The organism is Caballeronia udeis (genome assembly GCF_044909315.1).
In the GTDB taxonomy this organism is placed as follows: Bacteria; Pseudomonadota; Gammaproteobacteria; order Burkholderiales; family Burkholderiaceae; genus Caballeronia; species Caballeronia udeis_A.
In genome coordinates, this window is sequence record NZ_JBIYEB010000009.1 from 1 (window position 1) to 230,686 (window position 230,686).

At 60.9% G+C, this 230,686-nt stretch carries 197 protein-coding genes and 5 pseudogenes; 113 read left to right on the forward strand and 89 right to left on the reverse strand.

Translation table 11 applies throughout. From position 1 onward, the window contains the following. The 3 genes from ABH944_RS16110 to ABH944_RS16120 form a co-directional block, all read left to right on the forward strand. The coding region (locus ABH944_RS16110) for an aromatic amino acid lyase (RefSeq protein WP_404614344.1) at positions 1–522 on the forward strand (522 nt) is incomplete at its 5' end. Between the two features lie 20 nt (positions 523–542). Next, on the forward strand, positions 543–1,238 hold the full coding sequence (hutC, locus tag ABH944_RS16115) for a histidine utilization repressor (protein WP_062091991.1): 696 nt from the start codon (positions 543–545) through the stop codon (positions 1,236–1,238). Positions 1,239–1,589: 351 nt separating this feature from the next. Next, positions 1,590–1,922, forward strand: coding sequence for a DUF4148 domain-containing protein (locus tag ABH944_RS16120; protein WP_404614342.1), 333 nt, complete (start codon positions 1,590–1,592; stop codon positions 1,920–1,922). Between the two features lie 158 nt (positions 1,923–2,080). Here the strand turns inward: ABH944_RS16120 and ABH944_RS16125 are convergent, their stop codons facing one another. Beyond that, positions 2,081–2,764, reverse strand: a complete 684-nt coding sequence (locus ABH944_RS16125; RefSeq protein WP_404614340.1) for a TetR/AcrR family transcriptional regulator — start codon at positions 2,762–2,764, stop codon at positions 2,081–2,083. A gap of 382 nt (positions 2,765–3,146) precedes the next feature. Here ABH944_RS16125 and ABH944_RS16130 point away from each other — a divergent pair, with 382 nt between their 5' ends. The 5 genes from ABH944_RS16130 (at position 3,147) to hydA (ending at position 10,278) form a co-directional block, all read left to right on the forward strand. Then, positions 3,147–4,406, forward strand: coding sequence for a Zn-dependent hydrolase (locus ABH944_RS16130; RefSeq protein WP_097269554.1), 1,260 nt, complete (start codon positions 3,147–3,149; stop codon positions 4,404–4,406). A 61-nt stretch (positions 4,407–4,467) separates the two neighbouring features. Then, positions 4,468–5,805, forward strand: a complete 1,338-nt coding sequence (locus ABH944_RS16135; RefSeq protein ID WP_404614338.1) for an NAD(P)-dependent oxidoreductase — start codon at positions 4,468–4,470, stop codon at positions 5,803–5,805. Positions 5,806–5,834: 29 nt separating this feature from the next. Continuing rightward, on the forward strand, positions 5,835–7,127 hold the full coding sequence (gene preA / locus ABH944_RS16140; RefSeq protein WP_404614336.1) for an NAD-dependent dihydropyrimidine dehydrogenase subunit PreA: 1,293 nt from the start codon (positions 5,835–5,837) through the stop codon (positions 7,125–7,127). Positions 7,128–7,268: 141 nt separating this feature from the next. Further along, a complete protein-coding gene (locus ABH944_RS16145) occupies positions 7,269–8,777 on the forward strand; it encodes an NCS1 family nucleobase:cation symporter-1 (RefSeq protein ID WP_404614334.1) in 1,509 nt (502 codons plus the stop codon). A 22-nt stretch (positions 8,778–8,799) separates the two neighbouring features. Next, positions 8,800–10,278: a dihydropyrimidinase gene (hydA, locus tag ABH944_RS16150; RefSeq protein ID WP_404614332.1), complete on the forward strand. Its 1,479-nt coding sequence runs from the start codon at positions 8,800–8,802 to the stop codon at positions 10,276–10,278. Positions 10,279–10,347: 69 nt separating this feature from the next. Here hydA and ABH944_RS16155 read toward each other — a convergent pair whose 3' ends face one another. From ABH944_RS16155 to ABH944_RS16190, 8 genes and pseudogenes are all read right to left on the reverse strand, one after another. Beyond that, positions 10,348–11,628 carry an MSMEG_0569 family flavin-dependent oxidoreductase gene (locus ABH944_RS16155; protein WP_404614330.1) on the reverse strand — a complete coding sequence of 427 codons (1,281 nt, stop codon included), beginning with the start codon at positions 11,626–11,628 and terminating at the stop codon, positions 10,348–10,350. Positions 11,629–11,655: 27 nt separating this feature from the next. After that, the gene (locus ABH944_RS16160; protein WP_404614348.1) at positions 11,656–11,940 is read right to left on the reverse strand and encodes an MSMEG_0570 family nitrogen starvation response protein; all 285 of its coding nucleotides are present in this window, start codon (positions 11,938–11,940) and stop codon (positions 11,656–11,658) included. Between the two features lie 24 nt (positions 11,941–11,964). After that, positions 11,965–13,125, reverse strand: a pseudogene (locus ABH944_RS16165) (MSMEG_0565 family glycosyltransferase); the annotation flags it as partial. Positions 13,126–13,136: 11 nt separating this feature from the next. Next, the gene (locus ABH944_RS16170; RefSeq protein ID WP_404614328.1) at positions 13,137–14,105 is read right to left on the reverse strand and encodes a sll0787 family AIR synthase-like protein; all 969 of its coding nucleotides are present in this window, start codon (positions 14,103–14,105) and stop codon (positions 13,137–13,139) included. Continuing rightward, positions 14,102–14,662 carry an MSMEG_0567/Sll0786 family nitrogen starvation N-acetyltransferase gene (locus ABH944_RS16175; RefSeq protein WP_404614326.1) on the reverse strand — a complete coding sequence of 187 codons (561 nt, stop codon included), beginning with the start codon at positions 14,660–14,662 and terminating at the stop codon, positions 14,102–14,104. Before ABH944_RS16175 ends, ABH944_RS16170 begins: the two co-directional genes overlap by 4 nt. Before the next feature lie 2 nt (positions 14,663–14,664). Next, complete coding sequence (locus tag ABH944_RS16180; RefSeq protein ID WP_404614346.1) at positions 14,665–15,747, reverse strand: MSMEG_0568 family radical SAM protein; 1,083 nt, start codon at positions 15,745–15,747, stop codon at positions 14,665–14,667. Next, the gene (locus ABH944_RS16185; protein ID WP_404614324.1) at positions 15,740–16,753 is read right to left on the reverse strand and encodes a Nit6803 family nitrilase; all 1,014 of its coding nucleotides are present in this window, start codon (positions 16,751–16,753) and stop codon (positions 15,740–15,742) included. Before ABH944_RS16185 ends, ABH944_RS16180 begins: the two co-directional genes overlap by 8 nt. 36 nt (positions 16,754–16,789) lie before the next feature. Beyond that, on the reverse strand, positions 16,790–17,272 hold the full coding sequence (locus ABH944_RS16190; protein ID WP_062091974.1) for an MSMEG_0572/Sll0783 family nitrogen starvation response protein: 483 nt from the start codon (positions 17,270–17,272) through the stop codon (positions 16,790–16,792). Between the two features lie 427 nt (positions 17,273–17,699). Between ABH944_RS16190 and ABH944_RS16195 the strand changes: the two genes are divergently transcribed. From ABH944_RS16195 to ABH944_RS16205, 3 genes are all read left to right on the forward strand, one after another. Beyond that, complete coding sequence (locus ABH944_RS16195; RefSeq protein ID WP_404614322.1) at positions 17,700–19,091, forward strand: aminotransferase-like domain-containing protein; 1,392 nt, start codon at positions 17,700–17,702, stop codon at positions 19,089–19,091. 40 nt (positions 19,092–19,131) lie between these two features. Then, positions 19,132–19,926, forward strand: a complete 795-nt coding sequence (locus tag ABH944_RS16200) for a CDP-diacylglycerol diphosphatase (protein WP_404614320.1) — start codon at positions 19,132–19,134, stop codon at positions 19,924–19,926. A gap of 96 nt (positions 19,927–20,022) precedes the next feature. Then, entirely contained in the window at positions 20,023–20,730 is a 708-nt protein-coding gene (locus ABH944_RS16205; protein ID WP_404614318.1) for an aspartate/glutamate racemase family protein, read from the forward strand. 34 nt (positions 20,731–20,764) lie between these two features. Here the strand turns inward: ABH944_RS16205 and ABH944_RS16210 are convergent, their stop codons facing one another. The 5 genes from ABH944_RS16210 to ABH944_RS16230 form a co-directional block, all read right to left on the reverse strand. Next, positions 20,765–21,103 (reverse strand): hypothetical protein, encoded by a 339-nt coding sequence (locus ABH944_RS16210; RefSeq protein WP_404614316.1) that lies wholly within the window; start codon positions 21,101–21,103, stop codon positions 20,765–20,767. A gap of 94 nt (positions 21,104–21,197) precedes the next feature. Next, the gene (locus ABH944_RS16215; RefSeq protein ID WP_062091994.1) at positions 21,198–22,442 is read right to left on the reverse strand and encodes an aspartate carbamoyltransferase; all 1,245 of its coding nucleotides are present in this window, start codon (positions 22,440–22,442) and stop codon (positions 21,198–21,200) included. Positions 22,443–22,523: 81 nt separating this feature from the next. Then, positions 22,524–22,943 carry a secondary thiamine-phosphate synthase enzyme YjbQ gene (locus ABH944_RS16220; protein ID WP_404614314.1) on the reverse strand — a complete coding sequence of 140 codons (420 nt, stop codon included), beginning with the start codon at positions 22,941–22,943 and terminating at the stop codon, positions 22,524–22,526. A gap of 160 nt (positions 22,944–23,103) precedes the next feature. Then, positions 23,104–23,424 carry a DUF4148 domain-containing protein gene (locus ABH944_RS16225; protein ID WP_404614312.1) on the reverse strand — a complete coding sequence of 107 codons (321 nt, stop codon included), beginning with the start codon at positions 23,422–23,424 and terminating at the stop codon, positions 23,104–23,106. A gap of 72 nt (positions 23,425–23,496) precedes the next feature. Beyond that, the gene (locus ABH944_RS16230) at positions 23,497–23,775 is read right to left on the reverse strand and encodes a DUF4148 domain-containing protein (protein ID WP_404614310.1); all 279 of its coding nucleotides are present in this window, start codon (positions 23,773–23,775) and stop codon (positions 23,497–23,499) included. Positions 23,776–24,018: 243 nt separating this feature from the next. On the opposite strand from ABH944_RS16230, the gene ABH944_RS16235 reads away from it, so the two are divergent. From ABH944_RS16235 to ABH944_RS16245, 3 genes are all read left to right on the forward strand, one after another. Next, the gene (locus ABH944_RS16235) at positions 24,019–24,741 is read left to right on the forward strand and encodes an anti-sigma factor (protein WP_404614309.1); all 723 of its coding nucleotides are present in this window, start codon (positions 24,019–24,021) and stop codon (positions 24,739–24,741) included. 164 nt (positions 24,742–24,905) lie between these two features. Further along, the gene (locus tag ABH944_RS16240; RefSeq protein ID WP_404614307.1) at positions 24,906–25,424 is read left to right on the forward strand and encodes an RNA polymerase sigma factor; all 519 of its coding nucleotides are present in this window, start codon (positions 24,906–24,908) and stop codon (positions 25,422–25,424) included. After that, complete coding sequence (locus ABH944_RS16245) at positions 25,421–26,284, forward strand: anti-sigma factor family protein (RefSeq protein WP_404614305.1); 864 nt, start codon at positions 25,421–25,423, stop codon at positions 26,282–26,284. Before ABH944_RS16240 ends, ABH944_RS16245 begins: the two co-directional genes overlap by 4 nt. Before the next feature lie 146 nt (positions 26,285–26,430). Here the strand turns inward: ABH944_RS16245 and ABH944_RS16250 are convergent, their stop codons facing one another. Continuing rightward, positions 26,431–27,459 carry a S1C family serine protease gene (locus ABH944_RS16250; RefSeq protein ID WP_404614303.1) on the reverse strand — a complete coding sequence of 343 codons (1,029 nt, stop codon included), beginning with the start codon at positions 27,457–27,459 and terminating at the stop codon, positions 26,431–26,433. Positions 27,460–27,709: 250 nt separating this feature from the next. Between ABH944_RS16250 and ABH944_RS16255 the strand changes: the two genes are divergently transcribed. From ABH944_RS16255 to ABH944_RS16280, 6 genes are all read left to right on the forward strand, one after another. Continuing rightward, positions 27,710–28,732, forward strand: a complete 1,023-nt coding sequence (locus ABH944_RS16255) for an aliphatic sulfonate ABC transporter substrate-binding protein (protein ID WP_404614301.1) — start codon at positions 27,710–27,712, stop codon at positions 28,730–28,732. Positions 28,733–28,875: 143 nt separating this feature from the next. Then, positions 28,876–29,904, forward strand: coding sequence for a sulfonate ABC transporter substrate-binding protein (locus ABH944_RS16260; RefSeq protein ID WP_404614299.1), 1,029 nt, complete (start codon positions 28,876–28,878; stop codon positions 29,902–29,904). 233 nt (positions 29,905–30,137) lie between these two features. Further along, on the forward strand, positions 30,138–31,286 hold the full coding sequence (gene ssuD / locus ABH944_RS16265) for an FMNH2-dependent alkanesulfonate monooxygenase (RefSeq protein ID WP_404614297.1): 1,149 nt from the start codon (positions 30,138–30,140) through the stop codon (positions 31,284–31,286). A 13-nt stretch (positions 31,287–31,299) separates the two neighbouring features. After that, a complete protein-coding gene (gene ssuC / locus ABH944_RS16270) occupies positions 31,300–32,094 on the forward strand; it encodes an aliphatic sulfonate ABC transporter permease SsuC (protein WP_404614295.1) in 795 nt (264 codons plus the stop codon). Continuing rightward, positions 32,091–32,930 (forward strand): ATP-binding cassette domain-containing protein, encoded by an 840-nt coding sequence (locus ABH944_RS16275; RefSeq protein WP_404614293.1) that lies wholly within the window; start codon positions 32,091–32,093, stop codon positions 32,928–32,930. Before ssuC ends, ABH944_RS16275 begins: the two co-directional genes overlap by 4 nt. Before the next feature lie 72 nt (positions 32,931–33,002). Continuing rightward, positions 33,003–33,218, forward strand: coding sequence for a TOBE domain-containing protein (locus ABH944_RS16280; RefSeq protein ID WP_031357267.1), 216 nt, complete (start codon positions 33,003–33,005; stop codon positions 33,216–33,218). A gap of 161 nt (positions 33,219–33,379) precedes the next feature. Here the strand turns inward: ABH944_RS16280 and ABH944_RS16285 are convergent, their stop codons facing one another. From ABH944_RS16285 to ABH944_RS16295, 3 genes are all read right to left on the reverse strand, one after another. Then, complete coding sequence (locus ABH944_RS16285) at positions 33,380–34,183, reverse strand: MetQ/NlpA family ABC transporter substrate-binding protein (RefSeq protein ID WP_404614291.1); 804 nt, start codon at positions 34,181–34,183, stop codon at positions 33,380–33,382. Between the two features lie 163 nt (positions 34,184–34,346). Then, entirely contained in the window at positions 34,347–35,201 is an 855-nt protein-coding gene (locus tag ABH944_RS16290; protein WP_404614289.1) for a CmcJ/NvfI family oxidoreductase, read from the reverse strand. A 338-nt stretch (positions 35,202–35,539) separates the two neighbouring features. Beyond that, positions 35,540–36,331, reverse strand: coding sequence for an SDR family NAD(P)-dependent oxidoreductase (locus ABH944_RS16295; RefSeq protein ID WP_404614287.1), 792 nt, complete (start codon positions 36,329–36,331; stop codon positions 35,540–35,542). 266 nt (positions 36,332–36,597) lie between these two features. Here ABH944_RS16295 and ABH944_RS16300 point away from each other — a divergent pair, with 266 nt between their 5' ends. After that, positions 36,598–37,545 (forward strand): TauD/TfdA dioxygenase family protein, encoded by a 948-nt coding sequence (locus ABH944_RS16300; RefSeq protein WP_404614285.1) that lies wholly within the window; start codon positions 36,598–36,600, stop codon positions 37,543–37,545. 52 nt (positions 37,546–37,597) lie between these two features. Here the strand turns inward: ABH944_RS16300 and ABH944_RS16305 are convergent, their stop codons facing one another. From ABH944_RS16305 to ABH944_RS16330, 6 genes are all read right to left on the reverse strand, one after another. Continuing rightward, on the reverse strand, positions 37,598–37,813 hold the full coding sequence (locus ABH944_RS16305) for a hypothetical protein (protein WP_031357276.1): 216 nt from the start codon (positions 37,811–37,813) through the stop codon (positions 37,598–37,600). A 168-nt stretch (positions 37,814–37,981) separates the two neighbouring features. Continuing rightward, positions 37,982–38,773, reverse strand: coding sequence for an ABC transporter ATP-binding protein (locus tag ABH944_RS16310; protein WP_404614282.1), 792 nt, complete (start codon positions 38,771–38,773; stop codon positions 37,982–37,984). 39 nt (positions 38,774–38,812) lie between these two features. After that, entirely contained in the window at positions 38,813–39,628 is an 816-nt protein-coding gene (locus tag ABH944_RS16315) for an ABC transporter permease (RefSeq protein WP_404614280.1), read from the reverse strand. Positions 39,629–39,640: 12 nt separating this feature from the next. Further along, a complete protein-coding gene (locus ABH944_RS16320; RefSeq protein ID WP_404614278.1) occupies positions 39,641–40,477 on the reverse strand; it encodes an ABC transporter permease in 837 nt (278 codons plus the stop codon). A 29-nt stretch (positions 40,478–40,506) separates the two neighbouring features. Then, the gene (locus ABH944_RS16325; protein ID WP_404614276.1) at positions 40,507–41,574 is read right to left on the reverse strand and encodes an ABC transporter substrate-binding protein; all 1,068 of its coding nucleotides are present in this window, start codon (positions 41,572–41,574) and stop codon (positions 40,507–40,509) included. 100 nt (positions 41,575–41,674) lie between these two features. Continuing rightward, entirely contained in the window at positions 41,675–42,607 is a 933-nt protein-coding gene (locus ABH944_RS16330; RefSeq protein ID WP_404614274.1) for a TauD/TfdA dioxygenase family protein, read from the reverse strand. A gap of 329 nt (positions 42,608–42,936) precedes the next feature. Between ABH944_RS16330 and ABH944_RS16335 the strand changes: the two genes are divergently transcribed. After that, positions 42,937–43,152: a hypothetical protein gene (locus tag ABH944_RS16335; RefSeq protein WP_404614272.1), complete on the forward strand. Its 216-nt coding sequence runs from the start codon at positions 42,937–42,939 to the stop codon at positions 43,150–43,152. A 169-nt stretch (positions 43,153–43,321) separates the two neighbouring features. Here the strand turns inward: ABH944_RS16335 and ABH944_RS16340 are convergent, their stop codons facing one another. Further along, complete coding sequence (locus tag ABH944_RS16340; protein ID WP_404614270.1) at positions 43,322–43,981, reverse strand: NADPH-dependent FMN reductase; 660 nt, start codon at positions 43,979–43,981, stop codon at positions 43,322–43,324. A 367-nt stretch (positions 43,982–44,348) separates the two neighbouring features. On the opposite strand from ABH944_RS16340, the gene ABH944_RS16345 reads away from it, so the two are divergent. The 8 genes from ABH944_RS16345 to ABH944_RS16380 all read left to right on the forward strand — a co-directional run bounded on the left by ABH944_RS16345 (position 44,349) and on the right by ABH944_RS16380 (position 52,735). Next, complete coding sequence (locus tag ABH944_RS16345) at positions 44,349–45,380, forward strand: methionine ABC transporter ATP-binding protein (RefSeq protein WP_404614268.1); 1,032 nt, start codon at positions 44,349–44,351, stop codon at positions 45,378–45,380. Further along, positions 45,370–46,023, forward strand: a complete 654-nt coding sequence (locus tag ABH944_RS16350; RefSeq protein ID WP_404614266.1) for a methionine ABC transporter permease — start codon at positions 45,370–45,372, stop codon at positions 46,021–46,023. Before ABH944_RS16345 ends, ABH944_RS16350 begins: the two co-directional genes overlap by 11 nt. A 40-nt stretch (positions 46,024–46,063) precedes the next feature. Next, positions 46,064–46,858, forward strand: a complete 795-nt coding sequence (locus ABH944_RS16355; protein ID WP_404614264.1) for a MetQ/NlpA family ABC transporter substrate-binding protein — start codon at positions 46,064–46,066, stop codon at positions 46,856–46,858. Between the two features lie 241 nt (positions 46,859–47,099). Continuing rightward, positions 47,100–48,116, forward strand: coding sequence for an ABC transporter substrate-binding protein (locus ABH944_RS16360; protein WP_404614262.1), 1,017 nt, complete (start codon positions 47,100–47,102; stop codon positions 48,114–48,116). A 56-nt stretch (positions 48,117–48,172) separates the two neighbouring features. Further along, positions 48,173–49,162, forward strand: coding sequence for a quinone oxidoreductase family protein (locus ABH944_RS16365; protein WP_404614260.1), 990 nt, complete (start codon positions 48,173–48,175; stop codon positions 49,160–49,162). Positions 49,163–49,277: 115 nt separating this feature from the next. Further along, positions 49,278–50,570 carry an MFS transporter gene (gene tcuC, locus ABH944_RS16370; RefSeq protein WP_404659421.1) on the forward strand — a complete coding sequence of 431 codons (1,293 nt, stop codon included), beginning with the start codon at positions 49,278–49,280 and terminating at the stop codon, positions 50,568–50,570. A gap of 142 nt (positions 50,571–50,712) precedes the next feature. Beyond that, complete coding sequence (locus ABH944_RS16375; RefSeq protein WP_404609428.1) at positions 50,713–51,390, forward strand: response regulator; 678 nt, start codon at positions 50,713–50,715, stop codon at positions 51,388–51,390. Then, positions 51,380–52,735, forward strand: a complete 1,356-nt coding sequence (locus tag ABH944_RS16380; RefSeq protein WP_404609116.1) for a sensor histidine kinase — start codon at positions 51,380–51,382, stop codon at positions 52,733–52,735. The genes ABH944_RS16375 and ABH944_RS16380 overlap by 11 nt, the downstream gene beginning before the upstream one ends. 52 nt (positions 52,736–52,787) lie before the next feature. On the opposite strand, the gene zwf is transcribed toward ABH944_RS16380, so the two are convergent. Continuing rightward, complete coding sequence (zwf, locus tag ABH944_RS16385) at positions 52,788–54,263, reverse strand: glucose-6-phosphate dehydrogenase (protein WP_404609118.1); 1,476 nt, start codon at positions 54,261–54,263, stop codon at positions 52,788–52,790. Positions 54,264–54,506: 243 nt separating this feature from the next. Further along, a complete protein-coding gene (locus ABH944_RS16390; protein ID WP_404609119.1) occupies positions 54,507–56,312 on the reverse strand; it encodes a GGDEF domain-containing protein in 1,806 nt (601 codons plus the stop codon). Between the two features lie 779 nt (positions 56,313–57,091). Here ABH944_RS16390 and ABH944_RS16395 point away from each other — a divergent pair. Further along, a complete protein-coding gene (locus tag ABH944_RS16395) occupies positions 57,092–57,805 on the forward strand; it encodes a response regulator transcription factor (RefSeq protein WP_404609121.1) in 714 nt (237 codons plus the stop codon). A 108-nt stretch (positions 57,806–57,913) separates the two neighbouring features. Here the strand turns inward: ABH944_RS16395 and ABH944_RS16400 are convergent, their stop codons facing one another. The 3 genes from ABH944_RS16400 to ABH944_RS16410 all read right to left on the reverse strand — a co-directional run bounded on the left by ABH944_RS16400 (position 57,914) and on the right by ABH944_RS16410 (position 61,836). Next, entirely contained in the window at positions 57,914–59,284 is a 1,371-nt protein-coding gene (locus tag ABH944_RS16400) for a GntT/GntP/DsdX family permease (RefSeq protein ID WP_404609122.1), read from the reverse strand. Positions 59,285–59,372: 88 nt separating this feature from the next. Beyond that, positions 59,373–60,488 (reverse strand): porin, encoded by a 1,116-nt coding sequence (locus ABH944_RS16405; protein ID WP_404609124.1) that lies wholly within the window; start codon positions 60,486–60,488, stop codon positions 59,373–59,375. Positions 60,489–60,636: 148 nt separating this feature from the next. Further along, positions 60,637–61,836 (reverse strand): aminotransferase class V-fold PLP-dependent enzyme, encoded by a 1,200-nt coding sequence (locus ABH944_RS16410; protein ID WP_404609125.1) that lies wholly within the window; start codon positions 61,834–61,836, stop codon positions 60,637–60,639. A gap of 114 nt (positions 61,837–61,950) precedes the next feature. Here ABH944_RS16410 and ABH944_RS16415 point away from each other — a divergent pair, with 114 nt between their 5' ends. Together ABH944_RS16415 and ABH944_RS16420 are read left to right on the forward strand one after the other, a co-directional pair. Continuing rightward, the gene (locus ABH944_RS16415) at positions 61,951–62,811 is read left to right on the forward strand and encodes an IclR family transcriptional regulator (protein ID WP_404609127.1); all 861 of its coding nucleotides are present in this window, start codon (positions 61,951–61,953) and stop codon (positions 62,809–62,811) included. 95 nt (positions 62,812–62,906) lie between these two features. Further along, positions 62,907–63,368 (forward strand): RidA family protein, encoded by a 462-nt coding sequence (locus ABH944_RS16420; protein WP_404609430.1) that lies wholly within the window; start codon positions 62,907–62,909, stop codon positions 63,366–63,368. A gap of 3 nt (positions 63,369–63,371) precedes the next feature. Here the strand turns inward: ABH944_RS16420 and ABH944_RS16425 are convergent, their stop codons facing one another. The 3 genes from ABH944_RS16425 to ABH944_RS16435 form a co-directional block, all read right to left on the reverse strand. Beyond that, a complete protein-coding gene (locus tag ABH944_RS16425) occupies positions 63,372–64,418 on the reverse strand; it encodes a carbon-nitrogen hydrolase family protein (RefSeq protein ID WP_404609129.1) in 1,047 nt (348 codons plus the stop codon). A 69-nt stretch (positions 64,419–64,487) separates the two neighbouring features. Next, positions 64,488–66,341 carry a solute symporter family protein gene (locus tag ABH944_RS16430; protein ID WP_404609131.1) on the reverse strand — a complete coding sequence of 618 codons (1,854 nt, stop codon included), beginning with the start codon at positions 66,339–66,341 and terminating at the stop codon, positions 64,488–64,490. After that, positions 66,331–66,708, reverse strand: a complete 378-nt coding sequence (locus tag ABH944_RS16435) for a DUF485 domain-containing protein (protein WP_404609133.1) — start codon at positions 66,706–66,708, stop codon at positions 66,331–66,333. Before ABH944_RS16435 ends, ABH944_RS16430 begins: the two co-directional genes overlap by 11 nt. Positions 66,709–66,918: 210 nt before the next feature. On the opposite strand from ABH944_RS16435, the gene ABH944_RS16440 reads away from it, so the two are divergent. From ABH944_RS16440 to ABH944_RS16490, 11 genes are all read left to right on the forward strand, one after another. Beyond that, on the forward strand, positions 66,919–67,818 hold the full coding sequence (locus ABH944_RS16440) for a LysR family transcriptional regulator (RefSeq protein WP_404609135.1): 900 nt from the start codon (positions 66,919–66,921) through the stop codon (positions 67,816–67,818). A 233-nt stretch (positions 67,819–68,051) separates the two neighbouring features. Beyond that, positions 68,052–69,203 carry an acyltransferase family protein gene (locus ABH944_RS16445; RefSeq protein WP_404609137.1) on the forward strand — a complete coding sequence of 384 codons (1,152 nt, stop codon included), beginning with the start codon at positions 68,052–68,054 and terminating at the stop codon, positions 69,201–69,203. A 241-nt stretch (positions 69,204–69,444) separates the two neighbouring features. Then, positions 69,445–71,268, forward strand: a complete 1,824-nt coding sequence (atzF, locus tag ABH944_RS16450; protein WP_404609139.1) for an allophanate hydrolase — start codon at positions 69,445–69,447, stop codon at positions 71,266–71,268. A gap of 43 nt (positions 71,269–71,311) precedes the next feature. Beyond that, positions 71,312–72,409, forward strand: a complete 1,098-nt coding sequence (locus ABH944_RS16455; RefSeq protein WP_404609141.1) for a BMP family ABC transporter substrate-binding protein — start codon at positions 71,312–71,314, stop codon at positions 72,407–72,409. 34 nt (positions 72,410–72,443) lie between these two features. After that, positions 72,444–73,559, forward strand: coding sequence for an ABC transporter permease (locus ABH944_RS16460; protein WP_404609432.1), 1,116 nt, complete (start codon positions 72,444–72,446; stop codon positions 73,557–73,559). Further along, the gene (locus ABH944_RS16465; RefSeq protein WP_404609142.1) at positions 73,552–74,478 is read left to right on the forward strand and encodes an ABC transporter permease; all 927 of its coding nucleotides are present in this window, start codon (positions 73,552–73,554) and stop codon (positions 74,476–74,478) included. Before ABH944_RS16460 ends, ABH944_RS16465 begins: the two co-directional genes overlap by 8 nt. A 49-nt stretch (positions 74,479–74,527) precedes the next feature. Beyond that, complete coding sequence (gene biuH / locus ABH944_RS16470; RefSeq protein WP_404609144.1) at positions 74,528–75,220, forward strand: biuret amidohydrolase; 693 nt, start codon at positions 74,528–74,530, stop codon at positions 75,218–75,220. A 2-nt stretch (positions 75,221–75,222) separates the two neighbouring features. Beyond that, complete coding sequence (locus ABH944_RS16475; protein WP_404609146.1) at positions 75,223–76,833, forward strand: ABC transporter ATP-binding protein; 1,611 nt, start codon at positions 75,223–75,225, stop codon at positions 76,831–76,833. A 25-nt stretch (positions 76,834–76,858) separates the two neighbouring features. After that, positions 76,859–77,518: a cysteine hydrolase family protein gene (locus ABH944_RS16480; RefSeq protein WP_404609148.1), complete on the forward strand. Its 660-nt coding sequence runs from the start codon at positions 76,859–76,861 to the stop codon at positions 77,516–77,518. A gap of 14 nt (positions 77,519–77,532) precedes the next feature. Then, positions 77,533–77,919, forward strand: a complete 387-nt coding sequence (gene hpxZ / locus ABH944_RS16485; protein ID WP_404609149.1) for an oxalurate catabolism protein HpxZ — start codon at positions 77,533–77,535, stop codon at positions 77,917–77,919. 32 nt (positions 77,920–77,951) lie between these two features. After that, positions 77,952–78,683, forward strand: coding sequence for a GntR family transcriptional regulator (locus tag ABH944_RS16490; protein WP_404609151.1), 732 nt, complete (start codon positions 77,952–77,954; stop codon positions 78,681–78,683). 54 nt (positions 78,684–78,737) lie between these two features. On the opposite strand, the gene ABH944_RS16495 is transcribed toward ABH944_RS16490, so the two are convergent. The 7 genes from ABH944_RS16495 to ABH944_RS16525 all read right to left on the reverse strand — a co-directional run bounded on the left by ABH944_RS16495 (position 78,738) and on the right by ABH944_RS16525 (position 87,380). Continuing rightward, entirely contained in the window at positions 78,738–79,838 is a 1,101-nt protein-coding gene (locus ABH944_RS16495; RefSeq protein WP_404609153.1) for a porin, read from the reverse strand. A 150-nt stretch (positions 79,839–79,988) separates the two neighbouring features. Further along, on the reverse strand, positions 79,989–81,848 hold the full coding sequence (locus ABH944_RS16500) for a CocE/NonD family hydrolase (protein ID WP_404609434.1): 1,860 nt from the start codon (positions 81,846–81,848) through the stop codon (positions 79,989–79,991). A 71-nt stretch (positions 81,849–81,919) separates the two neighbouring features. Beyond that, the gene (locus tag ABH944_RS16505) at positions 81,920–83,491 is read right to left on the reverse strand and encodes an ABC transporter substrate-binding protein (protein ID WP_404609154.1); all 1,572 of its coding nucleotides are present in this window, start codon (positions 83,489–83,491) and stop codon (positions 81,920–81,922) included. Beyond that, the gene (locus tag ABH944_RS16510; protein WP_404609156.1) at positions 83,488–84,501 is read right to left on the reverse strand and encodes an ABC transporter ATP-binding protein; all 1,014 of its coding nucleotides are present in this window, start codon (positions 84,499–84,501) and stop codon (positions 83,488–83,490) included. Before ABH944_RS16510 ends, ABH944_RS16505 begins: the two co-directional genes overlap by 4 nt. Beyond that, a complete protein-coding gene (locus ABH944_RS16515; RefSeq protein WP_404609157.1) occupies positions 84,498–85,484 on the reverse strand; it encodes an ABC transporter ATP-binding protein in 987 nt (328 codons plus the stop codon). Before ABH944_RS16515 ends, ABH944_RS16510 begins: the two co-directional genes overlap by 4 nt. Before the next feature lie 8 nt (positions 85,485–85,492). Continuing rightward, positions 85,493–86,407: an ABC transporter permease gene (locus tag ABH944_RS16520; protein WP_404609159.1), complete on the reverse strand. Its 915-nt coding sequence runs from the start codon at positions 86,405–86,407 to the stop codon at positions 85,493–85,495. Position 86,408: 1 nt separating this feature from the next. Next, complete coding sequence (locus ABH944_RS16525; protein ID WP_404609161.1) at positions 86,409–87,380, reverse strand: ABC transporter permease; 972 nt, start codon at positions 87,378–87,380, stop codon at positions 86,409–86,411. 174 nt (positions 87,381–87,554) lie between these two features. Between ABH944_RS16525 and ABH944_RS16530 the strand changes: the two genes are divergently transcribed. Both ABH944_RS16530 and ABH944_RS16535 read left to right on the forward strand, forming a co-directional pair. Beyond that, complete coding sequence (locus ABH944_RS16530) at positions 87,555–88,451, forward strand: LysR family transcriptional regulator (protein ID WP_404609163.1); 897 nt, start codon at positions 87,555–87,557, stop codon at positions 88,449–88,451. A gap of 215 nt (positions 88,452–88,666) precedes the next feature. Beyond that, complete coding sequence (locus tag ABH944_RS16535; RefSeq protein WP_404609165.1) at positions 88,667–89,182, forward strand: P-loop nucleotide/nucleoside kinase family protein; 516 nt, start codon at positions 88,667–88,669, stop codon at positions 89,180–89,182. A gap of 128 nt (positions 89,183–89,310) precedes the next feature. Here ABH944_RS16535 and ABH944_RS16540 read toward each other — a convergent pair whose 3' ends face one another. After that, a complete protein-coding gene (locus ABH944_RS16540; RefSeq protein WP_404609167.1) occupies positions 89,311–90,204 on the reverse strand; it encodes an SDR family oxidoreductase in 894 nt (297 codons plus the stop codon). A gap of 324 nt (positions 90,205–90,528) precedes the next feature. On the opposite strand from ABH944_RS16540, the gene uvrA reads away from it, so the two are divergent. Further along, entirely contained in the window at positions 90,529–96,366 is a 5,838-nt protein-coding gene (gene uvrA / locus ABH944_RS16545) for an excinuclease ABC subunit UvrA (RefSeq protein WP_404609169.1), read from the forward strand. Here uvrA and cynS read toward each other — a convergent pair. After that, positions 96,360–96,809 carry a cyanase gene (cynS, locus tag ABH944_RS16550; RefSeq protein WP_404609171.1) on the reverse strand — a complete coding sequence of 150 codons (450 nt, stop codon included), beginning with the start codon at positions 96,807–96,809 and terminating at the stop codon, positions 96,360–96,362. The genes uvrA and cynS overlap by 7 nt on opposite strands. A 93-nt stretch (positions 96,810–96,902) precedes the next feature. Between cynS and ABH944_RS16555 the strand changes: the two genes are divergently transcribed. The 5 genes from ABH944_RS16555 (at position 96,903) to ABH944_RS16575 (ending at position 103,931) form a co-directional block, all read left to right on the forward strand. Further along, positions 96,903–97,307, forward strand: coding sequence for an ACT domain-containing protein (locus ABH944_RS16555; protein WP_404609172.1), 405 nt, complete (start codon positions 96,903–96,905; stop codon positions 97,305–97,307). Between the two features lie 85 nt (positions 97,308–97,392). After that, positions 97,393–98,673: a DUF445 domain-containing protein gene (locus tag ABH944_RS16560; RefSeq protein WP_404609174.1), complete on the forward strand. Its 1,281-nt coding sequence runs from the start codon at positions 97,393–97,395 to the stop codon at positions 98,671–98,673. Positions 98,674–98,734: 61 nt separating this feature from the next. Then, entirely contained in the window at positions 98,735–99,211 is a 477-nt protein-coding gene (locus ABH944_RS16565; protein ID WP_404609175.1) for a nuclear transport factor 2 family protein, read from the forward strand. After that, on the forward strand, positions 99,208–101,157 hold the full coding sequence (locus ABH944_RS16570) for an amylo-alpha-1,6-glucosidase (RefSeq protein WP_404609177.1): 1,950 nt from the start codon (positions 99,208–99,210) through the stop codon (positions 101,155–101,157). Before ABH944_RS16565 ends, ABH944_RS16570 begins: the two co-directional genes overlap by 4 nt. A 41-nt stretch (positions 101,158–101,198) precedes the next feature. Beyond that, positions 101,199–103,931: an MGH1-like glycoside hydrolase domain-containing protein gene (locus ABH944_RS16575; protein WP_404609179.1), complete on the forward strand. Its 2,733-nt coding sequence runs from the start codon at positions 101,199–101,201 to the stop codon at positions 103,929–103,931. Positions 103,932–103,988: 57 nt separating this feature from the next. On the opposite strand, the gene ABH944_RS16580 is transcribed toward ABH944_RS16575, so the two are convergent. Next, positions 103,989–105,071, reverse strand: a complete 1,083-nt coding sequence (locus tag ABH944_RS16580; protein ID WP_404609180.1) for a TAXI family TRAP transporter solute-binding subunit — start codon at positions 105,069–105,071, stop codon at positions 103,989–103,991. 141 nt (positions 105,072–105,212) lie between these two features. After that, on the reverse strand, positions 105,213–106,940 hold the full coding sequence (locus ABH944_RS16585) for a hypothetical protein (RefSeq protein ID WP_404609182.1): 1,728 nt from the start codon (positions 106,938–106,940) through the stop codon (positions 105,213–105,215). Between the two features lie 571 nt (positions 106,941–107,511). Here ABH944_RS16585 and ABH944_RS16590 point away from each other — a divergent pair. Then, positions 107,512–109,971, forward strand: coding sequence for a putative bifunctional diguanylate cyclase/phosphodiesterase (locus tag ABH944_RS16590; RefSeq protein ID WP_404609184.1), 2,460 nt, complete (start codon positions 107,512–107,514; stop codon positions 109,969–109,971). A 38-nt stretch (positions 109,972–110,009) separates the two neighbouring features. Next, a complete protein-coding gene (locus ABH944_RS16595) occupies positions 110,010–110,711 on the forward strand; it encodes an iron-containing redox enzyme family protein (protein ID WP_404609186.1) in 702 nt (233 codons plus the stop codon). Positions 110,712–110,731: 20 nt separating this feature from the next. Here ABH944_RS16595 and ABH944_RS16600 read toward each other — a convergent pair whose 3' ends face one another. Together ABH944_RS16600 and ABH944_RS16605 are read right to left on the reverse strand one after the other, a co-directional pair. Then, the gene (locus ABH944_RS16600) at positions 110,732–112,315 is read right to left on the reverse strand and encodes an aldehyde dehydrogenase (NADP(+)) (protein ID WP_404609188.1); all 1,584 of its coding nucleotides are present in this window, start codon (positions 112,313–112,315) and stop codon (positions 110,732–110,734) included. A gap of 58 nt (positions 112,316–112,373) precedes the next feature. Then, entirely contained in the window at positions 112,374–113,294 is a 921-nt protein-coding gene (locus ABH944_RS16605) for a dihydrodipicolinate synthase family protein (RefSeq protein ID WP_404609189.1), read from the reverse strand. Positions 113,295–113,412: 118 nt separating this feature from the next. Here ABH944_RS16605 and ABH944_RS16610 point away from each other — a divergent pair, with 118 nt between their 5' ends. The 8 genes from ABH944_RS16610 to ABH944_RS16645 all read left to right on the forward strand — a co-directional run bounded on the left by ABH944_RS16610 (position 113,413) and on the right by ABH944_RS16645 (position 120,891). Beyond that, the gene (locus ABH944_RS16610) at positions 113,413–114,414 is read left to right on the forward strand and encodes a LysR family transcriptional regulator (protein ID WP_404609191.1); all 1,002 of its coding nucleotides are present in this window, start codon (positions 113,413–113,415) and stop codon (positions 114,412–114,414) included. Between the two features lie 113 nt (positions 114,415–114,527). Continuing rightward, positions 114,528–115,751 carry a sensor histidine kinase gene (locus ABH944_RS16615; RefSeq protein ID WP_404609193.1) on the forward strand — a complete coding sequence of 408 codons (1,224 nt, stop codon included), beginning with the start codon at positions 114,528–114,530 and terminating at the stop codon, positions 115,749–115,751. 236 nt (positions 115,752–115,987) lie between these two features. Further along, complete coding sequence (locus ABH944_RS16620; protein WP_404609194.1) at positions 115,988–116,857, forward strand: ABC transporter permease subunit; 870 nt, start codon at positions 115,988–115,990, stop codon at positions 116,855–116,857. Then, on the forward strand, positions 116,857–117,567 hold the full coding sequence (locus tag ABH944_RS16625; protein WP_404609196.1) for an ABC transporter ATP-binding protein: 711 nt from the start codon (positions 116,857–116,859) through the stop codon (positions 117,565–117,567). Before ABH944_RS16620 ends, ABH944_RS16625 begins: the two co-directional genes overlap by 1 nt. 93 nt (positions 117,568–117,660) lie before the next feature. Next, positions 117,661–118,647, forward strand: coding sequence for an ABC transporter substrate-binding protein (locus ABH944_RS16630; RefSeq protein WP_404609197.1), 987 nt, complete (start codon positions 117,661–117,663; stop codon positions 118,645–118,647). Positions 118,648–118,811: 164 nt separating this feature from the next. Beyond that, positions 118,812–119,537, forward strand: coding sequence for a haloacid dehalogenase type II (locus ABH944_RS16635; RefSeq protein WP_404609198.1), 726 nt, complete (start codon positions 118,812–118,814; stop codon positions 119,535–119,537). Positions 119,538–119,625: 88 nt separating this feature from the next. Next, positions 119,626–120,351 (forward strand): haloacid dehalogenase type II, encoded by a 726-nt coding sequence (locus ABH944_RS16640; protein WP_404609200.1) that lies wholly within the window; start codon positions 119,626–119,628, stop codon positions 120,349–120,351. Positions 120,352–120,396: 45 nt separating this feature from the next. Continuing rightward, on the forward strand, positions 120,397–120,891 hold the full coding sequence (locus ABH944_RS16645) for an Lrp/AsnC family transcriptional regulator (protein ID WP_404609201.1): 495 nt from the start codon (positions 120,397–120,399) through the stop codon (positions 120,889–120,891). 168 nt (positions 120,892–121,059) lie between these two features. Here ABH944_RS16645 and ABH944_RS16650 read toward each other — a convergent pair whose 3' ends face one another. The 11 genes from ABH944_RS16650 to ABH944_RS16700 form a co-directional block, all read right to left on the reverse strand. Continuing rightward, on the reverse strand, positions 121,060–122,178 hold the full coding sequence (locus ABH944_RS16650) for an LLM class flavin-dependent oxidoreductase (protein ID WP_404609203.1): 1,119 nt from the start codon (positions 122,176–122,178) through the stop codon (positions 121,060–121,062). Then, a complete protein-coding gene (locus ABH944_RS16655; protein ID WP_404609204.1) occupies positions 122,175–123,407 on the reverse strand; it encodes an acyl-CoA dehydrogenase family protein in 1,233 nt (410 codons plus the stop codon). The genes ABH944_RS16650 and ABH944_RS16655 overlap by 4 nt, the downstream gene beginning before the upstream one ends. Before the next feature lie 24 nt (positions 123,408–123,431). Next, positions 123,432–124,367, reverse strand: a complete 936-nt coding sequence (locus tag ABH944_RS16660; RefSeq protein WP_404609206.1) for an ABC transporter substrate-binding protein — start codon at positions 124,365–124,367, stop codon at positions 123,432–123,434. Between the two features lie 140 nt (positions 124,368–124,507). Beyond that, positions 124,508–126,097, reverse strand: coding sequence for a rhodanese homology domain-containing protein (locus ABH944_RS16665; RefSeq protein ID WP_404609207.1), 1,590 nt, complete (start codon positions 126,095–126,097; stop codon positions 124,508–124,510). Further along, positions 126,094–126,690 carry a cysteine dioxygenase family protein gene (locus ABH944_RS16670; RefSeq protein ID WP_404609208.1) on the reverse strand — a complete coding sequence of 199 codons (597 nt, stop codon included), beginning with the start codon at positions 126,688–126,690 and terminating at the stop codon, positions 126,094–126,096. The genes ABH944_RS16665 and ABH944_RS16670 overlap by 4 nt, the downstream gene beginning before the upstream one ends. Positions 126,691–126,704: 14 nt before the next feature. Further along, positions 126,705–127,781, reverse strand: coding sequence for an LLM class flavin-dependent oxidoreductase (locus ABH944_RS16675; protein ID WP_404609210.1), 1,077 nt, complete (start codon positions 127,779–127,781; stop codon positions 126,705–126,707). A 131-nt stretch (positions 127,782–127,912) separates the two neighbouring features. Continuing rightward, the gene (locus ABH944_RS16680; protein ID WP_404609212.1) at positions 127,913–128,326 is read right to left on the reverse strand and encodes a hypothetical protein; all 414 of its coding nucleotides are present in this window, start codon (positions 128,324–128,326) and stop codon (positions 127,913–127,915) included. 423 nt (positions 128,327–128,749) lie between these two features. Then, positions 128,750–130,105: an ABC transporter substrate-binding protein gene (locus ABH944_RS16685; RefSeq protein ID WP_404609213.1), complete on the reverse strand. Its 1,356-nt coding sequence runs from the start codon at positions 130,103–130,105 to the stop codon at positions 128,750–128,752. A gap of 327 nt (positions 130,106–130,432) precedes the next feature. Next, positions 130,433–131,191, reverse strand: coding sequence for a GolD/DthD family dehydrogenase (locus ABH944_RS16690; RefSeq protein ID WP_404609215.1), 759 nt, complete (start codon positions 131,189–131,191; stop codon positions 130,433–130,435). Positions 131,192–131,550: 359 nt separating this feature from the next. Continuing rightward, positions 131,551–132,537 carry a tagatose kinase gene (locus ABH944_RS16695; protein WP_404609217.1) on the reverse strand — a complete coding sequence of 329 codons (987 nt, stop codon included), beginning with the start codon at positions 132,535–132,537 and terminating at the stop codon, positions 131,551–131,553. Positions 132,538–132,649: 112 nt separating this feature from the next. Next, a complete protein-coding gene (locus ABH944_RS16700; RefSeq protein ID WP_404609219.1) occupies positions 132,650–133,465 on the reverse strand; it encodes a DeoR/GlpR family DNA-binding transcription regulator in 816 nt (271 codons plus the stop codon). A 268-nt stretch (positions 133,466–133,733) separates the two neighbouring features. Here ABH944_RS16700 and ABH944_RS16705 point away from each other — a divergent pair. From ABH944_RS16705 to ABH944_RS16720, 4 genes and pseudogenes are all read left to right on the forward strand, one after another. Continuing rightward, positions 133,734–133,889: pseudogene (locus ABH944_RS16705) on the forward strand (GntR family transcriptional regulator); the annotation flags it as partial. Beyond that, a complete protein-coding gene (locus ABH944_RS16710; RefSeq protein WP_404609436.1) occupies positions 133,872–134,360 on the forward strand; it encodes a GntR family transcriptional regulator in 489 nt (162 codons plus the stop codon). The pseudogene ABH944_RS16705 and the gene ABH944_RS16710, both read left to right, overlap by 18 nt. Before the next feature lie 1,068 nt (positions 134,361–135,428). Further along, entirely contained in the window at positions 135,429–136,637 is a 1,209-nt protein-coding gene (ltrA, locus tag ABH944_RS16715) for a group II intron reverse transcriptase/maturase (RefSeq protein ID WP_404609220.1), read from the forward strand. Positions 136,638–137,357: 720 nt separating this feature from the next. Beyond that, complete coding sequence (locus tag ABH944_RS16720; protein WP_404609222.1) at positions 137,358–138,545, forward strand: porin; 1,188 nt, start codon at positions 137,358–137,360, stop codon at positions 138,543–138,545. 81 nt (positions 138,546–138,626) lie between these two features. On the opposite strand, the gene ABH944_RS16725 is transcribed toward ABH944_RS16720, so the two are convergent. After that, the gene (locus ABH944_RS16725) at positions 138,627–139,127 is read right to left on the reverse strand and encodes an Lrp/AsnC family transcriptional regulator (RefSeq protein WP_404609224.1); all 501 of its coding nucleotides are present in this window, start codon (positions 139,125–139,127) and stop codon (positions 138,627–138,629) included. A 313-nt stretch (positions 139,128–139,440) separates the two neighbouring features. Between ABH944_RS16725 and ABH944_RS16730 the strand changes: the two genes are divergently transcribed. The 10 genes and pseudogenes from ABH944_RS16730 (at position 139,441) to dapB (ABH944_RS16775) (ending at position 149,520) form a co-directional block, all read left to right on the forward strand. Continuing rightward, positions 139,441–140,637 (forward strand): aminotransferase-like domain-containing protein, encoded by a 1,197-nt coding sequence (locus tag ABH944_RS16730; RefSeq protein ID WP_404609225.1) that lies wholly within the window; start codon positions 139,441–139,443, stop codon positions 140,635–140,637. Positions 140,638–140,679: 42 nt separating this feature from the next. Further along, on the forward strand, positions 140,680–140,913 hold the full coding sequence (locus ABH944_RS16735; protein WP_404609437.1) for an FAD-dependent oxidoreductase: 234 nt from the start codon (positions 140,680–140,682) through the stop codon (positions 140,911–140,913). A gap of 112 nt (positions 140,914–141,025) precedes the next feature. After that, positions 141,026–142,135, forward strand: coding sequence for a M14 family metallopeptidase (locus tag ABH944_RS16740; protein ID WP_404609227.1), 1,110 nt, complete (start codon positions 141,026–141,028; stop codon positions 142,133–142,135). Between the two features lie 99 nt (positions 142,136–142,234). Further along, a pseudogene (gene dapB / locus ABH944_RS16745) lies at positions 142,235–143,018 on the forward strand (4-hydroxy-tetrahydrodipicolinate reductase). A 309-nt stretch (positions 143,019–143,327) separates the two neighbouring features. After that, positions 143,328–144,182: an ABC transporter substrate-binding protein gene (locus ABH944_RS16750; RefSeq protein ID WP_404609229.1), complete on the forward strand. Its 855-nt coding sequence runs from the start codon at positions 143,328–143,330 to the stop codon at positions 144,180–144,182. A 92-nt stretch (positions 144,183–144,274) separates the two neighbouring features. Then, positions 144,275–145,198 (forward strand): amino acid ABC transporter permease, encoded by a 924-nt coding sequence (locus ABH944_RS16755; protein WP_404609231.1) that lies wholly within the window; start codon positions 144,275–144,277, stop codon positions 145,196–145,198. Then, the gene (locus ABH944_RS16760; RefSeq protein ID WP_404609233.1) at positions 145,199–145,978 is read left to right on the forward strand and encodes an amino acid ABC transporter ATP-binding protein; all 780 of its coding nucleotides are present in this window, start codon (positions 145,199–145,201) and stop codon (positions 145,976–145,978) included. Between the two features lie 53 nt (positions 145,979–146,031). Continuing rightward, positions 146,032–147,738: a thiamine pyrophosphate-binding protein gene (locus ABH944_RS16765; RefSeq protein WP_404609234.1), complete on the forward strand. Its 1,707-nt coding sequence runs from the start codon at positions 146,032–146,034 to the stop codon at positions 147,736–147,738. 68 nt (positions 147,739–147,806) lie between these two features. Continuing rightward, the gene (locus ABH944_RS16770) at positions 147,807–148,394 is read left to right on the forward strand and encodes a glutathione S-transferase N-terminal domain-containing protein (protein ID WP_404609235.1); all 588 of its coding nucleotides are present in this window, start codon (positions 147,807–147,809) and stop codon (positions 148,392–148,394) included. 310 nt (positions 148,395–148,704) lie between these two features. Next, complete coding sequence (dapB, locus tag ABH944_RS16775) at positions 148,705–149,520, forward strand: 4-hydroxy-tetrahydrodipicolinate reductase (RefSeq protein WP_404609237.1); 816 nt, start codon at positions 148,705–148,707, stop codon at positions 149,518–149,520. A gap of 134 nt (positions 149,521–149,654) precedes the next feature. Here dapB (ABH944_RS16775) and ABH944_RS16780 read toward each other — a convergent pair whose 3' ends face one another. Together ABH944_RS16780 and ABH944_RS16785 are read right to left on the reverse strand one after the other, a co-directional pair. Beyond that, a complete protein-coding gene (locus tag ABH944_RS16780; protein ID WP_404609239.1) occupies positions 149,655–150,584 on the reverse strand; it encodes a tyrosine-protein phosphatase in 930 nt (309 codons plus the stop codon). A gap of 415 nt (positions 150,585–150,999) precedes the next feature. Beyond that, positions 151,000–151,201 (reverse strand): annotated as a pseudogene (locus tag ABH944_RS16785) (IS6 family transposase); the annotation flags it as partial. 256 nt (positions 151,202–151,457) lie between these two features. On the opposite strand from ABH944_RS16785, the gene ABH944_RS16790 reads away from it, so the two are divergent. The 11 genes from ABH944_RS16790 to ABH944_RS16840 all read left to right on the forward strand — a co-directional run bounded on the left by ABH944_RS16790 (position 151,458) and on the right by ABH944_RS16840 (position 160,810). After that, positions 151,458–152,603, forward strand: a complete 1,146-nt coding sequence (locus ABH944_RS16790) for an aminotransferase class I/II-fold pyridoxal phosphate-dependent enzyme (protein WP_404609241.1) — start codon at positions 151,458–151,460, stop codon at positions 152,601–152,603. Positions 152,604–152,630: 27 nt separating this feature from the next. Beyond that, a complete protein-coding gene (locus ABH944_RS16795; RefSeq protein ID WP_404609243.1) occupies positions 152,631–153,758 on the forward strand; it encodes an arginase family protein in 1,128 nt (375 codons plus the stop codon). Between the two features lie 31 nt (positions 153,759–153,789). After that, positions 153,790–154,446 (forward strand): hypothetical protein, encoded by a 657-nt coding sequence (locus ABH944_RS16800; RefSeq protein WP_404609245.1) that lies wholly within the window; start codon positions 153,790–153,792, stop codon positions 154,444–154,446. A gap of 36 nt (positions 154,447–154,482) precedes the next feature. Beyond that, positions 154,483–155,259, forward strand: coding sequence for an ABC transporter substrate-binding protein (locus tag ABH944_RS16805; RefSeq protein ID WP_404609247.1), 777 nt, complete (start codon positions 154,483–154,485; stop codon positions 155,257–155,259). Positions 155,260–155,299: 40 nt separating this feature from the next. Then, the gene (locus ABH944_RS16810) at positions 155,300–156,094 is read left to right on the forward strand and encodes an amino acid ABC transporter permease (protein ID WP_404609249.1); all 795 of its coding nucleotides are present in this window, start codon (positions 155,300–155,302) and stop codon (positions 156,092–156,094) included. Then, complete coding sequence (locus ABH944_RS16815; RefSeq protein WP_404609251.1) at positions 156,091–156,828, forward strand: amino acid ABC transporter ATP-binding protein; 738 nt, start codon at positions 156,091–156,093, stop codon at positions 156,826–156,828. The genes ABH944_RS16810 and ABH944_RS16815 overlap by 4 nt, the downstream gene beginning before the upstream one ends. Positions 156,829–157,041: 213 nt before the next feature. Next, positions 157,042–158,148: a 2Fe-2S iron-sulfur cluster-binding protein gene (locus ABH944_RS16820; RefSeq protein WP_404609253.1), complete on the forward strand. Its 1,107-nt coding sequence runs from the start codon at positions 157,042–157,044 to the stop codon at positions 158,146–158,148. Between the two features lie 44 nt (positions 158,149–158,192). Then, on the forward strand, positions 158,193–158,891 hold the full coding sequence (locus tag ABH944_RS16825) for a M24 family metallopeptidase (RefSeq protein WP_404609255.1): 699 nt from the start codon (positions 158,193–158,195) through the stop codon (positions 158,889–158,891). 110 nt (positions 158,892–159,001) lie between these two features. Continuing rightward, entirely contained in the window at positions 159,002–159,838 is an 837-nt protein-coding gene (gene proC / locus ABH944_RS16830; protein ID WP_404609257.1) for a pyrroline-5-carboxylate reductase, read from the forward strand. 30 nt (positions 159,839–159,868) lie between these two features. After that, positions 159,869–160,426, forward strand: coding sequence for a helix-turn-helix domain-containing protein (locus tag ABH944_RS16835; RefSeq protein WP_404609439.1), 558 nt, complete (start codon positions 159,869–159,871; stop codon positions 160,424–160,426). 180 nt (positions 160,427–160,606) lie between these two features. Further along, complete coding sequence (locus ABH944_RS16840; RefSeq protein ID WP_404609259.1) at positions 160,607–160,810, forward strand: hypothetical protein; 204 nt, start codon at positions 160,607–160,609, stop codon at positions 160,808–160,810. Between the two features lie 166 nt (positions 160,811–160,976). On the opposite strand, the gene ABH944_RS16845 is transcribed toward ABH944_RS16840, so the two are convergent. From ABH944_RS16845 to ABH944_RS16860, 4 genes are all read right to left on the reverse strand, one after another. Further along, on the reverse strand, positions 160,977–161,936 hold the full coding sequence (locus ABH944_RS16845) for a LysR family transcriptional regulator (protein ID WP_404659425.1): 960 nt from the start codon (positions 161,934–161,936) through the stop codon (positions 160,977–160,979). 230 nt (positions 161,937–162,166) lie between these two features. Further along, positions 162,167–162,538 (reverse strand): YciI family protein, encoded by a 372-nt coding sequence (locus tag ABH944_RS16850; protein ID WP_404609263.1) that lies wholly within the window; start codon positions 162,536–162,538, stop codon positions 162,167–162,169. 49 nt (positions 162,539–162,587) lie between these two features. After that, the gene (locus ABH944_RS16855) at positions 162,588–163,838 is read right to left on the reverse strand and encodes a sugar MFS transporter (protein ID WP_404609265.1); all 1,251 of its coding nucleotides are present in this window, start codon (positions 163,836–163,838) and stop codon (positions 162,588–162,590) included. 13 nt (positions 163,839–163,851) lie between these two features. Beyond that, complete coding sequence (locus ABH944_RS16860) at positions 163,852–164,787, reverse strand: NAD(P)-dependent oxidoreductase (protein ID WP_404609267.1); 936 nt, start codon at positions 164,785–164,787, stop codon at positions 163,852–163,854. Between the two features lie 300 nt (positions 164,788–165,087). On the opposite strand from ABH944_RS16860, the gene ABH944_RS16865 reads away from it, so the two are divergent. The 9 genes from ABH944_RS16865 to ABH944_RS16905 all read left to right on the forward strand — a co-directional run bounded on the left by ABH944_RS16865 (position 165,088) and on the right by ABH944_RS16905 (position 173,961). Continuing rightward, the gene (locus ABH944_RS16865) at positions 165,088–165,612 is read left to right on the forward strand and encodes a cupin domain-containing protein (RefSeq protein ID WP_404609269.1); all 525 of its coding nucleotides are present in this window, start codon (positions 165,088–165,090) and stop codon (positions 165,610–165,612) included. Positions 165,613–165,656: 44 nt separating this feature from the next. Next, a complete protein-coding gene (locus tag ABH944_RS16870) occupies positions 165,657–166,571 on the forward strand; it encodes a dioxygenase family protein (protein ID WP_404609270.1) in 915 nt (304 codons plus the stop codon). A 51-nt stretch (positions 166,572–166,622) separates the two neighbouring features. After that, the gene (locus ABH944_RS16875) at positions 166,623–166,979 is read left to right on the forward strand and encodes a putative quinol monooxygenase (RefSeq protein ID WP_404609271.1); all 357 of its coding nucleotides are present in this window, start codon (positions 166,623–166,625) and stop codon (positions 166,977–166,979) included. A gap of 687 nt (positions 166,980–167,666) precedes the next feature. After that, positions 167,667–168,644, forward strand: coding sequence for an ABC transporter substrate-binding protein (locus ABH944_RS16880; RefSeq protein ID WP_404609273.1), 978 nt, complete (start codon positions 167,667–167,669; stop codon positions 168,642–168,644). After that, on the forward strand, positions 168,632–170,227 hold the full coding sequence (locus ABH944_RS16885) for a sugar ABC transporter ATP-binding protein (protein WP_404609275.1): 1,596 nt from the start codon (positions 168,632–168,634) through the stop codon (positions 170,225–170,227). Before ABH944_RS16880 ends, ABH944_RS16885 begins: the two co-directional genes overlap by 13 nt. Then, on the forward strand, positions 170,224–171,225 hold the full coding sequence (locus tag ABH944_RS16890; RefSeq protein ID WP_404609277.1) for an ABC transporter permease: 1,002 nt from the start codon (positions 170,224–170,226) through the stop codon (positions 171,223–171,225). Before ABH944_RS16885 ends, ABH944_RS16890 begins: the two co-directional genes overlap by 4 nt. Further along, the gene (locus ABH944_RS16895) at positions 171,222–172,193 is read left to right on the forward strand and encodes an ABC transporter permease (RefSeq protein ID WP_404609278.1); all 972 of its coding nucleotides are present in this window, start codon (positions 171,222–171,224) and stop codon (positions 172,191–172,193) included. Before ABH944_RS16890 ends, ABH944_RS16895 begins: the two co-directional genes overlap by 4 nt. A gap of 18 nt (positions 172,194–172,211) precedes the next feature. Then, the gene (hxlB, locus tag ABH944_RS16900; RefSeq protein WP_404609280.1) at positions 172,212–172,772 is read left to right on the forward strand and encodes a 6-phospho-3-hexuloisomerase; all 561 of its coding nucleotides are present in this window, start codon (positions 172,212–172,214) and stop codon (positions 172,770–172,772) included. Positions 172,773–172,932: 160 nt separating this feature from the next. Next, positions 172,933–173,961: a LacI family DNA-binding transcriptional regulator gene (locus tag ABH944_RS16905; RefSeq protein WP_404609441.1), complete on the forward strand. Its 1,029-nt coding sequence runs from the start codon at positions 172,933–172,935 to the stop codon at positions 173,959–173,961. A 120-nt stretch (positions 173,962–174,081) separates the two neighbouring features. Here ABH944_RS16905 and prpF read toward each other — a convergent pair whose 3' ends face one another. After that, positions 174,082–175,272 (reverse strand): 2-methylaconitate cis-trans isomerase PrpF, encoded by a 1,191-nt coding sequence (gene prpF / locus ABH944_RS16910; RefSeq protein WP_404609282.1) that lies wholly within the window; start codon positions 175,270–175,272, stop codon positions 174,082–174,084. Here prpF and ABH944_RS16915 point away from each other — a divergent pair. Continuing rightward, on the forward strand, positions 175,271–175,504 hold the full coding sequence (locus ABH944_RS16915; protein WP_404609284.1) for a hypothetical protein: 234 nt from the start codon (positions 175,271–175,273) through the stop codon (positions 175,502–175,504). The genes prpF and ABH944_RS16915 overlap by 2 nt on opposite strands. A 214-nt stretch (positions 175,505–175,718) precedes the next feature. Here ABH944_RS16915 and ABH944_RS16920 read toward each other — a convergent pair whose 3' ends face one another. From ABH944_RS16920 to ABH944_RS16935, 4 genes are all read right to left on the reverse strand, one after another. Next, on the reverse strand, positions 175,719–176,768 hold the full coding sequence (locus ABH944_RS16920) for a Rieske 2Fe-2S domain-containing protein (protein WP_404609286.1): 1,050 nt from the start codon (positions 176,766–176,768) through the stop codon (positions 175,719–175,721). 101 nt (positions 176,769–176,869) lie between these two features. Next, positions 176,870–178,351 carry an aldehyde dehydrogenase family protein gene (locus tag ABH944_RS16925; protein WP_404609288.1) on the reverse strand — a complete coding sequence of 494 codons (1,482 nt, stop codon included), beginning with the start codon at positions 178,349–178,351 and terminating at the stop codon, positions 176,870–176,872. Between the two features lie 35 nt (positions 178,352–178,386). After that, a complete protein-coding gene (locus tag ABH944_RS16930) occupies positions 178,387–179,349 on the reverse strand; it encodes a TauD/TfdA dioxygenase family protein (RefSeq protein ID WP_404609290.1) in 963 nt (320 codons plus the stop codon). 1,146 nt (positions 179,350–180,495) lie between these two features. Then, positions 180,496–181,275 (reverse strand): TetR/AcrR family transcriptional regulator, encoded by a 780-nt coding sequence (locus tag ABH944_RS16935; RefSeq protein ID WP_404609292.1) that lies wholly within the window; start codon positions 181,273–181,275, stop codon positions 180,496–180,498. Between the two features lie 264 nt (positions 181,276–181,539). On the opposite strand from ABH944_RS16935, the gene ABH944_RS16940 reads away from it, so the two are divergent. From ABH944_RS16940 to ABH944_RS44645, 7 genes and pseudogenes are all read left to right on the forward strand, one after another. Continuing rightward, positions 181,540–182,487, forward strand: a complete 948-nt coding sequence (locus tag ABH944_RS16940; RefSeq protein ID WP_404609294.1) for a PDR/VanB family oxidoreductase — start codon at positions 181,540–181,542, stop codon at positions 182,485–182,487. A gap of 102 nt (positions 182,488–182,589) precedes the next feature. Continuing rightward, positions 182,590–183,651 (forward strand): cupin domain-containing protein, encoded by a 1,062-nt coding sequence (locus ABH944_RS16945; RefSeq protein WP_404609295.1) that lies wholly within the window; start codon positions 182,590–182,592, stop codon positions 183,649–183,651. Between the two features lie 31 nt (positions 183,652–183,682). Next, the gene (locus ABH944_RS16950; RefSeq protein WP_404609297.1) at positions 183,683–184,606 is read left to right on the forward strand and encodes a fumarylacetoacetate hydrolase family protein; all 924 of its coding nucleotides are present in this window, start codon (positions 183,683–183,685) and stop codon (positions 184,604–184,606) included. 5 nt (positions 184,607–184,611) lie between these two features. Beyond that, entirely contained in the window at positions 184,612–186,243 is a 1,632-nt protein-coding gene (locus ABH944_RS16955) for an FAD-dependent oxidoreductase (protein WP_404609299.1), read from the forward strand. A 149-nt stretch (positions 186,244–186,392) separates the two neighbouring features. Beyond that, complete coding sequence (locus ABH944_RS16960) at positions 186,393–187,742, forward strand: MFS transporter (protein ID WP_404609301.1); 1,350 nt, start codon at positions 186,393–186,395, stop codon at positions 187,740–187,742. Positions 187,743–187,790: 48 nt separating this feature from the next. Continuing rightward, positions 187,791–188,930 (forward strand): porin, encoded by a 1,140-nt coding sequence (locus tag ABH944_RS16965; protein WP_404609303.1) that lies wholly within the window; start codon positions 187,791–187,793, stop codon positions 188,928–188,930. Between the two features lie 15 nt (positions 188,931–188,945). Continuing rightward, a pseudogene (locus ABH944_RS44645) lies at positions 188,946–189,113 on the forward strand (IS110 family RNA-guided transposase); the annotation flags it as partial. A gap of 299 nt (positions 189,114–189,412) precedes the next feature. Here ABH944_RS44645 and ABH944_RS16970 read toward each other — a convergent pair. From ABH944_RS16970 to ahpC, 3 genes are all read right to left on the reverse strand, one after another. Further along, entirely contained in the window at positions 189,413–189,622 is a 210-nt protein-coding gene (locus ABH944_RS16970) for an isocitrate lyase/phosphoenolpyruvate mutase family protein (RefSeq protein WP_404609305.1), read from the reverse strand. Positions 189,623–189,833: 211 nt separating this feature from the next. Then, positions 189,834–191,423, reverse strand: coding sequence for an alkyl hydroperoxide reductase subunit F (gene ahpF, locus ABH944_RS16975; RefSeq protein WP_404609307.1), 1,590 nt, complete (start codon positions 191,421–191,423; stop codon positions 189,834–189,836). A gap of 115 nt (positions 191,424–191,538) precedes the next feature. Further along, positions 191,539–192,102, reverse strand: coding sequence for an alkyl hydroperoxide reductase subunit C (gene ahpC / locus ABH944_RS16980; RefSeq protein ID WP_062087982.1), 564 nt, complete (start codon positions 192,100–192,102; stop codon positions 191,539–191,541). Positions 192,103–192,369: 267 nt separating this feature from the next. Here ahpC and ABH944_RS16985 point away from each other — a divergent pair, with 267 nt between their 5' ends. Next, positions 192,370–193,065, forward strand: coding sequence for an NADPH-dependent F420 reductase (locus ABH944_RS16985; protein ID WP_404609309.1), 696 nt, complete (start codon positions 192,370–192,372; stop codon positions 193,063–193,065). Positions 193,066–193,162: 97 nt separating this feature from the next. On the opposite strand, the gene ABH944_RS16990 is transcribed toward ABH944_RS16985, so the two are convergent. Further along, positions 193,163–194,809, reverse strand: coding sequence for an ABC transporter substrate-binding protein (locus ABH944_RS16990; RefSeq protein ID WP_404609310.1), 1,647 nt, complete (start codon positions 194,807–194,809; stop codon positions 193,163–193,165). 325 nt (positions 194,810–195,134) lie between these two features. Between ABH944_RS16990 and ribA the strand changes: the two genes are divergently transcribed. Further along, the gene (ribA, locus tag ABH944_RS16995) at positions 195,135–195,785 is read left to right on the forward strand and encodes a GTP cyclohydrolase II (protein ID WP_404609311.1); all 651 of its coding nucleotides are present in this window, start codon (positions 195,135–195,137) and stop codon (positions 195,783–195,785) included. 38 nt (positions 195,786–195,823) lie between these two features. Here the strand turns inward: ribA and ABH944_RS17000 are convergent, their stop codons facing one another. Together ABH944_RS17000 and ABH944_RS17005 are read right to left on the reverse strand one after the other, a co-directional pair. Next, on the reverse strand, positions 195,824–196,546 hold the full coding sequence (locus tag ABH944_RS17000) for a 2OG-Fe(II) oxygenase (protein ID WP_404609313.1): 723 nt from the start codon (positions 196,544–196,546) through the stop codon (positions 195,824–195,826). Between the two features lie 269 nt (positions 196,547–196,815). Further along, positions 196,816–197,430 carry a recombinase family protein gene (locus tag ABH944_RS17005; RefSeq protein WP_404609315.1) on the reverse strand — a complete coding sequence of 205 codons (615 nt, stop codon included), beginning with the start codon at positions 197,428–197,430 and terminating at the stop codon, positions 196,816–196,818. A gap of 728 nt (positions 197,431–198,158) precedes the next feature. Between ABH944_RS17005 and ABH944_RS17010 the strand changes: the two genes are divergently transcribed. Then, positions 198,159–202,322 (forward strand): CheR family methyltransferase, encoded by a 4,164-nt coding sequence (locus ABH944_RS17010; protein ID WP_404609443.1) that lies wholly within the window; start codon positions 198,159–198,161, stop codon positions 202,320–202,322. A 45-nt stretch (positions 202,323–202,367) separates the two neighbouring features. Here ABH944_RS17010 and ABH944_RS17015 read toward each other — a convergent pair whose 3' ends face one another. From ABH944_RS17015 to ABH944_RS17035, 5 genes are all read right to left on the reverse strand, one after another. Then, positions 202,368–203,510 carry an acetate/propionate family kinase gene (locus ABH944_RS17015; RefSeq protein ID WP_404609316.1) on the reverse strand — a complete coding sequence of 381 codons (1,143 nt, stop codon included), beginning with the start codon at positions 203,508–203,510 and terminating at the stop codon, positions 202,368–202,370. 5 nt (positions 203,511–203,515) lie between these two features. Then, positions 203,516–205,903 (reverse strand): phosphoketolase family protein, encoded by a 2,388-nt coding sequence (locus ABH944_RS17020; protein WP_404609318.1) that lies wholly within the window; start codon positions 205,901–205,903, stop codon positions 203,516–203,518. A 192-nt stretch (positions 205,904–206,095) separates the two neighbouring features. Beyond that, positions 206,096–206,536, reverse strand: a complete 441-nt coding sequence (locus tag ABH944_RS17025) for a hypothetical protein (protein WP_404609319.1) — start codon at positions 206,534–206,536, stop codon at positions 206,096–206,098. Between the two features lie 97 nt (positions 206,537–206,633). After that, positions 206,634–207,014 carry a DUF3175 domain-containing protein gene (locus tag ABH944_RS17030; RefSeq protein WP_404609444.1) on the reverse strand — a complete coding sequence of 127 codons (381 nt, stop codon included), beginning with the start codon at positions 207,012–207,014 and terminating at the stop codon, positions 206,634–206,636. Positions 207,015–207,133: 119 nt separating this feature from the next. Continuing rightward, positions 207,134–208,054 carry a LysR substrate-binding domain-containing protein gene (locus ABH944_RS17035; protein WP_404609321.1) on the reverse strand — a complete coding sequence of 307 codons (921 nt, stop codon included), beginning with the start codon at positions 208,052–208,054 and terminating at the stop codon, positions 207,134–207,136. A 108-nt stretch (positions 208,055–208,162) separates the two neighbouring features. On the opposite strand from ABH944_RS17035, the gene ABH944_RS17040 reads away from it, so the two are divergent. Then, positions 208,163–209,431: an MFS transporter gene (locus ABH944_RS17040; RefSeq protein ID WP_404609323.1), complete on the forward strand. Its 1,269-nt coding sequence runs from the start codon at positions 208,163–208,165 to the stop codon at positions 209,429–209,431. A 49-nt stretch (positions 209,432–209,480) separates the two neighbouring features. Here ABH944_RS17040 and ABH944_RS17045 read toward each other — a convergent pair whose 3' ends face one another. Continuing rightward, the gene (locus tag ABH944_RS17045) at positions 209,481–209,783 is read right to left on the reverse strand and encodes an ArsR/SmtB family transcription factor (protein WP_062088100.1); all 303 of its coding nucleotides are present in this window, start codon (positions 209,781–209,783) and stop codon (positions 209,481–209,483) included. 272 nt (positions 209,784–210,055) lie between these two features. Between ABH944_RS17045 and ABH944_RS17050 the strand changes: the two genes are divergently transcribed. Next, the gene (locus ABH944_RS17050) at positions 210,056–210,925 is read left to right on the forward strand and encodes an NAD-dependent protein deacetylase (protein ID WP_404609446.1); all 870 of its coding nucleotides are present in this window, start codon (positions 210,056–210,058) and stop codon (positions 210,923–210,925) included. On the opposite strand, the gene ABH944_RS17055 is transcribed toward ABH944_RS17050, so the two are convergent. Continuing rightward, positions 210,922–211,773, reverse strand: coding sequence for a PA4780 family RIO1-like protein kinase (locus ABH944_RS17055; protein WP_062088001.1), 852 nt, complete (start codon positions 211,771–211,773; stop codon positions 210,922–210,924). The genes ABH944_RS17050 and ABH944_RS17055 overlap by 4 nt on opposite strands. 936 nt (positions 211,774–212,709) lie before the next feature. Then, positions 212,710–213,195 (reverse strand): hypothetical protein, encoded by a 486-nt coding sequence (locus tag ABH944_RS17060; protein ID WP_404609457.1) that lies wholly within the window; start codon positions 213,193–213,195, stop codon positions 212,710–212,712. Between ABH944_RS17060 and ABH944_RS17065 the strand changes: the two genes are divergently transcribed. After that, positions 213,176–214,762: a hypothetical protein gene (locus ABH944_RS17065; protein ID WP_404659427.1), complete on the forward strand. Its 1,587-nt coding sequence runs from the start codon at positions 213,176–213,178 to the stop codon at positions 214,760–214,762. The genes ABH944_RS17060 and ABH944_RS17065 overlap by 20 nt on opposite strands. Before the next feature lie 77 nt (positions 214,763–214,839). On the opposite strand, the gene ABH944_RS17070 is transcribed toward ABH944_RS17065, so the two are convergent. Continuing rightward, positions 214,840–216,945: a phosphocholine-specific phospholipase C gene (locus ABH944_RS17070; protein WP_404609326.1), complete on the reverse strand. Its 2,106-nt coding sequence runs from the start codon at positions 216,943–216,945 to the stop codon at positions 214,840–214,842. Between the two features lie 873 nt (positions 216,946–217,818). Here ABH944_RS17070 and ABH944_RS17075 point away from each other — a divergent pair. Together ABH944_RS17075 and ABH944_RS17080 are read left to right on the forward strand one after the other, a co-directional pair. Next, complete coding sequence (locus ABH944_RS17075; RefSeq protein ID WP_404609328.1) at positions 217,819–218,256, forward strand: hypothetical protein; 438 nt, start codon at positions 217,819–217,821, stop codon at positions 218,254–218,256. Between the two features lie 218 nt (positions 218,257–218,474). After that, complete coding sequence (locus tag ABH944_RS17080) at positions 218,475–220,304, forward strand: FUSC family protein (protein WP_404609330.1); 1,830 nt, start codon at positions 218,475–218,477, stop codon at positions 220,302–220,304. A 39-nt stretch (positions 220,305–220,343) separates the two neighbouring features. On the opposite strand, the gene ABH944_RS17085 is transcribed toward ABH944_RS17080, so the two are convergent. The 4 genes from ABH944_RS17085 to ABH944_RS17100 all read right to left on the reverse strand — a co-directional run bounded on the left by ABH944_RS17085 (position 220,344) and on the right by ABH944_RS17100 (position 226,983). After that, complete coding sequence (locus ABH944_RS17085) at positions 220,344–221,288, reverse strand: aldo/keto reductase (RefSeq protein WP_404609331.1); 945 nt, start codon at positions 221,286–221,288, stop codon at positions 220,344–220,346. 86 nt (positions 221,289–221,374) lie between these two features. After that, positions 221,375–224,296, reverse strand: coding sequence for a bifunctional diguanylate cyclase/phosphodiesterase (locus ABH944_RS17090; RefSeq protein WP_404609332.1), 2,922 nt, complete (start codon positions 224,294–224,296; stop codon positions 221,375–221,377). Positions 224,297–224,545: 249 nt separating this feature from the next. Continuing rightward, positions 224,546–225,784 carry an MFS transporter gene (locus tag ABH944_RS17095; protein WP_404609334.1) on the reverse strand — a complete coding sequence of 413 codons (1,239 nt, stop codon included), beginning with the start codon at positions 225,782–225,784 and terminating at the stop codon, positions 224,546–224,548. A 122-nt stretch (positions 225,785–225,906) separates the two neighbouring features. Further along, complete coding sequence (locus ABH944_RS17100; protein ID WP_404609336.1) at positions 225,907–226,983, reverse strand: GlxA family transcriptional regulator; 1,077 nt, start codon at positions 226,981–226,983, stop codon at positions 225,907–225,909. Between the two features lie 52 nt (positions 226,984–227,035). Between ABH944_RS17100 and ABH944_RS17105 the strand changes: the two genes are divergently transcribed. Then, complete coding sequence (locus tag ABH944_RS17105) at positions 227,036–227,719, forward strand: DJ-1/PfpI family protein (protein WP_404609338.1); 684 nt, start codon at positions 227,036–227,038, stop codon at positions 227,717–227,719. 481 nt (positions 227,720–228,200) lie between these two features. Here ABH944_RS17105 and ABH944_RS17110 read toward each other — a convergent pair whose 3' ends face one another. After that, positions 228,201–229,976 carry a hypothetical protein gene (locus ABH944_RS17110; protein ID WP_404609342.1) on the reverse strand — a complete coding sequence of 592 codons (1,776 nt, stop codon included), beginning with the start codon at positions 229,974–229,976 and terminating at the stop codon, positions 228,201–228,203. Positions 229,977–230,686 lie beyond the last annotated feature (710 nt).

Below are 230,686 nucleotides of genomic sequence, written 5' to 3' on the forward strand. Positions count from 1 at the left end.
CTCGCTATTGCCGCCGCGGAAATTGGCGCCTTGGCCGAGCGCCGGATCGCGTTGCTGATCGATGCGACGCTCTCCGGTTTGCCACCGTTTCTCGTGCGCGACGGCGGCGTGAATTCGGGCTTCATGATTGCCCATGTGACGGCTGCCGCGCTTGCGTCGGAGAACAAGACTTACGCGCATCCGGCGTCGGTCGACTCGTTGCCGACATCGGCGAACCAGGAAGATCACGTCTCCATGGCGACGTTCGCTGCCCGCAAGCTTGGCTATATAGCGGAGAACGTAGCGCATATTCTCGCTATCGAATTGCTCGCAGCGGCGCAAGGCGTGGACCTGCGTGCGCCGCATCAAACGAGTCCGCGCTTGGCCGAAGTGATGAAGACGCTGCGCTCGGAAGTCGCGCATTACGATCTCGATCACTATTTCGCACCGGATATCGAGGCGATCGCGAAGCAGGTGGTCAGCGGCGAAATCGCGAAACATTGCCCGCTTTCGTTTGTTTCGGAAGTTCAATCCCACGCTTAACCGGACGCCACACGCCCAGCATGAACACGCCCGCGTATCAGGAAATCAAGGATCACATTCTCACGCGCATTCATGCGGGGGAGTGGAAGGAAGGCGACCAGGTGCCTTCCGAAAACGAACTGGCGCGCGAGTTCAAGGTCGCGCGCATGACGGTCAACCGCGCGCTGCGCGAACTGACCGCCGAGCAGATCCTGACACGCGTGCAGGGCGCGGGCACGTTCGTGGCGCAACCGAAATACGCGTCGACGCTCGTGGAAATTCGCAGCATCTCCGACGAAATCACAGGACGCGGACATGTGCATCGGGCAGAAGTGATGCACCTGGGCGCGTCCGTACTGGACGAACGTCTCGCGCTGGAAATGCAGCTCACCGAGGGCAGTCCCGTATTTCATTCGCGGGTGCTGCACTTCGAAAACGACTTGCCGATCCAGCTGGAAGAGCGCTGGGTGAATCCTGCGCTCGCGCCGGAATACGCGCGCCAGGATTTCACCAAGATCACGCCGAACCAATACCTGATGGTCGCCGCGCCTTTGCAGCGCGTTGAATACCGGATTGAAGCGGCGCTTCCCGATGAGGGCACGGGTCTCGCGCTCTCGATGAAAACCGGCGAGCCGTGCCTCATGCTGCATCGGCGGACATGGTCGCGGGATGCGGTGGCGTCGGTGGCGAACCTCTGGCATCCCGGCGATCGATATCAATTCACGGGTCATTTCTAGACCCGTTTCCAGACCCGTCTCAGCTTGGTCAACCTGCCGGACCCATCCTCGGGTCCGGTTGAATTCTTGTGGAAATCGCAATACAGCTATCTGTAACGCGTACGAATCCTCGAATTCAGACGTGCTCTCGCACTTTATTCAGCAACAAATTCCGAATTTCTCTTCTCACTTCCGCCTGGCCAGCCATTCCCTCGCGATTGTTGCGATCTCGACAATGATGTTTCGCGTAAATAAGGGTTTTCCCTCAAGGTTCCGAAGCATAGACTTTCTACATCCGAAACAAATTCAGAAAGCGCTTATATCACTCTGAGGTTGTTTCGAGACTATCAACAAAATACTGGAGGTATCACCATGTTCAAGTCACTTATTCCTGCAGTTGTTATCGTGTCGGCATTGGCAGCTCCGACGTTCGCGTTTGCGCAAAACACTGACAACAACGGCCCGCTGACGCGTGCTGAAGTGAAGGCGCAACTGGTTCAACTGGAAAAGGCAGGGTACAATCCGGCTGGCGACCAGACCGACTACCCGGCGAACCTTCAGGCAGCTCAGGCTCGTGTGAATGCACAAAATGGCGAGGCAGCAACGGCATATGGTCCTTCGACCAGCGGCACCTCGGCAGTGGGCGTTCGTAGCTCGGCTGCACCGGTGCAAAACGCTCCCGGGTCGGTGTTCTTCGGTCACTAAGCCGACGCTGAGCAAATTTGAAGTGGACCCGACTGGATCAGGTCCGGCGCAAGACTCGATTGAATGATGGTTTGATCTTTTGAGTGTTGCGCCAAAGAAAAAACTCGCCCTCCGCGCTAAAGCGGCCGGCGAGTTTTTTTGTTCGAGAACCAACTTCGCTAGTTCGGTGACTTCGCGCCACACGCCCGGATCACGAGCTTCACCACTTCCTCCGTCGAGGCGTCAAAGGCCTTCTGCGAAAGCGCACGTTTGCCTTTCAGCGCCCGGATTTGTGCATCGAAATCCGCATAGTGCTGCGTCGTCGCCCAGATCATGAACATCAGCGTCTGCGCGTCCACGGGAGCGAGCAAACCGCGCGCAATCCAGTCGTCGATTACGATCACCCGTGTTTCAAGCCACGGCTTCACGCGCTCGTTCAAGATGTCCTGCATGTGCACCGCGCCGTGAATGATCTCGCTCGCCCACACCTTCGAGCCGAGCGGACGCCGCCGCGATAATTCCATTTTCGTGCGTACGTAGCCACCTATTGCTTCGACCGGGTCATCGCTGGACTCGAAGGTATCGGCGGCACGGTGCCAGTCTTCGAACAGATCTTCGAGCACGCGCCGATAGAGCGCCAGCTTGGTCGGAAAGTAATAATGCAGGTTGGCTTTCGGCAAGCCTGCGCGTTCCGCGATCATCGCGGTGCTTGCGCCTTCGAGTCCGCGCTCGGCGAACACAGCCTCGGCGCACGCCAAAAGATGCGCTTCATTGGTCTCGCGAATGTGTGCCTTGCGCCGCCGCAATGGAACAGGCGCAACGTCGCTTCTCGCCATCTCGGCTGTCGCTTCGTCATCTCTCATTGTTTTCCTTGCATGGCGCTGTGCGCCTTCTCCATCTTGATCGCGCCTCATTCTATGCGCTTTGACGCCACTGCTGCATAGCCCGTTGTTTCACTTGTCTCATGGCTCTGCTGCAGTGCAATGGCACGCTTCTCGCTATGTTTTTACTCTAATCGGAAACCCCGAAAGACGTTGATTTGCCAATATTAATCGGCTACAACCTGTCCAGTTGGACAGGATTTGGAGGGCGGCGGATCGCGACGGATTCACCGCTACGAAGCAGATAAGGCGAGCGGATAAAAACCGCACCTTTGCCGTGCGACAGCGCCCCAAAAGCCGACGCCGATGCACCAGATTCGTATCAGTCAAAACCCTAAGTCGAGCAACACGAGGAGAACGCGAAATGGACGCGGTAACCGATTCAGCGCTGGACACATCGATCAGAGTCAATGGCAAACGTCTATGGGACAGCCTCATGACGATGGCGAAAATTGGCGCGACGCCAAAGGGTGGCGTATGCCGGCTGGCGCTCACCGATCTCGACCGCGAGGGCCGCGACCTGATCGTCAGTTGGGCGAAGGAAGCGGGTTGCACGGTCAAGGTGGACCAGATGGGCAACGTGTTCATGCGTCGTGCCGGACGCAACGCCAATGCCGCGCCGGTCGTGACAGGCTCGCACGCGGACTCGCAGCCCACCGGCGGCCGCTTCGACGGCATCTACGGCATTCTCGGTGGCATCGAAGTGATCCGTTCACTCAATGATCGGGGCATTGAGACTGAACATCCGGTGGAAGTCGTGATCTGGACCAACGAGGAAGGCTCGCGGTTCGCGCCTGCCATGGTTGCGTCAGGCGTGTTCGCCGGCGAGTTCACGCTTGACTACGGGTTGTCCCGCAAGGACGTGGATGGCAAGACGATCGGTGAGGAACTGAAGCGTATTGGTTATGCAGGAGACGAACCGTGCGGCGGCCGCAAGCTGCACGCTGCGTTCGAACTGCACATTGAACAAGGACCGATTCTCGAAGCGGAAAACATGACGATCGGCGTGGTCACCGACGCGCAAGGTCAGCGCTGGTATGAAATCACATTGACCGGCCAGGAAGCGCATGCGGGTCCCACGCCCATGCCGCGCCGTCGCGATGCGTTGCTTGGTGCATCACGCGTGGTCGAACTGGTGAACCGCATCGGACTGGATAACGCGCCGCTGGCGTGCGCGACGGTCGGCATGATGCAGGTGCATCCGAACTCGCGCAACGTGATCCCGGGCCGCGTGTTTTTCACCGTCGATTTCCGTCATCCCGACGACGCCGTGCTCGCGAAGATGGACGCCGCGTTGCGCGCGGGCGTGGAGAAGATCGCGAGCGCATCGGGGCTCGAAACGCAGCTTGAGCAGATCTTCTATTACGCGCCCATCGCCTTCGACGCCGCGTGCGTAAAGTCCGTGCGCGCAGCAGCCGAGCGTTTTGGTTATGCGCATCGGGACATGGTCTCGGGCGCAGGACATGACGCGTGTTACCTCTCGAAGGTCGCGCCCACGTCAATGGTCTTCGTGCCTTGCGTCGATGGCATCAGCCATAACGAGATCGAGGATGCATCGGAGGAATGGATTGAGGCGGGCGCAAATGTGCTGCTTCACGCCATGCTCGAACGCGCGGGCCGTTGAGCCCGAACGGGTGTTAGCCGAAAGATCATTCGCTTGGCCTTATCTTGACGAAGGAACGTGTATGACCATGAAGCCCATTGGCGACATCGCATCGAACCGGCTGTCGCAAGAGCAACTGTCGTGTCAGTTTTCGGATGTGGCGCCCTTGCTCGATGCCACCGCGGCGGCTGCGGCGTCGAGCCGTTGCCACTATTGCTACGACGCGCCTTGCATCAACGCGTGCCCCACAAAAATAGATATTCCCGGCTTCATCCGCAAGATTGGTAACGGCAACATGAAGGGCGCGGCCATGGACATCTTGTCGGCCAATCCCCTTGGCGGCGCATGCGCGCGCGTATGTCCGACTGAAATTCTTTGCGAAGGGGCATGCGTCAGAAATCATCAGGATGACAAACCAGTTCAGATCGGTGCATTACAACGTCATGCGACTGACTGGGCGATGGCGCGCGGCGAGCCGCTTTTCAAACGCGCAGCGGATACGGGACGTCATGTCGCGGTGGTAGGCGCGGGACCGGCGGGGCTGGCCTGTGCGCATCGCCTTGCGCTCGAGGGTCACCGGGTGACGCTTTTCGATGCGCGGCCCAAGCCCGGTGGCTTGAACGAGTACGGGATCGCGGCGTACAAGGTGGTCGAGGATTTCGCCCAACGCGAAGTGGAGTGGTTGTATTCGGTGGGCGGCATCGAAGTGAAGAACGACGTGATGCTCGGCCGCGATGTGAAGCTGAGCGACTTGCGTAAGCAGCATGACGCGGTGTTCCTGGCCATTGGTCTGGGCGGTGTGCGCGCGCTGGAACTCGAAGGCGAGGCGCTTCAAGGCGTGTACAACGCGGTCGATTTCATCGAGCAGGTGCGTCAGGCGGATGCGCTCGCCAGCGTGCCGGTAGGGCGTCGCGTGGTGGTGATCGGTGGCGGAAACACTGCCATCGACGCAGCGGTGCAAAGCTGCAAGCTGGGCGCGGAAACGGTCACCATGGTGTATCGCCGAGGGGTGGAGACCATGGGTGCAACGTGGGCCGAGCAAGAGTTCGCACAGGTCAACGGTGTGTCGATCGTCACGCACGCAAGGCCCGTGCGGTTAACCGATGCAGATGGCCAGGTCACGGGCGTCGAATTCGAAAACCCGCAGGGCGAGCGCTTCGTCATTGAAGCCGACATGGTGCTGAAGGCGATCGGGCAAACCCTCGCGCCGGATGGTCTCGAAAGCGACATGCTCACGCTCGACGGCAGCCGCATTGCGGTGGATTCGAGCGGCCGGACATCGCTCGATAACGTCTGGGCCGGCGGAGACTGTGCGGCGACAGGCGGGCTCGACCTGACGGTCCAGGCCGTGCAGGACGGCAAGGTTGCCGCCGGGTCCATCCATGCGTTCTTCGCGGCAACGGCCATCAAGGCCGCTTGAAAAAACCCCCACAATAAGGGAGCCAGCTCATGGCCGATCTTCGCAATACCTTTGTCGGCATTACGTCGCCGAATCCTTTCTGGCTCGCGTCCGCGCCGCCCACTGACAAAGCCTACAACGTCAATCGCGCCTTCGAAGCGGGTTGGGGCGGCGTCGTATGGAAAACGCTGGGCCTCGACCCGCATGTGGTCAACGTGAGTTCGCGTTATGGCGCGGTGCAATGGAATGGCCAGCGTATCGCAGGGCTGAACAATATCGAACTGATCACCGACCGGCCTCTCGATATCAACCTGAGGGAGATCACCCAGGTCAAGCGCGACTGGCCGGATCGCGCGCTGATCGTCTCGCTGATGGTGCCGTGCAACGAGCGCGACTGGAAGTGGATCCTGCCGCTGGTGGAAGACACAGGCGCCGATGGCGTCGAGCTGAACTTCGGTTGCCCGCACGGCATGAGCGAGCGCGGCATGGGCGCGGCGGTCGGCCAGGTCCCCGAATACGTGGAGATGGTCACGCGCTGGGTGAAGGAAGGCACGAAGCTGCCTTGCATCGTCAAGCTGACGCCGAACATTAGCGACATCCGCACGAGTTCACGCGCGGCTTACAAGGGCGGCGCGGACGCGGTGTCGCTGATCAATACGATCAATTCGATTGTCGCCGTGGATCTCGACCTGATGGCGCCGATGCCGACAGTCGACGGCAAGGGTACGCATGGGGGATACTGCGGCCCGGCGGTCAAACCCATTGCCCTGAACATGGTCGCGGAGATTGCCCGCGACGTGGAAACGCCCGGTTTGCCGATCTCCGGCATTGGCGGGATTTCGTCGTGGCGCGATGCGGCCGAATTCATGGTGCTGGGCGCGGGCAACGTGCAGGTCTGTACGGCGGCCATGCACTATGGTTTTCGCATTGTCTCCGATCTCGCGGATGGTCTCTCGAACTGGATGGACGAGAAAGGCTACGCCACGCTCGACGATATCCGCGGACGGGCCGTGCAGAATGTGACGGACTGGAAGTACTTGAATTTGAAGTACGACATCAAGGCGCGCATCGACCAGGACAAGTGCATTGAGTGCGGGCTGTGCCACATCGCTTGCGAAGATACGGCGCATCAGGCGATCATGCGCGAGAAGGATGGCAAGCGGCATTTTGAAGTCATCGATTCGGAATGCGTCGGGTGCAATTTATGCATGCATGTGTGCCCGGTCGAGCAATGCATCACGATGGAACGCGTGGATGCCGGCGAATATGCGAACTGGACGACCCACCCGAACAATCCCGCACGCGTGGACGCCGACGTTGAAGAAAGCGCGAAGGCCGCCTAGAGTTGAGAACCCGTATAAAAAACAGCGGCTGACGCAACTGCCGTAAAAGTCGCTGACGTCCCCCTGACGGCCAACGCCCGGACTGGTTTTCCAGCCAGATCAACGGGCGAGGACCGCAACGATCTTGAGGAGATCAACCTGATGAAGCAGCCAGCGCATTCCGTCGACCCGCAGTTCGCGGCCGGCGCCAGTGGCAGTCTATATAACGACGACCTGGCGCCGACCACGCCCGTGCAACGGACGTGGAAGTGGTATCACTTTGCGGCGCTCTGGGTCGGCATGGTGATGAATATTGCGTCGTACATGCTCGCGGCCGGGCTCACGGAAGAGGGCATGTCGCCGTGGCAGGCGGTGCTCACCGTGCTGCTCGGCAACATGATCGTGCTCGTGCCCATGCTGTTGGTGGGCCACGCGGGCGCCAAGCATGGCATTCCTTATGCAGTGCTGGTGCGCTCGTCGTTCGGTACGAAAGGCGCGCGGCTGCCGGCGTTATTACGTGCGGTGGTCGCATGCGGATGGTACGGAATCCAGACCTGGCTCGGCGGCAGTGCGATCCATACGCTCCTGAATATCCTCACCGGTAACACGACGCCCGGTACACCATTGCCCTTCCTCGATATCTCGCTCGGGCAACTCGCATGCTTCCTGTTTTTCTGGCTGATCCAGGTCTATTTCATCCTGCGCGGCACGGACTCCATTCGTTTCCTTGAAAGCTGGTCCGCACCGATCAAGATCATCATGTGCCTCGCGCTCGTGTGGTGGGCGACCTCGAAGGCAGGCGGTGTCGGGGCGATGCTCGCGCAGCCTTCGCAGTTTGTGGCCGGTGGCAAGAAGGAGGGTTTGTTCTGGGCCACGTTCTGGCCGGGTCTAACAGCCATGGTCGGTTTCTGGGCCACGCTCGCGCTCAATATTCCGGACTTCACGCGGTTCGCGCGCTCGCAGAAGGATCAGATCATCGGGCAGTCCATCGGTCTGCCAGCCCCCATGGCGCTGCTGTCCGTGATCTCGGTGGTGGTGACCTCGGCAACCGTGGTGATCTACGGCAAGGCGATCTGGGATCCTATCGACCTGACCAGCCGTATGACGGGTATCGGCGTGGGCGTGGCGCTGATCATCCTGACGCTCGACACCATGAGCTGCAATCTTGCCGCTAACCTCGTGGGTCCGGCTTATGACTTTTCGAGCCTCTGGCCGAAGGGCATTTCGTATCGTGTGGGCGGCATGATTACTGCGTTCATCGCTATTGTGATGATGCCGTGGAAGATCCTGGCGACCACGCAGGGATACATTTTCACGTGGCTCGTGGGTTACTCGGCGCTGCTCGGACCTGTGGCCGGCATTCTCATGGTCGACTACTTCCTGATCCGCGGCACGCGCCTGAACACGCGCGAACTCTTCAACGAGAATGGCGAATACAGCTACACGGGTGGCTGGAACATGGCAGCGGTGGTCGCGCTGCTCGTGGGCGTCTTGCCCAACTTGCCGGGCTTCCTGCATACGGCATTTCCTGCTGCGTTCCCCAATGTTCCCGCGTTCTTCAACACGCTTTATACCTATGCATGGTTCGTGGGCCTCGCGCTCGCATCGATTGTTTATGGCGCATGGATGAAGATGGGCAAGCGCCCGACGGCGCGGATTGCCAGCGCCTGATTTTCTCTTTGGAGACAGCAAGATGACGATCCTGATTCGCGGCGGCACGGTGATTGACGCGGACCGTACTTATCGAGCGGACGTGTTGTGCGCAGACCCGAAGGACGGCGGCACGATCCTGCAGATCGGCCTCGATCTCGAGGTTCCGGCAGGTAGCGAAACGATCGATGCATCGGGCCAGTATGTGATGCCCGGCGGTATCGACCCGCATACGCACATGGAGTTGCCGTTCATGGGAACCACGGCGAGCGACGACTTTTATACGGGCACGGCGGCGGGGTTGTCAGGCGGCACGACGAGCATTATCGATTTCGTGATTCCGAGTCCGAAGCAGCCGCTGATGGCAGCCTTCAACGAGTGGCGCGGCTGGGCGGAGAAGGCATCGGCGGACTATGGATTTCACGTGGCGGTGACATGGTGGGACGAGTCGGTGCATCGCGACATGGGCACACTCGTGCATGATCATGGCGTGTCCAGTTTCAAGCACTTCATGGCGTATAAAAACGCCATCATGGCCGACGATGAAGTCCTCGTGAACAGCTTCGCGCGTTCATTGGAACTCGGTGCACTGCCCACCGTGCATGCCGAGAATGGCGAGCTGGTGTTCCAGCTTCAGAAGCAATTGCTCGCGAAAGGTTTCACCGGACCTGAAGCGCATCCTTTGTCGCGGCCGCCTGAAGTGGAGGGCGAAGCGGCCAACCGAGCGATCAGGATTGCGCAGGTGCTGGGCGTGCCTATCTACATTGTGCATGTGTCGTCGAAAGATGCCGTCGATGTCATCACGCGTGCACGCAGCGAAGGTCAACGCGTGTTCGCTGAAGTGCTGCCCGGGCATCTGGTGATTGATGAATCGGTCTATAGCGACCCGGACTGGACACGGGCCGCTGCGCACGTGATGAGCCCCCCGTTCCGGACCAGCGAGCATAGAGAGGCCTTGTGGCGTGGTCTGCAATCGGGGCAACTGCATACCACGGCGACTGATCACTGCGTATTCTGTGCGTCGCAGAAAGCCATGGGCCGCGAGGACTTCACGCGGATTCCGAACGGTTGCGGCGGGGTGGAAGACCGCATGTCAATCCTCTGGCACCATGGCGTGAACAAAGGGCGGCTGACCCCGAACGAGTTCGTGCGCGTGACCTCCACAAACGCTGCACAAATTTTTAACCTGTTCCCGCGCAAGGGAGCGGTGCAGGTGGGTTCGGATGCCGACCTCGTGGTGTGGGACCCGGCCGCGACCAGGACGATCTCGGTCAAGACTCACCACCAGAAGGTGGATTTCAACGTGTTCGAAGGCATGACCGTGCAGGGCGTGGCGACCCACACGCTCACGCGTGGCGCGCATGCTTGGGCGGATGGCGATCTGCGTGCGGTGCGAGGCGCAGGGCAGTATCTGAAGCGTCCGCCAAACGGTGCTTACTTCGATGCCACCCGGATCGCGAACCAGTTGAAGGAACCGCATCCGATCCATCGGGCCGGTGACAAGGTCGTGAAGGCGGCTTGAGGTTTACCGGCATGTTGCAACGAACCGGCGCGTAATGCGCCGGTTTTTTTTGGCGATACCTTCGTGTATTCAGACGGTCGCTTCATCGCGCGCCAGCGCTTTCGCTTCCCGGCAAGCTTCGATCCTTTCCACAACATGCGCAGCGTCCCGCGCGACGCCTGAAAAGCGGCCCGATCCCCACGTATGCAGCCACGGCAAGCCGACGAAATAGAGGCCGTCGAGCGGCGTCAGGCCACGCGTGTGGGCGGGGTAACCGCGACCGTTGAAGATAGGCGCATCGAGCCAGCTAAAGTCCGGCGTGAAGCCGATGCACCACACGATCGAGCCTATGCCGCTCGCGTGCAGATCGAGCGTAGTGCGTTCTTGCGCCGGTGACCACGCGGGTTCATAGCGTGAGCCCGGAGGCGCTTCGATCCCATTCTTTTCGATGTAGGCATCAATGCCCGCGTTGATGCCGTTGAAGGTCTTGTCCGCGCTGTCGAGATTCTCGGTCAGGTTGGGCGCGAAGTGGAGCACGCCGTCCTGCAGATCCTGAAGCCGGCCGTACAGTTCCATGCCTTCGGCCGCGAACTTGCGCAGATCGATATCACGGCCACCGTCGCGGCCGGTCACATAATGATTGGTATTGTCGCGCACCCCTTCACGCAGCGGATGCTGATCGACGGGCATGTCGTAATACTTCATGTCGGCGAGCCAGTCGACCACATCGCGGCCTCTGTAGAAGCGCGCGCAACGCGGCGCTTCACCCACGGCGAGGATCACCTTGCGACCCGCCAGATGCAGGTCCTCAGCGATCTGCGCACCCGATTGCCCGGATCCGACTACCAGCACCGCGCCTTCAGGCAAAGCCCGCGGGTTGCGATACTCGGACGACTGGATCTGTTTGAGCGAACGCGGCAGGCGTTCCGCCATGCGCGGCACGATGGGTGTGTGATAACCGCCCGATGCGACCACGACCTGGTCCGCCATGAACTGCCCCTGACTCGTTGAAACGCTGAAGCCGCCGTCGCCACTACGAGCGACCCGTTGCACTTCCACGTGTTCGAGCACGGGGGCATCGACGGTCCTGATGAAGCCATCGAGATACTCGATGATCTCGTCCTTCTTCATGAAGCCGTGCGGATCGTCGCCGGTATAAGGGTGGCCGGGCAGCGCACATTGCCAGTTAGGCGTGACGAGGCAGAACGCGTCCCAGCGTTGCGTGCGCCATGTATGCGTGACGGTGTTTTTCTCCAGCACGAGATGATCGATCCCCGCCTGCTTCAGGTAATAGCTGACCGACAATCCCGCCTGACCGCCACCCACCACAATGACACTTGTGTGCGTCGTGTTGCCCGATGTTTGCGACATGATTCGTCCTTTCGAAAAGAGTGACGTTCAGACGAGCGCGATGACGCGGACCTTCGCGTCAGGTTCATTAAGAAAACGTGCAGCCTCGACCTCGATCTGCGCGAGTTGATCCATCGCCGCCGAGCATGCAAAGCCGTACTTTTCGCGCACGCGCTCGGAGCCAATGTTCAGCGCTTCACGAGCGCGCGAGACAAAATCATGGATGGGATAGTCTTCTCCCGGCGTAAAGAAATCGCTAACTACTTGCGAGGGCGAATAACAGTTTGCTTCGCTGTTATCGGGCCACTGGATTCGAAAATGCATGACCGGCATGGTGGGTTCCTGAAGTGTTGGAAGAGAGCGGCTTGCAAGCAAGGCGCTGTAAATGTCGAGATGTTTTCGTGCCGACGCCTGCCAGCTCATGCGGCCAAGCAGCGCGGGTACGGCATCGTTGAAGTCGGTTCGATGACGGCCGTCGATAACCCGTGCGAGTGCGTCAGCTATTGACGCTGGATCCGTGGGTGTGGCCCAGCAGCACAGCGCGTTGTCCAGATACTCGGTGAACGGTGCAATGTTCGAGGCCACAACACGCGTACCGCATGCGAGCGCTTCGAGAACGACGAGGCCGAAACCTTCGCGTAGCGAGACCATGGCGAGGACATCGGCGCAACGGAAAAGCGCGGGCATGTCGGTGTCGTCGAGAGGGCCGGTGACACTCACCGCATGCGACAGGCCGTACCCGGCCATGCGGTCCATGAAGGCACGCGAGTACGCGTCGTGATCGAGCAGGCTTGCACCGCCCGCGATCACCAGGCGCGCATGCGGATGATGCTTGACCAGTTCCGCAAATGCGTCGAGCAGGCCGAGCGTGTTCTTGCGCGCTTCAATGCCACCGACCGCGAGCACGACCGGTCCGCTGCCATCTATATGAAGACGTTGACGCAATCTTTCATCGTGAGGTGTACGCTGCGTCGAATAGCGTTTCAGATCGACGCCGTTGGACACGGTCGCCGCTTCTACGCCGTACGTGTCGCGCATCTCGCGCGTCCATACTTCACTGACGCACAGCACGCGCTCCGCATCACGCCATGCACGCGTTTGCCAGGCGGCGAGGCGCGGGTTGTCGAAATGATCCAGGTGATGAACGGTCCGTACATACCCGGTTATTTCACCTTCGGCGGTCAGCTCGGCAAGCGCGTTTCCGCTGATGCTGTCCTGTGCGTGCAGCACGTCGAAGCTGCGCGGATCGCTGGCTTTGATGCTGGCTTTGAGCGCATGAAGCCGTGCGTCGACGAGTGCGACCGTGTTGTGTTGGAAGCCTTCGATGGTGGCGAGAATCACGCGGCATGGCGGCTCCCGGAAGAGCGTTTCCCCCGCTGCGGCCGGTGCGAAAAGGGTGACCTCGTGACCTTCGTCAACCAGCGCGCCCGCCAGTTCGAGCGCATGCACCACACCGCCGCGCGGATTGACCGAATGCGTGGTGAGGGCAATCCGCATCACACGAGGCGTCGCAGTCATGTCAGGGCCCCTTAACTTCCGGCGATGAACGCGTCATCGTGGAAGTTCCATAGTTCGGCCGAATCGCTGCCTTCGTGCAGTACCACTTTGCGTGAGGCATCGACCGTACCAATCACCGCACACGCCAGTTCACGTTCAACGAACAAGTGCTCTACCTGAGTTGCGTGTTCTTCACGCACGGACATCACGAAACCGAAGCTGGGGAACGCGCTTAACCAACGCAGACGATCGTGTCCAGGCGGCGATGGCAGACGCGAAAGCTCGATGCTTGCACCCATGCGGGAGCATTCCAGCAGCATCAGCGCAGTGCCGAGTGCGCCGGCCATGCTGATGTCCTTGGCTGCATCGCAGAGACCGCTTTCGGCGAGCATGGGCAACAACTCGAGGTCGGCGCGCAAGCGCGCGGCGGGTACGCCAACCGAGGCATTCCAGAACGGATACGGGTCTTCGAACGCGCCGCGCAGGTCGACCGCCATCATCAGGCGGTCGCCGGGACGCGCATTGAAGCTGGACAGCAGCTTGTTTGCGCGCCCAAGAATGGCCACTGCAAGTTGGGCCTGGTCGCTGCGCGTGTTGCTATGGCCGCCGACAATCGGCACCCCGTACACGGACGATGCCGCCGCCATGCCCGCGAGCACGTCTTCGGCCGCGCCCAAGCCGTCGCTCCAGAGTGCGTCGACAACAGCGATCGGGCGGCCGCCCATCGCGTAGATGTCGCTGACATTGACCATCACGCTGCTGTAGCCCGCGAACCAGGGCATGTCGCGCACGAGGTCGCTGACCATCCCTTCGATAGCGAACAGCAGATGAGAGTCTCCGTCGGCAATGGCTGCGCAGTCGTCGCCTATGGCGACCGCCTGCGAGTTGTCGGCGCCGCGCGGCACGTACCGGGCAAGCGATGACATCACTCGCGCGATATCGGTCTTGTGGCGAAAGCCGCGCGTTTCCCTTAGCGCGACGACCAGGTCCGTCAACGTCATGACGAACTCCGCGCAGGCGAATGCTGCGTCATGAAACCGCTTTGCGGTGTCGCGCAAGGCGGATAAAAACCGAGATCAGCCTGCATCAGATGATGCGGCCGGCCATGCATGAGTTCTTCTGCGAGCGTGGTCCAGTGCAGCGCATGAAACAACGCCGCGTTCTGGCTCTGCACATGGGCGAGGAAGGTCGTGCAGCCGAGCGCATGCGCACTGCTGACCGCCAGCCTGATCAACGTTGCGCCAATCTTGCCGTGCCGCCGGAACGCCGCATGCACCGCGAGCCGCGAGCCGGTCCATACGCCTGGTTCGTCCTCGTGAATGCGCACCGTGCCAACCACCTGCTCAGGCATCCCGCCGATACAACTCACCGCCACGAGCAGTTGCGCGCGTTCATCGATTTCATCGCGGTCATCGCCTATGAAAATCCCCTGCTCGATGCAGAACACCGCGCGCCGCAGCTTGTACGCCTCGTTCGCTTCCCAGGGCAGCGTGGTCCACTTGATCGTGTAGCTGGCAGGCGTATAGAGCCTTGCGAGATCTTCGGTATCGGCGAGCATGATCAGACCTCGTAGGATGACAACGACGAACATGCGCCGCACTTGCCGCAGCCCGCCTTGATATCGGCGGAGCGCATGCCGCCTGCCGACACCATCGCGCCAAGCGGCTGCAGCACGGACTTCATGAGTTCCGGCGAGGGCGCGGGATGATCCTCGAGCGGCGTGCCGCTGATCGGCACGAACGGGACCACGAACGGATACACGCCGATATCGACCAGTTCGCGCGAAATCGCGAGAATGGCTTCTGCCGTGTCACCGAGACCCGCGAGTATGTAGGTGCTCACCTGCCCCCGGCCGAACACCGCCACGGCCGCCCTGAACGCTTCCATGTAGCGCGGGATGGGTACGCTCGCCTTGCCCGGCATGATCTGTTCACGCAGCGCAGGCGTGACCACTTCGAGATGCATGCCGAGCGTATCGATGCCGCTTGCACGCATGCGCTCGAACCACTTGTCGTCGTCGGGCGGTTCGCATTGCGCCTGGATCGGCAGGTCGACAGCGGCCTTGATGGCGAACGCGCTTTCGCACAGGATCTGCGCACCACGATCCTTGGTCGGCGGAGTGCCTGTGGTGAGGACCATGTGCTTGACGCCATCGAGCAACACGGCGGCGCGCGCGACTTCCGCCAGTTGCTCGGGCGTCTTGCGGGCGATCGTCCTGCCCGCTGCAAGCGATTGCCCGATCGCGCAGAACTTGCAGGTCTTCTTGCGGCTTTCATAGCGGATGCAGGTTTGCAGCACGGTGGTCGCAAGCACGTCCGAACCATGCAGGGTCGCGATGTGCGAGTAGGGCACGCCGTCGAAGGTCTGCATGGCATAGAAACGCGGCGCCTTCGGGAAGCTGATGTTCGCGATAGGGATCGACCCGCGCAGCAACGCGCTGCTGCCGTGGGCGTCCGGTACGGATGCCACGAACGGCGAGTGCCACGCAGTGTTGGTATGCACGGGCACCATGATGGTCACGCCGTCGATGGTGACCGCCTTGTGATCGGACGGGCCCGCGCCACCGCGCCGGCTGGCCACGCCCAGATTTGCCCCCGCGCCCGGATCGGCGAGACGCAAGCCCGCCGATTGCAGTTCAGTCATCAATTGCCGGCTCACGGCCGACAAGGTCTCGTTCGCGTTCAAGGTGCAATCCCCCGGTTGATGGTGAGAAGCTGTTCATGGGCGCCGACGTGACAGAGGGCCGGTCGTTGATCGCGAGGCTCAGCAATTCGGGCCGCGCGTAATGACCGACTGAATCCATCATGCGTTTGCGTTTGGTGATCAGTGACATATCCAGATCCGCGATGACCAGACCTTCGCCCTCGCGCAGCGGCGGCGCGAGATGCTGGCCTTCGGGCGAGATGATTGCCGTGTTGCAGCCGCCGCGAAGCGCCTTCTGCAGGCCCGGATCTTTAGTGATTGATTCAATTTGCGGCTCGGTCAGCCAGCCCGTGGAATTGATCACGAAGCAGCCGGATTCAAGCGCGTGATGCCGGATGGTCACTTCGATCTGTTCACCGAAGATGGGACCGACCAGCGAGCCTGGAAACTGGCTGCAATGGATCTCTTCGTGCTGGGTCATCAGCGCATAACGTGCAAGGGGGTTGTAGTGCTCCCAGCACGCGAGCGCTCCCACGCGGCCGATGTGCGTCTCCGCTACCTTCAGGCCGGCCGCGTCGCCCATGCCCCAGATCATCCGCTCGTGAAACGTCGGCGTGATCTTGCGGCGCTTGAGCAGCAGCTCGCCGTCGGTATCGAAGATCAGTTGTGCGTTGTATAGGCTGCCGTGATCGCGCTCGTTCACGCCGAGCACGACGACCATGCCGTGCCGGCGCGCCAGCTCCGCCACTGCATGCGTCACGGGGCCCGGTACGACTACCGCTTCGTCATAGAGGCGCATGTGTTCGGCGCCCGATGCCACCGGTGCCCGCACGAACGAGAAGTACGGGTAGTAGGGCAGGAAGGTCTCGGGGAAGACGATGAGCTGCACGCCCTGGCGTGCAGCGTCGTCTATCGTTTCGAGGACCTTTTCGAGCGTGCCGCCGGGCCTTTCGAGATCCGGTGCTATCTGGACCGCGGCGGCGCGGACGATTCTCTTGTCGGGCATGGTCGTTCCGTGTTGATAAGAGGCTTCGGGCCTGCGTCAGACCGTCCAGGTGTGGATGATCAGCGCGCCGTCCTTGCGATGCAGCAGCTGAATGTCGAGCACGTCGAGCGGACTGATCGGCTTGATGCCTTCGATCAGCGACGCTTCTCCCTGCCCGTACAGCGCTTGCAGCGCGAAGCGGCATGCGTAGACCTTGCCGCCTTCCTCCATGAACTTCTGGATCTGCTTGTTGAAGTTCAGATGGCCGGGAAACGCTTCGTCGCCGAGTGTCGGGAAGCCGCGTTGCAGCCCGAGCGTCACGCCCGGCCCATAGAGCAGTACCGAGGTTTCGAAGCCTTTGCGCAGCAGCCGGGTGGCTTGCAGCAAGTTGACGAAGCCGATGGAACCTTCAAATGCGACCGTATGGAATGTCACCAGCGCCTTCTCGCCCGGCGCGGCCTTGACGTCCTCAAATACCTTCTCTTCATAATCGACAAGGTAATCGCCTTTCTTGTGCATCGGGATATTGACGGCAGGCATTCTAATCTCCAGTAAATAGACAATTTAATCAGTGGCGCCGGATTTGTTTTAACCGGAACCAGGCCGCAGGACACAATGCTGTTAATGCAACCGGCGTGCCATTAAATGAATGTCTTAATGCAATCAATACCCGATCATTCAAACAATCAGTGCTCGCGGAGCAGCGAAATATTTTTGACGACGATCCCGAAGAGCCTTGTGGCGATTGCCTTAAGCCTTGGCGTGACGATGACCTTGCACCAGCGTGGCGTGATCACTGAGGTGCTGTTGCGCCGGTCTGGTGCAATAAACACCGGATACGTGCATTGACCCTCGATCTATCGCATTCTCCATACGATCATTTAATGCCGCCTGATGCGATCAATTTATTTTTTTCCATCGCCGGCGTGCTATTGTTTTTTTAACCGTATTTATTCGAGAACATTTCATGGCCAGTCTTACTCACCACTGGATCAGAAAACTGACAGAAAGCCGCAAGCCGGCTTACTTGCTGATTCCCGAGTTAATTGAAGAAGACCTGGCGAGCGGCCGCTTGCGTCCGCGCGATCGGCTGCCGGGCCTGCGTGATCTGGCTGACGAACTGCAGCTCAACTACACGACCGTGGCGCGGGCCTACGCGGAAGCGCGCAAAAGAGGGCTGCTCGACTCGCGTGCCGGCAGCGGCACGTTCGTGCGCGGCCGGACCGCGACGCTGCCGCTGTCCGGCGGCAGCAGTGTCGAGATGACCATGAACATGCCGCCGGAGCCGGCGGAACTCGCCGCACGCTTGCGCGATTCAGCTGCCCGGCTGTTTTCGGCGACTGATCCGTACCGGTTGCTGCGGTACCAGGATTTCGGTGGCACTGCTGACGATCGTGCAGCGGGTACGAAGTGGCTGAAGCGCCGTTTCAATGATTGCGATGAAGACAAGGTGCTGGTCTGTCCCGGCATTCATAGCGCGCTGGTCGCGCTGGTGTCGCAGCTTGCGCGGCCGGGCGGGACCATTTGCCTCGATACGCTGGCGTATCCGGGCATCAAGGCGATTGCCGCGCAACTGGGCGTGCGTTTGCAGGCGCTGGCGCGTGATGACGACGGCCCGCTGGCTCATGCATTCGAGGCGCTGTGCAAGAGTGACAAACCCAGCGCGTTCTACTGCAATCCCACGATCCAGAATCCGAGCACGGTGACCCTGTCGTCGAAACGCCGCGAGGCGCTTGCCGATGTCGCGCTAAGGTACAGCGTGCCGATCATCGAAGACGATGCGTATGGCATGTTGCCGGCCCAGGCGCCCGATGCGCTGGCTACGTTGGCGCCCGACCTGACCTACTACGTCACCGGGCTGTCCAAGAGTTTTGGCGCCGGTCTGCGCGTGGCTTACATTCGTGCGCCGTCCGCCCGGCGCTCCCAGCACCTTGCGGGGGCCCTCCGTGCGACGACGGTCATGGCGAGCCCCTTCACCGTGCTGCTGGCGACGCAGTGGGTCAGCGACGGTACAGCAGACCTTATGCTCGACGCGATTCGTGCGGAGTCCGCGGCCCGTCAGGCGCTTGCCGCACGTGTGCTGTCCAACTGGAAATTCGACGCTGATCCGGCCGGTTTCCATCTCTGGATGCCCATTCCGGCGGAGTGCGGGTGGAACGCATCCGAGCTTGCATTACAGTTGCGCTCGCAAGGCATTGGCGCCGTGTCGGCGGCGGCTTTTGCGACCGATGGCAATCCGCCCGAAGCCATTCGCGTATGCCTTGGCGGCCCCAAGAATCTTGATGAGTGTGAAGACGCGCTCAGGCTGATTGCGGACACCGTCGAACATCCTCATCATCTGCATTTGCCGGTCATGTAGGGACTTAAGGTGCCCGCAGCCGTCACGAAGTATTGTTACGATGCAGGCTTTCGTTTTGACCGCTTACCCCATGCGCCATGTCCGGCTTCTCGCTCGCCTAGCCTCGTTCATCGTTGCTGCGCTTTTCTTCCCCATTGCTCACGCGGGCAACCCCGACGCGTTATGGCAGATTGTCCACAACTCCTGTGAGCCCGCCGCGCGCGGCGCGGATGTTCCGCAAAAATGTGTCGACGTCGATCCGGCCGGCGGCTTCGCGGTTCTGAAAGGTCTCAATGGCATTGCCCAGTATTTGTTGATTCCGACTGCTCGAGTCGGTGGCGTTGAAAGCCCGGATCTGCTGATACCGGGATCGCCGAATTACTGGCGCGCGGCGTGGGAAGCACGGCGTTTTGTCGAAGCGAAGTTAGGCCAGGACCTTCCGCGCGACGAACTCTCGCTCGCCATCAACTCGACTAGCGGGCGCACGCAAAACCAGTTGCATATCCATATTGATTGCCTTGCCCCGGATGTGGTTCGCGCATTGCGTGAGCAAGGCCCGAAGTTCGGCAATGAATGGACTGCGTTCCCCATTCTGCTGCGCGGACACGCATACCGCATTCGACGTATTGATGACGCCGACCTTGCTTCCATCGATCCCTTCAAGCTCCTTGCCCCCGACGTGGCGCGAGAAGGTCAGGTCATGGCCGACCAGACCTTGCTGCTCGCGGGGACCACGGCGCCCGACGGCAAGCCGGCATTCTTTCTTCTCAATGACCACGTGCAACGCGATAGAGGCGACTTCGCGTCGTCGGAGGAGTTGCAGGACCATACGTGCGCCGTTGCACGTGCGAAGTAGGTTGGGTGACCCGCGTCTCGAAATTTTGCCCTAGCCGGCCAGCGCGCTTCGCTGCACTATGTCGCTTCGATCAATCTGATTTGCAGGACGGGCACCATGAACAGCATGCGAACCATTGGCATGATCGGCGGGATGAGCTGGGAATCGACTACCGAATATTATCGGCTGATCAACCGGGACGTGCGCACGCGCCTCGGTGGCCTGAACTCCGCGCAAGTCCTGCTGCATAGCGTGAATTTCGCGCCGATCGAACAGCTTCAGCGCGACGGACAGTGGAACATCGCGGGCATCCGGCTGGCCGATGCCGCGCGTCATCTCGAAGCGGGCGGCGCGCATTGCATCGTGCTCTGCACGAACACGATGCATCTCGTCGCCCCGCAAATTGCCGCGGCGGTGTCCGTGCCGTTCATGCATATCGTCGATCCAACGGGGATCGAGGCGCAAAAGCGGGGCATACGCAAGGTCGGTTTTATCGGCACGGCGTTTTCAATGCGCGAAAGTTTTTTTCGCGACCGCCTGCAGGAACGGCATGGCATAGAGACACTCTTGCCCGAGCCTGCCGAGCAAGCGGTGATCCACGACATCATCTATCGCGAGTTGTGCCTGGGGATTGTCAACGACGACTCGCGCAAGCAGTACCGCGATGTTCTTCACGGACTGGCGGCGCGTGGCGCGGAAGCGATCGTGCTGGGATGCACCGAGATCATGCTGCTGGTGAACGAAGCCGACAGTCCCGTACCGTTGCTCGATACCACCACGCTTCACGCCCGCGCCGCCGTCGATTTCTCGTTGGCGCAGGCGTAAGCAGGCGTAAGCAACCGCGTGTTGAAGCTGCCGCTCAATGCTCGCGGCGGTGCGTAAATACACGCGGACGAACGGCTTCGATCACCGCCTCGGGCAGCACCTGATGCAGCGTGCGCACCGTGAAATCGAGGTCTTCCGCTGCCACGTCGAAGACCAGCCGGAGGTCGTCATGGTCACGCGATGCCTGGCTCACATACACGCCGAGCGGCGAGTGGAAGAGGCGCCTGATGCGCTCGCGGGCGGCCTCATCCTGCCTGCTGTGCAGGACGGCCGAGAGATGGACACGGGACACGGGAGGTGCTGAGAGCGCTTCCTGTGCGGCAGATTTATTCGATGCAGCCGAGCCGGCAATTCTTTCAAGGACTAAGTTCATTACGCTGCAAGCTCCTTAATTCGGGATCACTTGCAGCGTATCTTTTTGTGTGTAAACGCCGCGTTAATATTGCAGGCGGCGCTGTATAGATCGCTTAGTCGATACCGTGAAATACCGCATCGTCAGGTCCGATGTAAGCCGGTGACTTCCATGCGGCGTCGCGCATGGAGTGCTGGACCTGGCGTTCCACGCCCAACAGCACCGCGAAGATCGCCATGCGCACCGGAATCCCATTGTCTGTCTGCCGGAAAATGGCCAGCCTTGGATCGTGGTTGAGGTCGGTGCTCAGGTCGTTGGCTCCGGGCCGTCCATCACGCGGCAGCGGATGCATGATCAAGGTATCGGGTCCGCAAACGCTCTCCACGAGTGCCTGGTTGATCTGGAAATCCGGCGTGTAGCCTTCAATGGATTCATCGGCAAAACGCTCTTTCTGAATCCGCGTTGCATACACCACGTCCGCGCCTTTCAACCCCGTCTGCAAGTCGTTGGTCTGCTCGACCACGTGATCGCCGCGATTGATCTGATCGAGGATGGAAGCGGGCATCTCGAGCGAGGCGGGTGAGATCAGCGTGAACTTCAGCCCGCGGTACAACGCAAGCAGCTTGGCCAGCGAATGGACCGTGCGGCCATATTTAAGGTCGCCCACCATGGCTATATGCGAGCCGTCGACAATCTTCCCGACACGCGAGAATTCGCGCTGGATGGTGTAGAGGTCGAGCAGCGCCTGACTGGGGTGCTCGCCGGGGCCGTCACCGGCGTTGATCACCGGCACGTTGGTCGCGCGCACGAACTCCGCCACCGAACCCTTCTCCGGATGACGCACGACAAGCGCGTCGGCGTAACCGCTGATCACGCGGCTGGTGTCATAGATCGACTCGCCTTTTGCCATCGACGAAAACGTGAAGCCGGTCGTGTCGCACACCGATCCGCCCAGCCGGCAAAACGCCGCGCCGAAGCTGACGCGCGTCCGGGTGCTGGCTTCAAAGAACAGATTGGCCAGCACCGCGCCTTCCAGCACGCGCGTGATCTTCTGGCGGCGCGCGATGGGTTGCATGGTGTCCGCAACCTGGAACAGCGCTTCCACCGAGTCTCGCGAGAACTGGTCGACAGAGAGCAGATGTGGCCGGCCTTCGTGAAGAATGGAAGGAGAATATGCGCGCTGTGTATATTCATCGCCGGACGGGATTCTTTCCACCAGCTCCATGACGTAGCGGCTCGCAATCTCGGGCATGGCCCGCGACTCCGCCGATTCGTCCGGCAGCAACCACGTGTCGAGCGCCCGGCGTGATACGCCAATCCGGTTCGCGAAGGCGTCGCGGGTCATGTTCAGGCGGCGCATGGCATCGCGCAGGAGGGTTTGCTGTTGAGCTTGCACGATGGGCGCTCCGAAAGTGGTTATGTACGCGATGCGTATATTAAATCACTCGCCTAAAAGGTGCAATACGACATCACGCCTATTTGCGGCGCGACGGTGTTCGAAGACATAAATGCCCTGCCACGTGCCCAGGACCATCCGGCCGGCATCGACGGGAATGGACAACTGGACTTGTGTCAGCGCGGTTCGCAGATGCGCGGGCATGTCGTCGGAGCCTTCCGCGTCGTGGATGTAACGCCCCGGCGCTTCCGGAGCGATGGTCTCGAAGAACTGTTCCAGGTCCGCGCGGACGTCGGGATCGGCATTTTCCTGGATCAGCAATGACGCCGAGGTGTGCCGCAGGAATACGGTCAGCAGACCGGTCTGGATGCCCTGCAGGTCGATCCAGTTTTCAATGTCGGGAGTAATTTCGTGCAGTCCGCGCGTGCGTGTGGGCACGCTCAGATGATAGAGCGCCTGCTTCATGTCGATGTCTCCGGAAGGGAATGCGCGACGGAGAAAGTGTTGCGCGTGCCCATGAAGTTTATCGGCTGGAGCGGGTTTCGGCAGACGGCGAGCGCGCGGACCGGACGAGGGCTGTCACCGTCATGGTCATCGCGCGCCGGCGTCTTGCCATGCTTGCGGATCAATGGCCGAAGTAGATCGATTGAGTCGCGTCATCCGGCGCGGTATGCGTGTGCATACCGGATGCTGACGTGCCGTTGGCCGGTGACCCATACGACGAAGACGCAATGCCTTGTTGTTCGGCGACGCGTTGTTCGGCGGCCTGGATGTCCTGCGGGTAGTTGACGTCTTCACCGCCCGGGGTGTAGCCGGCTTTTTCCAGTTGAACGAGTTCGGCCTTGACTTGGGCGCGGGTGACGGGGCCGTTGCTTTGCGCGAAAGCGAAGGCAGGGGCGGCCAATGCCGAGGAGATAACGAGAGCGGAGATAAGGAATTTGTTCATGATGACCTCAAGGAGAAAATTAGGATTCCGATTTATTTAACCGGATTGCGAAGATTGATTTAGCGCGATGGATCAGTTCGTTGCGCTGGACGAGTTGGTGGCAGTTGAGCTTGCTACCGCGTTGGTCTTGGCCGTCTGGTTTTGCGCCAGGCGTGCCTCTTGTTGTTGTTCGAGTTGGTGCGTGAAGATCGGGTTGACGTCGGGGTAGGAGGTGTCGGTGACAAAATCGCGGCCGTCCTGCTGGGCCTGGATCAGTTCCTGATACACCTGGGCGCGGGTCTTGGTTTGCGCGAATGCGTGTGCCGAGGCAATGGTGGCGAGGAAAAGTACCGCGACGCTGAGGGTTTTCATGGTTGGCTCCTGCTGGGTTGAATGTGTGCGGCTTGTAATGGAGAGAACCCGGAATGAGCGCGGGATATTCCCGATGAATTTGATTATTTTTATGTTCGGAAGAATCAGGATTTATTCGGAAGGGTGAGGAATAACCTGCTGGAGACGGTGTTTACGCGCGTAGGGGTTTTTTTGTGCCCGGTGTGGAATAAACCCCGGCGCTTCGTGTTCGCCCCTGTACGAACAGCCCCACATTGCCAGATCATGCCCATAGCAAAACCCCCAACGGAACCCCGGCTCTCGGAGTCGGACGTCCAGGCATTCGCCGACGGCATGCTCGATCCCAAGCGCGCCGCGAGTGTAGCGACGTATTTGAAGAGCCGGCCTGACGAGGCGGATCGGGTCGCGTTTTACGGCCGCCTGAACTGGCAGATGCAGAACGCTTTTCACGAACCCGACAACGAAGAAACACCGCCTGCGCCGGCGCCTGTACGGCGCATGTCGAGACGTGGTCTGCGTGCGCTGCTGGTCGGGGCAGTCGTGATGCTTGCGGTCGCCGCGGCGGCGATCTTCGCGTTCGATATCTCCGATTCAGCGCTCGACAATGCCTCGATGATGGCGCTTGAACAAGCCGTGGCCGCTCAGGACATGACATCGGGTGCGGTGGGTTATGAAAGCTCGGTGAAGGTTTTAGCCAGCGCTCCGGATCTGTCCCGCGTTGGTTTCCATCCGCTTGCCCGCCGGGAAATGCCCGTGGGTCCGTTCGCGTCGGCCACAGAATTTGTCTATCGCAATCGAGGCGGCGAGGCTGCCGTGCTGCTCGTCGCGCCGGGCCTGTTTGTGCAGCCGCAGCCGCAATGGAAGGCGCGTCGCGTGGGTGCCAGCCGCTTGCTCGCATGGACCGCGGGCGGCAAGCGTTACGTGCTGGCGGGCCGTGCGAAGACCCGTGGCTTGATGCTGGCCGCTGATTTGATGACGGGCAGTTAATCAGGAATCAGGCAACTGCCACGAATGCCGACGGCATAAAATCAGCGCACCCCGGCGACAAATACGCTGACAGCGGGAATATTCGGCACGACCCGGTGTTAGCCCGTCATCAGAGCGGCGTTTTATCGAACGTTTGCGTAAGCTTACAAAATGAAGGAAGGCCGATGAGCGTCCGTGACGAGTTAATGGAGCATGTGCCGCGACTGCGGCGCTATGCGCGAGCGTTGATCAATAATCGCGATCTTGCTGACGATCTGGTGCAGGACACGCTCGAACGTGCGCTCCGGCATACCGAGAAGTTTCAGTCCGGCACCGATCTGCGCGCATGGCTGTTCACGATCATGCATAACGTGTTCGCCAATCAGGCGCGTCGCGCGGGTGTGCGGGCCGTGCATGTTTCTGTCGACGACGAGAACATATCCGAGCGCGAATTCGCCGTGCCGGGCACCCAAACGCAATCGCTCGAAATGCGCGATCTGGACTTCGCGCTGCAGCGTTTGCCGCTCGACCAGCGACAGGTCGTGCTGCTCGTGGGCCTGGAAGAAATGAGTTACGCGGATGTGGCGCAGGCGCTGGAAATCCCGATCGGGACCGTCATGTCGCGCCTGTCGCGTGGACGTGAAAGACTGCGCGCCTTGATGGCCGGCGCGCAACCGGGCGCTAAATTACAGGTGGTGCGATGAGCGACCAACAAACACCCATCACTGAAGACGAAATCCACGCGTATGTCGACGGATCGCTGGCTGAGCATCGCCGCGACGAGATCGATCGGCTGCTTGAACATGACGAAGCGCTCGCTACGAAGGTCAGCGACTATTTCTCGCTGAACAGCATGTTTCATGACCGCTATGACCGGGTGCTGAGCGAGCCTGTACCGCAGCGTCTGCTGCCGCCGGAGCGCAAGCGCTGGCGTGTTGCCGCCAACTGGCCGCAGTTCGCGGGCATGGCGGCGGCGCTGGTGCTTGGCGTGGGCATCGGCGTGGCGGGCATGACGGGGACCATGGGCCGCGACGCCCTGATGCCGGGCGGCGGCGGGGGATCGGTGCAACGCGCAAGCTATAGCGTCGGCGAGTCGTTTGCACGGCAGTCGGCTATCGCACATGTGATGTACGCGCCGGAAGTGATGCGGCCCGTGGAAGTGGGCGCGGATCGCGAGCAGGAACTGGTTCAGTGGGTATCGAACCGGCTGGGTACGGACGTGCGTCCGCCCATCCTGACCCGCTCGGGCTTCGAGTTGATGGGCGGCCGCCTGCTGCCCGGCGACGACGGCCCGGTTGCGCAGTTCATGTACCACGACGCGAAGGGCGAGCGTATTACGCTGTGCATATCGCATCGCAAGATCAGTTCGGACACGACCGCGTTCAAGCTGTATCAGGACGGCTCGGTGAACGTGTTCTACTGGATCGACGGCGATTACGGCTACGCCGTGTCCGGCGCGATTGATCGCAAGGTGCTGCTTGACCTGTCGCACGACGTCTATTCGCAGCTGACCGCAATGGGCGGCGCCAAGCCGCCCTCGGGCGCTTCTTCGTCTACGCAATAGGCCGTGCGCGTGTCTGTTCGGAAGTGCGGCGCCGGCCTTGAAATAATCGGCTGCGCTGCCTGATTCCGCGCGACGGCGTGTTCTCGAGCAACGCAAAGGGCCGCGGCTAGACGGCCTGTGTGTCACGCTACGCTACGCCGGTCGTTTTATGCAGCCTGTTCGACCGGCGTTACGTCCAGTTCCAGCTTTTGCGTGCCGCGCAACACGGTCACCTTCACCCCCCGGTCGATCCGCGATGCATCCAGCGAGCGCTGCAAGCTGTCCACGCTATCGACCGCCAGCGTATCGATCGCGACGATCCTGTCATCCGTACGCAATCCGCCGAGCGCGGCCGGACTTCCTTTCACGACTTCCATCACATGTACGCCACTCGCGGACGGCAGCTCGAAATATCGCTGCACGCGGCGCGAGATGGGCGTGGTCGTCCCGGCAACGCCTATGTAGGCACGCCGCACGCGCCCGTGCGCGAAGAGCTGCATGATCACCCACTTGGCGGTGTCGATGGCGGTGGCGAACGAGATCGCCTGCGCACCGGCAATGATCGCCGTGTTCACGCCAATCACCTGGCCGGCCGAGTTGATGAGCGGGCCGCCCGAGTTGCCGGGATTGAGCGCGGCGTCGGTCTGGATCACGTCGTAGATCATGCGTCCGGAGTTCGAGCGCAGCGACCGTCCAAGCGCCGATACCACGCCGGTGGTGACTGTCTGAGCGAGGCCCAGGGGATTGCCCACGGCGATCGCGATCTGCCCGACACGCAACTTGCCGGACTCGCCCAATTCGACATGCGGCAGCACGTCGGCCGAGCCAATGCGCAGCACCGCGAGGTCGCTGTCCGGATCGTCGCCGACGAGATCGGCGTCGAATGTCGCGCCGTCCGCAAGCGTCACGCGGATGTGCGTTGCACCGTGCACGACGTGGCTATTCGTCAGAAGATATCCGTCGGGCGTGAAGATGAATCCTGAACCCGTGCCGCCGCGTGCGCCGCGGCCGCTCTTGTCGCCGGGCAAGCGACGTTCGACCGAAATAAACGCGACCGCCTGCTGCACGCGTTCGAGCGCGCTGATCACGGTCTGGGAGTAAGCGTCCAACAGGGGCGCGTCGCCGAGCGGGCTTGCGAGGGCGGCGCCCGCGGGGCCGCGTGAGAGATCATCGATGAATTGGGGACGGCTTCCCATGATCGTGCTCCGGATAAAGGGACCATGAGATGCGGGATTCCTGAGGGTATTTCAAGCCCGCCCTTCAGCCCGCCCTTCAGCCCGCCCTTCAGCCCGCCGTTCTGCCCGTTTGGCGCCGGTGCGGGGGCCCGTCTGGAGGCACGTGGCCGTCTCAGCACTTCTACTGCAATCGATATCACGATTGATCGTTTAGTGCTGGCCCCGCGTCTTGCTAGCATGATCGGCTGCCTAATTTGCCTGCGATGCCCCCATGAAAATCTTCACCCGTCTGGCCGCGTGTCTCGCGCTGGCCGTGACTGCCCTGAGCGCGGTGAGCGCCTCGGCGCAGACGCCTTCGGGCGACCCTGTGAAGCTCCGTATCGGTTTTCAGAAATCCTCTACGCTGATCGCGATCCTGAAGGCGCGCGGTACGCTGGAACGCGCCGTGGCGCCGCTCAATGTGCGGATTGAATGGGGTGAGTTCGCGAGCGGGCTGCCGCTTACCGAAGCGCTCAATGCGGGGGCGGTGGACTTCAGTGCCGACGTGGCGGACACCGTCCCTGTCTTCGCGCAAGCGGCCAACGCGAACTTCGTCTATGTTGCGCAGGAAACACCGTCGCCCTTGGCGCAAGCGGTGATCGTGCATCGCGACGCACCCATCCATACGCTCGCCGACCTGAAGGGCAAGCGCATTGCCGTGACGAAGGCTGCCGGCAGCCACTACTTGCTGCTCGCGGCGTTGGCACGCGCCAAACTTTCGCCGGCCGATGTCAGGATCAGCTACCTTGCCCCTGCCGACGCGCGCGCTGCGTTCGAGCGCAATGACGTCGACGCGTGGTTCGCATGGGACCCGTACGTGGCTTCGGTTGAACAAGACCCGGGCGCGCGCATCCTGATTCGCGGGGATGGGCTTGCGTCGTATCAGCGGTATTACCTCGCGTCCGCGCCGTTTGCACAGGCGCACCCGCAGATCGTCGATATCGTGTTCACGCAATTGGTTGAAGCGGGTGTCTGGACCAAGGCGCATCCGCAAGAAGCGGCGAAAATCCTGGCGCCGGTATGGGGTCTCGACCAGGCGACGGTCGAACGCGCCAATGCGCGGCGCACTTACGCCGTGCGCGCGGTCGTGGCGAAGAACTTCAGCGAGCAGCAAGCGATTGCCGATACGTTTTATCAGGCGAAGCTGCTGCCCAAACCAGTCGATACCGCCAGCGCGCTTGTCTGGGACTTCGCTTCCCGCAAAGCCGTCGCGGCAAATACAGCTACGGCGTCATTGACTGCAACGCAGCCGTAGCCGGGATGATCTCCCGAAAGTCCTCACTCTTACCAGCGCTGACCGGATTGCACGAAGCTGCGATAAAACTAAGGATGCCGAACCGTAACGGTTTCTTATCCGATTCATGTCCAGTCCACTTTGAATATTCCAGGGAGCAAAGCATGTCCGACCATGACCGATCAAAAGACGAGACGTTGCCGAAACTGGCGGTTCCATCGCGCCGTCGTGCATTGCTCAGGATGGCCGCGTTAGGCGCAGGAGCCACCAGCCTCCTGACCGGCGGCGGTGCACTACTGGCGAGCCAGTCGGCGCGCGCCGCAGAACCGGCAAAAACGTTCCGTATCGGTTATCAGAAGTACGGCAACTTCGTCGTTCTGAAGGCGCGCGGGTCGCTCGACAAACGGCTTGCGGCGCAAGGCGTCACGGTGCAATGGCTTGAATTCCCGGCCGGACCGCAACTCCTGGAAGGGCTCAATGCAGGCGCAGTCGATGCCGGCACCGTAGGCGAAACGCCGCCAATCTTCGCCCAGGCCGCGGGCGTGGACTTTGTCTATGTCGGCAACGAACCGCCTGCGCCGCAAGGTGAGGCCATCGTCGTGCCGCACGATTCGGCCATCCGCAAGGTGGAGGATCTGCGCGGCAAGAAAGTGGCGCTGAACAAGGGGTCGAATGTGCACTACCTGTTGGTCGAAGCGCTGAAGAAAGCAGGGCTTTCATATGCGGACATTCAGCCGGTCTATCTGGCTCCGGCTGACGCGCGCGCAGCGTTCGTGCAGGGCAGCGTGGACGCATGGGTCATCTGGGACCCGTATCTCGCGGCTGTCGAACGTCAGGCAAATGCACGCGTGATTGTTGATGGCACGGGCCTGGTGCGCAACACGCAGTACTACCTTGCAACGCGTAAGTTCGCGACCGCCCAGCCACAGCTTGTGCATGCGTTGCTGGAGGAACTGGACCACGTCGATCAATGGGGTCGCGACAACGTGCCGGATGTCGCCAAGCTTCTCTCGCCGCTGGTCGGGCTGGACCAGCCGACGCTTGAACGTGCATTGAAACGGACCGCCTATGGTGTGCAGCCGATTACGCCGGAGACCCTCGCGTACCAGCAGCAGCTTGCCGATACCTTCACCGACCTGAAGCTGATTCCGAAAAAGCTGGCGGTGACCGATGCTCGCTGGAGCGTTGTTTAACCTCAAGATTGCGCTCCTGCATCGCTAGAGACGCATAAGCAGAATTGGCGAGAACCTTAGCTCAAATAAATCGTTCATGCCCAAAGTGGGCATCGCTAAGATGAATCATCTGAACGGGGACGGGTGACTCGTTTCGCACGAACATCAGCAGCATGTCTGTTCGTCGCGTCCGCGCTCGTTTCCCGCTCGACACTCGACACTCGAACTTACACCCGCAAGGCAGGAGCCCCCCGATGAATGTTTTCTGGTTCATTCCGACCCACGGCGACAGCCGTTATCTCGGCACGACGCAAGGCGCGCGCGCCGCTGATTACGACTACTTCCGCCAGATCGCGGTGGCGGCCGATACGCTCGGTTATGAAGGCGTCCTGCTGCCGACGGGTCGTTCCTGCGAAGACGCATGGGTGGTTGCATCCAGCCTGATTCCCGCGACGAAGCGCCTCAAGTTCCTCGTCGCAATCCGCCCGGGTCTGACCTCGCCGGCACTGTCCGCACGCATGGCGTCCACCTTCGACCGCCTCTCCGGCGGCCGTCTCTTGATCAACGTGGTGACGGGCGGAGATCCGGTCGAACTGGCCGGCGACGGCGTGTTCAATGATCACGACACGCGCTATGAAGTCACGGACGAATTCCTGCACATCTGGCGCAGTCTGCTCGAGTCATCGCATGAAGGCGGCACGATCGATTTCGACGGCAAACACCTGAGCTCGAAGGGCGGCAAAGTGCTTTATCCGCCCGTGCAGAAGGCGCATCCGCCGCTGTGGTTCGGCGGCTCGTCGCCGGCTGCGCACGAGATTGCGGCCGATCATATCGACACCTATCTGACCTGGGGCGAACCGCCGGCTGAAGTCGAAAAGAAGCTCGCCGATATCCGTCGCCGCGCCGCCGATAAAGGCCGCAAGATCAAGTTCGGCATTCGCTTGCATGTGATCGTGCGCGAGACGGAACAGGAAGCGTGGGCCGACGCGGACAGGCTTATCAGCAAGCTCGACGATGAAACCATCCAGCGCGCGCAGGCATCGTTTGCAAAGATGGATTCGGAAGGCCAGCGGCGGATGGCGGCGTTGCACGGCGGTCAGCGCGACAAGCTCGAGGTGTATCCGCATTTGTGGGCCGGCGTAGGCCTTGTGCGGGGCGGCGCGGGCACGGCATTAGTGGGTAATCCGGAGCAGGTCGCGGGCTTGATGAAGGAGTACGCGGCGCTGGGTATCGACACCTTCATCCTGTCGGGCTACCCGCATCTCGAAGAGTCGTACCGGTTCGCCGAGCTCGTATTCCCGCTGCTGCCGCGTGATCAGAAAGAGCGCGTGTCGGGTCCGTTGTCGGGACCGTTCGGTGAGATCGTCGGCACGTCGTATCTGCCGCGCGCTTCGCAAAGTTGAACCCGGAGGTCCGATGAACGTCTTCCCGTTTTTTCGCCGCGCCGGAGTACAGGCCGCGCCGTGGCTCGTGCCCATCCTGATCCTGGTTGCATGGGAACTGGCTGCGCGTACGGGCGGTTTGTCGTCGCGGGTATTGCCGGAGCCGCTTGCCGTAGTCAAAGCGGCGTGGGAGCTGATCCAGTCGGGCGACATGTGGGCCAACGTGAAGGTCAGCGCATGGCGCGCCCTGACGGGCTTTGCGATCGGCGGCAGCATCGGCTTCGTGCTCGGGCTGGGGACAGGGCTCTTCAAACCGGCTGAGATCGCCCTCGACTCGACCGTGCAGATGATCCGCAATATCCCCGCGCTCGCAATGATCCCGCTGGTGATCCTGTGGTTCGGGATCGGCGAGGAAGCGAAGTTGTTCCTGGTCGCGCTCGGTGTGTTTTTCCCCGTTTATACGAACACGTATCACGGCATTCGTTCTGTCGATGCAGACCTGATCGAGATGGCTCGCAGTTACGGACTCTCGGGTTTTGCTCTGTATCGCGACGTGATTCTGCCGGGGGCATTGCCCTCCATTCTCGTAGGCGTGCGTTTCGCGTTCGGGTTGATGTGGGTGATGCTGATTGTCGCTGAGACCATCTCGGCGCAATCGGGCATCGGCTATATGACCATGAACGCGCGTGAGTTCCTGCAGACCGATGTGGTTGTAGTCGGCATCCTGCTTTATGCGCTGCTCGGCAAACTCGCCGACATGCTCGCGAAATCGATCGAGCGCGCAACGCTGCGCTGGCATCCTGCGTATCAGAAGGGAGCAAAACCGTGACATCAAGCTATGCATCGTATGCATCGGGCAACGTCGTGCTGGAAGGCGCCGAACCGGAAGTTGCCACGCGCGAGCGCGCACCGGCGGCGACTGTGCCCCGTGCGCCGTCCGCGGACATGGCCGTCGCGCTGCAAGGTGTCGACAAACATTTCGGCGAGCGCAAGGTGTTGTCGAATTTTGATTTCACCATTGAACGCGGCAGTTTTGTATCAATAGTCGGACGCAGCGGCTGCGGCAAGTCCACGTTGCTGCGCCTGATCGCGGGCCTTGAAAAAGCGACTGGCGGTGTCGTGCGGCGCAATCCGGCGGCGGGAGCCAGCGTCCTGGAGACCCGCATCATGTTCCAGGACGCACGTCTGCTGCCATGGAAAAGCGTGCTGCAAAACGTCATGCTCGGCTTGCCGCGTTCGTCTCGTGAAGATGCTCGCGCGACGCTGGCTGAAGTGGGCCTGAGTGCACGGGAAGGCGATTGGCCCGCGCAATTGTCGGGTGGCCAGCGGCAACGAGTGGCGCTTGCACGCGCGCTGGTGCACCGGCCGGACCTGCTGTTGCTGGATGAACCGCTAGGGGCACTCGACGCGTTGACGCGCATTGAAATGCATGCGCTGATCGAACGTCTGTGGCGCGAGCATCGCTTCACAGCACTGCTTGTCACGCACGATGTACAGGAGGCGGTGGCGCTGGGCGAGCGGATTGTGTTGATCGAAGCAGGGAAGATTTCCTTCGATGCCGCCATCACGCTGCAGCGCCCGCGTTTGCGCACGGCGGAAGGTTTCGCCGAACTGGAAGAACAGGTGTTGTCGCGTGTTCTCAGGAACGGCGTGCAGCCGGGCTAGATCCGGTTATCGGTTCACTCATTGCCGTTGTCGACCGGCCCCGGCACTATTCAATCAATACGGAGCATCATCATGGGCATCACGGCAATCAACGTACGCAACCAGTTCAAAGGCCACATCAAGGAGATCATTCGCGGCTCCGTGGTCTCGGAAGTCGATGTGGAAACGCCTTACGGCATTGTCACCTCGGTGATCACCACGCGTTCGATCGATGAGCTGGAACTGAAGGTGGGGAGCGAGGTTATTGCGTTTGTGAAGTCGACGGAAGTTTCCATCGCAAGGCTTTGAGCTTGCATTGAAGGGCGGGTGCGGTCTTAAGCCGCGACCCGCCCCAAGACTCTTCCGCAACGCATCGCACAGGCTGTACCCGATGGCGTCGTCAGCAACCCGCCCATGCGCCGCCCCGGCGAACCCATAAAGATTCGCCGGGACGGCGTGAAATGTCCCGCTTAGAAAGCCGGAATAATCGAGCCCTTGAACTGGGTATTGATGAAAGTCTTCACGTCCGGCGACTCATACGCGGTGACCAGTTTCTTGACCCACGGCTTATCGCGGTCCTGAGTGCGAACCGCGATCAGGTTCGCATAAGGACCCTTCAGGTCTTCGATAGCAATGGCGTCTTTTGTCGGCGACAGGCCGGCTTTCACTGCGTAGTCCGTATTGATCGACGCGGCGGCGAGGTCGTCCAGCGAACGCGGCAACTGCGCCGAGTCGAGTTCGATCAGCTTGATGCCCTTGGGGTTCTCGACCACATCGAGCGGCGTCGCGTTCACGCCATCTACACCCGCGCCGGCCTTCAACTTGATGATGCCATTCTTCTGCAGCAGCAACAGCGCGCGATTACCGTTCGACGGGTCGTTCTGGATACCGACCTTGGCGCCTTGCGGCAGGTCTTTCAACGACTTGAACTTCTTCGAGTAGAAGCCCATTGGCGCCACGTAGGTCAGGCCCACGTTGACGATCTTGTACCCGCGTTGCTTGATTTGACTGTCGAGGAAGGGCTGGTGCTGGAAGCCGTTTGCGTCCAGGTCGCCGGCATCAAGGGCGGCATTGGGCTGGATGTAATCGTTGAATTCGATCACCTTGATCTTGAGGCCTTCGCGTGCCGCGACCTTGGAGACTTCGGTCCAGATTTGCGCGTCGGGGCCGCTCATGGTGCCGATCCTCAGTGGGGCGTCTTCCGCATGGGCGACGCCGAAGAGAGCGCCGAATGCGGCAAGGGTGAGACTTGCAAGAACAGTTCTACGATGCATGTTGAAACTCTTTCTGGTTGGCAGGCGCGAATCCTCTCATGACTTGCGCGCTAGCCTAACCATTCTGTTTTCATGTGTTTATGCCAATTCGAAAGTTTAGCTAAGAGCCGGTGCATGCACGGGACGGGTTCCCACGCACCGGTCAGCGAACGGACGATCCGCTTCATTCCTTCCAGAAGACCAGCGCCCGCAATTCGATGCTTCTGCGCGGTGCGGCGTCTTCCGGCGTGGTCGGATCTTCAAACGCCGTGTGTGCGGTCAGGCGGGCCGTGCCGTCGTTGCGAGAGTCGTAGATCTTGAGCAGCAGCGCTTCATCGGGCCGCAACTTCGGGAAGTAATACCAGCGGTGGGCCGCGTTATGCGTGAAAGAAAAGGTCTCACCGACCTTGTCCTTGTACACAAGGTCGCTTGGCACCAGGTCGCTCGCTGCGATCGAGCGCGCGTCGCAGAGTGCGAGGGGTAGCTGCTCCACTACATCGAGTGGCCGCCATAGATTGATGATCGCAAAGCGCTGCTTGAGGCGTTGAGCGGCTTCATCGGCAGGCAGATGATCACGCACGCGACGCGGCCCTGAGACGAACGTCTGGTCGTTGTGAACGCGCCGTACCGGCTCGCGCAAGGACGAGGTTGCGCGCGAGCCGTTCAAGCTGTCGCGCAGGGTGTGATCGAATACCACGACTTTCTCCGCGCCGGTCGCCTTGAGCAGGACCTGTTCGGATTCGCTGTAGTAGATCGAGCGGATGGCGGCGTCGTCGCTGAAGTCGGTCAGCGCGCTTCTATGCGCGACACGTTCGAAGCCGCTTTTATCCAGCGATAGCTCTCCCGCTGCGGCGAGCGGACGCGCGTCGCGAACGGTCACGCGCCGGGGTTCGAGCGCGCCGGACGTCCAGGGCACACCGGCTGGCGGCTCGAACGTGTAGCTTACCGGCCGGCCTTCGCCGGCACGCAGATAGTTGAGTTCAGCTTCTACCGCCCGCAACGTTTCTGTAAGCGGACGTTCTTCGAATACGGTGCTCATGGTCGTTCCTCGGCCTGGAAGTCAGGACTTTCAAAGCTATACCCGCATGATCCGAAGCTGAACGAATAAAATTCCATAAGGTTATTCGAGAGACGTGGCGATACCCCTACTTGCTGGCGAAGTATTCGGGAAGCCGGAAGCCGTCGTAGAATCGATTGTTCAGGATGGCCTGCTGAATGGAGCGAGCGCAGCGCACAGCGCCAACGCAAGGAGGATGGGGCGTTTCAACATGAGGGGATAGATGGAAGAAATGAATGACGGCAGGCGCGCCCGAGAGGCGCGCATGATGGGGAAATCAAAGCGAACCGCGCGCACCGTTTAAACGCGCGGCCCGTTGTTCAGAACGTTTCCTTGAACGGACGCAGATCAAGTTCCTGCGTCCACGCACTTCTATGCTGATGGTGCAGTTGCCAATAACTCTCCGCTATGGCGCTTGCTTTCAGCAAGCCATCGTCACCGGCCTGCTGTACGCGCTGCGGCGCGGATTGCCGCAGACGCTCGCCGTCAATGCCACCATCAATCACGATATGCGCCACGTGCACGCCCTCGGCCCCGAACTCGCGGGCAAGGGTCTGGCTCAATGAACGCAATGCGGCCTTCGATGCAGCAAAGGCGGCGTAGGGCGGTTTGCCGCGCAGCGCAGCCGTAGCACCTGTGAAAAGCAGCGTGCCGCGTCCCGTTGAACTGGCGGTATTCAATCCGTTGTTCAAGATCCGGCGCAGTGCCGCCTGCGCAAACAGGAAACCGCCGAGCACGCCGGTGCGCCACGCTTGTTCAAAGTCTGCCGCGCTCAATTCAAGCGTTGGAGCACGGCTCGCACCGCCCGCGTTGAATACGGCGGCCGTTAGCGGACCGAGTTCACGTACCCGGTCGGCAAGCTTGGCGAGGGTTGCTTCATTCGAGATATCGCCGGGCAATGCGTGGGCCACGCCGCCTGCGGCACGAATCTCCGCAGCAATGCTTGCCACACGTTCGGCCGTGCGCCCCGTGAGGGCAACAGTGAAACCGCCCTCCGCGAAGCGCCGGGCGACTGCCGCGCCGAGTCCCGCGCTGGCGCCGACCCCGGCGATCCACGCGACCGGCGCCTGTTCATGCGGGAGACTGGAAGATGACTGGATGGTTGAGTTCATGGCGATGAAGTTAGACCGGCTCGGGGTGATTGGGAAGGAAGAAAACGCGATAACGTTATTCGACACTGCGAGATTGATTCTAGTCCCGAGCCATCTTCTACGTTTGGCGTGGTTTGTATATGCGGATCGATTGGTTGAGGCCGGCGCGGGGCGGTCGTAATGTGCATGGAGCAACGTCGGGTCCGTTTGCATGCCTGATTTTCAAGCTCTGGAACCCGAACTTCCCCCAACCTGAAACCGGCGATTCCCCTCTCAGGAGACACGCAATGAACGCAGCCGTCGCAAGCAATACCGAGTCCGTCCAGGTCACGCCGTTGTCGGCATTTATCGGTGCTGAAATCAGTGGCGTCGATCTGACACAGCCACTCGATACCCATCAGATCGCGCAGATTCGCGCGGCCTTGTTGAAGTGGCGAGTGATCTTCTTTCGAGAGCAGTTCCTCACGCATGCGCAGCACGTTGCGTTTTCCGCGCAGTTCGGCGAGCTCACGCTGGGGCATCCCGTGTTCGGGCATGTTGACGGGCACCCCGAGATCTATTCCATTTCCAAGTACCGCAAGGCGACACGTTTCGAAGGACAGGCGTTGTTGCGTCCGTGGACTGGCTGGCATACCGATGTGACAGCAGCCGTCAATCCGCCGTTCGCGTCAATCCTGCGTGGTGTCACCATCCCGCCTTATGGCGGCGACACGCAATGGACAAGCCTGGTTGCCGCGTATGAAAAACTTTCCACGCCGCTGCGCGATTTTGTCGATGGTCTGCGCGGCGTGCATAAATTCACGCCGCCCGCCGGGGCCAGTGCCACCAGCGCGTTTGAGAAGGCCGTGCAGCAACGCGCGCTGGTCACCGAACATCCACTGGTGCGCGTGCACCCTGAAACAGGCGAGCGCGCGCTGTATGTCAGCCCGAGTTTCCTGAAGCATATTGTTGGCGTGACACCGCGTGAGAGTCAGGCGATCCTCGAACTGCTGTGGGAACACGTGACGCGTCCCGAGTTCACGGTACGGTTCAAATGGGAACCGGGCAGCATCGCGTTCTGGGACAACCGGTCGACGGCGCATCTCGCGCCATCGGATATCTTCGACCTGGAATTCGACCGGCAACTGTATCGGACAACGCTGGTGGGGGATGTGCCGGCAGGACCGGACGGACGCGCTTCGGTCGCGCTGGAAGGGTCGCCCGTCAACGCGGCGGCAGCCGTGGCATTGAACTAGGACTGGTTGGTGAAACACCGCCCTTCGTGACTGCGGGGGGCGGAAAAAAACGTCAGGCGCGCGGCAGCCGCCGATTGTCGATCCACATGCGAGCCCAGCGCGCGGCATAGGCAATGGCGAGATCGGATTCGAAGAAGTAGTCGAGTGCGTCGAATACATAAGCGCGTTTTTGCAGCGACGCTTCGTCCTGAATCACGAGATTGGCGGCGAACAATCCGCTGGGCAGCGCTTGTGCTGCAGGAGCTACTTCATAACCCTTGTAATGCATGCTTGTTTTACCTCCGGTACACAATGCAGTGGATGCATGTGTCCCAGATTAACCAGCCGGGAAGCACAAGTGAAACAAGCATTTGGCAGAAGCAAACCCGTTGCCGCCGAGGATTGGAAAGAAGAAAACGTTGCGAAGCATGTGCCCGGGAGGCCGCGTATGTTCTGATCAGGCCGCCGCGGCCCCGTCCTGCGGCACGCTGAAGTCCGCGAGTATTTCATCTCGCAAGCGCACGAACGCGGCATCGCTGCGACTGCGCGGGCGCTCCAGATCCACCTGCACGATCTTGCCGATACGCCCCGGCCGCGCATGCATGACCACCACGCGGTCTGCAAGAAACACGGCTTCATCAACGTCGTGGGTGACCAGGATCATGGTGATCCGCTCATGTTCCCAGATGCGTCGCAACTCGTTTTGCAGACGGCTGCGCGTGAGCGCGTCGAGCGCGCCAAACGGTTCGTCGAGCAGCAGGAGCTTCGGCCGGTTCACGAGTCCGCGGGCAATGGCCACGCGCTGCGCCATGCCGCCCGACAGCTGATGCGGATGATGCTTTTCATACCCTTTCAGGCCGACCAGCGCGATATGCTCGGCGACCGCACGGCGGTTCTCTTCCTTGCTGCGCCGCGAGTTCTTCAGAGCGACCGCAATGTTCTGCTCGACGTTGAGCCACGGAAACAGCCGGTGATCCTGGAACACGATACCGCGGGCAAGGTCGGTGGTACGAACACGCTCGCCGTTGAATTCGATGTCGCCGTCGAACTGGTCGTCAAGTCCTTCAACCAGGCGCAGCAGCGTGGATTTGCCGCAACCGCTCGCACCCACGATCGCTACGAACTCGCCGCTTTTCACCGACAGGTCGATGCGATCGAGCACGGGTACCGAGTGGTCATCGCCGGCAAAACGCTTCGTGACGTGATGCAGTTTGAGGTCGCTTGTTTGGACAGCGGAGACTGTCACCATGACAATATGGACTCTTTATGAAATAGGGAAGATGCGGAATCAAGCCGCCGGATCGCGGAACCAGCGTTGCTGGATCGCGCGGGCGAATGCGTTCAACAACCAACCGGTGATGCCGACCACAATCACGCCGAACACCACGAGATCCATCCGGAACTGTTCGCTGCCGTCGACCAGCGTGTTGCCTATACCGCTGCCGGCGACCAGCAGATATTCCGCGCCGAGCGTTGCAAGCCATGAATAGATCAGCGCGAGATAGATGCCGGTGAAGATGGACGGCAACGCAGCGGGCAGCACGACGTATCTGACCGTCTGCAACTTGCTGTAGCGGAACACGCGGGCCACATCGAGCAGCGCGGGGGAGACCGCGCGGATGCCGTCGCTCGTATGCGCGACTACGGGAACCAACGCGGCAAGCGAAAGGAAGACGACCTTCGCGACATCGCCGAGACCGAACCACACGGAGATCAACGGTATCCACGCAAACAACGAGACCTGCTTGAACGCATTGAAGCTCGGACCGATCAGCCGGTTCGCGAAGGGCGAGACACCGAGCAACGCGCCAAGCACGAGCCCAAGGCTTGCGCCGAGCGTGAACCCCGCCAGCTCGCGCGCAAGCGATGCCGAGAGTGCACGCCACAGCGCGCCGCTTCTCGCCTGATCGATAGCCGTATGCAACACCTGGGCGGGCGAGGTCATCATGCCGTGCCCGGCAACAACATGGCGCGAGACAAACCACCAGGCGAAGAGCGCGGCAACCGGGATGACCCAGCCGCGCCAGCGTCCGGCTTTACCCGGTTCACCCGAAGCGGTGATCGCTCCGGAGCCGGTTTCAAGTTCAAGGGACGGTGTGGCCATGTCGATGCTCCTTCAGGCCTGCCGCGCGGGCGAGAGCTTGTGTTCGAGAACAGTGAGCAGGCGGTCCGCCGCATACCCGATCGCACCCACGATCAGCACCGACGCAAGCACCAGATCGAGCTGGAATAGCTGCCGTCCGTACACGATCAGGTAACCGAGCCCTTCGGACGACGCCACCAGTTCGACCACGACCAGCGTGAGCCACGCTTTGGTAAATGCAAGCCGGATGCCGGTGCCGATGACCGGGACTGCCGAAGGCAGGATCACGTTGAAGATGGTCTGGCGGCGTGAATAACGGAAGACACGTGCAACGTCGAGATACGCGGGCGGGGTACGGCGAAATCCCTGCAGCGTGCTCAAGGTAACCGGAACGAGTGCGGCATGCCCGATCAGCAAATACTTCAACGGTTCGCCTATTCCCACCACGATCATGAGGAACGGCAGCCAGCCTAGTACCGGCACCTGCACGACGGCATTGAAACTGGGCAGGATGTAAGCCTCCGCTGTGGGCGACAGTCCCAGCCATGCGCCCAGCGGCAAGCCGAGCACCACGCCGCCCGTGAAGCCCACTGCAATCCGCGACAGGCTCGCGCTGATGTGCATCCACAGTTCGCCGCTGCTGGCGAGGCCGCCGAGGGTGTCGAAGACAAGCGTGGGCGAAGGCAGGATCTGCGGCGAGATCCAGCCGTAGTGCGAGCCGAGCACCCACAACACGGCGCAGGCCGCGGGCACGAGCCAGGGCAACGCGATCCAGCCAAGCGATCGCGCCACGCTCGCAGTGTGACCGTGCGTGCCGTCGAGCGACACCCGTCGGCCTGGATTCAAAGTGCGGGCAATGCTGTTCGCCATGACCGGATTCTCCAGAAAAATTCAGACGTTCACGATGCCAGCGGCTTGCCGGACGGATCGAGACGCTGCCAGTAGTTCTCGAGCTTCAGCGTCTTCAAGGCCTGATCGAGATACTTCGGTTCGAACCAGCCGTTCACGCTCACAGGCTGACGGATCAGATTGAGACGCAGCGCGTCGTCGGCAACGGCCTGATAGCGGGCCACGATGAACGGATCGATCAACGGCGAGGTGCGTTCCTTGAGCGTCTGGTTCGCGTACTCCGCTTGCCACGATTCCACCGGCACACCGCTCTTCGCCCACAGCGCGAAGAGCGCGTCGCGATTGGCTTCGTCCGAGGACCATTGCGACGCTTGCACGACGGACGTCACGACTTTCTGCACGATATCGGCGTGGTCATGGTCGAAGTCGTCGAGAACCAGGAGATGCGCCTGACGCGTGTACTGCAGGCCGCCGTCACGCGATGCATAGATGATCTTCGCGAGACCCTGCCGCTGGAGCTTGAAAAGCTTGAAGTCGAGAAACACCGCATCCACGCCCTTCGATGCAAGCGCGGCTTGCGACGCGGCATCGTCGAGATTGATCACGCGCAGATCGCGTTCGGAGAGACCGTTCGCCTTCAGCACGTTGTCGACCACAAGCTGCAGGTTGGTGCCGCGGAAGATCACGACGCGCTTGCCCTTGAGGTCCTTGACGCTCTTGATGTCGGAGTCGGGCGGCACGGCCAGGTAGACACCCGTGCGCACGCCGGATTCCAGCAACAGTTTCGTCTTGAGGCCATTAGCGCGGCCTAGCACCGCAGGCAGGTCGCCCTGATAGGCGAAGTCGATCTGACGATTGGCGAGCGCTTCGTTGACCGCGGGTCCGGCGCCTTTGAAGAACAGCCATTCCACCTTGACGCCGTCAGGTTTGAGCGCGTCTTCCACCCGGTGCTGCAACTGGGCGGTCGCGGCCGGCGAGCCGCCGAATACGGGCGGATCGCCATAACCTTGCGTCGCCACGCCGATCCGGACGACAGCGGGGGCGGCGGCCAGGGCGCTCGTGGCGGCAAGCATGCCCAGCGAAACAATGAGGGAATGGAAAAGGGATCGTGGGGTCATTGAATTCGCAGAGAAGACGCAACTAAGGCGTAGTGAGGGAGGGGTGAAAGGCAGCGCCTATGAACAGCGTGAAATGCCGGCAGCGCTGCCGGGCGCCGGATCAGTTCGGCGCAGGCGTACCGCGCAACGCCTGGCTGTGCCGGCCGTCGATACCCACGGGCACGTCGCCATGCACGGTCGCGCGGCGGACCACGCGGCGTGCCCTCTCGTCGTAATCCGCTACTGCGTAGTGCTGGGTCGCCCGGTTGTCCCAGATCGCGACGTCGCCCTGGGTCCAGCGCCAGCGCACCGTGTTTTCGAGGCGCGTCACGTGCTCGTGGAAGAGCTCTTTCAGGCGGTCCGAGTCGCGTTGCGACAAACCCACGAAGCGCTGCACGAAATGCCCCAGCACGAGGGTGCGTTCGCCCGTTTCCGGATGGACCCGCACGACCGGATGTTCGGTTTCATAGACCGTCGACGTGAACTGGTCGCGATACGCCTGCTCCGCATCGGTCACGGGCGCGGTCCGGTTCGCCGCGTAGTCGTAGGTATTCGTATGAACGGCCCACAGGGAGTCCGCCAGGGCGCGCAGCGGGTCCGGCAGGCGGGTGTAGGCCTCGGCGGTATTGGCCCAGACCGTATCGCCGCCAGCGGCCGGAATCACGACACCTCGCAGGATCGAGATCTTTGGATAGGCCGGCACGAAGGTCACGTCCGTATGCCATGAATTGGCGCGCCTGCCGTCCTTCGAGTCGAGTTCGAGCAGACGATTGCTGCCTGCAACCGATGGCACCGTCGGATGCGCGACGGTCTCGCCGAAGCGGCTGGCGAACGCTTCCTGCGCGGTGTCGTCCAGATGCGACTGGCCGCGAAAGAAGATCACCTTATGCCGCAGCAATGCGGCGTTGATGGCCGCGATGGTCGAGTCGGCGAGATCCGCGCCGAGGCGCACGCCCCGGATTTCGGCGCCGATCCGTCCGCCCACTGGATGGATGTCGAGGTCCAGCGCGATCGAGTGTTCGGCGGCGGCGGCAGGCGTGGCGATGAGGGTCATCGGGTGCTCCTTGGGGAATCGTTGGATATCGTCGTGTAGCGGGATGCTCTGCGCTGGTGCAGGCAGGGAAGTCACAGCGGCAATAAATTGAAGCATTCGTGCGCGGGCGCGGCAACGAAGCGATTGGACTTTGCTTTACACACCGGACGTGGGTCGTTTATGAGGGACCGCTGATTAAACTCCGTGAAACGCTGGCTTAATACAGGCAACAGGGTTTCTATTGATCGTCAGATATGCAAATGAATAAAAGATGGTTTCCGCCGGTTCAAGTTTGACCTACCGTGTACTTAGCGGTAGCCGATACCGGAACGCGTTCAAGGAGAACTGCGATGTCTGAACCGAGAGCCATTTTCAGGAACTGGGGCAGTGAAGTGCTGCGGCACTGGCGCGAGCGGCGGGCGCTGGCGGCCAGTCAGTCGCACGACGCGGCACGCGAGCCGTACGATCTTGAACGCATCGCAACGTGCGCATGCAGTGGTTATTTCCACACGGGTTATGCGCTCGATCCGTTTGTCTTTACGCCCGAGTTGCCGTTCAGGGATTGAACGCAGGAGCCGGCCGGAATCCGGGGTGGAGTACTGAGTAAATAAGTGGCGAGCGGTGAAAAGCGGTCAAGGCTGCACTGACACCGCCCGGAGCTTAGAGCTGGTTAAACAGGTAAAAGCAAGCTGGTAGAACCAAAACCGCCCGGTGTGAATTGCACCGGGCGGTTTTTTAATCAGAAATAGTCTGTGCGGCCGAGGTGGACCCGGCGGACCGGGCACTACGCAGATCCAGTTCACCCAGTGCATCGCGCGCATTGAACGCCAGCGCAAACTGGGCAGCCTGCCGGCCCACCGTCGCCAACTGCTCCGCGACCTTCGGGTCCGAGCACGAATCAATTGTCTCGAAGCGCGTTTCCAGCGAGTTGACCGCCGCGCCGTATGGCGTCGGCCAGCCGCGCAACGCATGCACGATCGAACGCAGGGAGGTGAGCACGGCCCCCCCGCCTTGCCAGCCATAAGCCGTCACCACGCAGCCCACGGCCCGGCCGTCGAGGTAGGGGCGCTTGTCGTTGCTGAGTTCCTCCAGCGTGTCCAGCGCGTTCTTGACCAGCCCGGAGACGCCGCCGTGATAGCCCGGTGTCCCAATGATGACCGCATCCGCTTCGCGCACAGCCTCGATCAGTTCGAGCTGTTCCGCAGTGCGTTCGCCGTGTTCGGGCGCGTAGTGAGGGAGCGAGTGCAGGAACGTGCCGCCGAACAGGCGCGTGCGGGCGCCTTCGGCTTCGGCGCCGGCCAAAGCGATGCGAAGTGCACGTTCAGTCGATGAGGCCGCGCGGGTCGTGCCGCCAATGCCGACCACGAACGGCCGGCGAAATTCAAAGCTCTTCAACGAAATACTCCCAGGAGTGCAATGGAGCCGCGCTTGGCGCACCGGTTCGTACGCAATAGCGGCGCAGCGTATCGAGGATCGAAAATCATGCATGGATCATGCCGTCATCTTAGCTATCGATTTTGCGCGATGGAACCGAGCTTTGCTTGAATCGATATGAGCATTGCGTATTTCGAGGGCGATCAATGCCTCTGACGGCCCCGCCACGCGGCCTACATACGCATAAGTAATTAGCCTTGCGCAATAGATTATTAAAGCCGCTGCGCGGGTTACGTTAAACTTTCGCCTCTTGAGAACCAGGGATGAACGGCGGCCGGCTGCCCGAGCGAACTTGCTCAACGGGAAGTCCGTCGCTTTTTTTGTTTACATGATCGAAATACGCAATCTGTCGCAGCGCTTCGCAGGCCCGCGAGGCTGGATCGAAGCCTTGCACAACGTCAACCTGACGATTCCGCCGGGCGAAGTGTTCGGCATCATCGGTCGCAGCGGCGCCGGTAAAAGTACGCTGGTACGCACCATCAACCTGCTGACGCGGCCAAGCGAAGGCAGTGTGATCGTGGACGGCCGCGACCTCACCACGCTGCCCGCCGCGCAATTGCGCACGGCACGCCGTGACATCGGCATGATCTTCCAGCACTTCAACCTGCTGTCGTCGCGCACGGTATTCGACAACGTCGCGCTGCCGCTCGAACTGGCCGGCATGAAGCGCGGCGAGATCGAAGCGACCGTGTTGCCGCTGCTGGAACTTGTCGGGCTGACCACGCAGAAAGATCGTTATCCCGCCCAGATCAGCGGTGGCCAGAAGCAGCGCGTGGGGATTGCCCGGGCGCTTGCCAGCAAGCCCAAGGTGCTGCTCTCCGACGAAGCCACGTCTGCGCTCGACCCTGAAACCACCCGCTCCATTCTTGATCTGCTACGCAAGATCAACAAGGAACTCGGCCTGACGATCGTGCTGATCACGCACCAGATGGACGTGATCAAGCAGGTCTGCGATCGCGTAGCAGTGCTCGATGCCGGCCGCGTGGTGGAGGAAGGCAACGTGGTCGACGTCTTCATGCAGCCGCATCACGAAGTCACGCGCGCGTTGATTGGCGACGTGATCGCGCACGAGTTGCCGCCCGCGTTGAAGCTGCGCGTGGCCGAGCGCCTGAAAACCGGCGGTCATCTGCTGCGGCTCGCGTTCACCGGCTCCGGTGTCGACCAGCCGATCCTCTCTGAAACAATCCGCCGCTTCGAACTGGATTTCAACATCCTCCACGGCCAGATCGACGAGATCCAGAGCCAGGCATTCGGCTCGCTCGCGGTGCTCGCGGCCGGGAAGCCGGCGAACGTGGCCGAGGCCATTGCTTATCTGCGTGAACAAGGTGTGGTGGTGGAGGAGATGTCCCATGTTGAGTGAAATGTTCGATATGTTCGTCCAGTCGTTCTGGGAAACGCTCGTGATGGTGGGCATTTCCGGGCTGGTCGGCGCGGCCCTGGGGCTGCCGTTGGGTGTCCTGCTGCATCTCACCGACCGCGACGGCGTATTGCGTAATCTCGCGGTGAACCGGGTCATGGGCGGTGTCGTGAATGCGGTGCGCTCTACGCCGTTTATCATTCTGCTCGTCGCGGTGATCCCGTTCACGCGACTGGTGGTCGGCTCGTCGATCGGGACGGCTGCCGCTGTCGTGCCGCTGACTATCGCGGCCGCACCGTTTATCGCGCGGCTGGTGGAAACCGCGCTGCGCGAGGTCGATCGCGGCCTGATCGAAGCGGCGCAGGCCATGGGCGCAACGACCAGCCAGATCGTGTTCAAGGTGCTGTTGCCGGAGTCCTTGCCGGGGGTCGTCGCCGGCCTGACCATCACGTTCGTGTCGCTGGTCGGGTATTCGGCAATGGCTGGTGCAATCGGCGGCGGGGGGCTGGGTGACCTGGGCATTCGCTACGGGTATCAGCGGTTTTTGCCGGAAGTGATGCTGACGGTGGTGGTGATCCTCATCGTCTTCGTGCAGCTTGTGCAGTCGCTGGGCGACTGGCTCGTGCGCCGTCTCAGCCACAAATGACCAGTCGTAAATAATTTCTTGAAGCTCAAAAGGGTAGTCAATGCAACGTCGATTCATTCTCAAGCTGGCCGCTGTTTTCAGTGCAACGGTTTTGATCGCCAACGTCGCGCAAGCCGACGAAACCATCAAGGTAGGCGTGACCGGCGGTCCGCATGCGCAGGTCATGGAAGTCGTGAAGCAGGTGGCCGCGAAGAATGGCCTGAACATCAAGATTGTCGAATTCTCCGATTACGTCCAGCCGAATGCGGCGCTGGCGTCGGGCGATCTCGACGCGAACAGCTATCAGCACGCGCCGTATCTCGACGCGCAGGTGAAGGACCGCGGCTACAAGCTGATCAAGGTTGCCGATACGGTCACGTTCCCCATGGGCATCTATTCGAAGAAGTTCAAGTCGCTGGCGCAGTTGCCGGAGGGCGCGCGCATTGCGGTGCCGAACGATCCGACCAACGGTGGCCGGGCGCTGTTGCTGCTGCAAAAGAACGGTTTGCTGAAGTTGCGCGCCGATGCAGGCTTGAAAGCCACGCCGCTCGATATTGTCGATAACCCGAGAAAGCTGAAGATCGTCGAACTCGACGCCGCGCAAATCCCGCGTTCGCTCGCCGACGTGGACGCCGCCGCGATCAACACGAACTTCGCCATGGAAGCCGGGTTGAAGCCGAAGCAGGACGCGATCGCGATTGAAGATCCGCATGGCCCGTACTCGAACATCATCGCGATTCGCGCCGTGGACAAGGACAAGCCGTGGGTGGCGAAACTCGTGGCCGCCTATCACTCGCCGGAAGTGAAGCAATTCATCGAAGCGAAGTACGCGGGCGCGGTGATCGCCGCCTGGTAAGCCCGGGCTCAGGCAAGACGCCGTAACATAATCCGGACATAAAACGCGCTCTTTCCCTCAGGGGTTTGGGCGCGTAGCCGTTTACACACGGGCAGCAAGCACGGCCAATTCGGCCGGCTGAGGGTAAACGCCGATATTTTCCTGCACCGGCAGAAAGCAGGCAGAAGGCTTTGCCTTCTTATACTTGCCGCACATTAGAACAAGATGCCGGTTTGCCACGGATAGAAGGAGACGTTGCCCGATGCAGTTTTCCACCCGCTTTTTCACGCTCGTTTGCACGCTGGCTGCGCTGTTGTGTGGTGCGGCGCCTGCCAGGGCGGAAAAGCTGACGCTGATGGCGGGAGGAACGTCCAAGATCGTCTATCTGCCTTTGATCCTTGCTTCGCAACTCGGTTATTTCAAGGACGAAGGGCTCGAATTCGAGATCCTGTCGCAACCGGCCGGCGTCGATACCGCGACGGAACTGCTCGCCGGCGCGATCCAGGGTGCGGTGGGTTTCTACGATCACACCATCGACCTCCAGAGCCGCGGCAAGGATGTCGAAGCGCTGGTCGTGTTCAGCAAGAGCGCGGGGCTGGTCGAACTGGTCTCGAAGAAATCCTCGGCGGGTTTCAACTCCATGGCCGACGCGAAAGGCAAGACGCTGGGCGTGACGGGACTGGGATCGTCGACGAACTTCCTGACTCACTATCTTGCCGCCCGCGCCGGGTTGTCGCCGAAGGAATATTCGGTGTTGCCGGTCGGTTCCGACGAGAGTTTTTTTGCGGCGATGGATCAGGGCCGTATCGACGCCGGGATGATCGAGGAACCGGGCGCGAGCCGGCTGCTGGCGAGCGGCGGTGCGAAAGTGCTGGTGGACATGCGTAGCACCGCGGGCACGGTGGCGGCGTTGGGCGGCCCGTACGTCGGCCCCTGTTTCTACGCTGAGCGAAGCTGGGTCAACAAGCATCCCGATGAGGCGCAGAAAGTTGTACGCGCGATGGTGCGCTCGCTTGCGTTCATCGCGAGCCATAGCGCGGAAGAGATAACGGCCAAGGTGCCACGCGATTTTTACGGCCCGGACAAGGCGCTTTATATCAGCGCGCTGAAGTCCTCCATGCCGATGTTTACGAAGGATGGGCGCATGCCGGACGGTACGCCTGCTGCGGTGCTGAAGGTGCTCACGCTGGCCAACCCGTCGATCGATCCACGCCATATCGATCTGTCGAGGACCTATACGAACGAGTTCGTGGACCGCGTACAGACAGGCCCTCAGTAACGCGGAAACAATGACGTGGAACCGGCGGCTCATTTCCCTCTATTCGAAGCGATGCAATGAAAGCGATACGCATAGAACAGCACGGCGGACCCGAAGTCCTGATTCATGAGGATATCGAAGTTCCTCAACCAGGGTATGGAGAGGTGCTGGTTAAGGTCAGGTGCGCCGGTGTCAACTTCATGGACATCCACACGCGCCAGGGGAAATACAAGGTCTCGCGGACGTACCCAGTGAGAATTCCCTGTACGCTTGGCATGGAAGGCTCCGGTGATGTGGTTGAAACCGGTGCGGGTGTCACATCGTTCGAACCGGGGGAGCGGGTGGCGTGGTGTATTTCGTGGGGCGCTTACGCTGAGTATGCAGTCGTGCCGGCTGCACGGCTGGCACGAATTCCGGATTCGATTCCCTATGATCTCGCCGCTGCCGCGATCTTCCAGGGGTCGACCGCCCATTACCTGATCGACGATGTCGGCCGTGTCGGCGCCGGCACCACCTGCCTGATCCATGCAGCGTCCGGCGGTATCGGCCAGTTGCTGGTGCAGTTTGCCAAGCGTCGCGGCGCGACGGTGTTTGCCACCACCAGCAGCGAGCAGAAGGCGGACATCGCTCGCAAGCTCGGTGCGGATCACGTGATGCTTTACGACGATGGCCGCTTTGCTGATCGTGTACGGCAAGCGACCGGCGGCCGGGGCGTGGATGTGGTGTATGACGCGGTGGGCCGCACGACGCTGCGTGACAGTTTCCGCGCCACGCGTGTGCGCGGGCTGGTCGTCAACTATGGATCGGTGTCGGGTTCATTGGACGACCTCGATCCCATTGAACTGGGCGAAAGCGGCTCGCTGTTCCTGACGCGTCCGCGACTGGCCGACCATCTCGCTGACCAGGAAACCGTGCAGCGCCGCGCAGACGACGTGTTTGCGGCGCTTGGCCGTGGTTCGCTGAGCATCGCCATCAGCGCCCGCTATACGCTCGATAACGTCGAGGAGGCGCATGCCGAGCTTGAGGAGCGGCGCCAGTTGGGCAAGTCGGTATTGATGATTGGATAGGTACCATCAATGCGTCCGGCGCAGTCGCGCCGGTCGTTGTCAATTGTTGTCGAATGCAGTGACTGTTGTCGCCATCGTGCGCCGCCACACCGCATCTTTTGAGAAGGTCAAGTTCATGTCCTCACACGCTATGTCCGCAAACGATTCGAAATTCAAGTCGGTATTTCGGGTTGTCAGCGGCAATTTCCTCGAAATGTACGACTTCATGGTCTATGGCTATTACGCCTCGGCCATTGCCAAGACCTACTTCCCGAGCGGTAACGAATTTGCATCGCTGATGCTGGCGCTGTCCGTGTTCGGCGCCGGTTTCCTGATGCGGCCGATCGGTGCAATCGTGCTTGGTGCATACATCGATCATCACGGAAGGCGCAAGGGCCTGATCCTCACGCTGACCATGATGGCTATCGGCACCTTGCTGGTTGCGGTGATTCCGGGCTACGCGACTATCGGCGTGCTCGCGCCGATCATCGTGTTGCTCGGGCGTCTGCTGCAAGGCTTCTCGGCCGGGGTGGAACTCGGCGGCGTCTCGGTGTATCTCTCCGAAATCGCGACCAAGGGCAACAAGGGCTTCTACTGTTCGTGGCAATCCGGCAGCCAGCAAGTGGCCGTGGTGTTCGCTGCGCTGATCGGCGTGGGCATGAGCCGCATCCTGCCGCCTGACCAGATGACGTCGTGGGGATGGCGCGTGCCGTTCATCATCGGCTGCCTGATCGTGCCGTTCCTGTTCATCATTCGCCGTTCGCTGCAGGAAACTGAGGAGTTCCTTGCCCGCAAACACCGTCCGGAGATGGGCGAGATCATGAAGTCGATGCTCTCGAACTGGGGCGTCGTGCTTGCCGGTATGGGCATGGTCATCATGACCACCGTGTCGTTCTACATGATCACGGCCTACACGCCGACCTTCGGTAAAGAAGTGCTGAAGCTTTCCTCCATTGATGCGCTGGTGGTGACGGTGTTCATCGGCTTGTCCAATCTTGTATGGCTGCCGCTTTCCGGCGCGATTTCCGACCGCGTCGGACGCCGTCCGGTACTGCTGTTCTTCACGGTCCTGACCATCCTCACGTCGTATCCGGCCGTGCAGTGGCTGGTTGCCGATCCGTCGTTCCTGCGCTTGCTCGGCGTGGAACTGTGGCTCTCGTTCCTGTACGGCAGCTACAACGGCGCAATGGTTGTCGCGCTCACCGAAGTCATGCCGGTCGAAGTACGGACGACAGGCTTTTCGCTGGCGTATAGCCTGGCGACGACGATCGGCGGCTTCACGCCGGCTATCTCCACGTACCTGATTCATGTGACCGGCAACAAGGCGGCGCCAGGTGCGTGGATGGCTGTTGCCGCGGTCTGCGGATTGATCGCAACACTCATCCTGTATCGATCCACGGAAGCTCGCAGCCAGTACAAGACCGCTTGACGGGTGGCGCCAAACAGCATGGCCACGCCCCGAGCGATATACACTTCGCCTGAGGGCCGTGGCCCGGCGTGGCGTGAGGCTCGTTCGAATCATGCGCATGCCGGGCTGGCGGACAATGCCCACGCATAACGCGGTGAACGTGATGAAGCTACTGCTGGTCGAGGACAATGAGCAACTGGCTCACTGGCTCGCTAAGATTCTGGAAGACGATGGTTTTGTGCTCGATCGCGTCAGCGACGGCGACGCGGCCGACCGGTTCCTGCGCACCACGCGCTACGACGTCGTGCTGCTCGATCTCAACTTGCCGAACTTGTCCGGCAAGGGTGTGTTGCGGCGGCTGAGAGAACGGGGCGACGACACACCCGTGCTGATCCTGACCGCAAGCGGTTCCGTGGATGAAAAGGTGATTTGCCTGAGCGCCGGCGCGGACGACTACGTCGTGAAGCCGTTCGACGCGCGCGAACTGGTCGCGCGGGTCAAGGTACTGGTGCGGCGTCAGTTGCCCTCGCGCTCGAACAGTACGCGCTGCGGCGATCTTTCCTACGATATCGACCGGCGGCAGTTTTCGGTGGCGGGCGACGTGCTGAGCCTGACACCGCGAGAGCATGCCGTGCTCGAGACCTTGATCCTCAAGGCCAAGAAGACGGTCTCCAAGCCGATGCTGGCCGATTCGCTCGGCAGTTCGAGCACCCACACGAGCGAAGACGCTATCGAGATATACGTCTCACGGCTGCGCAAGAAGCTCGAGAAAAGCACCGCCACCATCATTACGCTCAGAGGCCTGGGTTATCTGTTGCAGGCCAGCAGCGATGACGAATAGCCTGCGGCTACGGCTTCTGTTGTGGTTGTTGCTGCCGCTGACTGTCTATGTGCTTGCCGCGGGTTACATGGCGCGTGAAGGCGCGCAGAGAACCGCGAGCCTGATCCAGGACAATGCGCTGCTTGCGTCCGCCCGCGTGATGGCCGGCGACGTCAAATGGGACGACAGTTTCCTGCATGCGGACATTTCGCCGAGCGCCATCGAGATCCTGAGTTCGCCCTATGGCGACCGGGTATTTTTTCGTATCCGCGTGATCGACGGGCCGGCGATTGCGGGCACGTCGGACCTTGAGCAGGTCGAGCCGCCGAGTTCGCCCGGCTGGTACGACACCGAGATCGACGGTCAGCCGGTGCGCGCGGTCTCCATCATCCGGCCGATGTACGACTCCGGCGAAAGCAAGCGCATCCTTGTTTCGGTGGGCCGCACGGAACTGGAGCGCGATGCATTGGCGACCGAGTTATGGCGGCCGCAACTGCTGCATTTCGCGGAGATCATTGCGATTGCGATCGTGCTGGTGTGTGTCGGCCTGACGTTCGAATTGCGGCATCTGATGGCGCTGACCAACGACGTGCGCGACCGCGCGCCGAACGAACTCGTGCCGTTGCGCTCGGAGCATCTTCAGAGCGAGTTGCGGCCCATCGTGGATGCAATCAATCAGTGCATTGCGAGGATCGAGCGGCAGACCGCCATGCAGCGGCGTTTCATTGCACATGCCGCGCATCAGTTGAGAACACCGCTGACCTTGCTCGGTGCACAACTGCAATACGCGCGTCGGCACGACGATCTCGCCACGGTCAAAGAGACCCTGTCAGCCATGCACAAGAGCAATGGGGCGCTGGTGTCGCTGACCAACCAGTTGCTCTTGCTCGCGCAAGCCGAGACCGCCGATTACAGCCATTTCGAAGGCGAACGTGTCGATTTGCGCGAGGTCGCAACCACCGTGATTGAAGAGCTGGCGCTGCTGGCGCAGCGTCGCGGGATCGAGCTGGCTGCGCAGCTTGCCGACGACGCGATCGTTTTAGGGAACGCGCGTTTATTGTCGGTGCTGGTCTTCAACCTGGTCGATAACGCTATCCGGTACACGCCCGCGTCAGGTCACGTGACGTTGTTGATCGAGCGGCGCGACAAGACGATTGTCCTTGCCGTCACCGACGACGGTCCCGGTATTCCAGCCGATGTCCGCGACCGCGTGTTCGAGCCGTTCTTCAGGGCATCGGGAGAAGAGGGCAGCGGCCTGGGCCTTGCGATTGTGAGGGAGATCGTGCGGGCGCACCGGGCAAGCATCAGTCTTGACGACGGACCCGGTGGCAAGGGTCTTGCAGCCGAAGTCCGGTTTTCAGTTTAGAACGATGGACTTCGTTTCACTCGCACCGGCGGACCGGTGCGAGTGACCCGCGTCAGGCTTCTTCGGCCCACGCCATGTTCTCCCGCGCCATCAGCGCTGAAGAGGCGGCCGGTCCGAACGTGCCCGCCGTATAACCACGCGGACGGTCGTTCAATTCCTTCCAGCCGTCCAAAATCGGTTCGACCCACGCCCATGCAGCTTCGAGTTCATCGCGGCGCATGAAGTGCGTCAGGCGGCCGCGCATCACATCGATCAACAGCCGCTCATACGCTTCCGCGCGGCGTTCGCTGAATGCTTGCTGCAGATCCAGATTCAGGTTCACAGGCAGCATGTGCATGCCGCTGCCGGGCTCTTTCGCGAGCATCTGCAACTGGATCGATTCTTCCGGTTGCAACTGGATGACCAGCCGGTTGCCATAGTTGCGCGGCCCGCTGGGAATGATCGAGAACGGCAGGTCGGCGAAGTCGATCACGATCTCCGATTGCTTCTTCTGCAAGCGCTTGCCGGTGCGCAGGAAGAACGGCACGTTCGCCCAACGCCAGTTGTTGATATGCGCACGGATGGCGACGAAGGTCTCGGCACGGCTGTCGCCCGGCACGTTGTCCTCTTCCATGTAACCCTTGACCGGCTCGCCGTCGATGGCGCCCGGACTGTACTGGCCACGCACGGTATCGCGCGCGATATCGGAGACCGTCATCTTGCGCAGCGAACGCAGCACCTTGAGCTTTTCATCGCGTACGGCATCGGGATCGAGCGACACGGGCGGTTCCATGGCCACGATGCACAGCAGTTGCAGCAGGTGGTTCTGCACCATGTCGCGCAACGCGCCGGTCTGGTCGTAGAAGCCGGCACGGCTGCCCACGCCCACCGTTTCAGCCACGGTGATCTGCACGCTCTTGATGTACGGTGCTTGCCATAGCGGTCCGAAGATCGCATTGCCGAAACGCAGCACCATCAGGTTCTGCACCGTTTCCTTGCCGAGGTAATGGTCGATCCGATAGATCTGCGCTTCGGCGAAATGGCGGCCGACAGAAGCGTTGATCGCCTGTGCCGACGCGAGATCATGCCCCAGCGGCTTTTCCAGCACCACACGCGAGTTGCTGTCGACCAGGTCGGCCGCCGAGAGGTTGTCGCAGATGGTCGTGAACAGGTCCGGCGCTGTCGCGAGATAAAACACGCGGCATACGTCCCTGCGCGCAATTTCCGTCAGCCGCAGATAGTCGCTTGCCGAATCAATGTTGATGCGCACGTAGTCGAAGAGCGCCAGGAAACTGTCCCAGGATTGCGGATCGAGCGCCTTCTTGTCGACGAAGGGTTTCGATTGCTCTTCCACAAATTGCACGTATTGCTCGCGCGACCAGTCGCGCCGGCCGATCGCGATGATGCGTGTTTGCGCGGGCAGGTTGCAATGCAAATGCGCCATGTAGAGCGCCGGCAGGAGCTTGCGTGCGGACAGGTCGCCGGCACCGCCGAAGATGATCATGTCAACAGGAAGATCGGGCGCGGCTGAAGGTGTTTGAGTGGTCATGGTGCGTAAGGATCGCGAGTTTGCAGTCAGAATTGCGCTCCGCGGAGCGGGCCATTTACGACGCTAAGTATGTCGTTATACCAGTTACGCTTTAAACGAGCATAGTTCACGCGTGACGAGCGGCTGCGCCAATCGGGATCATCGGGATACGGGAGAAAAAACGTCCGACCGGTCGGGAAGCGATGCAGCGGCGTGCATGTAACTGTAGTGTAAGCAATGCGGCGGGCGCTGCGTGCCGAACGATCAGACAGACCGCTGATGCGCGAAATCGATCGTGACGATTCCGGTCTTTTCCTTCTTGACGCGACGCTTGGCGACAGCCGCGACTGCGCCTATTTCCTCGCTGATGCGCGCCGTTCCGGCCGCCACCCTGACTGCGCCAATGGACATGGTGACGAAGCCGAAGAACTGCCGGCGCCTGCTCCGGTCTTCGCTATGGATGCCGCCTGCGAGCCGGTCTTCGGATGAGTAAAACCGTTTGACGTCTTCACCGAAGCGGTCAATGGCCTGGAGGCTGCGGCTGCGCCAGTCCGCACTTTGAAACAACACCAGGAAGTCGTCACCGCCAATATGGCCGAGGAAATCGCCCGCCGGATCGCAGACCGAGCGTAGCGCCGCGGCGGCCGCCTTGAGTACTTCGTCGCCTTGCCAATAACCGTAGTAGTCGTTGAATGGCTTGAAGTCGTCGAGATCGACGTAACACGCAACGAAGTCGACACCGTTGTCGATCAGCCGCTCGACATGCGAATTGATCGGCACGTTGCCGGGAAGAAACGTCAGCGGATTGGCATAACGCGCCGCTTCCAGCCGGATCTCCGTCACGGCGCGCACCAGCCGCTCGCCGGTGGCGAGGCCCACGTAACGGCCTGAGTCGGTGATGATGAGACCGTCGGAGAGATAACGCAGATCGTCGTTGGCGAGCATATGCGCGACCTGGTCCAGCGTGGCATAACGCTCGACCACCAGCGGCGCCGGATTGGCGAACTGCAGGCAGGGCCGCTTGCCGAACAGCTCGCGGTGGTAGGGCAGCGCGTACTGGTCCATGAAGGCGCGGCGGTTGATGAGCGCGACCGGCCGCCCGTCGTCGATAATCGCCACCGCATGCAAGTCCGGCGCTGCGTTGAACAGGTCGACCACGTGGTCGTTGCATGCATCCATCGGCAACGAGGGCGCGAGAATCAGCATCCGGTCGAGTTCGAATCCGCTCGCGCGGGACTCGCGGTGCGTATGGGTATGCGAGGGATAGACGGTGATGCGGGACGAGCGCAGCAAGTGCTGTATGGGCGCGGCCAATGCCTGACTGGGCAGTGCCATCGGGCGGCCCAGCAAGAACCCTTGTCCATACGTAATGCCGAGATCGCGGACGATTCCCAGGTCGGCCGGCCGCTCGATGCCTTCCGCAATCAGCTCGGCGCCGCTGGCTCTTGCAAACGCGGCCATTGCTTTGACGGCTTCGAATTTCAGCGGATCGAGCGCGATGTTGTCGATGAAAAAACGGTCGATCTTCACGTAGCCGGGTGCTAAGCGTACCCAGAGATTCATGTTCGCATTCGCGCTGCCGTAGTCGTCCAGCGCGAATGCGGCGCCGCTGGTGCGCAACGCGCGAACCGTCGCGTCGAAACGGTCGAGGTCGGCAATGACGCTTTGCTCGGTCAGTTCAATCACGACGCGCTCAGGCGCAAGCGCGCTTGCGCCGAGCAGATTGGCAAGGCCGTCGTCCTCGGCGACACTTGCTTCTATTACCGCGGCGCTTGCGTTGATGAACAGCCGGCCGACGCCGTCGAGGCGCGCAAAGGACTCGCAGCACACCCGTGCCGCGGCTACCTCCAGACGGTGAGCCGAGCCTTCCTCGTGAGCCTGTGCGAACAAGCCGCGCGGCGTCTCGAGCGCGGTGTCCGCCGGACCGCGGATGAGCCCTTCATGCCCCGCAATCTCTCCATCGGCAAGGTGCACGATAGGCTGGAACACCGCCCACAACGCACGGTCGGCAATCAACGCGTCGACTGTCAATGGCGCGCTGTGTGTGACATGGAGGGTGGAGAATTGCATGGGAATCCCGTTGAACTCATTGGCTTAACGGCGCGACACTGGACGAGTTCAATGAACTTTTAATGACTTTGAGCACCGGGCAGGTGCGGGGTTGCGGGGCGCTCCGCAGTTCCGGCCTGCATTCTGTTCGATGCGTTGCGAATCTTCTGACACGAAATGTGCAGGCCGTCGCCAATTTGCTGCTTGTAAAAACCGGTATTGCCTGTTTTAAATCTTCATGTTGAATTTCTCATGAATAGATATTTATCTGATAATCGATATGGAATGGAGGCGTGCATAAGGCAACGGAGGGTTGGAGGGTTTAATGGTCATCCGGTGAGCTGCCCTGGCAACGCGTTGTCCTGTCTGCTTCTTCGTCATGCGTTTGTATGACTCACAGGTTACCGCTGCTGCGGGAGACCGGGTTATATCCGGGTGAATTGGGATCGGAGAATTTTCACTATCTGCATGCATTGGCCCTGACTGGGCGTCACGGGGCAGGATCCCATCATTTCTATTATGTAGATTCAAGTCTATCGCTATTGAGAAATAGAGGAATATCCGTGTGACAGAAATATAGATGAATCAAGAGCGATTATTTCGGAATTGGCAATTGTGATGAACTTATTTGCGGGTAAAATATCCAACAATTTAAATTGATTTAACCACTTTGGCGAGTCGTAACGCGCAGTGAGGGTTGGTGCAATTAGCGAATTGTTTGTGAGGGAATTTTCATCGTCAGCCTATTATTGATTCGTTAAAATAGTGGGAGATCTTCGAACCTATAACGAGCAAAACAATTGGCTAGCAACATTGCGAGTGGGGCCGCGAGGCAGCGGCGCATCCTGACGGTCGGGAACGATCCCGGCACTGCTGGGGAGATTGCTGAAACGCTGCGTGAACACGGCTTTGAGGTCGATCTCGTCACGACCGGGCGCGAGGCGCTGCGCACAGCGCTTGCCATGGCGTACGACGCCATGACGCTTGACCGCAAGCTGTCCGACGCGGACGGAATCATGGTGGTCCGTTTGCTGAGGGAAGCCGAGATCGAGCTGCCCGTCCTGATGATCAGCGCGTTGTCGGATGTCGATGAAAAAGTGCGCGGCCTGCGCACGGGCGGTGACGACTATCTGACGAAACCCTATCACCCGGACGAACTGGTGGTCCGTCTTGAAGTCATGATCCGGCGTCAGGACGCGAGCCACGCGTCAAGCGGCACGCTGCTCCGGGTCGGCACGCTCGAAGTCGACCGTTCGAGCAGGCAGGTCACGCGCTCGGGCGTGGTCATAGACCTGAGCCCGGCCGAATACCGGCTGCTGCTCTACATGATGGAGCAGAGCCATTGTGTCCTGAGCCGGCCCATGATTTTCGAGGCCGTGTGGGGATACCGTTTCGATCCGGGCACCAACCTGATCGACGTTCATATCCGCCGGCTGCGAAAGAAGATAGATACCGAAGGTGAGGAGCCGTTGTTTCATACGATCCGCAACAAGGGTTATCAACTCGGCGCATGACGTCATCACCGTTCCGGTGCGGCAGCGTCGGCGCGCCAACGCGCACGCGCCGGATCTGCAGCGTCATTGAAGCAGGCGGCAAGCGTTTTATCGACCTGCCGCGCCGCTTCAGATCACCATCGAGAGCCCGAGGGTGAACGCCAGTGCCGTCACCGAAATAATCGTCTCGCAGACAGTCCAGGTCTTGAACGTCTGCGTCACGGTCATGCCGAAGTACTCCTTGACCAGCCAGAAACCGCCGTCGTTCACATGCGAGAGGATCAGCGATCCCGCACCCGTCGCGAGCACGAGCAGTTCGGGACGCACGCCGGTTGCGGTGGAGGCGGCAGCCGCTGCAATCGGCGCGATAATTCCCGCAGCCGTGGCCATGGCAACAGTCGCCGATCCCGTCGCTACGCGAATCAGGCCGGCGACCAGCCACGCAAGAATCAGCAGCGGCACATGCGCGCCGGTGGCTACATCGACAATCGCCTTGGACGCGCCGCTATCGATCAGGATGCGCCCGAAACCCGCTCCGGCGCCCACGACCAGGGTGATGCTGGCGGTGGGCGCGAGGCACTCGTTCGTGAACTTGAGGATCGATTCTCGACCGAAGCCGCGCGCCGAGCCGAACGTGTAGAAACTCAACAGCACGGCAAGCAGCAACGCCATGTCAGGATGCCCGATCAGGCGCAGCACGTCGTTGGCCGTTGACTTCGCCGGCACGATCAGGTCAGCCCAGCTACCCACGAGCATCAGCAGCACCGGCAACAGGACCGTCAGCAGCGTGATACCGAAGCTGGGCAGTTTCTGCGTGGCGCGTGCGGCATCCTGCTCGATAAATTGCTGCGCCATCGGGTTGACACCCTCGAGCACGACGAACTTCGCGATCAGCTTCGAGAACAGCGGTCCCGCGATAATCGCCGTGGGAATACCGACAATCAACGCGTAGAAAATCGTGTGGCCAATGTCGGCGTTATAGGCGGTCACCGCCAGCAACGCGGCGGGGTGCGGCGGAATCAGGCCGTGCACGACCGAGAGTCCCGCGACCATCGGAATGCCGACGCGGATCATCGACGTGCCGGTACGCTGCGCGACGTTGAACGCAATCGGAATCAGCAGCACGAAGCCGACCTCGAAAAATACCGGCAGGCCGACGAGGAACGCGATGCACATCATTGCCCAATGCACATTCTTCGGGCCGAACAAGCCGATGAGCGTTTGCGCGATCCGTTCAGCTCCGCCGGATTCGGCCATCATCTTGCCGAGCATCGTACCGAGCCCGACGACGATCGCAATATGCCCGAGCGTTCCGCCCACGCCGGTCTCGAATGACTTGAGAATGGAGGTCATCGGCATGCCGACGGCGAGCGCGAGCGCGACAGACACCACCATCAGCGTGATGAACGGATTGAGCTTGAATCGCGCAATCAGCACGACCAGCGCGATGATCGCGACCAGCGCGTAGACGAGTAACAGACTTCCCTGGACAGTCGCCATGGAGGCTCCAAAATAGCGGTCGGAAAAACCGGTCGAAAAAGCCGGACCGTCGAGCCGCGCAGGGCTTCAACGGGTCCGGCTTACCTGGTTAGAACTTGTGTCGAATGCCGGCGACGGTGACGAACTGGCCGTTGTTGCCGGACGGATTCGAGACCCCTTCAACCCATGCCTTGGCACCGGACGAGCGCTGGTAAATGCCGTTCAGATAGACGTCGGTGGTCTTCGACAGGAAATACTCGCCGCCGAGTGCGAGCTGGTTGTAGTGAGCATTCGAGGCGGTTGCCGAACTGCTGTTCTGGCTCGTGTAGATGTAGCCGAGCGAGAGCAGCGTGGTGGGCGTGAACTGATATCGCACGCTTGCTTCGTAGTTCGCAAAACGCAGGCTGCCGCCGGTCAGGAGTTCGAATTGCGAGTTCGTGTACAGCAGGGCGACCGTGGCCGGCCCGAACGTGTAGGCACCGCCTGCGCCCCAGACCTGATTGCGCACGACGTTGCTGATGATCGACGAGCTGGTGCTGTAGTAGTTGTCGGAGGGCGCCGCGCCCGTCGTGTTCGACGCCGGGTGATCGACCAGCGAGTAGGCCGCGTCCAGGCGCACCGGACCCGCGGCATAATCCGCGCCCACGCTCCACGCGCGGTTGTTCGAGAAGTCGCCGGCTGTGTTCGAGAACGCGTACATGGCGTTGGCGGTGAAGCCCGAGAACGTCGGCGTGGTGTACTTGACGGCGTTGTTGGTGCGGTAGGTGTTGTTGATGTCGTCGTTGTCGTAGATCGCGTTGCCGTACTGGCTCATTGCGCCCACGCCGTTGATCTGCAGGTTCGAGAGATAGTCCTGCACGCTGTTGTACTGACGGCCGAGCGTGATCGTACCCGCGCGGTCGTTGCTCAATCCCACCCATGCGCTGCGGCCGAACATGCGTCCGCCCTGGCCTGACGCGCCCGATTCCAGGCTGAAACCGTTTTCCAGCTTGAACAGGGCCTTGTTGCCGCCGCCCAGATCCTCGCTGCCCAGCAAGCCCCAGCGCGACCCTTGCACATTGCCCTGAGTCGCCTGATAGGAGCTATTGCCTTTTTGATTGTTGGTGTACGTGAAGCCGGCATCCACAATACCGTAGAGCGTCACGCTGCTTTGGGCGAAAGCGGCTTGCGCAACGCTTCCAGTCACGGCGACGGCCACGGCCGTGCGTAGGATCTGCTTATGCATCTGGTTTCCTCTGGTCGAAAGAAGGGCGTCCATCGATGAATTTTTGTTGTCTTCGATGGAATAAGGATTACTAAACGTACATGGCAAAGCGACGCCGGGGAAATCCGGCGTATCGGTCATACTGGAAAATCAGGTTCAGTCAGGCTACTCAGTCAGGCCAGTTGCGGCGGCCGGCGCCACGCCGCGCGTCACGCTGGAAAAACGGGGTGACCAGCGGAAGCGGCACGTGCTGCGCGCGCTCGAGTTCATCAAGCAGGCGTTCAAGCACGCTATGCTCCTGGCCGGGATGCAGATTGCACGGGTCGATGAAGAAGAAATTCAGTTCGGCTTCATGATCGCGGACGATCACCGGCACGCTGCCTGCCGGCGGATGGGCGAGGGCGTCGGCCAGGTCCCAGGCGCTGATACGCGCCTCGCGTGGATCGATGGACAGCTTCAGGCGGTCGAGCGGATTGCCGGTCGGATCGGGATCGATCTCCGCGCGCACGCCGGGGCGGGTGTTCAGCGCTTCACGCCACAACTCGAGATAACCGCGCTCAACGGCGCGGACCGCCGCATGGTCGCGCTGCTGCCATTGCTCGAGCGCGGCAATCGCGCCGGCAATGCCTTCCTTGCCCACTTTCATGCCACGGCCAATGCCGCCATTCTGGAAATAGGCGGCACGTACCAGCGTTTTCTTGCCGGCCACAATACCGGCGGTCGGACCGCCCAGGAACTTGTGCGCCGAATACAGCACGAGATCAGCGCCCGCTGCAATGAAACGCGTGAGGTCATATTCGGAAGCCGCATCGACTATCACGGGGACACCCTTCGCATGCGCAATGGCGATGAATTCTTCCACGTGGACCAGTCCGAACTGGACCGTGTGATGCGAGACCACATACAGCGCGGCGGTAGTGCGCTCGTTGATTGCAGCCGCTAGCTGGTAACCGTGCGACTCCGTGGCCGCTCCCACCGGCACAACGCGAGCGCCCGCGAGCCGGATGGCCTGGTCGACGGGTGCGCCATAATTGACAAGATGGCCCGTTTGCACGACGACCTCGTTGCGCAGTCCGGTGGTATCGGGTAAACGCTCGATCAGCCCCGGATCGTCGCCGGTCATGGTCGCGGCAATGCCGAGCGTGATCGCGGCCGAACAGGACGCGGTGACATAGCCGCTTTCGCTGCCGCAAACTTGCGCAATCACGGCCGACGCCTTGCGTTGCAAGTCGTCGATCTCGACGAACCGAGGCAGGATCGCGGCCATTGTTTCAATGACCGGCGCCGCCACGATGGACGCACCCAGGCTCGTCATGGTGCCCGAACCATTGACCACCGGGCGTAGACCAAATCGGGAATAAATATCCATCGTGCGGCTCCTGATATTCCTTTATTATGGAATGTATGTTGTAATTGTGTATTAGATTATCATACGATGCGCTTGCGTCAAACTGTACAAAAACAATCAGTCTCCAGGAGCGCGATGGCCGCCAAGCCCCGTCAAGCCATGCAGGAACCGCCGCCCGCCGAGCAGCCGGTGCCGGATACGCCCGTGTCGCCGCCCCCGTCGCGCACGCGCACCAGCGCGATCGACCGGGCGGTGCAGATTCTCGACGCGTTGCAGGACACCAACCGTCCTGCCACCGCGTATGAAATCGCGCGTCTGGTCGGTGCGCCGCTGTCGACGGTCTATTCGATCATCAATGACCTGGTGGAGAAGAACCTGCTGGCGCGCACGCCCGAGGGCGCAATCTGGCTCGGCTCGCGGCTGTACGGCTACGGGCTGACGTATGCCAGTTCGCTCGACTATCTGGCTGTCGCGCATGAAGAGATGAACCGCTTGTCGGCGCAGGTCGGCGAGACGGTCCAGGTATGCGGACTCGAGGAAGGCATGATGGTCGTGTTGCAAATGGCCGAGGGGCCGGGCCATTTTCGCGTGACCTCGCGAGTGGGCAGCCGGGTGCCGCTCAACTGGACTGCGTCGGGACGGTTGCTGGTGGGGCATCTGCCGGACGCCGAGCGGATCGCCTATTTCACGCGGTACGCTAAGCCGTCTCCCACGGCGCGCGCCGAAACGCGCCCCAACGTGCTCGCGCGAATGGCGCGCGAAGCGCTGGACGCGCGCCTGTCGATCCAGATTGGGGAATCGGATGCGTCCGTGGCGTGTCTTGCCGCTCCCGTGCTCGATCAGTCGGGAGACTGCGTGTTCACCATTTCGATCGTGATGCCGGAATCCAAGGCGCTTCAGAGTACCGAACGTTTTGGCGATGAACTGAAAGTTGTCGCCGCGCGCATCGAAGCGCGGCTCGGCTGGCAGCGCCGCGCGCCTGACTCTATCGGTTAAGCGCAACGCGCGTTGGCTGGTCTTTGAAGCCGGTCTTTGAATCTTGTCCTCAACACTTGAAAGAGAACCAACGCAACATGGGATTTTCGACTGAGATGAACTGCTATGAACGACTGCAGGCCCGCGGCTTGAAACTTCAGGACGTGCCCGCCCCCATAGGCAACTTCACTCATTGCACACGCGAAGGCAACCTGCTTTTTTTGTCGGGGCAAGGTCCGCTTGATGAGACCGGACGCCTGATGACGGGGAAGGTTGGTGACAACGTCACCGCAGAAGAAGCGTATGCGCATGCGTTACTCGTTGGTCTTAACCTGTTGTCTGTCCTGCATGTGGAACTGGGCGATTTAAGCCGGGTAAAACGCGTCGTGAAGCTGCTCGGCATGGTGAATGCAACGCCGGATTTCGCCGATCACCCGCGCGTGATCAACGGCTGCTCCGACCTCTTCGTCGATGTGTTCGGCGACGCGGGCCGGCACTCGCGTTCCGCTGTCGGCGTGGGTTCGCTGCCGGGGAATATAACGGTGGAGATCGAAGCAATTGTCGCTATTCGCGATTGAGATTCAACGGTAGCCCGATTCAGTCGATGCCGCTTCAACTTCGGGCACGGTCTCTTCCGTCAGCACGGGCGACGGTGTCGTCCATGAAACCGGCTCATGGCGCATGCGGTTCACGTTCAGCGAGAACACATCGAAGCGGTTGTAGTAACCCACTACATCGTGAAACTGCTTCGGCTCGATGCACCGGTTCAGCTCGAAATGCGCGTACGCAATACCTTCTTCGTCGCTGAGCGTGTCTCCTATTGCAGCACCCGTCGGGTCGACGAACATGCTGGCCGCACGCGGTGAGCCGTCGAGCACGGCGGCGGCTGCGGGATCGCGCCGCACGAGGAAGTCGCGCATATCGTCGTCCATGAAACCCGCGCAGACAATGCCGAATGCCTTCGCCTCGAACGAGTGCGCGCCCGCCCGCAGCCGGTTGGCAGCAACGTTATTGAAGTTCCCTCCGCCGGCGGGCCGGCGGGTCGGCCACAGCGCCGGCCAGCTCGAGATATGAATCTGCTCGCCTTGCGCAATCAGCGTGTAGCGCGCAAGCGGATTGGTGTTCTCGCCGCAGATCAGGCCGCCGATCCGCCCGATGCGCGTGTCGGCGACCTGCAGGCCGGCGCCGTCTCCCGACGCCCATACGAGCTTTTCATAAAACGTCGGCACGAGCTTGCGATGATGATTGATCACCGCGCCACGATCATCGATCAGAAGGTTCGAGTTCCAGAGACATCCGACGCTTGCGTGCGAACGTTCGCTGAATCCCATCGATACAAACACGCCGCAGCGACGCGCCTCCGCCGCGAGCTCGGTTATCTCGGGGCCGTCGGCGTAGAGGCTTTCAGCCGCGAAACGCTCGAACAGGTCGTGGTTGTCGATAGGCGCCCATAACGCAGCCCAGACCGGGAACGCGGGAATGAACGACTCGGGAAACGCAATCAGTTGCGCGCCATGGCGGCTTGCTTCGCGAATCAGCGAGACAGCCTTGGCGACGGTTGCCGTGCGGTCGAGGAAAACGGGCGCTGCATGGATGGCAGCGACTTTTACATCGGGAAGGCGGGACATGACGGGTGGCTCATCCAGGTTGCGAAGCAGGGTTCGATGATTATTTAGTCAAGCGAATCAATCAGGCAATCAATGATCGATGGCCGCGGCGATTCCATAGCCGGTCTCGCGCCGCACGACCATCTCGGGCCAGCGCGCTTCGGCGCGCCGGTCGCGGGTGAAGAGGGACACCAGGATTACCAGCAGGAAGCCGATCGGAATCGAAATGATCCCGGGATTGCGCAGGCTTACGAGCGGAGCACGGAGCCCGATCATGCTGGAGGCATCGGCGGGAATGGCATCGGCTGCGGCCTGTGCGGTTTTTTGCTCGGCCAGCAGCGCGTTGCGTAGCGCGGCATCGGAGACTGACGGCAGGCGTTGCCCGATCGCGCTGACGCGGCTCAGGGCGGCGTCGCGTGCCATCGCCGGATAGGTCATGTTCGGCGACACCAGCACCAGAAGCACGGCTGCCACTGTCCCTCCCACGATGCCCACCAGCACGCCCTGCGTCGTGCAGCGTTTCCAGTACAACGTCAGCACCAGTGCGGGCAGGTTCGCCGACGCGGCGACTGCGTAACCCAGCCCGACGAGTTGCGCGACGTTCTGGCCGCGCGCCATGATGCTGACGGAAATCGCTATCAGGCCGACGATCAGCGTGGCGATACGCGCCGCGATCACCTGCTCGCGCTCGGGCGCATTGCCGCCGCGCATGGCGCCTACATAGACGTCGTGCGCCAGCGCGGAAGCGGCGGCCAGCGTGAGGCCCGCGACCACGGCCACGATTGTTGCGAACGCCACCGCGGCGATGAACGCCAGCATCAGGTCGCCGGCCACGCTGTCGCGTCCTCCGACCAGCGCTTGCGCAAGCAGCGGCGCGGCGAGGTTGCCGCCCTTGTCGAGTGACGCGATCAACGGCGCACCCACGTAATACGCCGCGGCAAAACCGATCACGATGATGAACAGATGGCACGCGCCGATACCGAGCATGGCCCACATGACGGAGTGCCGCGCGGCCCGTGCGTCCTTGACCGTGAAAAAGCGCATCAGGATATGCGGCATTGCCGCCGTGCCCAGCACAAGCGCAAGTCCAAGCGACAGCAGCTCGATCGGCTTGGTGAGGAACAGTCCCGGCTCGAGGAAACGCCAGCCGAGTGCATCGCCGTGCAGCGACGTAACCATGGGCGCGACATGCGCCTGGACCATCGGGCTTGCCACGATGGCTTGCATGAAGGCGGGCACATGGAAGCCGAACGGAAGCCACGCCAGCACCACCAGGATGAACGACGCGCCGATCAGCAGCACCGCCTTGATGACCTGGACCCAGGTGGTGGCGCGCATGCCGCCGCACGCCACATAGATCAGCATGAGGGCGCCCACGCACAGCACCGACACCGTGTAGTCGATGCCGACCAGCGCACGCACGATCACGGCGCCCCCAACCACTTGCGGAATCATGTACGCCAGCGCCACCACCACGCTGGAGAGGGCGGACACGGCCTTGGTGGAGCGAAAGCTGTTGCGCATGGCGAGCACGTCGCCCAGCGTGTACCGGCCCAGGTTGCGGCATGGCTCGGCAATCAGCAGCAGCACCGGGATGAACGCCGCGAAGAAACCGACCAAATAGATCATGCCGTCGAAGCCATACAGCGCAATCAGGCCGGACGCGCCGAGAAACGCGGCGGCCGACAAATAATCGCCCGCGATGGCGAGGCCGTTCTTGGCCGGCCCGATATTGCCGCCCGCTGTATAAAAATCGCCGGCGGTACGGTTTCGGCGCGACGCGAAGTACGTGATGACAAGCGTGGACGCAATCACCAGGCCGAACACGGCGAAGGTGATGGCGCGATGTTGGATGACGGCGCCCGCTTGCGTGGCCGCGCGGGCGCTGATCGAGAGGACGGCCCCGGCCAGCAGCACGAGCGCTTTTGAGCATTTAGCGCGCATGAGCATGTTCCCCGAGATCGAAGGAGGGGGCGGCCGGTGCCGCGGAGCCGGCCGCGGTTGCGGGCGCGAGCTGTTGCAGGAGGTCGGCGGCGAGGCGATCAATCGACGCCGTGCGGCGCAGGAACACGTAGGCGATCAGGCCGCCGAAGGGGTATTGCGATACGGCGAAGACGAGCCCCAGGTTGATTCCCGGCGCGAGGCGGAGCGTGAAGAAGCCCGGAAACCACGCAATCAGCGCGGGAATCGAGAAGTAGTAGAGCGCGGCGACCAGGCCGAGCACGGCGATCGTATTGCGCCGGTGCCGCACGAGGCCGCGGAATTGCTCGTTCGTCTGCATGGCGAGCCAGTCGACGTGATTGCTTTGCATGGAGGGTCTCCGCACAGGATGGAAAACGCGCCGGGCGATGATTGCAATGACTGTCGCCGCGCGCTGGATAACTGAAGCGGAGTCTACAAAGGACGTTTTCTGTAATGAATTGGAAAACAATCTCGGTCCTGTGCAAAATTGCACAACCTGCGCCGGGCGTGTCTTGTGTAGCGCTCAACGGCGACCGACGATGGCCGACGGAGAACCTGAATGAACTTCAACCAGTTGAGCTGGGACGACTTGCGGATCTTTCTGATCGTTGCGCGGACCGGGAATTTGTCCAGGGCGGGGCGGCAACTCGGGATCGATCATTCGACGGTTGGGCGGCGTATATCGGCACTTGAACATGCATTGGCCACGCCGATCTTCGAGCGCGACCGCCTGGGTTACCGGCTCAATACGCAGGGACGCGACATGCTCGCGCACGTGGAGGCAATCGAGGCGAGCGTGCTCACGTTGGGCGATGCGCTGGAAAGCGGCGAGCCGGGGCCGACGGGGCTCGTGCGTATTGCAACCATGGAAGGGATCGCGTCGTTGTATTTGAGCGAACAGTTCGTCACCCTGAAGCGCGTCAATCCGGGGCTCACGGTGGAACTGGTGACATCGGCTCACGACGTGCGCATCTCGCAGCGTGAAGCCGATCTCTTCCTGGGTTTTTTCCAGCCTTCCGGGACCAATCTCGATGTCCGCAAGCTCGGGGAGTTCGAGTTGCGCCTGTACGCACATCCGGACTATCTGGCGCGCGAGGGGACGCCGTCATCGCTCGCCGATCTCGAGGCGCACACGTTTGTGGGCTACATCGCCGACCTGATCCAGCTCGATGCCGTGCGCTGGCTGGATGAAGCCATCACGCATCCGCACATTGGCTTCTATTCGAGCAGCATGCTTGCGCAGATGTTCTCGGCCGCGGCCGGTGGTGGCATCGTGATGCTGCCGCTGTTTGCAAGGGCCGAGCGTTTCGGGCTGCAGGAAGTGCTGTCCGGACATACGAATGTGCGTCGCGAGATCTGGTTGAGCAGCAGCCAGTATCTCCAGCGTGTGCCGCGCATCCGTGCGGTGGTCGCGTTCCTGCGCGAGATCATCGCGCGCGATTATCCGTCTCCCGTCTAGCCGGGGCGGCCAGGTTACCCACGCGCGGCCGCTGAAGCACGCAGGCAAAAATTACGGCTGCCCGAGCGGTGCGCATCGGCAATAAGGTAAGAAAGTATTAGAAAGTTATACAGCGTTAATTGTCTATTGAATCAGCCATTAAAGTTTCCTTTACCGACTAATTAATTTGGTAGAGCGTGACAGCTAAGCGTCACGTCATTCGCCATTAATTCGGACTGCGAGGCATTTATCGGATGAATCAAACAAGCCCTTTTCACGGCCGCCATTATCCTCAGCTGGATGCATTGCGCGGCATGGCTGCCCTGATGGTCGTCATTAATCATTTCGTACTGGTCGGCCCGCTCTGGTGGATACCCAAGTCACCCATGCGTGTGCTGGCGCTTGGCCATGAAGCGGTCATCCTCTTCTTCATACTCAGCGGATTTGTCCTGACCCTGCAATTAACGTCGGATCGTCGAATGACATATCGCGACTATATGATCAGACGGATTTGCCGGATCTACCTGCCTTATCTCGCCGTGCTGGTCGCCGCTTTTTTCGCCATTACCCTGATCAATATAGAACCGGTCACGTGGGCGGGTTCATGGTTCAACGATATCTGGACCGGGTCGTTCTCCGGAAGCGAAATACTGGATCATTTGCTATTTATCGGACAATACAAAGCTAACCGCGTACTTCCCGTCATCTGGTCGCTGATCTACGAGATGCGCATTTCATTGATGATGCCGTTGGTCGTGTATTGCGCCAGCCGCTTTTCCGCACGCGCTTGCCTGGCAGCGGCACTGTTCATTTCCGTCGTGTCTTTCCTGTTCGCGATGGGGAGAAATGCGGACGAGACCAGCAGCCCAAGCTTCAGCGGCGACTGGGCAATGACGGTGCATTACCTCGGCATGTTCATTGTCGGCGCGACGCTGGCGCGCCACCGCGCGCGCTGGCAACGATGGCTCGCGAAGGGCAACCGGACGATGTTTGTCCTCGCGGCTTCGCTCACGCTCTATTTCCTGTCGCGCTCGGTGATGTCGATTACGTCGGGTGCGATCGGTCAGTACATCTTCGATTGGTGCGTCGTAGCGGGTGCCTCGGGCATTGTCTGCACGGCAATCGCATCGAGTGGGTTCACGCGGGTACTGGCCAAGGGTCCGGTCGTATTCCTCGGCGCGATCTCCTACAGCCTCTATCTGACCCATACCGTTGTTCTGCTTGCAGTGATCCACCTGATGCCGGATTCGGGTTCCGCATGGCGGGCGATCCTGACGGCGGCGCTGCTGGTGATTCCCGTTGCCGCCATCACTCATTTCGTGGTCGAACGCCCGTCGATCCTGCTGGGTAAATTCCTGACGGGGAAAAGCGTTACCGCATCCTCGCGCGCGAACCAGACGTCCTGATACCGAGGCTTCAAGCGCGCTTGGTTTTTAGCGATGCATGGGAGCGCTGCTTTTGTGCGCACGCGTTTCTCGACGGTGCATCGCGCACCAGCAACTGGAGCGGCAGGCACTGGTCAAGCCAATGCACTGAGCCTGCGTAATCGACGCCAAGCCTTATGCAGAAAGGCTCAGGTCGCCTTGGGCACGAGCCTGGCATAGCTTCTGCATTGATGAATTCCATCTTGTATGCAAGACGGAATTCATGTCTGACTTAACCGACCTGTTCGAGCGCCCACGCGTCGCGGCTCTTTTGGCCGCGTATGCGGCGCGGCGCTGCTCGCCGACGGCTGCCGTCGACGCGGTGTTCAAACGGATCAGCGCCGTGGACCGTCCTGAAGTGTGGACGCGGCTGCTGCCGGAGGACGCGGTGCGCGCTAGGGCGCGTGCGCTTGAAGACGCGCTCGCCGAAGAAGGTGACGCGGTGTTCGGGCGTTTGCCGCTGTTCGGTGTGCCGTTCGCGGTCAAGGACAATGTCGACGTCGCGGGGTTACCGACCACTGCCGCGTGCGAACCGTTCAGTTACACGCCCGATGTGTCGGCATTCGCTGTTCAGCGGCTGCTCGATGCCGGCGCAATCCTTATCGGCAAGACCAACCTGGATCAGTTTGCTACGGGTCTCGTCGGTACACGCTCGCCGTTCGGCGCGGTGCGTCAGGTTGAGTTTCCCGCCTATGTATCGGGCGGATCGAGTTCCGGTTCCGCAGTCGCTGTTGCTGCGGGATGCGTCGCGTTTTCGCTGGGCACGGACACCGCCGGGTCCGGCCGCGTGCCGGCGGGATTCAATGGACTGGTGGGCCTGAAACCATCGCTGGGGCTGGTGAGCAAGCGGGGTGTGGTGCCTGCTTGCCGCAGCCTGGATACGCTCTCGGTCTTCGCGCATGATGTGGCGGACGCATGGCAGGTGCTGGCGCAGATGGCCGCGTTCGACGCACTCGATGCCTATTCGCGCAAGCTGCCTGCGCTGGGTGCGACTGCTTTCCCGTTGCGCATAGGCGTGCCCGCCGAGCTGGAATTTTTCGGCGATGCCAACGCTCGACACGCGTTCCGCGCGACCGTTGATACCCTCTCGAGCGAACTGGGTCTGACGCCGGGCGATGTTGATTTCGCGCCCTTCAAACGGGTATCGGCGTTGCTCTACGACGGCCCGTGGGTTGCCGAACGCCGTGCCGCGCTGGGCACGTTCTTCGAGACCCACTTCGCGGATATCGACGCAACAGTGGCGTCGGTGATCGGCAAGGCAGACCGCTTCAGCGCAGTCGATGCCTTCAATGGCCAATACGCGCTCGTTGAACTCAAGCGCGAAGCCGATCAGTGCTTTGATCAGTTCGATATCCTGATTGTTCCGACAACACCGACCCATCCGCTGATCGCCGAGGTGCAGGCGAACCCGATTGAACGCAATAGCGAACTGGGCTACTACACCAACTTCGTCAATCTGCTGGACCTGTGCGCGCTGGCCGTGCCATGCCTGCGTCGAAGCGACGGTTTGCCGGCCGGCGTGACCCTGATTGCACCGGGAGGCGCTGACTATCGTCTGGCTGTGCTGGGCGCGCGGATCCAGGCGCTTTTTGACGAACAATCCGATCCGTCTCCCGATCTCCAGCCGTTGCCATTTGAGGAGCCGGCCGTTGCGCTGGCGGTCGTGGGTGCGCATTTGAGAGGCCAGCCACTCAACCGGCAATTGCTGGAAGCGGGCGCTCGCTTCAAGGAAGCAACCCATACCGCGCCGGGGTATCGGCTCTTTGCGCTTGCCAATACCTTGCCGCCGAAGCCCGGCCTCGTGCATACGCCTCGCACACAAGGCGCAGCCATTGCCGTGGAAGTGTGGGAACTGCCATTGCGCACGTTCGGCAAGTTCGTGATGGACGTTCCGGCACCCATGGGCATTGGCACCGTGGAATTGAACGATGGCCGCCTGGTCAAGGGTTTCATCTGCGAACCATCGGCGGTATCGGCGGATAGCGGCGCCAACGACATTACCGCTTTCGGCGGCTGGATCGCCTACCTCGACAGTCTTCAAAAATAGCTTAATGAGCCACTCAATAACCGCAAACCAGGAGTCGAACGACATGACTAACCGTCGCACTTTCATCAAGGACGCGAGCCTCTTGGCGCTCGCGAGCATGGTCCCGTTCAAGTCGGTTTTCGCCGCGGGCAACACAACGGTCGGCGTGATCTATGTAGGTGCGCGCGGCGACTATGGCTACAACCAGGCGCAGGCGTCGGCGGCGGCAATCATCAAGAAGCTGCCCAACGTCAAGGTGGTGGAAGAAGAGAACGTGCCCGAGACCATCGCGGTCCAGAAGACCATGGAAGCGATGATCGAACAGGACGGCGCAACGCTGATTTTCGCGACTTCGTTCGGCTACTTCGATCCGCACGTGCTCAAGATGGCCGCCAAGTACCCGAACGTCCGGTTCGCGCATTGCGGCGGTTTGTGGAAGCAGGGCAATCCGCCCAATATTGCGAGCTATTTCGGTTATATCGATGAATGCCAGTACCTGAACGGCGTGGTCGCCGGCCACATGAGCAAGAGCAGGAAACTCGGCTTTGTCGCGGCCAAACCGATTCCGCAGGTGCTGCGCAATATCAACTCGTTCACGCTCGGCGCGCAGTCCGTCGATCCGGCCATCACCACGCAGGCTATTTTCACCGGCGACTGGTCGATGCCCGTGAAGGAAGCGGAAGCGACCAACAGTCTTGTCGACCAGGGTTGCGACGTTATCACCTGCCATGTCGATGGTCCGAAGGTCGTGGTGGAAACGGCCGAGAAGCGCGGTGTGATGAGTTGCGGATATCACGCGAGCCAGGCAGCGCTTGCGCCCAGGGGTTATCTCACCGGCGCCGAGTGGGACTGGGCGACGCCGTACAAGGAACTCGTCGCCGATGCCCAGGCCGGCAAGCCTCAGCCCAACGTGCTGCGCGGCGGTCTCAAGGAAGGTTTCGTCAAGATGTCGCCCTACGGCGCGAAGGTCACGCCAGAGGCGAAGAAGGCGGCGGACGCGATCAAGGGCAGCATGATGGCGGGCGACTTCGTGATCTTCAAGGGGCCGATGAAGGACAACAAGGGCGGCACCGCGATTGCCGCCGGAACGAGCCACATACAGACCGACTACACGCTGGAGAGCATGAATTATCTCGTGGCGGGTGTGGCCGGCCAGATCTGATGGCTGGTTTTGCTGACCTCCTGAAGGAGTCATGATGCGTCCTCATGCCCAGACTGCCCGCGTATTGCTTGCGTTGTTGCCGGCAATCCCGACGGTGCTTGCGCTCGTCGGAACCCTCGTGCTGTTTTCGTTATTCCTGCTGGTGCAGGGCCAGCCGGTCCTGGATGCCGTCGGCCTGATTTTCCAGGGCGCGTTCGGCTCGTCGTTCGCCTGGCAAAGCACCTTGCTGCGCGCTTCGCCACTGATGCTGACCGCGCTGTGCGTCGCGTTGCCGGCACAGGTCGGGTTGATCGTGATCGGCGGCGAGGGCGCGCTGGCGCTCGGCGGCATGTGCGCGGCCATCGTCCCGGAGATGCTTCCGGCCGGCACGCCATGGCTCATTGCAACGCCGCTGATGGCGCTTGCGGGCATGGCGGCGGGCGCAGTCTGGATCGGCGCAGCAGGCGCGCTGCGGCAATGGCGCGGCGTGAACGAAACCATCAGCAGCTTGCTGATGGCGTATATCGCCATTGCGCTGTTCAAGCATCTGGTCGAAGGGCCGCTGCGCGATCCGGCAAGTCTCAACAAGCCCTCCACGCTCCCCGTTCCCTCATCGATGATGATTGGATCGCTCCCGGGTCTCGAAGTCCACTGGGGCCTCTTGTGGGGCGTCCTTGCATGCATCGGCGCGTGGGTCTTCGTCAAGTACAGCACCAAGGGCTTTGCGATGCGCGTGGTCGGCGGCAGCAATCGCGCGGCGCGTCTGGTCGGCTTGCCGGTGAACCTGCTCGCGCTGGCCGCGTGTGCGCTCGGCGGCGCGGCGGCAGGACTCGCCGGGATGTTCGAGGTGGCAGCGGTGCAGGGCAGCGCCAACGCGTCGTTGCTCGCGGGCTACGGCTACGCGGGCATCCTGGTCGCCTTCGCCGCGCGCCAGAATCCGCTCGCGATCATCGTGTGCGCGCTGATGATCGGCGGGATTGAAGCGAGCGGCAGCCTGCTGCAACGCCGGCTTGATCTTCCCGATGCCACCACGCTCGTGCTGCAGGGCCTGCTGTTCGCCAACCTGCTGGCATGGGAAGCGCTGGGCGGGAGGATCGCCGCGTGGCGCGTGCAATTGCAAGCCGCCGCACTCGCCGACATCAACCTGCCGATGGAGCAGACCCATGCCTGATGCACATTCGCCCTTCGTGATCCTGCTGCTGTCCCTCTTTGCCGGCGCGATCCGCGTCAGCACGCCGTATCTGTTCGTGAGCCTGGGCGAATGCCTGACCGAGAAGGGCGGGCGCGTGAATCTCGGGCTCGAGGGCATTCTCGTGTCGGGCGCGATGAGCGGTTATGCCGCGTCTTTCCTGACCGGCTCCCCATGGATCGGCGTGCTTGCAGCCGGCGGCGTCGGCTTGCTGCTGGGATGCCTGCACGGGCTCGTGTGTTCGCTGCCCCGGGTGTCGGATATCGCGTTCGGCATCGCGCTCATGCTGCTCGGGACCGGACTGGCGTTTTATCTGGGCAAGCCGTTTATTGAACCGCAGGCGCCGGGCCTCCTGTCATTCGACCTGGGCACATGGACGAGCTCGCCGCAATTGCACAACGCGCTGCATATCAACCCGCTGTTCGTGATCGGCGTGGTGCTGGCGTTCGTGCTGCAGTGGGGACTGCGCAGTACGCGCTGGGGCATGACGCTGCGTCTGGTCGGCGATCACGCGGAGACCGCCCGCGCGATGGGTTATCCGCTCACGCGAATTCGCATCGTCGCAACTGCGGCGGGCGGTTTTTTTGCGGGGATCGGCGGCGCGTATCTGTCGCTTGTTTATCCGGGCAGCTGGAATGAAGGATTGTCCAGCGGGCAGGGGTTGATGGCCGTCGCGCTCGTTATTTTCGCGCGCTGGCAACCGTTGCGGTGCCTGTGGGCCGCGCTGCTTTTCGGCGCAGCGGGGGCGCTCGGGCCCGCATTGCAGGCGATCGGCGTGACGAGCGGTTATTACCTGTACAACGCCGCGCCCTATGTGCTCACGCTCGCCATCATGATCATCAATTGCCGTCCGGACCGCACGCTTGCCGGCGCACCGGGCGAACTCAGTCTGACACGCTGAGCTTCACACGTTGAACGACTTGCTTATTCCTTCCCAAGGCGCCACGACCATGAACCGATTCATCGATGCTACCCCGTACCCCTGGCCCTTCGATGGCAACCTGCGCCCGGACAACACCGCGCTGGTGGTGATCGACATGCAGACGGATTTCTGCGGCCACGGCGGTTACGTGGACAAGATGGGGTATGACCTGTCGCTGACCCGCGCGCCGATCGAGCCGATCAGGCGCGTGATGGCCATGATGCGCGAGCAGGGCTTCACGATCATCCATACACGCGAAGGGCATCGGCCGGATCTGTCGGACCTGCCGGCGAACAAACGCTGGCGCAGCCGCCGTGCGGGCACTGAAGGCGTGGGCATTGGCGACGACGGCCCGTGCGGCCGCATCCTCGTGCGCGGCGAGCCGGGCTGGGAAATCATCAGTGAACTGGCGCCGCTGCCGGGCGAGATTGTGATCGATAAACCCGGCAAGGGTTCGTTCTGCGCGACCGACCTCGAGCTGATCCTGCGCACGCGGGGTATCGTGAACCTGGTGTTGACCGGGATCACCACGGACGTCTGCGTCCATACCACCATGCGCGAAGCGAACGACCGCGGTTTCGAATGTACCGTCCTCGCGGACTGCTGCGGTGCGACCGACCCGGCCAACCATCAGGCGGCGCTGCACATGATCACCATGCAAGGCGGCGTGTTCGGCGCGGTATCGGATTCGAACGCACTCCTGATCACACTGGGCGGCTGATCATGTCGACTCCTTCGCATGCGTTAGGGGTGGAAGTGCACAATGCCGGCAAGTCGTTCGGCGCATTTCGCGCGCTCGATAACGTGTCCATCAAGGTCCGGCCGGGCACGGTGCACGCGCTGCTCGGTGAAAACGGCGCGGGTAAAAGTACGCTCGTGAAAGGGCTGGTGGGTTACGGCCTGCTCGACGAAGGCCAGATTTCGGCCGATGGCCGTGAGGTTCGCATCGCTTCGCCGCGCGATGCGCAAGCGTTGGGTATCGGCATGGTGTACCAGCATTTCACGCTGGCCTCGGGGTTGTCGGTGGAGGAGAACCTGCTGCTCGCGCGCGGGAGCCTGCCCTGGAAAATAGACTGGACCGCGCAACGCGAAGCACTCGGTGCGTTCATGCGGCGCATGCCGTTTCGCCTGGCGCTCGACGCGCCCGTGTCCGGTCTGGCGGCAGGGGAAAAGCAGAAGCTGGAAATTCTCAAGCAGTTGTATCTCAGGCAGCGTTTCCTCATCCTCGATGAACCGACCTCCGTGCTGACGCCGCAAGAGGCGGACGAAGTGCTCGGGCTGATGCGTGAGCTCACGACACGCGGCGAGTTGACCGTGCTGATGATCACGCACAAGTTCCGCGAAGTGATGGCGTATGCCGACGACGTGACTGTGCTGCGCAAGGGCAGGCAGGTGGGCACGAGCGCCGTATCGGCGACCAGTCGTGACGCGCTCGCCCGCTTGATGATGGGTACAGCCGAGACGCGCGACACAGCGGTCATGGACGCGGTGAATGCGGAACGGGTCGCGCGCAAACCGGTGGACCCCGCAGCGCGCATACGCCTTGCCATGCGCGATATCTCCATTGACGATGATCGCGGCCATGCTGCCGTCAAACGGGCATCGCTTGAAGTGAGGTCAGGGGAAATACTCGGGGTCGCCGGCGTATCGGGGAATGGGCAGAAGGAGCTGGTCGAGGCGCTGGTGGGGCAGCGTCGCGTGAAGACCGGCGAGATGGAGATAGCAGGCGATGCCTACCACGCCACGCGTGAGGAAATGACGCAGCGGCGTGTGTTCGCCATCCCCGAGGAACCGCTTAAAAACGCCTGCGTGGCGAACATGAGCGTCGCGCAAAACCTAGCGCTTCGCGACTTCGACCGCGCGCCATTGCGTCGCGGCGGCTGGCGTCTCGACCGGCGCGCGATGCGGGACCGCGCCGCTCATCTCATCGACGATTTCAATGTCCGTCCGCCATTGCCCGAGCGCGCGATCGGCACGCTCTCGGGCGGCAATGTCCAGCGCGCGGTGCTCGCTCGCGAGCTGGGTCAGCCAGTGGATGTTCTGATCGTGGCGAACCCGGTGTTCGGTCTCGACTTCGCATCGGTGGCGGATATTCATGCACGCATCATGGCGGCGCGCGATGCCGGCGCAGCGGTTTTGCTCGTGAGTGAAGACCTCGACGAATTGCTCGAACTGGTGGACCGGATCGTCGTGATCGCGGAGGGGGAGCTCGTGTACGAGACGCCCGCCGGGAATGCCGAACGCGCAACACTGGGCCACTACATGGCGGGGCACGGTGACTCGACGGCGCACGTTGCTCCGGTTGCCGAAGCGTTGAAGGAGGTGATCGAATGAGACTGCACCGTTGCGGGGACTAGCCATGACGATCACGATTCCAGCGTTACCCGACCCCTTTACCTTCGATCCATCAACCACCGCGCTTGTCATCATCGACATGCAGCGCGATTTCATCGAGCCCGGCGGCTTTGGGGAATCGCTGGGCAACGATGTAGCGTTGCTTGCGCAGATCGTGCCGACCGTCGCCGCGCTGCTGGCTTTGGCGCGGCAAAGCGGGTGGTTCGTGGTCCATACGCGCGAGTCGCATGCGGCGGACCTGTCGGACTGTCCGCCGGCCAAGCGGTTGCGCGGCGCGCCCAATGCGCGCATTGGGGACGAAGGGCCGATGGGCCGCATCCTGATCCGGGGTGCACCGGGCAATGCGATCGTCGACGCGCTCGCACCGGCCGAAGGCGAGCTTGTCATCGATAAACCCGGCAAGGGCGCGTTCTATGCGACATTGTTGGCTCAGGAGCTGGAGGCGCGGCATATCACGCACCTTGTGTTCGCCGGAGTGACAACGGAGGTGTGCGTGCAGACGTCAATGCGCGAAGCGAACGACCGCGGTTACGACTGCCTGCTTGTCGAGGACGCGACCGCCAGCTACTTCCCGGCGTTCAAGCTTGCGACGCTGGACATGGTGCGGTCCCAGGGCGGTATTGTTGGATGGACCGCGCCCCTGTCATCTTTTACCGCAGCATGAGGAACCTGCCGACAATGGATATCAACCTGCCGGAAGTCGTTGCCGAGGTGTGCAGGGTGTTCGTCGAATATGAGCGCGCGCTCGTGGCCAACGATATCGAAACGATGAACGCACTGTTCTGGGACGCGCTGGAGACCGTGCGTTACGGCATTGCCGAAATCCAGCATGGCGGCGAGGCCATTCGCCAATGGCGCGAAACCTGTGAGCCGGTGCCCGCTTCGCGTACGTTGCATCGGACCGTCGTCACCACGTTCGGCCGCGACTTCGCGACTGTCAGCACGGAATTCACGAGCGACGCGACGCCGTTGATCGGACGCCAGATGCAAAGCTGGGCGCGCCTTGGTCCTGCCGATCGCTGGAAAATTGTCGCTGCGCACGTGAGCCTGATTCCCGAGCCCTGAAACGCCGATAATAAGAACAAAGGGGAACCCGCATGCCGGAAGACACATTTGAAACAGGGCTGGAAGCCATCGAGCCGAACGCCGCCAATCCGCTCGCCGAGCAGGTCTACCAGCGGCTGAAAACCGATATCTTCAACTTCCGGCTTTTTCCGGGCGACCGTTTTTCGGAGAACGGTATTGCGCAGTATTACGGCGTGTCGCGCACGCCGATGCGCGACGGCTTGTTCCGGCTGCAACGCGAAGGTTATCTGGAGGTCGGTTTCCGGCGCGGCTGGAAGGTCGCGCGGATCGACTTCGACCAGATGGATCAGCTCTACGACTTGCGCATCGTGCTTGAAGTAGCCGCGCTTGAGCGGTTGACGTCGGGCAGCGAAGCGGCGCGCGAGGCTATCGAAGCACTCAAGGCAATCTGGTGTGTCGCGCCGGAAGCGCGTGAAGCCGACCCGGTGAAGATGTTCGGCATGGACGAAAATTTTCATCGGCAGATCGTGGCCGCAACCGGCAATGCGGAGATGGTGCGTGTTCATAACGACGTCACCGAGCGTATCCGCATCGTGCGCCGGCTCGACTTCCTCAAGCCTCACCGGACCAGTGCGACCTACGACGAGCATTCGACCATGCTGCATCTCATCGAGCGCAACCGGCTGACCGAGGCGACCATCCTGCTGCGTGCCCATATCACGCAGAGCAAGCTGGAAGTCCGGAAGATCACCTTGTCGATGCTGGATGCTGCGCGCGATGTGAAGCTGCCGTTCGTGTCGTAGGCATGGGGCACAACGGCGTCACTGCCGGCAACAGTGACGCTGGTCAGGACGTGTTTAGAATTTCTGCCGGATGCCCGTGACAGTCAGAAACTGTGTGTGGCTGCTCGAGGCGCCCGATGTTCCTTCAATCGCGGCAACTGCACCGCTTGCACGCTGGTAGATCAAGTCGATATACACGTCGGTCCGCTTCGACAAGAAGTACTGCAAGGCGCTGGTGGTTTGCCAGTAATGCCAGCTCGCGGGCTTCGCGTTCGCGGTTACTTCGGTATACGTCTCGCCTAGCGCCGCTCTCAGGGCAGGGGTGATCTGATAGCGAATGCTCGCTTCAGCGTTCTGGAAGGTCTGGTGCTGCGAGGCCGGCGTCAGGTCGAAAGTCGTGCTGGTGTACATCAAACCAAGACTCGCCTTGCCGACATCGTAAAGGCCGCCCGCGCCGTAGATCTGCTGCTTCGTCACACCCTTGATAAAAGTAAAGTAGTTATCCGAAGGAATGGCGCCCGTGGTATCCACCGCCGGATTGTCCAGGCGAACATAGGCCGCACCAAGACGCCATGGACCGCCGGCGTAGGACGCGCCCACACTGTAGGAACGGCTCATTGCAAAATTGCCGGCATTGTTGCTGAAGCCGTACATGGAGTTGATCTGCAAGCCATGGAAGTTCGGCGTGACGTACTTCGCGGAGTTATCGGTGCGGAAGGTGTTGTTCAGGTCGTCGGTATCGAACGGATGCGTGCCGTATTGCGAGGTATCGGCCGAGACCTGCAGTGGTTCGAGCGAGTCTTGTGCCGCGTTGTACTGGCGCCCGAGCGTCACTGCGCCCCATTTTTCACTCGACAACCCGACCCATGCCTGACGGCCAAAGATGCGGCCGTTCGCGCTTGCCACGCCGGTCTGCAGGTTGAAGCCGTTTTCAAGCCGGAAGATCGCTGCGTTGCCGCCGCCCAGATCTTCCTTGCCAAGAAACCCCCAGCGCGAACCCTGTTCGCTCCCTGCTGTTGCCTGGTAATTGCTTTTGCCGCCCTGGTTACTCGTATAAGTAAATCCGCCGTCGACAATGCCATATAACGTCACCGTCGATTGAGCGTGTGCGGTCGTCACGATAAAGCCGAGCCCTACTGACGCAGCCAATATTGCCCGCGGAGTGTGCTTGTGCATGATCCTTCCTCTGTAGTTGATTGCTTGGGTTTTGCTGCTGGTTTGATGCATGAAAAAACTCGGGCAACAGGAGCCCCTGACGCCCGATGGAACGGGCGCCGCTGGACAGGCTTCAAGGGCAGGCCAGCGAGTGCCGGCCTCACGGCAGGCTTAGTGGCTGATGAGTGCCTCCAGGCCTCTGAGCGCGCTGACAGGCACGATCGGCAGAACGAGGTGCGAAGGGTGCTCCGTTCCCAGGTGCACGGTATTCACGGCAATTCGGGGTGCCCGCGCCAGCGCCGGTGATTCGCCGCTATTCGGATTGACGTCGAAATGGGGAAAATTACTGCTCGATATATCCAGTCGAATCCGGTGCCCGCGCTTGAATAAATTTGCGGTCGCGAAAGGTTCGATGGTTATTTCATAAAGGCGGCCCGGTTCGAGAAACTCGGGTTCGCTCCACGACCGGTGAAAACGGCAGCGGAAAATGCCGTCGGTCAGGTTCATTGCGAAACCTTCCGGATAGTCGCTGTTGGGCGGATACATATCGATCAGTTTCGCGGTGAAATCGGTATCGGGTGCGTCCGACGATATCCACAATCTCACGATGACAGGCCCCACCACCGCCATATCTTCTTCCAGCGGAGGCGTTTCGAATACGACGATGTCGTTGCGTGCGGCGAGCGGGACGCCCGGATTGCGTGTGCCGAAGAAGCGCTCGTCTTCGCGCTGGTCGAATGCACCGCCTTCAAACACCGGCGCACCCGATGTCAGTGCTCCGCCAATAGTAGGAACGGGATTCGACGGATCGAATGCGTACGAAACAGAGGCGTCCGCCTCTTCAGGCAGTTGCCGGGACAACAAGCCCCCTTCCCGCAAGTACAAACAGGTGAAGCGCGTGTCCGCCAGCGGCCATTGCGATGACTGGATCCAGGCACCGCCGTGTTCCATGCGTCCGTCGGCATTGCGGGTGCCACTGCCTCCTCCCATCAGGAAGATCCTTGCAACAGGATCGGACTGCGTGGCTCCCGGTGTGGCGGGCTTCAGCCACCGGTCGAACCATTGCGCGCGAAACGCAAGCCAGTCCGCAGCTATCTGTCCTTCGATCATGGCGGCGGGCCCAAAATCGACGTCGCCGCTGAACGGCACGTTGCGGTCGCCATGCAGCCACGACCCCATGATCAGGTAGGTTGGCGCGGCGACGGGATCGAGCTTCGACAACGCTGCGAAGTTGTCCATGGTCGAGCGCACGTACGCGTCGTACCAACTCGACATCAGGACCGTCGGAACACGCGCCATGGTGTCGTAGAACCCTTCTGCATAAATGCCGGGCTGTTGCCAGAATTCATCGAAGATTTCGTGTGTCCATTGATCGAACAGATAGCGCTCGTATTCAGGCACGAAACGCAATGGCGACTGACCCGGCCGCCACGGCATGCGGGCAAACCATTCCTTCAGATCCTGCGCGTCGAGTGCCGCCTTGAGCAACGGATCATTCAATACCGCCTGGCTCCCCTTTGCCTGGTTCACCGCCCAGGTTGCCTGCTTGAGTTCGAAGGCGCCGCCCTGGCGGATGCCGCAGTGATAGCTGTTGGCGAACCCGCCCGAGTCGATCACCATGCACACGAGGCCCGGCGGATTCATGCAGGCGGCAGCCATTTGCGTGTGCGCCGCATACGAGAGACCCATCGTGCCGATCCGGCCTGTTGACCAGTCCTGCTGCGTGATCCATTCGAGCGTGTCATAACCGTCCGGTCCTTCGGACAGGTACTTGGTGAACTCGCCCTCGGATCCATGACGTCCGCGACAATCCTGGAACACGACCGCGAAGCCGCGCGCAACGAAATACGCGGCGACATCGCCACGATGCGCGGCCGGCTCGCCCCGGTTGATCTCCGATCGCGATACCTCGCGCTTGCCATAAGGCGTGCGCTCGAGAATGGTCGGCAACGGTGCGTCAATACCCGGACGAAAACCTGCCGGCAGATGAACGTCCGTGGCGAGGCGTACGCCATCTCGCATGGAAATCATGAACTCGGTGCACGTTGCACCCTGTCCGGCTGCAGCGTCGACATCATTCTTCTGAACCGTATCAATCATTTTTATCGGATTCCTACATAAGTTGCCGTGGTGTATTCAGCCTTGTTCGGGTGAAACGTGACGCCGTTGCGCGTCGCCCAGAAGTTCTCGGGAAAATACAGCGGGACAATGCCGAGATCGCGGAATCCCGCGTCTGCGGCTTGCTCAAGCAAGCGCTCGCGCTGCACGGGGTCAAAGCTGGCGCTGGCCGCGGCGAGCGCGTGATCGAGCGCGGGATTCGAGTAGCGGGCGCGATTGAACGCGCCTGTTCCGGCACTTCGCGAATAGGTCGCCATGACGTTGGAAAGGGCGATGGTGGAGTCGCTCGTCGTATTGCCGAAGCTGAAGATGAAGGCGCTGTAGCTTTGCTTGGCGGCCGCGCCCGCATAGACGTTATAGGGCTGCGTGACGACGTTTGCGATCCGGATGCCGCCGCGAGCGAGCATTTGTCCAATGGCCTGGGCGACATCGCCGTCAGAGGAAAAGCGGTCGTTGGATGAGTGGATCGTCAGCGTGAATCCGTTTGGATAACCCGCTTGCGCAAGCAGTTTTTTCGCGCCGGCAAGATCGTACGGATCGGCTTGCAATGCCGGTGAGTAACCGCCCATTCCCTGCGGCACCATCTGGCCGGCGGGAACGCCCGCGCCGTTCAGCAGATATCGGGTGAGGGCGCTTCGATCGATCATCTTCGATATGGCCTGCCGCACGCGCAGATCGCGCAGCGGATTGCTTCGCAGCGGTTCGCCGTCCGGGCCGGTCACGAACGGGGAGTGCTCGCGGCTCGAGTCCAGCGCGAGATAGATCAGCCGCGCCGATGCGCCCGAGTAAAGCGTCACGGCCGGGTCGCGCTTGAGTCGCGGCACATTGACCGGCGGAACGTTATCGATCAGGTCGACGGAACCGGACAGCAGCGCGGACATGCGCGCGGCGTCGTTGGCGACGAAGCGGACGGTGATGGCGTCGAATGGCGGCTTGGGGCCCCAGTAGTCGTCGTTGCGCACGAGTTCGAGATAATCGCCCGGCACCCAGCGCTTGAGTTTGTAGGGACCGGTCCCGACTGCTACAGCGGGCGACACGTACTGGTTGCTTTGATGGGCTTCCGCCGCATGCCGCGACACGATGAACAGCATGCCGACCTGTTCGAGAAACCCGGGCGCAGGGGTCTTCGTATGGATGCGCAGCGTGAGCGGATCGAGTACGTCAATGGACGCGATATTTGCCACTGCACCGGAGAAGGGTGCGGGGCTGTTCGGCACATTCGACGCGCGTTTCACCGAGTACACCACGTCGTCCGCGGTGAACGGCGTACCGTCGTGGAAGCGAACGTTGGGGCGCAGCTTGAATTCCCACGTGGTCGGATCCACGACTCGCCACGCCACCGCGAGACCGGGTTGAATCTGCAGGTTCTCATCACGCGAGATCAAGCGCTCGAAGATGTTTTCCACCTGCTGATTGTTCTGCGTGCGGGAGAACAGCGGGTCCATCGACGAAGGCTCGGCCGCCACGGCCATGGTCAGCGCGCGGGCGGACGCGCCCGGCGGGATGCTGCATGCAGCGATCAGAAAGCAGGCGGCGGCAATCCGGAGGCGACTCATTTCGCCTCCGTGAACAAGTGACATGCGACCCGGTGATTGCTGGCCGCTTCCGTCAATTCCGGCGGCTCGACGCTGCAGCGCGGCATCGCGTGTGGGCAGCGCGGACGAAAATGGCATCCTTTCGGAGGCGCAAGCGGCGACGGAATCTCGCCCTTGATGGAGTCATAGACACGTTTCCTGTTCGACAAGCGGGGCACCTGATTCAAGAGCGCAACCGTGTACGGGTGCAGCGGCCTCGCGAATAAATCAGCCGTAGGCGCGGTCTCCACGATCCGTCCCAGATACATGATCGCGACGCGGTCGCTGATATGTTCAACCACACCGAGATCGTGACTGATAAAGAGGTATGTCAGCCCAAGATCGGCGCGCAACCGCATGAAGAGATTGATGATCTGCGCCTGGATCGACACGTCGAGCGCCGCGATCGATTCGTCGCATATCAGGAAATCGGGCTTCACCGCCAGGGCCCGCCCAATGCTGATGCGCTGCCGCTGGCCGCCGGAAAACTGATGCGGATAGCGCTGCCTGACATCCGGATTCAACCCGACCCGCTGCATTACGTCGACAACGTAATCATCCAGATCACACCGCTTCACCATGCCATGGACAAGCGGCGCCTCGCCGATAATCTCGCGCACCCGCTTGCGCGGATTGAGCGATGACATCGGGTCCTGAAAGATCATTTGTGTCCCAAGCCTGTGCGCGAGCTTCCCGCGCGAGCCGAGGACAGTCGTGCCGGCACCGTTTGCATCGGCCACGTGAATGGTTCCCGACGAAGGCGGCACCACGCCCGCCAGCATGCGGCCGAAAGTCGACTTGCCGCAGCCCGATTCACCAACGAGCCCGACCACTTCTCCGCGATGAATCTCCAGGTTCACGGTGTCCACTGCATGGACCGTGTGCGACACGGGTTTGGCGCCCAGCATCTGCGCAATGCGCTCTGCATAACTCGACCGCTTCACGAAACGGCGCGACACCTGATCGGCCTTGATAAGAACTGGCGTGCTCATGCTGCAACTCGCTCAACGGGATGAAAACAGCGGTGGAGATGGCTACCGCCCGCTTTGAACACCGGCGGCCTTTGTGTCCTGCAGGTATCGGTGGCAAACGTGCATCGCGGGGAGAACGCGCAACCGGCGGGCAACGCAAGAGCCGAAGGGGCGACGCCCGGAACCTGCGTCAGCGGCTCGCCGCGCGCGACGTTCTCGGGCACGGCGCCCAGCAGGCCGATCGTGTACGGATGCATCGGATGTTCGAGGATGGTGTCCACGTCGCCTGTTTCCACGATGCGTCCCGCATACATCACGCAGATGCGATCGGCCAGCCCCGCAACCACGGCAAGGTCATGGCTGACCCAGACCATCGCCGTGTTCGAGCGCGCACACAGCTTCTGCATTTGCGCCAGGATCTGCGCCTGGATGGTGACGTCGAGCGCGGTCGTGGGTTCGTCCGCAATGATCAGGTCGGGCTTGTGCAGCATCGCAATCGCGATCGCCACGCGTTGCCGCATGCCGCCTGACAACTGATGCGGATATGCGTTGAGCCGTTCATCGGGCGCGGGAATGCCGACCGCCGCGAGCGCCTCGCGCGCCTGTTCGCGAGCCGCTTGTCTCGACACCGGCGCATGAGCGCGCACGGTTTCCATCATCTGCGTGTCAATGCGAAGAACGGGATTCAACGTCATCATCGGATCCTGGAAAATCATCGCGATCCGATTTCCCCGCAGTTGGCGCAACGCTTCCCGGCCGTAGCTCGTCAGGTCCACACCTTTGAACAACACTCGTCCACCGACAATGCGTCCCGGAGCGTCGATCAAACCGAGGATCGAAAAGCCGGTGATCGATTTCCCCGAACCCGACTCGCCGACAAGACCGACGATCTCGCCGGGATAGACATCGAAGCTCACGTCGTCAACGGCTTTTGCCACGCCGGCCGCGGTGAAGAAATGGGTCTGCAACTTCTCGACCGATAAAGTAGGAATGGCTGGAGACATGGGATTTCCTATTTCTGAAGGCGCGGATTGAGCGCTTCGCGCAAGCCGTCGCCGACCATATTCATGCTGAAGACAAGCATGACCAGCAGCACGCCCGGGAACACGCTGATCCAGTAGAAGCCCGCAAGCAATTGCTGGTAGCCGTTCGCGATCAGCAATCCGAGCGAGGGTTGCGTCACCGGCAAGCCGATCCCGAGAAAGCTCAAGGTTGCTTCAGCGGAGATGGCCGCCGCCATCTGCACCATCACAATCACGATGACCGGCGCGAGGCAGTTGGGCAGCAACTGGCTGAAGAGCGCACGCCGATGACTGAAACCCAGGCATAACGCCGCCTCCATGTACTCCTTCTTGCTTTCGACGGCCGCGACCGCGCGCACCGTGCGGGCGAAATACGCCCATTGCACGATCACGAGCGCGAGGATCACCTTGCTGACACCCTGGCCGAGAATGGCGAGCGTCATCAAGGCCACGAGGATGGTCGGGAAGCCGAGCATCAGGTCGACCGTGCGCATGATCAGCGTGTCGATCCAGCCGCCGAAATATGCGGCCACCAGGCCGAGGGTGGTGCCCACGATCAGCGCGAACGCGCCGCTGGAGATGCCGACGCCGAGACTCGTGCGAAGGCCGAACATCATGGCGGCGAACACGTCGCGGCCGAGGGCGTCGCTGCCCAGCAGGAAGAGATGTCCAAGATGACCGCGTGCGCCGGGAGGCAGCCTGCCATCGACAATATCCAGCGCGGCGAGGTCGTACGGATTCTGCGGTGCGAGCCAGGGCGCGAAGATCGCCACGATGATCAGCGCAATGCAGGTCAGCGACGCGAGCGCTACGGCCGGGCGGCCGAACATGCCGCGCAATGCCTGCCCCGTACGGGTGTCGCGGTTCGTCGTCCAGCGTGGGAGCAGGTTCGAAAGCGTGCTCATGTCAGGCACCTCCGAGACGCACGCGCGGATCGAGCAGCGAATAGAGAATGTCGACAAGCAGGTTCAGCAGCGTGAACATGGCGACCACGATCAGCAGATACGCCACGACCACGGGGCGATCGAGCCGCATGATGCTGTCGATGATCAGCTTGCCCACGCCCGGCCACGCGAAGATGGTCTCGGTCACCGTAGCGAACGCGATCAGCGAGCCGAACTCCATGCCGACCACCGTGACGATCGGGATCATGATGTTCTTCAGCACGTGGACAAAAATGATCCGGCGCTCGCGCAGACCTTTGGCGCGGGCAAATTTGATGTAGTCGAGAGGCAGCGTTTCCCGGACACCGGCACGCGTCAACCGGGTCACGAGCGACATTTTGAACAGCGAAAGATTCAGCGCTGGAAGGATCAGGTGAATCAGTCCGTCGCGTGTAGCGAGGCTCGTATGAACGCCGAGCAGGGTGCCAAGATGACCTCGTCCCGCCGAGGGCAGCCAGCCCAGTGTCACCGAGAAAATCAGCACGAGCATGATGCCCTGCCAGAAGTTCGGCAGGCTGAAGCCGAGGATCGAGCCGCCCATGATCACGCGGTCGACCGGCGAATTGGCCTTCATGCCGGCGAGCAAGCCGAGCGGCAGCCCGATCGTCAACGCCATGACAAGCGCCACGAGTGCCAGTTCGAGCGTGGCCGGCAGGCGCTCCATGATCAGCTGGATCGACGGCTGGTTGAACACGAACGACCGGCCAAGATCGCCATGCAGCGCGTGTTCCACAAACAGCAGGTATTGCTTCCACATCGGCTGGTCGAGGCCCAGCGAGTGCACGGCCTGCGCTATCTCGGCCGGGCTCGCGTCGGCGGGCACGAGAATCTGGATCGGGTCGCCAATAGCGAACACGCCGCAGAAAACGAGCACAGACGTCAGCATCAGGATGCCGACGCTCTGTACAAACCGATGGATGATGAAACCGATCATTGCGTAACAACCTCGAGCGTTAAGTGTTGCGAATCCGGCGATCTCGCCAGGTGACAAAGCGTTTGAAGCCGCCAAAAAGTCCCGGCAAGTCCCGTGCAGTTTCGCGATAATTGGGCCGACAATTTTTGGATGCAACACTATGCTGAATCTGCATAGCCTTATGTGCGAGGAAGGATGAACCTCAAGCAAATCGAAGCGTTCGAAGCGGTGGCAAGCCTTGGGACGACAACAGCCGCGGCTCAGCGGCTGGAAATCTCGCAATCGGTTGTCAGCAGACTGCTTGCTCAACTGGAAGAAGACCTCGGACTCAGACTTTTTGTACGGGAACAAGGCAGGCTTACCCTGACGCGCGAGGGCGCCGCCTTAGTCGATGAAGTGAGGACCTTGCTCGATGGATCGCATTGCTTGCGGCGTCATGCGCAACAATTGCGGCTTGGCGGAATGCAGCGAAAACTGGTTCGCGCGATGGTGCCGAACACGTTCGCCCAGCACGCCATGCCGCAGATCATGGAGATATTCTGCAAGGCGCACGAGGATGCCGTGCTCGAGGTTCTGTCAGGCACTTATGGACAAGGCGAACGCGGGCTCCTGAGCCGGGAAGTCGATCTGGCTTTCGTGCAAATGCCGGAAAGCCTGCCCGGTTTGCGGGTTCATCGCGTGTTTCCGTCGCAGTCTGCGTGCGTCGTTCCTGTCGACCATCCGCTGGCCGCGCTCGACAGGATCAGCGCGCTGGATCTCGAACTCGTGCCGCTGATCCTGCTCGGGCGTCAAAGCCTCCACAGACGCGAAGTCGATATGGCTTTCCGCCGCGCCCGCATCACGCCACGTGTACTGGCGGAGGTCCATTCGGTCGGCGTGGCCTGCGCCATGGTTGCACGCGGCATGGGCGTGACGATCGTCACCCGCGTGCTCGCGGCGTGTTGTCCATCGGAAGGATTTGCGATCAAGCCATTCGAACCCGCGCTGCCGTTTGAAATAGGTCTGGCAACCCTGCAGGAGACCCCGGAGAAGTCGATGACAGTCGCCTTGCTCGAGTGCATGGGTGACACGCTGGCAAGTCTCAACGCCTGACCCGCGGCTGTAGAGTTCCCTGCTGATTTAGTATGCCGGCTTGCTCCATACCGTTCATCAAGGTATTATTTTTTAGTGAACAAGCGCTACATCAAATCGATTATTACCGCCGTTACTCTATCGGCGGAATAGCTCTCGACTTGTGAAAGTTCATAAGCAACCCGCCCGGAAGGCGGGTTTTTGCTTTCCGGGCTCCTACAAAGGACTTGGAAATCATGAGCAAGAGTGAGAGCGGTGCATATGAAGCAGCCGTGCTTCATATGGTCTGCGGCAAAATCGCATCAGGAAAATCAACGCTGACCAAACGCCTGGCGCGCACGGAGAATGCCGTGATCATCAGCGAAGATAGTTGGCTGGCAAACCTCTATCCAGGCGAAATCCGCACGCTGGATGATTATGTACGTTGCTCGGGACGCATTCGGCGAGCGCTGTCCGATCACGTCCAGGCGCTCCTGTTAGCCGGGATGTCCGTGATTCTCGATTTTCCCTTCAATACGATCAACAGCCGTACATGGGGGCGCGAGTTATTTACCGGCGCCCGCGTGGGACATCGACTTCATTATCTCGACGTCAGTGATGAGATCTGCAAGACCCGGCTCAAGGCTCGGAATGCCTCGGGCGAGCATCCGTTCGAAACGACCGATGTCCAGTTCGACCAGATAACGCAGCATTTTGTCCCGCCTTCGACAACGGAGGGGTTTCAGATCGTGTTGCACGTTCCTGCGCAATAAGCCGTGTTTGAACGCGGCAGTGACGTTCTGGCGCATCTGCACCTGGAGGCTTCCGGCTGAGCCGGACAAGCCTCCGGGCGCTTCGGCAACCACAGGCCGTTAAAACGGACACCTCCCCAGTCGCATCCTCAACCCCCGAAATACCCCGCCTGGTTCATATCGGCGATCAACCCGGGCTGCTTCGGCTCCCACCCCAGGAGTTCCCTTGTCCGCTGGCTTGAGGCCGGGGCGTCCAATCCCGCGAATATCGCGAACCAACCGAAGTGTTCGTCCGCTTCTCCAGGGGTTTTGCTGACGACCGGCAGGTTCAGGTGGTGCCCGATCACGCCGGCGATGTCCTTGAACAGCACACCCGCTTCGCCGACCGCGTGATAGCGGGCTCCTGCGGTTCCTTTCTCGAGCGCCAGCCGGTAGACACGGGCAGCATCGAGCCTATGAACGGCGGGCCAACGGTTGAGGCCATCGCCCGGATAGGCCGAGACGCCCTTGTCGCGTGCGAAGCCGATGAGGCGTGGTACGAATCCATGATCGCCATGGCCATGGACCGACGGCGGCAGGCGGACCACGGACGCGCATACCCCGCGTGCCGCCAGCGAAGCGGCTGTGACTTCCGAAGCACGGGGATAGACGGCGGAAGTCGGCACAGGTTCGTCCGCCTCGGTTGCCGCCCGGCCCGACGCGAGGAGGGCGACTCCCGAGGTAACGAGCAGGGGGCGCTCAGAGCCCGCGAGCGCGGCACCGAGTGTCTCGATGGCAAGCCGGTCCACCTCGCAGTTCTCGGCGAATTTCGAGAAGTCGTGGTTGAAGCCCGTATGGATCACGCCGTCCGCGGCGGCCGCGCCGCGTTGCAGACTGTCGAGATCTTCGAGCGAACCGCGATGCACCTCCGCTCCGGTCGCGGCAAGCGACGCAGCCGAGGCATTCGAGCGGGCGAGGCCGAGCACCGTGTGCCCCGCGGCGAGCAGTTCCTGAACCACGGCGGAGCCGACAAAGCCGGTCGCACCAGTAACGAATACACGCATAGAGATCCTCCAGATCAACGATGAATGGAAGCTACTCTCGGCGCATAAGCTATCCGGGTAAAGTAGTGACGTTATCCAGGTATACCGATTAACAGGATGATCGGCGCCGGTACGAAAGCCTCCAGCGATTTCGGATCGCGCATGTCCTTCACGGCTGTTTTTCACCCTCCCAGGCCCTGTCGAAAACACTGTATGGGTGTACAGTGTCGACTTCATCGGCTGTTATCTCGCTAATGCGCGTCGAACGGCGGCTTCCCAGCGCGGGCCACGCTTCGCCCAAGCGCACTAGCGGACGATCTAACTCATTGAACCGGTTAGGAAAAATTGGCATCCAACAACGCAATCCGCATTCGCGGCGCTCGCCAGCACAATCTCAAGAACATCGATCTGGACCTTTACACGGGTCAGATGACCGTGGTGACCGGTCCTTCCGGCTCGGGAAAGTCGAGCCTCGTGTTCGACACGCTCTATGCCGAAGGCCAGCGTCGCTACGTCGAAACGTTCAGCGCGTATGCGCGGCAATTCCTCGACCGGATGGACCGTCCGCAAGTAGATCGCGTGGACGGCGTGCCGCCGGCAATCGCTATCGACCAGACCAATCCGGTGCGCAGTTCGCGTTCGACCGTCGGCACGATGACCGAGCTGAACGATCACCTGAAGCTGTTCTACGCACGCGCCGCCGAGCTCTTCGATAAAAAGACCTCGCATCAGGTCCGGCATGACACGCCGGAGACCATCTACGTCGAATTGCTCGAGCGCACGGAGGCGAACGATCCGCGGATCGCGATTACGTTTCCGGTGGAATTGCCCGAGTCCGCGAGCGACGACGAAGTCGCGCAGTGGCTTTCCGCCAGCGGCTATACGCGCGTGCAGGCAAAGCGGCACGTGAACGGCCGGCAAATGCTCGACGTGGTCGCAGACCGGTTCCGCTTGCAGAAGACGGAGCGGTCGCGGGCGCTGGAGGCCATTGAAAGTGCGCTGCTGCGCGGCACGGGCCGCGTCAATGTCTACGTGTTGCCGGAGCCGGGCGCGGAAGGCGCGGACAAGCCCGTTGACACGCCGACGTGGCGCTTCTCCACGGGCTTGCACAGCCCCGAAAGCGACATCCGCTACGCGGATCCGCAACCCGCGTTGTTCTCGTTCAACTCGGCGTATGGTGCGTGCGAAACGTGCCGGGGATTCGGCCGGGTGATCGGCGTGGATCTCGGCCTCGTGATTCCCGACGAACGCAAGACGCTGCGCGGCGGCGCGGTCAAGACGCTGCAGACGCCCGCATGGAAAGAGAATCAGGACGACCTGTTGCGCTACGGCGCGAAAGCGGGAATCCGGCTTGGCGTGCCCTGGAGCGAACTGACGCAGAAGGAGCGCGACTGGGTGATCAACGGTTCGCCCGACTGGTCCGGCAAGTGGCAAAACCAGTGGTACGGGGTGCAGCGTTTCTTCGATTACCTCGAATCGAAAGCGTACAAGATGCACATCCGCGTGTTGCTGTCGAAATACCGCAGCTACACGAAATGCCCGACGTGCGAGGGCGCGCGCCTCAAGACCGAAGCGCTGTTATGGCGTCTCGGCACGAAGGAGCAAGCAGACGCCGTACTGAAGCCGGCCGATCGTTTCCTGCCCGCGGGCGTGGAGTGGACAAGGGCGCAACTCGAAGCGCTGCCCGGTCTCACGCTGCACGACCTGATGCTGATGCCGATCGACCGCATCCGCCGCTTCTTCGACTCGTTGACCTTGCCGAGCACGCTGCTCGACGACGCGCTGAAGCTCCTGCACAACGAAGTCCGCACGCGCCTGAAATATCTCTGCGATGTCGGCCTGGGTTACCTCACGCTCGATCGCCAGAGCCGCACTTTGTCCGGCGGCGAAGTGCAGCGGATCAACCTCACGACCGCGCTTGGCACGTCGCTGGTGAATACGCTGTTCGTGCTCGATGAACCGAGTATCGGCTTGCATCCGCGCGACCTGAACCGCATTGTCGAAGCCATGCACCGGCTGCGCGATGCGGGCAATACGCTCGTGGTGGTGGAGCACGACCCGTCGGTGATGCTTGCGGCGGATCGTCTTATCGACATGGGTCCGGGGCCGGGTGAACGCGGCGGCGAGATTGTCTATGACGGTTCGCCGAACGACATCGAGCATAGCGACACGCTGACGGGCGCGTACCTCGGTGGCCGCAAGCATGTTGCGCATGCATCGAACTGGCAGCGTCGCGCAGTCGATGCAAAGACGCCGCGGCTCGTGCTCGAAGGCGCGACCCAACACAACCTGCGCGATGTCACCGTCGAGATCCCGTTGCAGCGGCTGGTGTGCGTGACGGGCGTGTCGGGGTCGGGTAAATCAACGCTGATCCAGGACGTGCTCGCACCCGCGTTGCTGCGTCATTTCGGCAAGGCGACCGAATCGCCGGGCGCGTTCCGCGCGTTGAAGGGCGCCGATGCGTTGAGCGAAGTGATCTTCGTCGATCAATCGCCGATCGGCCGCACGGCGCGTTCGAATCCGGCGAGTTATGTCGGCGCGTTCGACGAGATCCGCAAGCTGTTTGCCAAAGCGCCGCTGGCCGCGCAACGCGGTTATAGCGCAGGCATGTTCAGCTTCAATTCCGGCGATGGCCGTTGCCCGACTTGCGGCGGTTCGGGCTTCGAACACGTCGAGATGCAGTTCCTGAGCGACGTCTATTTGCGTTGCCCGGATTGCGATGGACGGCGGTATCGGGCGGAAATCCTGGATGTGCAGATCGAGCGCGGCGGCAAGTCGCTCAGCGTGGCGGATGTACTCGACCTGACCGTGAGCGAAGCCGTTGCGTGCTTTGCGAAAGACAAGGAAGTGCTGCGGGTGTTGCAGCCGATTGTTGATGTCGGGCTGGAATATGTGAAGCTCGGGCAACCGGTCCCAACACTGTCCGGCGGTGAAGCGCAGCGCCTGAAACTGGCGGGTTTCCTCGCGGAAACGGCGCAAGCGAGCGGCAACCAGCCGGGCCGCCTGTTCATGTTCGACGAGCCCACAACGGGTCTGCATTTCGACGATATCGCCAAGCTGATGCAGGCATTGCGACGCCTGTTGGAACGCGGCCATTCGCTGATCGTGATCGAGCACAACCTTGACGTGATCCGTGCGGCCGACTGGATCATCGATCTCGGTCCGGAAGGCGGCGACGCGGGCGGCATGGTGGTCTGCGTTGGCACGCCGGACGATGTTTCGGCATGCGAGCAATCGCATACCGGCAAGGCACTGCTCGACTACGAAGAAGCAATGGCGCCCGGCGCGGCGCAGAAGCGCGCAGCGGGTGTTCCGCTGCAACTGGCCGCTGAAGTTGCGGCGGCGCGGCGTGCATTGCAGGGTGAAGACGTGGTGCGGATTGTCAACGCACGCGAGCACAACCTGAAGTCGCTCGACGTCGATATCCCGCACGGCAAGTTCAACGTGATCACGGGCGTTTCGGGCTCGGGCAAGTCCACGTTGGCGTTCGATATTCTCTTCCACGAAGGCCAGCGCCGTTATCTGGAATCGTTGAATGCGTATGCGCGTTCGATCGTGCAGCCGGCCGGACGTCCTGAAGTGGACGCCGTCTATGGTATTCCGCCGACGGTGGCCATCGAGCAGCGTTTATCGCGTGGCGGCCGCAAGAGTACGGTCGCGACCACGTCCGAAGTCTGGCACTTCCTGCGGCTTCTTTACGTGAAGCTCGGCATCCAGCATTGCGTCCACGACGGCGCGCCGGTGACGGCGCAAAGTCCCGAATCGATCGTCGCGCAGATCATGCGGGATTTCAAGGGTCAGCATATCGGCTTGCTTGCGCCGCTCGTGGTGAACCGCAAGGGGATCTACACGGACCTCGCGAAGTGGGCGAAGACCCGCGGACATACGCATTTGCGGGTGGACGGCGAGTTCCTTTCCGTCGATCCGTGGCCGAAGATCGATCGCTTCAAGGAGCACACCATCGAGTTGCCGGTCGGCGACCTGGTCGTCAGCGCGAACGATGAAGCGGCGCTGAAAACAATGCTGCTGGAGACGCTCGAACTCGGCAAGGGCGTGATGCACTTGCTGGCGCCGCTCGACGACCTGCATGGTGCGTTGAACGGCGGCAAGAAGGGGACGAAGCACGTTGGCGAGATCCGCGTGTTCTCGACCAAACGCGCTTGTCCGGTCTGTGGCACGAGTTACCCCGAACTCGACCCGCGCATGTTCTCGTACAACAGCAAGCACGGCTGGTGCCACACCTGCGTGGGCACCGGCGTCACGTTGACGCGCGAACAGCGCGAAGTCTATGACGACACCGTGATCTCCGACGACGGCCGCGGCCGCGAGCAGACGATTCCATCGGCGCAACAGGAACCGGACGATGTGGGTGACCAGCCATGCCCGGATTGCAACGGCACGCGGCTGAACGAAGTCGCGCGGGCGGTGACATTCGGCGATCAGCCCATAACGGAAGTCGGCCGCTGGACGGTCAGCGCAACACGCGGCTGGATCAGGAAGCTGAAGCTCAAGGGCCGCGATGCGGATATTGCCCGCGACGTGGTCAGTGAAATCGAAGGCCGTTTGCTGTTCCTCGAAGAAGTCGGCCTGGGTTATCTGAGCCTGGATCGTGCGGCGCCCACGCTGTCGGGCGGCGAAGCGCAGCGCATTCGCCTGGCCGCGCAACTCGGCAGCAACCTGCAGGGCGTGTGTTACGTGCTGGATGAACCGACCATCGGCCTGCATCCGCGTGACAACAAGATCCTGCTGGACGCGCTGAAGAAACTTGGCGACAAGGGCAACACGCTGGTGGTGGTGGAGCATGACGAGGACACGATTCGCCGTGCGGATCACATCATCGATATAGGGCCGGGTGCAGGGAAACGCGGCGGTACGGTCGTGGCGCAAGGCCGCGTGGCCGATCTCGCGGCGCAGCCTGATTCGCTCACGGGCCAGTATCTGGCGAACCCGATCCAGCATCCGTTGCAAGCGCGTCGCGACGTAAAGACCGCTACCGCGAAGCGCGCCGCCACGCCGGAGAACTGGCTCACGGTTCACGGTGCAACGCTGCACAACCTGCGCAACGTCACCGCGAGCATGCCGCTCGGCCGGCTGATTGCGATCACGGGCGTGAGCGGTTCCGGCAAGTCCACGCTTGCTCGCGATGTGCTGATGACCAATCTGCTCGATGCCGTGGGCCGCTCGGTGCTGTCGTCGCCGGCGACCCGCCGCGCCCGCAAGACCGCGCAAGCCGACATGCCAGCGCGCAACCGCTCGAGCGTGTTGTCGCGCGAGGCGCCACGCGTGAAGTTTGACGTTACGCATCGCTGGCAAGGGTGCACGGAGGTGACCGGGTTCGAGACCATCGACCGCGTGCTCGAAGTCGACCAGACGCCGATCGGCAAGACGCCGCGCTCGTGTCCCGCGACGTATATCGGCATGTGGGACACCATCCGCAAGCTGTTCGCGGACACGCTCGAATCCCGCGCGCGGGGTTACACGGCATCGCGTTTCTCGTTCAACACCGGCGAAGGCCGCTGCCCGGCTTGCGAAGGCCAGGGGGTGCGCACCATCGCCATGAGCTTCCTGCCCGACGTCAAAGTGCCGTGCGACGTCTGCCACGGCCAGCGCTTCAATCCGGAAACGCTGGCGGTGACGTGGCGCGGCAAGAACATTGGCGAAGTGCTGACAATGGAAATTGACGAGGCCGTCGAATTCTTCTCCGCGATGACAAGCATCTCGCATCCGCTGCAACTCATGAAGGATGTGGGGCTGGGTTATCTGACGCTTGGGCAACCGTCGCCCACTTTGTCAGGCGGAGAGGCGCAGCGGATCAAGCTGGTGACGGAGTTGTCGAAGGTGAGGGACGATATCGGCCGGCGCGGGCAGAAAGCGCCGCATACGCTATATGTGCTCGACGAGCCCACCGTGGGCCTTCACATGGCCGACGTCGCGAAGCTGATTCGCGTGCTGCATCGGCTGGTGGATGGCGGGCATTCGGTGGTGGTGATCGAGCATGATCTGGACGTGATCGCCGAAGCCGACTGGGTGATCGATCTCGGGCCGGAGGGCGGCACGGAAGGCGGATCGATCGTGGCCGCGACCGATCCGGATACGCTTTCGAAGAATCCGCGCAGTCACACAGGTGCCGCGCTGCGGCCGGTGCTGGAACGCGGGACGGAGACGGCCGAGGCGCTTCAGTAACTCTTGTAGGGGAGGAATTTCCCCGATAAGACCACGTTGACCCGGTCCCCTTTGGGATCGGGTTCGCGCTGGATATCCATCGAGAAATCGATCGCGCTCATGATGCCGTCGCCGAATTCCTCGTGGATCAATTCCTTGATCGTGCTCCCGTAAACGCTCACTATTTCGTACCATCGATAGATCAGCGGATCGGTCGGGACGGCGGTCGGCAATGAGCCTTTATAGGGCACAATCTGCAGCCAGGCGACGGCTTCGTCAGAGAGGTCGAAGCATACGCCGACGACTTCGGCCTGTGCTTTGGAGAACGTCATCTGTCCCAGGCAGCCTGCCGTCACCCACTCCTTGCTCAAGCCGACTTTCTCCGCCACGTCGGCCCATTTCAGACCTTTGCTCACCTTGGCGGCGAGAATCATGCGAGTCACTTCGCTGCGATCGGAAATCATTTCGCGTCACTCCTGAAGGGATTGTTTCAGCGAGTGTATCGGCCGATCGCACGGCTGGCTGGTGGACAAAAATAACTGCGGAAAATCCAGACCATGACCCACCCTATCGCCGACCTGAGCACGCTGCTTGCGTCCATGTCCCCCGAACTCCAGCCAGGCGTGTACGTCTACGCAACCGTGCCTTTTACCCATGACCTCGGAAATATCATCCCCCTCGCGACGTTCCGCGAACGCGAAGGCTTGACGATCATCGTGGAAGAGGGCGAGGCATCGGCAGCCGGCATCCAGCCCCTTTTCCGCGCCGCGTGGATCACGCTCACCGTTCACTCCGACCTCCAGGCAGTCAGCCTGACCGCGGCCTTCGCCACGGCGCTCGGCCGAGTCAACGTCAGTTGCAACGTGGTGGCCGCTGCGTACCACGATCACATCTTCGTGCCGATCGAATCTGCTGGCGCCGCGATGGTTGCACTGCAGCAACTCCAGCGCGAGGGACTTTGAGCAGCCGCGTTACGGCCATTCACTCGCCTCTCGTGTCACTGGTATGCTGGCGGCCTTATTCCACCAAGAAACCCACCGGACCAAGATGGCAACGCAGGACAAAGCACTCGCACTAAAGAAGATGAAATGGTTCGCCGCCGGCCTGTTGGTCGCGGCTGCCGCATTATTCCTGCTCGCCAAGAGCCAGCACGACGCCGGCGCCTGGGCGTGGGTCTCCGCTTTCGCGGAAGCCGCCATGGTCGGCGCGCTGGCCGACTGGTTCGCCGTCGTGGCGCTGTTTCGCCACCCGCTCGGGCTGCCGATTCCGCACACGGCAATCCTGCCGGCGAACAAGGCGCGGGTTGCCGACAACCTAGCGGAATTCATCCGCGACAAATTTCTTAGCACCGAAGCGCTGGTCGCCCGCGTGGACGCCTTCGACCCCGCCGGTCGTCTCGCGGTCTGGCTGGCGGAACCGGCGAACGCCGCGTTGCTGGGCGCAAAAGCGGTCGCGGCGGCGGGCCAGATGCTCGATTTCGTCGACGATGAACGCGTGAAGTCGATGCTCCACGAAGCCCTGCGCCGCCGCGCCGAACAATTCGACCTGGCCGGCGCGGTGGGCGGATTGCTGTCCACGCTGACGGTGGATCGCCGCCATCAGATGCTGCTCGACGAAGGCTTGCGCGAACTCGCTCAATGGCTGGACGGCGAGGAAGTGCAGGCGCTCCTCGCGGCCAAGATCCTGGATGTGGCCGGCGAGGAATATCCGAAACTGATCGGCATGCTTGGTTTTGTGGGCCTGAGCGCCGAAGACCTCGGCAACAAGTTCGCGGGCGGCCTGGTGCGAGGCGCGAACAAGTGGCTGCATGACATTGGCGACAATCCGGAACACGAGCGCCGTCAGGCTTTCGACAGGACGGTAGAAGGATTCATAGAACGCCTGAAGACGGACCCGGCGTTCCGCGCGCGCATCGACCAGCACAAGCGTGAATGGCTCGAACGCCCGGAATTGCGCACCTACGTGAATGGCTTGTGGGACGAATTCAAGGACTGGCTGCGCCACGATCTCGCGCAGCCGGATTCGACGCTGCACAGGAAAGTGACGGGCGCGTCGGCGTCGTTCGCAGCCGCGCTGGGCAGCGACCCGGCGTTGCGTGCATCAATCAACGAGCACATGCGTGACGCGCTCAAGTCGCTCGCGCCAGATCTGCGCGACGGCATTGCCGAGCATATTGCCGCGACCGTGCGCAACTGGGACGACGCCACGCTCGTGCGCGACGTGGAACTGAGCGTAGGCCGCGACCTGCAGTTCATCCGCGTGAACGGCACGCTGGTGGGCGGTGCGGTCGGCCTGATCATTCACGCAGTCTCCACGTTCATGGTTTAAGCTGCGGAATCAAATCCTTGTAGCCGCGGTCAGCTAATTTCCTCTAGAAAAGAGACCGAACATGACGGACCCGAACGCCGCGTTGATCCAGCGCTTCTACGAAGCCTTTCAGCGTTCCGACGCCGAAGCCATGGCGGCGTGCTATGCGCCCGACGTCCAGTTCAGCGATCCCGTGTTCGGCGTGCTGCGAGGCCGCGAAGCGTCGGACATGTGGCGCATGCTGATTTCACGCGCCACGGAATTCTCGCTGACCTTCAGCGACATCCAGACCGTCGGCCAGACGGCAACGGCGAACTGGGTCGCGACCTATCGTTTCACGCAGACCGGGCGCACGGTGGTCAACCGTATCAACGCGCGGTTTTCGATTCGCGATGGCCTGATCTTCGAGCATCGCGACAACTTCGATCTTTGGGCATGGAGCCGGCAGGCACTGGGGCTCAAGGGCCTGTTGCTCGGCTGGAGCTCGTTCGTGCAGAACAAGATCCGTGCGCAGGCGCGCAAAGGTCTCACAGCGTACCGGCAGCAACCCAAAAAATGACCCGCCTCGAATGTCCGGCCAGTGAAGGCTGTCTCAACGATGAATGGCTCGAAGCCGACGCGTTTGGCGGATTTGCATCGGGCACGGCGGGCACGGAACGGACCCGCCGGTACCACGCGCTGCTGCTGACGGCCACGCAACCGCCGGCCGGGCGCATGGTGCTGGTGAACGGCGTGGAGGCCTGGCTGGAGGATGCCTCGGGGCAGACGCGCATTCCACTGTCCATGCAGCGTTATGGCTCGGGTTCGGTCTGGCCGGATCCGTCCGACAGCCTGCTTTCATTCGATACCGACCCCTGGCCCACGTGGCGCTTCCAGGTCGGTGACAACCATATCCTGACCGCCGAACTATTCGTCGCGAAACAGAGCGCGCAGACCGTGTTGCGCTGGCGGCTCGAAGGCGAGGTGTTCACGCTCAAGGTCAGGCCATTGCTGTCCGGCCGCGACTATCACGCGCTGCATCACGAGAACCACGCGTTCAACTTCAGTTACACGGCGACGGGTGATCAGGTTCGATGGCAAGCGTATGGCGACGTGCCGGCGGTCGTCGCGGCATCGAATGGATCGTATGTGCATGCGCCTGACTGGTACCGCAACTTCTGCTATACCGTCGAGCGCGAACGCGGCATGGATTTCAACGAAGACCTCGCCACGCCCGGGATCTTTTCGTTCGATTTATCGCTGGGCGAAGCGGTGCTTGTGTTGAGCGCGAACGTGGGCGCGAAGACGAACGCCACCGATATCGCGAAGCAGCTTGACCGTATCGAACGAACCCGTCGTGCGGCTTTTGCAACGCCGCTGCATCGTTCCGCCGACGCCTACATCGTGGCGCGAAACGCGGGCAGCACGATCCTCGCCGGCTTCCCCTGGTTCACCGACTGGGGCCGCGACACCTTCATCGCAATGCGTGGTCTGTTGATCGCATCCGGCCGATTTAGCGACGCTGAATCGATCCTGCTCGAATGGGCCGGCACCCTCTCCGAAGGCATGCTGCCGAATCGTTTCCCGGACAGCGGTGCGCCGGAATACAACTCGGTGGATGCCTCGTTGTGGTTTGTGATCGCCGTGCACGACTATCTCGCCACAGGCCACGCTCAACGGGAAACGCGGGACCGGTTGCAGCAAGCGGTTGACGGCATTCTCGAGGGTTACTCAGGCGGCACGCGTTTCCAGATTTCCGCCGATCCTGACGATGGCCTGCTGCGGGCCGGCGTTCCCGGCGTGCAACTCACGTGGATGGACGCGAAGGTGGGCGACTGGGTGGTGACGCCGCGCATTGGCAAGCCGGTGGAAGTGCAGGCGCTGTGGATCAACGCGTTGCGCATAGCGGCCGCGTGGAATCCACGCTGGACGGAGCCGGCCACGCGTGCCACTCACGCGTTCCAGCAACGTTTCACAGATCCCGCCGGCGGTGGGCTCCATGACGTGGTCGACGCCGGCCACGAGGCGGGCAAGCTTGACCGCTCCATCCGTCCGAACCAGCTTCTGGCCGTGGGCGGCTTGCCGTTCGGCGTGGTCGAGAATAGCGCTGCCGCACGCGCCGTTGTCGATCAATGCGAGGAGCTTTTGCTGACGCCGCTCGGGCTTCGGACCCTGTCACCCACCGATCCCGCCTACAAGGGCCGTTACACCGGCACGCCGCTGGAACGCGATGGTGCGTATCACCAGGGCACGGTCTGGCCGTGGCTGATGGGGCCGTTTGTCGACGCCTGGTTGCGGGTGCATGGCGACGATCAAGCGTCGAAAGCCGTCGCTCGCGAGCGGTTTCTAAGGCCCCTGCGAGAGCATCTGCATCGTGCGGGACTAGACCACATTTCCGAAGTCGCGGACGGTGACGCGCCGCACACGCCCGGCGGGACGCCATTCCAGGCGTGGTCGCTCGGCGAACTCCTGCGCCTTGAACGTCTGCTCAATGCCGATCCTGCCGATATGCCGCAAACGCGCTAGATTATCGGTCTTTCCGTCACGCTTTTAGTCAAGGACGTCCCATGCCGCCACTGCGCGCCACCAAGTCGCTCGACACCATAGAAGGAGCCCGGCTCCATTCCACTGACTGTTCGCGCTGGCAACGCTGGGGACCGTATCTCAGCGAGCGCCAGTGGGGCACGGTGCGCGAGGACTACAGCGAGAACGGCACCGCCTGGGACTATTTTCCGCACGATCATGCGCGCAGCCGCGCCTACCGCTGGGGCGAAGACGGCATTGCCGGATTCGGCGACGATCACCTCAACTGGTGCGTTTCTCTCGCGATGTGGAACGGCCGCGACCCGATCCTCAAGGAGCGCTTGTTCGGGCTGACCAACGCGCAGGGCAACCATGGCGAGGACGTGAAGGAACTGTACTTCTACGTCGACGGAACCCCGACGCATTCCTACATGCGCATGTTGTACAAGTACCCGCACGCGATGTTTCCGTACGACGACCTCGTCGCTGAAAACGGCCGCCGCGGCGCGGACATGCCGGAGTACGAAGTGCTCGACACGGGCGTGTTCGAAGACAACGCGTATTTCGATGTCCATGTCGAATATGCGAAAAATACGCCTGAAGATATCGTGATGCGTGTGACGGTCGAGAATCGCGGGGATCGCGCCGCGTCGCTCGATCTGCTGCCGCAGATCTGGGCGCGCAATACATGGTCGTGGCAGCCTTCGAAGAAACCTTCGCTCACCTTGACGACCGATGCGAAGGGCAGCCGTGTGATCGCCCGAAGCGAGGGTCATGAGCCATTGGTCGTGACGGCCGAAGCCCGCGGCGACGCGAAGATCGACTGGCTGTTCTGCGAGAACGAGACCAACGTCAGGCGCCTGTTCGGCTCGGAAGGGGCGGGACCGTTCAAGGACGGCTTCAATGACTACATCGTGCAGGGCGAAGAAAGCGCCATCCGGCGCGATACCGGCACCCGCGCCGCCGCGCATGTGCATCTCGAGTTCGCCCCGAACAGCCGCACTGTAGTGACAATGCGCTGGCGCCCGGAGTCGGATGCGGACCGTGAGCGGCAAGCACTCGATATCGACGCGCTGTTCGCCCGCCGGATTGCCGAAGCGGATGCCTTTTACGCGGGCCTGCAGCACGAAATGGATGACGCCGACCAGCGGCTCGTGCAACGCCAGGCGCTGGCGGGCATGCTGTGGTCGAAGCAGTATTACCTCTTCGACGTCACCCGCTGGATGGACGGCGACCCATTGCAGCCAACACCGCCGGCGGGCCGCAAGCGCGGTCGCGACGCCGACTGGCGGCATCTGTGCAATGCGGACATTGTCTCGATGCCGGACAAGTGGGAATACCCGTGGTACGCGTCGTGGGATCTCGCGTTTCATGCGGCCGCATTTGCACTGATCGATCCGGCGTTCGCGAAGAAACAATTGCTGCTGCTGGTGAAGGATCGCTACCAGCATCCGAACGGGCAACTGCCGGCCTACGAATGGGCGTTCAGCGACGCCAACCCGCCGGTTCACGCATGGGCCACATGGCGCGTCTATGAAATCGATCGCGCGATCACGGGCAAGGCGGACCGCGACTTTCTCGAGCTTGTGTTCCACAAGCTGCTGCTGAACTTCTCGTGGTGGGTGAACCGCAAGGACACCGACGGACGCAATATTTTCCAGGGCGGTTTCCTGGGGCTGGACAACGTCGGTATCTTCGACCGCTCGGCGCCGTTGCCAACGGGCGGCCGTATCGACCAGTCGGATGGCACCGCATGGATGGCGGCCTACGCGCTCGACCTGATGCGCATTGCGCTGGAACTGGCGGTGGCGAATCACGTGTTCGTCGATATCGGCGTGAAGTTCTTCGAGCATTTCCTGTACATAGCCGAGGCAGTCGGTTGCACCGATACCTGCGACACCGGACTTTGGGACGAACGCGACGAGTTTTTCTACGACGTGCTGCAACTCCCCGACGGCACCAGCGTGCCCATGCGCATCCGTTCCATCGTCGGTTTGATTCCGCTGTTTGCGGTCCATGTGCTGGAAGAACATCTGCACGGCCAGTTGCCGGGGCTGCGGGACCGGCTTACCTGGTTCCTCGAGCACCGGCCCGACCTCGCGAGGCTGGTGTCGCGCTGGAACGAGCCGGGCAAGGGCAATAGCCTGCTGCTCTCCGTGCTGCGCGGACACCGCATGAAAGCGCTGCTCCGGCGCATGCTCGACGAAAGCGAGTTCCTGTCCGACTACGGCGTACGGGCGTTGTCGCGGGTGCATCGGGACCACCCATTCGTGCTTGAGCACAACGGCGACCGCTTCTGCATAGAGTATCAGCCGGGGGAATCGGATTCCCGCGTGTTCGGCGGCAACTCGAACTGGCGCGGGCCGATCTGGATGCCGGTCAACTATCTGCTGATCGAGTCGCTATACGAATTTCATCGGTACTACGGCGATGATTTCCGCGTGGAATATCCGACCGGATCGGGCCAGAAGTTTTCGTTGAGCGACATAGCCGATGAACTCGCGCGACGTCTGACGCGCCTGTTCCTGAAGGACAAGGAGGGCATGCGCCCGGTCATGGCTGCGTACCCGCAACTGCAGGCGGACCCGCGCTCGCAGGACCTCGTGCTGTTCCATGAGTACTTTCATGGCGATACGGGGCGTGGCGTGGGCGCGTCGCACCAGACCGGCTGGAGCGGCCTGGTCGCGTTGCTGTTGCAGCCGCGTTCGAGCGTCGTGGCGCAGGCCCTTCCGGTGGGCGGCGAAGTTCAGCCCGAAGTGGAACTGGCGACGAAGTGACGACGACGTGATGACACCCGCGTGCCGCCAGTCCGATGGCGGCACGCGCGGCACGCGTCATTCGTTATTGCACAGCATCAGCACTTTTTCCGCATCGGTGCATGAGCGCTTCGGCGCTCGTTGCGTCGCAGGCGCGTCCGTGTCGCCGCTGCCGTTCGACGCCATCTTGCGGATACAGGCCCGCAAGCGCTTTTCTATCGGCGGATAGTATTTCCAGCCGCGCGTGAGCGGCGGCAATTCCATCTTCACCTGTTTCCATTTCGGGTGGCCGTTGGCCTGCAGTTCATCGAAGTGATTGCAGAGCGAGTCGGCGAATTGCGTCATCGCGCCGACGGTGCCGCGCAGGTTGTAGTCGTAGGTGACCAGGAACGCCTTGACGGTGAACGTCGGGGAATCTTCCTTGATCCAGTTCGGATAACTTGACGTGCGGATGGTGGCCGGGAAATAGGTCTGTTCGGCACGTGCGGTCTCAGGCGCTGCGGGATCCACCTTGAGCAGCTTGATCTGGCTCAGGAGGTCCGGGTTCAGGTCCTGGAACAGCTTGGCCGGCTGCCCCGCGATGATGACCGCCACGTCGAGTTTGCGCACGATCAGTTTCGCGAGCGCGTCCTCGTTGCTGTAGTGCTGCGCGTACTGGTCGGGGATCGGCTCGTTGAACATCAACCGGTAAATCGTGGTCGCCGATTGCGCCGTGCCGCTGCCTATCACTCCGACGCTGATGTTCTTGTTCTTAATCTCGTTGATGTAATTAAGCGGCGAATCCGATCGGACAACGAAGTAGATCTCTTCGTTATACAACGGCATGATGAGCCGCAGCGGCTGGATGATCTTGCCCGCTTCCGCGTTGCCGGCTTTCGCCATGTCGAGATAAGCCTGGTACACGTCCGACTGCACGAGCGCGAATTTCACGCCCGGCTCGTAACGCATGCGCTGCACGTTTTCGGCGGAGCCTTTTGACGCGAGCACATCAAGGCCCATGCCGATCGGCTCAGCCACTATTTTCGACAGGTCCTGGCCTATCTGGATGTAAGTGCCGCGTTCCGGTCCGGTGACGATCTTGTAGTCGGCTTGCGCATGAGCCTCCGCAACGAGGCCTGCAAGCCCGAAGAGGGCGAACAGAATGAAGAAAGTCTTGTGCATGATGTCGTGTGAGTCGTTTTAATGTGTTGGCCAACTTTCATTACACGAATAGACCACGGTGGCCTGCGCCTCCCGGCGCGGCCTTCATCCTCCTTTATGTCTCCTGTTGCTTGTCTCCTGTCTCCTTCTCCTGCGTTGCTTCTACTGCGGGGGCGGACTTTGCGCCGATGACTTGCCCTTGGTCCAGCCGGACTGCAGGATCGCGCGCTCTTCGTCGTCGGGATTGGTCGCATTGAAGCCCGGCGCATGGGGTTGCGCTGCACTGGTCGCGTTGTCTCCTGACGCGAGCGTGCGGTGGGCCGTGGGCGAGGGTGGACGAGTTCCGCTTTGCACACCGGCCGGTGTGCCGTTTGTCACGACAGGAGGCGACACAATGGCCGCCCGCACGGGTACGGCTTCACTGACCGGTGCGAGTGGGCGCATCACCGGCTGCGAGGAGGTGTCGCCTGGGACCTGGGTAGAGGCCGCAGGCTCAGGCTCGGGTTCGGGTTGCGCCGGCGCGCGTGCCGTGGCGTTCGCCGGCGCGCTGCGTACGGGTGCCGTTGCCGGCGTCATGTCCGGACCGTCAGGCATCGGAACGAACGCGGGGACCGATACCGGTACCGACGGACGAGGCGGCGCGGTCTGTTGCAGCGGCGGTGGCGGGGGATACGGCGGCGACGTGAGCGGACCCTGCGAACCGGCGCCCATGGGTGTCGCCGGCTGCGGAACAGCCGGCGTGGCGGCGACAGGCGAGCGCAGGGTCGTGACGACCACGGGTGCCGACGGTGCGGCCGGCACAGGCGCCTGAATGGGCGTGGGCACTCCCATCGCGGCGACGGCGCGCGCGTGTTGCGCGGCCGAGACGGTGACCGTGGGCCTATGCGTTACCGCAACGCGCGGCCCGGGCACGGGCGCGGCAGGCGTTGCCGCAACCGTCTGCCCGTTATGGGGCGCGCCATGCGTTGCTGTTGACGCAACCGGGGGTTGCTTGAGCCAGCCCGACCGGGCGATCGCGTGTTCGACGAGCGCCTGCGCTTCGACATTGCTGGCGTCGATCGTCAACACGTCGCGGGCGTTCTGGCGCACGCACAACCACGAGCCGGTCGCTTCGCAATCGCGCGCGGCTTGCAGCATCGCGTCGCGGGCGCGTTCCAGGCTGCCCAGGTCCGCCTGGGTCCGCTGCACATTGGCGGCGCTCAGTTGCGACGCCGGGATCTTCGAGAACCGCCGGCGCGCCGTGGTCAGGTCGCCGCGTGCGATGGCGTCGCGCGCGGCCTGTAGGTTGTCGGTCGCACTGGCGAGCGCAGCTGCCGCGCGGCTGGAGGAGGTGTCGGCGGGCAAGGCATCACGGGCGGCGACCGAGGGCGCCGCCGCGGCTTGCGCCTGCCTGACGGCCGCCCCGGACCTGGCCGGGGTGGCCGGGGACACCGCAGGCGCAGGGGCCGCAGGGAGCGCGGGCGTGTCACGCGCGGTTTTCATATCGATGGTGCCATACGCGCTATGCCCGGCCGGCGGCTCGGAACGTGCGGTGTCGTCGCTGCCGCTGCTGCCGCGCTGCGAATAGATGACGCCGCCGGCCACCAGCGCCAGTGCCACGGCGCCCAGCGTAAGGGTCTTCGACCGATCCCAGCGCTGCTCGCCGCCGCCCGCCAGTTCGGCCTCTTCCGGCACGCTCGGGTAGGGCGAGGGGATGCTCATGGCTGCTTCGCGGCGCGCGCCGAACGGCAGGCGCAGGCCCGGTGAAAACGCGGCGGCCCTGGCTGCGCCGAAGGCCTGGCCGTGATCGGCGCCGCAATGCGGGCAGGTATCGGCATCACCCGAGAGGGTGTTGCCGCAACGTTTGCAGGTCACGGAATCGGAGGGTGAGGGAAAGAAGAGACGGGCCATACCAAAAACCTCTCGGGACACAAGGGTTGTCCTTTCCGCTTGCGTGTCCGGTTTAATCGGACAAATCGGACAAAACGGTCACTCGTATGATGAAAATGCTTCGGACTCCCTAGGCTGGACAGGCGCCGGGGGAGCCGGAACCAATATGTGACATCTCTGCGGCGGCGTCAACACGCCCTGGAAGAGCCCCGCAAAGTTCGCGCCACGGCGCTTAAACGCTGCTCGGGCCTCGCCGGTCAAGTCGCAGGCGAACAGGTAAAAGCGGCCGGTGGTTTCGTCGGCAGGAGCCTAGGTTCTGTCCGAATATGGCGCTTCGCCGGTGTCCGAAACGGGCCGTCGCGGATTCGAAAACAACAGTTGGAACCCCATTATTTCCAACTGTCTCCGCCAATTAACACATTGCGTAATAAATTTGAGCCAGACTTGCAATTTGGTAGGATGTAATCGCGCTGAGAGAAGCTGGGCGCAATACTCCCAAAAGTCGTGAAAAATACAAATGACTCACCATCCGATGCTCGCCGCCTGACCCCGGCACTCACTCCAGCATCGGGCCTGGAGAAGGGACATACCGATGGATATGCCATCTAAGGGCGAGAATGCGCAGCTCATCCGGATTACGTGGCCGTTTCTGGTCGTCATTCTTGTTCTCGTTTCGCTCGCCATTTTCAGTATCGACATCATGTCGTCGGTACGGGCTTACATTGGTGGAGAAAGCATTTGGTCAAAAGGCCAGAAAGACGCGGCGTTTTATTTGAACCTGTACGCTGAAACCGGTTCTGAAAACACTTACAAGCAATATCTGACCGCCATGGAAGGGCCGCGCAACCTGCGCACGGCCCGTCTGGCGCTCGACAAGAGCCAGCCGGATCCGGTCATCGCGCGGCGCGCGCTGATCGCGAGCGGCGTGCATCCGGACGACGTCGCCGACGTCATCTGGACCTTCAAGATGTTTCGCCACGTCAGTTATTTCAGCGAGGCGGTCAATTACTGGTCGAACGGTGACGCCGAGCTGGCGAAGCTGGAGCAGCTCGGCAACGAATTGCATGCGCGGGTCGCGGTGGGCGGACTGCCCATGACCCTCGTGGCCGCCTACAAATCGCAGATCTGGACGATCAACGCGACTATTGCGCCGCTGTCATGGGGTTTCTCGCAGGTATTGGGCACCGCGTTCCGCAAGACGGCGTCGTTGTTGCTGACCGTCGACCTGGTCGCCGCGCTGCTGCTCGTGTGCCTCTCGACGGTGCACGTGCGGCGGCTGATCAGGCAGCGCGGGCACATTGAAGCCGCGCTCAAGCAGAGCGAGGCGCGCGCCAAGGCGACCCTCGGCTCTATCGGCGAGGCTGTGATCGCGACGGGGCCGTCGGGACATATCGAATTCATCAACCCGGCAGCCGAGCGGATCGCGGGACGTCTGGCGAGCGATTGTCTCGGACGGCCGCTGGCCCAGACCTTCAGGCTGCTGCACGCCGAGAGCCGCCAGCCGCTGAACCCCATACAGGATGCCCGGGCAGGTGCGCGCCCGGATGGCGAAGCCGCCGAAATGCTGCTGCAGCGGCGTGATGGCGCGGAGATTCGCGTGCAGGCGGTGACGTCGCGGATCAGCGCTGCCGGCGCCAATCCCGGCGCGGCCGGGATGGAATCCGGTTTCGTGGTGATCCTGCGCAACATGACCCGCGAGTACGAATACATCGAAAGTCTCGCTTGGCAAGCCACGCACGACGGCCTCACGGCGCTTGTGAACCGCGCGGAATTCGAGCGGCGGCTGCAACACGCGCTGGGCACGCGCTGGAGCGAAGTGGCGTCATGGCTGCCGGCGGCGTCGGCGCTCCTGTTTCTCGATCTCGACCGCTTCAAGGTGGTCAACGACACCTGCGGCCACGCGGCCGGCGACGCCATGCTGCGTGAAGTCGCGCTGCGCTTCGAGGCCAGCCTGCAGCCGGGCGACACGCTCGCGCGGCTCGGCGGCGACGAGTTCGGCGTGCTGCTGCAAGGTTACGACACCCCGGGCATCCAGGCGGTCGCGGAATGCCTGCGCGCATGCCTGAACGACTTTGTTTTCAACTGGGAAGCGCAGCCGTTCACCACCAGCGTGAGCGTGGGCGTGGTCGACCTGCGCAACACGGAAATGAGCGTGGAAGAGGCCATGCGGCTCGCCGATATCGCCTGCTACATGGCGAAGGAGCGCGGCCGCGACCGGGTGCAGCTGGCGGACCTGGGCGACCGCGAACTGGCGCGCCATGCGAGCGAAGTATCGTGGGGACGGCGGCTCAAGCAGGCGCTCGAACACGATCATTTCTGCCTCTACGTGCAACCGATCGTGGCCGTGGGCGAAGGCCTGCCCGCCTCCACGGAAGGGCAGCGCGCCGAATTGCTGTTGCGCATGCTCGATCCGAACGCCCCTAACGGCGTGATCGCGCCGAGCTTGTTCATTCCCGCTGCCGAGCGTTACGGGCTGATGACGGCGATCGACCGGTGGGTGATCCGCAACGCTTTCGACATACTTTCGCGTGCCCGCCATAAGCGTTTCAAGGAGTATGCAATCAACCTGTCGGGCGCCTCGGTGGGCGACGAACGTTTCCTCGGTTTCGTGCGCGAGCAATTCCAGCGCACCGGTGTGCCCCCCGACATGATCTGCTTCGAAATTACGGAAACCACCGCGATTGGCAACCTGGCATCGGCGGCGCGCTTCATGCACGAGCTGAATGTGCTCGGCTGTCATTTCGCACTCGACGACTTCGGCGCGGGCATGTCGTCGTTCGGTTACCTGAAGCATCTGCCGGTGGAGTATCTGAAGATCGACGGCAGTTTCGTGACCGACATGGTGCTCGATCCGGTAAGCCGCGAGATGGTCGCGGCCATCAACGAAATGGGCCATTCGATGAAATGCCGGACCATTGCGGAATACGTGGAAAGCGAAGGGATCCTGAGGGCATTGCATGCGCTCGGGGTGGATTATGCGCAGGGATATTACATAGGTCGGCCAGCGCTTTGGACAGAGCCGGCCGTTTTGCCGCTAGCCAGGGAGGCGTAATGGGGGGTGGGTTTACAAGAGAGGGCGACCTCAAGAACATGGCAAGTTACCCACTTTGGTTGCAGGAAGTCTTGTTGGAAACCGGCGCGGCAAAATACCGCGTGACGTCTCATCCGCTCTTCTCCGCCTTGCGTGACGGCCAGCTCGGCCCGGGCGAAATGCGTGCATTCCTGATCAACGGCTGGCCGGTGATCAATCAGTTTCCGCAGTACATGGGCATGAATTTGCAGAAGATCGGACCCGAGGAAACACCGGGTTTGCGCATGGCGCGGCGGTATCTCACGCGCAATATCCGGGTCGAGCAGAATCACGCCGATTACTGGGTCGACTGGGCCGCGGCCCACGATGTCACGCGAGAGGATCTGCAAACCGGCGAAGCGCCCGCGCTTGCATTTGCGCTGAGCCACTGGTGCTGGAAAAGCAGCAGCGCGGACCCGCTGCACACGTCCATGGCGGCGACCAATTTTGCCGTGGAAGGGGTGACGGGAGAATGGTCGACCTTGCTCTGCAGCCGCGACACGCTTGCGCACAGCTACCCTGAATCGATCCGCAAGACGTCCATGCGCTGGCTCAGGATGCATGCGCGTTACGACGACGCGCACCCGTGGGAAGCACTCGACATAGTCGCCACGTTGCTGGGCCGCGCGCCGCGCACGGCTGACATCCGCGATGTCAAACGCAGCATCCAGCGCAGCTATGAATACTTCGAGGTCAGCTTGAACTGCTGCCTCGAAGCTTGACTGCCCGCCGCTTTACATCCTTACTTCGATAACTGCAGCTTGCCGTCCAGCCGCCGGTTCAAACCGAGCGGATTGGCGGTTTTCAGCGCATCCGGCAACAGGCCTTCGGGCATGTCCTGGTAGCTGACGGGGCGCAGGAACCGGTCGATGGCCAGGCTGCCCACCGAGGTGGACCGGCCGTCTGCGGTGGAGGGGAAAGGGCCGCCGTGGACCATGGCATGTCCAACTTCCACGCCGGTACCGAAACCATTCACGAGAATCCGTCCCGTGCGCCGTTCCAGCGCCGGCAGGAAGCGGCGGGCGTCGTCGTGATCCGCTTCATCGATGTGCAGGGCTGCCGTCAACTGACCTTCAAGCTGTTCCACGATCTCAAGCACAGTAGCCAGGTCTGGGCATCGCACGATCAGTGAAGCCGCGCCGAAGATCTCCTCGTGCAATTCCGGATTGGCGCGGAACGCCGCCGCAGTGGTTGAAAACAACGCCGCTTGCCCCTGCGTTGCGCCTTTTGCCGCACAGCCTCGCGCGAGCGTCTTGACCTCACCATGCTCCGCCGTTTTGTTCACAGCCGATTCGTAAGCCTTGTGAATACCCGGCGTCAGCATCGTGGCGGCGGGTGTCTCGCTCAGGGCGGCAGCCGTTGCTTCGATGAACGTATCGAGGTCCGGGCCGTCGATCGCCAGAACCAGGCCGGGGTTCGTACAGAACTGGCCGGCGCCAAGTGCCAGTGAGCCGGCGAAGGCCTTGCCGATCGCCGCAGCGCGATTTTTCAGCGCGTGCGGGAACAGCAGGACCGGGTTGATGCTGCTCATTTCGGCGTAGACGGGAATCGGTTCGCGACGCGCTGCCGCGAGCTTCATCAATGCCGTGCCGCCGCCGCGCGAACCGGTGAACCCGACCGCCTTGATGCGCCGGTCCGAGACGAGGCCCTGGCCGATATCGCGGCCGCTATCGAAGAGGAGGGAGAACGTGCCTTCCGGCAAACCGCAATCCGCGACCGCTTTCTGTACGGCGCTTCCGACCAGGGCCGACGTCCCCGGATGCGCCGAGTGAGCCTTCGCGATCACCGGGCAACCGGCGGCCAGCGCGGACGCCGTATCACCGCCCGCCACCGAAAACGCCAACGGGAAGTTGCTTGCGCCGAACACGGTCACCGGGCCGAGCGGCACATAACGCAGCCGCAGGTCGACGCGCGGCAGCGGCTGGCGCTGTGGCTGCGCCGGGTCGATGCGCACGCCGAGGAAATCGCCTTCGCGCACGACCGCCGCGAACATGCGCAACTGGCCGACGGTCCGGCCGCGTTCGCCTTCAATGCGGCCGCGGGGCAGGCCGCTTTCGGTCACGCAGCGCTCGATCAGGGCATCGCCGAGATCGAGGATGTTCTGCGCGATCGTTTCCAGGAATTTGGCGCGGGTTTCAAGCGGCAGTTCGCGATAGATATCCGACGCTTGCCACGCGAGCGCGCAGGCTTGCTCCAGTTGATCGAGCGACGCGCCGCCGAAGGCCGGCTCGAGCGGCTCGCCCGTGGCCGCATTGATGCCCTTGATCGAGCCGTTCGTGCCCCGAAGGGTCTGTTTGCCGATCAGCAGATCGCCGGAAATTTCCATGATGGGTCGAATCCTGTTGGTGTAGTTCAAATGTCCGGACTGCGGTGTCCGGATGGCGTTACTTGCCCCAGCTCAGCACGAGCGGGTCGAGGCGGCGCGCGACTTTCAGCAGGCCGGCGCGGGTCGACGGATGCATTGACGCGAACGGGTGACGGGTCGTGTCGGAGCGGATCACGCCGCCTTCCATCATCAGCGCCTTGCAGGCCGCGAGACCGCATTGGCGGTTCTCGTAGTTGATCAGCGGGAGCCATTGCTGGTACAGCTCGGCCGCGCCTTCCGTGTTGCCCGATGTGTAGGCATCGACGATCTTGCGAATCCCGTCCGGATAACCGCCGCCGGTCATTGCGCCGGTCGCGCCGGCATCGAAATCCGGAATCAGCGTGATCGCTTCCTCGCCGTCCCACGGGCCGATGACGGCATCGCCGCCCAGTTCGATCAGTTCGCGCAGCTTTGACGCCGCTTGCGCCGTTTCGATCTTGAAGTACGACACCTTTGCGATTTCCTTCGCGAGCCTTGCCAGGAACGCCGCGGAGAGCGGCGTGCCGGCGACCGGTGCGTCCTGGATCATGATCGGGATGTCGATGGCGTCGGACACGCGGTCGAAGAACTCATAGATCCCGCGTTCGCCCACGCGGATGGTCGCGCCGTGGTACGGCGGCATGACCATGACCATCGCGGCGCCTGCGACCTGCGCGGCGCGGCTGCGGGCCGCGCAGACATCGCTGCTGAAATGCGTGGTGGTCACGATCACCGGCACCCGGCCGGCAACGTGTTCCAGCACGGCTTTCTGCACCGCGCTGCGTTCGTCGTCGGTGAGCGCGAATTGTTCGGAGAAGTTGGCGAGGATGCACAGCCCGTGCGAGCCGGCATCGATCATGAAGTCGATCGCGCGTCGCTGGCCGTCCAGGTCGAGGCGTCCGGAGGCGTCGAAGACGGTCGGGGCGACCGGGAACACGCCGCGGTAGGTTTGATTGGGCATTGCAAGTCTCCATTGTCCGTTTGAGACCACTATAGGGGCTGGTTCAAGGCGCTGTATAGTGAAACCTTTCCATCTCGTGATCGCTTTTGCGACTCACCCCAAGGCATAGGCACGCGCCATGAAATCCACGCTGGATGTATTGATGGGCCGCTTGCGCATGAAGCAGTTGCAGTTGCTGATCGCGCTCGACGACCACAAGTCGCTGCATAAGGCCTCGAGCGCGATGTCGATGACGCAGTCGGCGGCGAGCAAGGCGCTGGCCGAGCTGGAGTCGATGCTGGAAGCGCCGCTGTTCGAGCGCGCGAAGAAAGGGCTGGTGCCGAACCAGTTCGGTTTTTGCGTCATCCGCTACGCGCGGCTGCTGGCGGCCGACCTGACCTCGCTATGCCAGGAAGTCGCCGATATCCGCCTGGGCACGGGCGGCCGCCTGGCGGTCGGGGCGATCATGGGATCGGTGCCGGATCTCGTGGTGCCCATACTGAACGAGTTGCAGGAGCGCAATCCGGGTTTATCGATCGAGATCGTGGAGGACACGAGCGCGCGGATGCTGGCGCTGCTCGACGAAGGGCGGCTGGATCTGGTCGTCGGCCGCTCGATTGTCAGCGACGAACCGTCGAGGTATCACTATCAGCCGCTCGCCGACGAGCCGTTGTCGGTCGTGGTCGGCTACGATCATCCGCCGTTTGCGGCCGGCGAGCTGACGTTCGCCGATCTGGGCGGGCATCGCTGGGTCACGTACCCGAGCGCCATGCCAATGCAGGCGCTATTGCAGCGCGAGATGGACCTGGCGGGGGCGCAGGTCCCGGTGAGTGCAATCTCGACGGCGTCGACCTTCGTGACAGTCACTTTGCTGCAATGTAGCGCCAACCTGGTCTCGGTGCTGCCGGCGGGCGTTGCCAGGCTGTTTTGCAAACATCGCATGCTGCGCACGCTGCCGATCGGATTCAAGTCGAAGTCGCAGACGTTCGGCATTGTGACGCGCAAGGTGGGCGTGCTGTCGCCCTCGGCGCGGCAGTTTGTCCAGCGCCTGATGGAGGCAAGCACGTCGATGCCGCCCGCGGCGGCAAGCGGGCCGGACCTAATCAGTACACTCCCGCCATTGGGTCGTCCTATACTTTAATGACTCGCGTCGAATGCCCGGACCGAGCGGTCCGGTCGGCACTATCCGCACCCCACCGGTATCAGAGTGACCATAGGCGCCGACCCGGCGCTACAGCTTACGAGATCTCGGGCATGAGCCAAATCACCACTGGCGCCTTGAAGGGCCTTGCTACCGTCCTGCGCGAGCAGCAGAAGCCGCTCACCGAGCGCTGGATGCAACTCGTATTTGGCGACGCCGAGGTAGAGCACTCCGACGACCTCACCTACCGGCAGCTTGCCGACCACATCCCTCGTATCTTTGACGAAATCTGCCTCGTGCTCGAATCGCAGGATATGGATTCGCAGGAGCACGCGATCGAACAGGACGCGCGCCAACACGGAAAATGGCGTTGGCAGCAGGGCTATCGCGTAGATGAACTGGTGCGGGAGCTCGACCTGTTTCGTCAGGTGCTGCTTGCGGCGATAGGTGATTACGCGCAGCAGCATCCCGGGTTTGACCGCAAGCGCGAGGAGCGTGCGCGCCTGATCACCGATCAGACACTCAGTTTCGTCACGCTCACGTCCGTTCGCGAGGCCGTGGGTGAACGCGACCGGAAACTCGACGAATACACCGGCATGCTGGAGCGCGCGAATCAGGAGCTGACTTTGCGGCAGCGGCTGATCAGCGACCTGTATGAAACGCGCATGCAGGTGGCCCGGCGTGTCGCTCACGATCTGCGCAACTTCCTGAATGTATTCGCCACAGCGCTGCAATTGATCGGCCGGTCGCAGGCGAAAAACGACCGGGCGCTCGCGCTCGCGAAACGGCAAGTCACCGACATGGCCACGCTCGTCGATGAAATGGGCGAATACTCGAAAGTGCTCGGCGATGATTCCATCCTGACGGTCGAGCGTTTCGACCTGACTGACCTCTTCGACGAACTCATGCTGCTCTGTCACACGTCGGCCAAGGCGAAGGGGCTGACGCTCAAGGGGCGCGTCGATCCTGCGTTGAGCATGGTCACGTCCAACCGGCTGAAGATGAAGCAGATCGCACTGAACCTGTTGTCCAACGCTATCAAATACACGACGACCGGCCAGGTGGAACTGGCTATGGTCACGTCAGGCGCGCTGCACTGGACGCTGCGTGTGTCGGACACGGGCATGGGGATCAGCGAAGAGGATCGCGAACGGGTGTTCGAGGAGTTTGAACGAGCGGCGTCCGACGAAATTCCCGGCACCGGGTTGGGACTGGCGATCGTGAAGGAACTCGCCCGCGAACTGCAGGGCGTGATCCGGTTTGATTCATACAAGGGCCGGGGCAGCGTGTTCGAAGTGCGTTTTCCGCTGGTGCTTGAAATCAATGGCGGCGCTTAGGCCGGTTGAGCCGTTCCCCGAACTGGCGCGAGCAGCCTGACGCGCAATCGCCTCACCCACACCGCCCTCGAGGCGGTTTTTTATACCTCATGCTTCCCGACAGCGCTGCTAAGCATAGAAGTTTTATGTGGTTCCAGTATTTTTCCTTTTGTTTAAGATCTCGTGGCTAGCATTTGCTGATGCTCGTTATCGCGTTGGGCGCGGCGGGCCACCCGGACAAAAGGAGTTTTCAACCGATGGCAGACGTATTCGCCCGGGGGGCATCCGTTCTCCATTCGCATCCTGATCCCGACACGCGTCCTGCCGTCGCGCAGAAGCCCAATCATGCGGGTCCTGTATCGCCGTGGCTGCGTTATGTGTCGTGGGGTATGCCGGTTCTGCTGCTGATCGTGTGGGAGTTGTTCGCGCGTCTTGGCGCGTTGTCGCCGAACGTGCTGCCCGCACCGTCGAAGGTCGCTCTCACCGCGTTCGAGCTCGTGAAAGAAGGGCGCCTGATTGGCGACATGGCGGTGAGCCTGCTGCGCGCAGCCACCGGCTTCGTGATTGGCGGCTCGATAGGGTTCGTGCTCGGCACGGCCGTGGGCTTTTCCAAAGTGGCCGAGGCATTTCTCGATCGCAACATCCAGATGCTGCGCGCCATTCCGTTTCTGGCGGTGTTGCCGCTGGTGATCGTGTGGTTCGGCGTGGGCGAGGCAGGCAAGATCTTCCTGGTATCGCTTGGCGTGATGTTCCCGATCTACATCAATACCGTTCTCGGGATTCGTCAGGTCGATCCCAAACTCATCGAACTCGGCCGCGTGCTCGGGCTGTCGAACTGGACGCTGATACGGCGCATCGTGTTGCCCGGCGCGTTGCCGTCGGTGCTGGCAGGCGTGCGTTATGCGCTGGCCACGGCCTGGCTCGCGCTTGTGGTCGCGGAGACGATTGCTACCAGCACGGGCATCGGTTTTCTCGCGATGGACGCGCGCGAATTCCTGCGCACCGATGTGATCGTAATGACCATCGTGATCTATGCCGCGATCGGCGTGCTGGCGGATCAGCTTGCACGTTTCCTCGAGCGCCGCTTGCTCTCATGGCATGTGAATTTTGCAAAGGTGTCCCGCTGATGAGCACACCTTTGAAGTCGTCGGGCGCGGCGGTGGTCGTTCGTAATCTGCGGCGTTCGTATGGAGAGCGAATCGTTATCGATAGTTTGAACCTGCGGATCGAGCGGGGCGAATTTGTCGCGTTGCTGGGTGAAAGCGGCTGCGGCAAGACTACCTTGCTGCGGGCGTTGTCGGGTCTTGATCCTGTCAACGGTGGTTCGATCGATGGGCCGCGTTTGCCGGCTGTCGTGTTCCAGGAGCCGCGTCTGTTGCCGTGGGAGACGCTCTCGCGCAACGTCGCGCTTGGGCTTGCTCCGGGCCCGCAAAGCCTTGCGGCCGCGCAAGCGGCGCTGGCGGAGGTAGGGCTGGGTGAGCGTCTGGAAGACTGGCCGCGAAATTTATCCGGCGGCCAGGCGCAGCGCGTGGCGCTGGCGCGTGCGCTCGTGCAGGAGCCGCAACTGTTGTTGCTCGACGAACCGTTTGCGGCGCTCGATGCGCTGACGCGTATCAAGATGCAGCGTCTGGTGAAGCATTTGATCGAGCGCCATCAGCCGGGAGTATTGCTCGTTACGCACGATGTGGATGAAGCGATTGCACTCGCGGATCGTGCGCTGATCATGCGTGGCGGTGCGATTGCCGCCGAGTATCGCGTGACGGAGGCCACGAGGCCCGCGCTGCGTGAGACGCTTCTCGCGCAACTCGGCGTGGACGCCGACACGGCCACTCATTAGTCCGCAGCGTCACCTCCCATTCCATTTGCATTACCTCTCGCTCGCCTTTAACGGTGAGCGGGATTCCGTTCATCTGTCCGACTCCATCCCACCATGTCAAATCCAAGTTCCTTCATCTGGTCGCGCCGCCGCTTCCTTCAAACCACCGTGGCTGCATCGGCGTTCGCCACAGGCCTTACCGCCTGCGGTAGCCGGAAAACCGACACGGTTCGCCTCGGCTGGGGGCTCGGTGGTTTGCCGATGCTTGCAAAAGTCCGCGGTGAATTCGAAAAAACTCTCGCAAAAGACAACATCAAGGTGGAGTGGATCGGACCCTTCCCGAATCACGCGCCGTCGCTCGCGGCGGTCACCGGCGGCAGCGCGGATTTCAGTTTCGGTGGCAGCACGACACCCGCGCTGGCGGCCATGATCGCGGGTTCGCCGCTCGTGTTCACGCAGTTTTGCGTGGTTGATCCGCGAAGTACGGCAATCATCGCGAAGGACGGATCGGGTATCGATCGTGTGGAAGATCTGGTGGGCAAGACAGTAGCGGTGAATCGTTCCGGACTCGGTGAATTCCTGCTTGTCGCCGCACTCGAAAAACACAAGGTGCCGCGCGACTCGGTGAAGATCGTTTATCTGAATCCGCCCGACGCTGCGCCTGCGTTCTCACAGGGCAAGATCGACGCATGGTCGATGTGGAGTCCCGGGGTGGACATTGCGCGTGCGAACTACAAAGGCCACAACATTTTCCTTGAAGGGCGGGACCTGGATTTCCAGATCGATTTCAATTCCTATGTGACCACGCGCAAGTTCGCGGAGGACAACGCCGATATCGTGAAGGCAGTCAACGCCGCCTACGGACAGGAGGCTAAATGGGCGTCGGACAACTCGGCCGAGGCTGAGACAATTGCCCAGCAGCAGGGTCATTACAGCGATGAAGTCCGCAATACGCTCAGCAGCATGAAGCGCAAGTTCAACATGCACGGCGTTGACGATAAAGCCTTCGTGCAAGATCTTCAGAAAGCGGCGGACTGGCTGGCGGCGCGCAGCGTCCTGCCGCAGAAGATCAATGTGTCGGACTATCTCGCGAAGGCTTGATCAGCCGCGGCAGGGCATCTGATAGCGGCCGGGCAGCAGATTCTGCTGCCCGGCCGCTATTGCACGATACGGCCTGCTGATGCTGATCTCGACATCAGTTACGGCTGCTGTCACGAGTCAATACACTGTGAGCTCATTCCGTGAACACCTGAGGGCAAACTGTTATGAAACTCACCGACTTCGACACGCTGACGTTTGACTGCTATGGGACCTTGATCGATTGGGAGAGCGGGATCTTCGAAGGCCTGCGCCCGCTTCTTGAGCGTGTCAAGCAGCCGCTGACGCGCGATCAGGTCCTCGAGGCCCATGCACGCCACGAATCGTCGCAGCAAAAATACACGCCGGCGAAACGGTATCAGGAACTGCTGCCGATCGTCTACAAACGCCTGGCCGAAGAATGGCAGGTGCCGTTCACGCCGGACGACTGCATAGCGTATGGAAAGTCGGTGCAGAACTGGCCGGCCTTTGAAGATTCGGCAGAAGCCCTGCACTATCTCAAGAAGCACTACAAGCTCGTGATCCTGTCGAACATCGACAACGAAAGCTTCACCTACAGCAATGCGAAACTGCAGGTCGAGTTCGACGCGATCATCACGGCCGAAGACGTCGGTTCGTACAAGCCGTCGCCGCGTAATTTCGAATACATGCTGGAGAAGCTTGGCGACCGTGGAATCGGGAAAGAGAAGATCCTGCATACCGCCGAGAGCCTGTTTCACGATCACAAGCCCGCCAACGAATTTGGCCTGGCATCGTGCTGGATTTATCGCCGCCACGGTCAGGAAGGCTTCGGTGCGACAATGAATCCCGGCCAGCAACCCAAGGTGGACTTCCGCTTCAACACTATGGCCGGTCTCGTGAAAGCGCATCAGGAAGCCGTGCGGCAAAAGTAACACCTGATTGCGTCTGCCGCGTCAGAGGACCTTGCGCGGCAGGTCGCGGGCCGCGCAGTCAAATGCGATTATTTTTTAGGAGGTTCAGGTGCGACTCACTGACTTCAAGGCGCTTACCTTCGATTGTTACGGCACGCTGATCGACTGGGAACGCGGCATAACGGCGGGTCTTGCGCCTCTGGTCAAGCGCGTTGACAAGCCATTGACGCGAGACGAGGTACTCGAGGCGCATGCCCGTCACGAATCCTCTCAGCAGCGCTACACACCGGAGATGCCGTATCGCGATCTGCTCGCGGTCGTCTTCAAGCGGCTCGCGGAAGAGTGGAACGTGCCCTATACAACGGATGAGGCTGCCGCATACGGACGTTCAGTAGCTCAGTGGCCCGCCTTCCCCGACTCCGCGAGCACGCTTCAATATCTGAAGAAGTACTTCAAGCTGATCATCCTGTCCAACGTCGACAATGAAAGTTTCGCCGGCAGCAGGTCGATACTCCAAGTCGATTTCGACGCGGTCATCACGGCGGAAGATGTTGGTTCTTATAAACCCTCTCACCAAAACTTCGACTACATGCTCGATATTCTTCCTGCGCTCGGTGTGCGCAAGGAAGAAACGCTGCACATTGCGGACAGCATGTTTCACGACCATGAACCGGCAGCCGAGCTTGGCATAAAATCCTGCTGGATCTACCGGCGGTTCGAGCAACGGGGCTTCGGCGCCACCATGCGCACGGTCAAGGAGCCGCCGGTCGAGTTCAAGTTCACGAGCATGGCGCAACTGGTGAAGGCGCACCACGAAGAGCTCAGCAAAGGATGACCTGAAAGACCCGCCTGAAAAAATCACCGGACGCGAGAGCACGACATGACCACTCGACAGAAACTGGATCGGATCGACATCAAGATCCTGGCGGAACTGCAGAAGAACGGCAATATAACGAATGCAAACCTGGCCAATGCCGTCGGGCTATCGCCGAGTCCGTGCCTCCAGCGCGTCAAACGGCTCGAATCGTCGGGCATCATCTCCGGATATGGCGTGCATCTCAATCTCGCCAAGCTGACGACTACGGTGACGGTGTTTACCGAGGTGATGCTGCAAGACCATCGACGCGAAGATTTCATCCGCTTTGAAGCGAACGTGCGAGAGATCGACGAGATCATCGAGTGCCACCTGGTCAGCGGAGGGTATGACTACCTGCTGAAGTTTCTGGTCGGCAATATCGGCCACTATCAGGAGGTGGTGGAAAGGCTGCTGGATCTCAACCTCGGCATTGAGAAGTACTTCAGCTATATCGTCATCCGGTCGCCATTCGTGAAGCACGCCGCGCCGTTGGACAAATTGCTGGCGGACGAATCGTGAGATCCGTCACGCCGGCAATCAATCGCGGCGCGATCGGGCAAAGACATCAGTGTGTTGGAGCAGGCCGTCAAGCGTGTTGCGATGACGCCGTTTGGCGACCTTGCTGCAGTAGTCAAAAATACGCGGCTGTTGCCCTCTGTCATCACCGTTCGCGCGTCCTGATTTCGTTCAGGCCTGAACCGCTTCAAGTTCCTTTGCGCTGGCCTTGCTGTCTTCGTTTGCAACGGCCGCGCGTACCAGCGGTAACAGATCGCGGCCGTAACCCAGAGCGTCTTCCAAAGGATCGAAACCGCGAATCAGGAAGGTGGAGATACCCAGGCGGTAATACTCGATCAACGCTTCGGTAACCTGTTCGGGCGTGCCGACCAGCGAGGTGGAGTTGCCTGCCGCTTTCGTCAGCGCGGTGATCCCGGTCCACAGGCGCTTGTCCACCACGGTACCTTTCGCGGCTTCCGCCAGCAGGCGTTGCGCACCGACGTTCTTGGGTTCGCTCGGGCGACGCGTAAAGTTAGGATTACTTTTCACTACTTCCGTCGCGCGTGCGAGGATCGATTCCGCGCGAGCCCATGCGGCCTCTTCCGTTGAAGCGATGATCGGACGCAGTGAAAGGCTGAAGCGGATTGCGTTCTCACGGCCATGCGGTCTGGCTGCCGCGCGCACCCGTTCGATGGTCTCGGCGACCTGGGCCAGCGACTCGCCCCACAACGCAAAGACATCGGCATGCTTGCCCGCGACCTGGATTGCCGCTTCCGACGAACCACCGAAATACACCGGCAGATGCGGCTTCTGCACAGGACGAACCAGAGACCGGTGGCCCTTTACCCGATAGAACGTGCCTTCATGATCAAACGGCGTTTCGCTGGTCCATGAGCGTTTCACGACATCGAGATATTCGTCGGTGCGCTTGTAGCGGTCGTCGTGTTCGAGGAAGTCGCCGTCGCGTTGCTGTTCGGTATCGTCGCCGCCGGAGATGATGTGCACGGCGGTGCGGCCCGCGCTGAAATGATCAAGCGTGGCGAGTTGACGGGCGGCGAGCGTCGGTGCGACAAAGCCCGGGCGATGCGCAAGCAGGATGCCCAGACGCCTGGTTTGTTGCGCCACGAACGACGCGATCTGGAAGCCGTCCGGCGACGCGCTTGAATGAGCGATCAGCACGCGATCGAAACCCCCGTATTCATGCGCTTGCGCGACCGCGGCAATGTAGGGGGGATTGACCGCGGATCCTTGCGGCAAGTGGATTTCGCTTGATTCCTGATGGCTCACATAGCCGATGAATTCAACGCTCATAGTGGTGCTCCCTTAAGAGAAGATATGGCTTGGTGTGCGGAGAATCCCGCGCGTCCGAATGCGCCGAGCAGCGCGTCGTTTTGCGGCGTATGAATGCGCGAGCACAGCACGTCGCGATGGTGGCGTTCAAGTGCGTTGTTGCGGCTTAGCCCCGGATTGCCGCTGGCCTCGACTGCGAGTTCAACGGCGGTGATGGCGTTCTGCGTCACGAGGTACTTGATGGCGGGTGCCTCTTGCAGCGGAATATTGCCGTGCGAACCGGCGTCCAGCAGCACGCGGTTGTTGAGCAGCAATGCGTCGATACGGCCAAGCGTCTGCTGGAAACTGCCCAGGCTGGAGAGCGGCGCACCCAGGTTGGCGGGTTTGCGATCCGTGGCCCAGGAGGCAAACCAGTCACGTGCGGACCGGGCCACCGAGTCGTAGATCGATGAGAGCAGCACGTTCATCCACAGCGTGGTGAGAGGGTCCATGCCGCTTGCGGCGATCTCGGGAGAATTCAGATCGACGGCATGAGCAGCGGGAACACGCACGTTCTCGAAGATCACTTCGTGACTGCCCGTTGCACGCATGCCAAGGTGGTTCCATGGCTCGCCGAAACGGATGCCCTCTGTATCGCGATGAACCAGGAACGTCCCCACGCGCGGCGAGCTTTCGTCGGTGCGGCCCCAGACAGCGAACCATGTCAGGCCCGGACTACCGGTCGAATAGATCTTGCTGCCGTTGAGAATCCACGCGTCGCCGTTATCGGTCAGACGCCCGATCGTGCCGGGCAAACCGCCGCGCGAGGGCGAGCCCAACTCGGGCTCCACGCGCAGCGAGTTGATGAGCGCACCATTTTCGACCGCGTCGCGCGCGACTTGCTCTTTCAACGCTTGCGGCCAGTTCGGGTTGGCTTGCAAGCGCAGATGATAAAGACACTGCATCACGAGAATCAGCGCGGTGGATGGCTCGCCGCGCGCAACGGCGCGCACTACCTTGAGCACCTGCGGAAGCGTTGCCTGCCGGCCGCCGAGTGCTTGCGGCACTGTCAGCGCGAGCAAACCGGCGCTTCGCAAGCGCGCGAGGTTGTCGTGGGGAAAGAGTGCGTCACGATCAAGCGCCCCGGCGCTCGCAGCAAAATGCCGAGTGAGCGCGGCGAGCCATTGATCGGCGGCGGGGCTGTCGAGATCGGCGAGGGCGCCGAGCGCAATGGGGTCCTGCAAGGCAGTAGGCGGATGCCGTACGGTCATCGAAGGGTCCGTTGATGAGATTTCTTAGTGCGCCGTGAACTGGGCGTCGAAGCTCGGTGTCACGTCGAGCGATGTCTTGATCACGCCTGCGCGAACATAGAGGTCGGCGGTGCGTTGCTGCTCGGCAATCACCTTGCTGTCGATCGTAATCGGCTTCAACTGCGCTCGTTGATAGACGACCTTCAGCACATCGGCAGGCAAATGCGTGACGCGTGATTGAATGGCCGCGACCTCGTCGGGATGCGACAACGCCCATTGCTGACCGGCCGCCACGCGGCGCACGAAGTCATCAATTTCAGCGCGTTTGGTCTTGATCGATTCGTCGGTGGCGGCCTGGAAGCTGAGTCCCGATGAAAGCCCCACACCATTCGCCACGCTGCGGTTGTTGTCACGCAATTCACCGAGCGCGACATACGGATCCCAGGTAGACCATGCGTCGACGTTGCCTGACTCCAGCGCTGACTTGGCATCGGCGGGTTGCATGAACTCCAGCGTCACGTCAGAGAGCTTGATGCCCGCACGTTCGAGCGTCGCGATGGCCAGAAAATGGCCGATGGAACCCCGCGTGGTTGCAATGCGTTTGCCTTTCAGATCGGCCGCACTTTTGATGGGGGATCCGGCTGGCACGAGGATCGCAAGGTCGACGGGCTGTGAGCGGGTTGCGGCTACCGCACGCACACGCGCACCGGCGGCGTAAGCGAAGATCAGTGGTGCGTCGCCGAGGCCGCCTATATCGATTGCACCTGCATTCAACGCTTCACCAAGCGGTTGCGCGGCGGGAAAGTTGAACCACTCGATCTTGTACGGCACATCTTTCAACTGGCCGGATGCTTCGAGAATGCCGCGTGTCTGCAACTGCTGGTCGCCCACTTTCAGAACGGTTTCGGCAACCGAAGCAAGAGGATGCAGCGTGGTGAATGCAGTCAACGCGGCGATCAACAAGAGGTTGCGTCGTTTCATGAATCGCCTGAGCAGGACAAAAGATTCACGATACGATTTGCCGCGGCATTAGACAAACGCATTGTTCTGCTTTGCTAATCGCCGGAATTGGAATGACGCGGACCGGGCCGCGTCATGAGCGATGCTTCAGACCATTCGTTTCAGATTACAAAGAAGGCATGCGTGCCGTCGCGTTCCAGTTGCGCGACGAGGCCGTATTCCCATTCAAGGTACGCGTTCATTGCTTCGCGTGGAGCGTCGGTACCTTCATACGGGCGCCGATACCGGTCTACGCGCGGTGACGCCAAATGGGTCTCGCCCTTGGCAAGCGGCAAGCCTGCCGCGGTCCAGGCAGCGGTACCGCCCTCGAGCAACAGGACAGGCTTCGACGTGAGCGCCGCCACTTCCGGCCCGGCGAATGCGGCAAGCGCGCTTGAGCCGCACGTGACCACGTATTGCTTCGCGTCCGGCAATGCGGGCAGGTCGAGCGCAAGCCGCGATCGTACCGTCCACCATGCCCCCGGGATGTGTCCCTTCACATGGTTGGCGCTCGCGGTGAAGTCGAGCACGATCGTCTGGCTCGAGGGATCGTCGAGCAGGGCGGCGAGTTCCTTCGCGGTAATTGTGGGCGTGGCGGCGGGCAGCGGTTTCGCGGCGCGCCACGGGCCTTGTTCGCTCAGGTCGGCGGTGGTTGCGCCGTCGATCACATACACGTCGTTGTTCATCTGCGCGAGCCATGACGCCGTCATGTTGGCGCGCACGCCGTCGTCGTCGAAGAGGACCACGCGGGCGCCTCGGACCGGCGCGAACATCTCTGTTTCCTGCACGAGCTGGCCGCCCGGCGCGCCTTGAAAACCCGCTGCATGCGCGCGTTCGTATTCGGCAGGCGTGCGGACATCGAAGCGATACGTCGTGCGTTCCGCGTCGTTTGCCCAGTGTTGCGCCTCCGCCAGCGTCGTGCGTTTCACGCCGGCGCGATCAGCTACGGCGCGGGCAGATTCGCGCGAAGCGGCGTCGGCACGGCCGTCGTCGGTCGCGAACTGCCGCGCGCTGCCATGAGCGAGCGACTGGCCCTCGAGCAGCCAGCCGATCGTGCCGTTGCGCAATGCCGCCACCGGGTTCGGAAGGCCGGCATTCACCAGCGACTGCGTGCCGATGATGCTGCGCGTACGTCCCGCGCAATTCACGATTACCCGCGTCTTGGGATCGGGGGCGAGCGCACGGGCGCGCAACACGAGTTCCGCACCTGGCACGCTGATGCTGCCCGGGATATTCATCGTCTGATATTCGTCGTAGCGGCGCGCGTCCAGCACGACCACGTCCTCGCCGCTTTTCAGCAATGCATCGACGGCTTCAGCCGATAACGCCGGCGTATGCCGCTTCGCTTCCACGAACTCGCCGAACGCCTTGCTGGGCACGTTGACATCGCGGAACACTTCACCGCCTGCACGTTCCCAGCCTTTCAGGCCACCTTCGAACAACGAAACATCGGTATAGCCGAGTTCTTCAAACCGTCGTGCGGCGCGTTCCGCGAGACCTTCGCCGTCGTCGAGAAGAACGATCGGCACGCTCTTGCGCGGCAGCTTCGTCAACGCTTCGAGTTCGATCTTGGATAACGGCAGGTTTGCTGCAAACAACGGATGACGTTGCGCGTGCGGATCTTCTTCGCGGACATCGAGGAAGGCTACTTCGCGCTTTGAAAGCAGGGCGTCGCGTACGTCGTTGAAGCTGCGCTGGGAGATGGCGCTCATGAGTCGGGTTGTTCCTTCGAGAGGTTCCAGAGGTTGGGGAGCGTGTCGTTCGTATAGCCGGAGACGAAGGGTTTCGGCGGTCCGTCGGGGGAATAGACGTGCCGCGAGATGCCGCCGATGTTCGCACCGTACACGTGAATGCTGATGGATACGCGGTCATCGAACGCATTGCTTACACGATGGATATCGCCAATGGACGGCGACACCGCCGCTACCGCACCTCGTTCGAGCAACTGGTCGTTGCCCGATGTGACGAGCGCACCGTGGTGGTTGCGTGCGTATGCGCGTGCGACTTCCGCGCCGCGCAATACTCCGACGAGACCCCATACCGTGTGATCGTGAACGGGCGTTTGCTGACCCGGTCCCCAGACGAAGCTGACGACGGAGAAGCGTTGGCGGGCATCGGCATAGAGCAGGAATTGCTGGTAGCGATCAGGCGATGGTTGCGCGTAGGCATCGGGCAGCCAGTCGTCTTCGGCTATCAGCTTGCCTAGCGAAACCGCGCCTTGTTCGAGTAGTTGCGCCTCAGGCAAATTTTGATCGACGAGTTGCGCAATCTCGCTTATAAATCCGCGCAGTTTCACATGGCTCATCGCTTATTGCAGCTTCACGCCGCGTGGGCTATTTGCGAGGTCAGTTCACGCGTGGCCGGGATCAACTCGCGGCCGTAATCGAGCGCGTCTTCAAGCGGATCGAAGCCGCGAATGAGGAACGTGGTGACGCCGAGCGCGTGATATTCGGCCAGCGTTTGCGCCACTTGAGCGGGCGTGCCAACGAGCGCCGTTGAATTCGAGCGGCCACCAATTTCCTTCGCCACGCCGGTCCACAGGCGATCGTCGGCACGCACGCCGTCGCCCGCCGCAGCCAGCAGACGGCGCGCGCCTTCGCTTTGCTGCGGCGTTGCTTCACCAAGACCTTGCAACGCACGCAGCCGCCGCGTTTCAGCAAGGATATGTTCGGCGCGTTCCCATGCGGCCTTTTCGGTCGCCGCAAGAATTGGCCGGAACGATACGGAGAAGCGCACGTTGCGTCCGTGTTTGGCCGCTTCAGCGCGAACACGCGTGACCTGTTCGCGCACCTGTTCTTTTGATTCGCCCCACAGCGCGTAGACGTCCGCGTGCTTGCCCGCGACTTCAATAGCCGGGGCCGATGCACCGCCGAAATAGATCGGCACGTATGGGGCCTGCCTGGGCTGTACTTCGGAGAAGGCCTTTTCGAAGCGGTAGTAGCGGCCTTCGTGATCGAAGGGTTCGGATTCGGTCCACACGCGCCGCAGGATCTGCAGGTATTCGTCGGTACGGGCGTAGCGTTCGTCGTGCGAGAGAAAGTCGCCGTCGCGGCGTTGCTCGACGTCGCTGCCGCCCGAGATGAAGTGGACTGCGAGGCGGCCGCCGCTGAGCTGATCGAGTGTGGCGAGCTGGCGGGCGGCCAGGGTCGGCGCGACGAAGCCTGGGCGATGCGCGAGCATGAAGTGGATGCGCTGCGTGACGCCGGCCGCGTAGGCGACGGTCAGCATGGCGTCGGGACTGGTCGACTGATAGGGCACGAGAATGCGGTCGAAGCCGGCTTTTTCGTGCGCCTGGGCGAAGTCGCGGAGGTAGTCGATATCGATTGCCGGACCGCGCGCCAAATGCGTTTCCGACACTTTTTGCTGCTGGATCATGCCGATGAATTCGACGCTCACGGAAGACGCTCCTCGTTGATTCGCACGGTGAGGCAGTGCGTGAAGAGACGCTTCAGGACGCTGCCGATAGCTCTAAAGGCTAACATCGGCTGACGCAGATCTTAAATATCAAAACCAGCTAAAGATATGCCTTACGACCCCTTGCCCCGACCCCACGATCCCGACTTCGCACTAGCCGGCGAGCGTGCACGCCATCGGCTGGTCGTCTCTTTCCCGGCGACTTCATCCATTGCCACGGCAATCAGTTCGACCCGTTGCTCGCGTGTAAAGCTCGCGTAAGAAACGCCATCGATCACACCATGTTTCTTCAAGAGATGAACCGCAGCCGACCGGTTCGCTTTCTCGAGTTCCAGGTCTTCCTGCGCGCTGAGCAGCGCCGCTGTCAAACTCGCGACCGCTGCTTTTTCCTGCGCGACGTCGAATTTCATCAGGTCCATCTTGACGTCGATATCCGGTGCATTCGACGACATCCCGAGCCGCAATTGCGTCAGTTCGCGTTTCAAGTCGCCTTCGCGCCGAAGCGCGCGTTCAAGCTTCTGCGCCATGCCGGGGTGTGTCCGCCCGTGGCTGCGGAAGAACGTGCTAAAGGTGTTTCCGAGAATTCCCATACCGTCATGACCTCGAGGTGAATTGTTCATCGGCAAGTACTGTCCGATGGCCGCAGGTGTGCACTCGACGTGAGAACAAGGTCTCACTCCCGGTATCTACGGCAACTCGCGGCAATTCTTTAGGCTTTTTATGGATCGCCTAATTAACGGCATTTTTTACACAATGAAAGCTGGGGAAAGTACGAAAAAACGCCCGGTAATCAGCATGATAAAGATGAATCTCCAGGCTGAGCATGGGACGGTTGAGGAACACGAACCTATTAATCCGCACCTGAGGGTTGAAATGTCACCTCTCGATGCGCGGGCCACGCCTCGTACGTCACGTGGCCCACTCTGCAGCGCCGGATCGTAGTGCGTGCATTACTTCAGGTAGCCGGCCTGGCGTACCGCCCGATCGGTTATCGCCTGTCCGGACTGCAGCGCCTGATCGACGGTCGTTTGCCCGGCGACAGCACCCGAGATGCTTTGACCCACTACCGTGCCAAACGACTGGAACTCTGGAATGCCGACGAACTGCACGCCGGTATATGGCACCGGCTTCGCAGTCGGATGATCTGGATCCGCCGTCTCGATCGCGTTCCGTACGAACTCTGAAAACGGCGCAGCAGCCTTGTATTCAGGCAACTGGTACGTCGAGAGTCTGGTGCCGGGCGGGAGGGATGCCCAGCCTATATCGGCTCCGACCAGCTTGATGTATTCCTTCGAAGTCGCCCACGCGATGAACCTCTTTGCTGCATCCTGCGATCTCGACGTCTTTGGGATCGCAAGTGCCCAAGACCACAGCCAATGAGAACCCTTGACTGTATCCTGCACCGGGGCCGCCGCGAATCCCACCTTGTCTGCTACTGAAGATTCCTTTTTGTTGTACAGGATGCCGGCAGCGGAGGTTGCATCAACCCAGATGGCACACTTGCCGCTTGTCATCAAGGAAAGATTTTCGTTGAATCCGTTCGAACTGGCTCCGGGGGCACCGTATTTCTGCAAGAGGTTCACATAGAATCCGATTGCGCGCTTCCATTCAGGAGAGGTGAGCTGTGCATGCCATTGCTCGTCAAACCATCGGCCGCCAAACGTGTTAACGAGGGTACCGACGTAAGCCATGTTCTCCCCCCAACCTGCCTTGCCGCGAAGGCAAATGCCATATACACCGTTCTCCTTGTCCGTCAATTTTTCAGCAAATCCCCGGATCTGTTCATAGGTGGGGTGGTCGGGCATTGTCAGACCCTTTGCCGCGAACAAATCCTTGCGATAGAACGTCATCGAACTTTCTGCGTTGAACGGTAGCGCGTAAAGCTTGCCGTCACTGGATAACCCGTCGCGCACGGTCTTGAACAGGTCGTTGAGGTCGTAGTCAGCCGGTAGGTCTTTCACTGGAACGAGCCATCCTCGCTTCCCCCACAAGGGCGCCTCGTATGTTCCGATCGCCAGGACATCAAACTGGCCGCCGTTGGTCGTGATGTCCGTTGTCAAGCGCTGACGAAGTACATTTTCCTCAAGCACCACCCATTTCAACTGAATGTCAGGGTTAGCCTTTTCAAAAGCTGGTGACAGCTTCTTGAGCTCAATCTGATCATTGTTATTGGGAACGCCGATCGTCACGGTGGTGGCGTGTACAACGCCACATACCCCCAAGATGCTGCACGCGTACGCAATCACGGTAAGACGACGGCGTAACGCGCGCATGGTTCCCTGACTACGATAGAGCTTTGCTTTCATTTCTGTCTCCTTAATATTAATCAAGCACCGAAATTGGGCGGAGCGGTTCAGTCATGAATGAAATGCTCGCGGCCGAACTACTATATAAGCGGAAAATAGTGACGCAGATAACGCTTGCTTCTGCCGAAACGTCGGATACTGCATTTAACGAGTCCTGCCGGGAACTGCAAACCTGATTCCAAAGCTGCGCCACGCCACCGTAAGACGACGTTCAGTATTTCTTCGTGACTATTTACCCGGCGAGCCAGCGGGGACTCGCCCTTTACATCAACCAACGCACGAGAGGATTTACGCTGCATTGACCCGATCACTTAATGTGCGTAAGACTCAGGTGATGGTGTAGCCTCCGTCGACCATCAGGTTTGCACCATTTATCATGGCCGCTTCCGTGCTCGCCAGGTACATGATGGCGGACGCTATCTCGGCAGGCTTCGCAAACCGACGAGTGGGTATTGTGGCTCGGGCTCGGTCTCCCTTTTCTCCCGCCCACCCGCTTAGCCCTAGTTCGGTCTCAACCACCGTTGGTGAAATGGCATTGACCGTCACTCCCATAGGTGCCCATTCGAGCGCCATACAATTTGTCATTCCGATGATTCCGGCCTTGCTCGCGCAGTAGGCAAGATGACCCTCGATGCCGATGACTGCGGCTTGGGAAGCCAGGTTTATAATCCTTCCGCTTTTCCGCGCGAGCATGACTGGCGCGAACGCTCGAGTGACCAAAAATGGTCCGGTCAAGTTGACGGCGATTGTTTTGTCCCACGTCTCTAATGGAAAATTCTCCGCCGGCGCAAGAGGTCCGATGCCAGCATTATTGACTAACACGTCCACGTGACCACATAACGCTAAAATCCCGTTCGCGGTTTCGGTTACTGACTCGCCGTCGGTAACATCAACGATCCAACCGCTATGTTTGGAGCCCAAACTTGCGGCCACTTCTTTGACCGACTCCGCGCGGTCCAGGAGCGCCAAGGTGGCGCCCGCGTCTGCAAATAGCTCCGCAGCCATGCGCCCGATCCCGGCCGCTGCGCCAGTGATCACAACTACAGCATCTGTAAAATCATAAGAGGTATTTGACTTGGAGACCATGATTGTTCCTTGATGGTGCGTGTCTATAAATGGCTCCGATCAGATTCGACCGGGTCGGCTTCGATTGATCGACCAAGGCGGGTCTTGGATAGCCGATTTGAACGCCTGTCCCAACGTTAAAATTCAACTCCAACTGCTTATCGGAGACCCCTCGATCGCATCCCGACGAACTTGCCAATATTGTTCCGGCACGTAGCGGCTCAGCAGGTTTCCTGGAATAGCGCCCCCATTCAAGTGTCCCATCGTGCAGCGCCTGTTTCATTGCGGTGCCAAGCACCCACGCATGAGCAGAGCAGATGGAGTAGATCCCTTTCATCTTTTGCGCCGCAGGATTTTCACCGGCGAGGTGCGCCACGATGTCATGTATCGGGTCGCTCGCCAGTCTTCGCAATGAATTCGTCGAGTTCGGCAAGTGTCGCTGTCCCTTCCATCGGTCCACGGAAAGTGACGGCCCGCGCACCGCTCGCGCATGCGTAGCGCAGCGCTTTATCTGCACTGAATCCTTGCGAGCGGCAGGCTATATACGTTGCGCCGAAGCAATCGCCGGCGCCTGTCGGATCCATTTCCTGCACTCGAAAGCCGGGAGTATGGATTTTATTCAGCCCATCATAGAAGCTGCATCCATCCTTGCCGCGCTTGATGACGACTTCGCGAATCCCGCGCTTCAGCAGTTCTTCAATAGCACCGTGCTCGGTGCTTGCGCTGGCAAGCAGCGTCACTTCATGTCCGCTTGGCAGAAAGACGTCCGTGTAATCGAGGATGAAGTCCAGCGCCTCCCGCATTTCCGGAATGCGCAGCATTTCCTTGCGGATGTTCGGGTCAAAGCTCACCGTCCCGCCGTGCCCCTTGACAACCTCGATAACCTTTTTCATCGCTTCAATGATGCGAAAAGAAAACAGCGACGATCCCATCACATGGAAGTGTTTGCAGGCCTTCAGAAGGTCGTCCCTGATATTACCGACAGACAATTGCCCCGAAGCACTGTTAGCAATGTTAAAGATAAAATCGCGTTCTCCGTCCTCCCGGTATGTGACAAAAGCGCTTCCAGTCGTGGCGGATTTGATGACCGAAATACCCGATACGTCGACACCGTCTGAGCGCAGGCGTTCGACGTTGAGCGCGCCGAAATCGTCGCCGCCTACGCAACCGATCATCGCGCAGCGGCTGCCCATGTGCGCGACCTGGTCAATGAAAATCGCGGGAGCGCCACTCGCATACGGACCGATCAGGGTACCTGGGCTGCGGAACGACTGCCCGCGCTCCGTCGCCATAATTTCGACAAGGATCTCACCCATCGTCAAGATATAGCCGGCCTCGCCGGGTTTGTGCAGTTCAGGGTTAGCCATGGCGCTTTGAGTCAACTGGTGCAATCACAATGCCATTGAAGGCGATAGCATCCAGCGCTGCGACGATGGTGGTCTGCTTCAAATTCATGGTGTGTCTTCCTTTGACAGTGGACTAGGCCGTGGATTTGCGAAACTCAAGAATTCCGCTTTCCCTTCTGTGGAACTGAAGGCCCTTGCTCTGCATCAGCGCCATCGTCTCCAGGTCAATTCCGTCATCGAGGAACAGGGCGTCGATGTCAGAAACGTTCCCGAAAACTTCTCCGTCGTGCTCACCCAGCTGCGGCTGATACGCAACTACGATCGTGCGGGTGGCACCTCGCCTAGCCGCTTCAGATACGCGTGCAACTGCGGGATCTGCGCAAAGAAGATTGCCGTCCCGATCAAGACCCGACACTTCCAGGATGCACAGGTCGATTGATCTGCGCGTCACTGACGCTTCCGCATCGGGGCCAGTCAACGTCGTGGCGCCTTGCTCAAGCTGGCCGCCTGTCAGCAGTAGCTCGCAGTGAACGAAGCGCTGTGCGGTCTGTGCCATTCCAATGTCTTGCAACAGCAGCGCGAGATTCGCCCTGTCCGAAAGAAATGGCAGGATCTTGTGGACTATGTCACCCGCGCCCAACATCACCGATTGATGGTCGTCGACGGCCTCTGCCGCGAAACGGGCGATCGCCGTCTCCCAAGCCTTTCGCGCAGCACCGTCGACCTCCGGGATGACGACGTTGTTTCCCGACCGCTGAGCAAGGTAGCGAGCTTTCCCGAAAGAGCGGACGAGGTAACGCTGCTCCTCGAGATAGGTGAGGTCAGTGCGAATCGTCACGCTCGACACGTCGAACGCCTGGCTGAGCTCCTCGACCGAAACCTCGCCGCGCTTGCGGACCAGTTCAACGATCTGCAGGCGCCGCTTCAGGGAACTCTTGTTTGCGAGCATGTCTTCGATCTCGAAAGTAATTCCTCCGTTTCGAAAGATAATAGTTTCGAATCGAAAGATCACCTAGCGATTCTTGTCGGACGAAGGTAGTGATTTTCCCTAGCGGCGATGTAGCTCGATCTGAGAACTCGTAGACGCATCAGGCGCCTTGGGGCTTGACGTGGCTCTTGTGTCGACATAGCTTGTCGAGTGTCGACATTACACGCGCGACAGGAGAAAAAATGGTTTTGGGCCCCCCTCACGCGCTGCGCTTGGCAGTACGGTCGCGGATATCTTGCGAAACGCCATCCTCGAAGGGTCGCTGAAGCCAGGCGAACCCATCTACGAAAAAGCGCTTTCCGAGCAGCTTTCGATGAGCCGTTCGCCGATTCGCGAGGCGTTGATCACGCTGGAAAACGAAGGATTGGTGGTTGGCAGACTCAACAAGGCGGTTACCGTCCGGAATCCGTCCGCTGACGAAATAAAGCAGATTTACACGATCCGTGCCGCGCTGGAAGGTATTGCAGCGCGCTGGGCCGCGGAGAAAGCGACGCTAGCACTCGTGGGGCATCTGCGCTCAAACGCAGAGACGCTGAATCAGCACACCATCGCCATTGAAGATGGCGGCAATCTCGATGCAGTGGCGCCCGGGATTGCGTTTCACATGGCGATCGCTGAAGTGGCGGGTTCAGCTGAACTCAACGTAGTCCTCCAGAACTTCAACAACAAAATCCAGTTGGTAATGCGGGCTGGGCTTGCCACACTCACGCGGCGGCGCGCGGAAGAAGTCCACAAAGAGCATTTGGCAATCATTGACGCGATCGAGAAACGTGATGCGGATCGCGCGGAATCCCTGGCCGTTGCGCACGTTCGTGGTGCTCTGGACAGAATCGTGTACCAATCTCCCTCCTTTTAATTCGCTGCAGTTTTTTTAAAGTGCGTTTCACCGGGAATTCGAGGATTTTCTAAAATGAGGATAACTAACAGTGATGAATATCGTCGTGTGCTTGATAACGGCGCGTCGAAACTCCGTACCGGCGCTGATGCACTGTGCAATGAAATGAAGACGGCCCGTGGCGTCCCGCGGCTGCGGCTGGGTGAATGAGCAGGCTGGACGCCCGGTCGGTGTGCCGGGGTAGTGGCGACAGCATGTACATAAGGAAAGCGTGCGCAACACGGGAAGTCCCTTGGTGTGGTCAGGGATGATGAACTGGATGCCCGCGAGGGACAGGCCGGGCGCCTTGGGATGACGGAGAGGCCCGTAGTGTGCGCTGAGCAGCGCGTTGTTCAGGAGGGTTGAAGTCCCTCTGGCGCTCGGATGAGGGGCGCTATATCCGAAAGCGGGGGTAATGCCTCGCTGGCCGGAGAGAGGTGGGAAGGTATGGAGGAGCCTAAACGGGCACGAAGGCGAAAGCCGGACACGGCCAAGGTGGACCTGAAGCCGCCACCTCGCAATACTCCGGAGGGCAGGGTGTCCACCGCGAGGTGGAATCCGAAGGGCATGAGGAGAAGTACCGGGCCGTAATCGAGGGGGCGACCCCATGATGAACCGGTCGGCCAAAGGTGGGGCAAGGTCGAGCCCGCACTATGGGGCGAAGGCGTTCTCATTCACCCACCGCACCAAGGTGTTTGCGGACGGCACGGTACGGAAGAACAGCGCGTGATCTCAGGAGACTCGTCCGGTTCCCGGGTGGCACCGGGATAAGCGACCCTATAAGTGAGAGCGAAGTGGGAAGCGAAGCCGGGCGAGTAGTCGGACAACTGAATAGTACCTGAAGCGTGGCGAAAGCCATGTGACCGCGCAGGCGGCAGCAGAGTGAGCTGGGGAAGGCAGTTGACAGAGATGGTTGGAAACGGCAAGAACGTGAGATGAGTAAAGACAATGACGCGGATAAGTTCCTTAAGCGAAAGACCCAGAAGTCATGGTCCGAGGAGACTCGCGGACTGGTTGAATCCGACAGGAGAAAGGAAGGTTCACTCATTGGTGGACAAGGTCTACAAGCGTAAGAACTTGGAGATGGCTTGGCTGAGGGTGAAGCGCAATGCTGGGGCGGGAGGAGTTGATGGGCAAAGTCTGGCGGATTTCGAGCGGCGTCTGGAGGAGCAGCTTGATCGCTTGCACACTGAACTCAGAGACGGGAAGTACCAAGCGCAGCCGGTACTGCAGCAACTGATCCCGAAGTCCGGTCAGCCGGGAAAGTATCGTCCGTTAGGCATACCGAATATTTATGATCGAGTATGTCAGCAGGCGTTGCTGAATCGGCTGGAACCGATCTTTGAGCCGGTATTCGATGAAGCCAGCTTTGGATACCGGCGGGGACGATCGACGAAGGATGCCCTGCGCAAGATCTGGAAGGAGTTGGCCGAAGGGTATGAGTGGATTGTTGATGCGGATCTGAAGAATTTTTTTGGGACCGTTGAACACGAGAAGCTACTGGCCTTGGTAGGACAGCGCGTTTCAGACAGTCGTGTGCTGCGTTTGATTGAGCAGATGCTCAAGGCGGGCTGTATCGCCGAGGGTAAGCGACTGGAGACTGAGCAGGGAACACCTCAAGGTGGGGTGGTTTCACCGATCTTGAGTAACATTCTTTTGACTCCGTTTGACGGGGAGATGCGCAGGCGTGGCTATCGATTAACGCGGTACGCAGACGACTGGGTGGTGACATGTCGCACCCGGAAAGAAGCGTATCAAGCGTTAGAACAAGCCAAGAAGATTCTGATGGAGTTGGGCGTGATCTTGAACGAAAGCAAGACGCACATCGTTCATGTGTCACGTGGTTTCGAGTTTCTGGGGTACAAGATCAAGCGGGGCAGTCGTCGTCTTGCACTGCCCTCCAGCAAGATCCGTAGCGGCACCCGTGAGGGTGACCTCTATGCGTATCCACGCGAGAAATCCCTTCAACACTTTAAGGATCAGATACGCAAGCGCACTCGGCGTAAGGCGCCTGTGGACACACAGGGGTTGATCGCTGAAATCAATCCGGTCATTCGCGGCTGGGGGCTGTATTTCTGCAAGGCTCACATCCGTAAGCTCTTCGCCCGTCTTGATCGCTGGATCCTGCGGCGCATCTGGTCGCATCGATTCAAGCGATGGCGTTGCCGCGGCTGGAAACAGCTTCCCGAGCGATTGCTTTATACCGAGATGGGTCTTGTTCGCCTCGTCTTTCTAATACCTTCACTTAATCTGCGCTGAGCGCATCTTTGTGAAAGCTGCATGCCGGAAAACGGCACGTGCAGTTTGAGCGGCGGACGGAGGCTAGCGCGCAAGCGCGCCTCCTCCGACCCGACACTGCTGAAGCCGGTGGAGGGAAGGGGCCTTAGTTCAAGACCAACGCAACATGCACTGAGGACCTGGAGATTGGGCAACCTTGTCAACTCCGATCAGTGTTCAGAAGCTGCAGACGGCGTTACACGTGAAAGCGCTGCCGGCCTCCGACAATGGCGTCGATTCGATATTCTGGCAGGGATACATCGGCCGGCGCCCCTGCTTACTTTGTCATGCTTTGCAGACGGTACAGATCGAGCCGTCCGCCCGTGCCTTGCATCTTCTGAATATTCGCTACTGTTCACGAGAGACCAATCCATATCAAAACCCAACCTGAGAGTGTCTTAGTGTCGGCCTGTTGTCTAAACAATGCCAACCGCCGTCAAACCGTCAAAAACATCAATCGATCTGCCGCCCAGACCGCCATTTTTCGGCAGAAATGCAGCTATCGGCCGAATTTCTGAAACCCTAGACTTTGTCTCGAAGTGCACCCGTTCTGTTGAGCCACGCATGACGCAGTGCGTCGAAGCAATGGATTCATTTCAATGTCCAGGCGTATCTAGTAGTAGAACGAAATAATACTAACGAAAAAGAACCTATCCTATACATCCCCTCGCGGGAGATTTTCTTGCTTTGGAGGCTCAGACGATGAAACAGTCAATGCGTAACGGACTGGTGATGATAGGCGTGATAACGGGCGTCGCCGGGACAGCGCACGCGCAAAACAGTGTCACGCTATATGGTCGAATCGACAATGGCATTGCATTTGTCGACCACGCGAGTGGTGAGGACGATCTGGTCACGCTCAGGCACGGGTTGTCCAATTCGCGCTTTGGTTTCAAGGGCACGGAGGATCTCGGCGGCGGTCTGAAGGCAATATTCCAGCTCGAGAACGGCTTCAATGAGAGTACCGGCGCGCTGGGCAACGGCGGCCGCATGTTCGGCCGGCAAGCCATTGTCGGGCTCAGCGGAGATAGCTGGGGTAAGGTGACGCTCGGGCGGCAATATGACCCGCTCGTCGATCTGATCCAGCCTCTCACCGCGGATAACACGTTCAGCAGTGTGACGGCTACACCGGGTGACATCGACAACTACGACAACAGCCTTCGCGTATCCAGTTCCGTCAAATATCTATCGCCCGTGTGGAACGGCTTGCAGGCCGAGGCGATGTATGGATTTGGCAACGTAGCTGGCGCAATGGGACAAGGCGCGACGTACAGTGGAGCGCTCACTTATTCGTTCAACAATCTGTCGGTTGCAGGGGGCTATTTCCGAGCAGACAACCCAAATCCGGGTTCCGGCACGCGACGCAACATCAGCAGTGCAACCAATGCGTGGACCGGTTCAAGCGATCCGTTGTTTGACGGCATCGTCAACAGCGGATACATCTCGGCGGCATCAATCTCCATCGCTCGAGTCGGTGCGCAATATACGGCGGGATCGTTCATTCTGAGCGGTACCTATAGCAATTCGCAGTATAAAAGCGATGGATTTTCAACGTTTGCGGGCGAGGAACGCTTCAATTCCGGTACGGCGTCAATCACCTACCAGTGGACACCGGCGCTGGCAATCGGCACGGGATACACGTACATGAGCGCCAGTGGCAACACATCTGCCACGTATAACCAGTGCTTCGCCGGTGCTGTCTATTCGTTGTCCAAGCGCACCTCGGTCTATGCGGTTGCGGGATATCAGCACGCGAGCGGCAAGCAACTGGTGCAGAACAGCAATGGCACGACGACAGTGCAGACAGCACAGGCTTCCGTGGGTTCGTTTGGCTATGCCGGCACCAGCAATCAGACGATTGCGATCATCGGTGTACGCACCGGTTTCTGAAACCGATGACGCGTGACACCCTGCAAACGATCTGCAGGGTGTGCGTGGTGCGCTCGACCGAACACCGAACCGTCCACAAATTCAACCGGCTTCGCCGCGCCCGATCGGAAACGCCTGGTGCCCGGACACAACGTCCTCCCCGCCACGCCGGTCGAAGCGCGTCCCCAACATCACCCAGGTACGGATTCGCTCGATACCCGGAATCTCCGCGATCTCGTCCAGCAGCGCATCGAGGTCCTCGACTCGTGGCACTTCCAGCCGGCAGACCAGATTGAAGTCGCCATCGATCGACTGGCACAGTTTGATTTCAGGCAGCAGCCTGAGCCGCTCGACCACGTCCTTAATCTTGCCGTTAGACAGCGCGGCCATCAGCAAAGCTTCGGTATAGTCTGCGAACGGATCGCGCGCGAGAATCGCTGAATAGCCAATGATGGTGCCATTGTTCTCAAGTCGCGCCATCCGTTCCTGGATGGTTGTGCGCGCGACGCCGAGCATGGTCGCCAGCGCCGTTGTGGTTTCGCGCGCATTGGCCTGCAGCAACGCTATGAGCTGACGGTCAGTTGCGTCATTTGCTCTGCTCATTGTCGTTCCTCACATGGTTCTCCCAACACACCTGTCGGGTTGTCCTGGACGCCGCACGCTGCGTAAACCGAACAATCGGATCGCCGTAAATTCTGGTCAAGGGTTCAGAGCACGGCGCCAGACAAACTGCCGGGAAGTGCAGGCAGTATGCCGGTTAATGGCTTGATTTCGGCAAGTTTGCCACTTTAACTGCGCGGACGATAGTCCTACAATTTTCATCAACGAAACGCGCTTTTTCGGCACGCTTTCAACGCTGTCGGGGCTTTACAGGCCGGCGTGCGTTCTTGATCCAATCAGACGAGGACAACATCAAATGCATAGGGGTACAGATGAATTCCGCTGGGCCAGGCGCGCAGCCGATAAGATCGCCATGCCTTCCACGACGCCCAGGGACATGATCCGGCTCGGCGGTGGTTTGGCGTTTCCCGACGAGTTGCCGAACATCGTCGAAGAAGCTGCTGCCGCTGCTGCGATGCGCAGCGAAGGGCTGCAATACGGTCCTCTGTACGGACTCACCGATCTGCGGGATGCGGTTGTCGCGTATCTCGCGCAGGACGGAGTGAGCGCCGAACGCGAAAACATTCTGATCGTGAACGGTGCGAAGCATGGTCTGGATCTGGCCTGCCGCGTGTTCATCGAACCCGGCGACGCGATGATCGTGACCGGCCCCACCTACATGACCGCGCTATCGATCATGAAAACGCACGAAGTCGAGTTCGTGGTCGTGTCGCAGGACGACAACGGCATGAAGGTCGACGAACTCGAAGAGACATTGGTGGCACGCCGTAAGAGCGGTCGGCCGCTTCCAAAACTGCTCTTCGACGTACCCGATTTCCACAACCCGACCGGTATCACGCTCTCTATCGAACGTCGCCAGAAGCTGGTGCAACTGGCGATCGAATACGGTTTCCGCGTCCTCGAAGACGATCCGTATCGCCGCGTGCGTTTTGAAGGTACTTCGATCGCGCCGATCAAGTCGTTCGACATCGGTAACCATGTGATCGGACTTGGCACCGTGTCGAAGATTCTTGCGCCGGGACTGCGCATCGGCTGGGTCAACGCGAGCCCGGAAATCGTCGGCAGGATGGCGGCGCAGAAATGCGATCACGGCACCAATCCGTTCGTGCAACGGATCGTTGCGCAACTCTTCCTGAACCGCAAGGTCGACGAACACATCGAGCGCGTCAAGCGCACCCTGAGGGTTCACCGCGACACGATGGTCGAAGCGATCCACGAGCATCTGCCGGGCAGCAAGGTCGACGTGCCGCACGGCGGCTATTTTCTGTGGGTCCGGCTGCCCGATGAAGTCGACGCCGACCAACTCGTGCAACGCGCGGGCGAATTGAAGGTCGAGGTCAACCCGGGACGCCTGAGTTTCGCCGGTCCGGCGCCTGGCCAGTTCATTCGCCTGGCTTACAGCTTCTGCGATCCAACCGAGATTCGCGCCGGCATCGCGCGGCTTGGAGAAGCCTATCGCGCGCTCCGGTCGACAAGGGCAACGCAGGCGTGATCTCGCCAGGCTGCGTGACACCATGGGCAAGGTGATTGAGGACTGGTTTCCGGAAGGCGTCGATACCCGCGCTTCTGGGTAGGTTTGCGGCCAATGATGCCGGACGGCCCGTCTGTCCTCGGCGAGACGCAATTGCGCAATCTGTACATTAACGCCGGGCATGGTTCGACGGGCCGGGCGATGGCGATGGGCTCGGGTTGTACGGTCGCCGACGTGATCACCGGCCGCAAGCCGGCGATCGACCTGGCGGGCCTCACGCTTGGGCGATACTGCTGAGCGCATGCGAATATTGGGCAAGGGCCATTTTGTGTGATATTCCCAATCTTGCGATCTGCGAAGCGGTAGTGATCGACAATGCAGCACTTGCACAGGCTGGGAGACACGACAGATGAAGCACAAGCGAGCAGCAACTGAAGTCAGGCAGGACGTCCTGCTGGCCCTGGGCGATCCGCTGCCGTCAGGGGGCAAGACGGCTGGTTTCATCAAGGTACCGTATTCGTCGAATACGTCCGCCTATGGATTCATTCCGGTGCCGTTCGTCGTAGCGGGGCCGGCCACGGGGCCGAAAGCGCTGCTGATGGCGGGCACCTATGGCGACGAGGCGGAATGCCAGATCGCGTTGGCGCAGGTTGCACGTGAGCTTGATCCGGCCCAATTGCAAGGGCAGGTGATTATTCTGCCGATGACGAACGAACCGGCTGCCCGGGCAGGCATGCGTAATTCGCCGATCGACAATGTGAGCCTCGGCCGCAGCTACCCCGGCGACGTGTTCGGCAGCCCGACTGAGGTAATTGCTCAATACGTCGAGCGCTTCCTGATGCCGCAATGCGATGTGGTGGTGGATGTGCATAGCGGCGGCAACTCGTTGAACTATCTGCCGTGCGTGATGACAATCGCGCATGCCGACCGCACGGAAATGAACCGGCGGCTCGCGCTGGCGTTCGCGTTCGGCGCGCCGCTCGTGCTGATTTCGCACAGCTTCGAGGAGCGCAATTCGTCTGGTGCAGCGAAGCGCGCAGGAACGGTGCGGATAGGAACGGAAATCAGTGGTGATGCCACGATCAGCATGACCTTGGAAGGCGTCGCTAATGTCCTCAGATGGGCAGGCATTTTGAAGACGGACGAAGAAGACAAGACACCCGAGGCGCACGGCTGCGAAGTCCTGGAAGTGCATCCAGAAAACGACTATGTCTATGCGCTGTCCTCGGGGATGTTCGCGTCCGCGGTGCGGCTTGGTGCAGTCGTGAAGACGGGCGATTGCGCCGGGTATATCCACGATACGTCGCGCCCGCTTGCGGAGCCGGACGAAGTGCACTTTATGTCGGCGGGAAAAGTCGTGTGCGTCCGACCGTCCGGGCATGCGCAACGCGGTGACTGTCTGATGCATCTGGCGACCGATCCCGACCGGCAAACTGCCGAGCAGATCACTTCGATTGAACGCGCCTTCTGGGGGGCGAATCAATCCCACTCACGTGGCAAACAGACCCCGCGCCGTTGATGGAACGGCGCTGACGCTTTAGCAAGGAGCGTCGGCGTAACCCGAATTCAAATCGAGTTATTCGTCACGTAATTATTTCGGATAACGATGTAAAATTTGATGAAAATGGTGGTGACACGAAGTGGCGGCCGCATGGGAGGATATTCGCCGAAGCCGTGCTCGACTCGCGCGACTGCGCTTACTGCTCGCTCGCAAGGGGAGAAGCACGCCCGATGGGGCAGGATGCCGGCGCTGTGTTAGGGGGGAGACGGGCGTTCCCGTGTCGACGGATCTCGATGCTGCGCTGCAAGAGGCCGACGTCATCTTCGATTTTACGAGGCCTGATGCCTGCAATGCGCATGTCGCCGCAGCCCTGCGGCATAACGTGAAACTCGTGACCGGTACGACAGGGTTGTCACCGGTGCAGATCGACACGATCCGCCAGGCAGCGCGGTCGATGCCGATCGTCTTCGCGCCGCGCATGAGCGCCAGTGTGGCGATGGTGCTGGAACATGCCGCGACGCTCTTCGACGACGGATACGACGTCGAAATCATCGAAGCACATTATCGCCAGAAAACCGACGCACCGTCGGGCACCGCGCTCGCGATGGATGAAGGGATCAGGCGCGCACAAAAGCGCGCGCTCGACTCATGCGCCGTCTATGGCCGCAGCGGCGAGACGGACACGCGCCTACTGGGTGCGATCAGTTTTGCTGCTGTGCGGTGCAGCGACATCGTCGGTGAGCATACGGTGCTGTTTGCCGGCGCGGGCGAGCGGATCGAAATCACGCATCGCGCGCTGAGTCGAAAGGCTTACGTAGACGGTGCGCTGCGGGACGCGTGTTTCCTGCGAGGGCGTCAATCCGGGCTGTTCGACATGTGCGACGTGGTGGGCTTGTGGTAGCAAAAGCGCTATTGCCGGTAGACCAGGAGGCGTCCGGCATACCGCAGCCGTCCCTCGGCAAAACAGCGCTTTTGGCGCCCGATCCGGCAGATTTCAGGCTTTCCGCCGTTTTATGAGCGACCTACAATTTTTGAACAAAGTTACGGGCGTAACGGCAAGCAGTCGACGTTTTTCCATCAGAGGAGAACATGAGCGCACAAGTCTCTGGCCAGACGGGCAGAAGGGTAGTGATCTCAGGTCAGATAACGGGCGCGATGCTCTACGTCGACGGCGGACTCACGCTCGGTTAGACAATCAGGAGGGGACAACATGAACATCTCAATGCCGCATCGCAAACGCGTGCTTTCGCTCAGGCAATGGCTCGTGGTCGGGTTGCTGTCCTGCGCCGCATTTCAACCGGTCTGGGCGGAGGATATGGGCTTGATCGAACCCGGACAGATCACGGTTGCCTTCACCGCGTATTTTCCGCCGATCTCGTCGATCGATTCACATGGCAGCTTCGTCGGCTTCGATCCGGATATCATGCGTGCGGTCGCCGAGGATCTCGGGCTCAAGATCAACTACGTGGCCATCACGACCGATGGGCTGTTTCCCGGCATCAGTGCAAAGCGCTTCGACGTCGGCATGGCCGCGCTGACCGATACGAAAAAGCGTGAGCAGTCGGTCGATCTGGTGGACTACCTGCAGGTGGGGTCGGGTTTTATCGTGCCGGCCGGCAACCCCAGGAAAATGCAAACGCTCGACGACCTGTGCGGCCTGACTGTGGCGTCCACCACAGGCGATGCCGCAACCATGTACGCGCGTGATCAGGCGCAGAAATGCGCGGCGCAGGGTAAGCCGGAGGTTAAGGTCAGCGAATTCCCCGCGTCTGCCCAGGCCATGCTGCAGCTTTACACGGGCCGCGCCGACGTGATGATTCACGACTACCCCGTGTCAGTCTATCTGGTGCAGCAGTCCGAGGGCAGGCTGCAGGTGGCTGGGCGACAGTTCAATGTAGCGCCTGAAGGCATGGCTATCTTCAAGGGTAACGTCGCGTTGCGCAATGCGCTGATGGCTGGGCTGGATCACATCATCGCGAACGGCAAATACGCGGCAATCCTCGCGAAGTATCACATCAGCGACGCGGCACTGACGCACGCGGGTTATAACCAGCCGTTGAGATAGCACTTGCAGCACACGCAGATAGGGTTGATCGCAATTGAAGGGCGGCACGCAGACCAAGGCCGGCTACCGCCCCGACTACTTTCGAGAGCACCATGAGCACCAAACCAAAGTTCGAAATCGTGCGCCGACGCAATCCGGGAAGGTGGGTGTCGAGCGTGTTTCTCCTCCTGATCACACTGGCGCTGATCGATCAGGTCCGGCAGAACAAGATTTTCCACTTCAAGACGGTTGCCGAGTACATCGTCGACCCTCGGATTCTCACCGGCGTGGGCATCACGCTCTATATCACGTTTGCGGCGATGATCATTGGCCTCGTGCTTGGCGCAGTGGTCGCCCTGATGCGTTTGTCGACCAATCCCGTGATGCGGATCACGTCGAGCGGTTTCATCTGGGTGTTTCGCGGTACGCCAACGTTGGTACAACTGATATTCTGGTTCAACATTGCGATCATCTTTCCAACAATCACGCTGGGGATACCCGGTTTCGCGCCAATCTTCAGCTTGCCTACCAATCGTGTGATGACAGGCTTGCTTGCCGCGCTGCTCGGACTGGGCCTGAACGAGGGCGCGTATATGGCGGAAATCGTGCGCGCCGGGATTCTCAGTGTCGACACCGGGCAGCGCGAGGCCGCCAAGGCGCTCGGTCTGACGCCGCGTCTGACGCTGATGCGGGTGATCCTGCCGCAGGCACTGCGCGTGATCATTCCACCCGCCGGCAATCAATTTATTTCGCTGCTCAAGGCGTCGTCACTCGTGTCGGTGATCGCAGCTGGCGACCTGTTGACCGAAACCACGAGGATCTATAACGACAACTTCCGAATTCTTGAACTACTGGTGGTGGCGAGTCTCTGGTATCTGGTGCTCACGACACTTGCCAATATCGCACAGCATTTTCTGGAGAAACGCGTATCCCGAGGCTTCGCAGGAGTGCGCCCCCAACGGCAGAGAAGCACGGCAACGCAGGGTGCATTGGCAGCATCACGCGGTCAGCTCTCTACGTCGCCGAAGGAGATCTGAATGGACAGGACAGCGCTCGTCGACGCGCAGGCGATCGACAAATACTATGGCACCGTGCAGGTGTTGAAAAACGTGAATCTGCAGGTGCGAGATGGTGAGGTGGCGTGCCTCATCGGTCCGTCGGGTGCGGGCAAGTCGACGCTGCTTCGCTGCATCAACCGGCTGGAAGCGCCGGATTCGGGAATGGTATTCGTCGACGGTGAACCGATCGGCTACCGGCTCAAGTCGGGCCGCTATTACGAATGCGACGAAAAGGCGCTCGCCGGGCAGCGCGCGCGCATGGGCATGGTGTTCCAGCGCTTCAACCTGTTTCCGCACAAGACGGCGTTGGAAAACATCATCGAGGCGCCCGTCGCACTGAAGGTGCGCAGCCGCAAGGACGCCACCGCGGAGGCGCTTGAGTTGCTGCGCATGGTCGGTCTCGAAGATAAGGGTCATCACTATCCGGCGCAGCTCTCGGGTGGTCAACAACAGCGCGTCGCGATTACACGTGCACTGGCAATGCATCCCAAAGTGTTGCTGTTCGACGAGCCGACTTCGGCGCTCGACCCTGAAATGGTCGGCGAAGTGCTCGCGGTCATGAAGCGGCTGGCGGCCGAGGGCAAGACGATGATCGTCGTGACTCACGAAATGGGCTTCGCGAAGGAAGTCGCGGACAGCATTCACTTCATGGTGTCCGGCGAGATTGTCGAGCGTGGCACCGCGCGAGATCTGCTTTGCTCGCCGCAGGAGGCGCGCACCCGCGCGTTTCTCAGTCGCCTGATGGCGAACGCAGCATGAACGAGGGCCTGAAGGCTATCCGTATTCAGTGAATCATTTAAAGGGAGTGTGCTGTGACAGGAGCAGAGTATTTGGTTTGGCTTCTCGAAGCCTACGACGTGGAGTGCATCTTCGGGTTGCCGGGTGACACCAACGTTCCCTTCTACCGGGCGTTATACAAGTCGACGAAGATTCGACATGTGATGGCGCGCGACGAGCGTTCGGCCGTCTTCATGGCGGACGCTTACGCGCGGCTCACCGGCAAGCCGGCTGTATGCGAATGCCCGAGCGGCGCGGGCGCGATGTACTCGCTGCCGGGCATCGCCGAGGCGACAGCGTCGTCGGTGCCGGTGATCCTGCTGACCAGCGACATTCCGTTGAAGGGCGAAGGGCGTGGCATGATCACGGAACTGGACAACGCAAAGCTCTTCGAGCCGGTCACCAAATTATCTGTACAACTAAAAACTGCCGCAAAGATTCCCGAGACCGTACGCCGTGCGTTTCGTGTTGCGACGAGCGGGCGTCCCGGCGCAGTGCATATCACGCTGCCGGAAGATCTGCTCGCGGAACAGGTCGTTTTCGGTGAAGAAGAGATTTATGCCGAAGCCGCGTGCAAGACTTTCCCGTCGTTGCAGACGCGCGCGCCGCAAGCGGTCGTCGAGCAGTTGGCTGCATTGATCGATGCCGCTTCGAAGCCGGTCATCGTGGCGGGCGGCGGCGCGAATCTGTCGCGCGCCACCGGTGTCATCCAGGCACTCGCCGAAAGAGCGCAGATCGCGGTCGTGACCACGATCACCGGGCAAGGCACGCTGCCCGACGAACATCCACTTGCGCTGGGCGTGATCGGCGACAACGGCTTTCATCCGCACGCGGCGAGAGCGGTCGACGCAAGCGACCTGCTGATCTATGTCGGCTGCAAGGTTGGCTCGGTGGTGTCGATCGGCTGGACATTCCCGGTGCGCAATGTCGCGCGCACGATCGTGCAGATCGACATCGATGCGCAAGTGCTCGGCAACACGCAGCGCAACGACCTGAGCGTGCCGGGCGACGCGCGGTTGGTGCTTGAGGACGTGCTGGCGCTGGTCAAGCCGCACGAGGCACGTTCATGGCTCGGGCCGCTCAACGAGCAGCGCGACCAGTTCTGGAAGACGGCGCTGCCACTCCTGACTTCGGACGCGAGCCCGCTCAAACCACAGCGAGTCGTGCACGAACTGAATCGCCGCCTGCCGCCGGGTACCAAGGTGCTTTCCGACGCGGGCACGCCGACGCCACACATGTCACGCTTTCTCAAACTGCCGGGCGATGGTTCACGCCTCATCATTCCGCGTGCATTCGGTGGTTTGGGCTGGGCGATTCCAGCGGTAGTGGGAGCGTGGCAGGCGAGCCAGACGACGCGTCCCGTCGGCCTGTTCGGCGATGGCTCTTTCGGCATGTCATGCGGTGAACTGGAAACGTTAAGCCGCCTGAACGTGCCTGCGATCCTGCTTCACTTTAACAATGGTTGCTTCGGCTGGATCAAGGCTTTGCAGAAGATGCACAACGCCGGGCAGTATCTCTCCGTCGATTTCACCAAGCTCGATGCCGCGTGTATTGCCGAGGCGTTCGGGCTGAAAGCGTGGCGGGTGGCGACGCCGTCGCAACTGGAGGCAGCGCTCGATGGCGCGTTCGCGCACATGGGACCGGTGTTGATCGATATCGTCGTCGAGTCCATCGTTGATGAGCTGCCACCGGTTTATACCTGGATGAAGGCCTCGGGCAAAGACCCGTTGCTGGCGGTTTGATCCAAGGCCCGTCGCGCGTCACAGCATGCGTGTGCGATTCAAGACTCATACCTGTCGACAGGTCACTTATGTTGCTCCGTTCCACGCTGACTTCTCCTTATGGCCGCAAAGTGCTGATGGCGGCCGATCATCTCGGCTTGCCGTTGACGATTGCTCCGGTCGATACGATGGACCCACACGATCTGATTCGGGAGGACAACCCTTTGGGGAAAATGCCTGTGCTGGTGCTGGACGACGGTCGCAGGCTCTACGACAGTCCCGTGATACTGGAATATCTGGATCATCTCGGTGGCGTCGGCAGCCTTATCCCGCGCGACGCTAAGGAGAGATTCGACTGCCTGACGCTGCAGGCGCTGGCTGACGGCATGCTTGATGCCGCGCTACTGATTCTGTACGAGGAGCGGCGGCCGTGCGACAGGCAGCACGAACCATGGATCGACCGGCAGCGGCAGAAGATTGTGCGCGGCCTCAAGCGTCTCGAAGCCGACACGCCGGTTGCTTCGCACGTCACGGTTGGCAGCATCACGGTCGCTTGTATGCTCACTTATCTCGACCGGCGCAAGGCGGTGGATTGGCGTGCCAGTTGCCCATTACTCGTCAGATGGCTTTGCGACTTTGCTGAATCGACGCCTTCGTTTGGCCATGTGCTGACATGACATCATGCGTAAGTCCGCGACATCGCACCGAGCGAAAAGGCCAGCGCGAATACAACATTTGTGGGCGTAAGAAAGTGCTGTCCAAGACATCATGCCCATTTACATCGGATATACGATCCAATACGAAACCTCTCCGCCGGCAAGTGACACGTTGCGCCCGCGCTGCTGGGCTTTTTGGCTTGCTCCGCTTCGAGCCTGCTCTTCTGCATTTTCGCCCGTGGGAAAGATATGGGCCTGATCGAGCCGGACTCGAGAAGTACGGCACGAGGGATGCCGGGATCACGAATGCGACCTTCAATCAGGTAGTCAAATGAAATCTCCTGCATCGCTTCGCGTATGCATTGCGGGCGCTTCGGGCCGCGTTGGGCGGCAACTCGTCAAGGCTGCGGCCTCAACCGATGGCTTCTCGATCTCCGGTGCGCTGGTGTCACCCACCAGCCGGTATGCTGGCACGCCACTCGACGCGTTGGTGCCCGGAGCAGGCGAGACGTGGATCACTTCCATCGTGGATGACGCTCTCGTAGGCGCGGACGTACTGATCGACTTTACGCGTGCGCATGTCGCGCTCGAACACGTCAAAGCGTGTCGCGACCGTCGCATCAACGTGGTGATGGGAACGACGGGCTTCGATCGAGACCAGTCAAACGTCATTGCAACGGCCGCCGAAGAGGTGGCGATTGTCACTGCGGCGAACATGAGCATTGGCGGCAGCACATTGATCCAGATCGCCGGCACGATCGCAAGGGCGCTGTCGGATGGGTTTGATGTGGACGTCGTCGGCACCCATCATCGAACCAAAGCGGAACTACCGTCGGGAACCTCGATCGCGCTCGGCGAGGCCGTTGCAGCAGCGTCGGGACGAGATCTGGCAAATTGCGCAGTCTATGGGCATGGAGCGAATTCGAGTCCACGGACTGCTGGATCCATCGGGTTCTCGAGCATTCGGGGCGGCGATACGGTTGGAGAACACGCAGTTATTTTTTCCGGCAACGGCGAGCGTTTCGAAATTATTCATCGCGCTTTTCATCGTTCGATCTATGCGCAAGGAAGTTTGCGCGCAGCACGCTTCGTCGCAGGAAGGCGTTGCGGATTATTTACGATGGATGACGTCATGCAAACGCGCTAGCAAATCCGGCTAGCACGACCGGAGAGTACAGGATGAAGTTGTGGTGACTTGCAGCCGCAAGCGTGGCAATGCTGATCCGCGAAAAACCGATAGCCGCACTTCCGACTATCGAACCCGCGGACGGACATAATGTGTTACCCCAACAATCTGGCCTTCAACTGACTTTGAGCGCTACTGCTGACTCCGAGGGCATTCGTCACGTAATTTTCCATCGTCCCGTAACTCGTTCCGACCTGGGTGAATCCGGCCATCAGGAAGCTTTGTTGAACGCCGAGGAAGGGGTAGTAGTAGTCCGCATACGTTTGACCATTTGAGGCGACTATTGCTTCATATTGAGCCTGTATCGACGCAGCCGTATAGATGTTCGTCAGCAAATAGTCTTGGATGACCACACTTTGAGGAACACCCACAAGCGTCAACAGAACGGCTGATGCCCATCCGGTGCGGTCTTTGCCAGCTGAGCAGTGAAAAACTTGGGCATTGGCGCTGTTGGCCATGTCCGTGAAAAGCTCACCAAGGCGCTCACATTCAAATGAACTGGTCACATATTGCTGCTCAGCCTTCACCATGCTCGCGATTGCATCCTCCTGTGAGGTGAGCTTGGGCATCCCTGCGTAATATGAGGCGTAGATGCTGATATTGTTATACGCGGCGCCATCAGGGAGAGTGTCTGGTGCGGCGGCGATTTCCGCCGCCGTGCGCAGATCGAAGACGATCTTGATACCCAGCATGTTGAGGGTCGCGAGATCGGCTGCCGACGGTGCGAACACGCTCGATCTGTAAAACACCCCACGTTGCAGCTTCTGGCCAGATGAAGTCTGATAGGCGAGCGTGTCGTCCGGGCCGGCTACATCGCGAAAGTTGGGTACCGAAGAGAGAATGGGTGTCTTGGCGACCGCTGTATTGCCTGCCGATACGCCACCGTCTCCGCCACACGCGGTGAGTAGCAGACTCCCGGCCGTCGGAATAAGCAGCGTACCTAGTGCTCCGCCTGCGACATTGAATAGAAAATTGCGACGACTGAAGGAATTGAGGCCTGCGCGGCCCATCGTCGATTTGTTCATGAGGGTTGATTCTCTAAAGAAATACAGGATTTTTCTTGCTTATTATCTTTGACGCTGACCGAATCGATCGAGCCCGAAACCCCGGTGACGAGAAGTTTCATAAGATGCTCATCGGATATTTTTGAACGACAGATCAGTGTGGCGTCACAATGTGACGTCAGCGTGGCACCATGATGTTGGATTGTGCCGACACTCTCAGATCAATATGGGCTCCGATGCAAATAGCTGGCCTAACCGAGACGTCTCCTATAGATATAGATACCTTATCGATTGAACAGGACGGCATTCCGGATGGCGGGAGCAGCGGTATCTTTGAGTCTGAGAGCCCAGAGGTCGAACCGCCCCTTGCGAATGCGGTGCATCAACTCGATGCCTGAATCGTGGTCGCGGCACTGGGTATACCGAACCCGTTGCAGCGCTTGACGAACTCCGGAGTAATGCGCTTTACCCAACGCATGATCGTAGTGTGTGCCAGCAACAATCCGCTCGGCGATCATCTCGACCAAATCGCGCAGGCCGAGCTTGTAGCGAAGGTACCAGCGCACACGCAGAACAATGATCTCCCGATCAAAATGCCGACCATCGAACAATCCCTCCAGCCCTTCGCGTTTCCTCATCACCGGCCGCGCTATGCAGAGCACGTAGCTATCCGCTGAAGCTTTTGCGCGCCGTCGCGGTTTCCGCGCTCCATTACCAAACCACACTCCGATATCCATCGGGCGTCTAAGTTCCGGGCGATATCGCAGGAACACACCTGCTATAGCGGACGGCAAGACGTCACAAAGATAGGGTTAACACATATTACATACGAGTTAAATATGTTTAACATTCATCAAGCCGTGTGATGATCGTTGGAACTTCCAAGATTGTCATGTGAAAAAATTTTTCAACCTGGCAACTACCATGAACCTTCACCCATTCAAGCTCGAACGGATCATGTCCGAGTGGCAAAACCACGTGCAATGCGACCTTTCCTCCAGCGGCGTTGATGCGGTACATCTGGAAGAACTTGTCTCTGCAGAAGAAATTCTTGAGTTGAGGTCGTCGACCAAAATCCGCTTCGTCCAGACTAACGGGCCCGTGGAATTGCGCGATGCGATTCTACGGCGTTATCCGACTGCAGACCGAGACAATGTTCTGGTCACCAATGGTTCCAGCGAAGCATTGATGGTACTGCTTTGGCACCTTTGCACGCCCGGTTATGAAATTGTTGAAATCAGTCCTACGTACTCGCTGGTTGCCGGTCTCGCCCGGACGTTCGGTGCAACGGTTAAACAGGTAGAACTTTCGGAGAAGAACGGTTGGTCACTCGATACAGTCGCACTCGATCAAGTGATTACGCCCGGCACCCAAGCTATATACGTTTGCAATCCTAATAATCCGACGGGTTCGATTCTGACGGACGCGGAAATGCACGCCATCGCGGCAGCTGCAAAACGAGTGGGCGCTCTGCTGATTGCCGACGAGATCTATCACGGGGCTGAGCTGGACGGCGTACCAACCAAGACTTTCCTTGGAATGTACGACAACACAGTCGTGACATCAAGCCTGTCAAAGGCTTACGGCCTGGCTGGTCTGCGGCTTGGCTGGATGGTCGGTCCAAAAGCACTCGTTGCCAAGGTCTGGACCTATCACGATTACACGACCACGACAGCTACCGCCTTGAGCGTCCGGCTGGCGGAAATCGCCCTCGAACCCACGCGCGAAAAACGGCTTTTTGACCGAGCTATCGGAATCGCTCACCGGAATATCGAGATTCTCGACAAATGGGTGGCAGATAACAGCGACATCGTTTCCGGCACGCGGACGAAGGTCGGTGGTCTTGCGTTCATTCGATATCACATCGGGGCGGAGTCTGAAGCGCTTGCACTTGAGCTCATAAAAAGCCAAGGCCTGCTGGTAGGACCGGGAAGCTATTTTGGTCAGGAAAATCATTTCCGCATCGGATATAGCGTGCCGCATCTCGAAGACGGGTTGAAGCGACTAGCCGCTGGATTGCGCGCCAAAGCGTCTGAATAACAGACTAAAAATCAAAGGAGAATGAACATGGCATTGAACCCGCCGATCGGTGAAGTACAGCTGCAGAAGGTGAAGCAGGCCTTCGACAAAACCTTGAACAAGAGCGATGAGCGGGCTGCAAGGCAGGAGCGTCGCCGCGAGGCAATCCTCCACGGTGATATTCCGACATTTATGGAAGTCGACGCAGCGCGCAACGTGGAGCAATTGTGCAATGCTGATGCAGTAGTCCTTGGATTCCCCTTCGAAGGCCCGACCAGCATTTCACCCTCACGTGCCGCGCCCCCTTCTGTATCACGGCCCAAGGCGGGTTCGGTGTACTGGCGTATGGGAGCGGATGTTTCACCCGATCATATCCGCGAATACTCCATCTTCTATAGCAAGCATCACAACGGTGGATACCACCCTGAAATTGACCGGGATCTCGTGCTGCACGACGCCCTGCGAATCGTAGATTACGGAAACTGCACGTACGATCCGGTCGACACGATGAACACCATCCGCGAAGGCATTCAGCGCGTTGGTGAAATTGTGGATGCTGGTGCTATACCGTTCGTGCTGGGCGGAGATCATACGACGCCATATCCCGTTGCAAAAGCAATTCTGGATCGACGTACGGATCCGGTCGGACTGGTCGTCTTCGACGCGCATGTTGACTTCTCCTACACGCCGGGTGAGTACTGGGCGTCAAACCAATGGGCTCAGCTAATGCTCGAAACGGGCAAGATTGATCCAAAAAACATTTCAATCATCGGCATACGATCAAGTCGTAATGCTTTTGCGGAACTCAAACTCGCTGAATCACTGGGCGTCAAGGTCTACACAAGTACTGACGTAAAGCAACTCGGCATGAATGCAGTAATTGCTGAAGCGATCAAAAAAGCAAACAACGGCACAAACGGAATCTATGTGTCCGTTGATATTGACTGCATGGAGCCGGCGCAGGTCCCGTCGCAGAAAGCTCAGGAAATCTGGGGTCTGTCAATCGACGAAATGTTCGCGGCGCTGCGCGCCCTCTCGCGAGAAAACTTTATTGGCTTCGACATCTGCGAGCATTCGCCGATGTATGACGTCAACGGCCAGGGCGCCCAGTTCTGCGCGCGCGCCGTGGTCGAGATGATGGGAGGGCTTGCGCTCTCAAAACGCAAAAGCAGGTAAGCAGGTCGCCCTTCAAGTCTATACATGAGATATGAACTTACACATACGTGCAATCCTGGCCGACAGTGGGCCGCCGTCGCACATTCAATGTGCCCAGAACGGCATCTGGGAACAGGCGTTGGGCAAGGAGGGCGACTTCGTTCTTCCCGGGTTCGAGCACTTCGATCGTTGGTACGCGAGTGCTACTGATTTTGCGCTCGAAATTTTCTTTCGCGACAAAAGTGACAACACTTTATTCGTTGGCATGCGCTGGATCAACACAGGCGTAGATGACATATATGCGCTTTTGTCTAATGTCGAGCATGTTGTGATTCAAGAAAAACATACCGGCAACGCCGTTACGACACTGGAGGCGCTGGCAAGCAATTTCGGAATTTCCTTTTTTGAGGATCGGGTCGATTTTTTGGAGCTCGGCGTGAACAATTTATGGAAGTCGACCGGTTCCTGCTCGTTCTGGAAGGTAGGCGACCGTCCTCCAGATGACCAATCTCTGAGATCAAGGATTGCCCGCGACGCGCCGCAGTTATTGGCATGCCAACCCAATGAACTGATGCTTGAGGTCGCGGCGAATCTACCACTGCCCCACTGGTTAGGCCTATGCGTTTCAAAACCTTACCAGGGAGAGCATCGCCTGGATTTTCCGTTACTGCACCACGCCGTTGTCGAGTTACATCTCGATCCTGAATAAAGTACGTCAAACCCCCTGATACCTAAGGAGACCATCATGCGATTCGTGGCCCGTTTATTCACATTGTTTTCGTTGACACTGTTGTTGAATGCCCCCGCAGCTTTCGCCCGATCGTTTGAGCAAATAGAAAAGGACAAGACGATCACGGTCGCAACCGAAGGACAGTTCGCGCCGTTCAATTTTTTTCAGGGTTCCAAACTAACCGGTTTTGAAGTTGAACTTGCTGATGAGATATTCAGACGCCTTGGTATTCACGTTGACTGGAAGGTTATCAACTTCGAGACGTTGCTAACTGGTTTGCAGCAGGGTAGGTGGGATTTCGTCATTGCATCACACGCGATTACACCCGAACGTGAAAAAGTTGTTTTGTTTGCCTCGCCGCATTATTGTACCGGCAGTGTGATCATCACATCTGACCCGGCCATTCACGGTGTTGCCGATCTCAAAGATAAGACAGTGGCAGTCGCCACCGGTACCACGTCCTACGACTGGGTCAAGGCAAATGTTCCGCAGGTCAAGGACGTTAAAAACTTTCCGCAAGACCCCGACGCTCGTGCTGCCGTCCAGACTGGACGCGCGGATGCTTGGGTGACGGACCGGATCACCGCAACAGCTTCACTCAAAACAAACTCTCAGGGGGATCTTAAAATCCTGCCCGCCTTGCTTTACAGGGAACGTGTGGCCGCTGTTGCAGCAAAGGGGAACGAACCTCTGGTCGACCAGTGGAACAAGACTTTGTCCGCGTTGGTCGCCGATGGAACCTACGACAAGTTATCACGCAAGTGGCTCGGTGCCGATTACGCCTGTCACTGATCACCATCCAGATAACTGGTAGCTATCCATGAGACGTTCGATGCGAAATCCTACGGCCACGTTGAAGCCGGACATACCGAAAATCCGACATCAGAAAGGATTGTATGGCGTATTTGTCAATGTAGGAGCGATCATTCTGGTCCTCTGGTTGATTGCCTACCCGCTTTCATTTCTCCCAGAGCCAATCGGCAGTAACGCCGCCTATTTCGCAGAGGGGATAAGGGTTACGGTTTTGCTAACCATGGTATCCGGCATAGCGGGTATCTTGCTTGGCATCGTTACAGCTCTGGCAAAAACGTCACGTTTCCACATTCTGCGGTGGTTAGCATCGTCCTATGTCATGGCAATCCGTGGTACGCCTTTGCTGGTACAAATCCTGTTCACGTACTTTGCTTTGCCGATTCTGGTGCCATGGCTTCGTCTTGACGACTTTGCTGCCGCAAGCGTTGCCCTGTCACTGAACGTCGGTGCTTTTAATGCTGAAGCGTTACGCGCGGGGTTGCTTGCGGTGCCGCAGGGACAACTGGAAGCAGCCCGCTCGTTGGGCATGAATGGGAGGCACGTTTTCATGGACGTGGTGTTTCCTCAGGCCTTCAAGATCGCGCTTCCTTCCCTTGCTAACAATCTTATTGCGTTGCTGAAGGACTCATCGCTGGCTTTCGGCATCGGCGTCGTAGAACTAACTAATGTCGGTAATCGTGTCCAGGCAGCCAGTTTCCAACCGGTCCCTGTGTTGCTTACGACCGCGGTCCTTTATTTTGTTTTGACGTCGCTGCTTTCTGGAGCAGTCGCGGCTATCGAAAGTCGTTATCACGTTGAAAGGCGGTCGTCATGAAACGTTGCCTCATCAGTTGCCAGCACGTCACGAAAAGTTATGGCGATGTGCCGGTCTTGCGGGGGATTTCTGCGGATTTCCTCGAGGGTCAGGTAAGTGTCGTGCTGGGCGTGTCGGGCTCTGGTAAAAGCACACTGCTCAGAACCCTGAACAGGCTTGAAGTCCATGATGGAGGGCAGATAATTTTTGAAGACAGGCCAATCACTGGCGAACCAGCATTGTTACGGCACGTGCGCTCAGAGATGGGAATGGTTTTCCAGCAATTCAACCTCTTCCCACACCTTAGTGTTCTTGACAACGTGACTCTCGCCGCGCGCAGGGTACGTCGGCTCAAACGCGACGCAGCCAATGATGAGGCCGTTCATCTGTTATGTCGCGTCGGTCTTCGTGACCATGTCCACAAATATCCACACCAGCTATCGGGTGGGCAGCAGCAGCGCGTGGCGATCGCCCGCGCACTGGCCATGAAGCCGAAAGTGCTGTTGTTCGACGAACCGACATCTGCCCTTGATCCTGAAATGGTGAAGGAGGTTCTCGATGTGATGCGTCAACTGGCAGCCTCCGGCATGACGATGATTGTTGTGACCCATGAACTGGCATTTGCGAAGGAGGTAGGAGACCGGATCCTGTTTTTGGATAAGGGAACGGTAATCGTGGACGAGACGCCGACACAGTTTTTCGAAGTCCAGCAAAACGATCGTGTCAAGGCGTTCCTTGGCCATGCGCGACATTGACCATCGGATCACTTGCTTTCGCGCGATAAAAGACCACATCGGTCCACGATTGCCGCATGGCCGTGAAATTCGAGGTCAGGCCGATGAAAATTTCTGGTTTTTGGACAGCGCCGAGGTGTCGGCTACGTCATAGGTTTCACAGGATATGACCTTCAGCGTGGAAACGGCCAGCCTTAGTAAAAACGGGATTTCACAAATGCGAGAAGATTTGTTATGTTATCCGAACTAAATCTGAATGACCGACCGTTACAGCAGTCAACGATCGCTGCCCAGGTCGTGTCTGCGAAACGACTTAGCCCAAACATCGTCTGGCTTCGGGTGCGTTTGGGTGTTACGGCCAAGGCCTATTTCAGGGCGGGTCAATGGGCGCGCTTAACTCTTCCGACAGGCCAGAGCCGCTGCTTCTCATTTTCGAATCGTTACGATGACGACGGTTTGATCGATTTTCACGTGCGCGTTCGGCCAGACGGTGCATTTGCCAGATGGCTTAGTGCATATGATGGCTATCCCAACGAAAATGCTCAACTCGTTTTATCTGACGCTTTTGGCGTTGGATTGTGGGACCATGTTCCGGACAACTCACCAGTGATCATGTTGGCAACAGGCACCGGCATTGCACCAATTAAGGCGATGCTTGAAGAAGCGCTGACAAGGGGCTTTAGCAATCGCATACATCTTTACTGGGGAAATCGTCATCGGGTCGATTTCTATCTGCACGAGTATTTAAAGGAATACGCCAGGCAGAATAGAAATTTCCGGTACACCCCTGTTTTATCCGGGAAAGATCCGACTTGGTTCGGTCGTATCGGCCGTGTTCACGATGTCGCTCTTGCCGACCGTATCCGGTACGACAATTTCTACGGATACGCCTGTGGCTCGCCTGCGATGGTGTACAACGCGCGGACGCTGTTCGAAGTGCAAGGTGGCGATCCAAGCGCGCGCTTCTTTAGTGACGCATTTGAAGATTCCAATGCAGAGGAAACAGTCATATCACCGGCTGATGCCCAGCAGTGTGTGCATGTTGTCCTCCCCGATAACACACGTCGCAGCGTAAAGGTGGTGAAGGATCATTCGTTAATGAGCGTACTCAAGCAGCAAAAAATCGTAACGGCTGTCTGCGGAGGAAAGGGCGTTTGTGGAACCTGCCGCGTAGCGATATCGCCCGCATGGTTCGAGAAGCTGCAGGCTCCGAAGGTCTCCGAAGTGCGGCTGTTACAGGCATTGGATGATGCGACGCCGCTAGATCGTCTTTCCTGTCAGATTCTTATGACATCCGATCTGGACGAGTTGGAACTCCAGATCCTTGAGAGAGCGCTTTGATAAGCCGGTACTGGTGACTTTTTGTTAGAGACGTGAGGCTGCAAATGACTGCTGATCTGACCCGTGAGTCCCTCGAACATTTGGGGCCTTTTTTTGATCGCGCCAACCTATTACGGGCGCGCGAGCTTACTCGTGAAACACTTGCGTCCATCGCGGCGGTCATTCAACCCGGCATGCTGGAAGAAGACGCCGTCGAGATGGCACGCGCACAGATCATGGATGCGGGAATGCCGCGAAGCTGGCACGATATCTATATCCGTTTCGGCAGTAATACGACCAAAATGTTTGGCCATCCATCGGCGCCTGGCATGCGGTTGAAAGAGAATGACATCTTCTTCATCGATATTGGACCCGTCTGGAAAAAATGGGAAGGCGATGCAGGTCAAACCTTTGTGGTCGGTGCCGACCCTGAGATGGTCAAGTGCAAGACCGATGTGCGGGACATCTTTCACGCCGTACGGCAGAAATGGCTGAAAGACCGGTCATCGGGCCGTGAACTGTATGCACATGCAGAAGAAGAAGCACGAAAACGTGGTTGGTTATTAAACATGAATTGGTCAGGTCATCGCCTGGGGGATTTTCCGCACGAGCTTTATTACGACGGAGGGTTGGCGCAGGTTGAGTTTCGACCCAGTGAGGCAATTTGGGTACTGGAGATCCATATTTGTCATCCGACTAAACCGTATGGCGCATTCTTCGAAGACCTGCTACTCGACGATGAGCATTACCAGGTGATCGAATAACGTTTTCGCAAAGATCTGATTCGTGCCACGCGGGGTCCCAGGCCGCTGCTGACACAGCAGGCGATTGGACGAGACAATTGAATTATCGGAATTGCAATATCGGAGGTGTTGTGAAGACAATTCTTTTCATCGGCGGCGGCCGCATGAGTTCCGCCTTGGTCGGCGCGATGGTCACGGGGGGAGTGTCACCGGAACAGATCGAGGTCATCGAGCCCGATGAGCAGCGCCGTAACTTGCTCAGGTCTAGTTTCAAGGTCACCGTCTCGGCCGGCCGGGACTCGGAAAATTCAAGTCTGAGCATGCACAATGTAGTGGTCTGGGCGGTGAAACCACAGACCTTTCTCGCGCAAAAAGTGGAATTTGCGAAGGCCGATACAAACTTGCTCCACCTTTCGATTATGGCAGGGGTGACTGTGGCCAATATCAGCGAGCTTACGCAGGCTCGTCGTATCGTCCGCGCCATGCCAAACATGCCAGCCAGTGTCGGCAGGGGAGTGACCGCGTTGTTTGCGCCATCGGGTCTGTCGCCTGATGATCAAGAAATTGCGAGTGGTATATTCGCGGCAGCGGGAGAAGTTGTTTGGTTGGAAAAGGAATCGATGCTTGATGCGGCCACTGCAATCTCAGGTTCGGGACCTGCCTATCTCCTGTACATTATGGAGGCCATGCAGGAATCTGGAATGCGACTGGGTCTTTCCGAGGAGCAAACCCGACAGCTGGTATTGGCAACTATCGAAGGAGTGGGTGCATGGGGCAAGTCGGTTACCTCGTCCTTTAGGGACCTTCGGGAAGCCGTGACATCTCCGGGCGGAACTACGGCGGCTGCGATTGAAGTTCTCGAGACGCGACGCGTGCGCGAAGCGGTGGCAGACGCGGTCAAGTCAGCCGCGTTGAGATCGCAGGAACTGACGCGAACGAACTTACGATCTTCGTCCGGATTATCTTAAAACTTGTTTTTAAGTATTTTTTCAGCATCTATGTCAGAGAATCATGTCGTACAGATTGGCCAGAACGTTCGGCGACTGCGAGAACAGCGGGGGATGAACATTAACGAGTTGGGCGATAACGCCGGACTGTCGCGGCAGATGGTCGCCTTGATTGAGCGGGGCGAATCCAACCCTAGTGTGGCTACGATCGCGCGGATCGCACAGGCTTTGGGAGTGGACCTTGCAACGCTCGTGGAGGTTCCAAGTGGTCCTGAAGCGAGGCTTATCGAAGCTGAAACGTACAGAATGTTATGGCATGACGACTCTGGGAATACTGGAAAGCTGATTGCCGCTTCCTCGATAGCAAACAAGAGCGTTGAAATGTGGGTGTGGGAGCTGGCGGCTAACACAACCTATCATGCCACCGGCGAGATGGCGGAGGAGTTTCTGTTTGTGGTCAAAGGCAGCGTTAATCTGAACTGGGGTGAAGCAGAGACGATCCACGTGCTTGCTGGTAATTCAGCCAAGATGCCGTTGCGCCAACCCTATTCTGTAACCGCGAGCAAACAAGGGCAAGCGCGTTTCCTGCTGGTCTATGTGCCAGGCTAGACAAAGCGATTGACGGGGTTCCCTGTTTGATATTTTATTTTTGGTTAGCTGGCATTTAGCACGACACCGCAAATTCAATTGGGTGCTGCCTTGCCTACTTTTTTTGCTATCAATGATCGACATGCTCGAAAATTCGGAAGCAGCGTGTGTGCGCTAGCTTTTCAGGGGGGCGGCAGAAAGATGAATTTCCGCGTCACTCGCAAGGAAGGCGACCCGCCGATTTCCTGTTCGATGATGCGCATGATCGGGCGGGAATTCAACGTCAATGGCGCTGCTGCGCGCCGTGAACTGCGCTATGTCGGAAGAGCTTCGCGTACCGATGGCTTGCGCGATTATGGCGAAGTCCTTCCGTCAACAGCTTCGACTGTAAGGGCTAACCGTTGAAGCCCGGATTATCCGGGAAGGATGCTGCGTCGATGGCCTCACGCCACTCCAATGGGTGAGGCCGGGGCCGCTCCTGCGGAACTCTTTGAGGAGCTAACACTTTAACAACGCGCTCAGCCTGTTCGCTCGTGTGAATTCGGGTAGGTAGTCCACACGTACCATTGGCCTAGTCGACGTCGTGATCGACTTGGTCGTCATTCACACCCATCTCAGCCATAGGCCATTGCTTTGTTGCGATAAGAGTTTGGGCTGTCTCACACATCAGTGAAACGAGTGAGACGGTTGCCGCTGAAGGTGGCCGCGTAGTGGTATGAGCGAGGTATCGTTCCAGCTTGATTCCTTTCAGTGGCACGGCAAGCAGTACGCCTGCCTCAATATCTCGGCTGACCGCGGAAGCGAAGTGAATGGTCCAGCCTACGCCATCCTTGACAAGCTGTGCGGCCACCGTCGCGGATTCAACTTCCATGACCCCGTTCAGATGGATGTCCTCCTTGGCAGTCGCGCGTTCCAGCGCTAGACGGACCCCTGAGTTCTGCAGGCCCGTGAGTATCATGGGTATGCCGTCAAGCTGCCGCACCGCCAACGACCCCGCATGTAGCCGTGCGTCGTCCGCCGGACCAATTGCACATACCCGTTCGGTCAGCAAGGGTTCGGTATGAATGAGTGGCCGCGCTACTATCGGTCCACTCAACACTGCAATGTCAACCGAGCCCTGCTCAAGTGCGTCGCAGAGTGCAGGGGAAAAACTTTCGATTACGCGCAGGCGTATGTCGCGGTAGCGCTCGCGAAGCAAGCGTGCGAGTGGGGGCACCATTACGCTGGCAAGCGCCGGCGGTAAACCCAGTGCCACTGGCCCGCGCGGTGTACCCTGGAGATCCATGATATCGACCTTGATCTGGTCGGTGTAGCGCAGGAGGAAGGTTGTGCGTTCGAGCAGCAGTTCCCCTTCCCGTGTAAGCGATGCGCCACGTGAATGCCGTTCGACCAGCTTCACGCCTAACTCCGATTCCAGGAGTTGGATCTGGCGGCTCAAGGCGGGTTGAGCAATATGAAGAACTGCGGCCGCGCGACCGAAATGCTGATGGGCGGCCAACACCTTAAAGTACCGCAGTTGCCTCAGATCCATACTGGTTCGCTCGCATCTTGTCGGAAGGATGCAACGCGTCGCCGACCGGTTGTTGATCGGCCGGCGCGACACACTGGCCGCGTGATTATTTGTGTCATCGGCTGCGCGCAGTCCTGTCATTACATTGCCGCGGCGCTAACCGCTCTGCAGTATCAGCATAAATCCGCTTTCCCTGCCGGATGCGAGACGGCACGGTGTGATTGTATTCTCAGAACCAGGGAGTTTGTCGGTTACCCCAGGTCGAAGCGGGTGTCCGAAAGCCTGGTGCGGATCGATACCGTCCCTTCGCGCAGCTCCCACAGCTTGAGTTCAAAGCGGCGAAGGCCGCGTTTGATGAACGGCTCGTTCTCCATAAAGCGCGCCGCTTCCCCGGCACTGCTGGCGTGCAGCACCGTCATGCCTTCGCCGACCAGTTGACCTTCGGCAATAAACGGTCCGGAAAGGAAGACCTGGTCCTCGAACTCCATCATGTAGCGTAGATGCTCAGGTATGTGAGGGACAATTTCCTCGACCGGCGCGACCGGATAGCTAAACGCAACATACAGTCGCTTGCGCAGGTTGGGCTTGATGAGTTGCTGGATTTCGTCCATGAGATCGGACATGCGTACTCTCCGTCAGTTAAGCGGCGCCCGTGCGGTGGGCGCCTTGGGTCTATCCGCGAGGCGAGATACGTCGCCGGCTGTAGATCGCAAACGCCAGTACGATAGCGAAGCAGACTACTGGAACGAGGTATGCCGAGGCGATGTTAACTCGATCGGCCACAGCGCCCATTACCAGAGGCGCAACTGCGCCACCGAAGAGCGCCATGACCTGGAACGACGCCGCTTTACGTGTGCGTAGGCCGAGATCTTCGACGCCGAGCGCGAAGATCGTAGGAAACATGATCGATTCGAAGAAGAAGATCGCAATCATCGCGATCACTGATACCGTCGGGATACCCGCCACGACGATCGCGCAAAGAGCAAGACAGATCACAGCATAGATGGAAAGCAGGTTCGCAGGTTCAACTTTGCGCATTAGGCCGATAGATGCGAATCGGCCGATGGTAAAGCTTGCCATGCCGGCTGACAGCATGAAGGCCGCTGAATGAACGGGCAGACCAGACCAATGCTCCGTAGCGAAGTTGATAAAAAAAGCAGCAATGCCGACCTGTGCGGAAAAATAGAAAAACTGTGCGGCGACGCTCGCCACGAAGCGTGCTTCACGCCACAAAGGTCGTGTCGTAGCGGCGCCTTCGACTCGCTCGTCTAGCAAGTCGGCTTCGGGAAGCTTCGTGCGCCAGAACGCCAAGGCAAGGAGCAGCACAACCGCGGCGATCATGACATACGTTATCCTGACGGAAGACGCGCTGCTCATGAAGGACGTGCCATGCTGAAAGAAGAACAGGCCACCAATGATCGGGCCCATGAATGATCCGAGGCCAGTGAACGCTTGTGCCAGGTTCAATCGACGTGCGCCACCGCCGCTATCTCCAAGCACCGTGACGTACGGATTGGCAGCTGTCTCGAGACATGCGGCGCCTGATGCGAGCACGAACAATGCAAACAGGAACGGACCGAACCTGGCAAGTGCGGTCGCTGGGATGAAGAGCAGGGCGCCTGTTGCAAAGAGAACGAGGCCGAGGAGAATGCCTCGTCGGTATCCATAGCGGCTCACGAAGAACCCGGACGGCACGGCAACGAGCAGGTAAGCGCCAAAGTAGCAGGTCTGCAGCAGCGCCGACTCCATGCGGCTTACGCTCAAAGTCTGCTGGAAGTGTTTGTTGAGGACGTCAAGCAGCCCATAGGTCAGCCCCCATGCAAAAAATAGGCTGATGACGAGTGTCAGCGCAACACGATGGCGGGACCGTGTGGCTTGCGCTGGCAGTTGGCTACCTGCGGAAAGGTCGGTGGCAGTGTGCATGATGATTGTCCTCTCAGCCATGAAGCGGAAGACCCGCAGATTGCTGTACTGCCTTGATGACGGACGCATAGTCCTCGCTGTCGAAGCCTAGCGCTGAGGCTTGCAGTAGCAGCTGCGCCACCGCGCCCGTTTGCGGTAGCGGTACCCGCAAGTCCATCCCGGCGTCAAGAATCAGACCGACGTCCTTCCGCATTTGCCCAACTGTGAACGTCGGAGCGAAGTCGTAGTGCTTGATTTGCGCGACCTTGGCTCTCACTACGGGGGCGCCGGCTGCGCTTGCGGCAATCACTTCACACATCGTCGCCCAGTCGAGGCCGGCCTTTTGCCCTAGTGCGAGTGCCTCTGCAAGCAGAGCTGATAGCCCACTGACCATGAGGTTGATTGCGAGCTTCATAACGCGCGCCTCGTCACGAGGGCCGACATGGAACTGTGCCTCCCCCAGGAGTCTGAGCAAAGGCAGCACACGCTGATAGACCTCAAGGGGGCCGGAAGCAATCGTCGTCGATTGCTTTTGTTCCACCATCTGCGGATTACCCGATACGGCCACTCGGAGCCAAGGGATTTGAGCCTCCTGGAACGCTCGTGACACACGCTGTGATGCCGCTAGTGAGACGGTGCTCGTGTCCACGTAGATTTGTTCGGGCTTCATACAGGCCACGATCTCGCTCGCCATGGACTCGAACGCGGCGTCGTGCGGTAGTGAGGTAATCAATACCTTCGCTGAGGCCAGGCCGCTCTCTAGCGTTGGCGCGATCTTCAGGCCCTGCGCCCGGGCGAGATCCCTTCGCTCGGCAGAACTATCGAGTACTGAGAGACGGTGTCCACGACGCTGAATATTGCGGGCAATAGGTAAGCCCATCTTTCCGGCACCAACCAGAAGGATATCCATCTCCTGAATGCCTGCATGGTCGGCAGCTGATTCCGGTGGGCTGCAAACGGGGTTTTCCATGACGTCTCCTTTCATGTCTGTAGATATGGCGCGCGTCGGTGGCAGTGCGCGCTTATGGGGGCCTTGAGCTGTCCTTGACTGTGTCTGGATGCTAGGTGGCGTCTCCAGCGTTCGTCCAACACTTAAATTTTCTCGTACCCATGCATTTTTGTTATCAAGGTCGTAGTGTCCTTCGAGTGCTCAATGCCGCGAGGTTATGAACTTGAAAAGAAAATGGTGTTGGATTTGCTGGCCGCGACTCCCTAGCATTCGGTTACGGACATAGCGTTCCGTCGTTAATTGACTTGAAAGAGGAAAAACATGGACATTACCCCCGAACAAATGGAAGCGACCCGCGTTGCACGTTGGGGCAAGGTCGAACCGTACGGCGTGACCTTCATCGAAAGCCGCCTTCCCGGGTTCGAGAAACGGCTGTATAAGCTCATTAACCGTGGCGTACTGGAGAACAAGGGCGTGCAGCCCGCAATCCAAGGTGCCCACCGCTTCGGCGTCACACTGATTGAGGTGCCGGTCGGCCAGGGCGCCAACTTGCACTCGCACAAGACTGAAGAAGTGTTCTTCCCGCTCAACGGCAAGATGATCGTGGTTTGGGGCGACAAGGGCGAGCACGAGATCGAACTCAACCAATGGGACTGCATCTCCATGCCTGTCGGCGTGATGCGCGGCTTTCGCAATCCGAACGATCATGATCTCGTGATCTACTCTGTGGTTGGTGGGCGAGACGAGGAAGTTGGCCGGATCGAATGGCACCCGGACGTCCTCAAGGCCGCCGAGGAAACCGGGCTCGCCTACGACGAGACCGGTTTCCTGAAGAGCGAAGCCTGAAACGGCAGCCGGAACCAGAACGTATCTGCAGGAGACATGGCGCAATGAAAATAGAATTTCAATCCGGATCGACGGACGAGATGCAACGAACTCCAATTCCCGCGACGCCTGAAGCACTACTAATGGCAGTGCTGGCGTCGAATAAGCGAACCTCGAATCCGCGGCTGCGGGAGATCATGGATGCGTTGCTGCGCCACCTGCATGCGTTCGCGTCGGAGGTCGATCTCAGTTATGCGGAACTCGAGCTAGGGCTCGACTTTCTGGTGCGCATTGGACAAGCGACAGGGCCTGAGAAACACGAAGGTATTCTGTTGGCGGACATCCTGGGCCTTGCGACGTTGGTCGGCCTGATCGATGCGAAGAAGGCACTCGCTTCGGGAGGGACAGAACCGGCGCTGATAGGGCCGTTCTGGCGTGCCAATCAGCCTATCCGGCCGAATGGCGCGCACATTGCGAGTGCCGATACGCCTGGCGATAAGCTGTTTGTGCAGGGACGAGTGCTTTCGTTGGACGGCAAGCCGTTGGCGAATGCGCGCGTGGAGACGTGGCAAGCGTCGCCGGGTGGTCTCTATGAGAACCAGGACCCGGAGCAGGAGGACATGAACCTGCGGGCGCGTTTCCAGACCGACGGGGAGGGACGCTTCTCGTTTCACAGCGTCCGCCCGGCAGGCTATGCCGTACCCGTCGACGGACCGTGTGGCGAGTTGCTTGCGCGACAGCGACGCGACATCATGCGACCGGCCCACTTGCACTTCATCGTGCTGGCCGATGGCTACAAGACATTGGCAACGCAGATCTTTGATGCTGACGATCCGAATGCATATCGAGACGTCGTTTTCGGCGCTGTAGGTTCGCTACTGCAGAGCTTTGAGGCCCGGTCGGACGGCAGCTACACGTTGGATCTCGAACTGCGTCTGGAGCCAGGCACAATGCGCGTGCCGTTGTGCCCGTTGCCGTAACCCATTGCCGCCGCGGGGGCGCGCAGACGCACCTGTATTCTGGATTGTCTGATGACGGTACCTTATCCAAGAGAAGTTGCCGAAATGGTAACGATATTCGCAACATTCAAGCCAAAGACGGGCCTATATCAAGAAGCCTTGTTCGTCCTTCGCGACGTGCTGGAGCCGACCCGGGCAGAGCCCGGCTGTCTACGTTTCGATCTGTTCGCTGGTGAGGATGGACCGACAACGTTGCATTTGTATGAGATTTTCGTGAACGCGGCGGCGATAGATGAGCACCGACGCACACAGCACTACCAGATCTATCGAGCAAGTATTGAGCCTCTGCTTGAGGTGCCGCCCCACGCAATACGGACCGTGGCGTTGGATGTCGTCGTCGGGCACGTTGAGAAGCCGGGCACTGTGTGACCTTGCTGCTGGAAAGGCTATTCGATACCTGGTTGAAACTATTCGATGAGCACTTTGGCCGCGCGGTGACGAACCGGGTCGTATATCGCGTCGTTCCGGGTCGGCAAGACGATATGGACGATTGCTCACGCTGATCGGCCCTCCTGAATGACAATGCCCATCGGCAGCCTGCGCGTGCTGAACGTCCATATCGCAAAGGATGCACACGGCGCTTTCGCCGCCCGGCCAGGAACGCTCGCCCACGATTTCTTCACCAGGTGGACAGACGAGATAGATTTGACCTTTTGTAGGCCTCTTCCATCGATATTCCGGTTCGCCTCACTGAGGCGGGCACGGGATTGACCAACTAGCGAATAAACGGCCGAACCAGGCTTAAGAGCGCGGGTTCACGGCGAGTAGCGCGAAGGCCGCTTGCGGTGACCGCGCTCGCGACGGCCCATGACCCGGACCCCCCGTTTACCGCGCGCCGGCCGCGGCGATGCCGCCCGCGTCTGTCCTTCCACGTTCGGATGGCTTTGTCGAAGCTGCTATCGATGGCCACGTGCCGGTTACCCCCATCAGCCTCGTAACAATGCTTCTTTCTTGAGTGCTTACCCTAATTTATAAATATAAATAAACAATCTATGCTGGTTGCAGGCTGAACGCAACATCAGCTAGTTCGCTCTCGCATACCAACAGGAGACAAGCATGGAGTTGACCCGCCGAAAGTTACTCGTTGTCGCCGGACTTTCCGCCGCCGGCTGGCTGCCGCTACACGCGCTCGCCGCGCTGCCCGCATTGGCGAAGAAGGACAAATACAGAGTCGGCTTTGCGCAAAGCGAAAGCAACAACCCGTGGCGAATCGCACAGACCAGGAGCATGCGTGACGAGGCGGCCAGACTGGGTTATCAGCTCGTCTATACCGATGCTGCCAGCTCTGCTGCCAAACAGGCCGCGGATGTGAATTCGATGATCGCGCAGCGGGTCGACCTGATCTTCCTCACGCCCCGCGAGGACAAGCCCTTGGTGCCCGCCGTGATGAACGCAAAGAAGGCGGGCATCCCCGTCATCCTGCTGGATCGGGACGTGGACCATGCGATGGTCAAGCCGGGTGAGGACTATGTGACGTTCATCGGCTCGGACTTTGTCGAAGAAGGCCGGCGCGTCGCGCAATGGCTGGTCGCCAATGCCGGCGACAAGAGCACCATCATCGAGATCGAGGGCACCGTGGGCTCCTCGCCCGCGAACCACCGCAAGAAGGGCTTCGACGAGGTCATCAAGCAGCACCCGAAGTTCAAGATCGTGGCGTCGCAAAGCGGCGATTTCTCGCGGGACAAGGGCCGCCAAACTGCCCAGACCCTGCTGCAGGCGCACCCTGAGGCCGACGTTATCTACACCCACGCCGACGAGATGACGCTCGGCGCCATCGCGGCCCTCGAAGCCGCCGGGCGCAAGCCGGGCAAGGATGTGCTGTTCGTCTCCATCGACGGCGAGAAGGAGGGCGTGAAGGCAATCCTGGAGGGCAAGCTCGGTTGTTCCTGTGAATGCAACCCGATGTTCGGCCCCAAGGCCTTCGCGACCCTGGCGGCTTACGCGGCCGGCGGGAGCCTGCCGGGCTTCATCAAGAACGACGACCGCTTCTACGACCAGTCGAACGCCAAGGAAGCGCTGGCATGGGCGTATTGACTTCTCGTCCGCCTTCGGTCCGTGAAGGGGCGGCGTACGGTGAGGCCGGCGCTGCACCGCTGCTGGAGATCCGGGGGCTGCAGAAGCGCTACGCCGGCGTGGTGGCGCTGGCCGATGCGCAGTTGCGCATTGGCTATGGCGAAGTGCACGCACTGATGGGGCAGAACGGCGCCGGCAAGTCGACGCTCATCAAGACACTGACCGGCTATGTCCGCCGCGATGGCGGCGACGTGCGCTTCCTGGGCGAGCCCTTCGAAGTGCATTCACCGCAGGAGGCACAGCGGCGCGGCATCAGCACCATCTACCAGGAGATCAACCTCGTGCCGCTGTTGTCGGTGGCGGAGAACATCTGTCTGGGCCGCGCCCCGCGCCGGCGCGGCCTGCTCGACTGGGGCGCCATGCGTACAGAGGCGAAGGCGCTGCTCGGCCGCTTCGGCATCGATATCGACGTGAGCCGGCCGCTGGGCCAGTTCAGCACCGCCGTGCAACAGATGACCGCGATCGCGCGGGCGATTGGCTTTTCGTCGAAGCTCGTCATCATGGACGAACCCACTTCGTCGCTCAACGACGAGGAGGTGGGGCGCCTGTTCGCCGTGGTCCGTCAGCTCAAGGCGGACGGTGTATCAGTGCTCTTCGTCAGCCACAAGCTCGACGAGGTCTATGCAATCAGCGATCGCATCACGATCATGCGTGACGGGCACTGGGTGCATAGCGCGGACGCCCGCGACCTGGACAGGCTGGATCTGGTCTCGCACATGCTGGGGCGCGACATGGCCAGTGCACATGGCAAGACCACGGCCTTTACGCACAGCGCGGGCAGCAGCCCGCGCGACACGCTCCTGCGGGTAGAGTCGATCGGCGCCGACGCCTTGGCGCGCGATGTGAGCTTCGACCTGCGCCGCGGCGAGATCCTCGGCATGGCCGGCCTGCTCGGGTCCGGGCGCTCTGAAACGGCGCGTCTCGTGTTCGGCGCCGACACTCCCGCGCAGGGCTCGATGCAGTTCGGCGGTGCGTCCTACAGTCCGCACTCGGTTGCCGACGCAGTGGCCGTCGGCATGGGCTTTTGCACTGAGGATCGCAAGGTCGAGGGCATCTTCCCGGAGATGAGTGTGGCCGACAACATCACGATCTGCGTGCTGGCGAAGATGGGCTGCGGTGGCTTGCTCGACGAGCAGCGCCTGAGCGAGCTCTCGCGCACGCTGATCGAGCAGCTTGGCATCAAGTGCAGCTCGCCGGCTCAGAAAATTCGCGAGCTGTCCGGTGGCAACCAGCAAAAGGTGCTGCTGGCGCGCTGGATCGCGACGCAGCCCAGGCTGCTGATCCTCGACGAGCCCACGCGCGGTATCGACATCGGCGCCAAGGCGGAGATCCAGCGCCTGATCCGCGGCCTCGTTGACGAGGGCCAGTCGGTGCTGATGATCTCCTCCGAACTGGACGAACTGCTGGAGGGCGCCGACCGCATCGTGGTGCTGCGCGACGGCCGGAGCGTCGCGCACCTTGAGGGCGCTGGCATCAGCCGCGCGGCTATCGTGGAGGCGATGGCGCACGGCCGCCCGGCTTCTGTTGAGGGAACAATGCAATGACGAAGGCTTCCTCCACGCTCGCGCCAACCGGCGGCCGCACTGCAAGCGGGCTCGCCTGGTGCTCGCGCTACGGCGCGCTGGCAGCCTTCGGCGTGCTGCTGGCGCTCAACATCGCGATCACACCGTACTTCCTGTCGCTGCAGACGCTGAACATCAACCTCACCCAGGTGTGCACGATCATCATCGTGGCGGTCGGCATGAATCTGGTGATCGCCACCGGCGGTATTGACCTGTCGGTGGGATCGCTGATGGCGATCTCCGGGGTGCTGGCGCCGATGATCTTCCTCGGCCAGGTCGTGCCTGTCGGCAACACCGCGCTGGCCGTGGCCCTCGCGATCGTAGCGGCGATTGGCGTGGCGGGGCTGCTCGGGTTGTTCAACGGATGGCTGGTGTCGCGTTTCGGCATCCAGCCCATCGTCGCCACGCTGATCCTGTTCATCGCCGGGCGTGGCATTGCCCAGGTGCTGGTCGACGGCAACCTGCAGACCTTTTCGGTGCCGCAGTTCGCATGGATCGGCCAGGGTTCCCTGCTCGGCATCCCGACCCAGGCCTTTGTCATGGCGGTCATTGTCGCCGCGGCCCTGTGGGCCATGCGCCGCACGCGCTTCGGCCGCTACGTGCTCGCCGTCGGCGGCAACGAGCGGGCCGCGTCGATGGCGGCCCTCCCGGTACGCCGTATCAAGCTCGCCGTGTATGCGATCTCCGGCCTGTGTGCTGGTGTCGCTGGACTAGTGGTGATCGCCATCAATTCCGCCAGTGACGCCAACCAGATCGGCCTGGGCACTGAACTCGATGCCATAGCCGCTGTTGCTGTGGGCGGCAGCTCCCTCGGCGGCGGCCAGGTCCATCTGCTTGGCACTGTGCTGGGCGCGCTGACCATCCAGCTCATCCGCTATACCCTGCTGGCCAATGGTGTCCCGGACGCCGCGGCGCTGGTCGTCAAGGCTGGCGTCATCGCACTGGCGGTGTGGCTGCAACAAGCCCAAAGGAGGACATGATGGAGGCCTCGCGCCTGGAACGTCTTTTCAAGCATGGCGCTACCCTTGCACTGGTCGCCCTGTTCGCCTTCGGCGCCATTCGCTACGACCATTTCCTGTCGCTGTACAACGTGATGAGCGTTTGCCGCACCAACGCGATGTTCGCGCTGGTGTCGCTGGGCATGTGCTTTGTCATCATGACCGGCGGCATCGATCTATCGGTGGGTGCGGTGGCCGCGCTGGCAAGCGTCGCGGCCGCCAAGGCGAGTCCGCTGGGCGTGACGGGGGGCCTGGCGGCTGGTGTCGCGGTGGGGTTCGCGGCCGGCGTCGTCAACGGCCTGCTGGTCACGCGGGCGCGGCTGCTTCCGTTCATCACGACCCTGGTGACCATGCTGGCGGCCAATGGCTGCGCGCTGCTGCTGGCCGGCAACCAGTCGGTCGCGGTGTCTTACACCAGTGGCTTCACCGGCATCGGGCAGGGTGACCTGGGCATCTTTCCAGTCCCGGCGTTGATCGTGGCCGCGCTCTACGCGCTCGGTTCGCTGATACTGCATCGCACCTCGGCCGGCCGCAGTGTGCTGGCCACCGGCGGAGGAGAGGAGGCGTCGCGCCTGATGGGTCTGCGGCCCGATGCGACCAGGTTCGCCGTCTATGCCGCGAGCGGCGCGCTGGCCGGCCTCGCGGGCGTGCTGCTGGCCGCCGGGTCGGGCGCCGGGCAGCCAACCGAAGGCGTGGGCTGGGAACTGTTCGCGATCGCTTCGGTGGTCATTGGCGGCACGCTCCTCACGGGCGGAGCGGGGTCCGTCCTCGCGACGCTTGCTGGCGTCTTGCTGATGGGCACGCTCTTCACCGTCCTCAATTTCGAAAACGGCCTGGGCGTCATCTCGCTGTCGGCGTATTGGCAGAGCGTGATCCGAGGATTGATGCTCCTGGCTGTCGTCGTCCTGCAGGCCACTGTCATGCGGCGCGGTCACAGACACGCAACTTGAAAAATCTGTTGAATTCCCATGCACACGTCACACGAACTTTTTGAATCGATTCTGTCCGAACTAGACCGCTCGGTGCGGCAAATTGCAGATGCCGATATTGATCGGCTCGTCGACCAGATCGCCGGAGCCCGCCACGTCGCGGTTTTTGGCTGCGGGCGCGAAGGCTTGCAGCTCAAAGGCTTTGCCATGCGCCTGTTCCATCTCGGATGCTCGGTGTCCGTGGTGGGAGACATGACAACGCCGGCGATTGGCGCGGGCGACCTGCTGCTCGTCACCGCCGGGCCCGGCGAATTGCCAACGGCTCTGTGCATGACCACGGTGGCACGCAACGCGGGCGCGGCGGTTCTGGCCATCACTGCGCAGCCTTGCGCATCAGTGCCCGCAGCCGCCAGCGAAGTGATCGTCGTTCCGGCCCAGACAATGGCGAGTGATCAGGGCGAAGATGTCTCCATGCTGCCAATGGGCTCGGTCTTTGAGGGCAGCTTGTTCCTGCTTTTCGAGGTTGCGATCCTGCGCCTTCAGGCCAGGCTTGGCGTAAGTGATGCGCAGATGCGTTCGAATCACACGAATCTGGAATGAGCCGGATGGCCGCGGGCGGCGACATGGCGCTACAATCAAACGCTTTCCGATAACCGACCCTTTGCTCATGGCAAGAAGAGCCGCAGACTCGAAAACGGGGGCTCGCGTCGAACCGCAGCCCACGCCCGGCTTGGTCAGACGAAGAGGCCGGCGCGTGACGATGGTTGACGTTGCGCGCGAAGCGGGTTGCTCGCAGGCAACCGTCTCTTTCGTGCTCAATGGGGCCGCCGGCGTGAAAATCTCACCTGAGACCCGCGAAAGAGTCTTGAAGGTGGCACGCGCGATGGGCTACACGGCGTCGACCTTTCGTGCGCTGGAGCAGCCGCAAGTCCAGGTGTCCGCGACGGACGGCGCGATTGGTTTTCTTGTCGATCAGCTCGCGACGAGTCCCGAAGCGGCCATAGCCATCGACAGTGCGCATCAGGAAGCCTGGCGCACCGGTCGCATGTTGGTGTCCGCCCAGACCGGACCCGACGCAGTGATGGAACCAAGGGCGATTGAGACACTGCTGTCGCTTGGGGTGTCGTCGATGATCTACATGACGATCATCACGCGAGAGCTTCAGGCGCACCCGATGCTATACGAGTTGGATATTCCCGTGGTTTTGCTGAACTGCTACACGCAAGATCATGCGTTTGCATCCGTCATTCCGAGTGAAATCGCAGGCGGCCAGACAGCTACCCGTCACCTGATTGAACAGGGGCACCGCCGCATCGGTACGATCATTGGCGAGATGTGGATGGATGCCACGAGCAGTCGCCTGGAAGGCTACCGGCGAGCGTTGGCCACAGCTGACATTCCGTTCGATCCAAACCTCGTTGTGCAGGGCGATTGGTCGACCACCGGAGGCTACGCGGCTACACGAAGCCTGCTCACTTTGAAGCATCCGCCAACCGCCATCTTCTGCCAGAATGACCGCACGGCCTTGGGCTGCTACGACGCGCTGCGCGAGGCAGGTTTGGCCGTACCGGGCGACGTCTCGGTGGTCGGCTATGACGATGAAGAGATTTCGCGTCATCTGCGGCCGAAGCTGACCACGTGCGTCCTCCCGCACCGGGCAATGGGCCGCTGGGCCATCGAGCATCTGCAAGAGTTTGAGAGCAAGCCGCGGGAACGTCAGCGCTATCCGATTACCAAGATCGAATGCAGTCTGGTGCCCCGGGAATCAGTGGCACCTCCGAGTTCGTGAGGACCACGCCCCATCGACGAGCAAACCAACGAGATGTATTGCTGGCGATGGGCGTTGTTACATAAAACGTTTGATCAAGGTCGATGTCAAGGGCGGAGTGCGGCGATGCGTCATCGATCATCAGAGCGTGTCGGCGGGCGCACGCACCCATCCTTCCATCAGCACGCGGGCGCTGCGGCTCATGATGGCCTTGGCGACTTTCCATTGGCCGTCAGCGAGGCTCGCCTCAGCCCCCACGCGCAGCGTGCCCGATGGATGCCCGAAGCGCACGGCGTTGCGCGCTTCGCCGCCGGCAGCCAGACTCACCAGCGTTCCCGGAATTGCCGCCGCCGTGGCGATCGCCACGGCCGCCGTTCCCATCATCGCGTGATGGAGCTTGCCCATTGACATCGCGCGCACGAGAAGATCGACGTCCTCGGCGGCAACCGGTTCGCCGCTGGATGCCATGTAATCGGCCGGCCTCGCGACGAAGGCGATTTTCGGCGTGTGCTCCCGGCTCGCGATCTCGTCAATATGTTTGATCAACCCCATCCGAACCGCGCCATGCGCGCGGATGGTCTCGAACATCGCCAGCGCTTTCGGGTCGCTGTTGATGGCGACCTGTAGTTCAGTGCCCTTGTATCCGATCGCGTCAGCATTCAGGAAAATGGTCGGGATTCCTGCGTTTATCATCGTGACCTTGAACGTGCCGATGCTCGGAACGTTGAGATCGTCGACGAGATTGCCCGTGGGAAACATCGCGCCGCTCGTGCCGTCTTCCTCGCCGGCGGGGTCCATGAAATCGAGTTGCACTTTGGCAGCCGGGAAGCTCACGCCGTCGAGTTCGAAGTCGCCTGTTTCCTCTACGACGCCGTTCGTGATCGGTACGTGCGCGATGATCGTCTTGCCGATATTGGCCTGCCAGATACGCACGGTAGCCACGCCGTCATCCGGCACGCGGTCGGGTTCGATCAGTCCGTTGCTGATCGCGAACGGCCCGACAGCGGCGGAAAGATTGCCGCAATTGCCGCTCCAGTCGACAAATGCCCGGTCGATGGCGACCTGACCGAACAGATAATCGACGTCATGATCGGCCTTGCTGCTCTTGGAAACGATCACCGTCTTGCTAGTGCTCGACGTCGCGCCGCCCATGCCATCTATTTGCTTGCCGTAGGGGTCAGGGCTGCCAATCACGCGCAAGAGCAGCGCGTCGCGCGCCGCGCCCGGCACGCGGGCGGCTTCGGGCAAATCCTGCAGGCGAAAGAACACGCCTTTGCTCGTCCCGCCACGCATGTAGGTCGCGGGAATCCTTATCTGGGGTGCGTGGGCCATGAAAATGTCATCCTCGTTTTATTCGGTGAAGCCAGCGGTACGCCTCGACCGCGTTTACCGATGCACCGAACGTTTCTGCTCCGTCGATCGCAACGTTGTGCGGTTCGCGATGGGTTTGGAAGAGCGATCCAGCCTTCATCTTGCCGTATTCGGGCACGATCCCGTCGAGGAGCGTCGGGTTTGCGCAGGTGGCACGCTGGGCGATCAGGCGATCGTCTGGCGTGTGACTTGAAGTCCTCTTCCGGCAGGCCTATCTTCGTGAGCTACTAGCCTGCGGCACTGCTTGAACAATCAATGCGGCCAGATCCGCTTAGACATTCTTCTGAGCGTTCAACACCCGCTTGAGCATCGGATCAGGCTGCGCTTGCGAGACCACAGCGGGTTCCGGTTCTTGATCGGGCAGCTCGGGCAGCACCGCTTTGTGTGGCCTCGCCACCATGAATCGCCTAAGAAGAACTCTGCTGCTCGGTGCGAATCAACTCGTCCAGGATCCGGTTGCATCGAACCGGACCGGCGTCCGTTTCCAGCAAGATTGGCCTGGTGGTCGCAGCGGGATATGCCTTACGCATCTGATATTGTGCCTCGATCATTGGTTCATCCTGTTCCGCAAAGGCGTACCGCCGCGCGTCCGAGAACCATTGTCTGAACACGACCTGGTCCTCGTTCTTGTCCAGCACATTGCCTGTGCGCGTCGCAGCGAAGTGGTAAAGCGTGGTGTCCTCGGTTTCGGGTGTCAACAGATGTGCACCGAGCACGCCGGATCCTTCGGTGCGTTGGCCCCCCGGTGGGTAGGCGCCTGTATCGTTCAGGATGTAACAGGGCGCAGTCCAACGAATGGTCGACCAGATATCGACTGGTTCTCCGTCCTTGCGGTACACGCGATCGAGCAGGCCGGTAGGGCGTACATCCTGCTTGGGACGATGAACCTTCACGGTATTGCCTTCTTGCTCGACGCGGATGTCGGACTTGATGGTGTCCGGACCGCCGATCACACCGTCATGCAAATATGGCGAGTGACTCAGATCCATCAAGTTATCCGCGACCAGCCGGTAGTTGGCTTTTATCCGAAGGAAATCTCGCCGGGTAATGTGGTACTCCGAGTCGTCGTCCATGAATGAGTAGTCGGGAACGAGCGATGGGTCCGCGGGGGCGGTGCCCATCCAGATCCAGATCATTGAGTGCCGTTCGATCGTGCTATGGCCGCGGACCTTGCAGTTTGGCGAGATACGCTCGGAACCGTGGGGGTTTCGTACGCACTCTCCGGAGGAACCAAATTCCAAGCCATGGTAGCCGCATTGCACGCGGTCGCCTGGCAGCAACTTGCCCAAGTGCAACGGGGCGAACTTGTGCGGGCACAGGTTGGTCAAGGCAGCCACTTCACCTGACGCCTTACGAAAGAAAACCAGCGGTTCGTCAAGGATGGTTCGTGGAACCAGACTGCCGGCCCCGAGCGCTTCCGACCACATCGCTGCATACCAAGCGTTTCGCAAAAACATAAACCTCTCCAATGACTCCATTGCTGTGCAGGACCGCTTGTCGCCCCGTCTGCTGTGCAACAACGGCGGGGCGCTATAGAAGGGCCGGCAAGCGGGATGGTTCAAGTGACCCGGGTCCAGACGGACTTGGTGTGAAGGAACTCTTCCATATGCTCGATGCCCGACTCGCGGCCGTAGCCGCTGCCCTTGTAGCCACCGAACGGCACGGCCGCGTCCATGGTCTGATAACAATTGATCCACACGGAACCGGCACGCAAGCCACGGGACACCTTATGTGCGTTGTTGATATCACGCGTCCATACACCGCTACCAAGGCCATAGGGGGTGGCGTTGCCCCGAGCTATGGCCTCCTCGAGCGTGTCGAATGGCATGACGGAGATGACTGGCCCGAAGATCTCGTCGGTCGCGATGGCCATATCGTCGCGCACGCCGGCAAAGACTGTGGGCGCGACGAAGTAGCCGTTGCCCAAGTTGCCCGATGTGAGCCGGTTGCCGCCCGCGACCAACTCGGCACCTTGTTCAGAGCCGAGTTTCAAATAGGTTTCCACTCGATTGAGCTGTGCCTGCGATACCAGCGGGCCGAGTTGCGTATCCTCGAGCATCGGATCGCCGACCCGCAAGCTCTGCGCGAACGCGCAGAGCTTGCCAACGAATTCGCTGTAAATGCCACGCTGCACAAATAGCCGGGTGCCGGCGCTGCAGATTTGCCCGGAATTGGCAAAAACCGCCATGGCCGTACCAGGTATGGCGAGGTCCATATCCGCATCGGCAAAAACGATGTTCGGCGACTTGCCGCCGAGTTCCAGTGAGACGCGCTTGATGTTGCCGGCCGACGCTTGGATGATCCTTCGTCCGACCTCGGTCGAGCCGGTGAAGGCTATCTTGTCCACGTCCGGATGTGCTGCCAAGGCCGCGCCTGCAGTCGCTCCGCCTGACACCACGTTCACCACGCCGGGCGGAATGCCTGCTTCCAGGCACAATTCGCCGAACCGCAACGGCGACAACGGTGCTTGTTCCGCCGGTTTGAGCACAATCGTGCATCCTGCAGCAAGTGCCGGCGCAGTCTTCCAGATAGCCATGCCAAGCGGGCCGTTCCACGCGTTGATGGCACCGACCACGCCTACTGGCTCCTTTACGGTGTGGGAGAAGATGTCGCCAGGTTGGGAGTTTTCGATGGTCTGGCCGTGTACCGCCGTCGCCAGGCCCGCGTAGTAACGCAGCAGCGCGACCGCGCGTCGTCGCTTACCGGCAATCGAAGCAACGGGGGCACCCATGTCAAGGGTATCCAGCAGGGCCAGCTCGTCGAAATGTGCATCGACCAGGTCAGCCAGCCGCAACAGGCATTGCTGGCGATCGAAGGGTTTCATCCTTCGCCACGGGCCGCTCTCGAACGCGCGGCGGGCCGCCGCGACCGCCAAGTTAATGTCTTCAGGCCCGCCGTCGGCGACCTGCGCAAGTGCAGCGCCATCGGTTGGATTGATGGTGGTGAATACCTTGCCGGAGAGTGCAGGAACCCACTTTCCGTCGATGAGCAGCAGCCGAACGCTGCCGTTAAGAAAAGCGGGATCTGGATAATTTTTCATGGATAGCAATGCTCACTAAAAGGGGCGGCCCGGGTTCACCGGGGACGATCGCCGACGATCGTGGCTCGCATCATGCTGCGCAGGCTGGGGTAGTAGTCTGAGATTGCGTAATGTTGGACAGCGCGGTTATCCCAGAAAACGACTGTGTCCTTTGCCCACTGGATGCGCACCTGATACTCCGGTGTGCGCGCCTGTCGTAACAGGTAGGAGAAGAGGTCGCGCGCCTGCGTCGGCGCGTCCTGGTTCCACACGTTGTCGTTGACTTGCCGGAAATTGGCGAAGTGGGTTGTGAATGCCTCGTTGACGAACAGAATTTTCTCGCCCGTTTCGGGATGCGTGCGCACGACCGGGTGTTCCACCGGAGGGATTTTCTTGCGCAACTCCTCCCGCCCCTCGGCAGTTGGCTGCCGGTTTCCAAAGGCGACACAGGCATCATGGATTGCGCCCAACCCGTCGATCTTGTCTTTCACTGCTTGCGGAAGCGCTTCATACGCGGCCACCATGTTCACGAAAATTGTGTCCCCGCCTACTTCCGGACATTCCACGCACCGCAGTACAGATCCCATCGAGGGCTCGCGATAGAACGATGTATCGGAGTGGAATACGTTCTCAATGCCGCGATTGTCGCTGTGATGGACGAAGGTGACTAACTCAGGATGATCCGGGTGGTGGCTGATAAAGGGGTGCGCTGGCTCCAACGCTCCAAAGCGGCGCGCAAATGCGACGTGTGCTGCAGGCGTCAGGTCCTGCATGCGGAACACCAGAACCTTGTATGCGCCCAGCAGACGTCGCAAAGAAGTGATTTCCTCGTCCGAAAATTCCGTCGCGAGTGAAATGTTGTGGATTTCCAAGCCAAGCGTCGGCGAGAGTTGCTGTCCTGTCCACTTGCCGCAATCGACCAGCGCGCGTGCGGGAACAGCTTGGGAAGGTGAGGGATGCGTGCTCGCAGCAGCGTTGGCGACGGAAGAGAGTGAGCTTTTTTTAATATCAGAAAACAAGGTTATCTCCTTGACAATAAGAGGCAAAAGCGACCGCGTCGCCGCATAAAACGAATTAGTATTCTAATTTTGTTACTGGAATACTTTTCCCTCTATTGGGGTTTTCCATGTGCCATACAGATCAGCACAGACTGACCGTCTAGCGCGCGTGATCCGGCGATTCCACTTGAGTGACGGGTCGTACAGTAGCGGGGAGCGGAACTGATAATGCAAAGCACAGGCAGAGATAGCTGAAATCGTCACAAGCAATGAATCTTGCCAACGACTCGCTAATACTTAAGCTACTTCGCAAACGGGTGGTGTTCATTCGCATGCATACGACTGCCAAAGGACACGTGGAAGACTCGGGGAACTGAAGCCATTTTCTGCCCAGCTGTTCTGTTAGTTCGTTATATAGGTATTCCTAATTAATAATACTTCGTTCGATCCGATGGCGGTGAAATGGCTGTCTTGTCGAAGAGCCCAGCCGCGGCAGTGCCGATTGCTCCGCCTATAACGGCGACATGTGAGACTCAGGTCGCGAAGGGAAATTTCCCGCATGGTGTCGCGAAGATGAGTTCGGCAGGCCAGTTGTCGATTCTGCGCTCAAGGCGTGAGCAAGGGTCGTGGTGATTGGCGCGGGACGGAATCGGTTTATGGGGACCGGTCAGTCATTGTTGACATGGCCTCCCGTACATTCGGGCGATGAGATTTTGGATCTATTTATGGTGTACTGATGTTCTGCTTCAGTCTCGGTCTCGGGGGTGGACAAGTATTCGAGCATACCTGCACATATCAGGATGAGTGTGGCGTCGCCGCCCTCGTAACGCAGGTGGTTCTGGCGGTGGAAGGCGCCGATCTCAAAGCGGCGGTGGGTGGTATGCCCGTGTAGGAGGAGTTGAAATTGATGGGCGGCAAAACCGCTTTCGATCCGCTCCACCCAGATGCACTGACGCCGCGACAACCGTGGTCCTAAACAGGATTCGGGTTCCCGCGACGGTTCATTCACGATCGCACTTATACGATGCGCCTTTGCCGAACTGAAGGCTCAGCCGCGCACGTCGCACTTGAGATACGGCCGTCGCGTGACTGCGCTGTACACTATCAATCCCTCGCGCTCGGCTTCACTCTGATTCATTTGTCCATACACCTGAAAGTCGCCCGACTTCAGTGGTTCGCTGAGCGGGGCGGTCGTGGTTGTACGGGTGGGGTCTCGTCGACTGCATCAGGCGCCAGAAGGTAGCTGCGGACGAGCCTTACAAGTTCAAGCACGAGGCGCGGGTCGTCAATGCTCAGCGGTCCTGGGTCGTTCAACGTCGCATGAACCAGCACGCCGGCAATCGACTGGAATGCAAACAGGATGCGCAGTTTCCGGACGGACGCAGGAAGCCGGGTCAGGTGCGGTGCGAGTTGTGCTTCCATGACGGCGCGATAGCGGTCGCCCGACTCCTTGAACACGTCCCACATGTGTTCCCTGGTGTGCTGGAGTGAAGCGCGCAGCACGCCCTGGTTGGACCGGAAGGTGCCTACCGTGAGCAACACCATCTGCTCACACAATTCGTCAACCCCCATGCGGCGGGCATCGTATCGTTGAATATGTTCGCTGATGAGTGCCTGAGTTCGTATGGTTTGCAGTCGCTGCATGGTCACGAAGAAGGCCAGCTTATTCTCGAAGCGCCCATAAAACGAACCCACGGTAGCGCCGGCTGCCTGGCATACCGCTTCGATCGACAAGTCTTCCAGCGACCGGTCCTGGAGCAGCGTGCGTCCGGCATCGAGCATCGCAAGCGCCGTGCGCAAGCTGCGCCGTTGCTGCGTGGGCACCAATTCGGGAAGCAATCCCTGTTCGATCCAACCGGCCAGTTCCGTCAGTGCTGCATCCGATTTAGCAGCTGTCATCTCCACCCCATCTTCTTCACGTACGCTCGTCTTGTCCAAGTGCTTCATGCCTTATTTCTCCATCTTGACGCACAGAAGTGTACGGCATGCGGAAAACCCCAATGGTGAAAAAATAGCGCAATAATAGAATGAGAATTATAAATCTGTTTTCGGTTATTTGAGCACGGTCCTTGTTTGACATTTCATGTATGCGGCGGAGCGGGCATGGTTCTGAGGGATAGATGGCGCGTCCTATTTACGCATGATGCGAGAGTCGCGCGCTCACTTGCCGCGCAGCGGCATGCTGTTGTTGCTGCACCTTGAGGCCCCAGTATGCAAGTCAGAATTGTTCGCAAATTCGAGGTCGCGATAGACATTTGTGCTTTCGACCTCGCCAGTCTTGATGGCACCCCGATGCCGGCCTTTACCGCCGGCGCCCATATTGACATCCATCTTCAGAACGGCATCACTCGCCAGTATTCGTTATGCAACCGTCCCACCGACCGTGATCGTTATCGGATCGCTGTGCTGCAGGAAGCGAATTCACGCGGCGGTTCGATAGCGATGCATGCGTTAGCCGAGGGCGGCCAGCTGGAAATCAGCGAGCCGAAAAATCATTTTCAGTTGGTTGAAGCAGCGACGCACAGCGTGCTAATAGCTGGCGGTATCGGGGTGACGCCGATCCTGAGCATGGCTGAGCACCTGGCGGCTGCAGGGGAGTCCTTCGAACTGCACTACTGCACCCGCGATCCCGCGCGCGCGGCGTTCCGGGAGCAGTTGACCGGAGGGCATTTCGCGAAACACCTTCAGCTGTATTTCGACAGCGCCGGAGAAGCATATCGCGCCGACCTTGGGGCGTTGGTGGCCATGCCTGAACCTGGCAGGCATCTCTACGTATGTGGCCCGGGTGGCTTTATCGAGGCCGTGTTGCAGGCCGCACGCACAGCGGGGTGGGGCGAACGAAATCTGCATCGCGAATACTTTGCCGCGGCCCCCCAGCCGCGGCGTACCGATAAGGCCTTTCAAATCAAACTGGCGAAAAATGGGCGACTGGTCGATGTCCCCGATGGCGAAACGGTCGTAGCGGCGCTTGCGAAGGCGGGCGTCGAGGTGCCCACGTCTTGCGAGCAGGGTGTGTGTGGCACCTGCCTGACGCGCGTGTTGTCTGGTGAGCCGGATCATCGGGACATGTATCTGACGGACGACGAGCGGGCCGCCAATGACCAGTTCCTCCCGTGCTGCTCGCGTTCGATTTCGCCAGTGTTGGTGCTGGATCTCTGATCGGGATAGTGCCGTTCCCGCAAAGTGAGTCAACGTAGCGGACGGATTTGGAACACTCCAATTTTGGATTCACATTGGCTTCTTCGGAAGCGGAGGAACCTTATGTCTGAATTACCAGCCAGCCAAATGACGGACGCCGAGGAGCGCCGCGTTCTCGCCGCGGACCTCGTGAAATTGAACTGCCGCGTCCATCAGGCCGACGACCCACCGTTATTTACGAGAGAGCCTAAGTCAAGCATGTTGCCGTTGCACTGGCGATGGCGCGATCTGGCTCCGATGCTCAATCGGGCGGGCACAAGCCTGAAGCTCGAAGCTGGCGGCAATCGACGGACGTTGCGGCTGACCAATCCAGGTTTGGCCTACGGCACCACGCCGACGTTCTGGGCGTCGATTCAATACATCCTGCCCGGCGAAGTAGCGACGGCACATCGGCATACGGCTACCGCGCTGCGCTTCATCATGCAGGGACGGGGTGCATACACGACGGTCGACGGCGAACAATATCCAATGAACGAGGGCGATCTCGTCATCACGCCGAGCTGGACCTGGCATGACCACGTGCATCGCGGCGACAAGCCGATGATCTGGCTTGACGTACTCGATATATCGCTGGTCCGAGCGATGCATGCGACCTTCTTCGAGGCGTCCATGGCCGATCTGCAGCCCGTGTCGGAGTTTCCGACCCGTTCATGGCAACAGTTCGGGAGTGGCATCATGCGCCCGGTGAACGCTCCAATACACAACGGCGTCAATCCGTTGCTGGTCTACCCGGCGCAACGATCGGAAGAAGCATTGTCTGCGGCGGCGAAGCTGCCCGCAAATCCACACAACGACACCGCCTTCGAATATCAAAACCCGCTGACAGGTGGTCCGGCGCTGCCGAACATTGGTACCCGTCTGCAGAGACTACGCGCTGGAGGGCGCTGTCTGCCACAGCGCCACACGGGGAGTGTTCTCAACTATGTCATTAGCGGCAGTGGCAGCACCATTGTCGAAGGCCAGCGGTTCGACTGGCATGCCGGCGACTTCATCGCAATTCCCCCGTGGTCCTGGTATGAGCATGCCAATGGCTCGCAGGAAGAAATCGCCACGATGTTTCAGGTCAATGATCTTCCGGTGATGAAAGCATTGGGTTTGCATCGCGAAGAATTCTTGCCCGAATGAAAACCATTCTACTTGAGCATAGAGAGTAAAAATGAAGATAGCAGTCTTTGACGACTACCGAGTCGGCCTGGTTGAAGGCGACTTGATATTTGATGTAACGGCCGCCATCCCGAATGCTTCCGGCGCGTGGCCCCCGGTGTTCATGACTCAGGCGATTGCATCGTGGGACAAATTGTTGCCTCATGTGCAGCAGGCGCGCCGCTCGGCCTGCCCCATTGCTCTAGCTTCGGTCAATCTGCTGCCGCCTAATCCATGTCCGGTACACGTGGTGGCGGCGCCTGCCAACTACCGCAAGCATATTGCCGAGATGGGCACCCTGGCGGTGACCAAGAAAGGTCGTTCGGTCCGTGAACAGGGATTTTTCATGAAGTCGACGGCATCGCTGACGGGACCTGCGCGCGGCATCGAACTGCCGCGCGGATCGGGCCGCCGTTTCGATCACGAGTCGGAGCTCGCAGTGGTCATCGGCAAGGTCACCCGAAACGTCACGCGTGAGCAGGCATTGGCGTCGGTGTTCGGATACAGCTGCCTGATCGACGTTACGATGCGCATCGAAAAAGACGTCGCCGAAGAAGAGCGCGTCATGCGCAAGTCGTTCGATACCTTCACGCCGATGGGGCCGTGGATCGTGACCGCCGACGAGGTTGGTGACCCGCAGCAATTGACCAACCAGCTTTTCGTCAATGGCGAGTGTCGCCAGGATGCCAATACGAGCGACATGATAGTCGGAGTGGCTGAACTGATCGAATTGGTGTCTTCGGTCATGACGCTTTATCCAGGGGACGTGATCGCCTCCGGCACTCCGGAAGGTATTGGCCCGATTCAAGCGGGCGACAAGGTCAGCATACGCATCGCTCGAGTGGGGGAAATGACTGTCGAGGTGAGGGAAACCGAAACGGTCCCGCCATTCCGCTTTGAGATCAAGGCAGCCCAATCAACGTCCCAACAAAGATAGACATCATGTTAAAAAGAAAATCCCCTGTTCTGATCGTCGGGGCTGGTCCGATCGGTCTTTCCCTTGCCGGAGATCTCGGCTGGCGTGGCATCGAGTGCACGCTGATCGAAAAGTCGGACGGCGTCATCCGTCAGGCGAAAATGGATATGGTCGGCATCCGGTCGATGGAATATTGCAGACGCTGGGGTATCGTGCCTTGGGTCGAGGGCGCAGGCTATAACCGCGATTATCCACAGGATTGCGCGTGGGTGACGACGCTCAACGGCTATGAATTTGGGCGCGAGCCGTTTCCCTGCGCGAGTGCGGAACCCTGTCCGCCTCAAAGTCCGCAAAAGCGCGAGCGTTGCCCGCAAAATTTCTTCGACCCGGTATTGCGGCGCTTCGCCGAGCGTTCGACATTGGCCACGCTGCGCTATGAAACAGAGTTACTCAGCTTCGTTGAACACGCCCAAGGCGTAACCGCCACAGTCCGGAATCTGCGCACTGGCGAACTGGAAGACATCGACGCATGTTACTTGGTTGGGACCGACGGCGGTGCCAGCACCGTCCGGCAAGCGCTTGATATTCCGATGGAAGGCCCCGCGGCGTTGACATACACCACCAATGTCATTTTTCGCTGCGATGGTCTGGAACAATTGCACACCATGAAGCCGGCCTATCGTTACATTTTCATCGCAGCAGAAGGCACCTGGGCGACGCTGGTGGCGATCAACGGACGTGACCAATGGCGCTTTTCCCTCGTCGGGGATGCCGACAAGCGTGCGTATTCGGACGAGGAATTGCGCGCCGCGATCGTGCGCGCGGTGGGCCGCGAATTTGACTTCGAGATTCTCTCGGTCCTGCCGTGGGTCAGGCGCCAGCTCGTGGCCCAGCGCTATGGTACCAAGCGTGTATTTCTCGCTGGCGATGCAGCGCATCTGACTTCGCCTACCGGTGGCTTTGGAATGAATACCGGCATTCAGGACGTCGTAAATCTGTCTTGGAAACTGGAAGCAAAGATCAAGGGTTGGGGCGGTGACCATATCCTCGACTCCTACGAGATCGAACAGCGTCCCGTTGGGCTGCGCAATGTCGCCGAGGCTACCGACAATCTGAAGCGAATGCTCAATCCCAGAGTAAAGCAACCTCCGCAGGAGTTGTTTGACAACACGCCCGAGGGCGCGCGGGCGCGCACGGAATTCGGCAACGCTTATACGGAAATGATGCGCCGCGAATGGTTCAGCATAGGTATCCACCTCGGCTATATGTACGAAAACTCGCCGCTCATCGTGCCTGATGGAACGCCTGCGCCTGCCGATACTGTGTCGACCTATACGCAGACTGCGCGTCCTGGTTCACGAGCGCCTCACGTATGGCTGGATAAGGATGTGTCCACCCTCGATCTGTTCGGGACAGAGTTTATGTTGCTGCGTTTTGGCGACAATGCCCCATCAGGCGAAGGCCTGATCACTGCGGCGAAAGAACGAAAGGTGCCAGTCAAAGTGGTGTCGATCAATCATGCCCAAGCGCAGGCAGCTTACGAGCGGTTGCTGGTATTAGTGCGGCCGGATGGCCAATGCGCGTGGCGCGGCGACAGCGATCCTTCGGATCCGCAATACGTCATTGATGCCGTGCGAGGCGCGCTCGCCCGCACATAAACCATGTGCTGATTTCAGCCGCGAGGGTCTGGCTGCAGCGCATAGCCATACTTAACATGTCAGGGGCACACTGTGCTCCCAGCACCAGGTTTTGTTCGACGAACTCGGACTCCTGCATGCCTGCTACATCTAATCACTCGGAGACACGGATGGTCGCGCCCTCACCCTCATCATCGTTCGAACGGACGCTTGCGGCTGCCACGCCCAAGTTTGTTGCCGAAGAAAAGGACTACGTGGTTCGCAAGGTGGGGCGGAGATTGATGTGGTATTTGTTCGCCCTGTATCTGATTTCAGTGCTCGATCGCGGCAATCTAGGCTTTGCTGCCTTTTCGATGAATCGCGATCTCGGCCTCACGCCTCAGATGTTCAGCATTGGTGTCGGGATACTTTTTCTCGGCTATGCCATTTTCGAACTGCCCAGCAATTTGATACTGGCTCGATTCGGCGCGCGCGTCACGCTCACTCGCATCGCATTGCTGTTTGGGCTGGTGACTACGTCAATGGCATTCATCCACGGGCCCATTGGTTTCTACGTGGGGCGTGCGGCATTGGGGGCGGCTGAAGCAGGGCTGAGCCCTGGCGTTTTTCTGTTCCTAAGCTTCTGGATTCCCTCAGCTTATCGTGCCCGTTATAACGCCGTGTTTGCGTATGCAAGTCCGTGTGCGTACATGCTGACCTCTCTTATATCCGGTGCCATCCTGCAGCTCGATGGAGTGCTTAACATACCCGGCTGGAAATGGCTGTTCATGCTGGAGGGCTTGCCCGCCATCGCGCTTGGTATTTTCGGAATTTTTTATCTCACGAACCGGCCCAGGGATGCGAAATGGCTTTCCGAGCGCGAGCGCACGTGGCTAGAGGAAGAACTAGCTGCGGAGACGCGTCTTGAACTGATGCATGGCGCCGGCACCATCAAGGAATTGCTCAAAAGTCCGGCGATGCTCCTTCTTTCACTCGCCTTCATTGGTATTTTCTGCGGCGCGGCCTCACTAGCCGTCTGGCTTCCACAGATCATGCACGCCAATGGCGTACCGCTGCGCTATGTCGGCGTGGTCTCTGCTATTCCGCCTCTGGCAGGTATGGTCGGCATGACCTTTCTGTGCCGCCGCTCAGATCGAAAACGGGAACGTATCTACCATGTTTCAGCCTGCATGCTGCTCGCGGCATCAGGCTACGGCATTGTCGCGGTCTCGCGCAATGCGGCCGCAGCTCTCGGTGGCTTCATGGTTGCGAACATTGGTGTATATGCCTCGTACGCGATCTTCTGGACCATCCCTCAAACCGTCTTCCCGGTCAAAGCCAAGCCCGCCGCGATTGCACTGATCAGTTCAGTGGGTGCGCTTTTCGGCGGCTGGATCGCCCCAATGCTTATCGGCAACGTTCAGAGCAGGGCACATAGTCTAGCTCCGGGTCTTATCGTCGTCTTCGCTGTTTTTGTCATGTCGGCAATCTGCATTTTGCTCGTAGGCCGCATGCTGCGCCGGCAGGTGACGGCGGCGTGAACGGGTGGCAGTAGAAAGCATCACCAAAAATCATAATAGGAGACGAAGATGGGAACATCGCGATTCGCGCCGGTTTTCTGCCCGACAGTTTGCGTGGCGGCGGGGTTGATCTTTAGCGCAGCTTCTTACGCGCAAAGTTCGGTAACGTTATATGGGATTATTTCAGGCGGTATTGGGTACGTTAGTAACGAGGGAGGTAAGCCGGCCATCACGGCGCTGTCCGGCACCCTGCAAAATAATCGCTGGGGCCTTCAGGGTATAGAAGATCTCGGTGGCGGTTTGCAGGCGATCTTTGCCCTGGACAATGCCTTCAACACCATGAATGGCAATACCGCGTATGGGTTGATGTTCGGTCGGCAAGCATACGTGGGCTTGAGCGGTGCACCATGGGGCATGATCACGCTCGGGCGCCAGTTCGAGGTAAGTTTCGACTATCTCAGCGAATATTCCATGATGGCGGCAGGCACCGGACTGGGTGCCCATATTGGCGATAACGACAATATTCTTGGCAGCGTACATTACAACAATTCGATCAAATATCGCATGCCAACTGTTCGCGGGGTTCAGGGAGAGCTGATGTACGCAATGAGTAACACTTCCAGCGCCGCTGAGAATCGCCTTTTTAGCGCGGGCGTCTCGTACGAGCAGGGTCCCTTAAAAATGGGCGTCGCGTACTCGGACCTCACTCGCCCCGGCACTGTGATCAACGCCAGTGGCGCGGCCACTGTCGACTATACAGGCGTACCGTTCGTGCTGTTTCACACCAGTCCACTCAGCGCGTCGGTCGGTGTCAAGGAGCAGCGCGTAGTCGGCGTGGGTGGCCGATACAAGCTCGGAAGCGTCGCATTGGCAGCGATCATCACCGACGTTCGCTTCAATTATCTCGACAACACTAGTCTGCATCTGACCAACTATGACGCCAATGTGGCCTGGTTTGCGCAGCCGGATGTCAAACTGTCAGTTGGTTACACCTACACGTCCGGCAAATACGGCGGGTTTGAACGTTCATCACACTGGAATATGGCCCAAACGGGGATTGATTACTTTCTATCGAAGCGAACGGACTTGGCCCTGTTCGTCAATTACGGGATGGTGCATGACGGGCAGGTCGTGATGTACACGGTTTCACCCTCTGCGATGAACGCGAATCAACTCTTGATCGCGGCAGCGTATCGCCACAAATTTTAGCTGGGGATCCAGGGCGGACTTAAACACAGCGGAGATTCCGCCGATGCAGCCTATCCGGCGCAGTTGCTGAGACTCGGGTTGCTGCCCGAGGGCTATTATCCGCACGAAGATCGCGGCGCACGCGACCTGGCACGCAAGCGCATTCAACTGGTGCGCTATCCCACGGTCCCGCTTCACTCCATCACGTTCAGATTGCAAAACGGTCTGGCGGATCCCCACGACAGACTTGGATCGACGATGTTTTGGAATGCTAAATTATGCTGAGAAAATCCGTCTTTAATGTCCGGGTTTGCTGGCTGCAGACTTCGATCGTGTGGTCGTGCCGGGTGACGGAGGAATTCGGCGCCTTCCAGCCCTCAGGCCAACTCGAGAGCGGTTCGACACGGGTGATTTCACGGCTCGTAGTTTGCTCCATATAAAAGACGGTTGGTAGTTCAACAAGAAGCTACGCGAGGTCTTCAAGCATGTCATTTAGTCTTTAGTCATGTACCTGACGGCTCCTTCGGCAAGCTGTTGAAGCGGCCGTTTGCAAGCGATTGAACGCGGGTCACAAGGCCGCCCAATGCTGCGCGTGCGAGTGCGCCGCCCACACTCACGCGCCGCACGCCGAGCTTGGCAAGCTCGGCGAGCTTGAACGTGGAAGGTCCGCCGATCAGCAGATTGACCGGCTTCGGACCCACCGCAGCGACCACCGATCCGATCTACTCGCGTCTGGATGCCAGGCGCGTACAGACAGTCGGCGCCCGCTTGCACCTATGGAGAACTTAGATAAGGGCGCTGGACGGGTTCAAGCCTGCCGAAGATGTTCAGTTCGCTGTAGTCGCGTTCAATACGCGTTTCGATCCAACCGAAGCCCGAGGCTTAAGCACCTTTCCGTAAGGTGAAACGTATCGCGCTATGGTTTCAGGCTACGGCTTCTTCGGCTTCAGTTTCAACCGTTTCCGTCTCCGAATTCCGGATCAGGTAATCGAATGCGCTGAGGGACGCCTTGGCGCCTTCGCCAACCGCGATCACGATCTGCTTGAACGGTACGGTGGTGACATCGCCTGCCGCGAACACGCCCGGCACCGAGGTCGCACCGCGCGCATCCACCACGATCTCGCCGTGACGCGACAACTCGACCGTGCCCTTGAGCCATTCCGTATTCGGCACCAGCCCGATCTGCACGAACACGCCTTCCAGTTCGACGTGCTTCGCTTCGCCCGAACTCAGGTCCTTGTACGAAAGGCCGTTGACCTTCTTGCCGTCGCCGGTGACTTTCGTGGTCTGCGCCTGCGTGATGACGGTCACGTTCTTGAGGCTGCGCAGCTTGCGTTGCAGCACGGCGTCGGCACGCAGTTCCGTACCGAATTCGAGCAGCGTCACCGCGCTGACCAGTCCGGCCAGATCGATCGCCGCTTCAACGCCGGAATTGCCGCCGCCGATCACCGCAACACGCTTGCCCTTGAACAGCGGGCCGTCGCAATGCGGGCAATACGCCACGCCGTGGTTGCGATATTGCTTCTCGCCCGGCACGTTGATTTCGCGCCAGCGGGCGCCCGTGGCAAGCACGATCGTCTTCGCTTTCAGCACCGCGCCGTTGGCGAGGCGCACTTCGTGGATCTTGCCGGGCAGGAGCGCTTCGGCGCGCTGCACGTCCATGATGTCGACGTCATAGCTCTTCACGTGCTGCTCGAGCGCCGTTGCAAATTGCGGTCCTTCCGTCTCTTTCACCGAGACGAAGTTTTCGATGGCGAGCGTGTCCAGCACCTGCCCGCCAAAGCGCTCAGCCGCCACGCCGGTCGAGATGCCCTTGCGCGCCGAGTAGATGGCAGCCGCTGCGCCCGCAGGTCCGCCGCCGACGATCAGCACATCGAATACGCCTTTCTTTTCGAGCTCTTTCGCGGCGCGGGCGCCGGCGTTGCTATCGAGCTTCGCGAGGATTTCCTTCACGCCCGTGCGGCCCTGGCCGAATACTTCGCCGTTCATATAGACGGTGGGGACGGCCATGATCTGGCGCTGCTCGACTTCGTCCTGGAACAGCGCGCCGTCGATGGTGACCTGGCGGATCCGCGGGTTGATCAGCGCCATCACGTTCAGCGCCTGCACGACTTCCGGGCAGTTCTGGCATGACAGCGAGATATACGTTTCAAACTCGTAGTCGCCGTCGAGCGCGCGGATCTGTTCGATCACCGCGTCGTCGAGTTTGACCGGATGACCGCCGGTCTGGAGCAGCGCCAGGACCAGCGACGTGAATTCATGGCCCATCGGAATGCCCGCGAAACGGATACCGGTGGGTTTGCCCGGTTCGCCGATGGAAAACGAGGGCTTGCGTTGCGCATCGTCGCGCTTCTCGATCACCGCAATGCGGTCCGACAGCGTGGCGATTTCATGCAGCAGGCCTTGCAGTTCGACCGATTTCGGCGAGTTGTCGAGTGAAGCGACGATCTCGACCGGCCGGCTGATCTTTTCCAGATACGCTTTCAACTGAGTCTTGAGGTTGGCTTCCAGCATGGCGATTCGAGTCCGTGTGACGAGGGTTTTTATTAGCGCGGGGAATGCGGGGCGAGCGTCGTCCGGGCCGCGAGCGGCCCGGACACTACACTCATTTACAACGAGGATTTAAACCTTAGATCTTGCCGATGAGGTCAAGCGACGGCGTCAGCGTTTCAGCGCCCGGCGTCCACTTGGCAGGGCACACTTCGCCCGGGTGTGCTGCAACGTATTGCGCTGCCTGAACCTTGCGCAGCAGTTCGCCTGCATCACGGCCAATGCCGTTGTCATGGATTTCGCACAGCTTGATCTCGCCTTCCGGATTGATCACGAACGTGCCACGCAGCGCCAGGCCTTCTTCTTCGATCAGCACGTCGAAGGCGCGCGAGATGACCAGCGTCGGATCGGCAATCATCGGATACTTGATCTTGCCGATCGTATCCGACGTGTCGTGCCATGCCTTGTGCGTGAAGTGGGTGTCGGTCGACACGCTATAGATTTCCACGCCCAGCTTCTTGAATTCCGCGTAACGGTCGGCCAGATCGCCGAGTTCCGTCGGGCAGACAAACGTGAAGTCAGCCGGGTAGAACACCAGGACGGACCATTTGCCCTTCAGGGTTTCGTCGGTCACGGTGGTGAAGTCGCCGTTGTGGTAAGCGTTGGCTTTGAACGGTTTGACCTGGCTGTTGATGATCGGCATTACGTGTGTCCTTGTGTTAAGTGGTTAAGTGGTTAGGAAGTGAACGAAGTATGAAGGGAGACGCCCAAGAGGGAAAATCGAATGATTTAATGGGGTCGATGTGGTGAGGCTATCAGGGTTAACACGGCAGCTGCCGCATTAACGGGGCCGCATTTTATCGTTACCTGGAACCTGCTGCCAGTATCGGGAGCGCGGGGAAGGTCAACACACACGGGCATGGGCGTTGCGCCTATCCCGCTTTGGCTAACTGAATCAACCGGAGGGTGTATGAAAATCGGCATCATTGGCGCGGGCAATATTGGGCGCGTGCTGGCGCTGCGCTGGGTCGAGCGTGGGCATGAGGTCCTGATCGGCAACTCGCGGGGGCCGGATACCCTGGCCGCAGTCGCCGGCGAAACCGGCGCGAAGCCGGCCGAACTCGCCGACGTGGTACGCGGCGCGGCCGTGATCGTGGTCACGATCCCCGAAAAGAAGGTGCTGAACCTGCCTGCGGGCCTGTTCAGCGACGTACCGGAAACCACTGTCGTGATCGATACGGGCAATTATTATCCGCGCGAGCGTGATGGCCGTATCGAGGGGATCGAGTCCGGCATGATGGAAAGCGCGTGGGTTGCGCAGCAGATCGGGCGTCCGGTCATCAAGGCTTTCAACAACATCTACGCGGCCCATTTGCGCGATCTCGGCAAGCCTGAAGGCACGCCGGGACGCGTGGCGCTGCCGGTCTCGGGCGACAACGCCGACGCCAAGGCCGTGGTGATGCAACTCGTCAACGAGATGGGCTTCGATCCGGTGGATAACGGCACGATCAGCGACTCCTGGCGCCAGCAGCCGGGCACGCCGGTCTACACGAAGGATTTCGACAGGGAAGCGTTGAAGGCCGCTTTGCAGAAGGCGGAGCGGGCTCGCAAGCCGCAATGGAGCGGAACCGACAAGAGCCCCGGCAGCTTCGATCACCCCGCGTGAAGCCGCGCGGCGACGGGCCTTCCAAAGCCCGTCGCCGCGTAGTTGCAGCCGATAGTTGCAGCCGATAGTTGATGCCGCGCAGTTGAAGCCGGCGTTTTCAGTCGAGCGAGATGCCGTCGAACCGGTGTCCGCCCAGCGGGCTGATCTCGTAGCCCTTGACGTCCTTCGTCATCAACTGGAACGCGTTGGCGTGGGCGATCGGCGTGTACGGAACCTGGTCCTTGAACACGACCTGCGCCTGCTCATACAGCTTGGTGCGGGCCGGCTGGTCGGTGATCAGCCGCGCTTTCCCGATCAGATCGTCGAATTGCCTGTCGCACCACTTCGCCACGTTGCTGCCATGCACCGCGTCGCAGCCGAGGGTCGTGCCGAGCCAGTTGTCCGGGTCGCCGTTGTCGCCCATCCAGCCGTAGAGGATTGCGTCGTGCTCGCCGCCTTCCTTCGCGCGCTTGTTATATTCGGCCCATTCGTAGGTCACGATGTTCGCTTTCACGCCAATCTTCGCCCAGTCCGATTGAATCAATTGCGCCATCAGGCGAGCGTTCGGGTTATAGCCGCGCTGCACGGGCATGGCCCATAGCGTGATCGAAAAGCCGTTCGGGAAACCGGCTTGCTTCAGCAGGTCGCGCGCCTTCGCCGGATCATAAGGTGCATCTTTCAACGCCTTGTTATACGACCATTGCGACGGCGGCATTGGATTCGACGCCACGGTCGCCGCCCCTTCGTAGACGCTCTTCAGGATGGCCGGTTTGTCCACGGCCATGTCCAGCGCGCGGCGCACGAGCACGTTATCGAGCGGCTTGTGGGTAGTGTTGTAGCCGACATAAGCCACGTTGAAACCTACGCCCGACAGCACCGCGAGGTTCGGATTGCTGCGTGCGGTCTGAATGTCGGCGGGGCGCGGGAAGGCCGTCATCTGGCATTCGCCACTGGCGAGTTTCTGCATGCGCACGGCGGCGTCCGGCGTGATGGCGAACACCAGTTTCGCGATATGCACGTCCTTCTTGTTCCAGAAGTCGGGGTTCGCGTCGTAGCGGATGGTTGCGTCTTTCTGGTAGTCGCGGAACACGAACGGCCCCGTGCCCACGGGCTTCTGGTTCAGGTCCTCCGTCTTGCCGGCCTTCAGCAGCTGGTCGGCATATTGCGCCGACACAATGGAGGCGAATTCCATTGCTATGTTGCGCACGAACACCACGTCCGACGTGTGCAGCGTGAAGCGCACCGTGTAGTCGTCGAGTTTTTCAACCGATGCAATGTTCTTGTCGTAACCGAGGTCGCTGAGATACGGGAAGCTGACCGGATGCGCTTTCTGGAACGCATTGTCCGGGTCGATCATGCGTTTGAACGTGAAGACGACGTCGTCGGCGTTGAAGTCGCGCGTGGGTTTGAACCAGGGCGTGGTCTGGAACTTGACGCCGTGACGGAGATGAAACGTGAAGGTCTTCGCGTCGGTCGACTCGTCCCATGATGTAGCCAGGCCCGGCACCAGGTCGAGCGATCCGCGCTGGAATTCGACGAGGGTGTCGTAGACTGCGTGCGCGCCGGCATCGAAGTCCGTACTGGTGGTGTATTGCGCGGAATCGAAGCCTGCCGGGCTGCCCTCCGAACAGAACACCAGGGTTTTGCCCGCCGCGTGGGCAGTGCCGGCGAGTGTGCCAAAGGCGGCAAGCGTGCAAACCGCAGTGCGGACCAGCGCGCGGGCTGGAGCGAAGAACGAACCGGGTGTCAGGCTTTTACGGGGCATGTAAGGTCGATAAAAGGGTAAAGGCGGGTTGACGCACGCCCGGGAGCGCCCGGGCGTGCCTAAGTAGCCGCATACTTTACCAACCACGGAATTTTTGACGAAGCGATACGTTCTTCTTTTGATATGCCGAAATCAGTTGTCTGGACGTGGAGCGTTCATGCGCCTCGCCAGGGGCCATGGGGGCTTCCAGCCTGTGGGCTGCAAATATTTCCCGGGCGTTTTAACATGTCGGACCGGGCGCTCCCGCTTCTTTCCGGCTTCTTGCTAAAGTTACCGACTAAATACCGGCACGCGGCCCACGCCCTCCTATGCAGTAGAAGAGAACATGAAAAACGTTTCTGATTCACCGGCAGCCACTGCCGTAGCAGCCCACGAAGAATGTGTCGAACTCGTGGCGAAGGCCACGATTCCCACGCGTTACGGCGTGTTTGAGTCGCATGTGTATCGGGTGACAAGCACGGGCGCCGAGCATTTGACGCTAGTCATGGGCGATGTCAGCCACGGCGAATCCGTGCTGTGCCGGCTGCATTCCGAATGTGTCACGGGCGATGTATTCGGCTCGTATCGCTGCGATTGCGGTGAGCAACTGGATCTCGCAATGCGTTATATCGCGGCCGAAAATCGCGGCATCCTGCTGTATCTGCGTGGTCATGAAGGGCGCGGCATCGGGCTGGCGAACAAGATTCGGGCGTATGCGCTGCAAGAGCAGGGTTACGACACGGTCGACGCCAACCTGCATCTCGGCTTGCCCGACGACGCGCGCGAATACGACTCGGCCGCTGCCATCCTGCGCGCGCTCGACGTTCGGTCGGTGCGTTTGATGAGCAACAATCCGTCGAAGTTCGACACCTTGCTCAAGCACGACATCCCGGTCTGCGAACGGGTCGCGCTGGCCATTCCAGTGCGTGAGGAAAACGAGCGCTACATCAAGACGAAGCAGGTCCGTTTCGGCCACTACTTCGACGAAAACGAGTAGCTGACTGCGGGGGCATATCGGGTATCCGGTATCCGGTCTCAGGTTGCGTCGTGGAAAATGATGCCGGCCGTATGCCTGTGCCCCGATCTCAGCCGGCTTACGCCATGCCTGAGATTCACGCGATAAGCCCCGCGCGTTCCGTTCACCGGCCGGTTATGCACGGCAAAAATCACTGCGTCCCCTTGTGCCAGCGGCACGACTTCGGCCCGTGACTGCATGCGCGGCCGCTGCTCGGTGATCACGAACTCTCCGCCCGTAAAGTCGCGTCCCGGTGCGGACAGCAAGATGGCGAGCTGGAGCGGAAACACATGCTCGCCGTACAGGTCCTGATGCAGGCAGTTGTAGTCGCCTTGCGCGTATTGAAGGATCAGCGGTGTGGGCCGAAGCTGTCCGGCGGCATGGCATCGATCGATAAAATCGGCATGGTCCGGCGGATAGCGCGTGTCAATACGCATGATCTCGTTCCACCGGTTTGCGATTCCCACAAGACGCGGATAAACACTTTCCCGCAAGGCGCCGATCACCTCGGGCAGCGGATAAGCGTAGTACTTGTACTCGCCGCGCCCGAAGCCGTGGCGCGCCATGACCACGCGGCTCCTGTATAACGCGTCGCGTGCATAAAGCGCTCTCAGCGCGTCACATTCCGCGGGTGTGAGCAGGTGTCCGACCGTCGCGCAGCCGAATCCATCCAGTTCTTCCTCCACCGCATGCCAGTCGATGGCGTTCACGCGCGCTTCAATATTTGTCGCCAGGGCATCCATTAGCAGCTTCTCCAATGCAGGTTCAATGATCCTGGCCAGTGTCCGGCGCCCGGCGTTTTAAAACACTCCGGATGTTGCGGTCACATTGGCGGCCTGAAATCAGTTGCATCGAAAGCAAAAAGTAATAAAGACCTGTGCAGGTCCCTTTGACATCGATTTTCGGCCGATACGCCTGCGCACTGAAACACAGCAACAGCGAGCAGATTGTGCTGGCGGAAGACGACGCACCGGTGATGGACGCCTTCTTTAAGCCTGCCCGTTCGCGCGGCTTAATGCTGCACCGGCGGTGACTGCACGGCGGCGGTCTCGCGCGATGCCGCGTCGCGCAGGCGGATGATGGTCTGGCGCGACGTGCTGAGAGCCCGTGCGATTGCCGTCACGGTGCTGCCTGCGGCCAACGCATTCAGCGCTTGCTGCCGTTGTGAGTCGGACAACGAGGCGGGACGTCCCTGATGCGTGCCGTCCTTCTTGGCGATGGCGGCCGCATCGAGTGCGCGGGCGCGTTTGGCGTCGTGCTCCAGTCCCGCGGCAAGCTGGAGCATGCGGATCGGCGAGCCTGTGCCGCTCGCGCAAAGATCGCTCTTGCCCGCCTCGAGGCAGATGACGTGCGCCCCTTTGGCCGCCAGCGTAGTGAGCGTCGACACGGCGTCGCTGATGCTGCTTCCCAGGTAACCGAGGCGCGCGACCACCAGTGTGTCGCCCGGCTTGATGCGGCGGATGGCCCGCTGCAGCGCGATCCGGGACGCGGCGCTCATGGCATGACTGCAGTGATCGACCAGCACGCAACCCATGTCGACCAGGAAGCCGGCCGCGTCGATCTGGAACAGGTCGTTGTCGCGGCTGTCCTGATTGCCTGCAGTATTGATGTACACGATAAGGGTCACGAGGCGTGCTCCGATAATGCCTTGCATGGCCCGCCGGCAGCGCCGCGGCGGCACCGGCCAACCGCTGCGGCTTGGTCCATGTTAGCAAACTGGCGGCCAATGCGTGTCACGCGGAGCCCATGCGCGCGGCCGCTTGAGCGAACCGGCTTTGCGCTGCGTCGCGGCGGGGCGATCTGAGGCAAGTCTTGTTTTCGAGGAAGGAAGTCGGTGTATGCCCGAACGCATATAAATGAGTTTATGAAGGGGCATCCTGTTTGCTCGGCTATATTACGAATGCATCAGCGAGACCCGCTGGGGCAGGAATGACCGGTCGATGCCAGGAAATCACCTGAAGCCACTCTGCCGGTGCTCCTACCCCAAGCCTGCATTCCAAAGAACCAGGCGAGCACGCGCAAAAAAGGTGGCCAAAGCCCGCGCTGTGCGGCAGTTTGCCGGAGTGCCCGACGACCCGGGCCGTCGAATAGGGAGCGGGCACATGCGCGAGACGCACTAAAAAAGTGGCCGCCCGTCCACAAGAAATGGCGCGTGAATATAATGAGCGCCGCCTGAGCCCCGCAGATAGAAACCGGGTGATCCGATACCCTCGCGCAGCACGCGGATGAGCGTGCTGCGCACCGCTTTGCCCGGCTGCTGTTAAGAGCATCGGTTCGAACGCGTAGTGGTATCTTTAATCCATCGAAGCACCCCGAACCGAGGGCCCTGGAGTGAGCGAAACTACAACATCAACGGTGCCGCCGGCAGGAGAAGACGCGCCGGGCGTGGTTCATCGCTCGAGTTCGCTGGATTTCCCTGTCGTCGGGATTGGCGCGTCCGCGGGAGGCGTCCAGGCGCTGCTGCGCTTTTTCGAGAACGCGCCGTCCGACATGGGCATGGCGTTCGTCGTGGTCCTGCACTTGTCGGCGAAGCATGTCAGCAGTGCGGACAAGGTGCTGCAGAACGTGACCCGAATGCGCGTGTCGCAAGTCGGCGGGCCCACCGAGATAGAAGCGAACCACGTCTACGTCATCGCGCCGGGCAAGAGCCTGACGATGGCGGATGGTTACCTGAACGCGCGCAATGCCGAGCCCACGGCGGGCCGGCCGGTCACTATCGACCGGTTTTTCCGGAGCCTGGCCGACGCGCATGGCCAGCGCGCAATGTGCATCGTGATGTCGGGCACGGGCAGCGACGGCGCGGTCGGCATTGCCAGCGTGAAGGAGAAGGGCGGCGTGACGCTCGCGCAGGAACCGAATGACGCGGAATACGCCGAGATGCCGCAGAACGCGATCCTGACGGACCAGGTCGACCTGGTGCTGCCCGTGGTGGAAATGCCGCAACGGCTGCTGGATATATGGAACAACGCCAAGCGCATCGCCTTGCCCGAACTGGACGCGGTGACGCTGGGTCCGGACGACCGGGCCGACCGCCGGAGTGAAGCCGAACTTGCGTTACAGGCCATTTTGTCGACCTTGCGTGCCCGCACCGGTCACGACTTCCGTTTCTACAAGCGGGCGACCATGCTGCGCCGGATCGAGCGGCGCCTCCAGGTCAACGGCGTACCGGACCTCATTGCCTACCGCGACCTGCTGCGGGACAACCCGCGCGAAACCTCGGCCTTGCTCAAGGACATGCTGATTGGCGTGACCAGCTTTTTCCGCGATCGGGAAGCGTTCGAGTCGCTCGAACGGGGCGTGCTGCCAGCCTTGTTCCACAACAAGGCCGACGGCGACCAGGTTCGTGCGTGGGTTGCGGGATGCTCGTCGGGCGAGGAGGCCTATTCGCTTGCCATGCTCCTGTGCGAGCAGCGCGATGCGTTGCATTCCTCTGCCAATATCCAGGTGTTCGCTACCGATATCGACGAAAGCGCCGTTGCGCGCGCGCGGGCCGGACTCTACCCCGAGTCGATCATGACCGACGTTCGCCCCTCTACGCTGCGGCAATTCTTCGTCAAGACCGACTCGCGCTTCGAGGTCGTGAAAAGCGTGCGCGAGAAGATCCTGTTCGCCATGCACAACGTGCTGCGTGACCCGCCGTTCTCACGGCTCGACCTGGTTTCCTGCCGCAATCTCCTGATCTATCTCGACCGCGGCGTGCAGAACCAGGTGCTCGAGATGTTCCACTACGCGCTCTACCCCAACGGGTACCTGTTCCTCGGCAGCTCGGAGTCGGCGGACTCGGTCGAAGAACTGTTCTCCGTGGTCGACAAGAAGAACCGGATCTACCGGGCGAAAGCGGCGAAGCTGCCGAACCGCCCGGCGCTGGCGTCCCCTTCGCTGCTGATGCAAGGACGTTATACGCACGACGAAGAGGTGGGGTCCGCGTTGCTCCCGGGGCGCCGCAATTTTTCGTTCAGTGCGTTGCACCAGCGCGTGCTCGAGCAATATGCGCCGCCCAGCGTGATCGTGAACCGCGATTCGAAGATCGTGCATATGTCGGACAACGCGGGACGTTTCCTGCGCTATGTCGGCGGCGAACCTTCGAGCAACATGATTGCCGTCGTGCTGCCCGAGTTACGGCTCGACCTGCGTACCGCGCTGTTCCAGGCCGCGCAGACGGGCAATAGCGTGGAGGCCCGGCGCGTCAAGCTGCAGCGCGACGGCCGCCCGTCATACGTCAACATGACCGTGCGCCCGTTCCATGACGCCGCCGCCGACGCCGACTTCCTCCTCGTCCTGTTCGACGAGGTCCAGGAAGCGATGACGGAGAGCAGGCCCACCGTGGAGCATCAGACGGGTAGTGACACCGTGATGCAGCAGCTTGAACAAGAGCTGCATTCGAGCAAGGAGCAACTGCAGACCACGATCGAGCAGTACGAGACCTCGACGGAAGAGCTGAAGGCGTCGAATGAAGAACTGCAGGCGATCAATGAGGAGTTGAGATCGGCGACGGAGGAGCTCGAAACCAGCAAGGAAGAGTTGCAGTCGGTGAACGAGGAGCTCATCACCGTCAACGCGGAACTGCAGGCGAAGATCGAGGAAACCGGCAAGGCCAATGATGACCTGCAGAACCTGATCACTTCTACGGACATTGCCACTATCTTCGTCGATCGCGCGATGTGCATCAAACGCTATACGCCGAATGCGGCCACGGTGTTCAACCTGATCGGCGCAGATGTCGGGCGTTCGTTGTTCGACATCACGCACCGGCTGGTTTATCCCGAACTGGCAGAGGACGTAAGCGCGACATTCCAGTCGTTGCGCCTGACCGAGCGCGAGGTCACAACCTCGGACGGCCGCTGGTTCCTCGCGCGCGTGCTGCCTTACCGGACGGCGGACGACCGCATTGACGGCGCGGTGCTCAGCCTGGTTGAAACCACGGCGCGCCACCGCGCGGAGGCGAACGTGCGGGCGGGCGAGGAGCGCCTGAGACTCGCGGCACAGACCACGAACGACTTCGCGATCATCGTGCAGGACGCCGAAGGCCGCATCGTCAGCTGGAATGCCGGCGCCGAGCGTGTCTTCGGTTATACGGCGGAGGAAGCGATCGGGCAGAACATCGACGTGATCTTTTCAGCGGAGGATCAGGGAGCGCGCACGGCGGCGCACGAACGCGAGGCCGCGCAACGCGAAGGCCGTGCCGACGACGATCGCTGGCATGTCGCAAAGGGCGGCCGCAAGGTGTATTGCAGCGGTGTGGTGACGCCATTGTCGGATCCGAAATTCACGGGCTACGCGAAGATCGTGAGGGACCTCACGGACCGCAAGACACAGGAAGACGCGCGGCAGTCGCAACTCGCGGAGGAACGCGCGGTGAGGGCGCAGGCGGAGGCGGCAAACCGGCTCAAGGACGATTTCCTGGCCGTGCTGTCGCATGAATTGAAGCACCCCCTCAACCTGATCCACGTGAAGGCGGAGATGTTGCCGCGCATCCCCGAGGCGCGTGGCGTACCGGCAATCCAGCTCGCGGCCGACGCGATCCAGCGGGCCGTACTCGGCCAGGCGAAGATCATTGACGACTTGCTGGACTTGTCGCGCGTGCGTACCGGCAAGCTGGCGCTGAACCTGGCGATGGGCGATATCGCGGCCATGCTGCGGACCATTGCCGATGCAATCGAGGCGGACGCGGCATCAAGGGGCATCGAGCTGTCGTTCGAGGGTCTGGACGAACAGGTGTGGACCAAGGTGGACCCCGTACGCTTCGACCAGATCATCTGGAACCTGCTGAGCAACGCGCTGAAGTTTACGCCGCGCGGCGGCTCGGTTTCCGTTCGCCTGACCTGCGAGGAAGACGAGGTGCGCATCGATGTCACCGACACCGGGTTGGGGATCGATGCGTCGCTGTTGCCGCATATCTTCGAGATGTTCTCCCAGGGAAGCGAAGCCCGCCGCAAGACCGGCGGCGGCATGGGCATTGGCCTCGCGCTCGTCAAGCAACTCGTGGAGATGCATGCGGGCAGCGTGCTCGCCCATTCGGACGGGGTGGGGCACGGCACGCGGATGAGCGTCTGGCTGCCGCTGGTCGACGGCCGTCTTGCGGGGGAGCATGCGCCGGAAGAGCGTAGCGGATCGCTGGCGGGGGTACGTTTGCTGGTGGTCGACGACGACTCAGAAACCGCGAGCGCATTCGCGGCTTTGCTGCAACTCGAAGGCGCGCTGGTCGCTACCGCGCACGACGGCAAGGACGCACTCGTGCTGCTCGAGCGCAACCACGTGGACCTGCTGGTCTGCGACATCAGCATGCCTGGCATGGACGGCTACGAACTCATGCGCCAGGTGCGGGCGAATCCGCAGCTGGCGCAGCTGCCCGCCATTGCGTTGACAGGCTATAGCGTGGGAACCGACGACCAGCGTGCACGCGCGTCCGGCTTCGACCTGACGCTGACCAAGCCGGTTTCCCTTGACGCGCTGATTGCCGCCGCCGAGCAGGTGTTCTTCTGGCGCGGCGCGCATGGCGGCACGCATGGACATAGCTGACGCATGATGGCTGCCGGCTTGAATCGGCGTACCTTGACGCGCCTTTCAGCCGGTTGCCCGACCCAGCAACGTGCGGCAATGACGTGCAATCTGCCGCTCTTCCTGCGTCTCGATCACGTCGAACTGAACATCGAGAAATTCGAGCCCATCGCAAATGCGTTCACGCACGCTCGCAGCGTGCTCGCCAATCCCGCCGGTGAACACCACGCGGTCGAGACCTCCCATCAACGCGGCATACGCGCCGATGGTCTTTCGTACGGCAGTACAGAAGATATCGATGGCAAGTTCCGCGTCCGCGTCGTTGCGTTGCAGAAGCGCTTGCATATCGTCGTTCGAATCGGAAATGCCCTTCAGGCCGCTTTCGTGATTGATCAGGTGTTCGAGCGTATCGGCGTTGAGTGAGCCGGTACGCATCAGGTAGACCAGCACCCCCGGGTCGAGGTCACCGGTGCGTGTCGCCATGGGAATGCCGCCGGTCGGCGTGAGACCCATGCTTGTATCGATCGAGCAGCCATCGCGAATCGCGCACAGGCTTGCACCGCTGCCGAGATGCGCGACCACAAGGCGTGCCGGAAGGTCGTTGCCGAGCGAAGAGACGATCGACTCGTACGACAGGCCGTGGAAGCCGTATCGGACCACCCCTTCGTCAGCGTAGTGTTTCGGCAGCGCGAGGTGAGTGGCACGCGCGGGCATGGTCCGGTGGAACGCGGTGTCGAGGCAGGCGTAATGCGGCACGTCATTGAATATCTGCTGTGCCAGATCCAGCAGCTCCAGCGCCTGCGGCAGATGCAGGGGCGCGAATTGCACCGCATCGCGCAAGGTCTGTTTCACCTCGGGCGTGATCAGCGCATGGTCGGTCAGATGCGGACCGCCATGCACCACCCGATGCCCCACCGCGGCCAGCGGCTGATCGAGATGCTCATGCAGCGCGTCGGCCACGCGCTGCAACGCGTCGCGCTGCGACTCCATCACATGGTTTTGCGCGACATCGATCGCACCATCCGACGAACGCATGGTCAGCGAGCCGTCGTTGCGGCCAATGCCCTTCGCGCTGCCGGTCAGCCACGGCGTTTCGTCGCCGCTGCCCGGCGGTGTGCCCTGTGTTTTGCCCGGTGTTTTGCCCGGCAGATACACGCCAAATTTAAGCGACGACGAACCGCTGTTGAGCACCAGGATACCCAGGGTCATGGTCTTCAGCCTTTCCAAACCCAGTTACGGATTTCATCGTGGTCAATGCCTTCCGCGTGGGCGTGAGCAATGCTCTCGTTGATCTGGTCCTTGAGCCAGTTCTTCGTATGAGCGCCGGTATCGCGAAGCTGCGGCACACGATCGATTACATCGATACACAGTGAATAGCGGTCGACCTGGTTGATGATGGCGAGCTCGAACGGCGTATTGATGTTGCCCCGCTCGCGATAACCATGCACGTGCATGTTCTCGTGATTCGTGCGGTTATACGTGAGCTTGTGAACGAGCGACGGATACGAATGGAAGTTGAAGATGACCGGCTTCTCGCGCGTGAACAGGGAGTCGAAATCGCGAGCGGATAAACCGTGCGGATGGTCGGTGTCGGGCATCAGGCGGAACAGGTCCACCACGTTGACGAAGCGGATCTTCAGGTCCGGGAAACGTTCCTTCAGTATCTCGACAGCGGCGAGGGACTCCATGGTCGCGATGTCGCCGGCACAGGCCATCACCACGTCCGGTTCGCTGTCCTGGTCCGTCGACGCCCAGTCCCAGATGCCGATGCCCTTGGTGCAATGCGCGAGCGCAGCGTCCATGTCGAGGTACTGCAGGTGCGGCTGCTTGTCCGCGACAATCACGTTGACGTAGTCGCGCGAACGCAGGCAATGATCCATCACGCTCAGCAGGCAGTTCGCGTCGGGCGGCAGGTAGATGCGCACGACTTCGGGGCTCTTGTTCGTCACGACGTCGAGGAAACCCGGGTCCTGGTGGGTGAAACCGTTGTGATCCTGACGCCATACCAGCGAGGTGATCAGCAGGTTCACCGACGGCACCGGCGCACGCCAGTCGAGTTCTTTTTTCGCCTTTTCCAGCCACTTGGCATGCTGGTTGAACATGGAGTCGATCACGTGCACGAAGGCTTCATAGGTCGCGAGCAGGCCGTGCCGGCCCGTGAGCACGTAACCTTCGAACCAGCCTTCAAGCGTGTGCTCGCTGAGCATTTCCATCACACGGCCGTCGGGCGATAACGCACCGCCGTCGCTGTCTTCGGGCTTGATCTCGGCGATCCAGCGTTTGCCCGACGCTTCATATACGCCATCGAGTTTGTTGCTGGCGGTTTCGTCGGGACCGAACAGCTTGAAGGTGCTCATGTTGCGCGTGATGACCTCGCGCAGCCAGATGGCAAGCACTGCGGTGGGCGACTGATACGTGCCGGCGGGATCCTTGACGTCGAACGCGTACTCGCGGATGTCGGGCAGGTCCAGCGAGCGCCGCAGCCGGCCGCCGTTCGCATGCGGATTGGCGCTGATGCGGCGGTCGCCCTTCGGGGCAATCGCACGAAGTTCTTCGATCAGCGTGCCGTTCTCGTCGAAGAGTTCTTCGGGTTTGTAGCTGCGCATCCACGCTTCCACGATCTTCAGGCTCTTCGCGCTGGTCACCGGATCGAGCACCGGCACCTGGTGTGCGCGCCAGAAATCCTCGACCTTGTGACCGTCGACTTCCTTCGGACCGGTCCAGCCTTTTGGTGAACGCAGGACGATCATTGGCCAACGCGGACGCGTGGTGTCCCCCGTCGAACGCGCATGAGCCTGGATCGCGCGAATCTCGCCGATGCAGGTCTCGAGCGTCGCGGCCATCAGTTGATGCATGACGGCGGGATCGTGGCCGGAGACGAAGTGCGGCTTGTATCCGTAACCGGTCATCAGTGCTTCGAGTTCTTCTTGCGGAATGCGCGCGAGGATGGTCGGGTTCGCGATCTTGTAGCCGTTCAAGTGCAGGATGGGCAGCACTGCGCCATCCACCACCGGGTTCAGGAACTTGTTCGAATGCCACGACGTGGCGAGCGGGCCGGTCTCGGCTTCGCCGTCGCCCACCACCACTGCCACGATCAGGTCGGGGTTATCGAATGCCGCGCCGAATCCGTGCGAGAGGCTGTAGCCCAACTCGCCGCCTTCGTGGATCGATCCCGGCGTTTCAGGGGTGCAATGCGAACCAATGCCCCCCGGCGATGAGAACGAACGGAACAGGCGCAGCATGCCGGTTTCGTCGGCGCTGCGATCCGGATAGACCTCGGAGTAATACCCTTCGAGGTAAGAGTTCGACAAGGTTGCGGGGGCACCATGTCCCGGCCCGGAGACGTACATGACGTTCAGGTCGTCTCTCATGATCAGGCGGTTCAGGTGCACCCAGGTGAACGACTGACCGGGGTCCGAACCCCAATGTCCGAGCAGGCGCTGCTTGATGTGTTCCGCCTTGAGCGGTTCGCGCAGCAGCGGGTTGGCGCGTAAATAGATCATGCCTACCGACAGATAATTGCAGGCGCGCCAGTAGGCGTCGATCTTGCGCAATTCGTCGGGGGAAAGGGGGAGGGAGCGGGGAGTTGCCTGTGTGTCCATATCGTGTCCGTTGTATCCGGTGGTTGGAAGGCGGTGTCACTCGATTCGGCGGGTCACTCTTGTGGGTCGCATTCGCGGGTCGCATTCGCGGGTCGCATTCGCTAAGGCATTCAGGCGCTGAGGCGTTATGTATTGTGCCGCGTGCGGCAGGATCATGGCCAGTCACAACCATGACATGGATCAAAGGCAGTGCTATGACCGGGGGTCTTTGCGCGGGGATGTTGCATGCAGGAGCGGGTTGAAGCCGGCGCCCGGCGTTGTCTTGCGCGCGGTTTTAACGGCTCGTTTGCCGCTACGGCCACCGGATAACTGGTTGATCAGATCGCTGTCGGGTTCGTTTTCGGGCGGGCCGTCAGCCTCCTCGGGTTCGCCGTGCTCGTCGGCACTGATACCACCAATATGACCGATCACCGCGAAAAATTCCTTCGATGCATTGCGTAAGGTTCGTCCAGGCATCATGGTCATCGCGACCACTTCGTGCACTGATTTATTGTCGATAGTACGAAGCCGGGGCGCGGTGTTCCAGTCGATTGCGCTGTTGGCGAAGCCCGCTATGACGGATTGCAATACCGCCGGAGAAAGCACGCCGCTGTCGTAGAGACCGATCAGCGTGGTTTCGGCGGCGTCGAACAATCCGTTTGCCGGGGAGGCACGTTTTGCCATTGGTTCCGCGGGGAGGGGGAGTGGCGGATTGGATAGCAAGCCGCGTTCCACTGCTTCCACCCGGCGATCATGGCTTGCGGCCGAACGCTTCGCGCAGGCGCTTCTTGGCGTTATCCAGGGTCGTACGACGCGACTTCGGCAAGTTTCGCCCGGCACGATTGATATAGAAATTCAGCATCGACATGGCGGACTGGAACGGCGTGCCTTTGCGCCGGTTGCTGCGCGTCGATGATTTCTTCAGCGAATCGGCGATCTCCTGCGCGCTGCCGTCCTTGAAGATCTCATGCTCGATATCCATTGCATCGCTCGTTTCCATCACGTGATGCGACCAGCGCCTGGGGTTCGAATGTTGCTTTGGTTTTGCGCGCGCATGCTTTTGACGCGTGGTGTTGCGCTTGCCGCTACTGCTCGTGCTCTTGCTTGTGCTGCTCTTCGATGCGGTCGCCATGTCGCTCACCCGTCGTTTGTTTTCCAGCCAGCTTTCAGCAAAAAACGGGCCGTCGATGGCGGTCATCAGGCGATGCGCGAATGACGTTCTACTTGTTTTTCCCGCGGACGAAGCGCCGCTCAGGCCGCGATCCGGTCCAGCGATGCCGACCCGTCGCGTACGGATTGAAGAATCAACGCTGCGAGTTGCTGCACGGGTGGCGTGGGCGTGACCGACGCGCGCACGAGTGACAGTGCCAAGGACGGCAGCGCGGGCAACCCCAGCTCGTGGCCGTCGAATGCGCTTACGGAAGCGGGCAGACCATAGCGCGTGCGCACGGTGAGTCCAAGTCCTGCCGCCGCGGCGGCCCACAGGCCCGAGAGGCTCGGACTCGTGAATGCCACCCGCCAACGGATATTCGCGCGATCGAGCGCTTCGGTGGCGGCGCTGAAAAACAGGCAGGCGCGGTCGAACGCGACCAGCGGCAACGGTTCTGCCGCATCGGGACACCACGGCAAGGTCGACGAACCGATCCAGCACATGGCAGGCTCTGCGATCCTCTCGTGCCGGTCGCTGCCTGGAAGTTCATAGCCTGCTGAAACCGAATCGTCCCAGATCAGGGCAAGGTCGAGGTCGTTTGAATCGATTCGGCCGAGCAGTTCCAGATTGCGCGCGACCCGCGCTTCGATCCGCACTTTCGGATGTGCGCGCGAGAACCGCCCCAGGACGTCGGGCAGCATGACTTCGCCGAAATCCTCCTGCAGCCCGAGCCGGATCCAGCCCTCGAGGTCGGGGCCACGTACGGCGACGGCGGCTTCGTCGTTGAGATCGACCAGCCGGCGCGCGAACCGCAGCATGGTTTCGCCCGCTTCGGTCAGCGCCAGGTTGCGCCCGGCTTTCTTGAACAGCGGCGCACCCGACTGCTCTTCCAGTTTCTTGATCTGCGCGCTGACGGCCGAGGTCGAGCGCCCGACGCGGTCCGCCGCCTTCGCGAAACTTCCCAGCTCCATGCCGACCACGAAGGTCCGCAACGACGCGACATCGAAATTGGTCTGCGACATAACTAATAGTCCTGTTTTGTCGAATGGTTTCTTCCATATTAATTGATATTCAGGACGATGGTAAAGCGCGACACTGGCCTCAATCGAAAGCATTCAGAGAGGAAAAGCATGGAAACGCCCTACGCAGTTCCCTTGCCGGCAACGGGACGCCGTGAACTGGGCGCGTCACACAGATGGAAAGTGCTCGGTGTCGGCGTGGCCGCGAACGTCAGTTTTTCGGCTGCCGCCGCGGGCATTCCCACGACCGCCGTCTGGTTGCGCGCGGATTATCACCTCGGCAACGCGGCGCTCGGGCTGGCGCTGGGGGCCATGGGGCTGGGCGTGGCGCTCACGGAGTTGCCGTGGGGCGTCGCGACCGACCGCTGGGGTGACCGGCCGATCCTGCTGAGCGGGTTGGCCACGACCGCAGCGGCGTTGCTCTCCATGATGCTGTTCGTCGTGCCGACGCATGGGGCTGTTCCGGGCTTGTTGTGGCTTGTGATGTCGATGTGCCTGGTCGGACTGGTTGGCGGGAGCGTGAACGGATCGAGCGGACGCGCGGTCATGCGCTGGTTCCAGGAAGGCGAGCGCGGCCTGGCGATGAGCATTCGTCAGACAGCGGTGCCGCTGGGCGGCGGGCTGGGCGCGCTGGTCCTGCCCTGGCTCGTGTCCACGGGCGGATTTCGCCCGGTCTACGGGGTGCTGGCGGCGCTCTGCGCGGTCTCGGGCGTGCTCGCGTGGCTCTGGCTGCACGAGCCGCCGGAAGCGCCTGCCGCAGCGCATGGCGGTTCTGGCGCCGCAGTCGCACCTTCGGTCGGTCCGCTGCGTGACCGGATGATCTGGCGTGTGGTGTCGGGCATCGCCATTTTGTGTATTCCGCAGTTCGCGGTGCTGACGTTCGCCACGGTGTTTTTGCACGACTTCGGGCATGTCGGCATAGCGGGGATTACAGCGACCATGGTCACCGTCCAGCTCGGCGCGATGATCATGCGCGTAGCGAGCGGCCGTTTCACCGATAAACGCGGCAACCGGCGAGCGTATCTGCGCGGGTCGACGCTGGTCGCGGTGGCGTCGTTCGTGGTGCTGGGCGCTGCGGTGGAATCGGGCCAACGCTTGCCTGAAGCGTTGCTGATCGTGCTGATCGCATTCGCCGGAATTTGCGTGTCGGCGTGGCATGGCGTGGCCTACACCGAACTCGCGACGCTGGCGGGCAAGGATCGCGCGGGCACGGCGCTCGGGATGACCAACACCGCCGTCTATCTGGGCTTGTTCCTGACGCCGCTGTGCATTCCGCATTTGCTCGCGATCGGGTCGTGGGGCGTTGTCTGGCTGGTTGCGGCTGCCTGCGCGCTGGTGGCTTATCCGTTGTTCCCGAGGCCGGTGGCGCGAGTGTCGTGACGGGTTTGTGATGGGTGCCTGACAGGTTTCGTCAGATCGATGAGGGCGGTTATCGTGTTCTCCCGCTTTCGCCGCTTTCCCATAACCGCCGATACGGATCGAACCATTCGCTGGCGTCTTTCAAGGCCGCTGCGGCGAGCCGGCATGGGCGGCGTTGCGCGTCGCGTTCACGCACGATCAGCCCGGCATGCTCGAGCACCCTGAGATGCTTGGACACGGCGGCGAGCGTCATGTCGAACGGTTCGGCGAGTTCCGACACTGACGCCTCGCCCCGGGCGAGCCGCGCAAGGATTGCCCGCCGGGTCGGATCGGCGAGCGCCGCGAAAGTCGAGTTGAGGAGGTCGGTGGTCACGCGCGCGCCCGGGGGGTCATGAGGTCAGCGGTTCGCCAATCACTGGGTATGGTCGAAACAGATCGCCGGAATGTCAAGGTAAGGAAGAGGGCGTGAGTGCGCCGGCATACGCAGGCTATTTGTCTACAAGTTGGAGGCTGTATTTTGCAAATACAGCCTGACGCCTGTATCTCGGCGATCCAGTCATCGCTTTGGTGCATGTGACCCATCATGCGCCGCCCGACCGGCCCGCGCTCCAGCAGAAAAAGCGTGTTGCCGCTACTATTCCGAAGATGAAAAATCTGACGGATTACGCGTTTCGAGCGCTTTCCAACCCACTCTTCGATTTCGTCGAACGGCATCCACGGCTGTTCGTTTTGTCCGGCGCCGGAATTAGTACGGAATCCGGAATACCTTGCTATCGCAATACGGAAGGGCAGCGTACCGGGCGAGCGCCTATCCTGCTGAAGGACTTCATGGGCTCGGAGCTTGCGCGCCAGCGCTATTGGGCGCGCAGCATGATTGGCTGGCCGTTGGTCGCGGGCGCCGCGCCGAATGCCGCGCATCTCGCGGTTGCACGGCTGGAGCGCCTGGGCCTGTTCGAAAGGCTTGTCACGCAGAACGTCGATGGACTGCACACCAGCGCGGGCAATACGGACGTGATTGAATTGCACGGCAATATCGGCCGCGTGCGGTGCATGGAATGCGGCGACGAGACCTCGCGTGCAGCGCTCCAGCAAAGACTCATAGCCGATAACCCGAGCTTCGTCGGCCTGGCTGCGTTGCCGGTAGCAGATGGTGACGCGCTACTCGAAGGTTATGACTTCGGGGCCTTCCACGCACCGTCTTGTACGCGCTGCGGCGGTCTGCTCAAGCCTGACGTCGTGTTTTTCGGAGAAGGGGTGCCGCGGACCCGGGTGGACGCGGCCGCCGCCGCACTGGATCAGGCCGATGCCATGCTCGTGCTTGGTTCGTCGCTGATGGTGTATTCGGGTTTTCGTTTTTGCGAGTGGGCCGCGCGCGCCGGCAAGCCGATCGCGGCGGTCAATCTTGGGAAGACGCGCGCCGACGCGTTATTGCAACTGAAGGTCGAAGCGCCGTGCGGGCCGACGCTCGATGTGCTGGCGAGCGAACTCGCGCAGCAACTGGATCGAAGTGCTTAACTATCGAGTTCCTGCTCGCGTCTCACCCGCGCTTCCTCTTCAAGCCGGATGTCTTCAATCTCCTGCATCACGGCTTCCAGATCCACCGGGGTGGTGTCGACTTCCACGTGACCCGTGAGCTTCGTATCGACGGTGAGCAAACCCGCTTCGTATAACGCCCACATCTCCTTGCCGTAACTCGCCTTCAGCAATTCGGGCGCGAACTGGCCGAAGTAGGTCGCGAGGTTATCGACGTCACGTTGCAGCATGGACGCCGCTTCGTTGTTGCCGGCGGCGTCCACCGCCTGCGGCAAGTCGATGATCACCGGACCGTCGGCGGCCAGCAGGATGTTGTATTCGGAGAGGTCGCCGTGAATCATTCCGGCGCACAACATGCGAACGACCTGGCTCAGCAGCAGTTCATGCAACTCGAGCGCGCGCGCGTGGCTCATGTCCACGTCATTCAGACGCGGCGCGACGTCGCCTTCGGCATCCACCACCAGTTCCATCAGCAACACGCCATCCGTGCAGATATACGGTTGCGGCACACGCACGCCGGCGTTGGCAAGCCGGAACAGCGCGTCGACCTCGGCGTTCTGCCACGCCTCTTCCTGCATCTGGCGGCCGTAACGCGTGCCTTTTTCCATCGCGCGCGCCTGCCGGCTGTTTTTCACCGTCCGGCCCTCGCGGTACGAAGCCGCTTGCCGGAAGCTGCGCTGCTTCGCGTCTTTATAGACCTTCGCGCAACGCGTGGAGTCGCCGCTGCGCACGACATAGACGGTCGCTTCCTTGCCGCTCATCAACTGGCCGATCACTTCGTCAATCAGACCTTCTTCCAGCAGCGGCTGCAGCCTTTTTGGGGTTTTCATACGGCCACCGCATAGGGGAGGACTTCGCGGAAGCCGCGAAGGGGGTGGCAGGCGGGTAGGCAGGAAATTGGAATCATGGCGGATTATAAAGGCAACACGGATTTGCCCGGGCAGAAGCGCTTGCGCGTGCTCGGGACGGACCGGTTTCCATCGGCCATTCAAGCTGGCAACGCGGCGCCGAAAGTGCCTCTGCGACTTTGCTCCTTGTCTTGCCGTTGCCTGATCGATTGCGTTGAATCAGCCACGCCGGCTTCACAAAAAGAGGCAGCGCCCGTCTTTCCAGCGCGTTCACACCTCATTCGCTTGGCGAGCGTGCCATCGGACACCCTGTTTCAACGCCAGGAGCATTTCCAGATCAGGAATTTAAAGTGCATTCACAAAAGCTTTTCAGTGCGGATTCTTATTGCTGCATGTGCACCGGTGTCCGAACGTTTACCCTGCTAATTCCGCCACCCTCACCCCTCTCCAGCAACGAAATGTACACTCCGCGCCCCTCCCGGCACTCGTTAAAAAATGCTTCTGTTTTGATACATGCCTTTGGCGCGAGAAGGTGATATTTGTCTAATCAATCCCTTAATACATCGCTATTTATGACAACACAACCCTTGCAAGCGATTTTATTGGCGTTGTTTAATTAGACGATATTCGGAATTACCGATTAATAATCAGACGTTACAACGTGTTACGTCTTTTTTACTTTATCAAAACGTTTCGTCTGTGTAACATTCATTCCGGCAAGTAGGCAGAACGTACGTTCTTTTGGCCGCGTTTTTTTTGGCGGATTTTGCCAGCGGTCCTGCCAGCCCCTTCCTCCTGTTCAATCGTTGCCGAGCTCCTCCAGGGCGCTTGGAGGAGAAGGTTTGCCCGGTTCAGGTTCATCGCTACGATCAGGCAGCCATTCAAAATGAAAACACACTCCTTACTCAATTATTCAGTTTATTCAGTTGTGCTAGCGTTGGCGGCATGCGGCGGCGGTGGCGGAGGGTCAAGCGATCCCGCCAGCTCCGGTTCCACCGCGGCGGTCAGCGGCGGTGCGGGTACGACCGCGAGCGCATCGGGTACGTCATCGGGCACATCAAGCACGGCCTCCGGCGCGGCGACAACCGGTTCCTCCAGCGGATCGGGCGGAACTGCCGCGACCACGGCGGGCACGACAACCGGCACCACGGGTTCGACCGGGGCGGCTAGTCCCGCTGCTGTCGTTTCGCCCTCGGCGGTTGCCAGCGCCGCGGCGCTGGCCATGACATGTGCGTCGCCGGTCACGGCCACCAGTTCATCGGCCAGCGGCGTCATCACCGCCGATACACCGAGCACCGACGGCACGCGCATGTTCGCTTCGGGCAGCACGTTCCCGATCGCGATTACCGCGAGCCCGTCGAGCGCCGACACGCTCGCGTGGTCGGTGAGCGACAGCCTGGGCAACACCGTCGCCAGCGGCAGTTTCCCCGCGCCGGCCGGCTCTAGCACCACGACGCTCAATTGCACGTCGACGCTGGCCGGTTACTTCGCGATCTCGGCGACCCTCGCCAAGGCGGGCGGCAGCGTGCAGACAGCCGGTACGCGTCCGACCGGGATAGCAACCTTCGGTGTGCTGCCCAATGTGACCGCGAGCGTGCCCGCGCCGACCTATGCGCACCAGGAGCAGCATCGTTTCGGCATGCAGGGGTTCAACGGCTGGACCGCGATGCTCACTGCACTGGGCATTTCGTCGACTATCGACGACCGCGAACTGTCGGCCATGGATCCGAACGGACCCAATACCTGGACACCCGCGGTGACCACTGCCGACACCGGTTATTCGTCGGGCCAGATCATGCGGCTCGTGCGGCTCGACGGGATTCCGGCGTGGGACAGCCCGACCGGCGCTTACAACGACAGCTCCTATCTGCCAGTCGATCAGGCGGGATACCAGGCTTACATGAGCCAGGTCGGTTCGAACACCGAAGCAATGCGCCAGGCACTCACGCCTGCAATGGCAAAGAACTACTACCAGGTGACCTGGGAGCCGGACTGGCTGGATACGAATGCGAACTTCGTTCAGCTATATAAACTGGTCTATACGGGCCTCCACGCCACTGATCCGAATGCGGTTGTGATGGGAACCGCCGAGCCGTTTCCGCAACTGACCACGCAGCGCCTGCAAACCATGGCGCCGCTGGGCCTGGCGCAGTATCTGGACGGCATCGCGACGCATGGGTATTACGACGCGGGCACCTCGCCGTCGCATCCTCCCGAGCGTCTCGCGACCGACCCGAGCCCCGCCAACGCCGCAAATGCGCTGATGAACCAGATGCGCGGCCTGCGCCAGGAAATGCAGAAGGACTATAAGCCGGGCATGAAGCTGTTCGCGACGGAAACGGGTATCAGCTATGACATCGGCACATCATACGGTCCCAACTATCCGACCGCGAATGTCCTGTTCGCGCAGGCCGCGGTGGTGGCGCGCACGCACATCATCCTGCTGGGCGAAGGGGCTGACCAGACCTACGTGTTCTACGGTGCGGACTATCCGGCCGAACCCGGTTACGGCACGTTCTTTGACCTGGCTGACCCGCAGGGTGCGTACGGCGCGTCGAACGTGAGTCCGAAGCCGGCAGCACTGGCGGTCGCGGCAATGACGCGCGTGCTCGACGGCACGACCACGCTCGGACCGGTGAACGGCACGCCATCGGGTGTCTATGCGTATGGATTCCAGCAACGCGGCACGGGCATTCCGATCACTGCACTGTGGACCCACAGCAACGCGGTATGGAGCGTGAATACGGGCTTCAGCCAGACTTATAGCGTGAGCTACAACCTGAGCGTCGATGCAGCAGGCACAAGCGGTACGGTGCAGGTGCTGGACTGGATGGGCAACGCGTCGACGGTGGCCTACAACAACGGCGTGGTCACGCTGAACCTGACTGAAATGCCGATGTACGTGATATCGAAGAATGCGAGCGTCGCACAATCGAACTCGACGGTGCCGCTGGGCTATCTGGGTACCTGAAGCCTGGTCGTGTGCTGAATGGAAAAACGCTGCTGCGAGTGAACTCGCAGCAGCGTTTTTTATTGATACCGCCGGCTTCAGCTTCCGAGCGCCGGGTCAGACATGCTGGTCTTGCCTGTTTCCACGTGTCCTGCAAGACGCCGCACGAAGCTGGTGTCCGACGCAATGGTGACGCTCAGGTCGTACCAGCCATATGACCCACGCAGGTCGAGATAGAGGCTTTCGCTGTCGCCGCCACGCACTTGGCGCGTGATGACCGTGCCGGGTGTGTAGGCGTTCGCTACGCTGAACGTGCAGCTCGCCGTGCCCAGGTTCTTCAGGCGCAATTGCAGGTTGCCGTTGGCGACGTCGTAACCCTCGGTGACTTCCGGCAGCGCCTGCTTGTCGTTCCACCAGTTCTGCTGGACCGCCGTGCCAGTAAAGCGGCGCAGGAAGCCGTTCGGACCGTACACGATGAAGTCATACGTGTTGGTAGCGGTCAGCGGGAGCTGATCCTGCAGGCGTTTGCCGGCTTCGACCGTGTAGCAGCTCGGCGCCGTCTGGCTGTTGGCCGTGTACACGAGGAAGGTCGCGCCGGCATTGCCCGTGTTGATGAAGTCGAAGGTCACGCCTTTGCCCGTGTTCGTGTGGGCATGAACAAAGAACTCGTAGGGCAGCGCGCGGGCAGGGCGAACGCCGGGTTCCTGTTTCGGCACGGCCTGGACCGCGGGCGGCACCGGTACATAATCAGGATGACGAATCTGTTGCGTAGGGGCGTAACCGCTCGTGTCCGGCAAGGTCGGAAATGCGGCGTTCGGGTTCTTGAAATTGAATGCGGACGTCAGGTCGCCGCAGATTGCCCGGCGCCACGGCGTGATGTTCGGTTCGGTAACGTTTGCACCCGAGCCAAAACGCTTTTCGATAAATTGAATCACCGAGGTGTGGTCGAACAGTTCCGAGCACACGTAACCGCCTTTCGACCAGGGCGACACCACCAGCATCGGCACCCGCGTTCCAAGGCCGTAGGGACCTGCCTGGTAGCTGCTGCTGCCGGGGAAGATTTCATTCACGGTACTGACCGTGGATTTGCCGTTGGCGGGAGACGAGGGCGGGAACGGCGGCACGACGTGATCAAAGAAACCATCGTTTTCGTCGTAGTTGATCAGCAGCACCGTCTTGCTCCATACCGCCGGATTCGACGTCAGTACCTGCAGCACCTGATCGACGTACCACGCGCCGTAGTTGGCCGGCCAGTTCGGATGCTCGGTGAACGCTTCGGGCGCGACAATCCATGAGACTTGCGGCAGCGCGTTGTTTTGCACGTCGCGCTTGAGGATATCGAAATAACCGTCGCCCGCCGCCGCGTTCGTGCCGGTGCGCGCCTTGTCATACAGCGGATTGCCGGGCTGCGCGTTGCGATACTGATTCAGGTAGAGCAGCGCGTTGTCGCCATAGTTGCCGATGTACGCGTCGCTGGTCCAGCCCCACGAGCCGTTTGCGTCGAGCCCGGTGCCCATGTCCTGATAGATCTTCCACGAAATGCCCGCGTTCTGGAGCACTTCCGGATACGACGACCAGCCATACCCGAGTTCGGCATTGTCGACCACCGGACCGCCGCCGTTGCCGTCGTTGCCCACCCAGCCGGTCCACATGTAATAGCGGTTCGGGTCCGTCGACGAGTTGATCGAGCAGTGGTACGCGTCGCAAATGGTGAAGGCGTCGGCGAGCTGGTAGTGGAACGGAATGTCCTGGCGCGTGAGATACGCCATCGTGGTCGTGCCTTTGTACGCGACCCACTGGTCGTAACGGCCCTGGTTGTAAGCACCCTTGCTCGTGGTCCAGTCATGCGGCAGGTCCTGGATGAACTGGAGGCCGAGATCGGGCGCGCTGGGCCGGAACGGCAGCACTTCGCCGAGTCCCGCAGCAATGGGCTGATTGAAGACCGGCTGGCCGTTGGGAAGCTGTACGGCGCGGGTATCGCCAAAACCCCGTACGCCCTGGAGCGTGCCGAAGTAATGATCGAAGGAGCGGTTTTCCTGCATCAGAACGACGATGTGCTCGACGTCCTTGATATTGCCATGCTGGTTGTTCGCTGGAATCGCGAGTGCGTTGCGGATGCCAGCCGGCACGATGCCCAGTGCGGTGGCGGAACCGGCGGCCTGTGCGGCTGCCCTGAGAAAGTCACGTCGGCTTTTTAAGGTCATGGGTCTCTGTCGGTCGTGGGGGGAAGACTTGATCGGGCTCGCCGGCCGCTTTCATGTCGCCTTTGTGTCACTCGGCCTCGTGGATAACCGGGGGCAACAAAGGATCGGAAGCGGTGGCGGGCGGGGGAGCTTGCGTAAGACTGGACGTCGTTGTTGCCGGCTGGGTTTGCTGCAAGGCCCAGCGCTGTATGTCCGACGATCCCGGTGAAGCAGACGCATCGGATTGCTGAACGGAAGAAGATGAAGAAGGGGGCAAAGAAGACGAGGACGCGGATGGAGATGCCGCGTGCTGGTCACGGTCACCGCACGCGGCAAGCAACGTGCACGCGAGCACGGCGCCGCACAGCCATTCGATACGGATTGATCTACTGGGCACAAGCGTCCTCTGGACGGTTTGCGTGGGGGCGCCATGCGACTACAGATGGCGCCGGGAATGAGCAAGCCAGAGGATAGGAATTACACGTGTAGGAATTATTAATTTATAGAAATAATATCCGCATCGTAATTTACTAGTAATAAATATGTTTGATTAAAGTAGGGAAACGCCGGCCAACATAACGAGGGGACAGGCCGCCCGGAAACGGGATTTGTCGACCGGTATCGTGTGGCCTAAGGTTGGTCGAGCGGCACCGTTTTGCAAAAGCCGGCGGTTGTGAAAAATTTGTTAAAGCTTACGATTCACAGGCCGTAAAGGAGTGAACAGTGGCAGCTGCTCGACTCTCTCTGGCTGTCATCCGATGTCCCGCGTCAGCGCTTCCCGGGTGATCGACGAGGAACGCCGGCCGGACCATAAAAACAGTGTTGCGGTCGGGCCGCGCCAGATTCAGTTGATCCAACACGCTTCTGGCCGGCCGGACGACACAGGAGAACACGATGTTGACCGATACGGCGCAGCGGGTCTTGCAACTGAGCGGCTATGCGGTGCGCCTTGCCGCCGCGCGTGACCGGAGCTATGCGCTCGCCCGTGCCGTCGAAAAGTCGCAAGCCACGCTGAGCGAGGTGGCACAGGATCCCGCAAGCGATACCGCGCTTTGCCGCTATGCGGCTGAGGCCCTTGAATCCTTGTGTGAGAACCTCGTGCGGTTGTGCGCGCTGACCGACCAGGCATCGGCGAACGCCGAAGCGCTTGCGGCATTGCCCCTGAAATTCTTCTCCGACAACGACGGCGCTGCCGAGGACCTCGAAGCCGCGGTCCTGTCGCTGGCCGAAGCAACCGCGACAGCCGAGACCGAGCTTGCGGAACTTGCACAAGTCGTGACGGAGGCGTGCGGCGCCGTCAACGAAATGCGCCGGCCCGAGCAAATCGGGTAAACCCCCAGTCCAGGAATTTTGACACGGTAATATACGGGTATACGTGAGGCAGTTACATGCTTCGCGTGCGTCCCATGCAGTGCGTTCGTCCGGCGATCCCGGTTGAGCGCGTTGGCTGACGCACCAAACAGGAGAGTCCGCTGCGAGGCGGACTCGTCGTATCGGAAGCGGCCACAAGCCACTACCGACATTGCCGACACTTGTCCCGGGTATTACACATGTCCATTGCCGCATCCCTGTCCCTCCTCGCGCGAGGTTTTCATCCCGCGCGTGACCGCCGGCCCGCGACCCGTGGCGCTGTCTCCCCTTCATCCCCTCTGCTGACCCGCCTGCTCGGCTCCGATCCCGGCCTGCTGCGTTTCCACACCGCGCTTCGCAGCGCGATTGCCTGCGTGCTCACGGGCGTGGTGACGATCGGCTGGACAGTTCACCTGCATCAGCCGCCTACGCTTGCCGCGTTCGCGTTGCTGTTCGCCATGGTCGCGCCGCTGTTTCTCCGCGATGCCACGCAACGCGGCTGGTTCCAGTCGCTCGCGGTGATTTATGGCGCGGGGGCTGCAAGCCTGATCGCGGCGAGCGCGCTGGCGGCCTGGCCGCTCGTGGCGGATGCCGGATTCCTTGCCGTGCTGTTCACGGCGATGCTGGTGCAAGCGTGCGGTCCGCGTGCACTGGGTGGGGCGATGACAGCGGTGGTCGCGTTCTACCTTGGGCTTTATCTGCATCCCACGTTCGAGCACGTGTTGGCCATGCTGGGGTTGTCGGTGGCCGCGCTTGTGTGCATCGTGTTCACCGGCCGTGTGATGGTGCCGACCCGGCCTGAGGCCACGTTGCGTCGCGCGCTGACCGCGGTCATGCAGCGTGCCACGACGGTGCTTGCCGATCGCCGTGCTGACGAGCCCGACGCCCTGCGTCACTTGTCGCTGTTGAACGAAGCGGCGCTCGCTGTTGAAGAGCAGCTTGGCTTGCTCGATCTTCCAGGCGTGCAGCGGCTGCGGGCGTGCCTGATCGATGTCGAGGTTGCGGCGGCCCGGCATGCGGTGGATGCCAGCCGGCTTGATCGAAGCGATGTTCGTTTGCGGATTGCCCTGCGGCGTTTGTCGCGTGCGGGCCGTGACGCGGTGGCGTCGACCGCGCGTGCAGCGAAAACCGGCGTCAAGCGGCCGGCGGGCGCTGCGTTCGTTTGGCGCGGTGCACTCTCCTGGCTGCCCGCCTGCCGCGCGACGACGGCTGCGCTGATCGCCATGCTGATCGGTCATTCGGTGTCGCCGGAACGGTGGTTCTGGGCGGTCATCACGACCTTCGTGGTGTTCCTCGGCACGCGCTCGCGCGGCGACACGATCCGCAAGACCGGTGAACGCGTGCTTGGCACGCTGGCGGGGGTGGCGGTCAGCGCGGTGCTGATAGGCGCGCTTCACGGCACGCCCTGGCTGCTGGTTGCCGCGATGGCCGCGTGCGTGTTTGGCTGGGCCTATTTCATCCTGACCTCGTACGGGCAGGGTGTTTTTTTCATCACCGTGCTGGTCGGACTGATCTATGGCGAGCTGGGTTTTGCCATTGGACCGCTGATTGAAATGCGCGTGGAGGAAGTGTTCGTTGGCTGCATCGTATCGATAGCCGTAGCGGTATTAATGATGCCGCTGCGCACGTCTCATCACGTCGAGATCAAGGTGACCGGCGTGCTTGATGCGCTCGACGAGGTCCTGCGCGTTTGCCATACGCGTGTCGATGTCGACGGGCTCCGCCCGCTCACCGCCGTGCGTGCGCTCGACCGGCGCTGGCATGAGTTGCGGATCGCATTGCGGCCGCTGCAGACGCAGCGCGTGTTTGCGTGGAACACGCAGTTGGAACTCGCGGCCGGACCGTTGTTCGCGTGCGTGCAGGCGGCGCGCGAACTGGCGCGGGAGACGGCGCGTGGCGCAACAGCTACAACCACCGATGAAGCCCGCGCACGCCTTGCCGGAGCGTTGGCGTTGTTTGCGGCGCGTTCCGGGCGGGGCACGCGGAACCCTGACGCAACGGTTGCCGGGGAGCTTGTTGCGGCGCGTTAGCGCTTCGGGCCGTGCAACAAGACCTTCAGCGTGCGGACCTCAAGCCACCGCCGCCGCGATGCGCTGTTTCATCGATTGATCCGGATAACTACCGAATCCGGCACGCACGTTGTCCTGCATGTACTCAGGCCTCCCGGTCCCGGGAATCACGCAGGTCACCGCCGGATGCGCGAGCACGAACTTGAGCAGCAGTTGCGCCCAGGTCGTGCAGCCAATCTCCTTGCTCCAGGCGGGCACTGGCTGTCCCCTGAGTTTGCCGAGCAAACCGCCGCCGCCGAACGGCTGGTTCACGATCACGCCAATCCCGCGTTCCCTGGCGAGCGGCAGCAAGCGTTCTTCGGCGGCGCGGTCGTCGGCAGCGTAGTTGATCTGGACAAAGTCGAGTGTCTCCGACCGCATCACGGCTTCCACCTCGGCGAACGCGCCCGACGTGTAATGCGTAATGCCGAGATAGCGAATCCGGCCCTGTGCTTTCCATTCACGCAGCGTGGCGAGCTGCGTGCGCCAGTCGAGCAGGTTGTGAACCTGCATCAGGTCTATACGCGGTTGTTGAAGACGCCGCATGGACTCTTCCATTTGCGCGATCCCCGCTTCACGGCCTTCGGTCCATACCTTGGTCGCGACAAACGCACGGCCATGCCCGCCGATGCGTGTCAACACCGCTCCGGCAACTGCTTCCGACGAGCCATACATCGGCGATGAGTCGATGACCGAACCACCGTTGTCGAACAGGATCCGCAATACGTCGCCAAGCGCGGCCTGTGCCTGTGGATTGTCGCCGACATCGAAGGTGCGCCAGGTGCCGCAGCCGACCACCGGCAGCGCTTCGCCCGTGGACGGAACAGGACGCGTGTTCATGCGCGGCAGCGGCGTGCCGTTGGCGGGTGTTTGCGCGAAGGCCACAGGCAGGCCCAAAGGCAGCATTACGCTGCCGGCAGCAAGGAGGAGGCGTCGACGATGAGTGTTGGCGGAAGTGGGGCGCATAAGCGGTCTCGCCGTGACGGATCAGCTCACAGGATAGGTGAAGTCACGAAGGCGCCTAGTGAGCGCGCCACTCGGTGATTGAACCCTCAAGGCTCTTGTGTCAGCGCCTGCAAGCGCGGCGCAAGCGTGGTCAGCAAGAGCTCTTCCAGCGGCATGGGGTGGGCGAAGTAATACCCCTGGGCCTGTGCCGCACCCATTTCGCGCAGTGCCGCGAGCGTGGCGGCGTCTTCCACGCCTTCCGCCACGAGCGTGAGGTCCAGCGACTCCGCCATCCGCACGATTGCCCGTACGATCGCGCTGCTGCGCGGACTGGTAGTCAGTTCGAAGATAAATGACCGGTCGATTTTCAGACCGCTGAAACGGTACTGATGCACATAACTCAGCGACGAAAATCCGGCGCCGAAGTCATCGAGCACCACCGACATGCCGTGATCGGCCAGGCGCTGCATCGAACGCCTGGCTAGGTCGGGCTCGGCAACCAGTGCGCCTTCCGTGAGTTCGAGGCAGATCCGCGACGGCGCGACGCCGTGACGCGCGAGCAGGGCGAGGACGTCGTCGGCGAACTCCGGGCGCGTCATGCTGTAGCTCGAACAGTTCACATGCACCGGCGGCCAGTCAGCGTGTTGCGGCTGCGCGAGGATGATCGCGACGCGCGTGAGCATGTAGAGATCGAGCCGGCCGATCAGGCGCAAACCTTCCACCGCCGGCAGGAATTCGCCCGGTGTGATGATGCGGCCGTCGGGCTGGCGCCAGCGGATCAACGCTTCGAGCGCAACCAGCTCGCCGCTGTTCACGCAGACAATAGGCTGAAAATACGGCACCAGTTCGTCGTCGCGCTTGAGCGCATTGCGCAACGCGCCTTCGCGTTCCACCTGATCGGACACCTCGCGGCGCAGCGCATGATTGAACACGACAAAACTGTCGCGGCCGCCATTCTTCACGCGATACATCGCGGTATCGGCATCACGCAGCAGGTCCGCCGGCTCGCGATGAAACTGGCTGTCAGGACTGACAATGCCAATGCTGCACGACGAGAACACCACGTGATCGTCTATATGAAACGGCAGGTCGAATGCCGCCAGGATCCGTTCCGCAATTGCCACGGCGGTTTCCAGCGGCGCACCCGGCGAGAGCACCGCGAACTCGTCGCCGCCGAGCCGCGCGAGCAGGTCGTCGTCGCGCAGGCAGCTTCGCAGGCGGCCCGCGGCTTGCACCAGCAGCATGTCGCCGAAATGATGGCCGAGACTGTCGTTCACCACCTTGAAGCGGTCGAGGTCGATGAACATCACGGCCAGCTGTTCGCCTTCGCCATGATGATCGAGCCACGCCTCCTGCAGCCGCTGCAGCAGGTGGCTGCGGTTGGGCAACCCGGTCAGCGCGTCGTGTGAATTTTCGTGTTGCAGCCGGGAGTTGGCGAGATCGAGCTCGCGGGTGCGGTTCTGCACGCGCTCCTCGAGTTCGAGGTTGGCTGCATGCAGGGCTTCGGCGGCGCTGCGGCGCGACAGGGCGGTATCGATATGGCGCGAGACGAACGTGAGCAGTTCCTGGTCGCGCAGCGAGTAACGCACGCTCGTGGTGTAGCTTTGCACCGCGAGCACGCCGCGCACGACGTCGCCGTCGAACAGGGGAATGCCCAGCCACGAACGCAGCTTGATGCTCTCGCCCGAGCGTTCTATCTCGCCGGTCTCCACCAGCCGCGTGGCTTCGGCGAGGTCGATCAGGCACGGACAGCGCTGCCTGATCACGTACTCCGTCAGGCCGCGCCGGTTACGTCGCGGCGTGGGATGGTCGTTGAGCAGTTCGTCGACGTAATAGGGGAAGGACACGGTCGCGGTCGTATTGTCGACCAGCGCGATGTAGAAGTTTTCCGCATACAGCAACTCGCCGACAATCCCGTGCAGGCTCTGGAAAAACTCCATCATGTCGCCGTGCCGGCTCGACAATTCGGCGATCTGGAATAACGCCCCCTGCAGGTGTTCGGCCCGTTTGCGCTCCGCGATCTCCAGCCTCAATGCGCGATTTAATTCGGATAACTCGGCAGTCCGGCGCGATACGGTTTCTTCCAGGTCATCACGATGCAGGATCCGGTCCAGCGCCATGGCTACATGCCGGGCGACGACCAGGAACAGCGCACGGTCCTCCACGCTGTAGATTCGCGAGACGTCGTACACCTGCATGGCGATCATGCCGAAGACTTCGTCCGAGGCGTTCTTGAGCGGCGCGCCCATCCAGAATTCGGGGCGGTCACCCATGCAAAAGAAACGGCCCTCGCGTTCAGCCGTGCGGATGCCGGCGGCGTCGATCAGGAGCGGCTGGCCCGTGATCAGCACCTGGCCCGTCAGCGACAGGTGCGACGGATCGAGCATGTCGTACATCGCGCGTTCGAGCGCGGAAGTATCGATTACATCGACGTAATACGGGTACGTGATCCTGCCGTTCGACGAGTCGTAAAGCGCGAGATAGAAATTTTCCGCATCGATCAGCGTGGCGAGTTGCTGGTGCACACCCTGCAGGAACGCCGATCGTTCGCGCACGGAACTCGCGAGATAGGCGATCTCATAGAGCACGCGCTGGGTGTTTTGCGCACGCGCCAGCGCGTCGGCCTGCATGGCTTCGCCCAGGGCTCGGGCGAGGTCGGACAGCGTGGAGCTTCCCGAGTGGCTGGCTGGCCCGAGCAGCCAGCCGAGGATGCCCTCGCCGCTGCCCGTGGGCCAGAGACACAGGCGCCGGGATGTGCAGAAGGCGTGGAAGGTGTCGGCGGTGAGAAGGGCGGGCCAGGTTTGCGCTGCATCGCCCTGCGCCGCCAGATGCAGGGCCTCGCCGACCCGATACCACGCCCAGGCGGGGGTATCGGTTTGAGTACGGGCACGCTGCAACAGCACATCGACTGAACTGCCCGCGTGGGTCACCCGCGCCGGGTCGATGATCACGCGAGCGAGGTCCGCAGCGGGGTCGTCGCTGCTGTCGTCGGCCACCGGCGTGGCAGGGTTTGCGGGAAAGACGTTCATCAGCGCTCCGAGCCGGAGGTTGCACCGCGGCTCCTGATTCAATCTCGTTCGATGTCGATGTTATCTGCTCTTCATCCGGACACGGGAGGGATTGAATGAGCCCGCTCCTTCGGTTGTGTACGCACCTGAGCACTATAACGGCAGCACGGCCGGGGGCTTGAGCGCTATCGTCAGGATTCAGCCGGTCCGGATCCTTGCCTTGCACCCATGTTTCAATACGGCGCATTACAAGCCCCTCTCAAGCTCCCCTCAAGCTCCCGACGAACCGCATGCCGTTGCGGGGCCGGACACTAATGAACGCCGCTCCACCGCTACCGAAACACCCAGCAGCACGATCCCGCCGCTCGCGAGCAGCGCACCGGTCCAGCCGGTGGCCTCGAGTCCGAAGCCCATCGCGACCACTACGCCGCCCGCCCACGCACCCAGCGCATTTGCAATGTTGAAGGCCGAATGATTGAGCGCGGCCGCGACGGTCTGGGCGTCGCCGGCCACGTCCATCAGGCGCGTCTGCACAGCCGGGACCACGGCTATGCCGAGTCCCATCGCGAACAGGTTGAGCGTGGCCGTCCATTCGTTGGCCGAAGAATATGCGAAAGCGGCCAGCGCGGCGGCATTCCAGATCAGCATGCCGAAGATGGTCCAGAGCCGCGACTTGTCGGCCAGCACCCCACCAATCAGGCTGCCCGCCGTCATGCCGACACCCAGCGCGCCGAGCAGCAGCGGCACGCGCCAGGGCGCCACATGGGTCACGTTCAGCAGTGTCGGCGTGATGTAGGTGTACACCGCGAACAGTCCGCCGAAGCCGACCGCAATCACTGAGAGCGTCAGCCACACCTGCAAGCGCCTGAACACGCCAAGCTCGCGGCGAGGCGTGGCGCCGCCTGCGTGAATGGGCGGCAAAAAGATGCGCACGCCAATCATGGTAAGCATGCCGAGCGTGCCGACGAGCAGGAAATCCGCACGCCAGCCGAGCCATTGACCGAGCCAGGTCGCCAGCGGCACGCCGAAAATATTGGCGATCGTCAGGCCCAGCATGACGCGTCCGACTGCCCGCGCGCGCCGGTCGGGCGGCACGAGAGAAGCCGCCGTCAACGCGGCCACGCCGAAATACGCGCCATGCGGCACGCCGGAAATAAAGCGCGCGATCAGCAGCAGCGGGTAATTCGGCGCGAGCGCGCTGAGCAGATTGCCGAACGCAAACATCAGCATCAGGCCGATCAACATCGCGCGGCGCGGGATCTTCGCGAAGAAAATAGTAATAAGCGGCGCGCCGATCACCACGCCCAGCGCGTACGCGCTGATGATGTGACCCATGGTGGGCAGCGACGTACCGAGGCCGTTCGCGATGACCGGCAGGATGGTCATGGACGCGAATTCACCCGTGCCGATAGCCAGGCCGCCGACGGCCAGCGCGAGTTCGGCGGGACCCGCGCCATGGGGCGCGATCACGCGCATGAGCGGGTCGTTGGGGACATCGATAATGGACATTGGGGAAAAATTGTGAATGGTGAGCGAAGCGCAATGCAGCATTATCGCGAAAGAATTAATCTTCCGCATGCGCGAAGGCTCGAACGGCCGTGCTGAACCGTGTTGCTGCGGTGCCGTAGCCGCTAGTCCTGTGTGACTGCCGTGTGACGCGGCTCGTTCGTGTCTTCGGCATCGCCGCCAGCCGAAAAACGTTCACGATAAGCCTGCGGTGTGACACCCATTGAACGCAGGAAGCTGCGCCGCATGGTTTCCTCCGATCCAAACCCGCAGCGCGCGGCGACGCGCTTGACGGGAAACGAGGTATCGCCGAGCAGGCGGCGCGCCGCTTCCAGGCGCAATTGATCGATCGCGCGTGCCGGCGTGACGCCCGTTTGCGCCCGATAGTGGCGCACGAAGCTGCGCTCGCTCATGCCGGTGCGCTCGGCCAGTGTCGAGATCGACAGGTCGGCCGCCATGTTCTCGGCTATCCACGCATGCAGGTCGCTGAAACGGTCGCCGGCTTTTTGCAGCGACAACGTCGCGCTGAACTGCGCCTGACCGCCCGGCCGTTTGAGAAACACGACCAGCTCGCGTGCTACATCGAGCGCGAGCGCGCGCCCGAGATCGTCCTCGATCAATGCAAGCGCGAGGTCGATGCCGGCTGTCACGCCCGCAGATGTCCAGACCGCGCCGTCGCGAATGAAAATAGGCGATGGGTCCACGTGGACGGCCGGGTAACGCTGCCCGAGATGGTCGCAATGCGCCCAGTGAGTGACCGCCCGGCGATCGTCGAGCAAGCCCGCGGCGGCCAGCAAAAACGCACCCGTGCATACCGATGCCACCCGCCGGCACTGTGCCGCGCGCTCCCGTACCCAAGCCACCTGCGCCGGATCCTTGGACGCCGCATGAACGCCGCGTCCGCCCGCGACGATCAGCGTGTCGGTCGGTTGTTGAGCGGTGGGCAAGGGCTGCGCGAACAGTCCGAGACCCGCTGTGCTTTGAATTTCCCCCGCGGCGGCGGAAACGACACGCGCTATATAGGGCGCGGTTGTCCCACGCGCCAGCGAGATTTCATTGGCGGAGGCGAAGGCCTGCAGCGGCCCGGCGGCGTCGAGCAACTGGACGTCCGGAAACGCGAGGATGTCGATACGGCGAGGAGCGTTACTCATGGCTTTAGGGTGGGTTGGCGTGAAACGAGGGTTGAATGACAAGTTCGCCAAATCGTAGCGAGGTATCGTTAAGGCGTCCACTTCCTTTTAAAGGTTCATCGCCATGACGTTGCATATTGGTTTCCTCGTTTTCCCGCGCGTTCAGCAGCTCGACCTGACCGGCCCGCATGACGTATTCGCGTCGGTCCCGGGCGCAACGGTTCACCTGATCGGAAAAACGCTCGATCCGATCAAGGCGAGCAGCGGCCTCGTGCTGACGCCCACCATCACGTACGCCGATTGCCCCGCGCTCGATGTGCTGTGCGTGCCGGGCGGAATCGGGGTGGGCGAGTTGATGGAGGACGACACCGCGCTCGATTTCATCAGGCGGCAGGCTGCGCAGGCGCGCTTTGTCACATCGGTCTGCACGGGCGCGCTGGTCCTGGGCGCCGCCGGTTTGCTGCGTGGACGGCGTGCGACCACACACTGGGCGGCCCATCATTTCCTGGAGAGCTTCGGCGCGATTCCGGTAAAGGAACGGGTGGTCCAGGATGGCAATCTGATGACAGGCGGCGGCGTGACAGCGGGCATCGATTTTGCACTGACACTTCTTATCGGCTTGATCGGCGAAACGGAAGCGCAGGCAATTCAGCTTCAACTGGAATATGCGCCCGCTCCGCCCTTTAATTCAGGTACACCCGACACGGCGCCGAAGGCCGTGGTCGACCTGGTGTGGAATCGCGCCGAAGCAATGCGTGCTCAGCGTGCAGCAATCGTTGAACGTGCGGCGGCTCGATTGAATGGATAGCAGGCCCGGCGCAGCGCCGATGCGGTAACTCGGTTCGACGGGCATGCTTCTGACAGGAGGCGAGTGCCATGCTACGCGTACTGGTTGCTTCGATCACGGTTCTTGGCTCGCTCGGCATAGTGCTGGGCGCGGCGCCCGACGCATTTGCCCGGAGCGGGAAGACCACACCGGCCGTGCCGCCTTCAGCTCCTTCACCGCCTTCACCGATATCCAGGCAGGCGCGCAGAGCGCAACGCAAAGCTGATAGAAAAGCGGCACAGGCCAGGCATTCGGTGAGTGCCACGCTGCATGCCGTCGTTCCATGTACGCCCGATCCGGTGTAAGCCGCGATAGTCGGGCGACCATCATGTCGGCATGACTTGACGCAAACCCATCCGGGAGCGAAGACGCCGATCGAGGCAATTCCAGAGGGGGTTAAGCGGGCATGATCGGCGGCGAGGCTTGATGCGGAGTGCGGTCTCCGGTCAAGCCTCGATGCGCTTCAATGTGCTTCGCCGCGACCGGCAGGGCGAATAGGTGCGCCGTTGTCCGGCGCCTTGGACGCGGACGGATCTGCATCCGCGTTCGGCACGGGCTGGAACGCCACGACCGGCTCAGGCATTGGCGGCGCCACATGGGTTTCGCGCGGGGTCTCGCGCGCCTCATGCGTCACGTGGGTTTCGTGCGGCGCACGCGCGACCGGGTTGGCGAACAGGTGCGGTACGCTGCCGGCCGCAGTGGGAGCTCCTCCGGTGCTCGCGATCTCGGCTGTGCGCGGGATGGCAACGGCTTCGCGGATCGGCGCCGGGTGCATCGGACCGCGTTGCATGATGGCGGCCGCCTGAGCCTGCGCGCTTTCGGCCGCTTTCTTCGCTTCAGCAATCTTGATGGCCACATGCTTGAGGAACACGCGCGAGTCGGTGTAGCTCGCGTCAATAGCAAGCGCGTCCTTTGCATAACGCCGTGCGCATCGCCATGAAGCCGACTGGTCGCATGCGCGGGCGTGTTGCATGGCGGTGTCGCGTGCGGCTTCGCGTTGGGCGAGGTCGTCGCGGACCCGCTGGACCTCGGGGCTGTTGACCTGATTCGCGGGCACGTTGGCCAGGTTCTTCTGCGCGGCGCTCAGGTCGTTGGTGACCAGTGCGAGGCGCGCGAAATAGAGGCTTTCCCCGGGGCTGCCCAATGGCGGACGCTCAGTCGCGATGACCGGCGAGACCGGCGGCAACGACAGCTTCGGCAATTCCTTTTCATCGGGCAGGGAAGGCTGGGGCGCATGGCTGGCGATAGGCACGTCGGCGGTCGCGCTGGGGCTCGGTGCGGGCGGTAAGGCGGCGAGCGGGGCGGGAGTGTCGACGGCAGGTGCTTGAGCCGGCGCGCTGGTCGTGGCTGTTGTCGGTGACGGTGCAGCAGGCGTGTTCTGTGCAAGCGTGACAGCCGGCGCGTCCGTCGGGCTCTTTGACAGGGGTACTGCTTCCGGGGTTGGTGCGGGCGTGACAGGCGTTGCTGTCGTTGCTGTTCCTGCTGTCGTTGCGACTATCGGTGCTTCGGTGTCCGGTGTCGCGTTCGAAGCGGCTCCCGTTGCCCAGCCTGATGCGATCCTTGAACTCTCTGTGCGCAGGGTCGCAATGGCAGCTGTCAGCCTATTCCTGATCGACGCCATCATCTCGGCCGCCGGGTTCGGTTCCGGTGCGAGTGTTGGTGCTTGTGTGGGTGCGGGTATCGGAATTTGCGTCGGAGTCTGGGCCAATACCGGAGGCGCCACATGGGGCACTGCAGGGGTGGTGGCAGTGGTCACCGGGACGGGGTTCGCGGGCTTTGCTGCCGCAACGACCGTCGTTGCGCTTGCTGGTACTGCCGCTTTCGGCGCATTGTCGGGAGCTACCGGAATGAACGCGGGCGTCCTTGCAGGCTCCGGCAGTGCAGCAAGCCGCTGAACCACGGGCGATCTCAGGCCGGGCGCATAAGTCAGCGCCAGCGCGACCGCGAGCAGTCCGCCACCCGCCACACCGAACGCCACGCGTCGAACAACGCGGGCACGCTCCCGCGCAATATTCATCGCAGCGTCGACTTCCTCAGGCACGCTCGGATATGGCACGAGCATGCGCCCGGGCATCATCATGACGTTGCTGTTATTGAAGTCGATGGAGTTCGCTGCGACCAATGCCCGGGACTGATTTGTGCCGCAATGCGGGCATTCTTCTTCGCCGTGCGTCAACGCGTTGCCGCAGCGACGACAAGCTGCGTAAAGGACAGGCGTGCGAAAAGATAACAGGTTCATGCCGAACCCCTCGGGCAAGTGTCGACGCCGGCTCGTAACGCAGCCGGATCGTTCGTATAAGAATAGTGCAATTAATTCAGAAGTTAGTACCCCGGTATGTTTTGTAGACCGCATTGATGCATATCGGAGACACTTCCCCGCGCCCGGATCACGCCATGTAGGGCTTCCCTCGCTGCGCTTGTCCGAATCTGACTTGGGTGTGGCGGATAACAACGGAGATCAGCGCGAAGCGCCAACATGCATGCACGGTTCAGTCGGGATGTATCAATGGAGCGAGCCGTGCAAAAAGCGGCCGTGCGGAAAGGGCAGGTCTGGGTGTGCGCCGTGAAAAGGCGGCGCTTTCCAGCGGGTGTAAGTCCCGTCCGGCAACCGCTCCAGCCGGAAGCAACCGGAGCAGTCATGGAGGGAACGAAATGGCTGAAGCCTTCGGGTAAGCGTGTCACGAATTGGTGACAGCGCGAGTGTGCAGGCCGTAACGTGAGTGAACGCTGAGCAAGCCTCGAAAATGCCGATGCGCAGGCCGACCCGGCGACCCTTTCGGGGAAGGCTGATACGACTGGATGGATGAGCGAAGCAGTGCCGCCAGTCGCTGCGCCGGGGTAGTGGCGACAGCATGTACACAAGGAAAGCGCACGCAACACGGGAAGCCCCTTGGCGTGTTCAGGGATGAGCAACCGGACGCCCGTGAGGGACAGGCCGGGCGCCTTGGG

Bases quoted from the DNA above. Each gene is read 5' to 3' on its own strand.
- ABH944_RS16380 (WP_404609116.1), top strand. From the start codon at position 51,380: ATGACGAATAGCCTGCGGCTACGGCTTCTGTTGTGGTTGTTGCTGCCG.
- ABH944_RS16155 (WP_404614330.1), bottom strand. From the start codon at position 11,628: ATGTCGCAAACATCGGGCAACACGACGCACACAAGTGTCATTGTGGTG.
- ABH944_RS17105 (WP_404609338.1), top strand. From the start codon at position 227,036: ATGACGTTGCATATTGGTTTCCTCGTTTTCCCGCGCGTTCAGCAGCTC.
- ABH944_RS16690 (WP_404609215.1), bottom strand. From the start codon at position 131,191: ATGGTCTCCAAGTCAAATACCTCTTATGATTTTACAGATGCTGTAGTT.
- ABH944_RS16555 (WP_404609172.1), top strand. From the start codon at position 96,903: ATGACCCACCCTATCGCCGACCTGAGCACGCTGCTTGCGTCCATGTCC.
- ABH944_RS16400 (WP_404609122.1), bottom strand. From the start codon at position 59,284: ATGGCGACTGTCCAGGGAAGTCTGTTACTCGTCTACGCGCTGGTCGCG.
- ABH944_RS16185 (WP_404614324.1), bottom strand. From the start codon at position 16,753: ATGCCCGACAAGAGAATCGTCCGCGCCGCCGCGGTCCAGATAGCACCG.
- ABH944_RS16500 (WP_404609434.1), bottom strand. From the start codon at position 81,848: ATGATTTCCATGCGAGATGGCGTACGCCTCGCCACGGACGTTCATCTG.
- ABH944_RS16240 (WP_404614307.1), top strand. From the start codon at position 24,906: ATGAGCGTCCGTGACGAGTTAATGGAGCATGTGCCGCGACTGCGGCGC.
- ABH944_RS16990 (WP_404609310.1), bottom strand. From the start codon at position 194,809: ATGCCCCGTAAAAGCCTGACACCCGGTTCGTTCTTCGCTCCAGCCCGC.
- ABH944_RS16895 (WP_404609278.1), top strand. From the start codon at position 171,222: ATGATGGAGGCCTCGCGCCTGGAACGTCTTTTCAAGCATGGCGCTACC.
- ABH944_RS16650 (WP_404609203.1), bottom strand. From the start codon at position 122,178: ATGAGCGTTGAATTCATCGGCTATGTGAGCCATCAGGAATCAAGCGAA.
- ABH944_RS17015 (WP_404609316.1), bottom strand. From the start codon at position 203,510: ATGACCCTGGGTATCCTGGTGCTCAACAGCGGTTCGTCGTCGCTTAAA.
- ABH944_RS16810 (WP_404609249.1), top strand. From the start codon at position 155,300: ATGCGAAATCCTACGGCCACGTTGAAGCCGGACATACCGAAAATCCGA.
- ABH944_RS16210 (WP_404614316.1), bottom strand. From the start codon at position 21,103: ATGAACTTAGTCCTTGAAAGAATTGCCGGCTCGGCTGCATCGAATAAA.
- ABH944_RS16960 (WP_404609301.1), top strand. From the start codon at position 186,393: ATGGTCGCGCCCTCACCCTCATCATCGTTCGAACGGACGCTTGCGGCT.
- ABH944_RS16200 (WP_404614320.1), top strand. From the start codon at position 19,132: ATGCAGGCTTTCGTTTTGACCGCTTACCCCATGCGCCATGTCCGGCTT.
- ABH944_RS16695 (WP_404609217.1), bottom strand. From the start codon at position 132,537: ATGGCTAACCCTGAACTGCACAAACCCGGCGAGGCCGGCTATATCTTG.
- ABH944_RS16495 (WP_404609153.1), bottom strand. From the start codon at position 79,838: ATGCACAAGCACACTCCGCGGGCAATATTGGCTGCGTCAGTAGGGCTC.
- ABH944_RS16905 (WP_404609441.1), top strand. From the start codon at position 172,933: ATGGTTGACGTTGCGCGCGAAGCGGGTTGCTCGCAGGCAACCGTCTCT.
- ABH944_RS16245 (WP_404614305.1), top strand. From the start codon at position 25,421: ATGAGCGACCAACAAACACCCATCACTGAAGACGAAATCCACGCGTAT.
- ABH944_RS16170 (WP_404614328.1), bottom strand. From the start codon at position 14,105: ATGACGTTGACGGACCTGGTCGTCGCGCTAAGGGAAACGCGCGGCTTT.
- atzF (WP_404609139.1), top strand. From the start codon at position 69,445: ATGTCTGACTTAACCGACCTGTTCGAGCGCCCACGCGTCGCGGCTCTT.
- zwf (WP_404609118.1), bottom strand. From the start codon at position 54,263: ATGACCACTCAAACACCTTCAGCCGCGCCCGATCTTCCTGTTGACATG.
- ABH944_RS16595 (WP_404609186.1), top strand. From the start codon at position 110,010: ATGGCAAGTTACCCACTTTGGTTGCAGGAAGTCTTGTTGGAAACCGGC.
- ABH944_RS16645 (WP_404609201.1), top strand. From the start codon at position 120,397: ATGACCACTCGACAGAAACTGGATCGGATCGACATCAAGATCCTGGCG.
- tcuC (WP_404659421.1), top strand. From the start codon at position 49,278: ATGTCCTCACACGCTATGTCCGCAAACGATTCGAAATTCAAGTCGGTA.
- ABH944_RS16565 (WP_404609175.1), top strand. From the start codon at position 98,735: ATGACGGACCCGAACGCCGCGTTGATCCAGCGCTTCTACGAAGCCTTT.
- ABH944_RS16225 (WP_404614312.1), bottom strand. From the start codon at position 23,424: ATGAACAAATTCCTTATCTCCGCTCTCGTTATCTCCTCGGCATTGGCC.
- ABH944_RS16865 (WP_404609269.1), top strand. From the start codon at position 165,088: ATGGACATTACCCCCGAACAAATGGAAGCGACCCGCGTTGCACGTTGG.
- ABH944_RS16860 (WP_404609267.1), bottom strand. From the start codon at position 164,787: ATGGAAAACCCCGTTTGCAGCCCACCGGAATCAGCTGCCGACCATGCA.
- ABH944_RS17055 (WP_062088001.1), bottom strand. From the start codon at position 211,773: ATGAAAACCCCAAAAAGGCTGCAGCCGCTGCTGGAAGAAGGTCTGATT.
- ABH944_RS16510 (WP_404609156.1), bottom strand. From the start codon at position 84,501: ATGAGCACGCCAGTTCTTATCAAGGCCGATCAGGTGTCGCGCCGTTTC.
- ABH944_RS16560 (WP_404609174.1), top strand. From the start codon at position 97,393: ATGGCAACGCAGGACAAAGCACTCGCACTAAAGAAGATGAAATGGTTC.
- preA (WP_404614336.1), top strand. From the start codon at position 5,835: ATGGCCGATCTTCGCAATACCTTTGTCGGCATTACGTCGCCGAATCCT.
- ABH944_RS17095 (WP_404609334.1), bottom strand. From the start codon at position 225,784: ATGTCCATTATCGATGTCCCCAACGACCCGCTCATGCGCGTGATCGCG.
- ABH944_RS16955 (WP_404609299.1), top strand. From the start codon at position 184,612: ATGTTAAAAAGAAAATCCCCTGTTCTGATCGTCGGGGCTGGTCCGATC.
- ABH944_RS16295 (WP_404614287.1), bottom strand. From the start codon at position 36,331: ATGAACTCAACCATCCAGTCATCTTCCAGTCTCCCGCATGAACAGGCG.
- ssuC (WP_404614295.1), top strand. From the start codon at position 31,300: ATGAACGTCTTCCCGTTTTTTCGCCGCGCCGGAGTACAGGCCGCGCCG.
- ABH944_RS16815 (WP_404609251.1), top strand. From the start codon at position 156,091: ATGAAACGTTGCCTCATCAGTTGCCAGCACGTCACGAAAAGTTATGGC.
- ABH944_RS16625 (WP_404609196.1), top strand. From the start codon at position 116,857: ATGAGCACACCTTTGAAGTCGTCGGGCGCGGCGGTGGTCGTTCGTAAT.
- ABH944_RS16515 (WP_404609157.1), bottom strand. From the start codon at position 85,484: ATGTCTCCAGCCATTCCTACTTTATCGGTCGAGAAGTTGCAGACCCAT.
- ABH944_RS16440 (WP_404609135.1), top strand. From the start codon at position 66,919: ATGAACTTCAACCAGTTGAGCTGGGACGACTTGCGGATCTTTCTGATC.
- ABH944_RS16490 (WP_404609151.1), top strand. From the start codon at position 77,952: ATGCCGGAAGACACATTTGAAACAGGGCTGGAAGCCATCGAGCCGAAC.
- ABH944_RS16850 (WP_404609263.1), bottom strand. From the start codon at position 162,538: ATGTCCGATCTCATGGACGAAATCCAGCAACTCATCAAGCCCAACCTG.
- ABH944_RS16925 (WP_404609288.1), bottom strand. From the start codon at position 178,351: ATGAAAAATTATCCAGATCCCGCTTTTCTTAACGGCAGCGTTCGGCTG.
- ABH944_RS16825 (WP_404609255.1), top strand. From the start codon at position 158,193: ATGACTGCTGATCTGACCCGTGAGTCCCTCGAACATTTGGGGCCTTTT.
- ssuD (WP_404614297.1), top strand. From the start codon at position 30,138: ATGAATGTTTTCTGGTTCATTCCGACCCACGGCGACAGCCGTTATCTC.
- ABH944_RS16310 (WP_404614282.1), bottom strand. From the start codon at position 38,773: ATGGTGACAGTCTCCGCTGTCCAAACAAGCGACCTCAAACTGCATCAC.
- ABH944_RS16290 (WP_404614289.1), bottom strand. From the start codon at position 35,201: ATGAGCACCGTATTCGAAGAACGTCCGCTTACAGAAACGTTGCGGGCG.
- ABH944_RS16610 (WP_404609191.1), top strand. From the start codon at position 113,413: ATGAAATCCACGCTGGATGTATTGATGGGCCGCTTGCGCATGAAGCAG.
- ABH944_RS16530 (WP_404609163.1), top strand. From the start codon at position 87,555: ATGAACCTCAAGCAAATCGAAGCGTTCGAAGCGGTGGCAAGCCTTGGG.
- ABH944_RS16915 (WP_404609284.1), top strand. From the start codon at position 175,271: ATGAAAATGTCATCCTCGTTTTATTCGGTGAAGCCAGCGGTACGCCTC.
- ABH944_RS16985 (WP_404609309.1), top strand. From the start codon at position 192,370: ATGAAAATCGGCATCATTGGCGCGGGCAATATTGGGCGCGTGCTGGCG.
- ABH944_RS16890 (WP_404609277.1), top strand. From the start codon at position 170,224: ATGACGAAGGCTTCCTCCACGCTCGCGCCAACCGGCGGCCGCACTGCA.
- ABH944_RS16540 (WP_404609167.1), bottom strand. From the start codon at position 90,204: ATGCGTGTATTCGTTACTGGTGCGACCGGCTTTGTCGGCTCCGCCGTG.
- ABH944_RS16145 (WP_404614334.1), top strand. From the start codon at position 7,269: ATGAAGCAGCCAGCGCATTCCGTCGACCCGCAGTTCGCGGCCGGCGCC.
- ABH944_RS16620 (WP_404609194.1), top strand. From the start codon at position 115,988: ATGGCAGACGTATTCGCCCGGGGGGCATCCGTTCTCCATTCGCATCCT.
- ribA (WP_404609311.1), top strand. From the start codon at position 195,135: ATGAAAAACGTTTCTGATTCACCGGCAGCCACTGCCGTAGCAGCCCAC.
- ABH944_RS16805 (WP_404609247.1), top strand. From the start codon at position 154,483: ATGCGATTCGTGGCCCGTTTATTCACATTGTTTTCGTTGACACTGTTG.
- ABH944_RS17030 (WP_404609444.1), bottom strand. From the start codon at position 207,014: ATGGCGACCGCATCGAAGAGCAGCACAAGCAAGAGCACGAGCAGTAGC.
- ABH944_RS16195 (WP_404614322.1), top strand. From the start codon at position 17,700: ATGGCCAGTCTTACTCACCACTGGATCAGAAAACTGACAGAAAGCCGC.
- ABH944_RS17080 (WP_404609330.1), top strand. From the start codon at position 218,475: ATGTCCATTGCCGCATCCCTGTCCCTCCTCGCGCGAGGTTTTCATCCC.
- ABH944_RS16630 (WP_404609197.1), top strand. From the start codon at position 117,661: ATGTCAAATCCAAGTTCCTTCATCTGGTCGCGCCGCCGCTTCCTTCAA.
- ABH944_RS16935 (WP_404609292.1), bottom strand. From the start codon at position 181,275: ATGAAGCACTTGGACAAGACGAGCGTACGTGAAGAAGATGGGGTGGAG.
- ABH944_RS17000 (WP_404609313.1), bottom strand. From the start codon at position 196,546: ATGGATGCCCTGGCGACAAATATTGAAGCGCGCGTGAACGCCATCGAC.
- ABH944_RS17020 (WP_404609318.1), bottom strand. From the start codon at position 205,903: ATGGACACACAGGCAACTCCCCGCTCCCTCCCCCTTTCCCCCGACGAA.
- ABH944_RS16390 (WP_404609119.1), bottom strand. From the start codon at position 56,312: ATGCAATTCTCCACCCTCCATGTCACACACAGCGCGCCATTGACAGTC.
- ABH944_RS16655 (WP_404609204.1), bottom strand. From the start codon at position 123,407: ATGACCGTACGGCATCCGCCTACTGCCTTGCAGGACCCCATTGCGCTC.
- ABH944_RS16875 (WP_404609271.1), top strand. From the start codon at position 166,623: ATGACGGTACCTTATCCAAGAGAAGTTGCCGAAATGGTAACGATATTC.
- ABH944_RS16135 (WP_404614338.1), top strand. From the start codon at position 4,468: ATGACCATGAAGCCCATTGGCGACATCGCATCGAACCGGCTGTCGCAA.
- ABH944_RS16840 (WP_404609259.1), top strand. From the start codon at position 160,607: ATGAATTTCCGCGTCACTCGCAAGGAAGGCGACCCGCCGATTTCCTGT.
- ABH944_RS16615 (WP_404609193.1), top strand. From the start codon at position 114,528: ATGAGCCAAATCACCACTGGCGCCTTGAAGGGCCTTGCTACCGTCCTG.
- ABH944_RS16355 (WP_404614264.1), top strand. From the start codon at position 46,064: ATGCAACGTCGATTCATTCTCAAGCTGGCCGCTGTTTTCAGTGCAACG.
- ABH944_RS16205 (WP_404614318.1), top strand. From the start codon at position 20,023: ATGAACAGCATGCGAACCATTGGCATGATCGGCGGGATGAGCTGGGAA.
- ABH944_RS16750 (WP_404609229.1), top strand. From the start codon at position 143,328: ATGAACATCTCAATGCCGCATCGCAAACGCGTGCTTTCGCTCAGGCAA.
- ABH944_RS16520 (WP_404609159.1), bottom strand. From the start codon at position 86,407: ATGAGCACGCTTTCGAACCTGCTCCCACGCTGGACGACGAACCGCGAC.
- ABH944_RS16220 (WP_404614314.1), bottom strand. From the start codon at position 22,943: ATGAAGCAGGCGCTCTATCATCTGAGCGTGCCCACACGCACGCGCGGA.
- ABH944_RS17085 (WP_404609331.1), bottom strand. From the start codon at position 221,288: ATGCGCCCCACTTCCGCCAACACTCATCGTCGACGCCTCCTCCTTGCT.
- ABH944_RS17070 (WP_404609326.1), bottom strand. From the start codon at position 216,945: ATGACCTTAAAAAGCCGACGTGACTTTCTCAGGGCAGCCGCACAGGCC.
- ABH944_RS16635 (WP_404609198.1), top strand. From the start codon at position 118,812: ATGAAACTCACCGACTTCGACACGCTGACGTTTGACTGCTATGGGACC.
- ABH944_RS16280 (WP_031357267.1), top strand. From the start codon at position 33,003: ATGGGCATCACGGCAATCAACGTACGCAACCAGTTCAAAGGCCACATC.
- ABH944_RS17110 (WP_404609342.1), bottom strand. From the start codon at position 229,976: ATGAACCTGTTATCTTTTCGCACGCCTGTCCTTTACGCAGCTTGTCGT.
- hutC (WP_062091991.1), top strand. From the start codon at position 543: ATGAACACGCCCGCGTATCAGGAAATCAAGGATCACATTCTCACGCGC.
- ABH944_RS16845 (WP_404659425.1), bottom strand. From the start codon at position 161,936: ATGGATCTGAGGCAACTGCGGTACTTTAAGGTGTTGGCCGCCCATCAG.
- ABH944_RS16535 (WP_404609165.1), top strand. From the start codon at position 88,667: ATGAGCAAGAGTGAGAGCGGTGCATATGAAGCAGCCGTGCTTCATATG.
- ABH944_RS16325 (WP_404614276.1), bottom strand. From the start codon at position 41,574: ATGACCCCACGATCCCTTTTCCATTCCCTCATTGTTTCGCTGGGCATG.
- ABH944_RS16585 (WP_404609182.1), bottom strand. From the start codon at position 106,940: ATGGCCCGTCTCTTCTTTCCCTCACCCTCCGATTCCGTGACCTGCAAA.
- hxlB (WP_404609280.1), top strand. From the start codon at position 172,212: ATGCACACGTCACACGAACTTTTTGAATCGATTCTGTCCGAACTAGAC.
- ABH944_RS16605 (WP_404609189.1), bottom strand. From the start codon at position 113,294: ATGCCCAATCAAACCTACCGCGGCGTGTTCCCGGTCGCCCCGACCGTC.
- ABH944_RS16410 (WP_404609125.1), bottom strand. From the start codon at position 61,836: ATGGATATTTATTCCCGATTTGGTCTACGCCCGGTGGTCAATGGTTCG.
- ABH944_RS16315 (WP_404614280.1), bottom strand. From the start codon at position 39,628: ATGGCCACACCGTCCCTTGAACTTGAAACCGGCTCCGGAGCGATCACC.
- ABH944_RS16260 (WP_404614299.1), top strand. From the start codon at position 28,876: ATGTCCGACCATGACCGATCAAAAGACGAGACGTTGCCGAAACTGGCG.
- ABH944_RS16430 (WP_404609131.1), bottom strand. From the start codon at position 66,341: ATGCGCGCTAAATGCTCAAAAGCGCTCGTGCTGCTGGCCGGGGCCGTC.
- ABH944_RS16730 (WP_404609225.1), top strand. From the start codon at position 139,441: ATGCATAGGGGTACAGATGAATTCCGCTGGGCCAGGCGCGCAGCCGAT.
- ABH944_RS16600 (WP_404609188.1), bottom strand. From the start codon at position 112,315: ATGGAAATTTCCGGCGATCTGCTGATCGGCAAACAGACCCTTCGGGGC.
- ABH944_RS16920 (WP_404609286.1), bottom strand. From the start codon at position 176,768: ATGTTTTTGCGAAACGCTTGGTATGCAGCGATGTGGTCGGAAGCGCTC.
- ABH944_RS16420 (WP_404609430.1), top strand. From the start codon at position 62,907: ATGAACTGCTATGAACGACTGCAGGCCCGCGGCTTGAAACTTCAGGAC.
- ABH944_RS16725 (WP_404609224.1), bottom strand. From the start codon at position 139,127: ATGAGCAGAGCAAATGACGCAACTGACCGTCAGCTCATAGCGTTGCTG.
- cynS (WP_404609171.1), bottom strand. From the start codon at position 96,809: ATGATTTCCGATCGCAGCGAAGTGACTCGCATGATTCTCGCCGCCAAG.
- ABH944_RS16720 (WP_404609222.1), top strand. From the start codon at position 137,358: ATGAAACAGTCAATGCGTAACGGACTGGTGATGATAGGCGTGATAACG.
- ABH944_RS16660 (WP_404609206.1), bottom strand. From the start codon at position 124,367: ATGAAACGACGCAACCTCTTGTTGATCGCCGCGTTGACTGCATTCACC.
- ABH944_RS16880 (WP_404609273.1), top strand. From the start codon at position 167,667: ATGGAGTTGACCCGCCGAAAGTTACTCGTTGTCGCCGGACTTTCCGCC.
- ahpC (WP_062087982.1), bottom strand. From the start codon at position 192,102: ATGCCGATCATCAACAGCCAGGTCAAACCGTTCAAAGCCAACGCTTAC.
- ABH944_RS16580 (WP_404609180.1), bottom strand. From the start codon at position 105,071: ATGCACAAGACTTTCTTCATTCTGTTCGCCCTCTTCGGGCTTGCAGGC.
- ABH944_RS16445 (WP_404609137.1), top strand. From the start codon at position 68,052: ATGAATCAAACAAGCCCTTTTCACGGCCGCCATTATCCTCAGCTGGAT.
- ABH944_RS16780 (WP_404609239.1), bottom strand. From the start codon at position 150,584: ATGAACAAATCGACGATGGGCCGCGCAGGCCTCAATTCCTTCAGTCGT.
- ABH944_RS16480 (WP_404609148.1), top strand. From the start codon at position 76,859: ATGACGATCACGATTCCAGCGTTACCCGACCCCTTTACCTTCGATCCA.
- ABH944_RS16940 (WP_404609294.1), top strand. From the start codon at position 181,540: ATGCAAGTCAGAATTGTTCGCAAATTCGAGGTCGCGATAGACATTTGT.
- ABH944_RS16300 (WP_404614285.1), top strand. From the start codon at position 36,598: ATGAACGCAGCCGTCGCAAGCAATACCGAGTCCGTCCAGGTCACGCCG.
- ABH944_RS16330 (WP_404614274.1), bottom strand. From the start codon at position 42,607: ATGACCCTCATCGCCACGCCTGCCGCCGCCGCCGAACACTCGATCGCG.
- ABH944_RS16230 (WP_404614310.1), bottom strand. From the start codon at position 23,775: ATGAAAACCCTCAGCGTCGCGGTACTTTTCCTCGCCACCATTGCCTCG.
- ABH944_RS16125 (WP_404614340.1), bottom strand. From the start codon at position 2,764: ATGAGAGATGACGAAGCGACAGCCGAGATGGCGAGAAGCGACGTTGCG.
- ABH944_RS16855 (WP_404609265.1), bottom strand. From the start codon at position 163,838: ATGCACACTGCCACCGACCTTTCCGCAGGTAGCCAACTGCCAGCGCAA.
- ABH944_RS16800 (WP_404609245.1), top strand. From the start codon at position 153,790: ATGAACTTACACATACGTGCAATCCTGGCCGACAGTGGGCCGCCGTCG.
- ABH944_RS16215 (WP_062091994.1), bottom strand. From the start codon at position 22,442: ATGCGCCGCCTGAACATGACCCGCGACGCCTTCGCGAACCGGATTGGC.
- ABH944_RS17050 (WP_404609446.1), top strand. From the start codon at position 210,056: ATGAAAAATCTGACGGATTACGCGTTTCGAGCGCTTTCCAACCCACTC.
- ABH944_RS16505 (WP_404609154.1), bottom strand. From the start codon at position 83,491: ATGAGTCGCCTCCGGATTGCCGCCGCCTGCTTTCTGATCGCTGCATGC.
- ABH944_RS16425 (WP_404609129.1), bottom strand. From the start codon at position 64,418: ATGTCCCGCCTTCCCGATGTAAAAGTCGCTGCCATCCATGCAGCGCCC.
- ABH944_RS17090 (WP_404609332.1), bottom strand. From the start codon at position 224,296: ATGAACGTCTTTCCCGCAAACCCTGCCACGCCGGTGGCCGACGACAGC.
- ABH944_RS16885 (WP_404609275.1), top strand. From the start codon at position 168,632: ATGGGCGTATTGACTTCTCGTCCGCCTTCGGTCCGTGAAGGGGCGGCG.
- ABH944_RS16820 (WP_404609253.1), top strand. From the start codon at position 157,042: ATGTTATCCGAACTAAATCTGAATGACCGACCGTTACAGCAGTCAACG.
- ahpF (WP_404609307.1), bottom strand. From the start codon at position 191,423: ATGCTGGAAGCCAACCTCAAGACTCAGTTGAAAGCGTATCTGGAAAAG.
- ABH944_RS16335 (WP_404614272.1), top strand. From the start codon at position 42,937: ATGTCTGAACCGAGAGCCATTTTCAGGAACTGGGGCAGTGAAGTGCTG.
- ABH944_RS16475 (WP_404609146.1), top strand. From the start codon at position 75,223: ATGTCGACTCCTTCGCATGCGTTAGGGGTGGAAGTGCACAATGCCGGC.
- ABH944_RS16575 (WP_404609179.1), top strand. From the start codon at position 101,199: ATGCCGCCACTGCGCGCCACCAAGTCGCTCGACACCATAGAAGGAGCC.
- ABH944_RS16345 (WP_404614268.1), top strand. From the start codon at position 44,349: ATGATCGAAATACGCAATCTGTCGCAGCGCTTCGCAGGCCCGCGAGGC.
- ABH944_RS16435 (WP_404609133.1), bottom strand. From the start codon at position 66,708: ATGCAAAGCAATCACGTCGACTGGCTCGCCATGCAGACGAACGAGCAA.
- ABH944_RS16835 (WP_404609439.1), top strand. From the start codon at position 159,869: ATGTCAGAGAATCATGTCGTACAGATTGGCCAGAACGTTCGGCGACTG.
- ABH944_RS16460 (WP_404609432.1), top strand. From the start codon at position 72,444: ATGCGTCCTCATGCCCAGACTGCCCGCGTATTGCTTGCGTTGTTGCCG.
- ABH944_RS17035 (WP_404609321.1), bottom strand. From the start codon at position 208,054: ATGTCGCAGACCAATTTCGATGTCGCGTCGTTGCGGACCTTCGTGGTC.
- ABH944_RS16770 (WP_404609235.1), top strand. From the start codon at position 147,807: ATGTTGCTCCGTTCCACGCTGACTTCTCCTTATGGCCGCAAAGTGCTG.
- ABH944_RS16795 (WP_404609243.1), top strand. From the start codon at position 152,631: ATGGCATTGAACCCGCCGATCGGTGAAGTACAGCTGCAGAAGGTGAAG.
- ABH944_RS17075 (WP_404609328.1), top strand. From the start codon at position 217,819: ATGTTGACCGATACGGCGCAGCGGGTCTTGCAACTGAGCGGCTATGCG.
- ABH944_RS16405 (WP_404609124.1), bottom strand. From the start codon at position 60,488: ATGCATAAGCAGATCCTACGCACGGCCGTGGCCGTCGCCGTGACTGGA.
- biuH (WP_404609144.1), top strand. From the start codon at position 74,528: ATGAACCGATTCATCGATGCTACCCCGTACCCCTGGCCCTTCGATGGC.
- ABH944_RS16415 (WP_404609127.1), top strand. From the start codon at position 61,951: ATGGCCGCCAAGCCCCGTCAAGCCATGCAGGAACCGCCGCCCGCCGAG.
- ABH944_RS16680 (WP_404609212.1), bottom strand. From the start codon at position 128,326: ATGGCGCAGAAGCTTGAACGCGCGCTTCGGCGCGAAGGCGACTTGAAA.
- ABH944_RS16360 (WP_404614262.1), top strand. From the start codon at position 47,100: ATGCAGTTTTCCACCCGCTTTTTCACGCTCGTTTGCACGCTGGCTGCG.
- ABH944_RS16665 (WP_404609207.1), bottom strand. From the start codon at position 126,097: ATGAGCGCCATCTCCCAGCGCAGCTTCAACGACGTACGCGACGCCCTG.
- dapB (WP_404609237.1), top strand. From the start codon at position 148,705: ATGAAATCTCCTGCATCGCTTCGCGTATGCATTGCGGGCGCTTCGGGC.
- ABH944_RS16235 (WP_404614309.1), top strand. From the start codon at position 24,019: ATGCCCATAGCAAAACCCCCAACGGAACCCCGGCTCTCGGAGTCGGAC.
- hydA (WP_404614332.1), top strand. From the start codon at position 8,800: ATGACGATCCTGATTCGCGGCGGCACGGTGATTGACGCGGACCGTACT.
- ABH944_RS16375 (WP_404609428.1), top strand. From the start codon at position 50,713: ATGAAGCTACTGCTGGTCGAGGACAATGAGCAACTGGCTCACTGGCTC.
- ABH944_RS16350 (WP_404614266.1), top strand. From the start codon at position 45,370: ATGTTGAGTGAAATGTTCGATATGTTCGTCCAGTCGTTCTGGGAAACG.
- ABH944_RS16755 (WP_404609231.1), top strand. From the start codon at position 144,275: ATGAGCACCAAACCAAAGTTCGAAATCGTGCGCCGACGCAATCCGGGA.
- ABH944_RS16455 (WP_404609141.1), top strand. From the start codon at position 71,312: ATGACTAACCGTCGCACTTTCATCAAGGACGCGAGCCTCTTGGCGCTC.
- ABH944_RS16180 (WP_404614346.1), bottom strand. From the start codon at position 15,747: ATGACTGAACTGCAATCGGCGGGCTTGCGTCTCGCCGATCCGGGCGCG.
- ABH944_RS16465 (WP_404609142.1), top strand. From the start codon at position 73,552: ATGCCTGATGCACATTCGCCCTTCGTGATCCTGCTGCTGTCCCTCTTT.
- ABH944_RS16175 (WP_404614326.1), bottom strand. From the start codon at position 14,662: ATGCTCGCCGATACCGAAGATCTCGCAAGGCTCTATACGCCTGCCAGC.
- ABH944_RS16525 (WP_404609161.1), bottom strand. From the start codon at position 87,380: ATGATCGGTTTCATCATCCATCGGTTTGTACAGAGCGTCGGCATCCTG.
- ABH944_RS16870 (WP_404609270.1), top strand. From the start codon at position 165,657: ATGAAAATAGAATTTCAATCCGGATCGACGGACGAGATGCAACGAACT.
- ABH944_RS16740 (WP_404609227.1), top strand. From the start codon at position 141,026: ATGAAGCACAAGCGAGCAGCAACTGAAGTCAGGCAGGACGTCCTGCTG.
- ABH944_RS16570 (WP_404609177.1), top strand. From the start codon at position 99,208: ATGACCCGCCTCGAATGTCCGGCCAGTGAAGGCTGTCTCAACGATGAA.
- ABH944_RS16365 (WP_404614260.1), top strand. From the start codon at position 48,173: ATGAAAGCGATACGCATAGAACAGCACGGCGGACCCGAAGTCCTGATT.
- ABH944_RS16255 (WP_404614301.1), top strand. From the start codon at position 27,710: ATGAAAATCTTCACCCGTCTGGCCGCGTGTCTCGCGCTGGCCGTGACT.
- ABH944_RS16700 (WP_404609219.1), bottom strand. From the start codon at position 133,465: ATGCTCGCAAACAAGAGTTCCCTGAAGCGGCGCCTGCAGATCGTTGAA.
- ABH944_RS16120 (WP_404614342.1), top strand. From the start codon at position 1,590: ATGTTCAAGTCACTTATTCCTGCAGTTGTTATCGTGTCGGCATTGGCA.
- ABH944_RS16130 (WP_097269554.1), top strand. From the start codon at position 3,147: ATGGACGCGGTAACCGATTCAGCGCTGGACACATCGATCAGAGTCAAT.
- ABH944_RS16285 (WP_404614291.1), bottom strand. From the start codon at position 34,183: ATGCATCGTAGAACTGTTCTTGCAAGTCTCACCCTTGCCGCATTCGGC.
- ABH944_RS16160 (WP_404614348.1), bottom strand. From the start codon at position 11,940: ATGCCGGTCATGCATTTTCGAATCCAGTGGCCCGATAACAGCGAAGCA.
- ABH944_RS16320 (WP_404614278.1), bottom strand. From the start codon at position 40,477: ATGGCGAACAGCATTGCCCGCACTTTGAATCCAGGCCGACGGGTGTCG.
- prpF (WP_404609282.1), bottom strand. From the start codon at position 175,272: ATGGCCCACGCACCCCAGATAAGGATTCCCGCGACCTACATGCGTGGC.
- ABH944_RS16950 (WP_404609297.1), top strand. From the start codon at position 183,683: ATGAAGATAGCAGTCTTTGACGACTACCGAGTCGGCCTGGTTGAAGGC.
- ABH944_RS16685 (WP_404609213.1), bottom strand. From the start codon at position 130,105: ATGAAAGCAAAGCTCTATCGTAGTCAGGGAACCATGCGCGCGTTACGC.
- ABH944_RS16760 (WP_404609233.1), top strand. From the start codon at position 145,199: ATGGACAGGACAGCGCTCGTCGACGCGCAGGCGATCGACAAATACTAT.
- ABH944_RS17040 (WP_404609323.1), top strand. From the start codon at position 208,163: ATGGAAACGCCCTACGCAGTTCCCTTGCCGGCAACGGGACGCCGTGAA.
- ABH944_RS16190 (WP_062091974.1), bottom strand. From the start codon at position 17,272: ATGCCTGCCGTCAATATCCCGATGCACAAGAAAGGCGATTACCTTGTC.
- ABH944_RS16305 (WP_031357276.1), bottom strand. From the start codon at position 37,813: ATGCATTACAAGGGTTATGAAGTAGCTCCTGCAGCACAAGCGCTGCCC.
- ABH944_RS16590 (WP_404609184.1), top strand. From the start codon at position 107,512: ATGGATATGCCATCTAAGGGCGAGAATGCGCAGCTCATCCGGATTACG.
- hpxZ (WP_404609149.1), top strand. From the start codon at position 77,533: ATGGATATCAACCTGCCGGAAGTCGTTGCCGAGGTGTGCAGGGTGTTC.
- ABH944_RS16250 (WP_404614303.1), bottom strand. From the start codon at position 27,459: ATGGGAAGCCGTCCCCAATTCATCGATGATCTCTCACGCGGCCCCGCG.
- ABH944_RS16945 (WP_404609295.1), top strand. From the start codon at position 182,590: ATGTCTGAATTACCAGCCAGCCAAATGACGGACGCCGAGGAGCGCCGC.
- ABH944_RS16670 (WP_404609208.1), bottom strand. From the start codon at position 126,690: ATGAGCCATGTGAAACTGCGCGGATTTATAAGCGAGATTGCGCAACTC.
- ABH944_RS16965 (WP_404609303.1), top strand. From the start codon at position 187,791: ATGGGAACATCGCGATTCGCGCCGGTTTTCTGCCCGACAGTTTGCGTG.